General features: G+C 74.1%; 186 protein-coding genes, 7 tRNA genes, 3 pseudogenes and 1 riboswitch (2 of these 197 running past the window's edge). Of the genes and pseudogenes, 106 read left to right on the forward strand and 90 right to left on the reverse strand.

The features are described 5' to 3' along the window. Together ACFYNO_RS05760 and ACFYNO_RS05765 are read left to right on the forward strand one after the other, a co-directional pair. On the forward strand, positions 1 to 1731 hold the 3' portion of the coding sequence (locus ACFYNO_RS05760; protein WP_388005813.1) for a transglycosylase domain-containing protein. It extends 1089 nt beyond the left edge of the window; only the last 1731 of its 2820 coding nucleotides appear in the window; the start codon falls outside the window, past its left edge; its stop codon occupies positions 1729 to 1731. Between the two features lie 125 nt (positions 1732 to 1856). Next, positions 1857 to 3518 carry a glycosyltransferase family 87 protein gene (locus tag ACFYNO_RS05765; RefSeq protein ID WP_388005816.1) on the forward strand — a complete coding sequence of 554 codons (1662 nt, stop codon included), beginning with the start codon at positions 1857 to 1859 and terminating at the stop codon, positions 3516 to 3518. Here ACFYNO_RS05765 and ACFYNO_RS05770 read toward each other — a convergent pair. The 3 genes from ACFYNO_RS05770 to ACFYNO_RS05780 all read right to left on the reverse strand — a co-directional run bounded on the left by ACFYNO_RS05770 (position 3509) and on the right by ACFYNO_RS05780 (position 6251). Further along, complete coding sequence (locus ACFYNO_RS05770) at positions 3509 to 4552, reverse strand: alanine racemase (RefSeq protein WP_388005819.1); 1044 nt, start codon at positions 4550 to 4552, stop codon at positions 3509 to 3511. The genes ACFYNO_RS05765 and ACFYNO_RS05770 overlap by 10 nt on opposite strands. Before the next feature lie 66 nt (positions 4553 to 4618). Continuing rightward, the gene (locus ACFYNO_RS05775; RefSeq protein WP_388005822.1) at positions 4619 to 5737 is read right to left on the reverse strand and encodes a lipid II:glycine glycyltransferase FemX; all 1119 of its coding nucleotides are present in this window, start codon (positions 5735 to 5737) and stop codon (positions 4619 to 4621) included. Positions 5738 to 5951: 214 nt separating this feature from the next. Next, entirely contained in the window at positions 5952 to 6251 is a 300-nt protein-coding gene (locus tag ACFYNO_RS05780) for a hypothetical protein (RefSeq protein ID WP_388005825.1), read from the reverse strand. A gap of 304 nt (positions 6252 to 6555) precedes the next feature. Here ACFYNO_RS05780 and rpsF point away from each other — a divergent pair, with 304 nt between their 5' ends. The 4 genes from rpsF to rplI all read left to right on the forward strand — a co-directional run bounded on the left by rpsF (position 6556) and on the right by rplI (position 8327). Then, positions 6556 to 6846 carry a 30S ribosomal protein S6 gene (gene rpsF / locus ACFYNO_RS05785; protein ID WP_388005828.1) on the forward strand — a complete coding sequence of 97 codons (291 nt, stop codon included), beginning with the start codon at positions 6556 to 6558 and terminating at the stop codon, positions 6844 to 6846. A gap of 100 nt (positions 6847 to 6946) precedes the next feature. After that, positions 6947 to 7558, forward strand: coding sequence for a single-stranded DNA-binding protein (locus tag ACFYNO_RS05790; protein WP_388005831.1), 612 nt, complete (start codon positions 6947 to 6949; stop codon positions 7556 to 7558). Positions 7559 to 7632: 74 nt separating this feature from the next. Beyond that, a complete protein-coding gene (rpsR, locus tag ACFYNO_RS05795) occupies positions 7633 to 7869 on the forward strand; it encodes a 30S ribosomal protein S18 (protein WP_030304537.1) in 237 nt (78 codons plus the stop codon). Between the two features lie 17 nt (positions 7870 to 7886). Further along, entirely contained in the window at positions 7887 to 8327 is a 441-nt protein-coding gene (rplI, locus tag ACFYNO_RS05800) for a 50S ribosomal protein L9 (RefSeq protein ID WP_388005834.1), read from the forward strand. Positions 8328 to 8432: 105 nt separating this feature from the next. Here rplI and ACFYNO_RS05805 read toward each other — a convergent pair whose 3' ends face one another. Further along, positions 8433 to 9749 (reverse strand): MATE family efflux transporter, encoded by a 1317-nt coding sequence (locus tag ACFYNO_RS05805; RefSeq protein WP_388005837.1) that lies wholly within the window; start codon positions 9747 to 9749, stop codon positions 8433 to 8435. A gap of 519 nt (positions 9750 to 10268) precedes the next feature. On the opposite strand from ACFYNO_RS05805, the gene dnaB reads away from it, so the two are divergent. Next, positions 10269 to 11714, forward strand: coding sequence for a replicative DNA helicase (dnaB, locus tag ACFYNO_RS05810; protein ID WP_388006575.1), 1446 nt, complete (start codon positions 10269 to 10271; stop codon positions 11712 to 11714). A gap of 59 nt (positions 11715 to 11773) precedes the next feature. On the opposite strand, the gene ACFYNO_RS05815 is transcribed toward dnaB, so the two are convergent. After that, on the reverse strand, positions 11774 to 12487 hold the full coding sequence (locus ACFYNO_RS05815; RefSeq protein ID WP_388005840.1) for an MBL fold metallo-hydrolase: 714 nt from the start codon (positions 12485 to 12487) through the stop codon (positions 11774 to 11776). An 84-nt stretch (positions 12488 to 12571) separates the two neighbouring features. Then, positions 12572 to 12895: a DUF1330 domain-containing protein gene (locus ACFYNO_RS05820; protein WP_388005843.1), complete on the reverse strand. Its 324-nt coding sequence runs from the start codon at positions 12893 to 12895 to the stop codon at positions 12572 to 12574. Positions 12896 to 12998: 103 nt separating this feature from the next. Here ACFYNO_RS05820 and ACFYNO_RS05825 point away from each other — a divergent pair. Further along, positions 12999 to 13637 (forward strand): annotated as a pseudogene (locus ACFYNO_RS05825) (HAD family hydrolase); the annotation flags it as partial. Further along, complete coding sequence (locus tag ACFYNO_RS05830; protein WP_388006578.1) at positions 13611 to 14246, forward strand: class I SAM-dependent methyltransferase; 636 nt, start codon at positions 13611 to 13613, stop codon at positions 14244 to 14246. The pseudogene ACFYNO_RS05825 and the gene ACFYNO_RS05830, both read left to right, overlap by 27 nt. A gap of 21 nt (positions 14247 to 14267) precedes the next feature. Here the strand turns inward: ACFYNO_RS05830 and ACFYNO_RS05835 are convergent, their stop codons facing one another. Beyond that, positions 14268 to 14672 carry a winged helix-turn-helix transcriptional regulator gene (locus ACFYNO_RS05835; protein ID WP_388005846.1) on the reverse strand — a complete coding sequence of 135 codons (405 nt, stop codon included), beginning with the start codon at positions 14670 to 14672 and terminating at the stop codon, positions 14268 to 14270. Positions 14673 to 14782: 110 nt separating this feature from the next. On the opposite strand from ACFYNO_RS05835, the gene ACFYNO_RS05840 reads away from it, so the two are divergent. From ACFYNO_RS05840 to ACFYNO_RS05865, 6 genes are all read left to right on the forward strand, one after another. Then, positions 14783 to 15433 carry an FMN-dependent NADH-azoreductase gene (locus tag ACFYNO_RS05840; RefSeq protein ID WP_388005849.1) on the forward strand — a complete coding sequence of 217 codons (651 nt, stop codon included), beginning with the start codon at positions 14783 to 14785 and terminating at the stop codon, positions 15431 to 15433. A gap of 126 nt (positions 15434 to 15559) precedes the next feature. Then, complete coding sequence (locus tag ACFYNO_RS05845) at positions 15560 to 16501, forward strand: MBL fold metallo-hydrolase (RefSeq protein ID WP_388005852.1); 942 nt, start codon at positions 15560 to 15562, stop codon at positions 16499 to 16501. Positions 16502 to 16521: 20 nt separating this feature from the next. Further along, positions 16522 to 17121, forward strand: coding sequence for a molybdenum cofactor guanylyltransferase (locus ACFYNO_RS05850; protein ID WP_388005855.1), 600 nt, complete (start codon positions 16522 to 16524; stop codon positions 17119 to 17121). A 140-nt stretch (positions 17122 to 17261) separates the two neighbouring features. Then, positions 17262 to 17528: a DUF6457 domain-containing protein gene (locus ACFYNO_RS05855; protein WP_388005858.1), complete on the forward strand. Its 267-nt coding sequence runs from the start codon at positions 17262 to 17264 to the stop codon at positions 17526 to 17528. A 17-nt stretch (positions 17529 to 17545) separates the two neighbouring features. Beyond that, on the forward strand, positions 17546 to 18745 hold the full coding sequence (locus ACFYNO_RS05860) for a molybdopterin molybdotransferase MoeA (RefSeq protein ID WP_388005861.1): 1200 nt from the start codon (positions 17546 to 17548) through the stop codon (positions 18743 to 18745). 57 nt (positions 18746 to 18802) lie between these two features. After that, complete coding sequence (locus ACFYNO_RS05865; protein ID WP_388005864.1) at positions 18803 to 19831, forward strand: potassium channel family protein; 1029 nt, start codon at positions 18803 to 18805, stop codon at positions 19829 to 19831. 7 nt (positions 19832 to 19838) lie between these two features. On the opposite strand, the gene ACFYNO_RS05870 is transcribed toward ACFYNO_RS05865, so the two are convergent. Further along, on the reverse strand, positions 19839 to 20459 hold the full coding sequence (locus ACFYNO_RS05870) for a cyclodeaminase/cyclohydrolase family protein (protein ID WP_388005867.1): 621 nt from the start codon (positions 20457 to 20459) through the stop codon (positions 19839 to 19841). Positions 20460 to 20689: 230 nt separating this feature from the next. Between ACFYNO_RS05870 and ACFYNO_RS05875 the strand changes: the two genes are divergently transcribed. From ACFYNO_RS05875 to ACFYNO_RS05885, 3 genes are all read left to right on the forward strand, one after another. Beyond that, complete coding sequence (locus ACFYNO_RS05875; RefSeq protein ID WP_388005870.1) at positions 20690 to 21667, forward strand: NAD(P)H-quinone oxidoreductase; 978 nt, start codon at positions 20690 to 20692, stop codon at positions 21665 to 21667. Between the two features lie 196 nt (positions 21668 to 21863). Next, positions 21864 to 24683 carry an SdrD B-like domain-containing protein gene (locus ACFYNO_RS05880; protein WP_388005873.1) on the forward strand — a complete coding sequence of 940 codons (2820 nt, stop codon included), beginning with the start codon at positions 21864 to 21866 and terminating at the stop codon, positions 24681 to 24683. A 79-nt stretch (positions 24684 to 24762) separates the two neighbouring features. Next, the gene (locus ACFYNO_RS05885; RefSeq protein WP_388005876.1) at positions 24763 to 25542 is read left to right on the forward strand and encodes a hypothetical protein; all 780 of its coding nucleotides are present in this window, start codon (positions 24763 to 24765) and stop codon (positions 25540 to 25542) included. A gap of 12 nt (positions 25543 to 25554) precedes the next feature. On the opposite strand, the gene ACFYNO_RS05890 is transcribed toward ACFYNO_RS05885, so the two are convergent. Beyond that, positions 25555 to 26904, reverse strand: a complete 1350-nt coding sequence (locus ACFYNO_RS05890; protein WP_388005879.1) for a right-handed parallel beta-helix repeat-containing protein — start codon at positions 26902 to 26904, stop codon at positions 25555 to 25557. 30 nt (positions 26905 to 26934) lie between these two features. Between ACFYNO_RS05890 and ACFYNO_RS05895 the strand changes: the two genes are divergently transcribed. Next, positions 26935 to 28140: a Dyp-type peroxidase gene (locus tag ACFYNO_RS05895; RefSeq protein WP_388005882.1), complete on the forward strand. Its 1206-nt coding sequence runs from the start codon at positions 26935 to 26937 to the stop codon at positions 28138 to 28140. Between the two features lie 7 nt (positions 28141 to 28147). Here ACFYNO_RS05895 and ACFYNO_RS05900 read toward each other — a convergent pair whose 3' ends face one another. Continuing rightward, complete coding sequence (locus ACFYNO_RS05900) at positions 28148 to 29212, reverse strand: alpha/beta fold hydrolase (RefSeq protein WP_388005885.1); 1065 nt, start codon at positions 29210 to 29212, stop codon at positions 28148 to 28150. Between the two features lie 116 nt (positions 29213 to 29328). On the opposite strand from ACFYNO_RS05900, the gene ACFYNO_RS05905 reads away from it, so the two are divergent. Next, complete coding sequence (locus ACFYNO_RS05905) at positions 29329 to 30048, forward strand: TetR/AcrR family transcriptional regulator (RefSeq protein WP_388005888.1); 720 nt, start codon at positions 29329 to 29331, stop codon at positions 30046 to 30048. 7 nt (positions 30049 to 30055) lie between these two features. Here the strand turns inward: ACFYNO_RS05905 and ACFYNO_RS05910 are convergent, their stop codons facing one another. Then, positions 30056 to 30322: a metal-sensitive transcriptional regulator gene (locus ACFYNO_RS05910; protein WP_388005891.1), complete on the reverse strand. Its 267-nt coding sequence runs from the start codon at positions 30320 to 30322 to the stop codon at positions 30056 to 30058. Positions 30323 to 30540: 218 nt separating this feature from the next. Between ACFYNO_RS05910 and ACFYNO_RS05915 the strand changes: the two genes are divergently transcribed. The 4 genes from ACFYNO_RS05915 to ACFYNO_RS05930 all read left to right on the forward strand — a co-directional run bounded on the left by ACFYNO_RS05915 (position 30541) and on the right by ACFYNO_RS05930 (position 35599). Beyond that, the gene (locus ACFYNO_RS05915; protein WP_388005894.1) at positions 30541 to 31407 is read left to right on the forward strand and encodes a hypothetical protein; all 867 of its coding nucleotides are present in this window, start codon (positions 30541 to 30543) and stop codon (positions 31405 to 31407) included. A 67-nt stretch (positions 31408 to 31474) separates the two neighbouring features. Next, the gene (locus ACFYNO_RS05920; RefSeq protein ID WP_388005897.1) at positions 31475 to 32086 is read left to right on the forward strand and encodes a bacterial proteasome activator family protein; all 612 of its coding nucleotides are present in this window, start codon (positions 31475 to 31477) and stop codon (positions 32084 to 32086) included. Positions 32087 to 32286: 200 nt separating this feature from the next. Continuing rightward, a complete protein-coding gene (locus tag ACFYNO_RS05925) occupies positions 32287 to 33705 on the forward strand; it encodes a protein kinase (protein WP_388005900.1) in 1419 nt (472 codons plus the stop codon). 139 nt (positions 33706 to 33844) lie between these two features. Continuing rightward, positions 33845 to 35599 (forward strand): protein kinase, encoded by a 1755-nt coding sequence (locus ACFYNO_RS05930; RefSeq protein WP_388005903.1) that lies wholly within the window; start codon positions 33845 to 33847, stop codon positions 35597 to 35599. A gap of 6 nt (positions 35600 to 35605) precedes the next feature. On the opposite strand, the gene ACFYNO_RS05935 is transcribed toward ACFYNO_RS05930, so the two are convergent. Together ACFYNO_RS05935 and ACFYNO_RS05940 are read right to left on the reverse strand one after the other, a co-directional pair. Next, entirely contained in the window at positions 35606 to 36706 is a 1101-nt protein-coding gene (locus tag ACFYNO_RS05935) for a phosphotransferase (RefSeq protein WP_388005906.1), read from the reverse strand. A gap of 76 nt (positions 36707 to 36782) precedes the next feature. Next, positions 36783 to 37442, reverse strand: a complete 660-nt coding sequence (locus tag ACFYNO_RS05940; RefSeq protein ID WP_388005909.1) for a response regulator — start codon at positions 37440 to 37442, stop codon at positions 36783 to 36785. Between the two features lie 358 nt (positions 37443 to 37800). Between ACFYNO_RS05940 and pdhA the strand changes: the two genes are divergently transcribed. The 5 genes from pdhA to ACFYNO_RS05965 all read left to right on the forward strand — a co-directional run bounded on the left by pdhA (position 37801) and on the right by ACFYNO_RS05965 (position 44228). Further along, positions 37801 to 38946, forward strand: coding sequence for a pyruvate dehydrogenase (acetyl-transferring) E1 component subunit alpha (gene pdhA / locus ACFYNO_RS05945; protein ID WP_388005912.1), 1146 nt, complete (start codon positions 37801 to 37803; stop codon positions 38944 to 38946). Positions 38947 to 38952: 6 nt separating this feature from the next. After that, entirely contained in the window at positions 38953 to 39924 is a 972-nt protein-coding gene (locus ACFYNO_RS05950) for an alpha-ketoacid dehydrogenase subunit beta (protein WP_388005915.1), read from the forward strand. A gap of 13 nt (positions 39925 to 39937) precedes the next feature. Continuing rightward, positions 39938 to 41347, forward strand: coding sequence for a dihydrolipoamide acetyltransferase family protein (locus ACFYNO_RS05955; RefSeq protein ID WP_388005918.1), 1410 nt, complete (start codon positions 39938 to 39940; stop codon positions 41345 to 41347). A 187-nt stretch (positions 41348 to 41534) separates the two neighbouring features. Next, positions 41535 to 42776, forward strand: a complete 1242-nt coding sequence (locus tag ACFYNO_RS05960) for a M64 family metallopeptidase (protein ID WP_388005921.1) — start codon at positions 41535 to 41537, stop codon at positions 42774 to 42776. 81 nt (positions 42777 to 42857) lie between these two features. Further along, complete coding sequence (locus ACFYNO_RS05965) at positions 42858 to 44228, forward strand: nitrate/nitrite transporter (RefSeq protein WP_388005924.1); 1371 nt, start codon at positions 42858 to 42860, stop codon at positions 44226 to 44228. Here ACFYNO_RS05965 and ACFYNO_RS05970 read toward each other — a convergent pair. Next, the gene (locus ACFYNO_RS05970) at positions 44218 to 45054 is read right to left on the reverse strand and encodes a maleylpyruvate isomerase family mycothiol-dependent enzyme (protein ID WP_388005927.1); all 837 of its coding nucleotides are present in this window, start codon (positions 45052 to 45054) and stop codon (positions 44218 to 44220) included. The genes ACFYNO_RS05965 and ACFYNO_RS05970 overlap by 11 nt on opposite strands. A 193-nt stretch (positions 45055 to 45247) precedes the next feature. Here ACFYNO_RS05970 and ACFYNO_RS05975 point away from each other — a divergent pair, with 193 nt between their 5' ends. From ACFYNO_RS05975 to ACFYNO_RS05985, 3 genes are all read left to right on the forward strand, one after another. Then, entirely contained in the window at positions 45248 to 46048 is an 801-nt protein-coding gene (locus tag ACFYNO_RS05975) for a carbon-nitrogen family hydrolase (RefSeq protein ID WP_388005930.1), read from the forward strand. 75 nt (positions 46049 to 46123) lie between these two features. Next, positions 46124 to 46879 carry a GntR family transcriptional regulator gene (locus ACFYNO_RS05980; RefSeq protein ID WP_388005933.1) on the forward strand — a complete coding sequence of 252 codons (756 nt, stop codon included), beginning with the start codon at positions 46124 to 46126 and terminating at the stop codon, positions 46877 to 46879. A gap of 98 nt (positions 46880 to 46977) precedes the next feature. After that, on the forward strand, positions 46978 to 47625 hold the full coding sequence (locus ACFYNO_RS05985) for a hypothetical protein (protein ID WP_388005936.1): 648 nt from the start codon (positions 46978 to 46980) through the stop codon (positions 47623 to 47625). 18 nt (positions 47626 to 47643) lie between these two features. Here the strand turns inward: ACFYNO_RS05985 and ACFYNO_RS05990 are convergent, their stop codons facing one another. After that, entirely contained in the window at positions 47644 to 48438 is a 795-nt protein-coding gene (locus tag ACFYNO_RS05990) for an SLATT domain-containing protein (protein WP_388005939.1), read from the reverse strand. A gap of 318 nt (positions 48439 to 48756) precedes the next feature. On the opposite strand from ACFYNO_RS05990, the gene purD reads away from it, so the two are divergent. From purD to ACFYNO_RS06010, 4 genes are all read left to right on the forward strand, one after another. Continuing rightward, positions 48757 to 50031 (forward strand): phosphoribosylamine--glycine ligase, encoded by a 1275-nt coding sequence (gene purD / locus ACFYNO_RS05995; RefSeq protein ID WP_388005942.1) that lies wholly within the window; start codon positions 48757 to 48759, stop codon positions 50029 to 50031. Positions 50032 to 50488: 457 nt separating this feature from the next. Beyond that, complete coding sequence (locus ACFYNO_RS06000) at positions 50489 to 51940, forward strand: hypothetical protein (RefSeq protein WP_388005945.1); 1452 nt, start codon at positions 50489 to 50491, stop codon at positions 51938 to 51940. A gap of 145 nt (positions 51941 to 52085) precedes the next feature. After that, positions 52086 to 53624, forward strand: coding sequence for a N,N-dimethylformamidase beta subunit family domain-containing protein (locus tag ACFYNO_RS06005; protein ID WP_388005948.1), 1539 nt, complete (start codon positions 52086 to 52088; stop codon positions 53622 to 53624). 61 nt (positions 53625 to 53685) lie between these two features. Then, positions 53686 to 54585 (forward strand): phosphoribosylaminoimidazolesuccinocarboxamide synthase, encoded by a 900-nt coding sequence (locus tag ACFYNO_RS06010; protein ID WP_388005951.1) that lies wholly within the window; start codon positions 53686 to 53688, stop codon positions 54583 to 54585. Between the two features lie 22 nt (positions 54586 to 54607). On the opposite strand, the gene ACFYNO_RS06015 is transcribed toward ACFYNO_RS06010, so the two are convergent. From ACFYNO_RS06015 to ACFYNO_RS06045, 7 genes are all read right to left on the reverse strand, one after another. Next, complete coding sequence (locus ACFYNO_RS06015) at positions 54608 to 55231, reverse strand: response regulator (protein WP_388005954.1); 624 nt, start codon at positions 55229 to 55231, stop codon at positions 54608 to 54610. Further along, positions 55228 to 56478 carry a sensor histidine kinase gene (locus ACFYNO_RS06020; protein ID WP_388005957.1) on the reverse strand — a complete coding sequence of 417 codons (1251 nt, stop codon included), beginning with the start codon at positions 56476 to 56478 and terminating at the stop codon, positions 55228 to 55230. Before ACFYNO_RS06020 ends, ACFYNO_RS06015 begins: the two co-directional genes overlap by 4 nt. A gap of 43 nt (positions 56479 to 56521) precedes the next feature. Beyond that, positions 56522 to 57325 carry an ABC transporter permease gene (locus tag ACFYNO_RS06025; RefSeq protein WP_388005960.1) on the reverse strand — a complete coding sequence of 268 codons (804 nt, stop codon included), beginning with the start codon at positions 57323 to 57325 and terminating at the stop codon, positions 56522 to 56524. Further along, positions 57322 to 58290 carry an ABC transporter ATP-binding protein gene (locus tag ACFYNO_RS06030; RefSeq protein ID WP_388005963.1) on the reverse strand — a complete coding sequence of 323 codons (969 nt, stop codon included), beginning with the start codon at positions 58288 to 58290 and terminating at the stop codon, positions 57322 to 57324. The genes ACFYNO_RS06025 and ACFYNO_RS06030 overlap by 4 nt, the downstream gene beginning before the upstream one ends. Positions 58291 to 58494: 204 nt before the next feature. Continuing rightward, positions 58495 to 58570, reverse strand: a tRNA-Gly gene (locus ACFYNO_RS06035). 46 nt (positions 58571 to 58616) lie between these two features. After that, positions 58617 to 58689: transfer RNA gene (locus ACFYNO_RS06040), tRNA-Gly, on the reverse strand. A gap of 132 nt (positions 58690 to 58821) precedes the next feature. Next, positions 58822 to 59139 carry an Lsr2 family protein gene (locus tag ACFYNO_RS06045; protein WP_101380749.1) on the reverse strand — a complete coding sequence of 106 codons (318 nt, stop codon included), beginning with the start codon at positions 59137 to 59139 and terminating at the stop codon, positions 58822 to 58824. A gap of 478 nt (positions 59140 to 59617) precedes the next feature. On the opposite strand from ACFYNO_RS06045, the gene purS reads away from it, so the two are divergent. From purS to ACFYNO_RS06070, 5 genes are all read left to right on the forward strand, one after another. Next, on the forward strand, positions 59618 to 59875 hold the full coding sequence (gene purS, locus ACFYNO_RS06050) for a phosphoribosylformylglycinamidine synthase subunit PurS (RefSeq protein ID WP_388005967.1): 258 nt from the start codon (positions 59618 to 59620) through the stop codon (positions 59873 to 59875). Beyond that, a complete protein-coding gene (gene purQ, locus ACFYNO_RS06055; RefSeq protein WP_388005969.1) occupies positions 59872 to 60552 on the forward strand; it encodes a phosphoribosylformylglycinamidine synthase subunit PurQ in 681 nt (226 codons plus the stop codon). Before purS ends, purQ begins: the two co-directional genes overlap by 4 nt. Before the next feature lies 1 nt (position 60553). Beyond that, entirely contained in the window at positions 60554 to 62809 is a 2256-nt protein-coding gene (gene purL / locus ACFYNO_RS06060) for a phosphoribosylformylglycinamidine synthase subunit PurL (protein ID WP_388005972.1), read from the forward strand. Positions 62810 to 62910: 101 nt separating this feature from the next. Beyond that, positions 62911 to 63414 (forward strand): GNAT family N-acetyltransferase, encoded by a 504-nt coding sequence (locus tag ACFYNO_RS06065; RefSeq protein ID WP_388005975.1) that lies wholly within the window; start codon positions 62911 to 62913, stop codon positions 63412 to 63414. A 9-nt stretch (positions 63415 to 63423) separates the two neighbouring features. Next, positions 63424 to 64014: a sterol carrier family protein gene (locus ACFYNO_RS06070; RefSeq protein ID WP_388005978.1), complete on the forward strand. Its 591-nt coding sequence runs from the start codon at positions 63424 to 63426 to the stop codon at positions 64012 to 64014. 7 nt (positions 64015 to 64021) lie between these two features. On the opposite strand, the gene ACFYNO_RS06075 is transcribed toward ACFYNO_RS06070, so the two are convergent. After that, on the reverse strand, positions 64022 to 64456 hold the full coding sequence (locus ACFYNO_RS06075; RefSeq protein ID WP_388005981.1) for a DUF4267 domain-containing protein: 435 nt from the start codon (positions 64454 to 64456) through the stop codon (positions 64022 to 64024). A 124-nt stretch (positions 64457 to 64580) separates the two neighbouring features. Between ACFYNO_RS06075 and ACFYNO_RS06080 the strand changes: the two genes are divergently transcribed. After that, positions 64581 to 65150 carry a TetR/AcrR family transcriptional regulator gene (locus tag ACFYNO_RS06080; protein WP_388005984.1) on the forward strand — a complete coding sequence of 190 codons (570 nt, stop codon included), beginning with the start codon at positions 64581 to 64583 and terminating at the stop codon, positions 65148 to 65150. Between the two features lie 61 nt (positions 65151 to 65211). Here the strand turns inward: ACFYNO_RS06080 and ACFYNO_RS06085 are convergent, their stop codons facing one another. From ACFYNO_RS06085 to fbaA, 3 genes are all read right to left on the reverse strand, one after another. Continuing rightward, complete coding sequence (locus tag ACFYNO_RS06085) at positions 65212 to 65631, reverse strand: DUF3151 domain-containing protein (RefSeq protein ID WP_388005987.1); 420 nt, start codon at positions 65629 to 65631, stop codon at positions 65212 to 65214. 50 nt (positions 65632 to 65681) lie between these two features. After that, entirely contained in the window at positions 65682 to 67676 is a 1995-nt protein-coding gene (locus tag ACFYNO_RS06090) for an ArnT family glycosyltransferase (protein ID WP_388005990.1), read from the reverse strand. Between the two features lie 164 nt (positions 67677 to 67840). Further along, complete coding sequence (gene fbaA / locus ACFYNO_RS06095; RefSeq protein ID WP_388005993.1) at positions 67841 to 68863, reverse strand: class II fructose-bisphosphate aldolase; 1023 nt, start codon at positions 68861 to 68863, stop codon at positions 67841 to 67843. Between the two features lie 234 nt (positions 68864 to 69097). On the opposite strand from fbaA, the gene ACFYNO_RS06100 reads away from it, so the two are divergent. Continuing rightward, positions 69098 to 69829 (forward strand): DedA family protein, encoded by a 732-nt coding sequence (locus tag ACFYNO_RS06100; RefSeq protein WP_388005997.1) that lies wholly within the window; start codon positions 69098 to 69100, stop codon positions 69827 to 69829. A gap of 166 nt (positions 69830 to 69995) precedes the next feature. Here the strand turns inward: ACFYNO_RS06100 and pyrE are convergent, their stop codons facing one another. The 6 genes from pyrE to ACFYNO_RS06130 form a co-directional block, all read right to left on the reverse strand. Further along, positions 69996 to 70544, reverse strand: coding sequence for an orotate phosphoribosyltransferase (gene pyrE, locus ACFYNO_RS06105; protein WP_388006000.1), 549 nt, complete (start codon positions 70542 to 70544; stop codon positions 69996 to 69998). A gap of 37 nt (positions 70545 to 70581) precedes the next feature. After that, a complete protein-coding gene (locus ACFYNO_RS06110; protein WP_388006003.1) occupies positions 70582 to 71520 on the reverse strand; it encodes an SRPBCC domain-containing protein in 939 nt (312 codons plus the stop codon). A 124-nt stretch (positions 71521 to 71644) separates the two neighbouring features. Further along, positions 71645 to 73147: a spermidine synthase gene (locus ACFYNO_RS06115; RefSeq protein WP_388006581.1), complete on the reverse strand. Its 1503-nt coding sequence runs from the start codon at positions 73145 to 73147 to the stop codon at positions 71645 to 71647. A gap of 469 nt (positions 73148 to 73616) precedes the next feature. Further along, complete coding sequence (locus ACFYNO_RS06120; protein WP_388006006.1) at positions 73617 to 74279, reverse strand: DUF2617 family protein; 663 nt, start codon at positions 74277 to 74279, stop codon at positions 73617 to 73619. 438 nt (positions 74280 to 74717) lie between these two features. Continuing rightward, on the reverse strand, positions 74718 to 76064 hold the full coding sequence (locus ACFYNO_RS06125) for an MFS transporter (RefSeq protein ID WP_388006009.1): 1347 nt from the start codon (positions 76062 to 76064) through the stop codon (positions 74718 to 74720). Positions 76065 to 76125: 61 nt separating this feature from the next. Continuing rightward, positions 76126 to 77286, reverse strand: a complete 1161-nt coding sequence (locus ACFYNO_RS06130) for a pyridoxal phosphate-dependent aminotransferase (RefSeq protein ID WP_388006012.1) — start codon at positions 77284 to 77286, stop codon at positions 76126 to 76128. Positions 77287 to 77743: 457 nt separating this feature from the next. On the opposite strand from ACFYNO_RS06130, the gene ACFYNO_RS06135 reads away from it, so the two are divergent. From ACFYNO_RS06135 to ACFYNO_RS06145, 3 genes are read left to right on the forward strand one after another with little or no spacing between them, the layout of a single operon-like run. Then, positions 77744 to 78058, forward strand: a complete 315-nt coding sequence (locus ACFYNO_RS06135; RefSeq protein ID WP_388006015.1) for a hypothetical protein — start codon at positions 77744 to 77746, stop codon at positions 78056 to 78058. Then, positions 78058 to 79272, forward strand: coding sequence for a putative T7SS-secreted protein (locus ACFYNO_RS06140; protein WP_388006018.1), 1215 nt, complete (start codon positions 78058 to 78060; stop codon positions 79270 to 79272). The genes ACFYNO_RS06135 and ACFYNO_RS06140 overlap by 1 nt, the downstream gene beginning before the upstream one ends. Before the next feature lie 12 nt (positions 79273 to 79284). Continuing rightward, the gene (locus ACFYNO_RS06145; protein ID WP_388006021.1) at positions 79285 to 79644 is read left to right on the forward strand and encodes a hypothetical protein; all 360 of its coding nucleotides are present in this window, start codon (positions 79285 to 79287) and stop codon (positions 79642 to 79644) included. A gap of 228 nt (positions 79645 to 79872) precedes the next feature. Here ACFYNO_RS06145 and ACFYNO_RS06150 read toward each other — a convergent pair. From ACFYNO_RS06150 to ACFYNO_RS06170, 5 genes and pseudogenes are all read right to left on the reverse strand, one after another. Continuing rightward, a pseudogene (locus tag ACFYNO_RS06150) lies at positions 79873 to 80385 on the reverse strand (aminotransferase class I/II-fold pyridoxal phosphate-dependent enzyme); the annotation flags it as partial. Between the two features lie 65 nt (positions 80386 to 80450). Then, positions 80451 to 80801, reverse strand: coding sequence for a cupin domain-containing protein (locus ACFYNO_RS06155; protein WP_388006605.1), 351 nt, complete (start codon positions 80799 to 80801; stop codon positions 80451 to 80453). 92 nt (positions 80802 to 80893) lie between these two features. Next, positions 80894 to 81454, reverse strand: a complete 561-nt coding sequence (locus tag ACFYNO_RS06160; RefSeq protein ID WP_388006024.1) for a YbjN domain-containing protein — start codon at positions 81452 to 81454, stop codon at positions 80894 to 80896. Positions 81455 to 81588: 134 nt separating this feature from the next. Then, positions 81589 to 84183 carry an ATP-dependent chaperone ClpB gene (gene clpB / locus ACFYNO_RS06165; RefSeq protein ID WP_388006584.1) on the reverse strand — a complete coding sequence of 865 codons (2595 nt, stop codon included), beginning with the start codon at positions 84181 to 84183 and terminating at the stop codon, positions 81589 to 81591. Between the two features lie 70 nt (positions 84184 to 84253). Next, positions 84254 to 85183, reverse strand: a complete 930-nt coding sequence (locus tag ACFYNO_RS06170; RefSeq protein ID WP_388006027.1) for a LysR family transcriptional regulator — start codon at positions 85181 to 85183, stop codon at positions 84254 to 84256. Between the two features lie 70 nt (positions 85184 to 85253). Here ACFYNO_RS06170 and ACFYNO_RS06175 point away from each other — a divergent pair, with 70 nt between their 5' ends. The 6 genes from ACFYNO_RS06175 to ACFYNO_RS06200 all read left to right on the forward strand — a co-directional run bounded on the left by ACFYNO_RS06175 (position 85254) and on the right by ACFYNO_RS06200 (position 91960). Next, positions 85254 to 86393: a TDT family transporter gene (locus ACFYNO_RS06175; RefSeq protein WP_388006030.1), complete on the forward strand. Its 1140-nt coding sequence runs from the start codon at positions 85254 to 85256 to the stop codon at positions 86391 to 86393. 140 nt (positions 86394 to 86533) lie between these two features. After that, positions 86534 to 87547 (forward strand): LuxR family transcriptional regulator, encoded by a 1014-nt coding sequence (locus ACFYNO_RS06180; RefSeq protein ID WP_388006033.1) that lies wholly within the window; start codon positions 86534 to 86536, stop codon positions 87545 to 87547. Between the two features lie 236 nt (positions 87548 to 87783). Continuing rightward, a complete protein-coding gene (locus tag ACFYNO_RS06185) occupies positions 87784 to 88116 on the forward strand; it encodes a hypothetical protein (protein ID WP_388006036.1) in 333 nt (110 codons plus the stop codon). 771 nt (positions 88117 to 88887) lie between these two features. Next, positions 88888 to 90045 (forward strand): LuxR C-terminal-related transcriptional regulator, encoded by a 1158-nt coding sequence (locus ACFYNO_RS06190; RefSeq protein WP_388006039.1) that lies wholly within the window; start codon positions 88888 to 88890, stop codon positions 90043 to 90045. Beyond that, positions 90042 to 91019 (forward strand): winged helix-turn-helix transcriptional regulator, encoded by a 978-nt coding sequence (locus tag ACFYNO_RS06195; protein WP_388006042.1) that lies wholly within the window; start codon positions 90042 to 90044, stop codon positions 91017 to 91019. Before ACFYNO_RS06190 ends, ACFYNO_RS06195 begins: the two co-directional genes overlap by 4 nt. Further along, entirely contained in the window at positions 91016 to 91960 is a 945-nt protein-coding gene (locus ACFYNO_RS06200; protein WP_388006045.1) for a LuxR family transcriptional regulator, read from the forward strand. Before ACFYNO_RS06195 ends, ACFYNO_RS06200 begins: the two co-directional genes overlap by 4 nt. Positions 91961 to 92009: 49 nt before the next feature. Here the strand turns inward: ACFYNO_RS06200 and ACFYNO_RS06205 are convergent, their stop codons facing one another. The 6 genes from ACFYNO_RS06205 to dnaK all read right to left on the reverse strand — a co-directional run bounded on the left by ACFYNO_RS06205 (position 92010) and on the right by dnaK (position 98699). Continuing rightward, positions 92010 to 92612, reverse strand: coding sequence for a hypothetical protein (locus ACFYNO_RS06205; protein ID WP_388006048.1), 603 nt, complete (start codon positions 92610 to 92612; stop codon positions 92010 to 92012). 692 nt (positions 92613 to 93304) lie between these two features. Further along, positions 93305 to 94342 carry a hypothetical protein gene (locus ACFYNO_RS06210; RefSeq protein WP_388006051.1) on the reverse strand — a complete coding sequence of 346 codons (1038 nt, stop codon included), beginning with the start codon at positions 94340 to 94342 and terminating at the stop codon, positions 93305 to 93307. 140 nt (positions 94343 to 94482) lie between these two features. Beyond that, on the reverse strand, positions 94483 to 95007 hold the full coding sequence (locus ACFYNO_RS06215; RefSeq protein WP_388006054.1) for a heat shock protein transcriptional repressor HspR: 525 nt from the start codon (positions 95005 to 95007) through the stop codon (positions 94483 to 94485). A gap of 6 nt (positions 95008 to 95013) precedes the next feature. Continuing rightward, positions 95014 to 96159 (reverse strand): molecular chaperone DnaJ, encoded by a 1146-nt coding sequence (gene dnaJ / locus ACFYNO_RS06220; protein WP_388006057.1) that lies wholly within the window; start codon positions 96157 to 96159, stop codon positions 95014 to 95016. Positions 96160 to 96246: 87 nt separating this feature from the next. Continuing rightward, a complete protein-coding gene (gene grpE, locus ACFYNO_RS06225) occupies positions 96247 to 96855 on the reverse strand; it encodes a nucleotide exchange factor GrpE (protein ID WP_388006060.1) in 609 nt (202 codons plus the stop codon). Further along, complete coding sequence (dnaK, locus tag ACFYNO_RS06230; RefSeq protein WP_388006063.1) at positions 96852 to 98699, reverse strand: molecular chaperone DnaK; 1848 nt, start codon at positions 98697 to 98699, stop codon at positions 96852 to 96854. Before dnaK ends, grpE begins: the two co-directional genes overlap by 4 nt. A 289-nt stretch (positions 98700 to 98988) precedes the next feature. On the opposite strand from dnaK, the gene ACFYNO_RS06235 reads away from it, so the two are divergent. The 4 genes and pseudogenes from ACFYNO_RS06235 to ACFYNO_RS06250 all read left to right on the forward strand — a co-directional run bounded on the left by ACFYNO_RS06235 (position 98989) and on the right by ACFYNO_RS06250 (position 104599). Continuing rightward, positions 98989 to 101211, forward strand: coding sequence for a heterodisulfide reductase-related iron-sulfur binding cluster (locus ACFYNO_RS06235; RefSeq protein ID WP_388006066.1), 2223 nt, complete (start codon positions 98989 to 98991; stop codon positions 101209 to 101211). Positions 101212 to 101571: 360 nt separating this feature from the next. Beyond that, a pseudogene (locus tag ACFYNO_RS06240) lies at positions 101572 to 102636 on the forward strand (sugar phosphate nucleotidyltransferase); the annotation flags it as partial. 180 nt (positions 102637 to 102816) lie between these two features. After that, the gene (locus tag ACFYNO_RS06245) at positions 102817 to 103623 is read left to right on the forward strand and encodes a Yip1 family protein (RefSeq protein ID WP_388006069.1); all 807 of its coding nucleotides are present in this window, start codon (positions 102817 to 102819) and stop codon (positions 103621 to 103623) included. 79 nt (positions 103624 to 103702) lie between these two features. Beyond that, entirely contained in the window at positions 103703 to 104599 is an 897-nt protein-coding gene (locus tag ACFYNO_RS06250; protein WP_388006072.1) for a metal-dependent hydrolase, read from the forward strand. Between the two features lie 7 nt (positions 104600 to 104606). On the opposite strand, the gene dcd is transcribed toward ACFYNO_RS06250, so the two are convergent. Beyond that, the gene (gene dcd / locus ACFYNO_RS06255; RefSeq protein ID WP_388006075.1) at positions 104607 to 105182 is read right to left on the reverse strand and encodes a dCTP deaminase; all 576 of its coding nucleotides are present in this window, start codon (positions 105180 to 105182) and stop codon (positions 104607 to 104609) included. 103 nt (positions 105183 to 105285) lie between these two features. Beyond that, positions 105286 to 105477: a hypothetical protein gene (locus ACFYNO_RS06260; RefSeq protein ID WP_388006587.1), complete on the reverse strand. Its 192-nt coding sequence runs from the start codon at positions 105475 to 105477 to the stop codon at positions 105286 to 105288. 186 nt (positions 105478 to 105663) lie between these two features. Between ACFYNO_RS06260 and ACFYNO_RS06265 the strand changes: the two genes are divergently transcribed. Next, positions 105664 to 105734: transfer RNA gene (locus tag ACFYNO_RS06265), tRNA-Gly, on the forward strand. 53 nt (positions 105735 to 105787) lie between these two features. Here the strand turns inward: ACFYNO_RS06265 and ACFYNO_RS06270 are convergent. Further along, a complete protein-coding gene (locus ACFYNO_RS06270; protein ID WP_388006078.1) occupies positions 105788 to 106831 on the reverse strand; it encodes a polysaccharide deacetylase family protein in 1044 nt (347 codons plus the stop codon). Positions 106832 to 106892: 61 nt separating this feature from the next. Continuing rightward, entirely contained in the window at positions 106893 to 107162 is a 270-nt protein-coding gene (locus tag ACFYNO_RS06275) for a helix-turn-helix domain-containing protein (protein ID WP_388006081.1), read from the reverse strand. Between the two features lie 530 nt (positions 107163 to 107692). On the opposite strand from ACFYNO_RS06275, the gene ACFYNO_RS06280 reads away from it, so the two are divergent. The 3 genes from ACFYNO_RS06280 (at position 107693) to ACFYNO_RS06290 (ending at position 110858) form a co-directional block, all read left to right on the forward strand. Continuing rightward, positions 107693 to 109192, forward strand: coding sequence for an AMP-binding protein (locus ACFYNO_RS06280; RefSeq protein WP_388006084.1), 1500 nt, complete (start codon positions 107693 to 107695; stop codon positions 109190 to 109192). A gap of 95 nt (positions 109193 to 109287) precedes the next feature. Next, complete coding sequence (locus ACFYNO_RS06285) at positions 109288 to 109524, forward strand: acyl carrier protein (RefSeq protein WP_388006087.1); 237 nt, start codon at positions 109288 to 109290, stop codon at positions 109522 to 109524. Continuing rightward, positions 109524 to 110858: a hypothetical protein gene (locus ACFYNO_RS06290; protein WP_388006090.1), complete on the forward strand. Its 1335-nt coding sequence runs from the start codon at positions 109524 to 109526 to the stop codon at positions 110856 to 110858. The genes ACFYNO_RS06285 and ACFYNO_RS06290 overlap by 1 nt, the downstream gene beginning before the upstream one ends. On the opposite strand, the gene ACFYNO_RS06295 is transcribed toward ACFYNO_RS06290, so the two are convergent. Further along, entirely contained in the window at positions 110855 to 112171 is a 1317-nt protein-coding gene (locus ACFYNO_RS06295; protein WP_388006093.1) for a type III PLP-dependent enzyme, read from the reverse strand. The two genes, ACFYNO_RS06290 and ACFYNO_RS06295, sit on opposite strands and share 4 nt — an antisense overlap. A 223-nt stretch (positions 112172 to 112394) precedes the next feature. On the opposite strand from ACFYNO_RS06295, the gene ACFYNO_RS06300 reads away from it, so the two are divergent. From ACFYNO_RS06300 to ACFYNO_RS06310, 3 genes are read left to right on the forward strand one after another with little or no spacing between them, the layout of a single operon-like run. Further along, the gene (locus ACFYNO_RS06300; RefSeq protein ID WP_388006096.1) at positions 112395 to 113444 is read left to right on the forward strand and encodes a phytanoyl-CoA dioxygenase family protein; all 1050 of its coding nucleotides are present in this window, start codon (positions 112395 to 112397) and stop codon (positions 113442 to 113444) included. After that, entirely contained in the window at positions 113441 to 114772 is a 1332-nt protein-coding gene (locus ACFYNO_RS06305) for a DUF6271 family protein (RefSeq protein ID WP_388006099.1), read from the forward strand. The genes ACFYNO_RS06300 and ACFYNO_RS06305 overlap by 4 nt, the downstream gene beginning before the upstream one ends. After that, positions 114769 to 115914, forward strand: coding sequence for a glycosyltransferase (locus ACFYNO_RS06310; RefSeq protein WP_388006102.1), 1146 nt, complete (start codon positions 114769 to 114771; stop codon positions 115912 to 115914). The genes ACFYNO_RS06305 and ACFYNO_RS06310 overlap by 4 nt, the downstream gene beginning before the upstream one ends. Here ACFYNO_RS06310 and ACFYNO_RS06315 read toward each other — a convergent pair. Beyond that, the gene (locus ACFYNO_RS06315) at positions 115904 to 117592 is read right to left on the reverse strand and encodes an MFS transporter (RefSeq protein ID WP_388006105.1); all 1689 of its coding nucleotides are present in this window, start codon (positions 117590 to 117592) and stop codon (positions 115904 to 115906) included. The two genes, ACFYNO_RS06310 and ACFYNO_RS06315, sit on opposite strands and share 11 nt — an antisense overlap. 20 nt (positions 117593 to 117612) lie before the next feature. Between ACFYNO_RS06315 and ACFYNO_RS06320 the strand changes: the two genes are divergently transcribed. Beyond that, positions 117613 to 119136, forward strand: a complete 1524-nt coding sequence (locus ACFYNO_RS06320; protein ID WP_388006108.1) for a glycoside hydrolase family 3 protein — start codon at positions 117613 to 117615, stop codon at positions 119134 to 119136. A 101-nt stretch (positions 119137 to 119237) separates the two neighbouring features. On the opposite strand, the gene ACFYNO_RS06325 is transcribed toward ACFYNO_RS06320, so the two are convergent. The 13 genes from ACFYNO_RS06325 to ACFYNO_RS06385 are packed head-to-tail and all read right to left on the reverse strand — an operon-like array spanning position 119238 to position 141755. Continuing rightward, complete coding sequence (locus tag ACFYNO_RS06325; RefSeq protein WP_388006111.1) at positions 119238 to 120032, reverse strand: ABC transporter permease; 795 nt, start codon at positions 120030 to 120032, stop codon at positions 119238 to 119240. After that, entirely contained in the window at positions 120029 to 120799 is a 771-nt protein-coding gene (locus ACFYNO_RS06330) for an ABC transporter permease (protein ID WP_388006114.1), read from the reverse strand. Before ACFYNO_RS06330 ends, ACFYNO_RS06325 begins: the two co-directional genes overlap by 4 nt. Next, on the reverse strand, positions 120796 to 121755 hold the full coding sequence (locus ACFYNO_RS06335) for an ATP-binding cassette domain-containing protein (protein WP_388006117.1): 960 nt from the start codon (positions 121753 to 121755) through the stop codon (positions 120796 to 120798). Before ACFYNO_RS06335 ends, ACFYNO_RS06330 begins: the two co-directional genes overlap by 4 nt. After that, positions 121752 to 131951: an amino acid adenylation domain-containing protein gene (locus ACFYNO_RS06340; protein WP_388006120.1), complete on the reverse strand. Its 10200-nt coding sequence runs from the start codon at positions 131949 to 131951 to the stop codon at positions 121752 to 121754. Before ACFYNO_RS06340 ends, ACFYNO_RS06335 begins: the two co-directional genes overlap by 4 nt. A 4-nt stretch (positions 131952 to 131955) precedes the next feature. After that, on the reverse strand, positions 131956 to 132237 hold the full coding sequence (locus ACFYNO_RS06345; protein WP_388006123.1) for a phosphopantetheine-binding protein: 282 nt from the start codon (positions 132235 to 132237) through the stop codon (positions 131956 to 131958). Then, complete coding sequence (locus ACFYNO_RS06350) at positions 132234 to 133187, reverse strand: transglutaminase domain-containing protein (RefSeq protein WP_388006126.1); 954 nt, start codon at positions 133185 to 133187, stop codon at positions 132234 to 132236. Before ACFYNO_RS06350 ends, ACFYNO_RS06345 begins: the two co-directional genes overlap by 4 nt. Then, positions 133156 to 134175 (reverse strand): Gfo/Idh/MocA family protein, encoded by a 1020-nt coding sequence (locus ACFYNO_RS06355; protein WP_388006129.1) that lies wholly within the window; start codon positions 134173 to 134175, stop codon positions 133156 to 133158. The genes ACFYNO_RS06350 and ACFYNO_RS06355 overlap by 32 nt, the downstream gene beginning before the upstream one ends. Then, a complete protein-coding gene (locus tag ACFYNO_RS06360; protein WP_388006132.1) occupies positions 134172 to 135218 on the reverse strand; it encodes a zinc-binding dehydrogenase in 1047 nt (348 codons plus the stop codon). The genes ACFYNO_RS06355 and ACFYNO_RS06360 overlap by 4 nt, the downstream gene beginning before the upstream one ends. 1 nt (position 135219) lies before the next feature. Further along, positions 135220 to 136086, reverse strand: coding sequence for a phytanoyl-CoA dioxygenase family protein (locus ACFYNO_RS06365; RefSeq protein ID WP_388006135.1), 867 nt, complete (start codon positions 136084 to 136086; stop codon positions 135220 to 135222). A gap of 21 nt (positions 136087 to 136107) precedes the next feature. After that, positions 136108 to 137214, reverse strand: coding sequence for a hypothetical protein (locus tag ACFYNO_RS06370; RefSeq protein WP_388006138.1), 1107 nt, complete (start codon positions 137212 to 137214; stop codon positions 136108 to 136110). Beyond that, positions 137211 to 138431 (reverse strand): hypothetical protein, encoded by a 1221-nt coding sequence (locus tag ACFYNO_RS06375; protein WP_388006141.1) that lies wholly within the window; start codon positions 138429 to 138431, stop codon positions 137211 to 137213. The genes ACFYNO_RS06370 and ACFYNO_RS06375 overlap by 4 nt, the downstream gene beginning before the upstream one ends. Continuing rightward, positions 138428 to 140566: a DegT/DnrJ/EryC1/StrS family aminotransferase gene (locus tag ACFYNO_RS06380; RefSeq protein ID WP_388006144.1), complete on the reverse strand. Its 2139-nt coding sequence runs from the start codon at positions 140564 to 140566 to the stop codon at positions 138428 to 138430. Before ACFYNO_RS06380 ends, ACFYNO_RS06375 begins: the two co-directional genes overlap by 4 nt. Further along, positions 140550 to 141755, reverse strand: coding sequence for a radical SAM protein (locus ACFYNO_RS06385; RefSeq protein WP_388006147.1), 1206 nt, complete (start codon positions 141753 to 141755; stop codon positions 140550 to 140552). The genes ACFYNO_RS06380 and ACFYNO_RS06385 overlap by 17 nt, the downstream gene beginning before the upstream one ends. A gap of 327 nt (positions 141756 to 142082) precedes the next feature. Between ACFYNO_RS06385 and ACFYNO_RS06390 the strand changes: the two genes are divergently transcribed. The 13 genes from ACFYNO_RS06390 to ACFYNO_RS06450 all read left to right on the forward strand — a co-directional run bounded on the left by ACFYNO_RS06390 (position 142083) and on the right by ACFYNO_RS06450 (position 163199). Beyond that, a complete protein-coding gene (locus ACFYNO_RS06390; RefSeq protein ID WP_388006150.1) occupies positions 142083 to 143483 on the forward strand; it encodes an aspartate aminotransferase family protein in 1401 nt (466 codons plus the stop codon). Next, entirely contained in the window at positions 143480 to 144778 is a 1299-nt protein-coding gene (locus ACFYNO_RS06395) for an LD-carboxypeptidase (protein WP_388006153.1), read from the forward strand. Before ACFYNO_RS06390 ends, ACFYNO_RS06395 begins: the two co-directional genes overlap by 4 nt. Beyond that, positions 144762 to 145004: a phosphopantetheine-binding protein gene (locus tag ACFYNO_RS06400; RefSeq protein WP_388006156.1), complete on the forward strand. Its 243-nt coding sequence runs from the start codon at positions 144762 to 144764 to the stop codon at positions 145002 to 145004. The genes ACFYNO_RS06395 and ACFYNO_RS06400 overlap by 17 nt, the downstream gene beginning before the upstream one ends. A 2-nt stretch (positions 145005 to 145006) precedes the next feature. Next, positions 145007 to 146479, forward strand: coding sequence for an AMP-binding protein (locus ACFYNO_RS06405; protein WP_388006159.1), 1473 nt, complete (start codon positions 145007 to 145009; stop codon positions 146477 to 146479). Then, a complete protein-coding gene (locus ACFYNO_RS06410) occupies positions 146476 to 147795 on the forward strand; it encodes an AMP-binding protein (protein ID WP_388006162.1) in 1320 nt (439 codons plus the stop codon). The genes ACFYNO_RS06405 and ACFYNO_RS06410 overlap by 4 nt, the downstream gene beginning before the upstream one ends. A gap of 62 nt (positions 147796 to 147857) precedes the next feature. Further along, the gene (locus ACFYNO_RS06415; protein ID WP_388006165.1) at positions 147858 to 148823 is read left to right on the forward strand and encodes an ABC transporter ATP-binding protein; all 966 of its coding nucleotides are present in this window, start codon (positions 147858 to 147860) and stop codon (positions 148821 to 148823) included. Then, complete coding sequence (locus ACFYNO_RS06420; RefSeq protein WP_388006167.1) at positions 148820 to 149626, forward strand: ABC transporter permease; 807 nt, start codon at positions 148820 to 148822, stop codon at positions 149624 to 149626. Before ACFYNO_RS06415 ends, ACFYNO_RS06420 begins: the two co-directional genes overlap by 4 nt. Continuing rightward, positions 149623 to 150399: an ABC transporter permease gene (locus tag ACFYNO_RS06425; RefSeq protein WP_388006169.1), complete on the forward strand. Its 777-nt coding sequence runs from the start codon at positions 149623 to 149625 to the stop codon at positions 150397 to 150399. The genes ACFYNO_RS06420 and ACFYNO_RS06425 overlap by 4 nt, the downstream gene beginning before the upstream one ends. A gap of 49 nt (positions 150400 to 150448) precedes the next feature. Then, entirely contained in the window at positions 150449 to 151795 is a 1347-nt protein-coding gene (locus tag ACFYNO_RS06430) for a condensation domain-containing protein (protein ID WP_388006172.1), read from the forward strand. A 60-nt stretch (positions 151796 to 151855) separates the two neighbouring features. Beyond that, positions 151856 to 160789, forward strand: a complete 8934-nt coding sequence (locus ACFYNO_RS06435) for an amino acid adenylation domain-containing protein (RefSeq protein WP_388006175.1) — start codon at positions 151856 to 151858, stop codon at positions 160787 to 160789. Continuing rightward, the gene (locus ACFYNO_RS06440) at positions 160773 to 161876 is read left to right on the forward strand and encodes an ornithine cyclodeaminase family protein (protein ID WP_388006178.1); all 1104 of its coding nucleotides are present in this window, start codon (positions 160773 to 160775) and stop codon (positions 161874 to 161876) included. The genes ACFYNO_RS06435 and ACFYNO_RS06440 overlap by 17 nt, the downstream gene beginning before the upstream one ends. A gap of 69 nt (positions 161877 to 161945) precedes the next feature. Further along, positions 161946 to 162938 (forward strand): sigma-70 family RNA polymerase sigma factor, encoded by a 993-nt coding sequence (locus tag ACFYNO_RS06445; RefSeq protein ID WP_388006181.1) that lies wholly within the window; start codon positions 161946 to 161948, stop codon positions 162936 to 162938. Between the two features lie 57 nt (positions 162939 to 162995). Next, the gene (locus tag ACFYNO_RS06450) at positions 162996 to 163199 is read left to right on the forward strand and encodes a DUF4287 domain-containing protein (protein WP_388006184.1); all 204 of its coding nucleotides are present in this window, start codon (positions 162996 to 162998) and stop codon (positions 163197 to 163199) included. Positions 163200 to 163206: 7 nt separating this feature from the next. Here ACFYNO_RS06450 and ACFYNO_RS06455 read toward each other — a convergent pair whose 3' ends face one another. Then, positions 163207 to 163710, reverse strand: a complete 504-nt coding sequence (locus ACFYNO_RS06455) for a GNAT family N-acetyltransferase (RefSeq protein WP_388006187.1) — start codon at positions 163708 to 163710, stop codon at positions 163207 to 163209. Positions 163711 to 163804: 94 nt separating this feature from the next. Between ACFYNO_RS06455 and ACFYNO_RS06460 the strand changes: the two genes are divergently transcribed. After that, positions 163805 to 165196 (forward strand): pyridoxal phosphate-dependent decarboxylase family protein, encoded by a 1392-nt coding sequence (locus ACFYNO_RS06460; protein WP_388006190.1) that lies wholly within the window; start codon positions 163805 to 163807, stop codon positions 165194 to 165196. Positions 165197 to 165203: 7 nt separating this feature from the next. On the opposite strand, the gene ACFYNO_RS06465 is transcribed toward ACFYNO_RS06460, so the two are convergent. Next, positions 165204 to 167147: a galactose oxidase-like domain-containing protein gene (locus tag ACFYNO_RS06465; protein WP_388006193.1), complete on the reverse strand. Its 1944-nt coding sequence runs from the start codon at positions 167145 to 167147 to the stop codon at positions 165204 to 165206. Between the two features lie 275 nt (positions 167148 to 167422). On the opposite strand from ACFYNO_RS06465, the gene ACFYNO_RS06470 reads away from it, so the two are divergent. From ACFYNO_RS06470 to ACFYNO_RS06480, 3 genes are all read left to right on the forward strand, one after another. After that, positions 167423 to 169684 (forward strand): Dyp-type peroxidase, encoded by a 2262-nt coding sequence (locus ACFYNO_RS06470; protein ID WP_388006196.1) that lies wholly within the window; start codon positions 167423 to 167425, stop codon positions 169682 to 169684. Positions 169685 to 170008: 324 nt separating this feature from the next. Further along, positions 170009 to 172402: a glycosyl hydrolase family 18 protein gene (locus tag ACFYNO_RS06475; protein WP_388006199.1), complete on the forward strand. Its 2394-nt coding sequence runs from the start codon at positions 170009 to 170011 to the stop codon at positions 172400 to 172402. 147 nt (positions 172403 to 172549) lie between these two features. Next, the gene (locus ACFYNO_RS06480) at positions 172550 to 173218 is read left to right on the forward strand and encodes a hypothetical protein (protein ID WP_388006202.1); all 669 of its coding nucleotides are present in this window, start codon (positions 172550 to 172552) and stop codon (positions 173216 to 173218) included. A gap of 67 nt (positions 173219 to 173285) precedes the next feature. On the opposite strand, the gene ACFYNO_RS06485 is transcribed toward ACFYNO_RS06480, so the two are convergent. Then, positions 173286 to 174194: a sigma-70 family RNA polymerase sigma factor gene (locus ACFYNO_RS06485; protein WP_388006205.1), complete on the reverse strand. Its 909-nt coding sequence runs from the start codon at positions 174192 to 174194 to the stop codon at positions 173286 to 173288. Positions 174195 to 174495: 301 nt separating this feature from the next. Between ACFYNO_RS06485 and ACFYNO_RS06490 the strand changes: the two genes are divergently transcribed. After that, entirely contained in the window at positions 174496 to 176622 is a 2127-nt protein-coding gene (locus ACFYNO_RS06490; protein WP_388006208.1) for a hypothetical protein, read from the forward strand. A gap of 260 nt (positions 176623 to 176882) precedes the next feature. Next, positions 176883 to 178217, forward strand: a complete 1335-nt coding sequence (locus ACFYNO_RS06495; RefSeq protein WP_388006211.1) for a hypothetical protein — start codon at positions 176883 to 176885, stop codon at positions 178215 to 178217. On the opposite strand, the gene ACFYNO_RS06500 is transcribed toward ACFYNO_RS06495, so the two are convergent. Then, positions 178214 to 178924: an aquaporin gene (locus tag ACFYNO_RS06500; RefSeq protein ID WP_388006214.1), complete on the reverse strand. Its 711-nt coding sequence runs from the start codon at positions 178922 to 178924 to the stop codon at positions 178214 to 178216. The two genes, ACFYNO_RS06495 and ACFYNO_RS06500, sit on opposite strands and share 4 nt — an antisense overlap. A gap of 135 nt (positions 178925 to 179059) precedes the next feature. Between ACFYNO_RS06500 and ACFYNO_RS06505 the strand changes: the two genes are divergently transcribed. Further along, on the forward strand, positions 179060 to 179839 hold the full coding sequence (locus tag ACFYNO_RS06505; protein WP_388006217.1) for a MerR family transcriptional regulator: 780 nt from the start codon (positions 179060 to 179062) through the stop codon (positions 179837 to 179839). A gap of 126 nt (positions 179840 to 179965) precedes the next feature. Here the strand turns inward: ACFYNO_RS06505 and ACFYNO_RS06510 are convergent, their stop codons facing one another. After that, positions 179966 to 180280 carry a hypothetical protein gene (locus ACFYNO_RS06510; RefSeq protein ID WP_388006220.1) on the reverse strand — a complete coding sequence of 105 codons (315 nt, stop codon included), beginning with the start codon at positions 180278 to 180280 and terminating at the stop codon, positions 179966 to 179968. 24 nt (positions 180281 to 180304) lie between these two features. Between ACFYNO_RS06510 and ACFYNO_RS06515 the strand changes: the two genes are divergently transcribed. Beyond that, positions 180305 to 181228: an LpqB family beta-propeller domain-containing protein gene (locus ACFYNO_RS06515; protein ID WP_388006223.1), complete on the forward strand. Its 924-nt coding sequence runs from the start codon at positions 180305 to 180307 to the stop codon at positions 181226 to 181228. On the opposite strand, the gene ACFYNO_RS06520 is transcribed toward ACFYNO_RS06515, so the two are convergent. The 3 genes from ACFYNO_RS06520 to ACFYNO_RS06530 all read right to left on the reverse strand — a co-directional run bounded on the left by ACFYNO_RS06520 (position 181216) and on the right by ACFYNO_RS06530 (position 183870). Further along, a complete protein-coding gene (locus tag ACFYNO_RS06520; RefSeq protein ID WP_388006226.1) occupies positions 181216 to 181803 on the reverse strand; it encodes a hypothetical protein in 588 nt (195 codons plus the stop codon). The two genes, ACFYNO_RS06515 and ACFYNO_RS06520, sit on opposite strands and share 13 nt — an antisense overlap. A 61-nt stretch (positions 181804 to 181864) precedes the next feature. Further along, complete coding sequence (locus ACFYNO_RS06525; RefSeq protein WP_388006229.1) at positions 181865 to 182887, reverse strand: helix-turn-helix domain-containing protein; 1023 nt, start codon at positions 182885 to 182887, stop codon at positions 181865 to 181867. 350 nt (positions 182888 to 183237) lie between these two features. After that, positions 183238 to 183870, reverse strand: a complete 633-nt coding sequence (locus ACFYNO_RS06530) for a hypothetical protein (RefSeq protein ID WP_388006232.1) — start codon at positions 183868 to 183870, stop codon at positions 183238 to 183240. On the opposite strand from ACFYNO_RS06530, the gene ACFYNO_RS06535 reads away from it, so the two are divergent. From ACFYNO_RS06535 to ACFYNO_RS06545, 3 genes are all read left to right on the forward strand, one after another. Next, on the forward strand, positions 183863 to 184774 hold the full coding sequence (locus ACFYNO_RS06535; RefSeq protein ID WP_388006235.1) for a hypothetical protein: 912 nt from the start codon (positions 183863 to 183865) through the stop codon (positions 184772 to 184774). The genes ACFYNO_RS06530 and ACFYNO_RS06535 overlap by 8 nt on opposite strands. Before the next feature lie 132 nt (positions 184775 to 184906). Beyond that, the gene (locus tag ACFYNO_RS06540; RefSeq protein ID WP_388006238.1) at positions 184907 to 185596 is read left to right on the forward strand and encodes an RNA polymerase sigma factor; all 690 of its coding nucleotides are present in this window, start codon (positions 184907 to 184909) and stop codon (positions 185594 to 185596) included. Next, entirely contained in the window at positions 185593 to 187020 is a 1428-nt protein-coding gene (locus ACFYNO_RS06545) for a hypothetical protein (RefSeq protein WP_388006241.1), read from the forward strand. The genes ACFYNO_RS06540 and ACFYNO_RS06545 overlap by 4 nt, the downstream gene beginning before the upstream one ends. Positions 187021 to 187066: 46 nt before the next feature. On the opposite strand, the gene ACFYNO_RS06550 is transcribed toward ACFYNO_RS06545, so the two are convergent. Both ACFYNO_RS06550 and ACFYNO_RS06555 read right to left on the reverse strand, forming a co-directional pair. Next, positions 187067 to 188533 (reverse strand): aminopeptidase P family protein, encoded by a 1467-nt coding sequence (locus ACFYNO_RS06550; protein WP_388006590.1) that lies wholly within the window; start codon positions 188531 to 188533, stop codon positions 187067 to 187069. 151 nt (positions 188534 to 188684) lie between these two features. After that, complete coding sequence (locus ACFYNO_RS06555) at positions 188685 to 190235, reverse strand: PP2C family protein-serine/threonine phosphatase (protein ID WP_388006244.1); 1551 nt, start codon at positions 190233 to 190235, stop codon at positions 188685 to 188687. Positions 190236 to 190685: 450 nt separating this feature from the next. Here ACFYNO_RS06555 and ACFYNO_RS06560 point away from each other — a divergent pair, with 450 nt between their 5' ends. Beyond that, the gene (locus ACFYNO_RS06560) at positions 190686 to 191399 is read left to right on the forward strand and encodes a bifunctional DNA primase/polymerase (RefSeq protein WP_388006247.1); all 714 of its coding nucleotides are present in this window, start codon (positions 190686 to 190688) and stop codon (positions 191397 to 191399) included. A 234-nt stretch (positions 191400 to 191633) separates the two neighbouring features. Here the strand turns inward: ACFYNO_RS06560 and ACFYNO_RS06565 are convergent, their stop codons facing one another. From ACFYNO_RS06565 to ACFYNO_RS06580, 4 genes are all read right to left on the reverse strand, one after another. Next, on the reverse strand, positions 191634 to 192611 hold the full coding sequence (locus tag ACFYNO_RS06565) for a DUF5926 family protein (RefSeq protein ID WP_388006250.1): 978 nt from the start codon (positions 192609 to 192611) through the stop codon (positions 191634 to 191636). 97 nt (positions 192612 to 192708) lie between these two features. Beyond that, positions 192709 to 193386, reverse strand: coding sequence for an ATP-binding protein (locus ACFYNO_RS06570; protein WP_388006253.1), 678 nt, complete (start codon positions 193384 to 193386; stop codon positions 192709 to 192711). A gap of 238 nt (positions 193387 to 193624) precedes the next feature. Further along, positions 193625 to 194455 carry a glycerophosphodiester phosphodiesterase gene (locus ACFYNO_RS06575; RefSeq protein WP_388006256.1) on the reverse strand — a complete coding sequence of 277 codons (831 nt, stop codon included), beginning with the start codon at positions 194453 to 194455 and terminating at the stop codon, positions 193625 to 193627. A gap of 64 nt (positions 194456 to 194519) precedes the next feature. Beyond that, entirely contained in the window at positions 194520 to 195884 is a 1365-nt protein-coding gene (locus ACFYNO_RS06580; RefSeq protein WP_388006259.1) for a purine-cytosine permease family protein, read from the reverse strand. Continuing rightward, positions 195877 to 196026: riboswitch (TPP riboswitch) on the reverse strand. (Overlaps the previous gene by 8 nt.) Before the next feature lie 248 nt (positions 196027 to 196274). Here ACFYNO_RS06580 and ACFYNO_RS06585 point away from each other — a divergent pair. From ACFYNO_RS06585 to ACFYNO_RS06605, 5 genes are all read left to right on the forward strand, one after another. Beyond that, on the forward strand, positions 196275 to 198053 hold the full coding sequence (locus tag ACFYNO_RS06585) for a S1C family serine protease (protein WP_388006262.1): 1779 nt from the start codon (positions 196275 to 196277) through the stop codon (positions 198051 to 198053). A gap of 61 nt (positions 198054 to 198114) precedes the next feature. Continuing rightward, positions 198115 to 198202, forward strand: a tRNA-Ser gene (locus ACFYNO_RS06590). Positions 198203 to 198307: 105 nt separating this feature from the next. Continuing rightward, the gene (locus ACFYNO_RS06595) at positions 198308 to 199105 is read left to right on the forward strand and encodes a hypothetical protein (protein WP_388006265.1); all 798 of its coding nucleotides are present in this window, start codon (positions 198308 to 198310) and stop codon (positions 199103 to 199105) included. Positions 199106 to 199165: 60 nt separating this feature from the next. Then, a complete protein-coding gene (locus tag ACFYNO_RS06600) occupies positions 199166 to 200545 on the forward strand; it encodes an FAD-binding oxidoreductase (RefSeq protein WP_388006268.1) in 1380 nt (459 codons plus the stop codon). 314 nt (positions 200546 to 200859) lie between these two features. After that, on the forward strand, positions 200860 to 201192 hold the full coding sequence (locus ACFYNO_RS06605) for a hypothetical protein (protein ID WP_388006271.1): 333 nt from the start codon (positions 200860 to 200862) through the stop codon (positions 201190 to 201192). Between the two features lie 154 nt (positions 201193 to 201346). Here ACFYNO_RS06605 and ACFYNO_RS06610 read toward each other — a convergent pair whose 3' ends face one another. Beyond that, positions 201347 to 202303, reverse strand: a complete 957-nt coding sequence (locus ACFYNO_RS06610) for a DMT family transporter (protein WP_388006274.1) — start codon at positions 202301 to 202303, stop codon at positions 201347 to 201349. Between the two features lie 149 nt (positions 202304 to 202452). Here ACFYNO_RS06610 and ACFYNO_RS06615 point away from each other — a divergent pair, with 149 nt between their 5' ends. Then, positions 202453 to 203379 carry a glycoside hydrolase domain-containing protein gene (locus ACFYNO_RS06615; protein WP_388006277.1) on the forward strand — a complete coding sequence of 309 codons (927 nt, stop codon included), beginning with the start codon at positions 202453 to 202455 and terminating at the stop codon, positions 203377 to 203379. Positions 203380 to 203470: 91 nt separating this feature from the next. Here the strand turns inward: ACFYNO_RS06615 and ACFYNO_RS06620 are convergent, their stop codons facing one another. Next, positions 203471 to 203875, reverse strand: a complete 405-nt coding sequence (locus tag ACFYNO_RS06620) for a nuclear transport factor 2 family protein (RefSeq protein ID WP_388006280.1) — start codon at positions 203873 to 203875, stop codon at positions 203471 to 203473. A 27-nt stretch (positions 203876 to 203902) separates the two neighbouring features. After that, positions 203903 to 204826: a zinc-binding dehydrogenase gene (locus ACFYNO_RS06625; RefSeq protein ID WP_388006283.1), complete on the reverse strand. Its 924-nt coding sequence runs from the start codon at positions 204824 to 204826 to the stop codon at positions 203903 to 203905. 101 nt (positions 204827 to 204927) lie between these two features. Here ACFYNO_RS06625 and ACFYNO_RS06630 point away from each other — a divergent pair, with 101 nt between their 5' ends. Continuing rightward, positions 204928 to 205869 carry a LysR family transcriptional regulator gene (locus tag ACFYNO_RS06630; protein ID WP_388006593.1) on the forward strand — a complete coding sequence of 314 codons (942 nt, stop codon included), beginning with the start codon at positions 204928 to 204930 and terminating at the stop codon, positions 205867 to 205869. Here ACFYNO_RS06630 and ACFYNO_RS06635 read toward each other — a convergent pair. After that, positions 205866 to 207176 (reverse strand): lanthionine synthetase LanC family protein, encoded by a 1311-nt coding sequence (locus ACFYNO_RS06635; RefSeq protein WP_388006286.1) that lies wholly within the window; start codon positions 207174 to 207176, stop codon positions 205866 to 205868. The genes ACFYNO_RS06630 and ACFYNO_RS06635 overlap by 4 nt on opposite strands. Positions 207177 to 207312: 136 nt before the next feature. Here ACFYNO_RS06635 and ACFYNO_RS06640 point away from each other — a divergent pair, with 136 nt between their 5' ends. Together ACFYNO_RS06640 and ACFYNO_RS06645 are read left to right on the forward strand one after the other, a co-directional pair. Further along, positions 207313 to 208482, forward strand: coding sequence for an alpha/beta hydrolase family protein (locus ACFYNO_RS06640; protein WP_388006289.1), 1170 nt, complete (start codon positions 207313 to 207315; stop codon positions 208480 to 208482). Between the two features lie 172 nt (positions 208483 to 208654). Continuing rightward, positions 208655 to 210328 carry a long-chain fatty acid--CoA ligase gene (locus ACFYNO_RS06645; RefSeq protein WP_388006292.1) on the forward strand — a complete coding sequence of 558 codons (1674 nt, stop codon included), beginning with the start codon at positions 208655 to 208657 and terminating at the stop codon, positions 210326 to 210328. A gap of 7 nt (positions 210329 to 210335) precedes the next feature. Here ACFYNO_RS06645 and ACFYNO_RS06650 read toward each other — a convergent pair whose 3' ends face one another. Then, on the reverse strand, positions 210336 to 213527 hold the full coding sequence (locus tag ACFYNO_RS06650) for a PAS domain-containing protein (RefSeq protein ID WP_388006295.1): 3192 nt from the start codon (positions 213525 to 213527) through the stop codon (positions 210336 to 210338). A gap of 205 nt (positions 213528 to 213732) precedes the next feature. On the opposite strand from ACFYNO_RS06650, the gene ACFYNO_RS06655 reads away from it, so the two are divergent. The 6 genes from ACFYNO_RS06655 to ACFYNO_RS06680 all read left to right on the forward strand — a co-directional run bounded on the left by ACFYNO_RS06655 (position 213733) and on the right by ACFYNO_RS06680 (position 219940). Beyond that, a tRNA-Ser gene (locus ACFYNO_RS06655) sits at positions 213733 to 213823 on the forward strand. Positions 213824 to 213981: 158 nt separating this feature from the next. Beyond that, a tRNA-Arg gene (locus ACFYNO_RS06660) sits at positions 213982 to 214057 on the forward strand. 31 nt (positions 214058 to 214088) lie between these two features. After that, positions 214089 to 214164: transfer RNA gene (locus ACFYNO_RS06665), tRNA-Arg, on the forward strand. A 168-nt stretch (positions 214165 to 214332) separates the two neighbouring features. Further along, the gene (locus ACFYNO_RS06670) at positions 214333 to 217215 is read left to right on the forward strand and encodes an Ig-like domain-containing protein (protein WP_388006298.1); all 2883 of its coding nucleotides are present in this window, start codon (positions 214333 to 214335) and stop codon (positions 217213 to 217215) included. Positions 217216 to 217592: 377 nt separating this feature from the next. Beyond that, positions 217593 to 218831, forward strand: a complete 1239-nt coding sequence (locus ACFYNO_RS06675; RefSeq protein ID WP_388006301.1) for an SPFH domain-containing protein — start codon at positions 217593 to 217595, stop codon at positions 218829 to 218831. Beyond that, complete coding sequence (locus ACFYNO_RS06680) at positions 218828 to 219940, forward strand: C40 family peptidase (protein WP_388006304.1); 1113 nt, start codon at positions 218828 to 218830, stop codon at positions 219938 to 219940. The genes ACFYNO_RS06675 and ACFYNO_RS06680 overlap by 4 nt, the downstream gene beginning before the upstream one ends. 67 nt (positions 219941 to 220007) lie before the next feature. On the opposite strand, the gene ACFYNO_RS06685 is transcribed toward ACFYNO_RS06680, so the two are convergent. Further along, a complete protein-coding gene (locus ACFYNO_RS06685; protein ID WP_388006307.1) occupies positions 220008 to 220976 on the reverse strand; it encodes an aldo/keto reductase in 969 nt (322 codons plus the stop codon). Positions 220977 to 221083: 107 nt separating this feature from the next. Here ACFYNO_RS06685 and ACFYNO_RS06690 point away from each other — a divergent pair, with 107 nt between their 5' ends. Together ACFYNO_RS06690 and ACFYNO_RS06695 are read left to right on the forward strand one after the other, a co-directional pair. After that, entirely contained in the window at positions 221084 to 221293 is a 210-nt protein-coding gene (locus tag ACFYNO_RS06690) for a hypothetical protein (RefSeq protein WP_388006310.1), read from the forward strand. Between the two features lie 123 nt (positions 221294 to 221416). Beyond that, positions 221417 to 222340, forward strand: a complete 924-nt coding sequence (locus tag ACFYNO_RS06695) for a tyrosine-protein phosphatase (protein ID WP_388006313.1) — start codon at positions 221417 to 221419, stop codon at positions 222338 to 222340. Between the two features lie 21 nt (positions 222341 to 222361). On the opposite strand, the gene ACFYNO_RS06700 is transcribed toward ACFYNO_RS06695, so the two are convergent. From ACFYNO_RS06700 to ACFYNO_RS06735, 8 genes are all read right to left on the reverse strand, one after another. Continuing rightward, the gene (locus ACFYNO_RS06700; protein ID WP_388006316.1) at positions 222362 to 223216 is read right to left on the reverse strand and encodes an RNA polymerase sigma factor SigF; all 855 of its coding nucleotides are present in this window, start codon (positions 223214 to 223216) and stop codon (positions 222362 to 222364) included. 171 nt (positions 223217 to 223387) lie between these two features. After that, on the reverse strand, positions 223388 to 224296 hold the full coding sequence (locus ACFYNO_RS06705) for an RNA polymerase sigma factor SigF (RefSeq protein WP_388006319.1): 909 nt from the start codon (positions 224294 to 224296) through the stop codon (positions 223388 to 223390). Positions 224297 to 224531: 235 nt separating this feature from the next. Continuing rightward, the gene (locus ACFYNO_RS06710) at positions 224532 to 224825 is read right to left on the reverse strand and encodes a Dabb family protein (protein ID WP_388006322.1); all 294 of its coding nucleotides are present in this window, start codon (positions 224823 to 224825) and stop codon (positions 224532 to 224534) included. A gap of 98 nt (positions 224826 to 224923) precedes the next feature. After that, the gene (locus ACFYNO_RS06715; RefSeq protein ID WP_388006325.1) at positions 224924 to 225088 is read right to left on the reverse strand and encodes a hypothetical protein; all 165 of its coding nucleotides are present in this window, start codon (positions 225086 to 225088) and stop codon (positions 224924 to 224926) included. A 338-nt stretch (positions 225089 to 225426) separates the two neighbouring features. Further along, complete coding sequence (locus ACFYNO_RS06720) at positions 225427 to 225846, reverse strand: DUF6917 domain-containing protein (RefSeq protein WP_388006328.1); 420 nt, start codon at positions 225844 to 225846, stop codon at positions 225427 to 225429. Then, positions 225843 to 226805: a Gfo/Idh/MocA family protein gene (locus ACFYNO_RS06725; protein WP_388006331.1), complete on the reverse strand. Its 963-nt coding sequence runs from the start codon at positions 226803 to 226805 to the stop codon at positions 225843 to 225845. Before ACFYNO_RS06725 ends, ACFYNO_RS06720 begins: the two co-directional genes overlap by 4 nt. Next, positions 226802 to 228013, reverse strand: a complete 1212-nt coding sequence (locus ACFYNO_RS06730) for an Ldh family oxidoreductase (RefSeq protein WP_388006334.1) — start codon at positions 228011 to 228013, stop codon at positions 226802 to 226804. The genes ACFYNO_RS06725 and ACFYNO_RS06730 overlap by 4 nt, the downstream gene beginning before the upstream one ends. Then, positions 228004 to 228711 carry the 3' portion of a M20/M25/M40 family metallo-hydrolase gene (locus ACFYNO_RS06735; protein WP_388006337.1) on the reverse strand. The gene runs 648 nt beyond the window's last position, so 708 of the gene's 1356 nt are visible here — the last part of the coding sequence; the start codon falls outside the window, past its right edge; its stop codon occupies positions 228004 to 228006. Before ACFYNO_RS06735 ends, ACFYNO_RS06730 begins: the two co-directional genes overlap by 10 nt.

Below are 228711 nucleotides of genomic sequence, written 5' to 3' on the forward strand. Positions count from 1 at the left end.
GGCAAGATGGTGAAGACCGGGGCGATCACCCAGGACCAGATGGACCAGTGCACCAAGGCCGGCCTGCCGGAGCCGATCAAGCAGCAGCCCACCAGCACCCAGGGCGGCCAGGTCGGCTACATCGTGGACACCGTCAACAAGTACATCGAGTCCAAGGACCCGCAGATCACCGACGCGGTGCTCGGCCACGGCGGCTACCGGATCTACACCACCCTGCAGAAGGACAAGGTGGACATGCTGTCCAAGGCCGTGGACGACATGACCACCAAGAACCTGGACCCGGTCAAGCGCGCCAAGACCGACACCAACGTGCAGGTCGGCGCGGCCTCGGTGATCCCGGGTGACGGGGCGCTGGTCGCCATCTACGGCGGCCCCGGCCAGGACAAGGGCCAGTACAGCAACAACGCGGACACCACCGGCGTCCCGGTCGGCTCGACCTTCAAGCCCTACGTGCTGGCCACCGCGATGCAGGACGGCGTGCTCACCCAGACCGGTCCGGACGGCAAGCCGATGCGGATCAACGAGGACAGCCGCTACAACGCGGACGACCTCAGCACCATCCGCAAGCCCGACGGCTCGCTGGTCACCAACCAGGACGGCTCGGTCTTCAAGCAGAAGAACGACGAGAGCGGCCCGCAGGGCTACGTCACGCTGCGCACCGCGATGATCAACTCCTTCAACGTGCCCTACGTGCAGCTCGGCGAGGACGTCGGCGGTCCGAACGTGGCGAAGCTGGCCCAGACCATGGGCCTGAGCGCCGCCTCGATGCCGGTGGCCAACCAGGGCACCGCGGCCTTCGCGATCGGTACCTCCACCCCGAGCGCGATCCAGATGGCCTCCGGCTACTCGGTCTTCGCCGCCCGCGGCCAGCAGACCGACATGTACGCGGTGACCAAGCTCGAGCACAACGGCAAGCCGAACAGCGCCTTCACCAAGCCGGCGCCCAAGCAGGTGCTGGACCAGGCGGTGGCCGACAACATCACCAGCGTCCTGGAGGACGTGGTGGCGAAGGGCACCGGTACCAAGGCGCAGGCCGTCGGCCGCCCGGTGGCCGGCAAGACCGGTACCACCGACAAGGGCACCTCGGCCTGGTTCGACGGCTACACCCCGCAGCTGGCCACCGCGGTGACCATGTTCCGCGAGGACGCGAACCACCCCGGCCTGCAGTCGCTCAGCGGCACCGGCGGCAAGGCCACCTTCTACGGTGGTGACCTGCCGACCGAGGTCTGGGCCGACTACATGAAGCAGGCGCTGGCCAACACCCCGGTGGTGGACTTCCCGACGCCGGGCCCGGTCAACACCGAGGTGGACGCCTCCGGCGCGCCGAGCACCGCCTCGCCCTCGCCGTCCCCCTCGGCCAGCGCCTCGCCCTCGCCGAGCGCCGCGCCGAGCAGCCAGGCCCCGGTGCAGGTCCCGCCGACCAGCCAGGCCCCGCCGCAGCAGCCCACCGGCGCGCCGGAGACCTGCCTGCCCGGCGTGGACTGCGGCGGCGCCCCCTCCCCCTCGGCCAGCAAGACCCAGGGCGGCAACGGCGGCGGTGGCAACGGCGGCGGCACCGGTGGCACCGGCGGTGGCGGCACCACCGGCGGCACCGGCGGCTGCGGACTGTTCGGCTGCGTGCCGAGCAGCTCCCCGTCGGACAGCCCCTCGGCCTCGCCCTCGACCAGCCGCAAGCCCGGCGGTGGCGCCGGCGGCACGACCCCCACGCCGTCGGCCCAGCCGACCCCGTAACGGCACCGGCCGACCCCGGCGACGGCCCGCGGCCCCCGCTCACCGAGCGGGGGCCGCGGGCCGTTCGTCACGGCCGCAGAACTGGTGTGGACCGGTCCTCGTCGGATCAGCGGTCGTGCGGCAGTATGTGCGCCATGACGTCGAGCACCCGTGACCAGACCGAGGCCTCGGCCGCGGAGGTCCAGTCGGACGAGGGTCCGCTGCCCAACACCGTGGTCGTCCCCGCGGACGAGGACCCGGTGGCCGCCGCCGGCAGCGAACTGCTCGGCGGCCCGCCCGGCCGCCGGGCGCTGCTCGGCGTCTCCTGGTGGGTGCCGGCGAGGTTCCTGGCGCTGGCCACCGTGCTCACGTACTGCCTGGGCCTGGTGCAGAAGCTGCCCTGCTACACCAGCGGCTGGTTCTTCGGCGCCACCGCCCAGTACACCCACGCCTGCTACAGCGACATCCCGCACCTCTACACGGCCCGCGGCCTGGCCGCCGGGCTGCACCCGTACCTGGACCAGATCCCGTCGCCCTCTCCGGACATGAAGTTCCTGGAGTACCCGGTGCTGACCGGTCTGTTCATGCAGATCGCCGGCTGGCTGACCCCGACCAGCGGGGTGATCCAGGACCGTGAGCGCTGGTTCTGGATGGTCAACGCCGGGATGCTGCTGATCTGCGCGGTGGTCACGGTGATCGCGCTGACCCGGATCCACCGCCGCCGACCCTGGGACGCGCTGCTCTTCGCGCTGGCCCCGGCGCTCGCGCTGAACGCCACCATCAACTGGGACCTGCTCGCGGTGGCGCTGACCGCGGTGGCGATGGCCTACTGGTCCGGCCGCCGCACCGTGCTGGCCGGCGTCTTCATCGGCCTGGCGACCGCGGCCAAGCTCTATCCGGTGCTGCTGCTCGGCCCGCTCGTCGTGCTCTGCTGGCGGGCCGGCCGCTGGCGGGACCTCGGCCGGGCACTGGCCGGCGCGGCGGGCGCCTGGCTGGTGGTCGACCTGCCGATCATGATCGCCAGCTTCGACGGCTGGAAGACCTTCTACACCTTCAGCCAGACCCGCAAGGAGGACTTCGGGTCCTTCTGGATGATCCTGATGCAGGACCGCAACCAGGGCCTGGACACCCTCAACACCTGGATCGCCGCTCTGCTGGTGCTCAGCTGCCTGGCGATCGGCTGGCTGGCGATCAGCGCCCCGCGCCGGCCGCGCTTCGCCCAGCTGGTCTTCCTGGTGGTGGCGGCCTTCGTGATCACCAACAAGGTCTACTCGCCGCAGTACGTGCTCTGGCTGATCCCGCTGGCCGCGCTGGCCCGGCCGCGCTGGCGCGACTTCCTGATCTGGCAGGCCTGCGAGGTGCTGTACTTCCTCGGCATCTGGTCCTACCTGGCCTACATCTCGGACTCCAAGCAGCACGGCATCGGCCAGGACTGGTACCACTTCGCGATCATGCTGCACCTGGCCGGCACGCTCTACCTGGTCGCCGTGGTGGTCCGCGACATCCTGCGCCCGGACCGCGACCCGGTGCGCTGGGACGGCAGCGACGACCCGTCCGGCGGCGTGCTGGACTTCGCGCCCGACGTCTTCGTGCTGGGCGCCGCCCGCCGGATGCGCGAGGAGGCCTCCTACGCGGCGCTCGGTCCGGTGGAGGGCGGCACGGCGGAGGCGGTGGCCGACTGGCTGGCCCCCGAGCGCCCGCTGGACGCCGACCAGCAGGAGGGCGGCCCCCAGGAGGGCGGCTCCCAGGGGGACGACCCGCAGGACCGGCCGAAGGGCGACGAGCCCGAGCCGGCCGCTCAGGCCTGACGGTCCGCCACCACGTCGAAGTGCGTGGTGGTGTGCCGCACCGTCACCGCCAGCTCGTCGCCGACCGCCGGCGGCTTGCTGGTGCCGGGCAGGAACAGGATGCTCACCTGCATGTGCGGCGGCTCGGCGAACCAGAGCTGGCGCCCGTTCCACTGGTAGGGCGAGAGCGTGCGGTTGAACGCGGCCAGCCCGGCCCGGGCGATCCCCTTCGCCCGGGGCAGCAGCCCCTGGACGTACTTCGGGGTCTCCATGCCGATGCCGTGCGCGGTGCCGCCGGAGACCACCAGCAGGTGGCCCGCGGCGGGGGCCCGGCGCTGGCGGTAGCCGTACCGCTCGCCCTTGCCCAGGGCGGTCACGTCCAGCACCGTGGCGCGGGCCTCCAGGGCCGCCACGTCCCCCAGCCAGAGCCGGGTGCCGATCCGGGAGCGGAAGGCGGTGCCGGGGTGGCGCCCGGCCAGCTCGGCCACCCCGGCGGCGCCCAGGTGGCTGAGGAAGACCGCCCCGGTGGGCAGCCCGGCGGCGCCGATCGCGGCCACCCAGTCGGAGACCTCGGCCACCGGGTCGGAGCCGTCCGGCCGGTCCAGCGGCAGGTGCAGCGCGAAGCCCTCCACCCGCTCCGCGCCGGCTTCGGCGCAGTGCGCCAGGTCGGTCCGGGCGATGCCGTGCCGGCGCATGCCGGTCATGCACTCCACCACCACCCGGCCGCCCGCCAGCGCCCGAAGTGCCTCCAGGCTGCCCACCGTGCGCACCACCCGGCCCGGATCCGGCAGCTCGACCGCGGGCTCGCCGACCCGGTACGGGGTGAGCACCAGCACCTCGCCCGGGTAGCCGCCGGCCAGCACCTCGGCCGCCTCGACGGCGGTGCCCACGGCCAGCAGCCCGGTGCCCAGCAGCTCCGCCTCCCCGGCCAGCCGGCGGTTGCCCAGCCCGTAGCCGTTGCCCTTGGCCACCGGCACCAGGCCGGGGAACTCGGCCAGCAGGGCTCGCTGGTGCCCGCGCCAGCGGTCGGTGTCGACGTACAGCGAAAGGGTCATGGTGCTCTCCCTGGCTGCGCCGGCCGGCTGGGCGCGGGCGGCGCGTGGTCGTGCGGTGGGCGCGGGTCAGCGGCGCGACATGTAGAGGTCCAGCGCCTTGTGCAGCAGCTTGTTGACCGGGAAGTCCCATTCGCCCAGGTACTCGGCGGCTTGGCCTCCGGTGCCCAGTTTGAACTGGATCAGGCCGTAGAGCGGGTCCTCCTCGTCCAGCGTGTCGCTGATCCCGCGCAGGTCGTAGACGCCCGCGCCGAGCGCGTAGGAGTCCCGGATCATCCGCCACTGGATCGCGTTGGAGGGCTTGACCTCGCGCTTGTGGTTGGCCGAGGCGCCGTAGGAGTACCAGACGTGCTGGCCGACGGTGAGCATGGTGGTCGCGGCCAGCGGCTCGCCCTCGTGGTAGGCGAGGTAGAGCCGCATCCGGTTCGGGTCCTCCTCGGTCAGCACCCGCCACTGGCGCTCGAAGTAGGTCAGCGGGCGCGGGGTGAACCGGTCGCGCTCCGCCGTCAGCACGTACAGCTGGTGGAAGACCGGCAGGTCCTCGTAACCGCCCTGGACCACCTCGACGCCGCTCTTCTCGGCCTTCTTGATGTTGCGCCGCCAGAGCTGGTTGAAGCCGCGCTGGATGTCGTCCAGCGAGCGGTTGGCCAGCGGCACCTGGAAGACGTAGCGCGGCTGCACGTCGCCGAAGCCGGCCCCGCCGTCCTCGCCCTGCAGCCAGCCGGCCCGGCGCAAGCGGTCGGCCACCTCGAAGGCCCGCGGCTCGTACCAGTCCGGGTCCACGTCGCGCAGCCGCTTGGCCTCGCCGCCGGCCACCGCCTCCTTGACGGTCGCGGCGCCCCAGCGGCGGATCACCACCGGCGGGCCGATCTTCACCGAGAAGGCGCCCTGCGCCTTGAGGTGGGCCAGCATCGGGGCCAGCCAGCGGTCCAGGTCCGGGTCGAACCAGTCGATCACCGGACCCTCCGGCAGGTAGGCCAGGTACCGCTTCAGCTTGGGCAGCTGCCGGTAGAGCACCAGTCCGGCCCCGACCACGGCCCCGGACTCGTCCACCCAGCCGATCGACTCGCTTCGCCACTCGCTCTTGACCTCGCCCCAGGAGGGCACCTGCATGTGGCTGACGGAGGGGCGGCTGCGCACGAAGGCGAGGTGCTCCTCGCGGGTGATCGTCCTCAGTCGCAGGCTCATGGTCGCGGTGCTCCTTGGCAGGTTGACGGACTCTGTGACCCTATCGCCCGAATGGTCCGATTCGAGCAGGTCTCGTGCGGCGCGTTCGACCGAACCCTAGGGCCGGGGCGTCCGGGGTGGATCGGGAGAGCCGAAACGGCGCTCCCCGCCTGGGAGCGCCGTCTCCTGCGCCGCGCCCGCGCCGTGCCGCACGGCGGGCGGGCGGCCCCGCGGGTCAGCCGAACAGTCCGCCGTGCGCCAGTGCGATGCCGAAGCCGAAGGCCGCCATCCCGGTGCCGATCACCAGGACGAACCGCTCCGCCGTGGTGGCCGAGACGAACTGGCCGTAGAGGCCGGTGGCCACCCCGGCCAGCCCGCTCCAGGAGCTGAGCAGGTGCAGGCCGTGGAAGAACGACGAGGTGAACGCCAGCACACCGAGCACGGCGGTCACCGCCGCCAGGGTGTTCTCCCTGGGGTGCGGGCGGCCATCGGTGTTGAGGGTGAACGCGGGGAATCGGTGGACGGTCTGTGCCATGGAACCCACCTCCAGTGCGGGCCGGGCAATGCTGATGAACCCGTTCTGCCCAGATTGCGCCCCTTGAGACCGGGCGGCAATCGATGGGCGTTTTGTTCGGCCGGATGGGTGCGGGTAGGCTGTGCGATCTGCACTGGTATACCTGCGCTCCTGCACGCCCTCTTCCGGGCCGGCGGGATCCGGGACTTGTCGGACCCGGCCGTTACGGTGGCCGCGGGCCGGCAGCCAGCCGGTGCCGACGCTGTACAACCCTCCTGCCACGGAGAGACCGTGGCCGCTGAGTCCAAAGGAGGTGGGTTCAACCATGCGTCACTACGAGGTGATGGTCATCCTCGACCCGTCGGTCGAAGAGCGCGCTGTCTCCCCCCTGATCGAGAGCTTCCTCAACGTCGTCCGCACCGGTGGCGGCTCCGTTGAGAAGATCGACACCTGGGGCCGTCGTCGCCTGGCGTACGAGATCAAGAAGCAGCCCGAGGGCATCTACTCGGTCATCGACCTCAAGGCCACGCCTGAGGTCGTCAAGGAGCTTGACCGCCAGCTGTCGCTGAGCGAGCAGGTCCTCCGGACCAAGGTTCTGCGCCCGGACACCCACTGAGCCCACTGCGGGACCGTTGACGGTCCCGTGGGCTCGCGTCCGATGTTTCACGTGAAACATCGCTAGAACGGAACTCCTCCTCCCGAGAGGTCAGCACACCATGGCAGGCGAGACCGTCATCACCCTGGTCGGCAATCTCGTCGACGACCCCGAGCTGCGTTTCACCCCCTCGGGTGCGGCGGTCGCGAAGTTCCGCATCGCGTCCACTCCCCGCACCTTCGACCGCCAGACGAACGAGTGGAAGGACGGCGAGAGCCTCTTCCTCACGTGCAACGTCTGGCGTCAGCCGGCGGAGAACGTGGCCGAGTCGCTGCAGCGCGGCATGCGCGTGATCGTGCAGGGCCGACTGCGCCAGCGGTCTTACGAGACCAAGGAAGGCGAGAAGCGGACGGTCTTCGAGGTCGAGGTCGATGAGGTCGGTCCGAGCCTGCGCTCGGCGACGGCCAAGGTGACCCGGGCCAACCGCGGTCCCGGCGGCGGTGGCGGCGGCTTCGGCGGCGGCCCCCAGCAGGGCGGCGGCGGCCAGGGCGGCTGGGGCGGCCAGCAGGGCGGCGGCGGTCAGAGCGGCGGTGGCTGGGGTGGAAACTCCGGCGGCGGCCAGTCTGCCCCGTCCGACGACCCGTGGGCGTCCAGCGCGCCGGCCGGCGGGAACAACTCCGGTGGTTGGGGTGCCCCGGCCGGTGGCGGCTACTCGGAAGAGCCTCCGTTCTAAAGAGCTGACAGATTTCGTGCGACCCGGGGACCGTTCCCACGGCCCCGGATCGTGATCCTCATTTGGAGCACACCATGGCGAAGCCGCCTGCGCGCAAGCCGAAGAAGAAGGTTTGCGTCTTCTGCAAGGACAAGGTCAACTACGTTGACTACAAGGACACGAACCTGCTGCGGAAGTTCATCTCCGACCGCGGCAAGATCCGTGCCCGCCGGGTGACCGGCAACTGCACCCAGCACCAGCGCGATGTCGCCACGGCCGTCAAGAACAGCCGTGAGATGGCGCTGCTGCCCTACACCAGCACCGCGCGCTAAGAGAGGGTGACCGAAGAATGAAGATCATCCTCACCCACGAGGTCGCCGGCCTCGGCAGCGCCGGCGAGGTCGTCGAGGTCAAGGACGGCTACGCCCGCAACTTCCTGGTCCCGCGCGGCTTCGCCATCCGCTGGACCAAGGGCGGCCAGAAGGACGTCGACGCCATCCGTCGCGCCCGCAAGATCCACGAGATCCAGACCGTCGAGGCCGCCAACGAGCTGAAGGCCACCCTCGAGGGCCTGCAGGTCAAGCTGAAGGTGCGCTCCGGTGACGCCGGCCGCCTCTTCGGCTCGGTCACCCAGGCCGACGTCGTCGACGCCGTCAAGGCGGCCGGCGGCCCGTCGGTCGACAAGCGCGCCGTCACGATCGCCTCGCCGATCAAGACCGTGGGCACCCACAAGGTCGCCGTCAAGCTGCACGCTGACGTCCAGGCCAACCTCGACGTGGTCGTCGCCTGATCCAGGCGCACCCCTCGTCGTGACCCCGAGGGCCGGGGCCTCCCACCGTGGAGGCCCCGGCCCTCGGGCGTTCCCCGGCCCTCGGGCGTTCCCCGGCGCCGGGGCTCAGGCCCGCACGGCGCCGGTGACCAGCCAGCGGCCGGTCCTGGTCCGGCCGACCAGGAAACCGCCGCGGACCAGCATCACCAGGTTCATCGCCCACCAGAGCCCGGTCAGCCCGCCGCCCTGGGCCGGCACCGCCAGCGCCGCCGGGGTGAAGGCGGCCAGCGCGCCGAACATCGCCCAGGCCAGGTACGCACCGTCGCCCGCGCCCATCAGCACGCCGTCCAGCACGAAGACCACCCCGCAGACCGGCTGGGCCAGCGCGACCAGCGGCAGCACCGCGGCGAGCTGGCCGCGCACCGCCGGGTCGGCGGTGAAGAGCGGCAGGTAGAGCGACCCGGTGGCCACCACCAGCACCCCCAGCAGCACCCCCGCGCCGACCCCCCACTGCACCATCCGCCGGGTCGCCGCCCGGGCCCCGGCCGGGTCGCCCGCGCCCAGCGAGCGGCCGATGATCGACTGCCCGGCGATCGCGATCGCGTCCAGCCCGTAGGCCAGGAAGCCCCAGAGGGTCATGGCGATCTGGTGGGCCGCCACCTCCTGGTCGCCGAGCCGGGCGGCCACCGCGGTGGCCAGCATCAGCACCCCGCGCAGGCAGAGGGTGCGCACCACCAGCGGCCCGCCGGCCCGGGCGCAGGCCCGGATGCCGGCCGGGTCGGGGCGCAGCACGGCCTGCTCCCGGCGGGCGCCGCGGACCACCACGACCAGGTAGGCGGCGGCCATCCCGGTCTGCGCCAGCACCGTGCCCCAGGCCGAGCCGGCGATGCCCAGGCCCGCGCCGTAGACCAGGCCGAGGTTGAGCAGCAGGTTGGCGGAGAAGGCGGCCAGCGCCACCAGCAGCGGGGTCCGGGTGTCCTGCAGGCCGCGCAGCACGCCGGTGGCGGCCAGCACCACCAGCATCGCGGGGATGCCCAGGGTGCTGATCCGCAGGTAGGTCACCGCGTACGGCTGCGCGGTGGCCGAGGCGCCCAGGGCGTGCGCGGTGGCGGGCGCGAAGAGGTAGCCGAGCAGGACCAGCGGGAGGGAGAGCAGCAGGGCCAGCCAGATGCCGTCCATGCCCTGCTGGATGGCGGCCCGGCGGTCGCCGGCGCCGATCCGGCGGGCGACCGCGGCGGTGGTGGCGTAGGCGAGGAAGACGAAGACCCCGGTGAGGGTGGAGAGCGCGGCGCCGGCCACTCCGAGGCCGGCCAGCTGGGCGGTGCCGAGGTGGCCGACGATCGCCGAGTCACCCATCAGGAAGAGCGGTTCGGCGACCAGGGCGCCGAAGGCCGGTATCGCGAGCGCCAGGATCTCCCGGTCGTGCCGGCGGCTGCGTGTCATGGGGATCAAGGTAGCCATCCACAGGGCGGGGCCGGGCGGGCGGGGGTGTGTGAAGTTTTTCTCATGCACAGCCGGTGGAAAGAGTCAATGCAGGTCAGCGTGTTGACGGTGGTCTGATCAACAGGTTATCCACAGGGATGTCCCCAGCCTCGTGCACAGGTTTCGGGCAGTTGTCCACAGTACTGGGGACTTCATCCACACCCCCTGTGGATAACTTTGTCGATCCGGCTTGGAACATGCCCGGCCCGCCCCTTAGCGTGGTCGCTCACCCGACGCGCCCGGCCGCTGAGCCGGCCGGGTTCCGTCGGCCGCGTGGCGTATGAAGGAGGTGGACCGGACCGTGTCCCAGTCCGCCCCACCGGGCCGCCGCGCCCTGGCTCCACACCTCTCGCTGAACGGGGATGACGCGTGACCGGCCCCCAGTACGACGACCACGACGTCCCGCCGCCCCCGGAGGAGTGGCCGGTCGCCGACGACGCCTTCGGCCAGTCCTTCCCCGCCGACACCCCCAGCGACCGGCTGCCGGCCCGCCGCCGCGAGGACGGCGAGTTCCGCAAGGGCAAGGGCGGCGGCAAGGGCGGCGACTTCCGCAAGCGCGACGGCGACCGGGACGGCGACCGCGACCGCCCGTCCGGCGAGGGCTTCGAGCGGGTGCCGCCGCAGGACATCCCCGCCGAGCAGTCCGTGCTCGGCGGCATGATGCTCTCCAAGGACGCCATCGCCGACGTCGTCGAGGTGCTGAAGCCGCTCGACTACTACCGCCCGGCCCACGAGCTGATCCACAGCGCGATCCTCGACCTCTACGCCCGCGGCGAGCCGGCCGACCCGATCACCGTGGCGAGCGAGCTCACCAAGCGCGGCGAGCTCAGCCGGGTCGGCGGCCCGGGCTACCTGCACACCCTGGTCAACTCGGTCCCCACCGCGGCCAACGCCGAGTACTACGCGGAGATCGTCCACGAGCGCGCCGTGCTGCGCCGCCTGGTCGAGGCCGGCACCCGGATCGCCGGCATGGGCTACGCGGCCGAGGGCGACGTGGACGAGATCGTCAACGCCGCCCAGGCCGAGATCTACGCCGTCACCGAGCAGCGCACCAGCGAGGACTACGCCCCGCTCGCCGACATCATGGAGGGCGCCCTCGACGAGATCGAGGCGATCGGCTCCCGCCAGGGCCAGATGTCCGGCGTCCCCACCGGCTTCGCCGACCTGGACGCCCTCACCAACGGCCTGCACCCCGGCCAGATGATCGTCATCGCGGCCCGCCCGGCGATGGGCAAGTCCACCCTCGCGCTGGACTTCTCGCGGGCCTGCTCGATCACCAACGGCCTGCCGAGCGTGATCTTCTCGCTCGAGATGGGGCGCAACGAGATCGCGATGCGGCTGCTCTCCGCCGAGGCGCGGGTGGCGCTGCACCACATGCGGTCCGGGAACATGACCGACGACGACTGGACCCGGGTGGCCCGGCGGATGCCGGACGTCACGGCGGCACCGCTGTACATCGACGACTCGCCGAACCTGTCGATGATGGAGATCCGGGCCAAGTGCCGGCGGCTCAAGCAGCGCAACGACCTCAAGCTCGTGGTCATCGACTACCTCCAGCTGATGCAGTCCGGCGGCTCCCGGCGGGCCGAGAGCCGGCAGCAGGAGGTCTCGGACATGTCCCGTAACCTCAAGCTGCTGGCCAAGGAGCTGGAGGTGCCGGTGATCGCGCTCTCCCAGCTGAACCGTGGCCCCGAGCAGCGCACCGACAAGAAGCCGATGGTCAGCGACCTGCGCGAGTCCGGCTCGATCGAGCAGGACGCCGACATGGTCATCCTGCTGCACCGCGAGGACGCCTACGAGAAGGAGTCCCCCCGCGCCGGCGAGGCCGACCTGATCGTCGCCAAGCACCGTAACGGCCCCACCGCCACCATCACCGTGGCCTTCCAGGGCCACTACTCGCGCTTCGTGGACATGACCCGGGACTGACCGGGTGTGACCGGACCCGTGACGGAGCGGAGCGCGTGGCCCGGAGGGTCGAGCGGGCGTCAGATCCAGTCCAGCTCCGGGGTGGCCGCGCGCAGCAGGGCGGTGGCGCCGGTGGTGACCGGGGTGCCGTGGGGGACGGCGAGGATCCGGGGCTCGAGGGCGGCGAGGCGGTGGAAGGAGGCGATGGCCCGGTCGCGGTCCAGGTTGAACGGGCCGAGGTGGGCCGAGTCCGGGCCGGTGCCGATGATGTCGCCGGAGAAGAGCAGGCCGCTCTCCGGGAGGAAGAGGGCGATGCCGCCCGGGGTGTGGCCGGGCACCTCCAGGACCTGGACGGGCTCGGTCCAGCCGGGCAGCGCGGCGCCCTCGGTGAGCTCCCGGTCCACCGGGAGCGGGGTGGGGGCGGTGGCGGTGCCGAAGGCGGCCGAGACCTTGCGGTGCAGTTCGGCCTCGACGGGGGTGTGGACGGGCTGCGGTTCGGGCTGCCGGCCGCTGATCACCGCCGCGTCGCCGGCTCCGGCCAGCAGTTCGGCGCCGCTCGCGGCGACCAGCTCGGCGGCCGAGCCCATGTGGTCGATGTGCGAGTGGGTGAGCAGGATCTGCCGCAGCCGCTCGGGCCCGGCGCCTAGCTGCCGCAGCGCCGCGAGCACGGCGGGGGCGGTGCCCGGCACGCCGGTGTCGACGGCGGCGAAGCCGTCCTCCAGCCGCACCAGGTGCACGTGGCCCACCGGGAGCGGGAGTTGCCAGACGGTCGGGGTGAGTTCGATGAGGTCCATGGGCCGAACGCTAGGTGCCCGCGCGCCCGCGGCGGCGGGAGTTCACCGATCGCGAACCGCCGTTCGCCCTGGGCTGACGAGGCGTCAGTGCCCCAGCGAGTCGGCCCCCAGGTAGCCCTCCGGCATGCCCTCGACCAGCAGCACGTCGGTCACCGAGTTGCGGGTGCGCAGCGGCAGGATCTCCTGGTAGGCGGGGGAGTCGTACCAGGCGCGGGCCCGCGCCAGGTCGGGGAAGCCGATGAGGATCAGGTTGCCGTCGAAGGCGCCCTCGCGCAGCTCGACCGGGTTGCCGTGGACCAGGAAGCGGCCCTGGAAGGGCTCCAGGGTGGCGTCGATCCGCTGCAGGTACTCGACGATCTCCGGGCCGAACTCGACCGAGTGCATGTGGCCCAGGGCGTAGGCGGTCATGGTGTCCTCCGTTGTTCCGCGTCTGCGTGCTGACGTCCCCGACGCTATGCGGGGCGGGGAGGGCGGCGCATCGGTCGGCCGTAGGTACGGCTAGCCTGACCCGATGACCAAGATCGAACTGGTGCTCTTCGACTGTGACGGCGTGCTGGTGGACAGCGAGCCGATCGCGGTGCGCGCGACGGTGGCCGTGGGGGCGGAGCTGGGCTGGCCGCTGACCGCCGAGGAGGTGGTGGAGCGGTTCGTCGGCCGGTCCAACGCCTCGATCGGCGAGCAGGTGGCCGAGCGGCTGGGCGCGGCGGCCGTGGACCCGTGGCGGGAGCGGTTCGAGGAGCTGCACCGGGTGGCGGTGGACGCGGAGCTGACCGAGGTGGACGGGATCAGCGAGGCGCTGGCGGCGCTGCGGCTGCCCAGCTGCGTGGCCTCCAGCGGCAGCCACCGGAAGATGCGGCACACGCTGGGCCGCACCGGCCTCTACGAGTACTTCGCCGGCCGGATCTTCAGCGCCAGTGAGGTGCGGCAGGGCAAGCCGGCGCCCGACCTGTTCCTGCACGCGGCGGCCCGGATGGGGGTGGCGCCCGAGGCCTGCGTGGTGGTCGAGGACAGCAAGTACGGGGCGCGGGCCGGCCGGGCCGCGGGCATGCGGGTGCTCGGCTACGCGGGCGGGCTGACCCCGGCGGACTGGCTGGTGGAGGAGGGGGCCACGGTCTTCACCGAGATGCGCGAGCTGCCGGCGCTGCTGGCCGGGTTGGGCGCGGTGCCGGACGGCCCGGCCGGTACGGCCGGCTACCGCGAGGAGGCCGGGCGCCTGCTGGAGCAGTACGAGGAGGTCGGCTTCGAGCAGGTGCACCGCGAGGCGCTGCACCTGTTGCCGCCGGCCCCGGCCCGGGTGCTCGACCTGGGCGCGGGCACCGGCCGGGACGCGGCCGCGCTGGCCGCCCTGGGCCACCGGGTGACGGCGGCCGAGCCGGTGGCGGAGCTGCGCGAGCCGGGCCGGGCGCGGCACGCGGCGGCCGGGGTGGAGTGGACGGACGCGGCGCTGCCGGAGCTGCCAGGGGTGGCCGGTCCGTTCGACCTGGTGCTGGCCACCGCGGTCTGGATGCACCTGGCGCCGGCCGAGCGGGCCCGGGCCTTCGCCCGGGTGCTGGAGCTGCTGGCCCCCGGCGGCACGCTGCTGCTGACCCTGCGGCACGGGCCGGTGCCGGCCGGGCGGCGGATGTTCGAGGTGCCGGCCGAGGAGGTGGCGGCGCAGGCGGCGGCCGCCGGGCTGCGCGCGGTGCACCGCTCGGAGCGCGCCGACCTGCACGGCCGGGACGGGGTGCGCTGGACCGAGCTGGGGTTCGCCCGGGACTGATCCGGGGTCGGCGCAGCAGCGTCAGCAGCCGCCGTCGGCCGCCTCGGGCATGTGGTCGGCGGCCCAGCGGCGCAGTTCCTCCAGGGCCGGGCCGAGTGCCCGGCCCGCTTCGGTCAGCCGGTAGCTGACCCGCAGCGGTGGTCCCTCGTCGACCTCGCGCAGCACCAGTCCGGCCTCGGCCAGCTCGGAGAGCCGGTCCGAGAGCATTCGCTCGCTGATCCCCGGGATCGCCCGCCGCAGGTCGGCGAAGTGCGCCGCGTGGTGGCTGAGCACCGCCACCACCAGGCCCGACCAGCGCTTGCCGAGCAGCGCGAAGACCTTGGTCAGGCCGATGTCCACGCTGCCGCACGGCCCCACGGCGCCCGCGCAGCCGCCGTCCGGAGCCGTCGCCGGGCCCGCTGCCGTCCGTTCGCCTACCTGTGCCATGCCTCCCAGGGTACCGGCAGCCCGCTAGTGACTAATAAAAAGTAAGCTGCTACGTTGTTTGTAGTTGCAGAGGAAATCAAAGCAACTATCAGAACGTATGGAGGATCACCATGGCCACGCTGCTGCACATCGACTCCTCGGTGATGACCGACACCTCGGTCTCCCGGGAGCTCACCGCCGCCTTCGTCCGGGAGTGGCAGGCCGCACACCCGGACGGCACCGTGCTCCGCCGCGACCTGGCCGCGGCCCCGGTGCCGCACCTGGACGCCGCCGGGATCGTGGCCGGCTTCGTCCCCGCCGACCAGCGCACCGCCGAGCAGCAGGCCGCCTTCGCGCTGCGCGAGGAGCTGATCTCCGAGCTGGAGGAGGCCGACGCCGTGGTGATCGGCGCCCCGATGTACAACTTCTCGGTCCCGTCCAACCTGAAGGCCTGGATCGACCACGTGGTGCTGGCCGGCCGCACCTTCGGCGAGGGCTCCACGGTGGCCGGCACGCCGGTCACCGTCTTCGCCGCCCGCGGCGGCTCCTACGCGCCCGGCTCCCCGCGCGAGGGCCACGAGTTCACCACCACCTACCTGGAGAAGGTGCTCAGCAGCCTGCTCGGCGTCAGCGTGGACACCGTCGCCGCCGAGTTCACCCTGGCCCGGGTCAACCCCGCGCTCGCCGAGTTCATCGAGACGGCCGACCAGCTCAAGGAGCAGGCGCTGAAGGAGGCCGCGGCCAAGGGCCGGGAGGCCGCCCTGGCCGCCGCCGCGGCCTGACGGTGCGCCAGCTGACGGACGGTCGGAGCCCGCCCCGGGGAGGTTCACCCGGACGGCGTGCCCGCCGGGCGGCCCGGCCGGGCGGCTTCCATGCTGAGGGCGACAGCCGCCGACCAGGGAGCCGCCGTGACGACGCCACCGCCCGAGCCGTCCGCCGCGGGGACCACCGGACCCGGTGACGCCACGGGGGCCGCCGGGTCCGGTGCGGACGGCGGCGCCGCCCCCGCCCTGCGCGGCGGCAACGGCTCCACCGCCGCCCCGCCGCCCGGCCCGCCGCTGGAGATCGAGGTCTTCACCGGCCCCGAGTCGGCGCTCTTCGCCACCTCCAGCCTGATCTGCGGCACCCGCGACGCCATCCTGGTGGACGCCCAGCTCACCCGCGGCGCCGGCCGTGAGCTCGCCGAGTGGATCGCCGGCAAGGCCCGCCAGCTGCTCGCCGTGGTGATCACCCACCCGCACCCCGACCACTACTTCGGCGTCGAGGAGGTGCTGCGGCTCTTCCCCGCCGCCCAGGTGCTGGCCGCCCCGCCGGTGGTGGCGGCGATCGCGGCCACCGCCGCCGCCAAGACCGCCGAATGGCGCCCGGTGCTCGGTGCCGACATCCCCGAGCACCCCGTGCTCCCCCGGCCGCTGCGCCCGCTGCCGCTGATGATCGACCGCCAGCTGATCCGGGTGCTGATGCTCGGCCAGTCCGACTGCTCCGACTCCACCGTGGTCCACGTACCCGGCTCCCGCACCGTGATCGCGGGCGACTTCGTCGGCAACGGCACCCACCTGTGGACCGCCGAGACCACCCCCGAGCAGCGCACCGCGTGGCTGGCCAACCTGGACCGGATCGCCGCGCTCGCCCCGGACCGGCTGATCGCCGGCCACCGGGCCCCCGGCCAGGGCGACGACCCGGCCCGGATCCTCGGCTTCACCCGGGACTACCTGCACGACTTCGACCAGTTGCTGACCGAGCACCCGGACGACGCGGAGGCCCTGGTCACCACCATGGCCCAGGCCTACGGCGAGCTGACCCTGCCCGCCTTCCTCACCGCCGGCGCCCGGGCCAACACCGACCGCTGAGCCGGCCCGATACTGGTCGCATGACGACCGAGAACCGGCGCTACGACGCGATCGTGCTGGCCGGCGGAGCCGCCCGGCGGCTCGGCGGGGCCGACAAGCCGCGGCTCGAGGTCGGCGGGCGGACCCTGCTGGAGCGGGTGCTCGCGGCCTGCGCCGGTGCCGAGCGGGTGGTGGCGGTCGGGCCGGGCACCGGCGGCGGGGCGCACTGGACCAGGGAGCGGCCGCCCGGCGGCGGACCGGTGGCCGCCGCGGCGGCCGGACTGGCCGATCCGGGCCTGGCCGCGCCGGTGGTGCTGCTGCTCGCCGCCGACCTGCCGTTCGTCACCGCCGCGACGGTGCGGCGGCTGGCGGCGGCCGTCACCGGGGAGGCCGAGGCCGCCGTGCTGGTCGACCCGGACGGCCGGGACCAGCCGCTGCTCGCCGCCTACCGCACCGCCGCCCTGCGCACCGCGCTGGCCGGGCTCGGCGAACCCGCCGGGCTCCCGCTGCGCAGGCTGGTCGGCGGGCTGCGGACGGTGCGGCTGCCCGACACCGAGGGCGCCGCCGAGGACTGCGACACCTGGGAGCAGCTGGCCGCAGCGCGCCGACGGGACCTGACGGGCCGCCGGCCGGACCGCTGACCGGGCGGCTGGCCAGGCGCTGGTCGGGTCGTTGGTCGGGCCGCTTCACCGCCGCCCGGGCGGCCGGGTGAGCGAAACGACCCGCACCGCACACACCCGGAGCACCCCGCCGCCGCACGGATCGGGCAGCATGGTGCCCCATGGGACGCACATTGGACGACTGGATGGCCGAGGCCGCTGCCGAGCTGGGCATCGAGCCGGCCGTGGACGTCAAGGAACTGCTCGACCTGGCCCGGGTAGTGGCGCACGGCGTGGCCCGCCCGGCCGCCCCGCTGACCGCCTTCCTGATCGGCTGGGCCGCCGCGGCCCGGGGCGGCGACGCCGCCGCCGTGACCGCGGCCGCCGAGCGGATCACCGCGCTCGCCGAGCGCTGGGCGGCGGCCGAGGCGGACCCGGAGACCCCGTGACGGCGTCCGCGCCCCCCGTGCCCACCACCGACACCGCCTGGCCGCGGGCCCGCGAGGTCGCCCGCCGGGCCGGCACCCGCCCCGCGCCGCCGGCCGAGGAACTGCCGCTGGCCGCCGCGCTCGGGCGCACCCTGGCCGGGCCGCTCACCGCGCTCACCGACCTGCCCGCCTTCGACACCGCCGCGATGGACGGCTGGGCGGTGGCCGGCCCCGGACCGTGGCGGCTCGCCGGCCAGGTGCTGGCCGGCCGCACCCCGCCGCCGCTGGCCGACGGCTGGGCCACCGGCATCGCCACCGGCGCCCAGCTGCCGCCCGGCGCCACCGGCGTGCTGCGCCGCGAGCACGGCGAGCTGCGGGAGGGCACGCTGCGGGCGCCCGCCGGGGTCGGTCCCGGGCAGGACGTCCGCCCGCGCGGCCAGGAGTGCCGCAGCGGCGAGCAGTTGCTGCCGGCCGGCAGCGTGGTCGGTGCCGCGGTGCTCGGCCTGGCCGCCGCCTGCGGCTACGACCGGTTGGCGGTGCGCCGGCGGCCCACCGTGGAGCTGCTGGTGCTCGGCGACGAGCTGCTGGAATCCGGACTGCCCGGCCCCGGCCTGGTCCGGGACGCGCTCGGGCCGCTGCTGCAGCCCTGGTTGACCGCCGCCGGCGCCGAGGTGCTGGGCCGGCGCCCGGTCCGGGACGACTTCGGGCTGCTCCGGGACGCGCTGCTGCGCTCCACCGCCGAGGTGGTGGTCACCACCGGGGCGACCGCCGCCGGGCCGGTGGACCACCTGCACGGCGCGCTGGCCGAGTGCGGGGCCCGGCTGCTGGTGGACGGCGTCGCGGTCCGGCCCGGGCACCCGATGCTGCTGGCCGAACTGCCGCCCGCCACCGCCACCCCCGGCGGGGCGGTCCGCCACCTGGTCGGCCTGCCCGGCAACCCGCTGGCCGCCGTGGCCGGCACCGTCACCCTGGCGCTGCCGCTGCTGGACGCGCTGGCCGGCCGCCCCGCCGCGCCCGCCCGGTACGCCCGCATCGCCGTCGACCTGCCCGGCCACCCGGTGCAGAGCCGGCTGCTGCCGGTGCGGCTCACCGAGGACGGACCGCTGCCGCTGGCCTTCGACGGGCCGGCGATGCTGCGCGGCCTGGCGCTGGCCGAGGCGCTGGCGGTGATCCCGCCCGGCGGGCTGTCGGCGGGGACGCGGATCGAGCTGCTGCCGGTGCCCGGGCAGCCGCACTGACCCTCCGTCAGGCCGAATGAGCGCGCGATCCCGGCAGCGGCCCCGCATGCTGGGCTCATGGCCAAGGAGGCGGAGTCGCGGGTCCTGCTGCCGACCCGGCCCGGCCGGCCGCCGCTGCGCCAGGTCGCCCGGCGGCTGGTGGTGGCGCTCGGCGTGCTGGTGCTCACCACGCTGCTGGTCTACCTGGACCGCGACGGCTACCACGACGCCGCGGACGGCGTGCCGAACCTGCTGGACTCGGCCTACTACGCCACCGTCACCCTCTCCACCACCGGCTACGGCGACATCACCCCGGTCAGCGCCGGCGCGCGGCTGACCAACATCCTGGTGATCACCCCGCTGCGCGTGGTCTTCCTGATCATCCTGGTCGGCACCACCCTGGAGGTGCTGGCCGAACGGACCCGCCAGCAGTGGCGGCTCGGACGCTGGAGGTCGGCCGTGCACGAGCACGCGGTGATCGTCGGGTACGGCACCAAGGGGCGCAGCGCGGTGCAGACCCTGCTGGGCCAGGGGATCGCCCGGGAGGCGATCGTGGTGGTGGACCCGCAGCGCCGGGTGGTCGAGCAGGCCGCGCTGGACGGCCTGGTCGGCGTGGTCGGCGACGCCACCCGCACCGACACCCTGCTGCGCGCCGAGGTGCCCAGGGCGGCCCAGGTGGTGGTGGCGCCGGAGCGGGACGACACCGCGGTGCTGGTCACCCTGACGGTTCGCCAGCTCAACAAGGGCGCCACCGTGGTCGCGGCGGTCCGGGAGGACGAGAACGCGCCGCTGCTGCGGCAGAGCGGCGCGGACGTGGTGGTGACCAGCTCCAGCTCGGCCGGCCGGCTGCTCGGGCTGTCGATGCTCAGCCCGAACGCCGGCGCCGTGATGGAGGACCTGCTGACCTACGGGCGCGGGCTGAACGTGGTGGAGCGCCCGGTCACCCACGCCGAGGCCGGCCGCTCGCCGCGGGACTGCGCCGACCTGGTGGTGGCGGTGGTGCGCGGCCGGCGGATCCTCAACTTCGCCGACCCGGAGGCCGCGGCGCTGCAGTCCACCGACCGGGTGATCACCATCCAGCGGGTCAGGCCGGCCGAGCCCGCCTGACCGTCCCTCACTTGGCCAGCTCGGCCCGGACCGCCGCGGTCACCTGCTCGGCCCGGGCCGCGATCTCGTCCACCCGGGCGGTGCCGGCCAGCAGCGCGCCACGGGTCCGCTCGTCGTGGATGCCGGTGAGGTTCACCTCGACGTTCAGCCGGGCCGTGGTGGCCGCGGCCCGGGCGGCCTCGGCGGCCGCCGCCACGTCGGTGGCCACGGTGGGGTTGCCGATCGGCAGCAGGGTCTCGGCCAGCTCCACCGCGTCCAGCGCCACGGTGATCACCTCGGCCGGCGGCTGCGCGGCGGCCGCCAGGGCGCGGGCGATCGCGGCCGACCGGGCGGCCCGCTCCGGCTCGGTCGCCCTGGGCAGCCGGTAGGCCTCGGCCACCGCGGTGAAGGCGGCCGCGTCCTGCTCGGCCAGGCTCAGCGCCCGGCGGCGCAGCACGTCCGCCTCCCGGATGATCCGCTCCACCACGGCCTGGTGCGCGGCGTACTTCTCCCCGGTGCTGTAGCGGCCCACCATGGCGAGCAGTGCCCCGGCCTGGGCGGCGTGCAGGGCGGCCGACGCGCCGCCGCCGGGGGCGGGTACCCGGTCGGCCAGGCGGTCAAGGAACTCGCTGATCGTCTCGTCGCGCACGGCGGCTCTTCCGGTCGAACGGATCGGTAGGCGCATCCTGTCACACCTGACTGTCCATCAAGTCTGCGGGCCAGTGGGGTACACCTGGCTGGTCAGCGGTACTGTCCAGGTGGCGGCCCGACCCCTGGGAAGCAGCGCCCGAGGCCCCGCGCGCCCCCGCCGGACGCCCCGGGCGCCGGGGCGGTCTGCGCCTGTCGTCCAAACACCGGACCGACCGGTAGCTTCGTGCCATGTACGCAATCACGATTCCCGAGCCCGGTGGTCCCGACGCCCTCGTCTGGGCCGAGGTGGCGGACCCGGTCCCCGGCGAGGGCGAAGTCCTGGTCGAGGTCGCGGCCACCGCCGTGAACCGCGCCGACCTGCTGCAGCGCCAGGGCAACTACACGCCGCCGCCCGGCGCCTCGGCCTACCCCGGCCTGGAGTGCTCCGGCCGGATCGCGGCGCTCGGGCCCGGCGTGGCCGGCTGGGCGGTCGGCGACGAGGTCTGCGCACTGCTCTCCGGCGGTGGCTACGCCCAGAAGGTCGCCATCCCGGCCGGCCAACTCATGCCGATCCCGCGGGGGTTGGGCCTGGTCGCGGCGGCCGCCCTGCCCGAGGTGGCGGCCACGGTCTGGTCGAACCTCTTCATGGTGGCGCACCTGCACCCGGGTGAGACGGTGCTGCTGCACGGCGGGGCGAGCGGGATCGGCACGATGGCGATCCAGCTGGCCAAGGCGGTGGGCGCCAAGGTGGTGGTGACCGCGGGGAGTGCGAAGAAGCTTGCGCGCTGCAAGGAGTTGGGCGCGGATGTGCTGGTGAACTACCGCGAGCAGGACTTCGTGGAGGAGGTCAAGGCGGCGACCGGCGGGCACGGTGCGGACGTGATCCTGGACATCATGGGCGCGAAGTACCTGCAGCGGAACGTGGACGCGCTGGCAGTCTCGGGCCGGTTGGTGATCATCGGTCTGCAGGGCGGCCGGACCGGAGAGCTGGACCTGGGGAAGCTGTTGGGCAAGCGGGCGGCGGTGATCGCGACGGCGTTGCGGCCGCGTCCGCTGGCCGAGAAGGCCGCGATCGTGGCGGCGGTGCGCGAGCACGTGTGGCCGCTGCTGGAGTCGGGTGTCGTGAAGCCGGTGATCGACCGGGTGCTGCCGCTGGCCGAGGCGTCGGAGGGGCACCGGGCACTGGAGGCGGGCGACCAGGTCGGGAAGGTCGTGCTGCAGAACTGAACTGACGATTCGTCAACGGCCCTCGGGGTGAACCCCCGGGGGCCGTTGTCGTCAGAGTTGCCATGGACGGACTTTCGCCGTTCCCACACGATCTTGCTTAAATCCCCTTTAAGCTCTTGCGCAAGGCGGTAATCCGCCATCTCGCGTACTCCTCCACGCAGTTGGGCGGCAGCCCGCTGAACGATGAGAGCAGGGGATGACACAGACACGTGAAGGACTGAAGGGCAGCGCGCGTGCGCCCGGGCGGGGCTGGTTCCGCTCGGCCGGCGGGCTCGCGGCGCTGCTGATAGGCATCGGCAGCAGCTCGCTGGTGGTGGCGCCGACGGCGCACTCGGCGACCGGGGACGGGTCGGTGACCGTCAAGGTGATCCGCGCCGTGGACACCAGCGGGGTCTACACGCCCGGGTTGGAACCGGGCATGGCGGGCGTCACGGTGACCCTCACCGATGACGCCGGGAACAGGATCGAGGGGGCCACTGCAGCCGACGGGACGGTCACCCTGGCGCCGGCCACCAGCAAGGCCACCGGCGGCAAGTACCGGGTGCAGGTGGTGAATCCGCAGCCCGGGGTGCTGTTCCCGGCGTTCGCCTCGAAGCAGGGACTGGCCGGCGCGCCGTTCCAGCTGAGCAGCAACGAGGAGTTCGTCGACCTCTCCGGCAAGAAGGACGTCTCGTACACCACGGGACTGTGGAACCCGGGGGACTACTGCCAGAAGAACGCGCCGCTGGTGACGACCTGTCAGCCCACCAGCAATGAGGGCGGGGCGCAGCGGACACTGGTCTCCTTCCCGTACTCCGCGCGCGGCCAGGCCGGGAACGGCGCAGGCGAGACCCCGGTCACCGACATCGCCACCAACGCGCAGACCGGGACGCTGTTCGGCATCGCCTGGGACAGGGCCGACAAGCGGATCTTCTCCTCGGCCGCGGCCAAGCGCGGCACCGACTACGGTCCGGGCGGCGCGGGCGGCATCTACGTCACCGACCCGGCGACGAAGCAGACCGCGCTCTTCACCACCGTCCCGGACGCGGGGAGCACCGTGCACGGGCCGGGGACGGACGACGCCTTCCTCGACGTGCCGGGCAAGGAGAGCCTCGGCGGCATCAAGGTCACCGACGACGGCGCGGACCTGTTCGTCGTCAACCTCAACGACCGCAAGCTGTACCGCTACGACGCCACCGCCACGACGGCGTCGGCGCCGAAGGCCGCCTACCCGATCCCGGATCCGGGCTGCCCGGCGGCGGGTGACTGGCGTCCCTTCGGCCTCGGCCTGCAGGACGGAACCGGCTACCTCGGCGGTGTCTGCTCCGGCCAGTCCACCGGGAAGACCACCGACCTGCGTGCCGTCGTCCTGCCGTTCGACCTCGCCACCGGGGTGTTCGGCAAGGCGGTGCTGGACCAGCCGCTGGACTACCCGCGCCTGTCCACCACCGGCGCGGGAGGGTGCGACGGTGCGGGCTGGTTCCCGTGGACGAGCACCTACCCGACCACGCAGAACGGCAAGGCGTGCGGCAACACCACCATCGCCAACCCCGAGCCGGTGCTGGGCGAGATCGGCTTCGAGACCGACGGCTCGATGCTGCTGGCCTTCCGTGACCGCTTCGCCGACCGGGGGCCGGGCGCGCCTGCGCCGGGCTCGGTCTCCAACGTCATGTCGGGCGGCGACCTCGACAAGGCCTGCCCGTCGAACGGCACGTTCGTGCTGGACACCGACCTGGGCTGCGGAATGACCGTTCGGGGCGCCAGGTTCTTCAACACCGCCTGGTCCGCGGTGGGTCACAACAACACGGCGTTCGCCGGCATGGCGCTCTCCAAGGTCGAGAGCACCATCGCGGTCTCCGCCTTCGACCCCGACCACACCCCGGTCGGCTACGGGACCTCGTTCCTGGAGCGCGCGAACGGCTCCCAGGACCCGGGGCTGGGCCTGCGGCTGACCCCGAAGGGGACCGCCGCCCCCTTCGGAAAGGGCGCCTCGATGGGTGACCTCGAGGTGCTCTGCGACCAGGCACCGCTGCAGATCGGCAACCGGGTCTGGTACGACCCGCAGCGCAAGGGCATCCAGAACCCGGGCGAACTCCCGGTGCCCGGGGTGACCGTGCACCTCTACGACGAGACCGGCCACCTGCTCGGCACCACCAAGACCTCGGCGCGCGGCGAGTACTACTTCGACGACTCCGACGTCTCCGGCGGGCTGCGGCCGAAGACCAAGTACACGATCAAGCTGGACAACCCGGCCGACTACGCCAAGGGCGGCCCGCTCTACCAGTGGGTGCCGACCGACGCGGACGTCGGGACCAACCACTTCATCGACTCCAAGGGCATCGTCCCGGCCGGGACGGTGTACCCGGAGCGTTCGCTGACCACCGGCGGGCCGGGGCAGAACGACCACACCTACGACTTCGGCTTCCGGCAGCAGGAAGGCGTGCTGCGGGTGGTCAAGCAGGACCCGGACGGCAAGCCGCTGGCCGGCGCGAAGTTCCAGCTGTGGAAGGAGTCCAACGGCTCGGACGGTCTGCAGACCACCGGGAGCAAACCCGACACCAAGGTGGGCGATCCCTGCACCACCGGTACCGACGGGGTCTGCAAGGGCAACGGCCTGCCGGGGACGTACTACTGGCAGGAGGTCAGCCCGCCCGCGGGCTACTCGGCACCGGACGACCCGGTCTTCGGACCGCTGGTGCTGACCTCGGACAACCTGGACGCCGGGGTGTCGGTGACGGCGGTCGACAAGCCGCTGCCCACCCCCACCCCGACACCCACCCCGTCGGCCAGCCCGACCCCGACTCCGTCGCCGACGCCGAGCACCTCCCCGGCGCCGACCACGCCGCCGCCGACCCCGGCCTCGGTGGTGACCCCGGCTCCGGCCCCGCCGGCCAACGAGCCGCCGTCCGGTTCGCACCTGGCGTTCACGGGCATGGATGAGGCGGTTCCGCTGGCACTGCTCGGCGGCACGGCGTTCACCGCCTTCGGCGCGGCGCTGCTGATCCGCAACCGCAGGCGCAGGACGCGGCTGCGCTGACCCGGTGGCCCGGGCAGCAGGTAGGGCGGGCCCACGGGCCCGCCCTACCGCATGACCGACGAGAGGAAGCGAGCACCGGATGGCCCGGAAGAGCAGCACCGCGGAACGCCGGCACCGCTGGATCGCCCTGTCGGCCGCGCTCGCCCTGTGGGGCGCCCTGGTGGGCGGGGTGGTCGCCTACCGGATGCTGGACGGCGGGCCGACCGAGCGGACGGTGACGATGGACGAGGCCTCGCGGCTGGCGCTGGCCCGGCTGAACCTGTACCAGGCCGCCCCGGTGGCGGTGACGCTGACCGCCGACGAGGGCGGTGGCGTGGTGCTGAAGGTCAGCGGGGTGGTGGACTACCGCACCCACCGGGCGGTCGGCAGCTACGGCAGCGCCGGGTCCGCCGCCGGCACCCCGCTGGACCACGGCCTGATCGTCTGGGACGCCGACGGCCTGGGCCTGGCCCCCGCGCTCGACAGCAGCCCGGCCTGGCAGCAGGCCGAGCACCTCCCGCGCTCGGGCTGGTCGCCGCGCGCCTACACCAGCGACCCGCTGGACTCCGGGCTGCAACTGCTGATCGGACTCGGCGCCGACCGCCCCGACAACCCGCTGCTGCTCGCCCAGTCCGGCGCCCGCTGGCTCGGCCGGGAGCGGATCGACGGGCAGGACTGCGACCGGATCGCCGGCCCGCGCGCCCAGGGCGCGACACCCGCCCCGGGCAACGGCGACTCGCCGCTCACCTACTGGGTGGACGGCAACGGCGACCTGCGCCGGGTGACCATGCGGCTGCCCGGCCTCGGCACCCCGACCACCCTGGAGTTCGGCGGCCACGACGCCACGGCGAAGCTGCCCGACGCGCCCTGGGCGACCTGAACCGACGAGCCGTCAACCAGAATGCCGGGGCACCGAACCGGCATCGGTCGGCAGCGGATAGGCGGCCGGATCGACGGTGCCCGGCAGCCCGGTGGCCGGGACGGCCGGGGCCGTGGGATCCGGCATCGACGGCTGCGCGGGCGGGGCCGGCACCTGGCTGAACGGCATGCCGGGCGGCACCTGCACCGCAGCCGCCCGCCCGGCCGGCAGCGCGCCCCGGCGGCCGCCGGATCCGCAGTCGGCCAGGCCCTCCAGGCCGGCCGGGCTCTGCACGGCGGCCTGGTTGCCGTCGAAGCAGTTGGCGGGGTCGGCGGCGGCCAGCACCAGGTCGGCGCCGTTGCCGGCGGCCCGGTTGCCCTCGATCCGGTTGTCGCTCGCCGGGTGCCCGGGCGGGTCGGTGACGATGATCCCGGCCGCCTTGTTGCCCTGGACCAGGTTGCGCTGGACCCGGTTCCCGGTGCCGCCGCCGATCCCGATGCCGATTCCGAAGCCGCCGTCGGCCTGCTCGGGGGTGTCTGCGGCGTCGTTGTCCGCCACCACGTTGCCCGCGATCACCGCGCTGTGCTGCGGGGCCAGCGCCTCCTGGTCGTTGGAGTTGACCGTGATGCCCACCCGGTTGCCGGTGACCAGGTTGCCCAGCACCGACAACCCCTCCGAGGCGTTGGTGAGTTCGATCCCGACCGCGTTGCCCGCCATGGTGTTGCCGCGCACCAGGGTGTCGCAGGGCCGGCACTGGCCGACGTAGATGCCGGAGTCCGCCTGCCCGGAGGCGTAGGAGTCCTCGATCACCCCGCCGTGCGCGTCGAAGGCGTAGATGCCGTACAGGCCGTTGTCGTAGGCGGTCACCCGGCTGGCCCGGAAGCCCTGGAGGGCGGGGAACTTGGCGGTGTCCAGCGGGTTGTAGGCGGAGCCGCCGGCCCCGCGCTGCTGCAGCCGCTCGTCGGTGACGCCGGTGAAGAGCACGCCGTTGGCCAGGTAGCCGTGCACGGTGAGGTTCTCCACCACCGAGCCGGCGCCGGTCACCGTGATGCCGTTGACCAGCTTGATCCCGCCGTCGAAGACCACCGCACCGCGGTCCGTGCCGCGCAGCACCACTCTCGGTCGGGTGAGGTGCACGCTCTCCCGGTAGACGCCCGGGCCGACCAGCACCGTCTCGCCCTCGCGGGCGGCGTCCACCGCCTGCTGGACGGTGCGGTAGTCCTGCGGCACCCGCAGCACGCTGCCGGCCGGGTGCGCGGTCGCGGCCGGTCCGCCGGAGGAGCAGCCGGCGGCGAGCGCGACGACCAGCGCGGCCGCCGCCCCGGCGGCGATCGGACGGCCCGTCAGTGAACCCAACGTGCGCTCGGTGGAGAGCATTTGCATGACAGGTGTTCTATCCCCTCCAATAGCCGTATGCCCACCGAATCGGGAAACGCGCAGGAACCGGAGCAGGACGCCACGACCGGATTCGGGCGGCGCAGGGCACTGTTCGCCGCCGGCGCGGTACTGGCCGGCGGGCTCGGCGCGGGAGCCGACGAGCTGGCGCGCGGCGACCGCCCGGCCGGCCGCACCGCCGCCGCACCGCCGCCGGCCGCGATCCCCTTCCACGGTGCCCGGCAGGCCGGAGTGACGACCCCTCAGCAGCCCGCCACCCAGCTGTTCGCCCTGGACCTGCCGCAGACCTCCGCGGCCGCCGACCGGCAGACCCTGCGGGCGGTGCTGGACGGGCTCAGCCGTGCCCTCGCCGCCGCGGCCGCCGACTCCCCGCCGGATCCCCGGCTGCAGGGCGGCGCCGCCAGCAGGCTCAGCTCGCTGGTCGGCGTCGGCCCGGCGCTCGCCGCCCGGCTCGGCCTCCAGGTGCCCGCCGGGCTGGCCGAGCTGCCGGCCTTCCCCGGCGACCGGCTGGACCCGGCCCGCAGCGGCGGCGACCTCCTGCTGCAGCTCTGCGCGGCCGACCGCTGGACCCTCACCGTGACCGCCGAACTCGCCGCCGCCGCGGCGCAGTCGGCCGGTGCGACGGCGCGCTGGAGCCAGTCCGGCTTCCTCGCCCCCGTCCCGCCGGGCAGCACCCCGCGCAACCTGTTCGGCTACAAGGACGGCACCGCCAACCCCGACCGGGCGGCGGCCGAGCAGTTCGTCTGGGGCCCGCCCGGCCCGCACCAGGACGGCACCGTGCTGGTCTACCGCCGGATCCGGATGGACGTGGCCGGCTTCGCCGCCCTGCCCGCCGACCAGCGGGACCGGGCGATCGGCCGCCGCGCCGCCGACGGGGTGGCGCTCACCGGCACCGCCGAGCACGACGACCCGGACATCTACGCCAAGAACCCGGACGGCTCCTACGTCATCCCGGCCACCGCCCACGTCCGGCTGGCCAGCCCCCGGCTCGACGGCGGCGCCCGGATGCTGCGCCGCGGCTACAGCTACGACGACGGGCCGGGCGACCGGGGCCTGCTCTTCTGCGCCTTCATGCGCGACCCGGCCGAGTTCGTCCGGGTGCAGAACCGGTTGGCCGAGCGGGACGCGCTGGGACCGTTCCTGGAGCACCAGGCCTCGGCGGTCTGCTACGTGCTGCCCGGCGCGGCGGCCGGCGGCTCGCTGGCCGACCGGCTGCTCGGCTGACGCCATCTCAGGCACCGAGCGCGGGGCGGACCTTGGTGAGGAGGAGTTCGAGGAACCGCTCGGGGTTGCGGAAGGAGGCGAAGTGGCTGCAGCCCTCGATGAGGGCGAAGTCCTTGACGGGGGCGGTGATGTCGTCGAAGAGCTGCTTGGCGGGGGCGGCGGGGGTGATGACGTCGTGTTCGCCCTGGAAGACGAAGATCGGGATGCGGAAGTGGGTGCCGTCGGCCCATTCGTCGGTGGTCATGGCGGCGGGGCCGAGCTTCTCGGCCCAGTTCATGGCCTTGAAGTAGCCGCGGACCTCGCGCAGGGTGAGCAGCGGGGAGAAGAAGATCGAGCGGACGACGACGGTCTTCATGGTGTCGAAGGTGAGCGGGTCGGTGGTGACCAGGACCTTGTAGTAGTCGGCCCACTGGTGGGTGGTCCAGCTGGCCGCGTCGGGGCCCATGGCGGTGATGGTGGCGAGTTCCCTGGTCCTGCCGGCGGTGGTGAGGCGCTGGAGCAGGTTGCGGTAGGCGACCCGGTCGCGGCCGCCGCCGATGGCGTTCTGGTCGGTGCCGACGTAGGCGGAGTAGCGCTCGGGGTGGTCGCGGGCCAGGCGCAGGCCGGTGACGGTGCCCAGCGAGCTGGCGACGAGCAGGAGCTTGTCGACGCCGAGGCGGGTGCGGATGAGGTCGGTGAGTTCGAGGGCGTCGCGGTGGAGCTGGTCGAGGTCGTAGGTGCCCTGGCCGTCGGGGCCGCTGCGCAGGAAGGTCTTGCAGGCGCCGCGCATGTCCCAGCGGACGACGGTGAAGTGCTTCTCCCAGGTGCGGGTGCGGTGGGTGTAGACGAGTTGGGAGGCGCCGGGGCCGCCGTGGATCTCCAGGATGACGGGGTTGCGGAGGTCTTCGCCGCGGATGGAGACGTACTGGTCGATGCCGCCGATCCGCAGGTAGCCGGCTTCGTCGATACCGTTCGCCGAGGTGATGCGCAGACGCCTGGCGAGGAGGGCGCGCTTGGCGGCGCGCAGGGTGAGCAGGCCGGCGGCGGGGCCGGTGAGGACGGCGGCGGTGGTGGCGGCGATGGTGGCGATCATGACTACTCCCCTAAACTGTTTACGCTATAAGCGATGGCGGGGTTTAAGGTATACACAGTTGTCGGGCGCGTCAACACCGAAGCCGCTGCGCCCGCCGAGGAGAGGAAGGGGCCGCCATGGCCAGGACCACCAAGGCGCCGGACCCGAAGGCCGCCGTCGCGCTGCTCTGGGGCGAGCAGGAGCAGCCCACCCGCGGGCCCCGCCCGAGCCTGACGCCGCGCCGGATCGCCGCCGCCGCCGTGGCCCTGGCCGACGCGCAGGGGCTGGAGGCGGTCTCGATGAGCAAGGTGGCGGCGGAGTTCGAGGTCTCCGCGATGGCGCTCTACCGCTACGTGCCGGGCAAGACCGAGCTGGTCGCGCTGATGGTGGAGGAGGTGATGGCCGAGGTCCCGGACCTGTCGGCGGCCGGCGAGGGCTGGGAGCCGCGGCTGCGAGCCTGGGCGCACCGCTCCCAGGAGCTCTACCACGCGCACCCCTGGCTGCTGGGTGCCACCGCGATGAGTCGCGGTCTGATGGGGCCCCACCAGCTCGGCTGGCTGGATGCAGCCCTGGCCGCACTGGCCGGCACCAGCCTGGGCGCGGCCCAGCGGCACCAGGTCTTCGTGCTGATCGCCGGACTGGTGCGCAGCGTGGTCCAGCAGCAGGTGGACTTCGACGAAGCCGGCGACCGCGAGTGGGACCGGCTGACCGGCGAGCTGATGGCCCGGCACGCGGACCGGTTCCCGGCGCTGACGGCGGCGATCGCCGACGGCGTCTTCGCGCCGTCGGGGATCGATCCGCTCGACTTCGGCCTGGACCGGCTGCTCGCGGGCGTCCGCGAGCTGGACGAAGGCTGAGCCGTGCTCAGGCCAGGGTGAGGAACAGCTTCTCCAGTTCGGCCTCGGTCATCGGCGGGGCGTCCGGGTCGGTGGTGGCCAGGCACTGGCGCATGCCGCTGGCCACGATCTTGAAACCGGCCCGGTCGAGCGCGCGGGAGACCGCGGCGAGCTGGGTGACCACGTCCTTGCAGTCGCGGCCGGCCTCGATCATCGCGATCACGCCGGCCAGCTGGCCCTGGGCCCGGCGCAGGCGGTTGAGAACCGCGCCGACCGCGTCGTCATCGACCTTCATGGCGCCACCTTTCCGGGGCGTGCTGGGGATCTGTGCTGGGGGCTTGCGGACTTCTCAAGCGTACCCCGTGGGGTATTCATTCCGGTCTGCTCCGGTTCGGTGCGGGCCGCCGTGGGCGACCGGTCCGAAATGCCCGGGATCTCGGATCGTGTGACGCTGGTCCGGAGCTGTTCCGCCGCCGGGGCCCTTGGGCCGCGGCCGTTGGAAGGACCTCGTCCGTGGCCGTGCTCCCGCTCCCGCCGTTCCACCGCTCAGCCCCCGCCGCCCGCTGCCGCCGGATCGCGACGGGGGTGGCCTTCGTGGCACCGGTGCTGCTGGGCGCCGTGCTCCCGGTCGCGGCGCAGGCCGATCCGCTGCCCGGGCGGCCGACGGCCGCGGTGAGCGGCGGGGCGGTGACGGGGGAGGCGGGCGGACCGGAGGGCCCGATATCCCTGTCGAGCGCCCCGTCCGCGGTGGCGAGCGCGAGCGCGCCGACCGGATCGGCCCGGCCGACCGCGTCCGCCACTCCGACGCCGACCCCCCCGTCCACCACCCCGAGCCCTTCCGACACGGCGAGCAGGACCCCCACTGGGAGCCCCAGTACGACCGCCACCGCCGAGTCCTCCGAGCCTGCGCCCGCGCCCCGTTCGGCCCCGGCCGCTCCCCCGGCCGTGCCCGCGGTTCCCCTCCCCGTCGCCGTTCCCGCCGTGCCCGTGGCCCCTGACGAGCCGTCGGCCGTGGACCAGGACGCCGTGCCGGAGCAGGACCAGGCCCAGGGCACCGACCCGGTCCCCGACCAGCCTGCCGCCGACCCCGCCGGGCAACCCGCCGACCCCGCCGGGCAACCCGCCGACCCCGCGGCCGGCCAGCCCGCCGCCGACGACCCCGGTCAGGACGCCGCCGCGCCCGACGACCCGGCGGCCGACCCCGGCCAGGACGCCGACCAGCCGGTCCCGGCGGCCGCCCGGGCGCCGCAGGCCGCCGCCGCGCTCCCGGTGGCGGCCCGGCTGACCGGCCCGGCCGTGCTGGTCCTCCCGATGGGCACGGGCCTGGTGCTGATCGGCCTGGGACTCGGCCTGGTCGGCCTGCGGCTGCGCCGTGACTGAGGTTCCGGGAGCGCCGGCTGTGGCGGGTCGGTTGACCCTTCCGAGCGGGGAAGCATATGAAGGAGGTATGACGAAGCCGCTGAACGAACGGCCCGAGCACGAGCCGTACCAGGGATCGAACGGACCGACGGGCGGGTCCGAGGAGGGGCCCCAGGTGCTGATCGTCGGCCCGGACGGCCTGCCGGTGGGCGGCACGGGAGGGCGCTTCCGGATGGGCGAGGACGGCGAGCACCGCGAGCTGCCGGTGACCGAGATGGTCGAACAGCCCGCCAAGGTGATGCGGATCGGCAGCATGATCAAGCAGCTGCTGGAGGAGGTCCGCGCGGCGCCCCTCGACGAGGCCAGCCGGGCCCGGCTGAAGGACATCCACGCCAGCTCGATCAAGGAGCTGGAGAAGGGCCTGGCCCCCGAGCTGGTCGAGGAGCTGGAGCGGCTCTCGCTGCCCTTCACCGAGGACAGCATCCCCACCGAGGCCGAGCTGCGGATCGCCCAGGCCCAGCTGGTGGGCTGGCTGGAGGGCCTGTTCCACGGCATCCAGACCGCGCTCTTCGCCCAGCAGATGGCCGCTCGGGCCCAGCTCGAGCAGATGCGCCGGGCGCTGCCGCCGGGCGTGCTGCCGGACCCGGAGGGGGACGAGCCGGGCGAGGGCCGCGGCATCCGCTCCGGCCCGTACCTCTAGGCCCGCGGCGTCAGGAACCGGGGCCGCGCGGGGGTCTGACCGACCCTCGGCCCCGGTCCCGGCCCGGGTTTCCCCCTGACCCGGCACCCCTCGCCGGCGCGCAGTGCCGATACCCTGGCGCCGGGCATCCATCACCCACGTCTCCAACACCACGTCGCGGTGGCGGCCGACCGGCCGTGCCGAGGGGGAAGCAGAGGACCATGAGCGAGGACGGCAGCACCGGAGTGGACCAGCCGCAGGCGCAGCTCCACTCGCTGGGCAACGGCCGGTACGTGCTGCAGCACCTGCTGGGGCAGGGCGGCATGGCCTCGGTCCACCTGGCCCACGACACCGTGCTCGGCCGTCCGGTCGCGATCAAGACCCTGCACACCGAGCTGGGCCGGGAGGCCTCGTTCCGCGAGCGGTTCCGCCGCGAGGCGCAGGCGGTGGCCCGGCTCTCGCACACCAACATCGTCACCGTCTACGACAGCGGCGAGGAGGTCTTCCCGGACGGGGCGACCGTGCCGTACATCGTGATGGAGTACGTCGAGGGCCAGTCGCTGCGCGACGTGCTGAACCAGGCGATCGCCGAGCACGGCGCGATGCCCACCGAGCAGGCGCTGAGCATCACGGCCGCGGTGCTGGCCGCGCTGGACGTCTCGCACGACCAGGGCCTGGTGCACCGCGACATCAAGCCGGGCAACGTCATGGTGAACACCAAGGGCGTGGTCAAGGTGATGGACTTCGGCATCGCCCGGGCCATGCAGTCCGGGGTCACCTCGATGACCCAGACCGGCATGGTGGTCGGCACCCCGCAGTACCTCTCGCCGGAGCAGGCGCTCGGCAAGAGCGTGGACGCCCGCTCGGACCTCTACTCGGTCGGCTGCATGCTCTTCGAGCTGCTCACCGGCCAGCTGCCGTTCGACGGCGACTCGCCGTTCTCGATCGCCTACAAGCACGTGCAGGAGGAGCCGCCGGCCCCGTCCACGGCCAACCGGGCGGTCACCCCGGCGGTGGACGCGCTGGTCGCCCGCGCGCTGCGCAAGGACCCGGCGCACCGGTTCCCGACCGCCGAGACGATGCGCGAGGAGGTCGAGCGGGTCGCGGCCGGCGAGAAGTCGGGCGGGGCGCCGATGATGGCCACCCCGCTGGTGATCAGCGAGGGCCCGCGGGCCGCGCACTCCTCGGGCCTGAAGAACTTCCCGCCGGTCAGCGGCGACATCAACACCCCGACCCCGCAGGTCCAGCAGCCGTACCAGCCGCCGCAGGCCGGCCCGTACGGCCCGCAGACCCCGCCGCCCGGTCCCTACCAGGCCCCGGCGCCGCAGTACCAGACCCCGCCGCCCGGCCCGTACCAGGCGCCGCCGCAGTACCAGACCCCGCCGCCGGCCTTCCCGCAGCAGGCGCACACCCCGCCGCCGATGCCGATGCCGGTGCAGCAGCCCGCCTTCCAGCCGGTCAAGCAGAGCGGCGGCAGCGGCTGCTCCACCGCCCTGGTGGTGGTCGGCGTGATCGTCGGCGTGATCGTGCTGATCATCATCATCATCGCCATCGTGGTCAGCAAGAGCGACAGCTCGACCAGCCTGCCCAGCCTCCCGGCGCAGGTCACGGTGGTGCAGCAGGGGCACGGACCGGCCTGATCCGGGCGGGCCGCACGGCCCGCGACGGCCTCCGGGCCCGCCCCCGGCATTCGGGGTGGCGGGCCCGGAGGCGGTAGCGTTCTGGGAAGCGAATCGAAAGGGCGACCGCGACCAGAGCGTCGGCCCGGGGCGAGGAGTAATGGCACAGACGCAGCAGCCGGGCGACGGCGAGGGTGACTACCCGCCCGTGGCAGGCCCGGGCGCGCAGCCCCCGGAGCACGACGGCGCCGAGGAGACCACCGCGGCCCGGGCGGCCGGCCAGCCGCCCGGCTCGCCCTACGGCGGCCCCGCCACGCCGGGGCGCGGCACGGCCGCCGCGCTCGGCACCCTGGGAGACGGGCGCTACCGGCTGACCCACCGGCTCGGCCGGGGCGGCATGGCCGAGGTGCTGGCCGCCCAGGACATCCGGCTCGGCCGCACGGTGGCGGTCAAGCTGCTCCGCGCCGAGCTGGCCCAGGACGAGGTGGCCCGCCAGCGGTTCACCCGCGAGGCGCACTCGGTCGCCTCGCTCAACCACCACTCGATCGTCGCGGTCTACGACACCGGCGAGGAGCTGGTCGGCGGGGAGTCCACCCCGTACATCGTGATGGAGCTGGTCGAGGGCCGGACCGTCCGCGAGCTGCTGGTGGCCGAGCAGGCCCCGCCGGTGGACCAGGCGCTGATCATCATCGCCGGGGTGCTGGAGGCGCTGGACTACAGCCACCGGCACGGCATCGTGCACCGCGACATCAAGCCGGCCAACGTGATCATCACGACCACCGGCGCGGTCAAGGTGATGGACTTCGGCATCGCCCGGGCGCTGGCCGGCGGGGCCACCACCATGACCCAGACCGGCATGGTGATGGGCACCCCGCAGTACCTCTCCCCGGAGCAGGCGCTCGGCAAGCCGGTGGACCACCGCTCCGACCTCTACGCGGCCGGCTGCATGCTCTACGAGCTGCTGGCGCTGCGTCCGCCGTTCACCGGCGACACCCCGCTAGCCGTGGTCTACCAGCACGTGCAGGACCCGCCGGTGCCGCCCTCGCAGGCCAACCAGCGGGTGCCGTGGCAGCTGGACGACCTGGTGCTGCGCGCGCTGGCGAAGAACCCGGACGAGCGGTTCCAGAGCGCCGACGAGTTCCGCGCCCACGTGCAGCACGCGCTGCGCGAGATGCACGCGGCCGGCGGCGACGGCTACCCGACCACCGTGCTCGGCGCCGGCACCCCGGGCCAGGGCACCGCGGTGACCGAGTTGCTGGGCGGCGTCGGCGACCGCACCACGGTGCTGCCCTACGGCGCCGGTGGGAACGGCTACCAGACCCCGGCCGCCCCCTACCAGGGCGCCGGCGGCTACGGCGGCGGCGACGGGGACGGCTACGACGACGGGTACCAGGAGCAGCGCCCCGGCGGCGGCCGCCGCAAGGTGCTGGCCTGGGTGGCCGGCCTGGTGCTGGTCGCCGCGGCCGGCATCGGCATCGCGGTGGCCACCACCAACGGCAACGGCGGTACCGGCGGCAACCCCGCCGCCCCGCCCGTCAGCTCGGCGACCGACACCCGGACGCCGACCGACGAGCCGAGCACGCCCAGCGCGCCGCCCTCCAGCGCGCCGGCGCCGAGCCGCAGCGCGAGCCGGCCGTACACGCCGAGCGACAGCCCGCCGAGCGCGCCGTCGACCCAGCGCACCCACAGCAGCACGCCGACCCCGACGGTCAGCAGCAGCCCGACCACGGCCCCGACCAGCAGCGCGCCCACCACCGCGCCGACCAGCAGCGCGCCGACCACCGCCCCGACCGGCGGGGCCAGCAGCACGGCCACCGGCGGCAGCGGCGGGGGCGGCAGCAGCACGGCGACGCCCACCGGCGCGGCGACCCACGGGACCACGAGCGACAAGCCGACCGTCCCGCCCACGCCCTGACCGGGGTCAGTTCACGAACGCGTCGAGGACCTGCTCGTACTCCTGGCACCACCAGACCGTCTGCGCGGCGGCGGCCGGGAAGAGCGGGTCCGCGCGCGGGTCGGAGCGCTGGTAGCGCCAGCGCAGCATCCAGAAGTCGTTGAGCCGTTCCCACCAGACCCGGTGCACGGCCAGCGCCAGCTCCTCGGCCGGCGCCCCGGCCACCGCGCGGTAGCCGCGGGCGTACCGGCGCACCCGGGCCAGGTCCAGCTCGCCGGTGACCGGGTGGTTGAAGACCAGGGTGGCCGCCCGCACCGCCTCCTCGGCCCGCGGCCGCACCCGCAGCCGGTCCCAGTCCAGCACGGCGCAGACCCGGCCGCCCAGGTGCAGCAGGTTCAGGCCGTGGAAGTCGCCGTGCACCCAGCCGGAGCGCCCGATCGCGGTCGGCGCCGGGCGCCGGTGCCGGTGCGCGACCAGCAGGTCGAGCCGCTCGGCCAGCCGGCGCTCGGCCAGCCGGTCGAAGGCGCCGTACGGGCTGCGCCGGGCGGCCAGCCCGCGCAGCTCGGTGATCAGCGCGGCGGTGGCCGCCGGGTCGGCGCTGGGCAGCGCGGCGGGCTGGACGACCGGCGCGCAGACCTCGGCCAGCGCCCCGTGCAGCCGGGCCAGCAGGCCGCCGAGGTCGGCGCACTGGTCGGCGGAGAGCTCGGGGCCCGTGACGTGCCGGCCGGCCACCCAGGGGTAGAGCGCGAACCGGCGGTCCAGCAGGCAGCTGACGGTGCGCCCGGCCAGGTCGGTCAGCGGGGCCGGCACCGGCAGGCCCAGACCGGCCAGCCGGAGGGTGGCCCGGTGCTGGGCGGCGATCTGCGCCGGGACGGCGGTGCCCTGGTCCACGTAGCACTTGAGGAAGTAGCGGCCGGTGCCGGTGGTGATCCGGTAGCCGCGGTTGAGCAGGCCCTCGGCCACCGGCTCGACGGCCAGCACCGGTCCGGTCCGGTAGCCGCGCAGCACCCGCGCGATGGCCCAGTCGGGGACCGGTGGGCTGAGCGTCCCCACCGGTGGGGCGGCGGCGTCCGGTCCGTCGACTTCGGCGAACCCGTCTGCCAGGGCGAGGATTTGACTCTCTGTCACGTGCCATGATCGTAGCGCCGGGCGGGCGCCGCGGGCGGGTTGGCGGAATGTGTTCGCGGGCGGACCGATCGGTGGCTCAGTGCTGCTGTTCCGTGCCCAGTCGTGCGACATAGGCGGCCGCCTGGGTGCGTCGTTCCATGCCCAGCTTGGCGAGCAGGCTGGAGACGTAGTTCTTCACCGTCTTCTCGGCCAGGTGCAGTTCGTTGCCGATCTGGCGGTTGGTCATCCCCTCGCCGATCAGCTCCAGGATCCGGCGCTCCTGCCGGGTGAGCTGGGCCAGCCTCTCGTCCTCCGGCTCGCCGCCGGTGCGCAGCCGCTCCAGTACCCGGGAGGTGGCCACCGGGTCGAGCAGCGACTTGCCGGCCGCCACGTCGCGCACCGCGGAGAGCAGGTCGGTGCCGCGGATCGCCTTGAGCACGTAGCCGGAGGCGCCGGCCATGATCGAGTCGAAGAGCGCCTCGTCGTCCGAGAAGGAGGTGAGCATCAGGCAGCGGATCTCCGGGTGCTGGGAGCGCACCTCGCGGCAGACCTCCACGCCGTTGCCGTCGGGCAGCCGCACGTCGAGCACCGCCACGTCCGGCAGCACCGCCGGGATCCGGCTCAGCGCCTCGGCGGCCGTGCCGGCCTCGCCGACCACCTCGATGTCCTCCTCGCCGGACAGCAGTTCGTGCACGCCGCGGCGGACCACTTCGTGGTCGTCCAGGAGGAAGACCCTGATTTGCCCGTTTTCGCTCATTGCCGCATGCTCCCACACCGCAACGGTCACGCCCGGGTACCCGCACCGCCGTTCCGGGAATCTGTCCGGGCAACCCCCTTACGCGAAGGCCCGTGCCCGGATAGCGTGCGCAGGTGTCCTGATGTGCCCCACCGGGTGGCTGCCCCATGCCCGGATCCGTCCCACCCCGGCCGGAACAAGTAGGACGTCCTAGCGCAGGCGCGCCGAACGCGCTCGCTGGGTAACGTTCTCGTGGGAAGCCGTCGGAACAGGATCACCACCCACCGCGCCGTTGTCCGCACACCCAGCGGGACGAGCGGAACGGGTGACCGGACCGGCACCGGCGACCCCGGGCGGCCGGACAGACCGAGGAGTGAACGTGACCGTCAAAAGCACGTCGAGGGCGCGCAAGAAGGCCGCCCCCGGCGTCCCCGACAGCCTCCGCACGGGGCAGGACGCCCCCGCCGAGCTGATCCAGCTGCTCACCCCCGAGGGTGAGCGGGTGGACAACCCGGAGTTCCCGCTGACCGTCGGCCCGGAGGAGCTGCGCTCGCTCTACCGCGACCTGGTGCTGGTCCGGCGGTTCGACGCCGAGGCGACCGCCCTCCAGCGGCAGGGCGAGCTGGGCCTGTGGGCCTCGCTGCTCGGCCAGGAGGCGGCCCAGGTCGGCAGCGGCCGCGCGATGCGGGAGCACGACTACGCCTTCCCCACCTACCGCGAGCACGGCGTGGCCTGGTGCCGCGGGGTGGACCCGCTCAACCTGCTCGGGATGTTCCGCGGGGTCAACCACGGCGGCTGGGACCCGAACGAGAAGAACTTCCACCTCTACACCATCGTGATCGGCTCGCAGGCGCTGCACGCCACCGGCTACGCGATGGGCATCACCAAGGACGGCGCCGAGGACGCGGTGATCGCCTACTTCGGCGACGGCGCCTCCAGCCAGGGCGACGTCAACGAGGCCTTCACCTTCGCCTCGGTCTACAACGCGCCGGTGGTGTTCTTCTGCCAGAACAACCAGTGGGCGATCTCCGAGCCGACCACCACCCAGACCCGGATCCCGCTGTACCGGCGGGCCGCCGGCTTCGGCTTCCCGGGCGTGCGGGTGGACGGCAACGACGTGCTGGCCTGCCTGGCGGTCACCCGCTGGGCGCTGGACCGGGCCCGCAGCGGCTCCGGCCCGGTGCTGATCGAGGCGTTCACCTACCGGATGGGGGCGCACACCACCTCGGACGACCCGACCCGCTACCGGACCAGCGAGGAGACCGAGGCCTGGAAGGCCAAGGACCCGATCGCCCGGCTCCGCACCCACCTGGAGCGCGAGGGCATCGCGGACGAGGAGTTCTTCGCCGCGGTCGACGCCGAGAGCGAGACGCTGGGCCTGCGGGTCCGCGAGGGCGTCCGGTCGATGCCGGACCCGGACCCGACCCTGATCTTCGACCACGTCTACGCCGAGCCGCACGCCCTGGTGGCCGAGGAGCGCGCCGAGTACGTGGCCTACGCGCAGTCCTTCGAGGGTGGGGAGTAGCCCGAGATGTCCAAGCTCACCATGTCGAAGGCCATCAACGAGGGCCTGCGCAGCTGTCTGGAGAACGACCCCAAGACCCTGGTGATGGGGGAGGACGTCGGCAAGCTCGGCGGTGTCTTCCGGGTCACCGACGGACTGCAGAAGGACTTCGGCGAGGACCGGGTGATCGACACCCCGCTCGCCGAGTCCGGCATCGTCGGCACCGCGATCGGCCTCGCGCTGCGCGGCTACCGCCCGGTCGTGGAGATCCAGTTCGACGGCTTCGTCTACCCGGCCTTCGACCAGATCGTCACCCAGCTGGCCAAGATGCACGCCCGCGCGCTCGGGCACATCAAGCTGCCGGTCACCATCCGGATCCCCTACGCGGGCGGGATCGGCGCGGTGGAGCACCACAGCGAGTCGCACGAGGCCTACTTCGCGCACACCGCCGGCCTGCGGGTGGTCACCCCCTCCAACCCGGACGACGCCTACTGGATGCTCCGGCAGTCGGTGGAGTGCGACGACCCGGTGATCTACCTGGAGCCCAAGGCCCGGTACTGGGACAAGGCGGAGATCAGCCAGAGCCCGGCGCTCGGCCTGCACGACGCCAAGGTGGTCCGCCCCGGCACCGACCTCACCCTGCTGGCCTACGGCCCGACGGTGAAGACCTGCCTGGAGGCGGCCGCGGCCGCCGAGGCGGACGGCCACCGGCTGGAGGTCGTGGACCTGCGCTCGCTCTCCCCGGTGGACTTCGCGACCTTGGCCGAGTCGGTCAAGCGGACCGGCCGGGCCGTGGTGGTGCACGAGGCTCCGGTCTTCATGGGCATGGGCGCCGAGCTCGCCGCCCGGCTGACCGAGCAGTGCTTCTACCACCTGGAGGCGCCGGTGCTGCGGGTCGGCGGCTACTTCGCGCCGTACCCGCCGTCCCGGGTCGAGGAGCAGTTCCTGCCGGACCTGGACCGGGTGCTCGACGCGGTCGACCGCGCCCTGGCGTTCTGAGAGGAGTGAGTCCATGACCACCGAAGTTCGCTCGCTCCGTGAGTTCAAGATGCCCGACGTCGGCGAGGGGCTGACCGAGGCGGAGATCCTCAAGTGGTACGTCCAGCCGGGTGACACCGTCACCGACGGCCAGGTCGTCTGCGAGGTGGAGACCGCCAAGGCCGCCGTCGAGCTGCCGATCCCGTACAACGGCGTGGTCGAGGCGCTGCACTTCGCCGAGGGCACCACGGTCGACGTGGGCACGGCGATCATCGCCGTCGCCGTGGCGGGCGGTTCGGCCCCGGCGCCGGCCGCCGCCGCTCCGGCCGTCGCCGCCGCGCCCGCCCCGGCCCCGGCCGCCGCCGAGGGCGAGCCGGCCCGCCGCGAGCCGGTGCTGGTCGGCTACGGCCCGCGCACCGGCGCCACCCAGCGACGGGCCCGCCGCGGGGCGGCCGTGCCGGCCCCGGCCGCGCCCGTCGTGCCGGTGGCCCCGGCCGCGCCCGTCACCCCCGCCGCTCCGGCCCCGGCCGCCGACGAGCGCCCGCTGGCCAAGCCGCCGGTGCGCAAGCTGGCCAAGGACCTCGGCGTGGACCTGCGCGCCGTGGTCCCGACCGGCAAGGACGGCGTGATCACCCGCGAGGACGTGCACGCCGCGGCGGCCCCGGCCGCCCCGCCCGCGCCCGTCGCCGCCGAGCCCGCCCCGGTCGCCGCCGCGGCCGAGCCGGCCCCGCTCGCCTCCGGCCTGGACGTGCGCATCCCGGTCAAGGGCGTGCGCAAGGCCACCGCGCAGGCGATGGTCGCCTCCGCCTTCACCGCGCCGCACGTCACCGAGTTCGTCCAGGTCGACGTGACCCGCACCATGAAGCTGGTCCGCGAGCTGAAGGAGAGCGGCGAGCTGGGCGCCGGCGTGCGGGTCTCCCCGCTGCTGCTGGCCGCCAAGGCGCTGCTCACCGCGGTGCGGCGGTACCCGGAGATCAACGCCGCCTGGGACGAGGCCAACCAGGAGATCGTGGTCAAGGGCCAGGTCAACCTGGGCATCGCGGCCGCCACCCCGCGCGGCCTGATCGTGCCGAACATCAAGAACGCCGGCGCGCTCACCCTGCCCGCCCTGGCCACCGAGCTGGGCGAGCTGATCGACACCGCGCGGCAGGGCCGGACCTCGCCCGCGGCGATGTCCGGCGGCACCATCACGATCACCAACGTCGGTGTCTTCGGCGTGGACACCGGCACCCCGATCCTCAACCCGGGCGAGGCCGCCATCCTGGCCTTCGGCCAGGTCCGGGAGCTCCCCTGGGTGCACAAGGGCCGGGTCGTCCCGCGCCTGGTGACCACCCTGGCGCTCTCCTTCGACCACCGGCTGGTCGACGGCGAGCTGGGCTCCAAGGTGCTGGCCGACACGGCCGCGGTGCTGGAGAGGCCCAAGCGCCTGATCACCTGGGGCTGATGCCCGCGTGACACGGCCCCTGGCGGGCCCGGGACCTCCCGGGCCCGCCAGGGGCCTCCGTCGTTCCAGGCGGCTGATCGGGTGAGATGTCCATCGGAAAGTCAGGTCATCGGTACAGGGCGGGTACCCCTGAGCCATCCCCCACCCGAGCGCCCGCCGGGTGACCGGAGCACCGAGGACCGTCCGCATGACGCCTGGTAGCCCTGGCCGTCTCATCCGGAGCCTGGCCGCACTCGTCCTGCTCGCCACCGCCGTGGCGCCCGCGCTGGTGGGGCTGGCCGGGCCCGGGCCGCTGGGGCAGCTCGGACTGCTGCCGGACCGGGCCGCGCCGCCGCGCGGGGGCGGAGTGCTGCCGGCCCGGCTGCGGGGCGGGACGGGGGCCGGGACCGCGCCGACCGTGGACATACGGCGCACCGGGGACCCGGCCAACCGGATCACCCTGGTGCTGCTCGGGGACGGCTACACGGCGGCCCAGCAGGACCTCTTCCATCAGCAGGCCGACCAGGCCTGGCGCGCGCTGATGGAGATCGAGCCGTTCCGCAGCTACCGGGACTTCTTCAACATACGGCGGGTGGACGTGGTCTCCCCGACCGCCGGGATCGCCGAGACCGACACCCGCGGCGCCCGGCCGGCCACCCCGCTCGGGATGCACTTCTGGTGCGAGGGCACGGCCCGGCTGCTCTGTGCCGACGAGGCCGCCACCGCCCGCTACGCCGGCCCCGGCGAGGGCCCGCAGTACCTGATCGCGCTGGCCAACTCCGCCGAGTACGGCGGGGCCGGCGGCACCGGGGTGACCACCCTGGCCGGCGGCAGCCCGGACGCCGGGCGGATCATCCAGCACGAGATCGGCCACACCGTCGGCGACCTGGGCGACGAGTACGACTCCGCGCCGACCGAGACCGACTACCCCAACCTGGCCGACCAGGACGCCGACGGCATGCGCCGGGACCACGCCAAGTGGTGGCGCTGGCTGGGCGCCCAGTCGCCGGACGGCGGCGGGGTGGTCGGCGCCTACCGGAGCGCCAACGGGGTCTACCGCCCGACCGAGGACTCGGTGATGCGGACCCTGGGCGGCAGCTACAACCTGCCCTCCCGGGAGGCGATCCTCGAGCAGCTCTACCGCCGGGTCTCCCCGGTGGACGGCGCCGAGCCGGTGCCCGGACCGGTGGTCGGCCGGCCCCGGCTGACGGTGCGTCCGCAGTCCCTGGAGGGCGGCCGGCGGCTGCAGGTGCAGTGGAAGGTGGACGGGCACCCGGTGGCCTCGCCGGCCCCGGACCAGACCTGGCTGGAGCCGGCCGCGCTGGGCCTGCCCGCCGGGCACCGGACCACCGTGACCGCGACCGTCCGGGACACCACCGACTGGGTCCGGGACGAGGGCTTCCGGGACCAGCACATGACCCGCACGGTGAGCTGGACCCTGACCGGCTGACCTCACGCCTGGCCGGATCGGGCCATGCGCTCTGTACCCGACGAAAATATCCAATGGTGGGATGACTAGTCTGGGTGCACTATGCCCGCGGACCCCGCCTCCAGCTCCACCACGCTCCCTGCGGCCGTTCCAGGCCCCCGCCACCCCGCCTCCGCCGACCACGTCCCGCTCTCCGCCGCCGCGGGCCCGCCCGGCGGCCGGGCCGCCTGGCTGGCCTGGGGCATCGGGGTCAGCGTCTACGTCCTGGCGGTGATCCACCGGACCAGCCTCGGCGTGGCCGGACTGGACGCCGCGCACCGGTTCCACGTCGGCGCCTCCGCCCTGTCCGCCTTCTCCATCCTCCAGGTGCTGGTCTACGCCGCGATGCAGGTCCCGGTCGGGCTGCTGGTGGACCGCTACGGCCCGCGCCGGGTGCTGCTGGCCGGCGTGGTGCTGCTCAGCATCGGCCAGCTGGCCTTCGCGCTGAGCAACTCCTTCGGGCCCGCGCTGGCCTCCCGGGCGGTGCTCGGCAGCGGCGACGCGATGACCTTCATCAGCGTGCTGCGGATCGCCGCCCGCTGGTTCCCGGCCGCCCGCAACCCGCTGGTCGCCCAGCTCACCGGCCTGGCCGGGATGGGCGGCAACCTGGTCACCACCGTGGTGCTGGTCCAGGCGCTGCACAGCGAGGGCTGGACCGCCACCTTCACCGCCATCGCGCTGCTCGGCACCGCGGTCTTCGCCCTGGTCGCACTGGGCCTGCGGGAGTCCCCCGAGGGGGCGGACGGGCACCCCGCGGCGGCCGTGCCGGGCGCGCCCCGCCCAGCGCTGAGCGAACAGATCCGGGAGAGCTGGCGCGAACCCGGCACCCGGCTGGGCCTCTGGGTGCACTTCACCACCCAGTTCCCCGGCAACGCCTTCGCCCTGCTCTGGGGCCTGCCCTACCTGGTCGAGGGCCAGGGCATGACCCGCGGTCAGGCCGCCGGGCTGCTCACCCTGCTGGTCTTCAGCAACATGGCCTTCGGCCTGCTCTTCGGCCGGCTGCTCTCCCGCTCGTCCGGGTACCGGATGCCGATCACGCTGGGCGTGATCGGCGGCACCTCGGCCTGCTGGGCGGTGGTACTGGCCTGGCCGGGCGGGCACCCGCCGCTCTGGCTGCTGGTGCTGCTGATCCTGGTGATGGGCAGCAACGGGCCCGGCTCGCTGGTCGGCCTGGACTACGCCCGCGCGCACAACCCCGGCCACCGGCTGGGCACCGCCTCCGGCATCGCCAACATGGGCGGTTTCCTGGCCACCATGCTGACCCTGCTGGGCGTCGGGGTGCTGCTGGACGCCGTCTCCGGCGGTGCCGAGACCTACACCGCCGGAGCGTTCCGGATCGCCTTCTGCTGGCTGGCCGCGCCGACCGCGCTGGGCACCTGGATGGTGCTCCGGCTGGACCGCCGGGTGCGGCGCGGGGCGGCCGTCACGGGGTGATCGAGAACCGGGCCAGGATCCGCTCGGCCAGCTCCTGGTCGCCGTCCACCCGGAGCCGGCCGGCCGGCAGCGCCCCGGCCCGGACCCGGCCGGTGGCCAGCCGCAGGTAGGTCTCCCAGTCGGTGGCGAACTGCACGTCGGGGCCGAGCGTGATCCGGTCGTCGATGCTGCCGCGGCCCTCCTCGTCCACCCGGACCGTGCGCAGGAACTCCAGCGGGCCGCTGACGTCGAAGGCGACGGTGCTGCCGGCCGGCGCGCCGGCCGCCTTGGCGACCACCCTGGGCAGCGCGTCCAGCATCAGGTCGCGGGTGACCTGGGCGCCGGGGGAGTCCAGGTTGCCGGGCAGGCCGAGCGTCCGGCGCAGGTCCTGCTCGTGCACCCAGACGTCCAGCACCCGGCGGCGCAGCAGCTCCTGGTAGGGCAGCGGGTAGCTGTGCGGGCCGGCCGGGAAGGAGACCTGGTCCAGCGGCCCGGTGGTGGCGTTGCGCAGCGCCCGGGAGCGGCGGATGATCACGTACTCCAGCTCGGAGGTCATCTCCGGCGCGGTGTGGCAGCGGCGCTTGTCCACCGGGAGTTCCAGGTAGCGCGAGACGTCGTCCTTCAGGTGCCACAGGTCGCGCGGCAGCGAGTGGATCGGCCGCGGGTCGCCGAGCAGTTCGGACTCCACGGCGATCACGTGCGAGACGACATCGCGCACCGACCAGCCGGGCAGCTCGGTGGCCCGGTTCCAGGAGTCGGCGGGCAGCGGGGCGAGCAGCTCCGATATGGCCTCGATGGAGTGCGTCCAGGCCTCCGTGTAGGCCTGGACGACCTGATTGTCGGTCACAGTGTCCCTGTTCCTCCGGCTCCGGCGGTCCCTCGTGAGTGCGGCTCGCGCCCCCGGGCCGCACCACCGGCCGGTATCGGCCGGATGTTCCGGCTTTCGAGCACACACGCCTAGCGCACGTTACGCTGCCTGGTGATGCAGGGCAGCGCTTTCGGGTGACGATCGTAGGTCTCTTGACGTGGACGGTGGTAGTGTGCGCGCCTCTTTGATCCAACTCGCCGTGTCCGACGCCGAACCGGCGGCCGAGCGCCGGGCCCGCGCGGCCGCCCTGGTCCGGGCCCAGCGGGGAGCCGACCTGGTGGTGCTGCCGGAGCTGTGGGCCCTCGGCGGCTTCGCCTATGACGAGTGGTCGGCCGGTGCCGAACCCCTGGACGGCCCCACCGCTGACGCGATGTCAGCCGCCGCCAAGGACGTGGGCGCCTGGCTGCACGCCGGCTCGATCGTGGAGCGCGACCCGGACGGGCCGATCTACAACACCTCGCTGCTCTTCTCGCCCAGCGGCGACCTGGTGCACACCTACCGCAAGATCCACCGCTTCGGCTTCGACCGCGGCGAGGCGGTGGTGATGGGCGGCGGCCAGGAGATCGTCACCGCCGCCACCGGCTTCGCCACCCTGGGCCTGGCCACCTGCTACGACCTGCGCTTCCCGGAGCTGTTCCGGGCGCTGCTGGACGCCGGGGCCGAGCTGCTGGTGGTTCCCGCCGCCTGGCCGGCCCGCCGGGGCGACCACTGGAGCCTGCTGGCCCGGGCCCGCGCGGTGGAGGAGCAGGCCTACGTGCTGGCCTGCAACACCGCGGGCACCCACGGCGGCGTGGAGCAGGCCGGCCGCAGCGTGGTGGTGGACCCCTGGGGCGCGGTGCTGGCCGAGGCCGGCGCCGGCGAGGAGGTGCTCACCGTGGAGTTCGACCCGGCCGAGGTGGCCCGCACCCGGGAGGAGTTCCCGGTGCACCGGGACCGGCTGCTGGGCATCCCGGCGCCGGCCCAGCGCGGCTGACCGTCCCGGGCGTCCGGACCGTTTGAGAGGATTGCGGTTCGGTCCCTTGCCCTGGAGTGTCGGAGGTGGTGTGCGGTGGCCGTGTTCGGCACCGGTACCGGTCGCCTGCCGATCCAGCGCAACAGCCTGCGCGAGCAGATCTCGGGCGCGCTGCGCGAGGAGTTGATGTCCGGCCGCCTGCCGGCCGGCAGCAACTTCACGGTGAAGGAGATCGCCGAGCTCTACGGGGTCTCGGCGACCCCCGCCCGGGAGGCGCTGGTCGACCTGGCCGCCCAGGGCCTGCTGCGGGCCGAGCACCACCGTGGCTTCACCGTGCCCGAGCTGGCCTGGTCCGACTTCCTGGAGATCTTCGAGGCCCGCACCCTGCTCACCGACAGCGCCTTCCGCCAGCTCGCCCACCGCCCCGGCGCGACCGACCCCGGACGGCTGGACCCGGGCCGGCTGGGCTCGCTGCGGCGCCGGGCCGAGGCGGCCAGCCGGGCCGTCCGGGCCGGGCAGCTGGACGTGATGGTCGGCTGCGACCGGCGGTTCTGGCAGGGCATCGCCGAGTTCCTGGAGAACCGGCGGATCGCCGAGTACCTGGACTGGCTGCGGGTGCAGTCCTGGATGTTCGCCGCGCCCTACCTGCGGGCCGGCGGCGACCTGGCCGGGGTCTGCTGGGACCGGCAGCCCGAACTGGTCGAGCTGATCGCCGCCGGGGACGTGGCCGGGGCCCGCCGGCTGATGGACGGGTACAACCTCTTCACGGTGCGGCTGCTGGCCTCGCTGACCGGTGAGTCGCTGGACTCGGTCGCGGTGCTCCCGCTGCTCACCGGCGGCGAGGGAGCCTGAGCCCGAGCCCGCGCCGGGCCGGTAGGGTGGTCGGGGCGCCGCGAGCCGGCCGCGCCCGGCACCGCAGGTGCCCGCCCACCCGGAGAGGAAGAACGGCCGTGGCCTGCGACCTCTGGCTGGTCCCGCTGGTGGACGTGCTGACCCACAGTCCCGAGAACCCGTTCCGCGAGGACCTGGACGTCTACAACGCGGCGCTCGCCGCCCGCGGCATGCCGCCGGTGCCGGTCTACCAGTTCGCCCCCGGGATCACCGGCGGGGTGGAGCCGATAGCCGCCTTCGACTACGACTCGCTGCACTTCCTGCGCCGGGCCTACCTGCTGCAGCTGACCGGCTTCGAGCTCACCCCGGTGGACGCGCTGGGCGGCGACTACGAGCAGCTGCTGGAGATGTTCGAGGCCACCGCCGAGCAGTCGCACCTGGTGTGGCACTTCGACCACGCCGGCGCCTACGTGCCGATCGAGTTCGAGGTGCCGCTGGTGGACCAGGCGCTGCTCGCCTCCGGCGGGCCGCTGGGCTCCTCCTACGGGCTGCTGCGCGAGCTGCAGGCGATCGCCCCGGCGCTCGGCATCGACCCGCTCAACCCGCCGGGGCCGACCCGGCCGCTCGGCCCGACCGGGCTGGAGCAGCCGTTCGCCCCGCCGCTGGACGACGTGCACCCGTACGCCCGGGAGCGGCACGCCTGGGCCGGGCTCTACGCGGCGGCCACCCGGAGCCTCACCCAGGGCTCCATGGTGGTCTTCGCCTGAACCCGGCGGCCGGCCGGGTCAGCGCAGCGGGCCCTCCGGGGGCCGCTGGCGCGGCATGGTCGGCCGGGTGCCGGGCGCCGGCAGCACCCGCACCTGGGCCGGCACCCCGCCCTCCGAGCGACTGCCCCAGGAGCCGGGCGCCTGGGTGGGCAGCTGGGTCATCCGGGCCCGGAACTCCAGCATCCACTCCGAGGTCTCGCTGCGGACCAGCTCCGAGACGTCCTCGCAGAACCGCCGCAGCACCCCGAGGCAGCGCTCGGCGGCCTCGCCCGCGGTGCCCTCGGTGGGGCCCAGCACCTCCCGCACGCACTCCGAGGCCCAGTCGAACTGGAAGGCCTCCAGCCGGCGCTGCAGCGCCTGCCCGGTGGAGACGTCCCGCATCCACCCGCTGCTCAGCCCGAAGGCCCGGTCGGCGCCCAGGCAGCCAGCCGCCAGCGCCAGCGCCACGTAGCCCCAGGCGCTGCCGTGCGGCAGGTGCCCGGTCAGCTGCACCAGCGGCAGGGTCACCCCGGCCACCCCGAGCGCGGCCGCGCCGAACCGCAGCAGCCGGGCCCAGCGCCGCTTCCAGAGCCGGTCCCGGCGGTACCACTCGATCGCCTCGACCGCCCGCTCCTCGGACCAGCGGTACAGCTCCTCCAGGCGCTCGGCGGGCTCGCCCCAGTCCCCCAGCGGGAACTGGCGGGCACTCAGATCGGCGCGGCGGCGGGTGGCGGCCCGGTCCCGGCCGGGGCCGGCCGCGAGCGCGGGCTGGTCCTCCTCGCCGACGTCCTTGCCCCAGGGACTTTCCTCGGGCTGCATTTCGGGCTGGCTCACCTGTGGGGCTCCCTTGACGGGCCTGACTGCTGGGCTCTGCTGGGTATCCAACAGCACTTCTTACCGCCAAATGGCTGACCATGTGGGCCGTTCCGGACTGATCGTTACCCGAAAAGGCGTCAGAACCCCGTGGTGGGACGATTGCGGAAGTCGGCCGGAGTTCACTCGTCCGAGGGAGGGCGGCGGTGACCGCGAACCTGACCGGGTCCACCGCCCGGCCGAACCTCCGAACCGGGCGGCCCGCCGCACCAAGATCGCTGGAGGTTCGCACAACCCCGCGGACCTGCGGCTTCCGGCCACCGGCTACCCTTGCCAAGCGTGAAGGTCCTCGTCATCGGCGGCGGCGCCCGCGAACACGCCCTGTGCCGCTCCCTGTCCCAAGATCCCGCCGTCAGCGAGCTGCACTGTGCCCCCGGCAACGCCGGCATCGGACAGCTGGCGACCGTCCACCCGGTGGACCAGCTGGACGGCGCGGCCGTGGCCGCGCTGGCCCGCGAGCTGGCCGCCGACCTGGTCGTGGTCGGCCCCGAGGCACCGCTGGTGGCCGGGGTGGCCGACGCGGTCCGGGAGGCCGGCATCCCGGTCTTCGGCCCGTCCGGCGCGGCCGCCCAGCTCGAGGGCTCCAAGGCCTTCGCCAAGGAGGTGATGGCCGGCGCCGGTGTGCCCACCGCCCGGTCCTACGTCTGCACCACCCCCGAGGAGGCGGCCGAGGCGCTGGATGCCTTCGGCGCGCCCTACGTGGTCAAGGACGACGGCCTGGCCGCCGGCAAGGGCGTGGTGGTCACCGCCGACCGCACCGCCGCGCTGGCCCACGCCGCCGGCTGCATGGAGGCACCCCCGGCCGGAGGCGGGGGGAGGGTGGTGATCGAGGAGTACCTGGACGGCCCGGAGGTCTCGCTCTTCGCGATCACCGACGGCACCACCGTGCTGCCGCTGCAGCCCGCGCAGGACTTCAAGCGCGCGCTGGACGGCGACGCCGGCCCCAACACCGGCGGCATGGGCGCCTACTCCCCGCTGCCCTGGGCCCCGGAGGGCCTGGTCGCGGAGGTGCTGGAGACCGTGCTGCAGCCCACCGTGGACGAGCTGCGCCGCCGCGGCACCCCGTTCTCCGGCCTGCTCTACGCGGGCCTGGCGCTCACCTCGCGCGGCACCCGGGTGATCGAGTTCAACGCCCGGTTCGGCGACCCGGAGACCCAGGTCGTGCTGGCCCGGCTGCGCACCCCGCTGGCGGGCGTGCTGCTGGCCTCGGCCACCGGCACGCTGGCCGACCTGGAGCCGCTGCGCTGGGACGAGGGCGCCGCGGTCACCGTGGTGGTCGCCGCCGAGGGCTACCCGGCGGCGCCGCGCTCCGGCGACCCGATCGAGGGCCTGGCCGCGGCCGAGTCCGCCGACGGCACCGTCTACGTGCTGCACGCGGGCACCAGGCTGGACGGCGAGGGCCGGGTGCTCAGCGCCGGCGGCCGGGTGCTCTCGGTGACCGCCACCGGCGGCTCGCTGGCCGAGGCCCGGGAGCGCGCCTACGCGGGCGTGGCCGAGATCAAGCTGGACGGCTCCCAGCACCGCACCGACATCGCGCTGAAGGCCGCCCAGTAGCGCGACCCGCCGCCGCCAGGGGCGCTGCGTCCGGGGAACACCCCCATGGACGCAGCGCCCCTGCCGTGTTGTGGCCGGTGGCGGGCGGTGCGGGCGGACCGCGAACGGGCGGGGCGATTCCAGCCCTTCGAGTGAAAGCGCGGACATCCGGCTGACGCGGGGCCGCCGGCGGCCGTAGGGTGCGCTGGATCGCGGGCCCGCGCCGGGCGCGAACCGCGGTCGCCGCCGGGTGCGCGAGCCCGCGCGGGGGGAAGCTGCAGGGGCGGGCGGCACCGGCCTCGGTCCCGCGTCACCGGGACGAGTGGAATCCGGGCCGGCGCGGAACACCGGCCCGTCCGTGTGCGTCACACCTGTGCGAAGGACGCCGCCAGGGCCGGGGGCGGTCGCCGACCGGTCGGCACCCGCGGGGTGTCCGGCACCGATTCACTGTCCGACTCCGAAGGGGGTGCAGCACCGGATGGCCGCTTTCGACGCTGCCCGTGCCAGGGCCCGTGCGCTGCTGCGGATCCGCGCCCTGGCCAGGGCCGCCGCCGTGCTGCCCGCCGCCGTCGCGGTGGTGCTGCTGGCCGGCCGGTGGACCGGCCGCCTGGGCGCCACCGGCTCGCCGGACCAGGCCGGCTGGGACGCGGCCCGGTGGGCCGTCGGCGCGCTGGCCGTGCTGGTCGGCGCGGTCGCGCTGGCCGCGATCCGCCGGCACGCCCGGGCGGTGCCGCCCAGCACCCCGGCGATACCGGTGCTCGAGCGGCAGGCGCCCGAACTGCACCGGCAGATCCACGAGCTGGCCGACCGGCTCGGGGTGCCGGCGCCGGGCGGGATCGCGCTCACCCCGGACTGCGACAGCTGGCTGGAGGAGCGGCCGGAGGGCGGCGCCCCGCTGCTGGTGATCGGCTCGCCGTTCCTCTGGTGGATGCGGGCCGGCGAGCTGCGCGCGCTGCTCGCCCCGGTGGTGGCCGGCACCGCGGTCGCCGCCGACCCGGAGGTGGCCGCCGCCCGGGCGTTCGTCCGCGGGCTGGACGCGGCGCTGGGCACCGGCCGGTTCGGACCGGCCTCCCGGCTGCTGGACCGGATCACCCGCACCCTGCTGCGGCTGAGCCGCACCGACGCGGCCGAGCTGGAGCGGGCCGCCGCCGCGGCCGCCGCCGAGCAGGCCCGGGCGGTGGACTACGGGCTGCGGATCGCCGCCCAGGGCCAGGTCGGGCTGGCCTACGCGGGCTGGGACCGGCTGCTCACCCGGGTGGCCGCCCCGGCCTGGCGGCTGGGCCGCTGCCCGGCCCAGCTGAACGCCGGGGTGGCGGCCGCGCTCACCGAGCTGTCCCGCCGGGACCGGCTGGCCGAGGGCTACGAGGCCCGGCTCGGCGACCGCCCGGCCTGCGACCTGCTGGAGGAGCCGGGCGCGATGGACGAGGCCGTCTCGCTGCTGGCCGCCGAGCTGTTCCACGGCCCCGTCCCGGCCGGCCGGGCCGACCTGCTCTGGGCCGACTACCCGGAGCAGGTGGTGGACCGCGGCTGGCGGCTGCGCGCGATGGCGCTGCAGGAGGCGCTGGACGCGGTCGCCCCGGTGCACGGCACCGGCCGCCCGCCGGGCACCCTGGCCCGGCTGCTGGCCCAGCTGGACGCCGGCCGGGCACCCGAGCTGGCGCGCGCGCTGGCGGCCGGCCAGGAGGGCACCGGCGGCGAGCAACTGGCCGACTGCGTCAGCGCGATGGTCTGCTGCGCGGCGGTGGACGGGGCCGGCGGGCGGCCCGGCCTGGACTGGCTGGACGGGCCGGTGCTGCTGCTCGGCGGGGTCCGCCGGGGCGACCTGGCCGACCCGGTGGTGGAGGCGGTGGAGCAGGGCGCGGTGGACGCGCTGCGCGCCTGGCTGGAGGCGGCCGGGGTGCGGCTGGAACAGCCGGTCAGGCTGGGCTGACCGGTCGGCGGATCGCCCGATCGGGGAACGCCCGTCACCTCTTGCTCACATGGGGTGACGCGCTACCGGCACTCTGTGGTCTCCTGGGCCACACGCATTTTTCCGTGGCATGTGCCAAGTACGGCGGCATTGCGGGAGGGGCAGCATGGACAAGGAGCCGTCGGGCCGCAGATGGGAGTCCGGGACGCTCGCGCACGGCGTCTCGGACCCGTTCGGACAGGGCCCGCTGCCCTGGCTGCGCAGCCCCGACCACTACTTCGAGGGCACCGAGGACGCGATCCCCTGGTACGTCAGCACCGACGCCCCCGGCCAGCGGCCGCTGCCCGCCGCCCCGCCGCCGCTGATCGGCACGCCGCGCAACTCCGACGACGTGGTGCAGCAGATCAAGGGCTTCACCTCGGCCGGGGTTGTGCACCCGGGCGAGGCGGTGGACCTGCGGGTGACGGTGCACCCGCCGCGCGACTTCCTGGTGGACGTCTACCGGATCGGCCACTACGCGGGCGCCGGGGCGCAGCACATGACCGCCTCGCCGCTGATCCCCGGGATGCGGCAGCCGGCGCCGCTGGTGGTCGGACGGACCGTCAGCTGCCACCACTGGTGGCACTCCTGGCGGCTGCAGGTCCCGAACCACTGGCGGCCGGGCGCCTACGTGGCCGTGCTCACCACCGCCGACCAGCGGCACCGCAGCCACGTGCCGTTCACCGTCCGGGACCCGCTGGGCGCCGAGTCGGCCGCCGAGCTGCTGCTGGTGCTGCCGGACGTCACCTGGCAGGCCTACAACCTCTTCCCGGAGGACGGCCACACCGGCGCCAGCCTCTACCACGCCTGGGACTCCGGCGGCTCGCTGGTCGGCGAGGGCGGGGCGGCCGTCACGGTCTCCTTCGACCGCCCGCACGCCGGGGCCGGGCTGCCGCTGCACGTCGGCCACGCCTACGACTTCATCCGCTGGGCCGAGCGCTACGGCTACGACCTGGCCTACGCCACCGCCAGCGACCTGCACGCCGGCCTGGTCGAGCCGTCCCGGCACCGGGCGCTGATCTTCCCGGGGCACGACGAGTACTGGTCGGAGCCGATGCGCAGGGCCGCCGAGCGGGCCAGGGACGGCGGCACCTCGCTGGTCTTCCTCTCCGCCAACACCATGTACTGGCGGGTCGACCTGAGCCCGGGGCCGGCCGGCGAGCCGAACCGGCTGCTCAACTGCCGCAAGCGCCAGCGGGTGCCGCCCGGCTCCCCGGCGGCCGGCCGGCCCGGCTCGGCCAGCGCCCTGTGGCGGGACGCCGGCGAGCCGGAGCAGCAGCTGATCGGGGTGCAGTACGCGGGCCGGGTGGCCCAGCCGGTGCCGCTGCGGGCCGGCAACACCTGGCACTGGCTCTGGGCCGGCACCGGGCTGCGGGACGGCGACGAGGTGCCGGGGCTGGTCGCGGGCGAGGCCGACCGGTACTTCCCGAAGGTGGCGCTGCCCGCGCACAGCGAGCGGATCCTGCTGGCCCACTCGCCCTACCAGGACGAGCAGGGCCGCCCCCGGCACCAGGAGACCTCGCTCTACCGGGCGCCCAGCGGGGCGTACGTCTTCGCCTCCGGCACCTTCGCCTGGTCGCCCGCGCTGGACCGGCCCGGCCACACCGACGAGCGCATCCAGCGGGCCACCGCGAACCTGCTGGACCGGGTCTGCAAGGACGACTGAGGGGGCCCATGAAAGGATCGGTGGCGTCCCGTGACCCCCACATATGAGGACTGAGACCACTGTGAGCGGATTCGTCACCAAGCCCGAGCCGGTCCAGGTGCCCGGTCTGGAGCACCTGCACACCGGCAAGGTCCGCGATCTCTACCGGGACCAGGCCGGACGACTGGTCATGGTGGCCAGCGACCGGACCTCGGCCTACGACTGGGTGCTGCCCACCGAGATCCCGGACAAGGGGCGGATCCTCACCCAGCTCTCGCTCTGGTGGTTCGAGCGGATCGGCGACCTGGTGCCCAACCACGTGATCTCCAGCGAGCTGCCGGCCGGCGCCCCCGCCGACTGGGCCGGCCGGACCCTGGTCTGCGACCCGCTGGAGATGTTCCCGGTGGAGTGTGTGGCCCGCGGCTACCTGACCGGCTCCGGACTGGTCGAGTACGACGCCCACCGGACGGTCTGCGGGATCGCGCTGCCCGAGGGCCTGGTGGACGGCTCGGAGCTGCCCGCGCCGATCTACACCCCGGCCACCAAGGCCGAGGTCGGCGAGCACGACGAGAACGTCCCCTACGAGGAGACCGCCCGCCGGATCGGCGCCGACTGGGCCGCCACCCTGCGGCAGACCACCCTGGCGGTCTACACCCGGGCCCGGGACATCGCCCGGGAGCAGGGCATCATCGTGGCCGACACCAAGTTCGAGTTCGGCCTGGGCGGCGGCGAGCTGGTGATCGGCGACGAGGTGCTGACCCCGGACTCCTCCCGGTTCTGGCCGGCCGACCTCTGGAAGCCGGGCCAGGCGCAGCCTTCCTATGACAAGCAGATCATCCGCGACTGGCTGACCTCGGCCGAGTCCGGCTGGGACCGCACGAGCGAGCAGCCGCCGCCCGCGCTGCCGGCCGAGGTGGCCGAGCACACCCGCAACCGCTACGTCGAGGTGTACGAGCGGCTGACCGGCACCGAGTGGGTCTGACGCCCGTTCGGCTCACGGCCGGTCAGATCCAGCCGTGCTCGCGGGCGATCCGGGCAGCCGCGTGCCGGTTCTCGGCGCCGAGCTTGCCCGCCGCCGAGGAGAGGTAGTTGCGCACCGTGCCGGCCGAGAGCGCGGCCCGGACGGCGATCTCGGTGATCGAGGCGCCGTCCGCGGCCAGCTCCAGCACATCGGTCTCGCGCGGGGTCAGCGGGCTGTCCCCGGCGCTGATCGCCTCGGCGGCCAGCTCCGGGTCGATGTAGCGGCCGCCGGCCAGCACGGTGCGGATGATGCCGGCCAGGTCGGCAGCGGAGACGGTCTTCGGCAGGAAGCCGCGCACCCCGACCTCCAGGGCCCGCTTGAGGTAGCCGGGGCGGCCGTGCCCGGTGACGATCATGGTGCGGCAGTCCGGCAGCCGGCGGCGCAGCTCCTCGGCCACCTCGAGGCCGTCGAACCCCGGCATCTGCAGGTCCAGCACCGCCACGTCCGGGCGGTGGCTCAGCGCCATGGCCAGCGCCTCGGGACCGGAGGCGGCCTGGGCGACCACCGTCAGGTCCTCCTCCAGCGCCAGCAGGGCGGCCAGCGCGCCGCGGATCAGGTGCTCGTCGTCGGCGAGCAGCACCCGCACGGCGGGGACGGGCGGGGTCATCGGACCAGCTCCTCTTCCAGCTCGGCGGCCGGCAGCGCCTCCCGGGCCGGCAGCACCGCGCGCAGGGTGTACCGCCCGCCGCCGCGCTCGCAGTGCAGCTCGCCGCCGAGCGCGCCCAGCCGCTCGCGCAGGCCGGCCAGCCCGCTGCCCGGGTGGTGCCCGATCGGCGGGGCCGCCGGCACCCCGTCGTTGACCAGCTCCAGCTCGGTCCCGCCGGCGTCCTGCCGCAGCCGCACGGTGACCCGGCCGGCCTCGCTGTGCCGCAGCACATTGGTGGCCGCCTCCCGGACCACCCAGCCGAGCACCGCCTGGACCAGCGGTTCCAGCGCCGCCGGGTCGGCCCCCGGCTCGACCAGGGTGTCGATCCCGGCGGCCCGCAGGACCGAGCGGGCGCCGGCCAGCTCGGCGGCCAGGTCGGCGGTCCGGTAGCCGCGCACCACCTCGCGCACCTCGCGGTGCGACTGCTGGGCGATCCGCTGCACCTCGACCATCTGGTCGGCGGCCTCCGCCCGGCCGCGGCGGGCCAGCTGGACGGCCAGCTCGGCCTTGAGCGCGATGGTGGTGAGGTTGCGGCCGAGCACGTCGTGCAGGTCTCGGGAGAACCGCAGGCGCTCCTCGGCCACCGCGAGCCGGGCCTGGTCCTCGCGGGCCCGGTCCAGCTCCCAGGTGACCTCCACGACCCAGGAGGAGCAGCGGCAGCTGGCCGCCGCGAAGACCAGCCCGATCAGCGAGCCGGTCAGCACCCCGAGGGCGGTGGGGACCGAGTGGCAGGAGACGGCCAGCGGCGGCAGCGCGAGCAGCAGCATCGGGGCCGCGCTCAGCGCCATCCGCTTGGGCGCCAGCGCGACCGCCGGGGCGACCACCCAGACCAGCAGCTGGAAGATCACCACGGTGGAGCCCGGGGTGCGCGGCGGGCCGCCGAGGTGCGGACCGAGCAGCAGGGTCAGCCAGATGCCCAGCTGGGTGGTGGCCGCGTGCAGCAGCAGCAACCGGACCGGCAGCGGCCGCCGCCCGGCGCGGGCGGCCAGCGAATCCCGCAGCACCGGCACCGAGAGCGCGGCGTTGACCAGGGCCGAGGCGGCCAGCGCGATCGCCGCGGCGTCGCTGGAGTCCCGGTGCAGCTGCTCCAGCGCGAACGGCGCCATCAGCAGCGGCATCAGCACCGTGAGGCTGTACAGCGAGTAGCGGCTGTAGAGCTCCACCCGCGCGGCCTTGGAGCCGTTGCGCCAACGTTCCCAGAGCTTCAACCCGTCACCCTCCCGTTCGACGCCGTCGCTCTATCAGACCAGCTCAACGGCGCGGTTCCCAGAGGAACCGGCGCTGGACCGCGTAGACCGCCAGCGCGGCCCAGACCAGCGCGCCCGGCAGGTAGAGCCACCAGCCCGCCGGGTGGTCGGCGCCGTCCGAGCCCAGCCAGCCGGTGCGCAGCAGGGCCAGCGCCGGGGTGGCGGGCAGCAGCCGGAAGCCGAGCGCCACCTGGTCGGGCAGCCCGGCGAACGGGACCACCAGGCCGGAGCCGAAGAGGGTCAGCACGGTCAGCGGCAGGGTGGTGATGCCGGCCGTCTCCACGGTCCTGGTGTAGGCGCTGGAGAGCGCGGCCAGCGGCACCAGCACCGCCAGCGCCAGCAGCAGACCGAGCAGCACCAGCAGCGGGTTGCGCGGGGCCGTCAGGCCGAAGCCCACCCCGACGGCCACGGTCAGCAGCACGACCTGCAGCAGCGCCAGCACCACCAGGGGCAGCGCGGTGCCGGTCAGGATCTGCCAGTCGGTCAGCTCGCCGGTGCGCAGCCGCTTGAGCACCAGCTCGTTGCGCCGGGCCACGTAGGCGCCGGTCAGGTTGTAGTAGACGCCGAAGACCAGCACGGTCAGGTAGAGGCCGACCAGCATCGCGCTGTGCAGGTCGGTGCCGGGCATCAGCGCGCGGTTGGCCTTGAGCATCTCGTGCAGCGCGCCGACCAGGGCCAGCGGCATGATCACGGCCATCGAGATCGCGGTCCGGTTGCGGCCCAGCAGCAGCGCCTCGGTGCGGGCCAGGGCGATCAGGCGGCGGGCGGTGCCCGGGACGGCGGGGCCGGTGGTGGCGGCGGTGGTCATCGGCGGGCTCCGGTCAGGGCGGGGGCTTCCTCGGTGCGGTCCTGCGGGTCCTCGGCGGCGATGGCCAGGAAGGCCTCCTCCAGGGTGGCGCTGCGGGCGTCCAGCCCGATCAGCGCGACGCCCTGCCGGTCGGCCCAGAGCAGCAGTTCGGTGAGGGTGCGCTGGAGCTGCCGGGTGCGGATGGTGACCCGGCGTCCGTCGAAGCCCACCTCGGCCCCGGGCAGCGGCAGCAGCGGCTCGCAGGGCTGCTCGGGCAGTTCGAAGCCGATCCGGGCCGGCCGGTCGGCGATCACCTCGGCGACCGTGCCCCGGGCCACCACCCGGCCGCGGTGCAGGATGGCCAGCCGGTCGGCCAGCTCCTCGGCCTCCTCCAGGTAGTGGGTGGTGAGCAGCACGGTGGTGCCACCCTCCCGCAGCTCCCGGACCAGCTGCCGGACGGCGGCCCTGGCCTGCGGGTCCAGCCCGGTGGTCGGCTCGTCCAGGAAGAGCACCTCGGGGCGGCCGATCAGCGCGACCGCCAGGTCCAGCCGGCGCTTCTCGCCGCCGGAGAGCTGCTTGACCCGGACCGCGGCCCGGTCGGCCAGGCCGACCAGGTCCATCGCCTCGGCCACCGGTCGCGGGGTGCTGCTGGTGCCGGCCCAGCCGCGCAGCGTCTCGGCCACCGTCAGATCGCCGGGGAAGCCGGCGTCCTGGAGCATGATCCCGATCCGCGGCCGGACGGCGGCGCGCTCCCGGAACGGGTCGTGGCCGAGCACCCGGACGGTGCCGCCGGTGGGCCGGGCCAGGCCCTCGATCAGTTCCATGGTCGAGGTCTTGCCGGCGCCGTTGGTGCCGAGCAGGGCGAACAGCTCGCCGCGCTGGACGGTGAGGTCGAGTCCGCGCACCGCCTCGAAGGAGTCGGCCGCGGTGGTGCCGTAGCGCCGGCGCAGGCCGGCGGCCTCGACGGCGTGGGGAGCGACTGTCATGCGGCAAGCGTCCCGCGGGCCCGCGGACGGCGGCAGTGCGCGGCCGCACCGATCGCCCGGGCACTTCTACGGGTGGGCGGTGACAAATGTCATCGGTGCCGGACGGGAAGGCCCCGGATGGGAAGGCGCTGGACGGGAAGGCGCTGGACGGGAAAGGCCGGCTGGGAAAGCGAAAGCGGCCCCCCGAAGGGAGCCGCTTTCCGATGGAGCGGACGACGAGATTCGAACTCGCGACCCTCACCTTGGCAAGGTGATGCTCTACCAACTGAGCCACGTCCGCACGATCTTCACTTGTACTGCACAGCACCTTAGCAGGTGTTGCTGCGAGCGGACGACGAGATTCGAACTCGCGACCCTCACCTTGGCAAGGTGATGCTCTACCAACTGAGCCACGTCCGCATGTCGTGCTTCCCGGTGTCTTTCGACCCCGGTTGCGGCGACGAGAAATACTCTACCCCATCGCCGGGAGTGGTCGTGCACCCCTTCCGGCGCAGGCCGCTCGGCCCGCGGGCGGAAGGGGTGCGACCCAGGTCAGTTGGCCTCGGAGAACGCTTCGTAGACGTGCTTGGGGATGCGGCCGCGGGCCGGCAGCTCCATGCCCCGGGACTGTGCCCAGGCGCGCACGGCGGCCGGGTCCGGGGCCAGGGCGGTGCGGCGGAAGGACTTTCCGGTGCGGCTCTGGCGGCGGCCGGCCGCGACGAAGGGGGCGAGCGCCTCGCGCAGCTTTTCCGCGTTGTCCACGGACAGGTCGATCTCGTACGACTTCCCGTCGACGCCGAAGTGGACGGTTTCCGCGGCTGCGCCGCCGTCCAGGTCGTCGGAGAGCGTGACAACTACACGCTGAGCCATGGGTGTCAATCCTCTCGGCAATTCGGCCGACCGGGCGCGGTGTGCCGCGGCGGCCCTGTGCGCCGGCGCGCAGGGGGGCATCAGGGTGGACATGCCACCCGCACGCGGCTCCCCGTCGATGCCGGTGGCCCTATTCTGCACCGGCGGGTCGGGGAAATCGATGGTGCCTGCTTTCTTTTTCCGGATATTCACCTCGCTTCGCCTCCGTACGGATACTTCGCCGCAGATTGCGTCCCGGCGGGGACGCCGGTGATGACTCTTTCGCTGGTCGATCTGTCCCATGTGCCGGTATTCGGCCGGTCCGGAAGGGGGCGGGCGCTGGGCCGCCGGAAGGCGATAAAGCACGATTGGGGAGGCTTGGAACCCGTGGTGCGTAAGGGGTGGAGGTCTACGCGCGTTGCAATCCCCGGGACGTCGAACGACCTCCGCACCCCGGTACTCTGAAGGTCCCCCGCCTTCACGCACCACACCATTGGGAGTGCCAGTGGCACGCGTCGTAGTCGACGTCATGCTCAAGCCGGAGATCCTCGACCCCCAGGGACAGGCGGTGCAGCGCGCACTGCCCCGTCTCGGATTCGACGGGATCGCCGACGTCCGCCAGGGCAAGCGTTTCGAGCTGGAACTGGAGGGCCCGGTGGACGACGCCGCGCTCACCCGGATCCGCGAGGCCGCCGAGACCTTCCTCGCCAACACGGTGATCGAGGACTTCACCGTCCGGGTGGAGGACGGCCAGTGACCACCCGGGTCGGCGTCGTCACCTTCCCCGGTTCGCTGGACGACCGGGACGCGCAGCGCGCGATCCGGCTGGCCGGCGCCGAGCCGGTCGCGCTCTGGCACCGTGACAAGGATCTCCACCAGGTCGACGCCGTGGTGCTGCCGGGCGGATTCAGCTACGGCGACTATCTGCGCGCCGGTGCCATCTCCCGGTTCTCGCCGGTGATGGCGACCCTGATCGAGCAGGCGAAGCTCGGAATGCCGGTCCTCGGTATCTGCAACGGCTTCCAGGTGCTCACCGAGTCGCACCTGCTGCCCGGCGCGATGCTGCGGAACAACCACCTGCACTTCATCTGCCGGGACCAGAAGCTGCGGGTCGAGAATGCGGCCACCGCGTGGACGTCCGATTACCAGGCGGGCCAGGAGATTTCGATCCCGCTGAAGAACATGGACGGCCGCTACACCGCCGACCCGCGCACCATCGAGGAGCTGGAGTCCGAGGGCCGGGTGGTATTCCGTTACGTCGACCTGAACCCCAACGGTTCGATCAACGATATTGCCGGGATCACCAACGCCGCGGGCAACGTGGTCGGCCTCATGCCGCACCCCGAGCACGCGGTGGAGCCGCTGGTCGGCACCGGCAAGACCGACGGTCTGCCGTTCTTCACGTCCGTCCTGAAGCAGCTGGTGAGTTCCTGAGATGACTCTCGACACCGTCAAGAACGCCGAGCAGACCCCCGACGCCGCCCAGCCCTGGGCCGAACTCGGCCTCAAGCAGGACGAGTACGCCCGGATCCGGGACATCCTCGGCCGCCGCCCGACCGGCGCCGAGCTGGCCATGTACTCGGTGATGTGGTCGGAGCACTGCTCCTACAAGAGCAGCAAGGTCCACCTCAAGCAGTTCGGCGAGAAGGCCCCGCAGTCCGACGCGATGCTGGTCGGCATCGGCGAGAACGCCGGCGTGGTGGACGTGGGCCAGGGCTACGCGGTCACCTTCAAGGTCGAGTCGCACAACCACCCGTCCTACATCGAGCCCTACCAGGGCGCGGCCACCGGCATCGGCGGCATCGTGCGCGACATCCTGGCGATGGGCGCCCGCCCGGTCGCCGTGATGGACCCGCTGCGGTTCGGTGCGGCGGACCACCCGGACACCCGCCGGGTGCTGCCCGGGATCGTGGCCGGCATCGGCGGCTACGGCAACTGCCTGGGCCTGCCGAACATCGGCGGCGAGGTCGTCTTCGACCCCTGCTACCAGGGCAACCCGCTGGTCAACGCGCTCTGCGTGGGCGTGATGAAGCACGAGGACATCCACCTCGCGCAGGCCAGCGGCGCCGGCAACAAGGTCATCCTGTACGGAGCCCGGACCGGCGGCGACGGCATCGGCGGCGTCTCGGTGCTGGCCTCCGAGACCTTCGACGCGACCGGCCCGGCCAAGCGCCCCGCGGTGCAGGTCGGCGACCCGTTCCAGGAGAAGCTGCTGATCGAGTGCACCCTGGAGGTCTTCCGGGAGCACCTGGTGCTGGGCATCCAGGACCTCGGCGGCGCCGGCCTCTCCTGCGCCACCTCGGAGCTGGCCTCGGCCGGTTCCGGCGGCATGCGGATCGAGCTGGACAGCGTGCCGCTGCGCGACGCCACGCTCTCGCCGGAGGAGATCCTCATGAGCGAGTCGCAGGAGCGGATGTGCGCCATCGTCGAGCCCGAGAAGGTCGACCGCTTCCTGGAGATCTGCGAGAAGTGGGACGTCATCGCCACCGTGATCGGTGAGGTGACCGAGGGCGAGCGGCTGGAGATCTTCTGGCACGGCGAGCAGGTCGTCGACGTGCCGCCGCGCACCGTCGCCCACGACGGCCCGGTCTACCAGCGCCCCTACGCCCGCCCGTCCTGGCAGGACGCGCTGCAGGCGGACGCGCCGACCGCCGAGCGGCTGGCCCGCCCGGCGAACGGCGCGGAGCTCAAGGCGGCCCTGCTGGCCGTCGCCGGTTCGCCGAACCAGGCCTCCAAGGCGTGGATCACCGACCAGTACGACCGGTTCGTGATCGGCAACACCGTGCTGGCCACCCCCGAGGACTCCGGCATGATCCGGATCGACGAGGAGACCAACCTCGGCGTCTCGGTGGCGACCGACGGCAACGGCCGCTACGCCAAGCTGGACCCGTACGCCGGTGCCCAGCTGGCGCTGGCCGAGGCCTACCGCAACGTGGCGGCCGGCGGCGCCAAGCCGCTCGCGGTCTCCGACTGCCTCAACTTCGGCTCCCCCGAGGACCCGGACGTGATGTGGCAGTTCGCCGAGGCCTGCCGCGGCCTGGCCGACGCCTGCCAGACCCTGGGCACCCCGGTGACCGGCGGCAACGTCTCGCTCTACAACCAGACCGGTGAGACGGCGATCCACCCGACCCCGGTGGTCGCGGTGCTCGGCGTCATCGACGACGTGACCCGGCGCACCCCGATCGGCTTCGCCGAGGAGGGCCACCACCTCTTCCTGCTCGGCGACACCGCCGACGAGCTGGGCGGTTCGGCCTGGTCGCAGGTGGCGCACAACCACCTCGGCGGCCTGCCGCCCAAGGTGGACCTGGAGCGCGAGCGGCTGCTCGCCGAGATCCTGATCGCCGCCTCGCGCGACGGCATGGTCGACGCGGCGCACGACCTCTCCGACGGCGGCCTGGCCCAGGCCCTGGTGGAGAGCTGCCTCAAGGGCGGCAAGGGCGCCCGGGTCATCGTGCCGGCCGACCTGGACCCGTTCGTCTTCCTCTTCTCGGAGTCGGCGGGCCGCGCGGTGGTGGCCGTGCCGCGCAGCGAGGAGCTGCGGTTCACCGACATGTGCGGCGCCCGCGGGCTGCCGGCCACCCGGATCGGCGTGGTGGACGGCGATGCGCTCGAGGTGCAGGGCCAGTTCACCGTGACCCTGGCCGAGCTGGCCGAGGCGCACACCGGTGTGATCGAGGCGCTGCTCGGCTGACGGCTGAGGCGTGCCATCCGGCCGGCCCGCCCCTGCCCCGTCCCCACACACGTGGGAGCGGGGGCGGGGGCGGGCCGCCGTCTCTTCCCAGGGAGTCGACGTTGAGCTACCGGATCCACCGGGTGCGGCCCGAGGACTGGGCCGAGCTGCGCGAGCTGCGGCTGCGGGCGCTGCTGGACACCCCGATCGCCTATCTGGAGACGCACCGGCAGGCGCTGGCGGCAAGTCAGCACGAGTGGCGCTACCGGGCGGCCCGGGCGGCCGGGTTCGGCGCGGTGCAGCTGGTGGCGGTGGCGCCGGACGGCGAGTGGGTCGGCACCATGGGCGGGGAGCTGGCCGAGGGGGCGGCGGGCGCGGCCTGGCTGGTCGGGGTCTTCGTGGCGCCCGGGCACCGCGGGCCGGCCGGGCCGGCCGGCGAGCTGCTGGCCGGGGTGGCCGGGTGGGCGGCCCGGCAGGGCGCGGCCCGGCTGCTGCTGGAGGTGCACGAGGACAATCCGCGGGCGATCGCCTTCTACCGGCGGCACGGCTTCGCCGAGACCGGGGGCGGCAGCGCCTACCCGCTGCCGCCCGGCGGGACCGAGATCGAGATGGCGCTGGCGCTGTAGGTTGGCGGCATGGCGAGGACGGCGGCGCGCAAGGCCCGCAGCTACGACCCGGTGAAGGTGCGGGCGGCCCTGGCGGGCGAGCTCGGGGCGGTACGCGCGACCGCGGCCGGGGCCGACCCGGCGCCGGAGGTGCTGGACCGGCTGCTGGTGCTGCTGGGCGGCGGGCCGGGCGAGGCCCTGGAGCCGGCCGTCGAGGCGCTGCTCGGGCGGCTGGCCGAGCTGCCCGACGAGCAGGCGGTGGCGCTGCTGGTGGAGACCGTGCTGCTGGCCGACGACCTGGCCGCGGCGCTGGGGATCGCCGACTTCCCGCACGAGCGGTTCGCGCTGGCCACCGCCAGCCGGGTGCTGGCCGACGCCTTCGCCGCCCGGGTGCCGGGCGGCGCGGTGGAGTTGCGGGTGCCGCCGTTCGCCGTGGTGCAGGCGGTCCCCGGGCCGAAGCACACCCGGGGCACCCCGCCGAACGTGGTGGAGGCCGCGCCGCTGGACTGGATCCGGCTGGCCACCGGGCGGCTGTCCTGGGCCGAGGCGGTGGAGGGCGCCCGGCTGACGGCCAGTGGGGAGCGCAGCGACCTCAGCGCCTATCTGCCGGTGGCGCACTGACGGCGGCTCAGGCGCGGCGGGTCTCGCGGAGCAGCAGCAGGCCGGTGAGGACCACGAAGAGCGCGGTGGCGAAGTGGATGCCGAGGGCGGTGGCCAGTGAGCCGCCGTGGGTGAGCACGATCACCGCGTCGCCGAACGGGGTGACGGAGGCGGCGAGCATCACCCAGCCGAGCGCCCGGCGCTGACCGGCGATCAGCAGGGCCAGCGGGACCAGGCCCGAGACGATGTCCCGGAGCCCCTTGATGTCGTAGTAGCCCTCGCCGGTGCCGCGCGGCCCGGCGATGCCGAACCCGGCCGCGGCGCCGTGCGGGTCCACCATGAACCGGGCGCCGATGAAGATGATGAAGGCGGCGCCGAGCGCGGTGCAGACGGTGGCGATCCGGCTGGTGGGGCTCGGGGCGGCGGGCGTGCTGCTGACGGCGGTCGCGGCGGTGGCGGTCATGGCTGGTCTCCCCTGGGGTGTGGGTACGTTGCTGACTGGCGCTCATTTTTCTAGCGCCGCTAGGAACAAGGCTGACGCTAGCACGGCCATTGCTCTGAACGCTAGCGCTGCTAGAATCTCTGCCATGCCAACCATCCAGACACGCAAGGAACGCGAGCGCGCCGAGCGCCACCGGTTGATCCTCGAAGCGGCCCGGGAGCTGGCCGAGGCCGAGGGCTGGGAGGCCGTCACCACCCGCCGGCTGGCCGAGCGGATCGAGTACAGCCAGCCGGTGCTCTACAGCCACTTCGCCGGGAAGGGCGCGATCGTGGACGCCGTCGCGCTGCAGGGGATGGGGGAGCTGGCCGACGAGCTGGAGCGGGCGGTCGCGGCGGCCGGGCCGGACGGCGGGCCGGCCGCGCTGGCCGCCGCCTACACGGCCTTCGCCGCCGCCAACCCCGCGCTCTACGAGGCGATGTTGACCATGGGCACCACGCTCTCCTTCGGCACCGGGGAGTCGCCGCCCGAGCTGGTGCGGGCCTTCACCCTGCTCTACCGGGTGCTCGCCCCGCGGGCGGGCACCGCCGACCCGGAGACCTACGTGGAGACCTTCTGGGCCGCTCTGCACGGGCTGGTGCTGCTCACCGGGAGCGGGCGGCTGCGCCCCGGCCTGGACGAGCAGCGGCTCGCGCTGCTGCTGGAGCGGCTGGGCTGAGACGGCGACGGCCGCCCGCTGACCCAGGTCAGCGGGCGGCCGTCGGAGCGGTCGGGGCCGGCTACTGCTTCAGCTCGGAGTAGGCCTCCGGGCTGCTGTCCATGAGGAACTGCCAGCAGCGCTCGGCCTCCTCGGTCTCCTTGACCGCCTCGGCGGCCCGGGCCAGCGCGGCCAGGCAGCGCAGGAAGCCGCGGTTGGCGCGGTGGTCCCACGGGATCGGCCCGTGGCCGTGCCAGCCGGCCCGGCGCAGCGCGTCCAGGCCGCGGTGGTAGCCGGTGCGGGCGTAGGCGTACGACTCGACCACCCGGCCCTCGGCGAACGCGTCATCGGCGAGCATCGCCCAGGCCAGCGAGAACCACGGGTAGTCCGCCGCGAGCTGGGTCGGCGACGCGGACTCCTCGGCGAGCCGCCGGTACGGCTCCGCCTCCTCGCTCAGCAGCGTCGGCTCGGGGCCCGAGAGCAAGTTCTTCCGTTCAGTCATGCTCCCCAGTCTGCCAGCCGGGTGGTGGCGCCCGGGCGGGGCCGCTGTGCTCATGCGGTGCAGCGGTAGAGGAGTTGCGGAGCGGCACTGGTCACCGACTGCCCGTAGTCGCCCGGGGCGACCGGTGCGCAGTTGCGGCGCACCCAGTCGGTGACCGCCGCGGTCGGGCCCGCGGCGGTGCTCCGGCCGCCCTGCGGGGAGCCGAGCAGCACGAAGTGCAGCCGGCCGCTGCGGACCAGCGCCTGGAACTGCGGCAGCGTCGGCGAGGGCACCTCGCCGGTGAAGCCGCCCATCGGCAGCACCTCCTTGCCGGTGGCCAGGATGTACGGGGAGGAGGCGGTCCAGGTGGTGGTGGCGAAGAGGTAGCGGGCGCCCTGGTCGTGGGCCTCGGCGTAGGCCAGGATCCGCTGCTGGGAGCGGCTCAGGGTGCTGCCGCCCCCGCCGGCGGCGGCCCGGGCACCGTCGGTCGGGGCGGCGGGCCGGCCGTAGCCGTGCGCGGCCTGCGGGCCGACCGTGCCCATCCCGGAGTTGCCGTACCGGCTGTCCAGCACCGAGGCGGCCCAGGCGCCCGGCGCCAGCAGCACCGCGCCGAGCGCGGCCGCCAGCCCCGCCCGGGCCAGCCGGCGGGCGCCGCGGCCGGCCGCCGGCAGCACCACCGCGAGGCCGCCCAGCACCAGGGTGGCCGGCGGCAGCCAGGGCAGGAAGGACGGGTAGAGCCCGGCCAGGTGCGCGCTCCACAGCGCGGTGCCCGCCACCGCCGCCGGCAGCGCCCAGGCCCGCGCGCCGCCCACCCACTGGCCCTGCCGCAGCAGCACCAGCCCGGCGCCCGCCAGCGCGGCCAGCGGGGTGGCGATCACGCCCATGTAGTAGCTGTGGCCGCCGACGCTGCCGGCGCTGAACACCAGGAAGTAGACCGCCAGCCAGCCGCCCCAGAGCAGGTAGCCGGCCCGCAGCGGGTCGGTGCGCGGCTCGCGCCGGCGCCAGACCAGCGCGCAGAGCAGGGCGGTGGCGGCCAGCGGGTAGAGCCAGCCGGTCTGCGGGGCGAACTGCGCGCCGAACATCTTGGTCCAGCCGCCGTCCCCGCCCGGCCGGGGCTGCGGACGGGCGGCGGCGTCGCGGGCGCCGTGCTGCTGCCCGCCGCCCCGGCTGGAGGTCACGCTGCCGGTCTCGGCCGCGTTCAGCCCGACCGAGGTGAAGCGGTTCAGGAAGTTGTAGCCGACCACCATGCTGTAGGCCGAGTTGTCGGTGGTCCCGTCGATGTACGGCCGGTCGCCGGCCGGGGTCGCGGTGGCCAGCAGCACCCAGGAGGCGGAGACCGCCAGGGTGACCGCCCCGGCCGCCAACAGGTGCGCCAGCCGGCGCCGCAGCCGCACCGGCGCGGCCAGCAGGTAGACGCCGGCCAGCGCGGGCAGCACCGCCCAGGCCTCCAGCATCTTGGCCTGGAAGGCCACCCCGACCCAGACCCCGGCCAGCACCAGGGTCCGCAGCCGCCCGGTCCGGGCGGCGCGCTGCGTGGCGTCGGCGGCCAGCAGGAGCAGCAGGGTGAAGAGCGGATCCTCGACGGCGGTGCGGAACAGCCCGGCCACCACCGGGGTCAGGGTGAAGGACAGCGCGGCCAGCAGCGCCGCGTTGGCGCCGGCCCAGCGCCGCACCGCGCGGAACAGCACCAGCACCGAGAGCACGCCCTCGACCGCCTGCGGCAGGGCCAGCGCCCAGGGGTGGAAGCCGAGGAGCCGGGCCGAGACCGCCTGCGGCCACAGGAAGCCCGGCAGCTTGTCCAGAGTGATGGTGCCGGCCGGGTCGTAGGAGCCGAAGACGAAGGCCTTCCAGCTCTCCGTCATGCTGCGCACGGCGTCCGCGTAGAAGGTGTGGTAGCTGCTCCGGTCGATGCCCCAGAAGAACAGCAGCCCCGCCAGGGCCGCGATGGCGAGCAGGGCGGGGCGGGTGTACCCCGGCTGGTCGGCGGGCGAGCGCCAGGGTGCCCGGCGCGGTGTCCGGCGGTTCGACTCGGGCTCGGGAGCGATCGGTAGCACGGTGGTGGCCATGGGTGACAGCCTTGGCCGGGCGGATGAGAAATCCGCGGCGGTCCGGGCCGCCCCTGGCAAATCCATACCGTTCCGGGGCGAAGATTTTGCCGTCCGGCCCCGTCCGGCCCCGTCCGGGAACGCCTCGGGCCCCGGTCGCCGACCGGGGCCCGAGGGGTGTCGCCTTACTTGATCCGGTTGCCCGCCGAGCGCAGGGTCACCGCGGCCTCGCGCACCCGGGCCGCCATGCCGGCCTCGGCCAGCTTGCCCCAGGTCCGCGGGTCGTAGGTGTTCTTCTTGCCGACCTCGCCGTCGACCTTCAGCACGCCGTCGTAGTTGCGGAACATGTGGTCCACGACCGGGCGGGTGAAGGCGTACTGGGTGTCGGTGTCCAGGTTCATCTTGACCACGCCGTTCTCCAGCGCCGTCTCGATCTCCTCGGCGGAGGAGCCGGAGCCGCCGTGGAAGACGAAGTCGAACGGGTCCTGCTTGCCGTACTGGGCGCCGATCGCGTCCTGCAGCTCGCGCAGCAGCTCGGGGCGGAGCACCACGTTGCCGGGCTTGTAGACGCCGTGCACGTTGCCGAAGGAGGCGGCCAGCAGGTAGCGGCCCTTCTCGCCCAGACCCAGCGCCTCGGCGGTGCGGACCGCGTCGTTCACGGTGGTGTAGAGCGAGTCGTTGATCTCGTGCGAGACACCGTCCTCCTCGCCGCCGGTCGGGGTGATCTCGACCTCGAGGATGATCTTGGCGGCGTGCGCCAGGGCCAGCAGCTCCTGGCCGATGGAGAGGTTGTCGGCCAGGGTCTCGGCCGAGCCGTCCCACATGTGGGACTGGAAGAGCGGGTTCTCGCCACGGGCCACGCGCTCGGCGGAGACCGCCAGCAGCGGGCGGACGTAGCCGTCCAGCTTGTCCTTCGGGCAGTGGTCGGTGTGCAGCGCGACGGTGATGTCGTACTTGGCGGCCACGATGTGGGCGAACTCGGCCAGCGCGACGGCGCCGGTCACCATGTCCTTGTTGTGCTGGCCGCCCAGGAACTCGGCGCCACCGGTGGAGATCTGGATGATGCCGTCGCTCTCGGCCTCGGCGAAGCCGCGCAGCGCCGCGTGCAGCGTCTGCGACGAGGTGACATTGATGGCCGGGTAGGCGAACTTGCCTGCCTTGGCCCGGTCCAGCATCTCGTTGTAGACATCGGGGGTTGCGATGGGCATGCGAATCCGCTCCTGTCGGTGTGGGGCGCTCGGACGACGCTGTCCGATGCTCGGTACGCCTCTGGTTCACGGCGTCACCGCGGTACGACATCGAGGGTGTGGGCGACCGCGGGCCGGACACCTCGGCCATCTTCCCAGACTCGGGCCCCGGCTACACCCATGGGTTCAGCATGCGGGCCACCGGCGTAGCGCTCGCTGCCGGGTCCTGCCATCTCTGCGCGCTATCCTGCGCCCGTGACTACCACTACCGACCTAGCGGTCAACCTCCTGGATGCCAAGTCGCTGATCAGCTCGGTCGGGACCTTCGGCCTGCTGGCGATCATCTTCGCCGAGACCGGCCTGCTGATCGGCTTCTTCCTGCCCGGCGACTCGCTGCTGATCCTCGGCGGCGTGGCGGCCTCCTCGGCCGCCGCCAAGGCCTTCGGCCCGGGCGTGCAGATGCCGATCGGCGTGCTGCTGGTCGGCGCGCCGATCTGCGCCATCGTCGGCGCCCAGCTCGGCCACCTGCTCGGGGCCAAGGCCGGCGGGAAGCTCTTCGACAAGCCCGACTCGCGGATCTTCAAGCGCGAGTACGTGGACAAGGCGGAGGAGTACTTCGCCAAGTTCGGGCCGGAGAAGGCCGTGGTGATGGCCCGCTTCATCCCGATCGTGCGCACCTTCCTCAACCCGGTCGCGGGCATGCTGGAGATGCCGGCCCGGAAGTTCCTGATCTGGAACACCATCGGCGGCATCATCTGGACCGAGGCGATGCTCTGCATCGGCTACTTCTTCGGCGACTCGATGGCCCCGGTGATCGACAAGTACCTGATCCCGGCGATGGCGCTGATCATCCTGCTGTCGATCTCGCCGATCCTGCTGGAGATCGTCAAGGAGCGGAAGAAGCGCAAGGCCGGCGGCCCGGTGGTGGCGGCCGAGGCCGAGGAGGGCGAGCCGGCACAGTCCGGCGGCCGCCACCGCCGCGGCTGAGCCCGGGTCCGGTCCGGCGGACGGAGAAGGGGGGGGGGGGGGCCCCGGGGCGGGCGGCGCGGGGGGGGCGCCCGCCGCGGGGGGGGGGGGGGGGCGCCCCCCGCCCCCCCCCCCCCGCCCCCCCCCCCCCCCCTTCTCGGCATTGCGGCGGGTTTCCCGGCGGCGGTCAGGCCAGGTCGAGGTCGGCCGCGGTGAAGACGGTGTAGTAGGGCAGGCCGGCCTCCTCGATCGCGGGGGCGGCACCGCGCTCCACGATCACCGCCACGCCGACCACCTCGGCGCCCGCCTCGCGCAGCGCCTCGACGGCGGTCAGCACCGAGCCGCCGGTGGTGGAGGTGTCCTCGACCGCCAGCACCCGGCGGCCCTTGACGTCCGGGCCCTCGATCCGGCGCTGCAGGCCGTGCGCCTTGCCGGCCTTGCGGACCACGAAGGCGTCCAGCTCGCGGCCGCGGGCGGCGGCGGCGTGCAGCATCGCGGCGGCCACCGGGTCGGCACCCAGGGTCAGGCCGCCGACCGCGTCGTACTCCAGCTCCGCGGTGGCGTCCAGCAGCACCCGTCCGACCAGCGGGGCGGCCTGCGCGTCCAGGGTGATCCGGCGCAGGTCCACGTAGTAGTCGGCCTCCCGGCCGGAGGAGAGGATCACCTTGCCGTGCACCACGGCCTTGGTCTTGATCTGGTCCAGCAGGGCGGCGCGGTCGTTGTTCGGGTTGCTCATGGACGATCAGTCTAGGGTCTGGCCGTCCGGGTCCCGGTCAGCGGCGGCGCAGGGCGCGGGCCACGATCACGGCGCCGCCGAGCAGGGCCATGCCGCTGCCGATCACCCAGGGCGAGGTGAGCCGGTCGGCCAGGCTGGGGCCGGCCGGGGTGCCGGCGTGCTGATCGCCGTACCAGCGGCTGGCCGCCCGGGCGCGGGCGCTGCGGGCCGGCAGGGCCGGGGCGTAGCGGCCGCGCGGCGGGGCGTGGTCCACCTCCTCGGCGGAGCGGCCGACGATGCTGCGGCGGACCGGGCCCGCCTCCTCGCCCACCGGGTCGGGCACGGCGTGCGGGTAGGGCAGCTCGACCGGCTCGGGGTGGACCGGCTCCTCCTCGTCGGGGGAGAAGGCGATCAGGTCGGAGAGGTCGTCGGCGAAGAGGTCGTCCGGCAGCGGGTCGGGAACCACGCTGAGGGTGGGCGGCTCGGCGTCCCCCGGCTCTCCGGGCTCCTCCGGCGCCAGCTCCTCGCCGAGCGCGGCGGCGAAACGGTCCAGCAGCCGGCGCCCGGCGGCGGCCAGGGCCTCCTCGTCGAACTCGGCGAGCCGGCCGCCGGGGGTCAGGTCGCCGGTGAACCGGATCCGGGCGGCCTCGCCGTCGGAGTCGGGGGCCGGCTCGCCGGTCACGGCGATCCGCAGGGTGGCCGTCACCTCGCCGTCGCCGCGCGCCTCCTGGCCCTCGACCAGGACGGTCACCACACCCGGCGCGCCGCTGCGGATCAGCGAGGCGGTGCCCTTGTAGGTGATGGTGGAGCTGCCGATCCGCAGCTTCAGCCGGCCGGTCAGCTCCGGCGGCGCGCCGGTTGCCCGGCGGCCCGCCGGGGAGGAGGCGTCGGAGGCTTCGGTGCTCAGCCCGGGCAGGCAGCGGGCGAGCAGCTCGGGATCGTCCAGGGCGCGCAGGACGAGTTCGGCCGGCAGCGGGATGACAACCTCATGCTCCATGGCTGTGAGCCTACCGACCTGTCCGTCGGGCGGAAGGGCACGGCACCGATCGACTGCCGTCCGGGTGCCCGGGGAGGACCCGGACGGCCCGATCGGGCAGTCGCGGGCCGGGTCCGGGGCCGGCTCAGTGCGGGTCCAGCAGGGTGTCGGCCGGCGGCAGCGGGTCCGGCCGACGGGACGCCAGCCGGGCCGCGGCGGCCCGCAGCCCGGACTCGGTGAGCGAGCGCGGCGGCGGGGCGTCCCCGGCCAGTGCCAGTTCGGGGCTGGCGCCGCGGGCCGCCAGCAGGACGGCCGCCACCGCCCCGCTGCCCGCCGGGTCGCAGGCCGGCCCGTCGCCCGGCACCGGGAACGGCACGGTGGACAAGCCGGCCGCGCGCAGCCCCGCCTCCACCGTCCAGAGCCCGGGCCCGGCCGGGGCCGGCACCGCCAGCCGGCCGTCCGCGGTGAGCCGGGCCGCGGCCAGGCCGTAGAACTCGGCGGCGTGGTACTCGGCGCGGGCCGCCCGCAGCGGGGCCGGCAGGTCGGCCAGCACCACGTCGAACCGGTCGCCGGGGTCGGCCCCGGTGCGCAGCCAGGCCAGCGGGTCGGCGGTGACCACCCGGACCCGGGGGTCGGCGAAGGACCGCCCGCCGAGCGCGGCCAGCGCCGGGTCGGTGCGGGCCAGCCGGGGGAGCGCCGGATCCGGGGTGACCACCAGCACCGAGCCGACCCGGCTGTGCCGCAGCACCTCGCGCAGCGCCAGCCCGTCGCCGCCGCCGAGCAGCAGTACCCGGGCGCCGCCCGCGCCGGCCAGCGCGGGGTGGACCAGCGCCTCGTGGTAGCGGTACTCGTCGCTGCCGCAGGCGGCCAGCCGGCCGTCCAGGTAGAGCCGCAGCGGCTCGCCGCCCTGGACCGGCACCCGGGGGCCGGTGAGCACGATCTCGCCGGAGCTGCCCTGCACCGCCTGGCGCGGCGCGGCGCCGTAGAGGGCGCTCCGGGCGGCCCGCTCCAGCGCGCCGGTGCAGGCGGCGGCCAGCGCCAGGGCGGCGAGCACCGCGCCGCAGCCGGTCCAGAGCAGCAGCCTGGTCCGCGGGGCCGGCTCGTCCCGGAAGAGCCAGAGCACCACGGCACCGCCGGCCACCGCGTTCACCGCGCCGGTGAGCAGCGCGCCGCCGGCCTGGCCGAGGTGCGGCAGCAGCAGGAACGGGAAGGCCAGGCCGCCGAGCAGCGCGCCCACGTAGTCGGCGGCGAACAGGTCGGCGGCGGCCCGGCCGGCCTCCTCCCGGCGGACCCGCTGCACCAGGGTCATCAGCAGCGGGATCTCGGCGCCGATCAGCAGGCCGATCAGGCAGGTGAGCCCGACCAGGGCGAGCTGGTAGCGGCCCAGCCAGGCCCAGCAGGCGTAGAGCACCAGCACCGAGAGGCCGCCGACCAGTGCCAGCGAGCACTCGACCAGGGCGAAGGAGGTGGCCGGCCGGTGGGTGAACCGCTTGGCGGCCAGCGAGCCGACGCCCATCGCGAAGACCATCACGGAGAGCACCACCGAGGTCTGGGTGACCGAGTCGCCGAGCAGGTAGCCGCCGAGCGCCACCAGCTCCAGCTCGTACACCAGGCCGCAGGCCGCGCAGATGAACGCGGCCAGCAGCACCAGCAGCCGGGCGGCCGGGGTTCGGACCGCGCCGACTTCCGGGGGGCTCTCCTCCGTTCGGGCGCGTCCTTCCGGCGTACCGCGGCCGCGCGGCGGCTGCGGCGGGCGGACCCGCAGCCGGACCCTGGTCGGCCGCTGCCGGGGCGGGCCCGGGGCGAGTCCGGCCGGGGTGTCGGTCCGGCCGGACGGCGGCAGGCGGTCGCGGATCCGGCCGCGGGTGCGCGCCCGCAGCCGGACCGTCGGCAGCCACTCGACGGGGTGCGGGCCGGCGCGGTCGGGACCGGGCGGCACGGGGCGGCCCGTCGGCTGGTTGATCACGAAGAAACGCTAGGCGACGGGGGCCGCCGGTAGGTGCACCCGTTCGAGCGGCAGTGACGGCGTTTGAGTTGACGGATCGGCATGGTGTTCGAGCTTCTCGGGGGCTGATGGGGTATCGGAGGCCTTCGGCCGCCCTCCGGCTTACGGGGGGTCACGGCCGGGTCGGCCGGGCCATCGAGCAGCGGGCCGTCCCGGGCCGGGTCGAGCCGCCCGGTCCGCGCACCACCAGTGAGGACCGGGTGCAGACCAGCCGCCCCTCCTGCGGGTAGGCGTGCCAGGTCCGCCAGAGCACCCGCTCCGCGCTGCCCTGGGCGACCAGTGCGGTGAAGGCGCTGGGGTCGCCGGGGAAGACCCCGGCCAGGCCGCGCGGGTGCTCGTCCACCAGGGCCAGGATCTCCTGTGCCCGGGCGGCGAAGACGTGCGGCGGCAGGGACTCGATCCGGGCGGCGAACTCGTATTCCCACCCGGCGACTTGCTCGGCCACCCGGGCCGGCAGCGGGGTCCGCCGGCCGGGCAGGCAGGCCACCGTCTCCAGGCACTCGCCTGGGCCGGCCGCGATCACCACCTGGTGCGAGGCGCCGAGCAGCCGCAGTTGCAGGGTGCCGGTGCCGCCGGCTCTGCTCCCTCCCGGGGCGCGGTGGCCGGTCCGCCGGTCGTAGGCGTCGCGCGCCTGGGCCGGCGCGCCGGCCCCCTCGTCCGGACCCGGCAGCGGCAGGTCGCGCACCGCCAGCGCGGGCAGCGGCCCGCCGCCGAGGCACCAGGCCAGGTCACCGGCGCGGGTGTCGGTATAGGAGGTCTGCAGTGTGGTGAGCATGCTTGGCTCCGCATTTCAGCTCCGTACGCGTCCGCCGTGCAGTCCGACTCGGCCGAAGGCGAGGAGGTTCGTGGCTGTGCGGTCCAGGACGCGGCCGACCGTGGAAGGAAGGATTCCGGCTGGAGATTCAGCAGCAGAGAAGCACGAATTCTCCGGGTCCGTCAGGGATTTACCTATTCTTGTTGCACATTCACCGTTCTGGGCGTAGTGCCTGGTCAGGTGTGACCGGGAGGGTGAACGAGATTGGTCGATGTGCGCCCTCCGAGCAGGAACGCACGCCCCGCGGTCCGGGCGCGCGCCGGGTGCGCGCAGGCGTGCGAGCGCGCGGCCGGGCCGGGGGCGGTCGAGTGGCGTTGGTCGGACGATCCGCTGGAATGGCCGGTTCATTGGCTGAGGCGGAGAAAGGTCGGATCGTTCGGTGAATCGCGGTGGGTCGGCTCAGCGGTGCTGGGCCGCCAGCACCCGCGGGCAGGGGGCGGCCGTGCCCGGGCCCGGGATCGGCAGCAGCGACGGCACCGGCACCGCGGTGGCCGGCTCGCCGCGCCGCAGGCCGGCCAGCAGCGCCAGCGCCTCCAGCACGCAGACCGAGACCCCGTACCAGGTCGCGGTGGCGCTCAGCCCGATGTGCGCGACCGCGATGCCCGCCGCCACCGCCGGCAGGCTCAGTGCCAGGTAGGACAACACGTAGACGGCGGTGACCACTTCGGCTCGACGGGCGGCCGGCGCCAGGGTGGTCAGGGTGCGCAGCGCCCCGGAGAACGACGGCCCGAAGCCCACCCCGGCCAGCACGCTGGCCGCGAAGAAGAGCCAGGCCGACCCGGCCCGCAGTGCCACCAGCGCCAGCACCACCCCGGCCAGCAGCGCCACCGGCCCGACCAGCAGCGACCGGCGCACCGACCAGTCCCGGGCCAGCAGCGCCACCACCGCCGAGGTGCCCTGCAGCGAGACGATCACCAGTGCGCCTGCCAGATGGCTGTTCAGGTGCAGCACCGCGTGCATCAGCGAGCCGCCCAGCGACAGGTAGAGCCCGCCCAGCGCCCAGGTCGCCACGATCGACGGCAGCAGCGCGGCGAACGGCGCCCGAACCTCAGCCGGCACCGCCACCTCGGGCCGCAACGACCGGAGCCACCCGCCGTCCGGCACCACCGGCTCGGGCATCAGCGCGATCAGCGGCAGCGCCACCGCGAAGACCGCGGTCAGCAGCCAGAACACCAGCCGGGTCGGCGCCGGCCCGTACTCCACCAGCAGGCCGGTGGCCAGCGCGCCGACCGCGATCCCGCCCGCCGCGGCGACGTTGGTCATCAGCGCCCCGAGCCGCGAGCCGGCCGGCTGCAGGTCGATCAGCGAGGCGCTGAGCGCCCCGGTGGCCGCCCCGGTGGCGATCCCCTGCACGATCCGCCCGGCGAACAGCCAACCGAGCGACCGGGCCTCGGCGAAGACCACCATCGAGGCCAACTCCACGGCCACCGCGCCGAGCAGCACCGGCCGCCGCCCCAGGTGGTCGGAGAGCGACCCGGCGAAGAGCAGCGTCACCAGCAGCGCCACCGCGTTCGCCGCGTAGACCGCGGTGAGCGCCAGCGCCGAGAAGTGCCAGTGCTGCTGGTAGACCACGTACAGCGGCGACGGCGCCGCCGAGGCGAACATCAGCATCCCGAACACCGCGGCGAGCAGCCAGAACGCGGCGCCCCGCGGCAGTTTTCCGGGCATGGGTGTGGACATCGTGCGGACCCCCGTGTGTTCCCTCCGCCCGGCCGGCCGACCGAGCTCACTGATCATCAGGAGCATCCTGCCGTGCGGCAGTTGGCAGCGGAAGGGCGTTCTCGAACTATGGGCGGGGGCGCGCCGGTCAGAGCCGGCCGAGCCGGTCGACCGCCTCCTGGAGGACCTCGTCCTTCTTGCAGAAGGTGAACCGCACCAGCGAGCGGCCCGCCTCGGTGTTGTCGTAGAAGACCACGTTGGGGATGGCGACCACGCCGCAGCGCTCGGGCAGGGTGCGGCAGAACTCGACGCCGTCCTTCTCGCCGAGCGGGGTGATGTCGGTGGTGATGAAGTAGGTGCCCTCCGGGGTGAAGACCCGGAAGCCCGCGTCGGAGAGCCCGGCGGCGAGCAGGTCGCGGCGGCGGGCGAGATCGGTGCGGAAGTCGGCGAAGTAGGCGTCCGGCAGGCGCAGCGCCTCGGCGACGGCGTACTGGAACGGGCCGGCGGAGACGTAGGTCAGGTACTGCTTGGCGGTGCGGACGGCGGCGACCAGCGCGGGACAGGCGGTCACCCAGCCGACCTTCCAGCCGGTGAAGGAGAAGGTCTTGCCGGCCGAGGAGATGGCCACGGTGCGCTCGCGCATGCCGGGGAGGGCGGCGAGCGGGTGGTGGGCGCCGGTGAAGACCAGGTGCTCGTAGACCTCGTCGGTGATCACCAGGAGGTCGTGCTCGACGGCGAGTTCGGCGATGGCGCGCAGTTCCTCGGGGTTGAGGACGAGCCCGGTGGGGTTGTGCGGGGTGTTGATCAGCAGCAGCCGGGTGCGCGGGGTGATGAGGGAGCGCAGCTCGTCCAGGTCGGGCCGGAACGAGGGCTGACGCAGCGTCAGCGGAACGCGGGTGGCGCCGGCCATGGCGATGCAGGCGGCGTAGGAGTCGTAGAACGGCTCGAAGGCGATCACCTCGTCGCCGGGCTCCAGCAGGGCGAGTAGCGAGGCGGCGATGGCCTCGGTGGCGCCGGCGGTGACCAGCACCTCGGTGTCGGGGTCGTAGGTCAGCCCGTAGAAGCGCTGCTGGTGCTCGGCGATCGCGGTGCGCAGCTCGGGGATGCCGGGGCCGGGCGGGTACTGGTTGCCGCGGCCGCTGAGCACCGCGTCGGCGGCCGCCCGGGCGATCGAGGCGGGTCCGTCGGTGTCCGGGAAGCCCTGGCCGAGGTTGATCGAGCCGGTGGCGGTGGCGAGGGCGGACATCTCCGCGAAGATCGTCGTGCCCATGTCCGCCAGCCGGCGGTTCAACAGCGGCCTCGTGCTCATTGCGGCTCCCTTGCCGGTCGTCGGTCGGCCCCATCCTCTGATGGCCGTGGGCCTTGGACAAGCTCTGGTGCTCGACTCAACTCACACGTGGGAGATCGCGAGCAGCACAACGCGGTGGCTGACAACGAGCAGACTAGTGGTCTTAAGAGGTCAAGGGCGAGGCGGAATTCAAACGCCAAGTTCCGTTTCTCAATGGTTGTCCATCCTTGATGCCCCGGGTGGCTGAGCGTGTGAACCGAAGCAGGCGTCCCAACAGCCCTCGCAGCTATTCCGCGAGTTGGCCTGAGCTGAGTCGCCGTCGGTCTGCCCATGACTTGAGCCAGGGCCACTCGATTTGGCAGTTGTCACACATGTGCGAAGGGCGCACTCTATGCTTGAACGAGATGGTGCGAACATAGAACGTTAGGGGTGGGGACCATGTACCTGCTTGGGGTAGATGATGGCTGACGGATTCTCAGTGGATCTACAGGCGCTGCGGGACGCCGCAGTCGGCGTGAATGCCACGCTGATTGAGCTGGACCGGCGGAGTGTGGGCGATATTTCTCATGACGAGTCGGCAATCGGGAACCATGATGTGGCGAAAACACTGTCTGATTTCCTCGGCCGGTGGCAGCGGGGTGTGACTAATCTAGCCAAGGACGGTAAAGAGATACGTGACCGGCTCACGGCGAGTGCCAATGCATACACCAAGGCCGAACAGGATGTGCAGCAGCATCTTACGCAGTCGAACGGCGTGGTGACGGGCGCTGGAAATGATCCTGGAGTCAAGTGATGACTGCCGAGCTTGGTAAGAGCAGTGATCCGGCGGTGCTGATTCCGGGTGATCCGGTATCGATATACCAGACCGGAGCGGAGCTGCGGCAATATGGTGATCATCTTCATCAGGCAGGTGCCGGTCTGCAGCGGATCGACACTGCAGACGGCTGGCGCGGGCAAGCCGGTGATGCCTTCCGCGCGGTATTCCACGGCCAGCCGGGAAAGTGGTTGCAGGCAGGAGACGCGTTCCACAGTGCGGCTGATGCACTGAACAACTATGCGGCTACGCTGACCTGGGCTCAAGATCAGGCTGCCACGGCAGTCGAGCAATGGAATTCTGGGGACAAACAGTCGGCCAACGATGCGCTGAGCAGCGCTCGAAATCAGCTTGCCACGGTGGGCAGGGATGCAGCTGGCGCGATAGGCAAGGCACGTGACCTGGCACCTCCTAAGCCTGGATTCTGGTCGCAGGTGGGGGATGACATCGGGGGATTCTTCTCCGGCGTGGGGCAGTTCGCCGAAGGTGCGGGGGAGGACGTGCTCACTAGTCTTGCTTCTGTGGGCAATGCCATTCTCCATGATCCCGGGTCGCTTGCCGAGACCGGTCTGGGCCTGGGGATGGCTGTTCTCGGGGCCGGTGGTGAAGTAGGCGGCTTTGCTCTTGATTTGACCGGCATCGGGTCCGTTGTCGGCGTGCCAGTGCAGGTGGTCTCGGCAGCTGCTATCGCGGGCGGCCTCGGAATGGCCTACGACGGGATGAACACAGTCCTGAACGATGCTGCTGGTCCCGACAGAGTGAATATGGGATCCGATGGCGGCAATGGTGGCGGGAGCTGGGGGCCGAGTAATGACGGCGCAGGCTCGATCGATGAGTCTGAGAAGCCGTTCAATCCGAAAGAGCGCCAGATCGCTGATACCCTTCAGTCTGAGGGGAAGAGCGTGCGGGCGGTCAAAGAATCAGAGGTCGATGGCGAACGCCGTGCAGATGCAGAGGTTGATGGGGTTCCCACGGAATTCAAGAGTATGGACCCTGGGGCTACGCCGAACACGGTAAAAAATCAGCTTAACTCGGCAAAGGGTCAGGCTTCGAATGCGATCTTGGATGCGCGGGGAAGCGGTCTCGATGAAAACAGTGCAAGGGAAGGGTTGCAGAAGTTCCTGCGAAATAATCCAGGGCGCATGGACAATATTCGCATCATTGGTGACGGTTACGATATTACATGGCCATAGGGAGGTCTAGCGGTGAGTTCATATCACTACATCTTCATTCGCTCGTCGACTTCGGAGGGACAGCTTGTCGGTGACATCTCCGGGGCTTGTGGAATCCCTCTCCGGCGGCCGGGCGGTGAGTTGGTGGACTGGAGTGCAAAGGTCGATCGCGCGGCAGTCGAGCTTGAATTGAGTCATGACTTTGAGGCGGACCATGGAATTCAGCTCGAACGGTACCAGTCCGTACTGGTGATCCGGGACCTCGATCGGGACCTGGAGCGGCAGCAGTTGCTCGCCGAGCGAATCTTTGATGGGCTTGCAGAGGTGGGAAGGTACGAGTTGGTCCTGATGTTTGATATTCAGGAGGTCATCGCGAGAAGCCCGAAGGATTGATCCGGCAGGGCCGCATGGCGTTGCCCCTTCCTTAAGTTGGGCCGTCGGAAGATCGAGACCGGGCCCCGGGCCCCGGGCCCCGGGCATGGGCCCCGGGCATGGGCCTGGCCGGCCGGGATAGGTGTGCCTCTCCAGCGGGCGGGGCTGCACGACCTCACGTGTCTTTGGGTTGCACCGGGCCGGGAAGCGCTCGGCACACGGGAGTTGTCAGCTCACTGGCAAATAGGTAGGTGAGCAGGGTTTGGCCCAGCCGACCTTCCAGCCGGTGAAGGAGAAGGTCTTGCCGGCCGAGGAGATGGCCACGGTGCGCTCGCGCATGCCGGGGAGGGCGGCGAGCGGGTGGTGGGCGCCGGTGAAGACCAGGTGCTCGTAGACCTCGTCGGTGATCACCAGGAGGTCGTGCTCGACGGCGAGTTCGGCGATGGCGCGCAGTTCCTCGGGGTTGAGGACGAGCCCGGTGGGGTTGTGCGGGGTGTTGATCAGCAGCAGCCGGGTGCGCGGGGTGATGAGGGAGCGCAGCTCGTCCAGGTCGGGCCGGAACGAGGGCTGACGCAGCGTCAGTGGAACGCGGGTGGCGCCGGCCATGGCGATGCAGGCGGCGTAGGAGTCGTAGAACGGCTCGAAGGCGATCACCTCGTCGCCGGGCTCCAGCAGGGCGAGTAGCGAGGCGGCGATGGCCTCGGTGGCGCCGGCGGTGACCAGCACCTCGGTGTCGGGGTCGTAGGTCAGCCCGTAGAATGCGGCTCCCTTGCCGGTCGTCGGTCGGCCCCATCTTCCGGTGCCGGAGGGGAGCGGACAAGTACCGCTCAGCCCGGCTCGTAGACGCTCAGCGCCGGGCCCTCCAGGGCCAGCGCGGTGAGGCCGGTGTCGGTGCCGGAGGTGTGCGGCTCGCCGGGGGACCAGTGCACGCCGTGGCCGGCGGAGACCGGGTGCGGGATGCCGTCGGGGCCGCTGACCCAGCCCTGGCCGGCGATCACCAGGAAGAGCTGGTCGCAGGGGGCGGGGTGGGTGCCGATGGCGCCGCCGGGCTCGATGGTGAGGCAGGTGAGGTGGACCGGGCCGGGCTCGCCGCCGGTGGCGACCCGGGTGGCGTGCGCGCCGACCGAGGAGAAGCGGTTGATCACCCGCTTGGCTCGGTCGAAGGTGAACAGCTGCATGGTGGGTGGGGCTCCGGGACTCCGGGACGAGACCTGGCCCGGCCCGCTGGGAGGGCGGGCCGGGCCAGGAGTTCAGGGGTGGAGCGGCGGGGTCACTCGCCGGCCGGCTCCTCGCCGTCGGTGTCGTTCTCGCCCTCGGCATCCTCGATGTCCTTCTGCAGGCCGAGGCGCTCGACGATCCACTGCTCGAAGCCCACCGAGGCCTGGGTCCAGTTGGCGGCGGTGGTGATGAAGTAGTCCAGGTTGACGCCGGTGCCGATGATCATCTGGCACTCGCCGATCAGCCGGACGACGCCGTCCTCGTGGGTGTGGGTGTAGACCTTGGGCCACAGGGTCTCGCGGTTCCACTCGTCGATCAGGTCGAGGATCTCGCCCTTCTGCTCCAGGGTGTAGACCCGGTCGTAGAAGGCGCGGACCGCGAAGAGCTCCTTCTGCTCGCCCCGGAACATGTAGTAGACCCGGAAGCCGTCCCAGGGCGCGACCAGGTCGCCCTCTTCGTCCGTGGTGTGCTTGAGCTGCATCTGGTTGAGCAGCTGGGTGACCAGGTTGGCGTCCGGCATCACGATCGGCGGCGGACCGGCCGGGCGGCCGCCCTCGCCCGCGGGCGGCTGGGGAACGCCGAAGGACGGGATGGACGACGGGTCAATGCTCACGGGGGGTCCCTTCAACAGTGCACAAGGGTGGCTGGTGGTCTCTGGGGCCGCCCTTCCAACTGTCTCCATCCTGCCTCATCCGGGGCCCTGGGCACAGGCGCGCCGGGCCCCGGATCAGGGCGGCTCGGGCGGGCTCAGCCGGCCGTCCGGACGGTCAGCCGGTCGCCTGCCTCGTCCCGCTCGACCACCACCGTGTCCCCGTCGCGCACCGTGCCGGAGAGGATCGCCCGGGCCAGCTGGTCGCCGATCGCGGACTGCACCAGGCGGCGCAGCGGCCGGGCCCCGTAGGCCGGGTCGTAGCCGGTCAGCGAGAGCCAGTCGCGGGCCGCCGAGGTGACGTCCAGGGTGAGCCGGCGCTCGCGCAGCCGGTCGGCCAGCTTGGCCACCTGGAGGTCGACGATCCGGCTCAGCTCCTCGGTGCCCAGCGGGTCGAAGACCACGATGTCGTCGAGCCGGTTCAGGAACTCCGGCTTGAAGCTGGAGCGCACGGTGTCCAGCACCAGCTCCTGCTTGGCCGCATCCGGCACGGTCGGGTCCACCAGGTACTGGCTGCCCAGGTTGGAGGTGAGGATCAGGATGGTGTTGCGGAAGTCCACCGTGCGCCCCTGTCCGTCGGTCAGGCGCCCGTCGTCCAGCACCTGGAGCAGCACGTCGAAGACCTCCGGGTGGGCCTTCTCCACCTCGTCCAGCAGCACCACGCTGTACGGGCGGCGGCGGACCGCCTCGGTGAGCTGGCCGCCCTCCTCGTAGCCGACGTACCCGGGCGGGGCGCCGACCAGCCGGGAGACCGAGTGCTTCTCGCCGTACTCGCTCATGTCGATCCGGACCATGGCGCGCTCGTCGTCGAAGAGGAAGTCGGCCAGCGCCTTGGCGAGTTCGGTCTTGCCGACGCCGGTCGGGCCGAGGAAGAGGAAGGAGCCGGTCGGGCGGTCCGGGTCGGCGATGCCGGAGCGGGTGCGCCGCACCGCGTCGGAGACCGCCTGCACGGCCGTCGGCTGGCCGATCAGACGGCGGCCCAACTCCTCCTCCATCCGCAGCAGTTTGGCGCTCTCGCCCTCCAGCAGCCGGCCGGCCGGGATGCCGGTCCAGGAGGCCACCACATCGGCCACGTCGTCCGGTCCGACCTCCTCCTTGACCATGGACGTGGTCGCCTCCTGGTCCTGGGCGCGCTCCTGGGCCTCGGCCAACTCCCGCTCGGCGGCCGGGATCTCGGCGTACATCAGCTTGGAGGCCTGCTCGAAGGCGCCGTCCCGCTGGGCCCGGTCCAGCGTGCTGTGCAGGCTGTCCAGCCGCTCCTTCAGCTCGCCGACCCGGTTGAGGCTCTTCTTCTCCTGCTCCCACCGGGCGGTCAGCGCGCTCAACTGCTCCTGACGGTCCGCCAGGTCGCGGCGCAGCCGGGCCAGCCGGTCCACCGAGGCCGGGTCGGACTCCTTCTCCAGGGCCAGCTCCTCCATCCGCAGCCGGTCCACCGAGCGCTGCAGCTCGTCGATCTCCACCGGGGAGGAGTCGATCTCCATCCGCAGCCGGGAGGCCGCCTCGTCCACCAGGTCGATGGCCTTGTCCGGCAGGAACCGGGAGGTGATGTAGCGGTCCGAGAGCGAGGCGGCGGCGACCAGCGCGGCGTCCGCGATCTGCACCTTGTGGTGCGCCTCGTAGCGGCCCTTGAGGCCGCGCAGGATGGCGATGGTGTCCTCCACCGTGGGCTCGCCGACCAGCACCTGCTGGAACCGGCGCTCCAGTGCCGGGTCCTTCTCGATCCGCTCGCGGTACTCGTCCAGCGTGGTGGCGCCGACCATCCGCAGCTCGCCGCGGGCCAGCATCGGCTTGAGCATGTTGCCGGCGTCCATCGAGGAGTCGCCGCCGGCGCCCGCGCCGACCATGGTGTGCAGCTCGTCGATGAAGGTGACCACCTGGCCGTCGCTCTGCTTGATGTCGTTCAGCACGGCCTTCAGCCGCTCCTCGAACTCACCGCGGAACTTGGCCCCGGCCACCATGGCGCCCAGGTCGAGGGCGACCAGCCGCTTGCCGCGCAGCGACTCCGGCACGTCGCCCGCCACGATCCGCTGGGCCAGGCCCTCGACCACGGCGGTCTTGCCGACGCCGGGCTCGCCGATCAGCACCGGGTTGTTCTTGGTCCGGCGGGAGAGCACCTGGACCACCCGGCGGATCTCCTGGTCGCGGCCGATCACGGGGTCGAGCTTGCCGTCCCGGGCCGCCTGGGTCAGGTCGGTGCCGTACTTCTCCAGCGCCTTGTAGGTGCCCTCCGGGTCCGGCGAGGTGACCCGGCCGGAGCCCCGGACCTCGGTGAACTTCTCCAGCAGGGCGGTCGGGGTGGCGCCCTGGCGGGCCAGCAGCTCGGCGACCGCGCCGCCCTCGGCGGCCAGGCCGACCAGCAGGTGCTCGGTGGAGACGTAGGCGTCGTCCAGCTTCTCGGCCCGCCGCCCGGCGTCCTCCAGCACGGCCAGGGTGTCCCGGCCCAGCTGCGGGGCGGCGACGGTGGAGCCCTGGGCGCTGGGCAGTGCACGGAACTGCTGGCGGGCGGCGCCGATCAGCTGCTGCAGGTCCGCGCCGACCGCCTCCAGCAGCGGCCGGGCCAGGCCCTCGGGCTGCTCCAGCAGGGCGAGCAGGATGTGCACCGGCCTGACGTCCGGGTTTCCCGCGCCGCCGGCCTGCCGGATCGCGGCGGACAGGGCGTCCTGCGTCTTGGTGGTGAACTTGCTCGCGTCCATGGCCACGGTGGGGTGCTCCTCCAGTATTGAGTCTAGGTGGCTCAGCTTTGTGGAGTTGAGTCTAACCCGCTCAGGTTTTCCGGTTCAAGCGCTTCAGGACCCCGCCGGCCGCCGTGCCGGTCAGCGCCAGCAGCTCGCGGGCCGGGCCGGCCGGCCGCTGCCCGGCGGGCCAGACCGCGCGCAGCGGCCGCCGCAGGTCCAGCCCGGCCAGCTCCACCTCGACCAGCCGCCGGGTGGCCAGCTCGTCGGCCACCGCCAGCTCGCTCAGGCAGACCGGCCCGGCCCCGGCCAGCGCCGCCGCCTTCAGCGCGGTGGTGGAGGCCAGCTCCAGCAGCGGCACGGCCGGCCCGCCGAGGGCCCGGTCCAGCACCTCCCGGGTGCCCGAGCCCGGCTCGCGGAGCACCAGCGGGGTGGCCGCCAGCTCCGCCGCCCCGACCGGCGAGCGCCGCCGGGCCCACGGGTGGTCCGGCGCCACCACCACGACCAGTCGGTCCGCCGCCACCGCCACTCCGCCCAGGCCCGGCGGGGTCCGGCTGCCCTCGACGAACCCCAGGTCGGCCTCGCCCGCCAGCACCTGCTGGGCCACCGCCTGCGAGTTGGCGGTGCGCAGGGTCACCGCGGTACCGGGCAGCGCGCTGTGCAGGGCCAGCAGCCAGCCGGGCATCAGGTACTCGGCCACGGTGAGCGAGGCGACCACCCGCAGCCGGGCGTCCCGGTCCTCGCGCAGCGCGGCGATCCCGGCATCCAGCGCCTGTGCCGCCTCCACCACCTGGCGGGCCCACTCCACCACCAGCCGGCCGGCCGGGGTGGGGCGTGAGCCGCGCGGCGAGCGCTCCAGCAGGGCCACCCCGATCTGCCGCTCCATGCCCTTGATCCGGGCGCTGGCGGCGGGCTGGCTGATCCCGAGCACGCCGGCCGCCCGGCCGACGCTGCCCTGCCGGGCCACCTCGAGCAGCAGTTCCAGTGCGCCCAGCTCGGGGACCTGCGGGGAGAGAGCCATAGGTCCAGGTTATGTCCCCATAGGGCGGTGGCCGCTACCGGCCGGGGTCGGTCCGGCGGAGGGTGGAGCCATGACCACCCTGCTCGCCCACCCGGCACCCGGTACCCGCCCGGCCCGCCCCGACCGGCGGGCCCTGGCCGCGCTCGACTTCGGCCAGCTCGGGCCGAACTGGTACGCGGCGGTGATGGGCACCGCGATCACCGCCAACGCGGCCGTCGCGCTGCCCCACCGGGTGCCCGGACAGCTCGACTTCGCGCGCGGGGTGTGGGCGCTCTCGGCGGCGGTGCTGGTGCTGCTGGTGGCCGCCCGGCTGGTGCACCTGACCCGGCACCGGGCGGCCGCCCGCGAGCAGCTGCTGGAGAACCCGGCCACCGCCGTCTTCTACGGCTGCCCGCCGATGGCCCTGCTGGCCGTCGGCTTCGGCACCCTGGCGGTCGGCGCACCCGTGATCGGCACCGGTCCGGCGGTCGCCGCCGACCTGGTGCTCTGGACGGCGGGCACGCTCTACGCGGTCGCGGTGGCGGCCGGCATCCCGTACCTGATGGTCACCCGGCACCGGCTCTCGGCGCTGCGGGCCAACCCGACCTGGCTGCTGCCGGTGGTCGCCCCGATGGTCTCGGCGGCACTCGGCCCCGCGTTGCTGCCGCACCTGCCGGCCGGGCTCCGGCCGGCCCTGTTCTACGCCTGCTACGGGCTGTTCGGCGCCAGCCTGCTGGCCACCCTGGTGGTGCTGCCGGTGGTCTTCGCCGGGCTGGTGCACAGCAAGCTGCCCGCGGTGCTGCTCACCCCCTCGCTCTTCCTGGTGCTCGGGCCGCTCGGCCAGTCCACCACCGCGGTCGGCAACCTCTCGGACGCGGCCCGGGCCACCGCCCCCGCGCTGGCGCCCGCGGCCTTCGGCCTGGCGGTGCTCTACGGGGTGGCGATGACCGGCTTCGCGCTGCTCTGGCTGCTGATCGCCGGGGCGGCCAACCTGCGGGCGCTGGTGCGGCACCGGATGCCGTTCGGGCTCACCTGGTGGGCCTTCACCTTCCCGGTCGGCACCTGCGTGACGGGCACCGCCGGGCTGGCCCGGCACACCGGGTTCGCCGGCTTCGGCTGGCTGGCCGTGGGGCTCTACCTGCTGCTGCTGGCGGCCTGGGCGGTGGCGGGGGTGCGCACGGTGAGCGCGCTGGCGGGGGGACGGCTGCTGCGGGCGGCGCCGGCGGCGTGACGGAGAGGCCCGGCCGGTGGAGCGGTGACACCTGACGCTTAGTGTGATCCTCCGCGCCGGTCCGTGCGGCCACCCGCCCCTCGCGATCCGGGGGCCGGGCTGGCAATATGGCGGCGAACAGTCAAGTCGGGGGTGGAGTGATGGCGGAGCCGGCCGTGCCGATCGGATACGGCCGGGGGCCGGGGGGCCTGGCCGCCGAGCTGCGGCTGGACCAGGACGCCCGCCGGCTCTACCTCGCCGTGGTGGCCGAGGGCGGCTGGGTGAAGGCCGCCGAGGTGCTGGAGGGGGACCGCCCCGCGCTCACCCGGCTGCTCGACCTCGGCCTGGTCCGCGGCCTGCCGGGCGGCACCTTCTACTCCGCCGTCAGCCCGCGCGCCTTCCTCGGCCGGGCGGCCGGCGCCCTGCGCGGCCGGGCCGCCGAACTGCTCCGCCGGGCCGACGAGATGCCCGCCCTGCTGGACGAGCTGGCGCACGCCTACGACACCGCCCCGCACCGCCCGGCGCCGGGCACCGGCACCGTGGACACCGTGGTCGACATGGACAGCATCCGGCACCGGATCGCCCAGCTCGTCGCCGACACCACCACCGAGATCCTCACCGCCCAGCCCGGCGGTGACCGCCCCGCCGACCACCTGGCCTGGGCGATGGCGCAGGACGTGCCGTTCCTGCGCGGCGGCGGCGCGATGCGCACCGTCTACCAGCCGGTGGCCCGCACCGATCCGGCCACCGTCGCCTACGCCGCCGCGGTCGCGCCGCACGGCGCCCGGATCCGGGTGCTGGACGAGGACTTCCAGCGGATGCTGATCTTCGACCGCCAGGTGGCCGTCATCCCGGCCTCCGCCGACATGGGCAGCGCCGCCTTCGTCAGCGACCCGACCGCCGTCGAGTTGCTGGTGGAGCTCTTCGAGCGGGACTGGCAGCGGGCCGAGCGGGTGGCCTGGGGTTCGGCGCACGCCGCGCCGGACGCCGGCGCGGTCGCGGCCCGGATCGCCCGGCTGCTGGCCGGCGGGCTGAGCCGGCGGGCGATCGCCGGGCGGATCGGGCTGAGCGAGCGCACCGTGGCCGCGCACATCGCCCGGCTGCGCCAGGACTACGAGGCCGAGACGCTGTACCAGCTGGGCTGGCTGATGCGCGGCCGGGGGGAGCGCGGTTGAGCCGGAGCTGACGGCGCCCCGAGACCGGCCGGTCCCGCTGCGGGAACACGCAGTTGCGGGAAGATGCACCGGCCGGAGCGTTGTCCTGCCCGGACGCCTGGGGGACCCTGGCGGAAGCTGATAGTCCGTCAGGGAACCGTTCGACCACGGAGATCGGGACTCCGGAGAGCGAGCGGGCCGGACGGGGGTGCCGGGCCGGACCGGCACCGCGGGACGCCACGGGGGAGGAGCGCGCGATGGCCGGACGTTCGCACGTGTTGGTGGAGAGCCAGGTGGTCTGGGGCACGCCGGAGGCCGGCGAGTTCCTCCGGGAGGCGGTCTCGCTCGCCGAGTCCGGCGACCGGGTGATCCTCTACCTGGTCGAGGAGGGCGTGTTCGCCGCCGTCTCGGACGGGATCCCCGAACTGGCCCGGCTGGTGGAGCTGGGCTCGGAGGTCTGGGTGGACCGCTTCTCGCTGGGGCACCGGGCGCTGGCGGCGACCAGGCTGTCGCCGTTCGTCCGGGTCAAGGCGGCGGAGGAACTGGACAGCGTGGTCCGGGAGGCGGACGGGCGGGTGGCCATCCACTGAGGCCATCCACTGAGGCCATCCACTGAGGCCCGCCCGAGGGGCGGCCGAGGCCCGTGCGGCGCTGCCGCCGGAGCGCCACTGACAACCCCTGGGGTCCGGCGGGATCCCAGGGGTTCTTCGTCGTCCGCGGAGAGTGTTGCCTTTTCAACGAGACCGAACGTTCTGTCATCTCCGCAGCTCAGCGGTGTGTGGACGACCCGTCCCCAGGGCATTCTGCACGTTTGTGCAGTTGCGGGAACCTGCATCAGGAACGCCCTTGTTCCCAGGTCCGGGCTTTGTGAGGCTGTGGGTACGCCAAGCCGCCCGGGTACCGCAACCCGTTGGTGGTGACTCGTTCGCCGCCCTCGCACAGGGGCAGAAGTATCTGTGCGGGGTGTCGGGGGACGCCGGACGGTCAGCCATTTGTGGTGATGGCGATCGACCCCGGTCCCAGCGAGGCGTTGCTGCTCCGCCTCGCTGGAAGCACCTCGGATTTGGCGTGAGTGAAGTGGATCCGCCCGGAGCCGTCGGCTCCGAGCCACCGGCTCCGGGCCGGATCCCTCCACGGAAGAGGACCCAGGCCGCCCGCTCGGGGGGCAGGCGGCCGGGCCTCCCCTTTCGCATGCCCGCCGCCACCCGACGCGTGGGGCCCCCTACCCTGATGAGATGATGCGCCCCGAGCGGTCGTTCGACCGCTTCCGGTCCGTGTGCAGGGGGGAACGGGTGGCCGACATGCCGGCGACGTCCGAGCTACCGGAAGGTGAGTCCGTTTCGGCTGGGAGCGGGCCGTACGTGAACGTACCTCCCCCGCCGTCCGATCCGCCCCCCGCAGGCCCCGATGCCCCCGCCGCGGTGCCGGCGGTCTCCGCCGCGCCCGGTGCGTCGGCCGTGCCGGTCCTCCCGGCGGTCCCCCTGGTGTCCGTCGAGGCGGTCTCCGCCGACGAGGCGGCGGGTACGGGCGAAGGGCTGGTGGGAGGGCTCCCGCTGCCCGGCGAGGGCGCCCGCAGCCGGTACCTCGCCATCCTCGGCGCCGGTGGCCGGCTGCGCAGCACCGAGGTCCGGCCCGCCGACCAGCCCGAGATCGCCGAACTGCTCGAACTCGGCCTGCTCCGCCTCGATCCGGTCGGCGGCTGCTACACCGTGGTCAACCCCCGCTCGGTGGGCGGGCGGCTCAGCGAGGAGCTGCGCTCGGCCGGCACCCGGCTGCTGGTCCAGGCCCAGGAGATGCCGACCCTGCTGGAGGACCTGACCCTGGCCTACGACCAGACCCCGCGCAAGGTCGACCGCTCCGGCGAGGTGCAGCACGTGCACGGCGCCGAGGAGGTCTGGGCCCGGCTCCGGCGGCTGCGCGACACCACCGCCGAGGAACTGCTCTCCGCCCAGCCCGGCGGCGCGCTCGGTCAGCACATGCTGGAGAACGCGCTCTCCTGCCTGCGCTCGATGGTGGAGCGCGGCGTCTCGGTCCGCTCGCTCTACGAGCCGAGCGCCCGGGCCGACGGGCCGACCGTCGCCTTCGTGCTGACCGCCGACGAGTTCGGGGTGCGCTGCCGGGTGCTCGGCGAGTCGTTCAAGCGGATGCTGATCTTCGACCGGACCACGGTGGTGATCCCGTCCGGCCGGGACTACACCAGCGCGGCCTTCGTCGAGGACCCGGCCGTGGTCGCCTTCCTGATCGGCATGTTCGAGCGCGACTGGGCCCGCGCGGAGCCCTCGCTCTGGAGCCCGACCGCCCCCGAGAGCTCCGCCCAGCCGGTGCACGTCCAGGTCGGCCGACTGCTCGCCCAGGGCCTCACCCAGCGCATGATCGCCGCCCGCCTCGGCCTCAGCGACCGCACCGTGGCCGGCCACATCTCCCGGCTGCGCGAGCAGTACGACGCGGAGACGCTGTTCCAGCTGGGGTGGCTGATGCGCGCGGCCAACGGCGACGGGCGGGCGGAGCCGGGGCGGTGAACGGTTCCGGCGGGGGCCGGCCGGCGGGCGGAGCGACGGTCGCCGTCCCGCCGGTGCTCGACGCGGCGGCCACGGCGCTGTACCGCTCGATCGCCGCGAACGGCGGCCGGGTCCACCCCCGCGACCTGCCCGCCGACGCGCTTCCCCCGCTGGACGAGCTGCGCCGGCTCGACCTGCTGACCGAGGTCCTGGACGGCAGCCTGGCTCTGGTCGACCCGCGGCTCGCCACCACCCGGCTGCGCGACCGCTACCACGCCGCCGCCCTCGACCTGCTGCAGCGCGCCGCCTCCCCCGCCCCGGTCTACGAGGACCTGGCCGAGGCCTATGCCCGCACCCCCTCCGCCGCCACCCCGGTCTGTGCCGGCGGCGGGATCAGCACCATCGAGGACTTCCAGGAGATCCAGGCCCGGATCGAGAACCTGGCGGTGGCCGCCCAGCACGAGATGCTGGTGATGCACCCCGGCGGCGCCCGCCCGGCCCGCGCCCTGCGGAAGGCCAAGGCCGCCGCCGGCGAGTACCTGGGCCGGGGCATCGACCTGCGGATCATCTACCAGCTGGGCGCCCGCACCGACCCGGCCACCAGCGACTACGCCGCCCACGTGACCGCGCTCGGCGGCCGGGTCCGGGTGCTGGACGAGCCGTTCCTGCGCCTGATGGTGATCGACCGCGCGGTCGCGGTGCTCTCCGGCTACCAGGACAACCGGATGGCCAGCTTCGTCGAGGACCCGGTGCTGATCGGCCTGGCGGTGGACCAGTTCGAGCGGGACTGGGGGCGCGCGGAGCGGGTGCGGTGGGACGGGGCGGCGGGCTCGGTGCTGGGGGAGCTGCTGGCGCAGGGCCTGACGCAGCGGGGGATCGCGAAGCGGCTGGGGTTGAGCGAGCGGACGGTCGCCGCGCAGATCGCCCGTCTCCGGGAGGAGTACGACGCGGACACGCTGTTCCAGCTGGGCTGGCTGATGAGGGGGCGGTCATGACCACGCCGTTCCTGCCGGACGGGGCGGCGAGCGCGCTCTACCTCGAACTGCTGGCGAAGGGGCGGCCGTTCCGGCAGGACGAGGTCCGGGCCGAAGCGGCGGCGGCCTTCGACCTGCTCCGCTCCGCCCAGTTGGTGGTCCGCCAGCAGTACGGACCGCTGTGGAACGTGGTCAGTCCACGGATCGCGGCCGTACGGGTGAGCGAGCAGCTGTGGGACGCGGGGCGGGCGCTGCTCGATGCGGCGGACGCGGCGCGTTCGGGGTTCGCCGATCTCACGCGTGCCTATGACGAGAGCGAGCCGGGAGCCCGCGGTCTCTCCGGGGGAGTGGTCGAGTCGGTCGACGACGGCGACCTCATCCAGGAGCGCCTGGAGCAGTTGGTCCGCGAATGCACCTGGGAGGCGCTGGTGGCCCAACCGGGCGGAGCCCGCCTCCTGGACCTGGAGCGGTCGAAGGCCACGGCCCGCGATCTGCACCGGCGGGGCGTGGTGTCCCGGGTGCTCTACCAGCACGGGGCCCGGGCCGACCCGACGACCAGTGAGTACGCGGCGTACGCGGCGACCAGGGGCACCCGCGTCCGGTCGCTGGACGAGGACTTCGACCGCATGTTCATCTTCGACCGCCGGGTCGCGGTGATCGCCGGCCCGCGCCGGGCGCCCGGCGAGCGGCCGCCCGCGGTGTTCATCGACGCCCCGGCGCTGGTCGCCTTCCTGGTGGACCAGTTCGACCGCGACTGGGCCCGGGCGGAGCGGGTCCGCTGGGAGGAGCCGCCGTCCTCCGAGCTCGGCGAGCTGCTGGCCCAGGGGCTCACCCATCGGGGCATCGCCAAGCGGCTCGGTCTGAGCGAGCGGACGGTCGCCGCGCAGATCGCCCGCCTCCGGGAGGAGTACGACGCGGACACCCTCTTCCAGCTGGGCTGGCTGATGCGCGGGGTGTCATGACGGTGCCGGCGTCCGCACCGCCCGCACCGTCAGGGGTCCTGCGGGGGCGTCAGCCCGTGAAGCTGCCGTAGGAGGTGCCGTTGCTGGGCACGGCGCTGAACTGCTCGCCGGGGGCGGTCCAGAAGCCCTCGCGGAGCGAGAGCGCCATGCCGGCCCAGTCGAGGGCGGTCTCCACGATGTGGCGCAGGCTCTCCGGGGACCAGGTGTCGTCGAAGACCAGCGGCAGTACCGGGGCGACCTGCTCGATGGTGGCGATCAGCGGGTTGTGGGTGATCGCCTCGTCCACCAGCAGCACGATCGGCTTGCGCAGCGCGGAGGCCCAGCCGAGCTCCAGCGAGACGCCGGCGGAGAGCGGCGAGCCGACGTAGGCGAAGAGCAGGTCGGCGGTCTGCAGGGCCCGGAAGTCGGACGGCACCCGGGACTCGGGAGCCCGGCCCTCCACCGTCCACGCGTCGCTGTGGTGGGCGCTGAACACCGCGGCGCCGCTGCGGAGCAGCGAGCTGCGCAGGGCGGTCAGGCGGGTCCGGCTGGCGAGGGTCACCACGCTGTCCGCAGGCCCCGTCAGCCGCATCAGCGGCGCGGCGAGGAAGACACGGGCCCGGCGGCCTTCGGGGGCCTGGGCTGCGTGCTGGCGCATGTAGGGCTCGGTCATGGTGAGTGACTCCGGGGCGTGTGGTGGTCCTGCTGGGTGTGGTGAGCCCGGCAGGTCGAGCTGTGCACAGACGGGGGAGCGGTTGCTGGACCGCGGTGAAGTTTCGGCGTGCTTCCAACCCCGCCTGCTCATTGATCGTCATGGCTGGAGCCACAGGCCGTCCACAGGCCTGGTGTGTCATCTCCCTGTCTGGCATTTGGATGACACCCGGAGTGAATGATCTGTGTCGGGAGTCACAGGGTCATGTGTGTCATCTTTCTGCCAGGCAGCACGATGCCACCCGGTTCTGCTAAGAGGCGCTTGCCTGGAGGGAAGTACAGAGCTTTGATTAGCGATTGACTTACCCGGGTGTTCAACCGGGGCAAGAATCCCATGAAGATATAGCAGGCCCATGACAAAGGAGGCACCGCATGCGTCGGGCACCTCGATCTGTGATCCGCGCGATAGTGACTGCGGTCGCCGGAGTCGGGCTACTGCTGTCTGGCGCGTTGGCGCTCAGTGGTTCGGTTCAGGGCGATGACTTCGGGTGGGGGAATATCTCGGCACCCATGGTCTCCAAGCACACGACCGTGGTGGTCGCGGACTTCGGTTGGGCTCGAGCGGCCGTCGCGACCGCGCCTCAGGTGAGTCCCGCGGACTTCGGCTGGGCATAGCGGCTGGCCGGGGCCGGATGTGCGTCGTGCGGTCGGGCGTCAATCGGTCGACTGCATGGCGACATCCGGTTCGCCGTCCTCGCGGTAGAGGTTCCCCGGGGTGTTCAGGGCCATCCGCCAGCCGAGCTGGAACAGCGTCTCGGAGCTGTACTCCTCGCGGAAGTCGGCTATGTGACGGGCCAGGGTGCGCTCGCTGATGCCCAGGTTGCGTGCGATGACCCGGTGTCCGACTCCCTGGACCATCATGCGCAGGATGTTGGTGCGCATGCGTGAGATGACCTCGGGCGGAACCTCGGCGGCTCCGAGGAACGGGCTGGACCGCTCCCACATGTGCTCGAACGAGTCGATCATGTAGGCGATGACACTGGCGTCGCTGATGAAGGCGGCCTTCTCGGTGGTGCCGGCGAAGGGGATGATCGCCACCCGTCTGTCGATGATGATCAGTCGGGTGAAGGGCTCCTCCAGGGTCCGGATCTCCGCCCCGGCCTCGGTCATGCGCTCGACGTACTGGCGGGTCGGAGCGGAGTACCGCGCGCTCGGGTGGTAGACGATGCGCCGCGCCACGCCCCGGTGGACCAGGGAGAGGTCCTTCTCCGCCACACCCTGGATGGTCGACTCGCGACGACTGCCCCCCGGCTGCGCGGTCAGCACCTCCTGCTCGGCGCTGTCGATGAGGATGTTGACCTGTTTGTTGATCTCAAGTAGGCCGTGTACATGCTCAACCGGACCGCCGGCATGGAATTGCTGGTCCAGGGACTGGTAAGCGTGGGTCAGATCCTGCAGTGCACTGGGTATCGCGACTGCCTGGGTGAGGAGAGCGAGCGCCTGCTTTTGCCAGGAGACACCGAGTCTGGTCGCCAGCCGAGTGGGATCAGTTGCGGTAACGATTGAGGGTTTTCCTTGGCTGACAGCCAATAGGCCGAGTTCGGCCAGCTCCATGTATGGGCGGGTCAGGTCCGAATCGCTGACCTCGACGCTCCCGCCTGCGGAAATCACCTGGAGATACAGGGCCTTCGCCTCTGCGGAGACGAACTCGACGCTGTCCTTCTCTCCTTCGACCCCGCCTGTCGAACCCATCCCCTGGCTCCCCCTCCCGGGAAGTCGCGGCCACTCAAACTCGGTTGGCTGAACTCTACGCAAGCACGGGATCGGTTGGCACCCCACCATCCGGCGGTGTGCCAACCGACCCCGTCAGCGACATGGCCCTTCCGGCCCCGCTACCGCCGCGGCCGCCACACCACCAGCGCGCTCGACTGCTGCGCCGGCTGGTACGGCACCAGGTCCCGCCGGTACGACGCGTGCACCGCCGCCTCCCGCGCCTGCAGCGCGGCCCCGGCGCCCTCCACCGCGGCCGCCAGCTCCGCGACGCGCGACTGCAGGGCGGCCACCTGGTTCTCCAGTTCGATGATCCGCTTGATCCCGGCCAGGTTGATGCCCTCGTCCTGGGAGAGCCGCTGCACCTCGCGCAGCTGCTCGATGTCCCGGGCCGAGTACCTGCGCCCGCCGCCGCCCGTGCGGTCGGGGCAGACCAGGCCGAGCCGGTCGTACTGGCGCAGGGTCTGCGGGTGCAGGCCGGAGAGCTCGGCGGCGACCGAGATCACGTAGACCGGGGTCTCCGCGGTCAGCGCGTAGCCGGTGCCGGGAGCGGCCACCCGGCGGCGGCGGGGCGGGGGGCCGCCGGGCAGGCCGTCTCCCAGCCCGGGGCCGATGCCGGCGGAACGGTCGGATTCACGGGCGTTCATGGCGGATCACGCTCCCTCCGCCGCCCGGAACAGGGCGGCTCGCGGGTCCTCGGATGCGGTGGCGTCCCGGTACTGCTCCAGTGCTGCCTGGGCCTCGTCGGAGATCTCCTGCGGGACCGTCACCTCGACGGTGACCAGCAGGTCGCCGCGGGTGCCGTCCTTGCGGGTGGCGCCCTTGCCGCGGGCCCGCAGGGTCAGCCCGTTGGCGCTGCCGGCCGGCAGGCGCAGCTTCACGGCGGGGCCGTTCAGGGTCGGAACGTCGATGGTGCCACCGAGTGCGGCTTCGGGGAAGGAGACCGGCACGGTGACCGTCAGGTTGTCGCCCTTGCGCCCGAAGACGGGGTGGGTGCCGACGTGCACCGTGACGTAGAGGTCGCCGGGCTGGCCGCCCCGCTCGCCCTGGGCGCCCTTGCCCTTGAGCCGGATCTTCTGGGCGTCCTGCACGCCGGCCGGGATCCGCACCTGCATGGTGCGGGCCGAGCTGGCCCGGCCGCTGCCGTGGCAGTCGGGGCAGGGGTCGTCCACGATCATGCCGCGGCCCTTGCAGTCCCGGCAGGGCTCGGAGAGCGCGAAGGCGCCCTGGCCCCGGCTGACCGTGCCCGCGCCCACGCAGGTCGGGCAGACCCGCGGGGTGGTGCCGGCCTTGGCGCCGGTGCCGGAGCAGCTGCGGCAGGGGGCCTGGCTGGTCATCCGGAGCGGGACGGTGGCGCCGTCCACCGCCTCGTCGAAGCTGAGCGTGACCTCGGTCTCGACGTCCGCCCCGCGCCGCGGCTGGGCCTGCCGGCCGCGGTTGAAGAGCCCGCCGAAGACGTCGCCGAGCCCGCCGCTGCCGCCCCCGGGCTGGGAGCCGCTGAACAGGTCGCCGAAGTCGAACCCGTAGCCGTTGGCGCCCGGGCCGCCGCGCATGCCGCCGGCGCCGAAGAGGCTGCGGGCCTCGTCGTACTCCTTGCGGCGCTTCTCGTCCGAGAGCACGTCATAGGCCTCGGAGATGTCCTTGAACCGGTCCTCGGCCTTGGCGTCGCCCTTGTTGGCGTCCGGGTGGAACTCCCGGGCGAGCTTCCGGTAGGTCTTCTTGATCTCGGCGGTGGAGGCGTCCTTGGGCACGCCGAGGACCTTGTAGTAGTCCTTCTCCACGTAGTCCTTCGTGCTCATGACTTCCAACCACCTCCCGGGGGCGATACGGCGCTGCGGAGCCGCGCGTCACCGGTGGTGACGGGCGACCCCGCAGCGCACAGCGTGTCAGTTCTCGGCCGCACCGTCAGCCTCGGGACCCTCCGAGTCCGTGGAACCCGCGGACTGGGTGCCGGGCTGCGGCTCGGCCACGGCCACCATCGCCGGGCGGATGATCCGCTCGCCGATCCGGTAGCCGGGCTGGAGCACCTGCACGCAGGTGTCCTCGGTGACCTCCGAGGAGTAGCTGTGCATCAGGGCCTCGTGCAGGTTCGGGTCGAAGGGCTCGCCCTCCTTGCCGAACTGCTGCAGACCCAGCTTGGCCACCACGGTCTCCAGGTTGTCGGAGACCGACTTGAAGCCGCCGGTGACCTCGCCGTGCTCGCGGGCCCGGCCGATGTCGTCCAGCACCGGGATCAGCTGCTCCAGGATGTTGGAGACGGCGATCTCCCGGACCGTCAGCCGATCGCGCTCGACCCGCTTGCGGTAGTTCTGGTACTCGGCCTGCAGGCGCTGGAGGTCGGCGGTGCGCTCCGACGCCTCGCGCTTGGCGGCCGCCAGCTCGTCGGACCCGGCCTCCGCGGCGGCGCCCTTGACGGCGTCCTCCGCGGCCTTCAGGACCGCTTCCTCGGCGTTGGAGTCGTCGCCGGGCTCCACGCCCTGCGGCTTCTCCGTCATGCCGCACCGCCCTTGGGCTTCTCCTCGTCGATGATCTCGGCGTCCACCACGTCCTCGTCGGCGGCGGCCTGGCCGGACTCGGCGCCGGCCGCACCGGCGGCACCCGAGGCCTGGGCGTCGGCGTAGAGCGCCTGGCCGAGCTTCTGCGCGGTGGTGGAGACCTTCTCGGAGGCCTCGCGGATGGCCGCGATGTCCTCGCCCTTCAGGGCCTCCTTGAGCTCGCCGATCGCGCCCTCGACCTCGGTCTTGACCTCGGCCGGCAGCTTGTCGGTGTTGTCGGCGATGAACTTCTCGGTCGAGTAGACCAGCTGCTCGGCCTGGTTGCGGGTCTCCACGGCCTCGCGGCGCTTGTGGTCCTCCTCCGCGTACTGCTCGGCCTCGCGGGTCATCCGCTCGATGTCCTCCTTGGGCAGCGAGGAGCCGCCGGTGACGGTCATCCGCTGCTCCTTGCCGGTGCCGAGGTCCTTGGCACCGACGTGCATGATGCCGTTGGCGTCGATGTCGAAGGTGACCTCGATCTGCGGCAGGCCGCGCGGCGCCGGCGGCAGGCCGGTCAGCTCGAACATGCCGAGCTTCTTGTTGTACGCCGCGATCTCGCGCTCGCCCTGGTAGACCTGGATCTGCACGGAGGGCTGGTTGTCCTCGGCGGTGGTGAAGATCTCCGACCGCTTGGTGGGGATCGTGGTGTTGCGCTCGATCAGCTTGGTCATGATGCCGCCCTTGGTCTCGATGCCCAGGGACAGCGGGGTGACGTCGAGCAGCAGGACGTCCTTGACCTCGCCCTTCAGCACACCGGCCTGCAGCGCGGCGCCGATGGCGACGACCTCGTCCGGGTTGACGCCCTTGTTGGCGTCCTTGCCGCCGGTCAGCTCCTTGACGAGCTCCGCGACGGCGGGCATCCGGGTCGAGCCGCCGACCAGCACCACGTGGTCGATCTCGGCCAGCTGGATGCCGGCGTCCTTGATGACGTTGTGGAACGGCACCTTGCAGCGGTCCAGCAGGTCCAGGGTCAGCTGCTGGAACTGGGCCCGGGTGAGCTTCTCGTCCAGGTGCAGTGGGCCCTCGGCGGAGGCCGTGATGTAGGGCAGGTTGATCGAGGTCTCGGAGGAGGAGGAGAGCTCGATCTTGGCCTTCTCGGCCGCCTCGCGCAGGCGCTGCAGCGCCATCTTGTCCTTGGAGAGGTCCACGCCGTGGCCGGCCTGGAAGACCTTCACCAGGTGGTCGACGACGCGCTGGTCCCAGTCGTCGCCGCCGAGGTGGTTGTCACCGTTGGTGGCCTTGACCTCGACCACGCCGTCGCCGATCTCCAGCAGCGAGACGTCGAAGGTGCCGCCGCCGAGGTCGAAGACCAGGATGGTCTGGTCGTCCTTGTCCAGGCCGTAGGCCAGGGCGGCCGCGGTCGGCTCGTTGACGATGCGCAGGACGTTCAGGCCCGCGATCTCGCCGGCCTCCTTGGTGGCCTGGCGCTCCGAGTCGTTGAAGTAGGCCGGGACGGTGATGACCGCGTCGGTGACGGTCTCGCCCAGGTAGGCCTCCGCGTCGCGCTTCAGCTTCTGCAGGATGAAGGCGCTGATCTGCTGCGGGTTGAAGTCCTTGCCGTCGATCGCCGTCTTCCACCCGGTGCCCATGTGGCGCTTGACCGAGCGGATGGTGCGGTCGACGTTGGTCACCGCCTGGCGCTTGGCGACCTCGCCGACCAGCACCTCGCCGTTCTTCGCGAAGGCGACGACGGACGGCGTGGTCCGGGCGCCCTCGGCGTTGGTGATGACGGTGGGCTCACCGCCTTCGAGAACACTGACGACCGAGTTCGTCGTGCCGAGGTCGATACCGACCGCGCGTGCCATCTGGATACCTCCACGAGAGTTGAGCTTTACGCGCTCAAGCATGCACCAGGCTCGTGGACGCGTCAACAGGCATGAGCCGTCATGACTCAACTTTGCTGCCAGCCGCGGTAGCTGGGTTGCTTTTGCCCCTAATGGGTGAGTATGACCGCACGTGACCCCCGCCATACCTTGAACGTCTTCTGAATCGGTGCTAGGGAGCGGTATGGTCCGGCCGGTGGGTGGTTAAGTTACCCACGAGTACACTTGATCGACCTCTACCCCCACCGCCGCTGGAGTACGGAGAAGCCGGATGCAGCTAGCAGCGATCCTCATCTCACTGGGCACGACCGTGGTCGGCGTGGCGCTGTTCGCTCGTGCCATCGCGCAGATCTTCCGGTTCGTCCGGCTCGGCCAGCCCGTTCCGGCCGGATCGCGGATCAACGACCCGGTGGCGCGCACGATGACGCTGATCCGCGAGTTCCTCGGCCACAGCCGGATGAACAAGTGGGGAATCGTCGGCGTCGCCCACTGGTGCGTGGCGATCGGCTTCTACGCGCTGATCCTCACCCTGGTCGGCGCCTTCGGCCAGCTCTTCGACCCCGCCTTCGCGGTCCCGGTCATCGGCGACTGGACGCCCTACCTGGTCTTCCAGGAGCTGCTCGGCCTGGTGACCTTCCTCGGCATCGCGGTGCTGACGGTGATCCGGCAGCTCAGCCTGCCGAGCCGGCCGGGCCGCAAGTCCCGGTTCGCCGGCTCCAACATGGGCTTCGCGTACTTCGTCGAGGCGGTCATCCTGATCATCGGCGCGGCCATCCTGACCCTGCGCGGCCTGGAGGGCGCGCAGGCCGGGGTGGACCACTATTCGGCCGCCTACGTGGTCTCCTACCCGCTGGTGCTGGCCTTCAAGGGCCTGGGCATCGGCACCCTGCACAACCTGCTCTGGCTGACCGCCACGATCAAGATCTCGGTCTCCTTCATCTGGATGATCACGGTCTCGCTCAACACCGACATGGGCGTCGCCTGGCACCGCTTCCTCGGCTTCCCGAACATCTGGTTCAAGCGCGAGGCCGACGGCGCGGTGGCGCTCGGCGCGCTGCAGCCGATGACCAGCGGCGGGCAGCCGATCGACTTCGAGGACCCGGCCGAGGACGCCGTCTTCGGCGTCTCCCAGGTCGAGCACTTCTCCTGGAAGGGCATCCTCGACTTCTCCACCTGCACCGAGTGCGGCCGCTGCCAGTCGCAGTGCCCCGCCTGGAACACCGGCAAGCCGCTCTCGCCGAAGCTGCTGATCATGTCGCTGCGCGACCACGCCTACGGCAAGGCGCCCTACCTGCTGGCCGGCGGCGGCAAGTCCGCGGAGGGCGAGGAGAAGGCCACCGCCGAGCAGCTGGCCGGGGTGCCGGCCGCCGCGCTGGCCGAGGCCGAGCGCCCGCTGATCGGCACCGCCGAGGAGAACGGCGTCATCGACCCGGACGTGCTCTGGTCCTGCACCACCTGCGGCGCCTGCGTCGAGCAGTGCCCGGTGGACATCGAGCACATCGACCACATCGTCGACATGCGCCGCTACCAGGTGATGATCGAGTCCTCGTTCCCGACCGAGGCCGGGACGATGCTCAAGAACCTGGAGAACAAGGGCAACCCGTGGGGCATGGCCACCAAGGCCCGGCTCGACTGGGTCAAGGAGCTCAAGAAGGAGACCGGCATCGAGGTGCCGGTGATCGGCGAGGACATCGAGCCGGCCGAGGTCGAGTACCTCTACTGGGTCGGCTGCGCCGGTGCCCTGGAGGACCGGGCCAAGAGGACCACCAAGGCCTTCGCCGAGCTGCTGCACACCGCCGGCGTGCAGTTCGCGATCCTCGGCAAGGAGGAGTCCTGCACCGGTGACTCCGCCCGCCGCCTGGGCAACGAGTTCCTGTTCCAGATGCTCGGCGCGCAGAACGTCGAGACGCTGAACGCCGCGCTCGAGGACGCTCCCAAGAAGCGGATCGTGGCCACCTGCCCGCACTGCTTCAACACCATCGCCAACGAGTACCCGCAGCTGGGCGGCCACTTCGAGGTCATCCACCACACCCAGCTGCTGCAGCACCTGATCGACGAGGGCAAGCTGGTCCCGGTCAACCCGGTCGAGGGTCTGATCACCTACCACGACCCCTGCTACCTGGGCCGCCACAACAAGGTCTACAGCCCGCCGCGCGAGATCATGGACAAGGTCCCCGGTCTGCGCCAGCAGGAGATGCACCGTCACAAGGAGCGCGGCTTCTGCTGCGGCGCCGGCGGCGCGCGGATGTGGATGGAGGAGCGGATCGGCAAGCGGATCAACACCGAGCGGGTGGACGAGGCGCTGTCGCTCAACCCCGACATCGTCTCCACCGCCTGCCCGTTCTGCCTGGTGATGCTCTCCGACAGCGTCAACGGCAAGAAGAACGAGGGCGCGGCCAAGGAGCACCTGAAGGTGGTCGACGTGGCCCAGCTGCTGCTCGACTCGGTCAAGGCCGCTCCGGAGTCCGCCGAGGCGGAGCCCGTCGAGGCCTGAACCCGTACCGGCCCGGGTCCGTACCGGACCCGGGCCGCGGGCTGACGGCGCGTTCCGCGAGGTGACGCGGACCCGTCCGGTACGCGAACGGATGTTTGAGCCGGGCGTGAATGTGCTTGTGGCTCGGAGCCTCACATATGATGCCTGCCCCGGGTGGTATCCGCCCGGGGCAGGCGGCTTGCGGCATTTGTCCGCCACCAGGCGCACAGGCATTCGTCCGAGCGCCCGTCAGCTGAACGGCAGTCGGCTCCTGGCCGCCGGATCGGCGGGCGCACCGAGAGCAACAAGCACCCAAGCGACGGCCCTGACACCACTCCACAGGCCGGATCGCTGACCGGAACCAAGGGGAGAAACGCACAGATGACCCAGGCGATCATGCTGGTCGGCGGTCAGGGTACCCGGCTGCGCCCGCTCACGACGCACACTCCGAAGCCCATGCTCCCGGTCGCGGGTGTGCCGTTCATCGCGCACCAGCTGGCCCGGGCGGCCGCGGCCGGCGTCACCCGCGTGGTCCTCGCCACCTCGTACCTGGCCGAGGTCTTCGAGGACCACTTCGCCGACGGGTCGCCGTACGGGATCGAGCTGGTCTACCTGACCGAGAAGGAGCCGCTGGGCACCGGCGGCGCGATCCGCAACGCCGCGGAGGGCCTGACCTGCGGTCCGGACGAGCCGGTGCTGATCTTCAACGGCGACATCCTCTCCGGCGTGGACATCGCCGCGCTGCGCGACGGCCACGTGGCCGCCGGCGCCGACGTCACGCTCTACCTGACCCGGGTCGAGGACCCGCGGGCGTTCGGCCTGGTGCCGACCGACGACCAGGGCCGGGTGCTGGAGTTCCTGGAGAAGCCGGAGACCCCGGAGCAGATCGTCACCGACCAGATCAACGCGGGCTGCTACGTCTTCACCCGCTCGGTGATCGACCGGATCCCGGCCGGCCGGGTGGTCTCGGTCGAGCGCGAGACCTTCCCCGAGCTGCTGGAGACCGGCGCCCTGGTGCGCGGCGTGGTGGACACCTCGTACTGGCTGGACCTGGGCACCCCGGGCGCCTTCGTGCGCGGCTCGGCGGACCTGGTGCTCGGCCGGGTGGACTCGCCCGCCGTGCCCGGCCCGACCGGGGAGGCGCTGCTGCTGCCCGGTGCCACCGTGGACCGGGGCGCCGTGCTCAGCTCCGGCACCGTGGTCTCGGAGGGCGCGGCCGTCGCGGCCGGCGCCATCGTCGAGGGCAGCGTGGTGCTCCCCGGCGCGGTGATCGCGGCGGACGCCGTGGTCAAGGACTCGATCGTCGGCGCCTACGCGGTGATCGGCGAGCGCACCGTGCTGGACGGCGCGGTGATCGGCGACGGCGCGGTGGTCGAGTCGGACAACGAGCTGCCGAACGGCATCCGGATCGCCTGCGGCACCCGGCTCGCGGTCGGTGCCGTGCGCACCACCGCCGGCCCCGGCGGCTGCCCGGCCGGCCAGGCCTCGGCGGCGGCGGTGCACGGGTCGGTGCTGCAGAAGTAGGCCCCCAGGGCCCTGCGGAGGGGTTGCGGCGGTGCGTCACAGCACTGCTGCAACCCCTCCGTCGTCCGGGCCGGGGTGCGGCTTTGCGGGTACCTTCGGAGCGTGGCAGGGAACGGATTTCAGAGCGGGTGGGGCGGCGGCGACCGGCGGTACGCCGACGACGAGGCGGGGCACACCCTGCCGGCCGGGTTCACCGTGCCGGACGGCCCGGGGTACGGGGGCCACGACGGGGGCTATGACGGCGGGTACGACGGCGGCTACGGCCGTCCGGAGCCGGAGTACGCGGAGCCGGGTCAAGCCGAGCCGGCGCCCGACAACGTCACCACCTACCGGGCGGGCGGCCGGACCGCGCCCCGGGCCACCGGGCCGCGGCTCGGCTGGCGCGAGCTGCTGCTCGGCATCTACCGGGCGCCGGCGCGCACCTTCGACCAGATGCGGGACCACCAGGTGTGGCTGCCCGCCGTCACCGTCTCCCTGCTCTACGGGGTGCTGGCGGCGCTCGGCTTCGGCGACACCCGCGGCGAGATAGTGAAGTCCACCTTCACCGTCGCGCTCTGGTCGCTGGCCGGGGCCGCCGTGGCCTTCACCGTGGCCGGGATGATCCTCGGCACCGTCACCTTCGCGCTGGCCCGCCAGTTCGGCGGTGACGGCCCGTTGGCCTCGACGGTCGGCCTGGCCGTGCTGGTCGGCTGGACCTCGGACGTGCCGCGGGCGCTGGCGGCGCTGGCGCTGCCCTCGGCCGGCTCGCTGGTGCAGCTGATCGGCTGGGCGACCTGGGCGCTCTGCGCCTCGCTGCTGACCACGCTGGTGCGCCGGGTGCACGACCTGCCCTGGGGGAAGGCGGCCGGCGCGGCCGCCGTGCAGCTGCTGGCGCTGCTGGTGATGGTCAAGCTGCCGACGCTCGGCTGAGGAGCTCTAGGGTGGTAGCCGCAGGCGCCCGTCCCACCCGTTCGGGCGCAGCGACCACCACGACCCTCGGAGACCCCGAATGACCTCGCTCCCCACCACCCGCGTCGGCTTCCCCACCGGGGCGGTGACCGGCGGCTCCACCGTGCTCGCCGTGCACCCGCTCGGTGACGGCCGGACCGGGGTGGTCACCGCGGAGACCCCGTTCCACCCGCTCGACCACACCTGGCCCGACCAGCCCGCCGACACCGGCACGCTGACCGTGGACGGCACCGAGCTGCCCGTGCTCGACTGCCTGACCGCCGCCGTCGGCCCGGACGGCGGAGAGCTGCTGGTGGGCGCGGACATCCCGGTGCGCCGGGGCGACGAGGCCTGGTCCTGGCTGGTGCTGCACGTGGTGGGGGAGGCGCCCGCCGGGCTGCTGCCGGGCGCCGCCGTCGAGCTCGCCGTGGACGCCGAGCGCCGGGCCGCGCTGAGCGCCTCGCACACCGGCTGCCACCTGCTCGCGCTGGCCCTCAACGAGGCGCTGGCCCCCCGCTGGCGCAAGGACCCGGGCCGCTCCGACGCGCTGGGCCACCCCGACTTCGACAGCCTGGCGATGGCCTCCTCGGTGATGGACACCGAGGCCAGCACCGACACCTACCGGCTCGGCAAGTCGCTGCGGAAGAAGGGCTTCACCGCCGAGGCCGCCGACGACCTGCCCGCGCTGGCCGAGGCGCTGCCCGCCGTCACCGCCGCCGTCAACGAGCGGCTGGCCGGCTGGGTCGCCGCCGACGCCCCGGTCCGGATCGAGGTGCCCGGCCCCGAGCTGACCGCCCGGCGGACCTGGCACTGCGAGCTCCCGGCCGGCCCCGCCCAGCTGGCCTGCGGCGGCACCCACCTGCACCGGCTCGGCCAGCTCTCCGCGCTGGAGACCGAGCTGACCCTCTCGGCGGACGGCACCGAACTGGTCGCGGTCACCCGCCCGAAGCGGGTCTGACCCCGGCTCAGACCGCCGTGCGGTGGAAGTTCAGGTAGGAGCGGGACGGCGTCGGACCGCGCTGCCCCTGGTAGCGCGAGCCGTACCGCTCCGAGCCGTACGGGTGCTCGGAGGGCGAGGAGAGCCGGAACAGGCAGAGCTGCCCGATCTTCATCCCCGGGTAGAGCTTGATCGGCAGGGTGGCCACGTTCGACAGCTCCAGCGTCACGTGCCCGCTGAACCCCGGGTCGATGAAGCCCGCCGTCGAGTGCGTGAGCAGGCCCAGCCGCCCCAGGCTCGACTTGCCCTCCAGCCGCGAGGCCACGTCGTCCGGCAGCGAGATGACCTCGTAGGTGGAGGCCAGCACGAACTCGCCCGGGTGCAGGATGAACGCCTCGTCACCCTCCGGCTCGACCAGCCTGGTCAGATCCGGCTGCTCCTCGGAGGGGTCGATGTGCGGGTACCGGTGGTTCTCGAACACCCGGAAGAACCGGTCCAGCCGCACGTCGATGCTGGACGGCTGGACCATGGCGGGGTCGAACGGGTCGATGACGACCCGGCCCCGGTCGATTTCGGCACGGATGTCTTTGTCGGAGAGCAGCACGCCACGAGATTACGTGCTCGGCCCCCCTCACCCCCAATTCCAGCCACTGGCCGGACACGCCGCGGGCCCCTCCCGGAGGCCCGCGGCCCTGCCCGCCACGCTGCTACGCCGGCCCCGCCCCCCAGGCGGCCGCCACCTCCGGCTCCGCCGGCACCGCACTGCGCAGCCGCCCGCACCGCGGACACCGCAACAGCCGCTGCGGTCCCAACCGCCCGGCCCCGAGGTTCCGCAACGGGAACGAGCCGGTACTGAACACGTGCCCCTCGGCACACCGCACCACCGTCAGCCGCTCCATCGAGCCCCTTCCGATTCCCACTTCCCCGACCCGGCCCGACCGCTCCGTCGGACCACGACAGCCGTACATTAGGGGATCTTCCGGACATCCCCTCCCCGGCTCGCCGCGGCGCAAAACGCGGTACGGGGGACCCGTTGGGATGGGGTACAGTGGAGCATGATCGAGCCGTTGCTGACGGTTCATCAGGCGGGCGTAGTTTAATGGTAGAACATGAGCTTCCCAAGCTTAGAGCGCGAGTTCGATTCTCGTCGCCCGCTCAGAAGGAAAGCCCCAGGTCACGTGGCCTGGGGCTTTTCGCGTTCTCCGCGGCTCAGGCGGGCGGGGCGGCGGGGAGGGCGGAGACCGTGACCGGGGTGAGGTCGCGGGTGAGGAGGCCCTCGATGATGGCGGGGAGGGCCTGGACCGTCTGGGTGCGGTCGCCGGCGCCTTCGTGGAGGAGGACGACCGAGCCGGGGCGGACGGTGGTGAGGACGTTGGCGGTGATCCGGTCGGGGCCGGGCCTGGTCCAGTCGAGGGAGTCGGTGTCCCACATGGTGAGGGTGCTGGGGTGGTCGGCGAGGGAGGCCAGGACCTCGGGGCTGAGCGAGCCGTAGGGCGGGCGGAAGCGGGTGGTGGGCTCGCCGGTGAGGCGGGTGATGGCCTCGGTGGTGCGGTCGAGCTGTTCGTGCAGCTGGTCGCGGGTCAGGTCGGGCAGGAAGGGGTGGGACCAGGAGTGGTTGCCCAGCTCGTGGCCCTCGGCGGCGATCCGGCGGACCAGGTCGGGCATGGCGGCGACGTGGTGGCCGACGCAGAAGAAGGTGGCGCGGGCGTCGTAGCGCGCCAGGATGTCGAGTACCTGGGCGGTGAAGACCGGGTCCGGGCCGTCGTCGAAGGTGAGGGCGACGCTGCGGGTCTCGCGGTGGCCGTGCTCGAAGCAGCGGCCGGCCTGGGTCATGGCGGCGCGGATCGGGCGGCTGCGCTCGAGGTAGTCGTGGTACTCGGGCTCGCGGCCGGTCAGGGTGCCGCGGTCGGGGGTGATCCGGGCCAGGGTGGCGGGTGCGGTGCGGCCCTGCTCGGCCAGGCGGTCGGCGGGGACGGAGCCCCACGGCGGGCGCGGCGGCAGCAGCCAGGGGTCGGCGCGGTAGACGTCGAGGCCGGCCGCGGTCATCGGGCCGTCGAGGAGGCCGTTGGTGCTGTCCAGGATGATCGAGAGGGAGGACTGACCGTCAGCCAAGTCCTCCAGCCAGCTGATGAGTTCGGCGACGCGGGCGGGATGCCAGTCGCTCGGCTCGGCTGCTCGGCGCCCCGCGTCGTCCACCACCTCGACCCGGTAGCCCGAACCGGTCCAGGCGATGCCTGCGTAGCGCGTGTTCATGAGTCCTCTGAGTGCTGACGGAGAGTGGAGGGGTGGAAGGAGAGGGGTGGGTGACGGGTGGTCAGGCGACCTTGACCGACTCCGTTCCGATGCTGATGGTGACGGCGACCAGGCCGCCGAGGGCGGCGGCGTAGGCGCGGATGGTGTCCAGCTCCATGCTCGCCGGGTCACGGTTCTCGATCTGCGAGACCCGGGCCTGTGAGACTCCCAGCGCGCGCGCCACGTCGGCCTGGGTCCGCCCTTGGGCCTTGCGCAAATCCTTGAGTGCGATGTCCGAGGGTTGCCGGTCGCCGGCTCCGCCGGCGGCGTGTCCGGTTCGTACGGCATTCATGAGAGCTCCCAGCCTCTTCCCCAACGCCCATACATCTGCTCCCCCCGGCGGCTCTCCTGTATGGCGTCCAATCCGGAAGCCCCCGGGATCGACAACGCCGAAGGTGTTTGCACACGGCCTCGGGCATTGAGTCTGGACCAGGAGCTCCGGAATTTTCAAGAGGTCTACACCAGGCCGCCCGCGGCATTGCCGAGATCCGGGGCTCGACCTGCGCCGACGTCGGTTTATAAGTCCTGTATTTTGCGCTGGCGATACACCGGGATAGTGGTCCATCGGGCGAAATCGGCGCTTTCTGCCGCCTGTGCCGCTTCGCGGTGTTATGACCGATTGGTGAGAGTTGCTTGAGGGCTGCTCTCTGCCCACACTGTGCGACACGATCACTCGGCCGGGTGGGCGGCCCGGAGCTTGTTTGCCCAGGTGAATAGCCCAATGGCAATGTCGGGCGAGGAATAGGTCTAGGCCATTTTGGTCTAGACATTCTAGGGTTCAAAGGTCTAGACCATACAGTCGGCGGAAGGAGCCCTGGGGGCATGCCAACCTTGTACCAGCGGTTCGCCATTTCGGCTGCGGCGCATCCCGGCCGGGTGGCCCTCGAAACCAGGGGGCAGCGGCTCTGCTATGCCGAGCTGGAAAGCCTGGCAAAGGGCCTGGCGGCGGCCGCGGTGGCGAAGCACCGGGGTGTTCCGGGGCGGCTCGGACTGATTGTCGACCGGAGTGCCGCGTCATTTGCCGGATATCTGGCCGGCCAATTGCTGGGAAGTACTGTCATCCCGATCAATTCCGCTTATCCGGCGCAGCGGATCCGGGAGGTGACAGCGGCGGCGCGGCCCGATCTGGTGCTGGCCCCGGACGATCCGCCGGCTGTCGGCGGGGCCGGGCTGCCGGTGCCCGCGGACACCGGTGCGCCCGCCTACGTCCTGATGACCTCGGGTTCGACCGGGCGGCCGAAGGGCGTGCCGATCAGCCAGGCGAACGTGGCGGCCCAACTGGACCACGTCCTGCGGCGCTATCCGATCGGGCCGCGGAGCCGGCTCTCGAACACCTTCGAACTCACCTTCGACCTCTCCGTCTTCGACATGTTCGCCGCCTGGTCGAACGGCGCGGCCCTGGTGGTCGCGGAGCGGAACGATCTGCTGACCCCGGCGAGATTCGTCGGGGCGAAGGAGTTGACCCACTGGTTCTCGGTCCCCTCGGTGATCTCCCGGGCGGCCGGCTTGCGACGGCTGCGGCCGGAGAGCATGCCGGGACTGCAATGGAGTCTGTTCTGCGGGGAACCGCTCACTTACCGGCAGGCTCTCGCCTGGCAGCGGGCCGCGCCGAACAGCGTGATCGAAAACCTTTACGGGCCCACGGAATTGACGATCAGCTGCTTCGACCACCGGTTGCCCGAGAAGGCCGCCGAGGGGTTCACGGACGGGACTGCGGACGGGATCGCCGACGGAAACGGGACGGTGCCGATCGGGCGGCCGTACGCGGGAATCGAGCACCTGGTGCTCGATCCGGCCGGCCGCCCCGCCGAGCGCGGTGAGCTGTGCGTGCGCGGCCCGCAGCGCTTCGACGGGTACCTGGACCCCGCGGACAACGCGGGCCGGTTCCTGGCGGGCGACGACCCCGGTACAGCGGTCGACGGTCCGGGACCGGTGCCGGCCGACGCCTGGTACCGCACCGGCGACCTGGTGGAACGGCTGCCGGGCGGCGAGCTGCTGCACCGCGGCCGACTGGACCACCAGGTGAAAGTGGCCGGCTACCGGGTCGAACTCGGCGACGTGGAGAGCGCGCTGCGCGCCGCCGAGGGCGTGCTGGACGCGGTGGCGCTCGCCGTGCCCGCGCCGGCCGGCGGGAACCGGCTGCTGGCCGCCTGCACCGGCCGCGAGGTGCGGCCGGAGGCCGTGCTGGCACGGCTGCGGGAGACCGTCCCGGCCTACCTGGTCCCCGACCGGATCGCCGTGCTCGACGAGCTGCCGTACGGCGGCAACGGGAAGGTGGACCGCCCGGCGCTGCTCGCCCTGCTGGCCCCGCCCGGGTCCTGAGGGCCCGGGCGCCTCCGACGCCCGACCACCCCGCGGGGCAAGCCGCGCCGCGGGGGCCACCCCGCCACGAAAGGCAACCGACGATGGAAACCGCCATGATCGACCGCATCAAGGACCTCCTCCAGGAGGTGCTGACCGCCAAGGGCCTGCCCGCCGACAACCTGACCGTCGAGAGCAACCTCTTCGTCGACTTCGGGCTCGACTCGCTCGCCCTGCTGGAGTTCCTGGTGGAGCTGGAGGCGCGGCTCGGCATCACCGTCGACTTCGAGTCGCTGGAGTACGACGACCTGGTCTCGCTGACCAGCCTCGAGCGGGCCCTGCTCCGCGCCTGATGGCCGACAGCCTGATGGCCGACACCACCACCAGCCTGCCGCCGTACCCGTCCGGCGCCGAGCCTCGGGTGCTCTTCGGCAGCTTCGACGCCGAGCGGTCCTGGGAGGCCCGCGGCGGCCGCTCGGCGCTGCCCTCGCTGGCCCCCGGCCCGGCGACCGCCGCGCTGGGCTCCGCCGACGAGCTGCTCTACCAGCTGTGCGGGCCTGGGGACCTGTTGCTGACGAGCCGGGAGATGGCGCCCGAACTGCTGGCCGACCTGCGGGCGCACACCGGCGGCGGCGAGGTGGCGACCGTCCCCGGCGACCCCGGCACGCCGGTCGAGGCCCGGCTCGCCGCTGGCGCCGGTGCCGCCGCCGGTGCCGGGATCGCGGTCGGCGGGCGGACGCCGGTGCCCTACGCGGTCGTCGAGGGGACGGCGGCGGCCGTCGCGGCCCTCGGCGCCCCGGCCGCCGTGCCGGAGCTGGACGCCGTCCACACGGTGAACGCCAAGACCTGGTCGAACGCGTTCTGCCTGGCGCACGGGGTCGAGGGCGCGGCCCGCACCGCGCACGGCGCCGAGGAGCTGGAGCGGGAGGCCGGCCTGCTCGGCTACCCCGTCGTGCTGAAGAGTGCGCACGGGGTGGCCGGCCGCGGCTCCATGGTCGTCGGCGACCCGCTGCGGCTCGGTGCGGTGCTGCGGCACCAGCGCGCCAGGGGAGCGGACGGCGGCGGCCCGCTGCTCGTGCAGCGGCTCTACCGGCGGGCCGCCGACTTCTCCGCCCACTTCGACCTGGCGCGGGACGGCGGGATGACCGGGATCGCCTTCCGCGGGATGACCAACACCGGACTCAGCTTCGCCAGTTCGGACACCCTGGACGGCGCGGTGGAGGCCCGGCTGCGGGCCGACCGGGGCTACCGGCGGCTGCTGGCCGCGCTGTCCGAGGAGATCGCCGCGGCCGGCTACTGGGGGCCGGTCTGCGTCGACGGGCTGATCGCCACGGACGGCACCCTGGTACCCGTGCTCGACGTCAACGCGCGCCTGTCGATGGGCCGGATCGCGCTGGCGCTGGACGCCGCGGCGCGGACCCGGCTGACCCGGCTCTCCTTCGCCAACCTGCGGTGCTCGGGCGACCCCCGGGACACCTACCTGCTGCTGCGCCGGCTGTTGGGCGAGGCCGGGCTCGCCGTCACCGGCGGCGGCCCGGGGGTGCGGCTGCTGACCGCGGCCACCCTCCAGGCGCCACTGGGCCGTTGCTACTACGCGGTGCAGGCCGACACGGCCGGCGGCATCGCGGAGCTGGAGGGGCGGCTGCGCGCCCTGCTGGCCGGGCTGCCCGGCGACGGGGCCGCCTAGGAGGCTTCGATCCGCTCCGTGTAGAGGATCTGGTGCCGCATCAGGTCCTCCAGGGTCTCCCGGCGGCGGACCAGGTGGGCGGTGCCGTCGACCACCAGCACCTCGGCCGGGTGGCCGTGCGAGAGGAAGCCGGTGGGCGAGGCCGAGGGGCCGTAGGCGCCGGAGCGATCGATGCCGATCAGGTCGCCGGGGCGCAGCTCGGGCAGTTCCACGTTGCGCCCGAACAGGTCGACGGGCGTGCAGAGCGGGCCGGTCAGCTGCCACGGGCCGGTCGGCTCCCCCGGAGCGGCCGACCGGTTCAGCAGCCTGATCGGGAAGTTGCGGTGCACCAGGGAGCCGATGCCGACCGCGGCCATGTGGTGGTTGGTGCCGCCGTCCGCGACGGCGAACCGCCGGCCCATCGACTCCTTGGTGTACCGGACGGCGGCCACGTAGGTCCCGGCGTCCGCGGCCAGGTAGCGGCCGAGCTCCATCACCAGCCGGGCGCCCGGGTGCCGCTCGGCGAAGCCGGCGATCAGCGGGTTGATCCCCTCGGCCAGCACGGCGGGGTCGAGGTCCGTCTCGCCGTCGAAGTAGGCGACGCCCAAGCCGCCGCCCACGTCGACGAGTTCGAGCGGGAAGCCGAGGTGGGCGGCGAGCCGTTCGGAGAGGTCGAGGATGCGCGCGGTGTTCTCGACCACCACCTCCTCGGCCATGATCCGGGTGCCCATGTACACGTGCACGCCGATCAGCCGCAGGTGCGGGTGGCGGGCGGCGAGGTCCGCGGGGCCGTCCAGCAGGGCCGCCTCGTCGATCCCGAACTGCCGCGGGACGCCGCCCATCGCCAGCCCGGCGCCCTTGACCGTGAAGGCCGGGTTGACCCGCAGCGCGACCCGGGCGGCCACGCCCTGCTCGGCCGCGATCCGGTCGATCAGCGCCAGCTCCTGGAAGGACTCGCAGACGATCGCGGCGATGCCGGCCGAGACCGCGTCGGCGAGCTCCGCCGCGCTCTTGCCCGGTCCCAGGAAGATGGTGTTTGCGGGTCCGGCGCCGGCCCGGAACGCCGTGTGCAGCTCGGCCCGTGACGACACCTCGGCACGCGCGCCCAGGCCGTGCAGGAAGGCGTAGACGCTCAGGTTCGGGTTCGACTTCAGCGAGAAGAAGAGCTCCAGCCGCGGGTGCAGTGCGGCCCGCAGCGTGCCGAACCGCTGGGCCAGCACCGCGCCGTCGTAGACGTACAGCGGGGTGCCGAACTCCGCGGCGAGCGCGGTGAACGGAATCCCGCCGGCACTCGCCGGGGACGCGGTCACGGGCTCGGTCGCAGGCTCGGTCACGGTGCGGCACCTTTCCGGCGGGGCGGCCCCGGCGGCCGGGAGCGCTGCCCCGAGATGGACTAGACCATTTGGTTCGGACCGCGAGCATAGCGAAGTAGCGGGCCGGATTCGAGGGTTGACACCGCTCGTTGGTCTAGTCCACTTTTGGACCCGCGTCGAGTCTGTCCGCGGAGCCGTCCGCGACGGCGGGAACCACCCACTGAACCGACCGTGGAGTCACAGCATGCCGCTGTCCGATGAGCCTCCCCACCGAGCGTCCTCCCGGGCCCGCTACACCAGTTCCGACGCCGAGAACTACACCGCGCCGGTGGCGCTGCGGGACCTGCGCAAGGAACTGCCGCTGCGGGTGCTCTCCGCCGGGGACTTCGAGCACTGGCAGCGGTACGGCTACGTCGTCGTCCGGGAGGCGATCCCCGCCGCCGCCGCGCGGGCGCTGCTCGACTTCGCCTGGGAGTTCCAGGGCATGGACGCCGACCGGCCGCAGACCTGGTACCCCGAACGGCGGTTCCTCTCCAAGCTCTTCCGGCAGCTGCACGTCTACGGCTTCGTCGAGGCCTACCACCACCAGCTCATCTGGGACAGCCGGCAGGCCCAGCGGGTCTACGACGCCTTCGTCGACGTCTGGGACTGCGAGGAGCTGTGGGTCACCCTGGACCGGCTCAACCTCAACCCGCCGAACGTCGGCAGCCGCAGCCGCTCGCTGATCGCCCCCACCGAGACCGGCTTCGACATCGAACTGCACTGGGACGTGGACACCACCGCCGAGGTGCCCCCGCAGCGGGTCCAGGGCATCATCGCGCTGACCGCCACCGGGCCCGACGACGGCGGGTTCCAGTGCTCACCCGAGCTGTTCCGCCGGTTCGAGGAGTGGAAGGCCGGCCAGCCGGCCGACCGCGACCCGATCCGCCCGGCCGTGGACCGCGCCGAGTTCCCGGTGGTCCGGCCCGAACTGGCGCCCGGCGACCTGCTGATCTGGAACGGCTTCCTGGCCCACGGCGTCGCGCCCAACCTGTCCGAGCGCTCCGTCCGCTCGGTGCAGTACCTGTCGATGATGCCCGCGCTGGAGGCCGACGAGGAGCTGCGCCGCTCCCGGGTGGAGTCCTGGCGCACCCTCAGCACCCCGCGCTGGAACAAGACCCTGGTCGGTGACACCGAGCGGCCCGAGGCGGTCCGCTACGGCAGCGCCGAGCTCACCCCGCTGGGCCGCCGGCTGCTCGGCCTGGACTCCTGGGCCGGGGCGGCCGCGGGGCCGGGCGCGGAGGCGGCGCAGTGAGGCGGATCTGCCTGGCCCTGCCCACCAACCGGCCCTGCGCGCAGACGATCCGCGCCGCGCACGGCGAGGCCGCCTGGGGCGCGGAGCGCTATGGCGTGGAGGTGCACCTGCTGGTGCTCGACTCCTGCACCGGGGCCGACCTGGCCGAGCACGCCGCGGTGGTGGCCGCGCTGGCGCCCGCGCCGGGCGTCCTCGTGCACCACCTGGACGAGCGGGCTCAGCGCCGCTTCCTGGCCGCGGTGATCGAGCGCTCCGGCGCCGCCGGGGCCGGCCGGCTGCTGGAGCTGATGCTCCCGGACGGCGTCTCCTACGGCGCCTGCACCAACCGCGCCTTCCTGGTCGCCGCCGCGCTCGGCTGCTCCTCGCTGCACCGGCGGGACTCCGACAGCCACTACCAGGTGGTCGACGGCGAGACCGTGCACCCGCTCAAGCACGAGCTGGAGCTGCTCGGCCGCCCGGCCGGCGAGGTGGCGCCGCTGGCCACCAGGACGGTGCTCGACCCGGCGCTGGCGCTGCGGCCGGTGTCGCTGGTCGGCGGATCCTTCATCGGCGAGATGTCGGTGGACGTGGCCGAGATCCGCGAGCTCTCCCCGGAGGTCTACCAGGACGTGGTGAGCCTGTGGGCCTCCGGCGAGCTGGACAGCGTGCGCCGGCGCTGGCTGGTCAGCCGGTGCTTCACCGGGGCCGGCAGCGCGCCGTTCACCGGCGACCGCAGCACCCTGGGCACCTTCGACGCCTACGCCGTGGAGATGTGCAACATCGCGCTGGACGCCGCCGTCTACCAGCGGGTGCCGCTGCCGCCGGCGCTGGACACGATCGGCAGCGACTACTTCCTGATCCACCTGGTCCACGACGCCGGGCTGCCCGGCGCGGTGCACAACCGGCACATCCTCAACTACTACACCCCCGAGCGCCGGACCGACGCCGGCTTCCTCGCCTACCAGCTGCGCTTCGTCAAGTTCCTGCTGTCGATGCTGCACCTCAACCACATCCGGGGCCGGATGGCGCGGTCCGGCGCGGAGCTGCTGGACGAGGGGCACCGGGTGCGGCCCGAGCTGGTGGCCGGCATCGTCCGGGAGAGCCTGGCGCTCGACCCGGGGGAGAACCGGTTCCGGCTGGAGGTGCTCGACCGCGGCTACCGCGAGCTCGGCGGGCGGTACGCCGCGGTCGCCGACCTGGTGGCCGGCCGGGCCGGGGAACTGCTCGACGAGGCGCGCGCCGACATGGCGGACTTCCTGCTCCTGCTGGAGGCCTGGGGCGCGCTGATCGGGGCCTGCGAGCACGTGGCGCCCCACGGACCAGAAGCGATGGGTGGTTTGACCAAGTGATCGATTCCCGGACCGAGGCCGCCGCGGCCGACGCCGCGCTGGCCGCGAGGCTCGCCGCCTACGTGGTGCTCGCCCACGACCCCGCCGTGCCGCAGATCGCGGCCGACTACTGGGAGTTGAGCGAGAAGTCGTACCGCGAGGCGGACCGGCTGGTGGCCGAGCTGGTGGCCGGGGCCGGCCCGGCGGCGCAGGACGCCTACCGGGAGCTGGTCGCCGCGCCGACCGAGGCGGCCCGGCAGTTCGCGCTGCGCCACCGGCTGCTGGCGGCGCTGGAGTCGGCGCCGCAGCGGGTGCCGGCGCTGCGCGAGGCGGTGGCCGAGGCCGACGGGCGGATCTGGATCGACTACCACCTCGGCGACGCGGTCGAGGAGGCCGCCGCGGCGCCCGCTCCCGAGGTGCAGGTGGTGATCCCGTTCCGGGACCGCGAGCACGGCCTGCGCACCCGCAACCTGCTGGCCTGCCTGCGGGCGCTGGCCGACCAGGAGGGCGGGGCCGCCGTGCACGTGACGGTGGTCGAGGGCGACGCCGTGCCGCGCTCGCGCGAGCTGCTGGACTCGCTGGTCGACGAGTACCTCTTCGCCCACAAGGACGGGCTGTTCAACAAGTCCTGGGCGGTCAACGTCGGCGTGGCCGCCACCGCGCGGCCGGCGCCGGTGGTCTGCGTGCTGGACGCGGACATCCTGGTGGACCGCCGCTTCGTCGAGCGGAACCTGCGGCGGCTGCGCGAGGGCGGCCACGGCGCCCACCTGCCGTTCCGCTGGTCGCTCTCGCTGGACGAGCCGTCGACCCGGCGGGCGATCGCCCGGCGCACCCGCGCCGGGGCGGCCGAGGTGCCCGGGTCGCTGCTGCGCGGCCTGCTGCTGCGGGAGCCGCCGGGCGGCTGCGTCTGGGTCCGCTCCGAGGTGTTCCACGCCGTCGGCGGTTTCGACGAGCGCTACGAGGGCTGGGGCGGCGAGGACGACGACGTGGTCGCGCGGCTGGACCGGGCGGCCGGGGTGGCCCGGTTCGAGGACGAGCTGCTCCACCTGAACCACCCCCGCCCGGCCATGACCCGCGACGGCGTGCCGTTCAACGCCCATCTGGAGCCGCTGAGCTGGACGGCCGAGCAGGGCTACGGCGATCCCGCCAGGTTCACCCGCTGAGCTCCGCCGCCCGCCGCGCGCCCCGGACCGGGCCGCGCAGCGGGCGGCCGGACAGGGCCAGCGCGGCCAGCGCGGTGGCCAGCGGCGGCACGAAGACCAGGACGAAGGCGGAGCTGCCCGGGGCGGAGCCGCCCGCCGGGACGTGCAGCAGGGTGCCGGAGAGGCCGACCAGCAGCACGCTGCAGAGGTTGTCGGAGAGCTCCAGGGAGGCCGAGTTGGCGCCCTGCTCGGCGGCCGGCGAGAGCTCCATGATCAGTACCCCGACGCTGGGCAGCAGCAGGCCCATGCCGAAGCCGGAGACCACCAGGGCCAGCGGCGCCGCCCAGGCCGGCACCGGGCCGAAGGCCGCCGCCAGTGCCACCGCGGTGCCGAGCGCGTGCACCGCGGCGCCGGAGCGGATCAGCCGCTCGCGGTCGCCGTGCCGGCGGCCCTGGTACCAGGAGGCCGCCGTCCAGCTCAGCGCCGCGCCGGTGAGCGAGAACCCGGCGAGGGTCGGCGAGAGGTGATGGCGGTCCACCAGCATCAGCGGCACGAAGGACTCGACGGTGAAGAAGGCCGCCGCCGCCACCCCGCGCAGCAGCACCAGGGCCGGGACCCCGGCGGCCGCGCGCAGCGTGCCGCGCGGCAGCAGCCGCGGGACGCCGACGACCAGCAGCAGCAGTCCGGCGCCGGCCGCGGCCCAGGCGAGCGCCGAGCCGCCGCCCGCCTCCGCGTACTGGACCAGCCCGGCGCCGGCCGCGGCGGTGACGGCCAGCGGCAGCCCGGCGCGCCGCGCCGCGCCGTCCGCGCCGTCCGCGCCGTCCTCGCCGCCCGCGCTGTGGCCGCCGTCCTCGGCGGCCGCGGGGAGCGGGCCGGTGCGGGCGGTGGCCAGGTGGAGCGGCAGGGCGCCGAGCGCGGCCGCCGCGGAGATCCCGAAGAAGACCCACCGCCAGGAGAACCGGTCGGTCACCGCCCCGGCGGCGAACGGGCCGACCAGCGAGGGCAGCACCCAGCACGAGGTGATCATGGAGAACACCCGGGGGCGGATCGAGTCCGGATAGCTGCGGGCCACCACCACGTAGAGCGAGACGGTCAGCGCGCCGCCGCCGAGGCCCTGGAGCGCCCGGCCCAGCACCAGCTGGCCCATCCCGAGGGCGGTGCCGCAGGCCAGCGCGCCGAGCGCGAAGCAGGCCAGGCCCCCCAGCGCGGTGGCCCGGAGGCGACCGGCGTCGCACAGCCGGCCCGCGCTGATGGTGCCGATCAGGCCGGCCGCCATGAAGCAGCCGAAGACCGCGGCGTAACCGCGCAGGCCGTGCAGCGACTGGACGGCGACCGGCATCGCCGTGCTGAGCGCCAGCTCCGCGAAGGCGACCACGGCGAAGCTCAGCGCGACCGCCAGGGTGACCGGGCGCCACCGCGGGTCGAACAGTCCGCCTCCGGGCCCGGGCGGTGCGGTGCCGAGCGTCTCGTCCTCCGTCGGCGCCGCCGATCCTCCGCTGGCTATGGTGCACCCACTCTCGTGTCGGTTCGGGGTCGGTTGCGCAGACTGGCACGGCCTCCGGCGGCCGTCAACCCGACCGAACTGACCTGTCCGGAGGCTGTTTTCACGGTTGTCAGCACCCTTGACACTGTCCAGTGGTCTACGCCAATATCCATTGGTCCGTACCAATGTGCACGGTGCTATCGACGCAGACGGCACTATTTCGGAAGGCCCAGTCGATGATCTCCAGCAGGCATGCCCAGACCGACCCCGAGCTCCGGCGCCTCGCGCTCTCCGTCCTCCAGCCGGGCTTCGTGGGCGTCGAGGCCCCGGACTGGCTCCTGCGGGCCATCGGCGACGGCCTGTCCTCGGTGGTGCTGTTCTCCCGGAACATCGCCGCGCCGGAGCAGGTGGCTCGGCTGTCGGCCCAACTGCGTGCGGAGAACCCCGAGCTGATCATCGCGATCGACGAGGAGGCGGGCGACGTCACCCGGCTGGAGGCGTGGACCGGCTCCACCCGCCCGGGCAACTTCGCCCTCGGCACGGTCGACGACGTGGAGCTCACCGAGGCGGTGGCCCGGGACATCGGCAGCGAGCTGCACGCCGCCGGAGTCAGCCTCGACTACGCGCCCAGCGCCGACGTCAACTCCAACCCGCGCAACCCCGTCATCGGCCTGCGCTCCTTCGGCACCACCACCGACCTGGTCGCCCGGCACACCGCCGCCTGGATCCGCGGCCTGCAGTCCGCCGGCGTGGCCGCCTGCGCCAAGCACTTCCCGGGCCACGGCGACACCGCCGTCGACTCGCACCACGGCCTGCCCAGCTACGACGCCGACCTGGAGGAGATCGCCGCCACCGCGCTGCCGCCGTTCCGCGCCGCGCTGGCCGAGGGCGTGCGGGTGGTGATGAGCGGCCACCTGCTGGTGCCGGCCTACGACAAGCAGTACCCGGCGACCATGAGCCGCCCGATCATCCACGACCTGCTGCGCGGTGAGCTCGGCTTCGACGGCCTGGTGGTCACCGACGGCATCGAGATGGGCGCCGTCACCGACCGCTACGGCATCGACGGCGCCACCGTCGGTGCGATCGTCGCGGGTGTGGACGCGGTCTGCGTCGGCGGCGAGCGCGCCGACCAGGGCACGGTGGAGCTGCTCTCGGGCGCGCTGCTGGACGCCCTCGCCTCGGGCGAGCTGTCCGAGGAGCGGCTGCGCGACGCCAGCGAGCGGGTGCGCGCCTTCGCCGGCTGGTCCGCCGCCCTGGGCCGCAGCGTGCCGCGCCAGGAGATCCGCGGCGACATCGGCTTCCAGGCCGCGCGCCGGGCGATCCGGCTGAACGGCTCGGTCGCCGAGTCGCTGCCCATCACCGGCGCCCCGCACGTGGTCGAGCTGGTGCCGGCCACCAACCTGGCGATCGGCAACGAGACCCCCTGGGGCGTCGCCGCGCCGCTGCGCGAGCGGGTGCCCGGCACCACCTTCGCCCGGGTCCACCCCGAGCAGCTGGACGGCGGCAACGGCGTCCTGGAGGAGCTGGCGCTGAAGCCGGCCGCCGGCCGCCCGCTGGTCGCGGTGGTCCGCGACGCCTCGCGCTACGAGTGGATGAGCTCCGCGCTCGCCACCCTGCTGCGGGCCCGCCCGGACACCGTCGTGGTGGAGATGGGCCTGCCGGGCGAGGAGACCCCCGGCGCCGTCCACATCGCCACCCACGGCGCCACCACCGCCTCCGGCGTCGCCGCCGCCGAGGCGCTGATCGGCCGCACGGGCTGAGCCCGGCCGCCCCGCACCCGACGGACCCCCTGGTCCGGGAGCCGATCCCGGACCAGGGGGTCCGCCGCGTTCCGGCGCCGCGCGGGCGGGCCGGGGCCGGATCAGCCCTCGAAGCCGATCGAGCCGCTGCGGCGGCCGCCCTCGCCGAACCAGTGGAAGACCCCGGCGCCGACGGCCAGCCAGAGGCAGGCCACCACCGCCTCGACCAGCACCTGGCCGACCGCGGGGGCCACCGCGCCGCCCGCGACCAGGCCGCGGACCGCCCGCAGGCCGTGGGTCAGCGGCAGCACCTGGGCGAGTTCGCGCAGCGGCGCGGGCCAGAAGCCGACCGGCACCTGCGCCCCCGTCAGCACCATCAGGCCGAGCGCGCCGAGGTTGCCGACCAGGCTGCGCAGGTGCACGATCCGCAGCGCCAGGCCGCCGAGCGCCAGCGCGAAGCAGTAGACCGCGACCGCGGTGACCGCGATCGCCGGCACCGCCAGCAGCGCGGCCGGCATCGGCAGCCGCACCCCGAAGGCCGGCGCCAGCGCGAAGAGCGAGATGGTGCTGCACACCATCCCGTCGAGCAGCCACTGGACGCTGCGGCCCAGGAAGACCGTGAAGAGCCGGCCCGGCGCCGCGACGAGCAGCGGCACGGTGCCGGCCATCCGCTCCGAGGCGGTGGTGGCGCAGGCCAGCATCACGCTGGTGACGGCGACGAAGACCGAGTTGCCCACCAGCAGGTAGGCCGTGCGGTCCGCCCCGACCACCCGCCCGATCAGGGCGAACATCGAGACCTGGCAGAGCAGCCGGAGCAGCCAGGCGAAGGCCCAGGTGCGCCAGGTGTGCACGGCCCGCAGGTCGGCGAGGGCGACCAGCACGGCGTAGCGCAGGATGCGGAGGTTGTTCCTGATCATGAGTAGCTCATCGTCCCCAGCACTCGCAGTCGGCGGACCACCCGGCCGACCAGCCACAGCCCGGCGGCGAAGGCGGCCAGGCCCAGCAGCAGCACCATCGCCAGGCCGGTGGCGGCCCCGCGGACCGGCGCCGGCAGCATGGCGGACCTCAGCAGGTCCGAGGACCAGGAGAGGAAGTAGGCCCGGCTCAGCGGGCGGATCCAGTCCGGCAGCAGCGAGACCGGCACCACGGCGCCGCTGAGGATGTAGAAGGGGTAGGTCATCGCGTTCTGGAAGGTCAGCACGGACCTGCCGAGCACGAAGAGCGCGGTGATCACCGTCGAGGTGCCGACGACGGCGAGCGCGGTGGCCGCCAGCGCGGCCAGGAAGAGCCAGGGGTGCGGCACGTCGACGGGGACGTCGAAGGCGACCCGGGCGACCAGCATGCTCTCGGGCACGCCGAGCAGGCTGATCGAGGCCACCACCGCGACCCGGCCGGCCACCAGCAGCGCCAGCGGGGCCGGCGTGGTGGAGGTCGCCTCCAGGGTGGCCCGTTCCCGCTCCAGGTCGATGATCTCGCCCGACACGAAGACCGCCGAGCTCCACACCGCCATCACCGAGGTGCCGACCACGGCGTAGGCGGCGAGGTCCCGGCGGCCGCCCTCGACGAAGATCGCCAGGAAGGCGACCGTGAACAGCGGCAGCGTCACCAGGACCATCAGGTCGTCCAGCGAGGTCCGCATGTGCAGGAACTGCAGCCGTGCGCCGGCCAGGAGGACGCGGATCACCGGACCGTCAGCCCCCGCTTGCCGATCACCGAGAGGTAGACGTCCTCCAGGCTCGGCCGGCCGGTGGAGAGCGAGGTGACGCCCTGGTCCAGCAGGTGGCGCAGCACGACCGCGGCCGCGCCCTCGGCGTCGGTCTCCACCACCAGCCGGCCGTCCGGGCCGTGCGTCACGGCGCCGACCCCGGGCAGTCCGCGCACCCCCGCCGCGACCGCGGCCGGCACCTCGGCGGCGGTGATCCGCTCGTGGGCCGCCATCCAGCGGCCGATGGTCGAGGGCTGCTCGGTGCCGAGCAGCCGGCCGCCGTCCACCAGCGAGACCCGGTCGCAGACCGCCTCGGCCTCCGCCATGTCGTGGGTGGTCAGCAGCAGGGTGCGGCCGTCCGCGCGCAACTCGCCGACCAGTGCCCGGAACTCGTGGGCGGCCACCGGGTCCATGCCGACCGTCGGCTCGTCCAGGATCACCACCCGCGGGTCGTTGACCAGGCCGCGGGCCAGGTGCAGGCGCTGCTTCATGCCGCGCGAGAAGGTCTCGACCCGCTCGTCCGCGCGGTCCGCCAGCCCGGTGCGCTCCAGCAGGCGCTGCACCCTGGGCTTGGCCACGCTGCCGCGCAGGTGGAAGAGCGAGGACCAGTAGAGCAGGTTCTGCCGGGCCGTCAGGCGGTTGTAGAGGCCGCGCTCGCCGCCGAAGACGATGCCCACGGTCCGGCGCACCCCCGCGGTGTCCGCCACCACGTCCAGCCCCGCCACCCGGGCCGTCCCCGAGGTCGGCAGCAGCACGGTGGAGAGGATCCGGCAGAGCGTGGTCTTGCCCGCGCCGTTCGGCCCGAGCAGTCCGTGGACCTCGCCCTCCGGGACGGCGAGGTCGAGCCCCGCCAGCGCCACCCGCGGACCCTCCCCGGCGCGCGGGAAGGTACGGCGCAGGTCCCTCACCTCGACCATCGCAGGCGTGTTCGTCATCCTCGGTCTCCCCGCTCCTCCGTCACCGGTGTGGCGATCCAGTCGCCGAGCAGGGCCGCGATCGCCCGCAGCGGCTCGGGCTGCATCAGGTCGTAGTGCCCGGCCGCGAGCCGGTGCTGGTGGAGCCGCCCGTCCACCGCCGGACGCCAGGCGGCCGGGCCGGCCTCGGCCGGGTCCTCCGGGTGCTCGGCGAGCACGTGCAGCACGTCGCCGCGGAAGGTGCCGGGGGTGAACCCGGCGGCCAGCCGCAGGTGGTGGCGGGTCACCTGGTCGAGCCGCTCGAGCAGGTCCGGCCCGAGCCGGCGCAGCGCGCCGTACTCCAGGTGCAGCCGGGCGGTCAGGACGTCCTCCTCGGCCGGCTCGGCCGGGCCGCCGCCGTACAGCCGGCTGTCCAGCAGCGCCAGCAGGTCGACCCGCTCGCCGGCCCGCTGCAGCAGGACGGCCATCGCGTGCGCGACGTTGCCGCCGAAGGACCAGCCCACCAGCCGGTAGGGCCCGCTCGGCTGGACGGCGCGGATCCGCTCGAGGTGCGCCGCGGCCAGCTCCCAGACGCTGCCCGGCAGCGGGCCGCCGTCCGGGCCGGGCAGCGCCTGCAGCGCGTACACCGGCGTGCCCGGCGGCAGCAGCCCGGCCAGGCCCGCGTAGCACCAGCCCAGCCCGTTGACCGGGTGGACGCAGAACAGCGCCGGCCGCCGGCCGCCCACCCGGATCGGCAGCAGGCCGTCGTACGGGTCCTGCCCGCCGTCGCCGTCCAGCGCGGCGGCCAGGCCGGCGACGTCGGGCGTCCGGAACACCTGCTCCAGCCCGAGCCGCACGCCGGTCGCCTCGTGCAGCCGGTCGAGCAGCCGGACCGCGAGCAGCGAGTGGCCGCCGAGCTCGAAGAAGCCGTCCCCGACGCCGACCGGTCCGGTGCCCAGCACCTCGGCGAAGACCTCGCCCACCACCTGCTCGCGCGGGGTGCGCGGCTCGCCGGCCGCGGCGGCGGGCGGCTGCCCGGGCGGCACCGGCAGGGCCGCCCGGTCCACCTTGCCGTGCGCCGTCACCGGGATCCGGTCCAGCACCGTGACGACGGCGGGCACCAGCGCGGCCGGCAGCGTCGCGGCCAGGCGGCGGCGCAGCTCGGCCGGCTCGGGGGCCGCACCGGGCTCGGCCGTCACGTAGCCGAGCAGCCGGGGGCCGCCCGCGAGCCCGCGCACGGCCACGGCGGCCCCGGCCACGCCGGGCAGCGCCCGCAGCGCCGCCTCCACCTCGCCGGGCTCGATCCGCACCCCGCGCACCTTCAGCTGGTCGTCCGAGCGGCCGAGGAAGACCAGCTGCCCGTCCGGGCCGCGGCGGGCGCGGTCGCCGGTGTGGTACATCCGGCTGCCCGGCGGCCCGAACGGCGAGGCGGTGAACCGCCCGGCGGTCAGCCCGGCCCGGCCCGGATAGCCGAGCGCCAGGCCGTGGCCGGCCAGGTAGAGGTCGCCCGGCACGCCGGGGGGCACCGGCCGCAGCCGGTGGTCCAGCAGCAGCACCCGGGTTCCGGCGACCGGGCGGCCGATCGGCGGCGGGCCGCCGGGCTCCAGCGGGTCGCTGACCGTCGCGGCGATGGTGCTCTCGGTGGGCCCGTAGGCGTTGACCATCCGCCGGCCCGGCGCCCAGGCTGCGACCAGCTCGGGCGCGCAGGCCTCGGCCCCGACCACCAGGCACTCCAGCACCCCGGCGGGCAGCACCGGCACGGTGGCCAGCACGGCCGGCGGGACCAGCGCGTGGCTGACCGCCTGACGGGTGATCAGCTCGGCCAGCTCCGGTCCGGCCAGCACCCCGGAGGGGAGCCGGTCCGGTCCGGCCGGCTCCGGGACGACCAGGGCGGCGCCGCGGCTCCAGGCCATCAGCAGTTCCATCACCGAGGCGTCGAAGCCAGGGGAGGCGAGCATCAGCACCCGGGAGCCGGCCGTGATGCCGAACCGCTCGGCCATGGTGGCGGCCAGCGCGGCCAGGCCCCGCTGGGGCACCCGCACGCCCTTGGGGCGCCCGGTGGAGCCCGAGGTGTAGATGAGGTAGGCGGCGGACTCCGGCGGCATCGGGCGCACCGCGGGCAGCGCGGCGGGTGGCCCGGGCTCCGGGTCCGGCTCCGGTCCGAGCAGCAGCCGCTCGGCGCCGGTCTCCGGCAGCGCCGTCCCCGCGGTGGTGAGGACCAGCACCGGTGCGGCGTCCGCCAGCAGGTACCCGATCCGGTCCGCCGGGTAGCCGGGGTCGACCGGCAGGTGGACGGCGCCGATCCGGGAGATCGCGAGCACCGCGACCACCAGCTCCACCGAGCGCGGCAGTGCGACCGCGACCACGTCCTGCGGGCCGACCCCGAGCGCCAGCAGCCGGGCGGCGAGCCCGGCCGCCCACCGCTCGACCCGTCCGAAGCCGAGCACCGTGGTTCCGCGGACCACCGCCGCGGCCGCCGGGTCGCGCCCGGCGCAGGCGGCGAAGAGCTGCGCCAGGGTGGCGGGTCCGGCCGCCGGCTCGCCGCCGGACAGTTCCCGCAGTTCCCGGTCGCGGTCCTCGGGGCCGAGCGCCTCCAGTTCGCCGATCGGCCGGTCCGGCTCGGCCGAGGCCCGGTCGAGCAGCACCAGCAGCATCCGGGCCAGCGCCTCGGCGGTGCTCCGGTCGAACAGCGCCCGGCGGTAGCCGAGCCGCAGGCCGAGCCCGGTCGAGCCGTCGGCCTGCCGGGTCTCGGTGAACTCCAGCAGCAGGTCGAACTTGGTCGCGTCGAAGCCGACCTCGAGGGCGGTGGCCGTCAGGTCGCCGAACGGCGCGGGCCCCTCCGGCTCCGCGGTCGCGTACGAGGACATCACGGCGAACAGCGGGTTGCGCCCGGCGGCCCGGTCCGGCCGCAGCAGCTCCACCACCCGCTCGAAGGGCAGGTCCTGGTGGGCCAGCGCGCCCAGCACCGTGCCGCGGGTCCGTTCCAGCAGCTCGTGGAAGGTCGGGTCGCCGCCGGCGTCGATCCGCAGCACCAGGGTGTTGACGAAGAAGCCGATCAGCTCCTCCAGGGCCTCGTCGGTGCGGCCGGACACCACGGTGCCGAGCGGGACGTCCGTGCCGGCCCCGAGCCGCGCCATCAGCAGTGCCACCCCGGCCTGGACCACCGTGTAGAGGCTGGTGCCGCTCTCCCGGGCCAGCCGTTGCAGCCGGTCGGCGACCTTGTCCGGGACGGTCAGCGCGAAGCCCTCCCCGCCCGGATCGGCGAGGTCGCGGGCGTCGGTGCGCACGGGCAGCCGCAGCTCCGGCAGGCCGGCGAGGGTGTCCCGCCAGTACCGCGCCTGCCCGGCCAGCAGCCCCTCCGGGGTGTGCTCGCCCGCGGCCAGCTCGGCCTGCCAGAGCGCGTAGTCCGCGTACTGGACCGGGAGCGGCGGGCGCGGGTCCGGCTCGCCGAGCCGGATCCGCCGGTAGGCCCCGGCGAGCTCGCGCCAGAAAGCGCCGATCGCGAAGCCGTCGATCGCGATGTGGTGGACGGTCACCAGCAGCACGTGCTCGTCCTCGCCCAGCGAGAAGAGCACCGCCCGCAGCGGCGGCCGCGCCCCGAGGTCGAAGGGCTCGGAGGCCTCCTCGGTGAGCAGGCCGTCCAGGGCCTGCGGCGCGGCCGCGGCGCAGCGCAGCAGCGAGCCGGCGGCGGGCGGGTCCAGCACCAGCTGCACCGGCTCGCCGGCCGTCGCCGGGTAGACGGTGCGCAGGACCTCGTGCCGGGCCACCACCGCGTCGAGCGCGGCGGCCAGCGCGGCCCGGTCCGGGCGCCCGCGCAGGCGCCGGGCGAGCGGCACGTTGTAGGCCCCGGGCGGGCCCGGCAGCCGGTGCAGCAGCCAGAGCCGGCGCTGCGCGGGCGAGAGCGGCAGCGCGGCGGGGCGTTCGCGGACGGTGAGCGCGGGCCGGGTGCGGGCGGCGCCGGCGACGACCGCGGCCAGTCCGGCCACCGTGCGCCCCTCGAAGACGTCCCGGGCGGAGACGTCCACGCCGAAGGCCGCGGCGATCCGGGCGGCCAGCCGGATCGCCGAGAGCGAGTGGCCGCCGAGCCCGAAGAAGTCGTCGTCCACCCCGATCAGCTCCGCGCCGACCCCGGTGACCTCGGCGAACAGCTCGCGCAGCCGGCGCCGGGCGGGGTCGGCCGGCGCCGGACCCGCGACCGGACCGGCCGCGGCGGCGCCGGGCGCGGGCAGCGCCGCGCGGTCCACCTTGCCGTTGGCGGTCAGCGGGAGCCGGTCGAGCGGCACCAGCACGGCGGGCACCATGTAGCCGGGCAGCACGGCGGAGAGCCGCGCGCGCAGCGCGGCGGGATCGAGGGTGTGCCCGGCGGCCGGCACCAGGTAGCCGACCAGCTGCGGTCCCGCGGCGCCCGCCTCGCGGACCACGGCGACCACCTGGGCCACCCCGTCCAGGGCCGCGAGCGCGTCGCCGACCTCGTCGAGCTCGATCCGGAAGCCGCGCAGCTTCACCTGGCCGTCGGTCCGCCCGACGAAGTCCAGCTGCCCGTCCCGGCGCCACCGCACCAGGTCGCCGGTGCGGTACATCCGGCCGCCCGGCGGCCCGAACGGGCAGGCGGTGAACCGCTCGGCGGTCAGGTCGGGGCGGCCCAGGTAGCCGCGGGCCACGCCCGCGCCGGCCAGGTACAGCTCGCCGACCACCCCGGGCGGCACCGGCCGCAGCCGCTCGTCCAGCACGTACAGCCGCATGCCGTCCAGCGGCCGGCCGATCGGGAAGGTGCTGCCCGGCGGGTCCGCCGAGCCGGCCCGGGCGCTGGTGGCGAAGGTGGTGGCCTCGGTCGGTCCGTAGCCGTTGGCGACCACCAGGCCGGGGCAGGCCGCCAGCACCCGGCGCACCGCCGCGGCCGGCACCACGTCGCCGCCCGCCCACACCTCGGTGACCCCGGCCAGGCAGCCCGGGTCGAGCTCGGCCACCAGCTGGAACAGCCCGGAGGTGAGCCAGAGCGCCGTCACCCCGCCGGCGGCGATGAGCCGGCCGAGGGCGGCCACGTCCAGGTCGCCGGGCGGCGCGACCACGGCGGTGCCGCCGCGCAGCAGCGGCACCCAGACCTCGTAGGTGGACAGGTCGAAGGCGGTGGGGGAGTGCACCAGCACCCGCCGGTGCGCGCCGCCCGCCCAGCGGTGGTCGCGGACGAAGGCCAGGATGTCGCGGTGGGTGACGGCCACGCCCTTGGGCACGCCGGTGGAGCCGGAGGTGAAGATCGTGTAGGCCAGCGCGTCCGGGTGCCCGGCGGCGCGGGGCCGGCGGTCGTCGCCGGCGGTCTGCGGCGCCGGCGCGACGGCCAGGCAGGGCGGCCCGAGCTCGCCGGCCCGCCCGGACCAGGCGGCGTCGGTCAGCACCAGCACCGCACCGGCGTCCCGCAGCACCCGCCGGTGCCGGGCGGGCGGATCGCTGAGGTGCAGCGGGAGGTAGCCGGCACCGGCCTTGAGTACCGCGAGCATCGCGGCGATCAGCGCCGCGGACCGGTCGCAGAGCAGCGCCACCCGGTCCTCCGGCCGGACCCCGCGGTCGACCAGCTCGGCGGCCAACCGGTCGGACCAGGCGTCGAGTTCCCGGTAGCTGACGGCCCGTCCGCCGTCCTGCACGGCGACCGCCAGCGGGGTGCTGCGGGCCCAGTGGGCGAACTGATCCGGGACGTTCGCGGCCGGCTCGGCCGGATGCGCCGGGGTGTCGTTGAACTCCTCGAGCAGCAGCCGGCGTTCGGCGGCCGAGAGGAGCCCGGCCGCGGAGACCGGCGCCTGCGGGTCGGCGGCCAGCGCCGCCAGCAGCCGCAGGTAGCGCTCGCCCAGCTCGACCGCCGTCCCGCGGTCGAAGAGGTCGGTGGAGTACTCCAGCCAGCAGTCGAGACCGGCCGGCGCCCCACCGGGGCCGCGCCGCTCGCGGAAGGTGAAGGTGAGGTCGAACTTGGCCGCCGCGCCGTCGAGCGGGTGCGGCGCCACCGCCAGGCCGGGCAGCGCGAGGTCGTCCCCGTCGGCCTGGAGCAGCAGCATCACCTGGAACAGCGGGTGCCGGGAGAGCGCCCGGGGCGGGTTGACCGCCTCCACGATCCGCTCGAAGGGCACGTCCTGGTCGTCGTGGGCGGCGAGTCCGGTCTCCCGCACCCGGGCCAGCAGTTCGACCGCGCTGGGGTCGCCGGACAGGTCGTAGCGCAGCACCTGGGTGTTGACGAAGAAGCCGACCAGCTCGTCCAGCGCGCTGTCGCGCCGCCCGGCGGCGACACCGCCGATGGCGACGTCGGTGCCGCAGCCGTGCCGGGAGAGCAGCAGGGCCAGACCGGCCTGCAGCACCATGAGGGTGCTGCTGGAGGTGAGCGCGGCCAGCGCGGTGACGCCGGCGTGCAGCTCGGCGCCGGTCCCGAAGGCGACCGCCGCGGCGCCCAGCGAGGGAACGGCCGGGCGGGGCCGGTCGGCCGGCGGCAGGCTCTCCGCCGGCAGGTCGGCCAACCGCTCCCGCCAGCGCGCCAGTTGACGGTTGAGCAGGCTCCCCGGATCGTCCTCGCGCCCGAGCAGCCCGGCCTGCCAGCGGGTGTAGTCGGCGTAGCGCACCGGCAGCGGCTGCCAGGCCGGAGCGGCGCCGGTCCGGCGGGCGGCGTAGGCCGTGGCGAGATCGGCCCAGAGCGGGCCCATCGACCAGCCGTCGGTGGCGATGTGGTGCAGCACCACGGCGAGCACGTGCTCGTCCGGCGCCAGCCGGAAGAGCGCGAAGCGCACCGGCAGTTCGCGCTCGAGCGCGAACGGGTGCCGGATGACGTCGGCCAGCCGCGCGGCGAGGCCCGCGCCGTCGGTGTCCACGGTCGGCAGCTCGACCGGCCGCGGGTCCAGGATCCGCTGCTGCGGCTCGCCGGCGGCCGCCGGGAAGACGGTGCGCAGCGGCTCGTGCCGCTCGACCAGGTCGGTGAGCGCGGCGCGCAGCGCCCGGACGTCGAGTTCGCCGGTCAGGCGGTGGACGGCGGGGATGTGGTAGCGGTCCGAGGGGCCCTCGGCCTGCTCGACGAACCAGAGCCGGCGCTGGGCGGGCGAGAGCGGCAGGGTCGCCGTGCGCGGACCGGGCAGCAGCGGGGGGTGCCCGCCGGCGGCCGTCTCGGCCACCGCGGCCAGGCCCCGGACGGTGGGGTTCTCGAACAGGTCGCGCAGCGTCAGGCCGACCCCGAGCGCCGCCCGGATCCGGCTGAGCAGCCGGGTGGCCAGCAGCGAGTGGCCGCCGAGGGCGAAGAAGTCGTCGTCGATCCCGACCCGGTCCGGCGGGACCGCGGTGGTCTCGGCGAAGAGCGCGCGCAGCACCTCCTGCCGCGGCGAGCGCGCCGCCCGGCCGCCCGCGCCGCTGCCGAACTCCGGCTCCGGCAGCGCCCGGTGGTCGAGCTTGCCGTTCGCGGTCAGGGGCAGCTCGGCGAGCAGCACGAAGGCGTCCGGCACCATCGCGCGGGGCAGCAGCCGGGCGGTGTGGGCGCGCAGCTCGGCCTCCTGCGGGGCCGGACCGCGCGGCACCGCGTAGGCGACCAGCCGGCGGCCGCCCCGCCCGTCCGCGCGGGCCAGCACGACGGCGCGGGCGACCGCGGGGTGGCGCCCGACCGCCGCGGCCACCTCGCCCGGCTCGATCCGGTGGCCGCGGATCTTCACCTGCTCGTCGGTGCGGCCCAGGTAGGCCAGCGCGCCGTCGTGGCCGAGCCGGACCAGGTCGCCGGTGCGGTACATCCGGCTGCCCGGCGGGCCGAACGGGTCGGCGGTGAAGCGCTCCGCGGTGAGCTCCGGCCGCCCGACGTAACCGCGGGCCAACTGCACGCCCGCCAGGTGGAGTTCGCCGACGGCCCCGGGGGGCACCGGGCGCAGCCAGCGATCCAGCACGTAGCCGCGGACGTTCTCCAGCGGCCGCCCGATCAGCGGCTGCGCGCTGTCCGCCAGCGGGGCCGCCAGCGCGTCCACGGTGCACTCGGTGGGGCCGTAGTAGTTGGTGCTCAGCGTCTCCGGGTGCGCGCGGAGTTCGGCCCACAGGGCGGCGTCCAGCGCCTCCCCGCCGACCATCAGCAGGGTGGGCGCGGGCGTGCCGTCGAGCAGCCCGGCGGCGAGCAGGGCCGCGGCGAAGCCCGGCGTCACGTCCATGAAGTCGATGCCGGCCGCGCGGACCAGGCCGACCAGGGCCTCGGCGTCCCGCCGCACCCGGTCGCCGACCAGGTGCAGCTGGTGGCCGGCCGTCAGCGCGAGCGGGCCCTCCCAGGCGGTGTCGAAGGTGGTGGCGGCGGTCATCGCCACCCGCAGCGGCCGGCCCAGCCGGGCGGCGTGCGGGTCGAAGAGCCGGGCGGCGTGCCGCGCCCGGAGGTTGGCCAGACTGCGGTGGGTGACCAGCACGCCCTTGGGCCGGCCGGTGGAGCCGGAGGTGTGGATCACGTAGGCGGCGTGGTCGGGCAGCAGGGGCGCGGCCCGGTCGGCGTCGCCGACCGGGCCGCCGTCCGCCGCGGCGAGCGCCGCCCGGGCCGCGGGCGCGTCCAGCAGCAGGGCCGGGCACCCGTGCTCGGGCAGCCGGTCCGCGGTGGCGGCGGTGGCGAGCAGCAGCACCGGGTCGGTGTCGGCGAGGATCCGCGCCGTGCGCTCCCGGGGCGCCTCCGGGTCGACCGGCACCAGCACGCCGCCGGCCCGCAGCACCGCGAAGAGCGCCACCACCGATTCGGCGGTGCGCGGCAGCGCCACCGCCACCGCGCGCTCCGGCCCGACCCCGGCCGCGACCAGCACCCGGGCCAGCCGGTTCACCCGGTCGTCGAGCTCGCCGAAGCCGAGCACCGCGTCCTCGGCCACCAGCGCGGTGGCGCCGGGGCGTTCGGCGGCGCGCGCGGCCAGGGCGTCCGGCAGGAGCGGGGCGCCGCCCGGCGCCGGGCCGGGCCGCACCGGTGCGGCCGGTGCGGCGGGGCCGGCCACCGGCAGCCGGCGCACCAGCGCCTCGGGCTGCTCCACCAGGTGGTCCAGCACCCGGCGGAAGGCGTCCGCCATGGCCTGCACCGTCGCCGCGTCGAAGAGCCGGGCGTCGTAGCCGAAGCTCGCGGTGAGCACGCCGTCGTCCACGATGGTGTCGAGCTCCAGGGCGAACCTGGTCGCCCGCTCCCGGATCCCCTCCCGGCGGCAGAGCGCCTGCGCGCCGCCGGCCGAGGTCCACTCGCCGTGGTGCACGGTGACCACCTCGAACAGCGGGTCGCGGTCCGGCTCGCGGACCGGCTGCAGCGCCGCGACGACCTGCTCGAACGGCACCTCCTGGTGCTCCCGGGCGAACCGGAGCCGGTCGTTGGCCAGCCGGCACAGCTCGCGCGCGGTGGTCGCGGCGGTGAGGTCGAGGCGCACGGCGACGGTGGCCGAGTAGTACCCGACCACGTCGGTGAACTCCGGGCCCCGGCTGCCCCGCAGCACGGTGCCCAGGAGCAGGTCGGTCTGCCCGGAGTAGGCGGAGAGCACCACGGCCAGTGCGGCCGTCAGCACCCCGGAGAGGGTGCTGCGGTAGCGCAGCGCCCGGGTCCGCAGCTCGCGGGTGCGGGCCTCGGAGAAGACCGCGGTGACGCAGTCGGCGCCGCGCGGGCCGGGCCGGCGCGGCCGGTCGGTGGCGAGCTCCAGCCGCTGGTGGCCGGCGAGTTCGGTGCGCCAGTGGTCGAGCCGGCGGTCCAGTTCGGCCTGCGGAACGGCCCGTTGGGCGGCCGCGTGGTCCCGGTACCGGGCCGGCAGCGGCGCCAGCCCGGCGGGCCGGCCGGCCAGCGCGGCGCGGTACAGCTCGACCAGGTCGCGCTGCAGCACCCGCACCGCCTCGCCGTCCACCATCACGTGGTGCATGGCCAGCACCAGCACGTCGCCCTCGTCGGCCGGGACCACCCGGGCCCGGATCGGCGGCGGGCCGGCCAGGTCGAAGGGCCGGGCGACGAACGCGTCCGCGGCCGGGCGCCAGTCGGCCCCGGCCGCGGCGACCCGGTCCAGCGGGATCCGGTGCGCGTCGGACACCACCGCGTACGGCCGGCCGGCCCCGTCCACGGCGTAGCCGGTGCGCAGCACCTCGTGGCGCGCCGACAGCGCGGCCAGCGCCCCGGCCAGCAGCTCCTGGTCCAGCCCGCCGGGGAAGACCAGCACCAGCGGGACGTTGTAGCCGGTGTCCGCCGGGTCGAGCTGCTGGAGCCACCAGAGCCGCTCCTGGCCGAAGGACAGCACGGTACGGGTCATGCGACTAGCTCCCCTCGTCCCCGGCACTGCCGTGCCGGGCGTCCGACACGACGCTCCACAGCCGCCCGGGGGTGGCGAACGTCTCGAAGGTGAGCACGTGGTCGTCGATCTCGATCTCGTACTGGTCCTCCAGGCCGACCAGCAGTTCCACGATCCGCAGCGAGTCCAGCCCGCTCGCCATCAGATCGGTGTCCGGCGCCAGCGGGCCGGTCCCGGGCAGCACCCGGCGCAGCAGTTCCTCGAAGCCGGTGTCCCAGCCGGCCGCGGTCCGTTCCGGCGCGGTCACCGCAGGATCGCCATCTCGCGCGCCCGGACCCCGTTGTGCGCGGTCAGCGAGGCGACCGCCTCCTGCTCGCCGGGCGAGCGGGTGAACCAGTAGACCTCGGACATCGCCCGGTCCGGCGGCCAGTCCCGGGCGTCGACGATCTCCAGCTCGGCCAGCACCCGCAGGAAGAACGGGTCGACCGCGACCCGCTCGCCGCCGATCAGCGCCTCCACCCACCAGTGGTAGAGCGGGAACGGCTTGACCAGGATCAGGCCGGTGGCCGGCCGGGCGGCCGCGCCCGCGGCCCGGACGGCGGCGACCAGGTGGCGCGAGGCCAGCCGGCAGTCGGCCAGCCGGCTCTCGCGCAGGAAGCCGAGGTCGTGGGAGAGCGCGTCCGGCAGCACGTGGAAGCGGACGTCGGCCAGCCCCTCGACCGCCGCCCGCCAGGGCTCGGGGAGTTCCACCCGCCGCACCGGGACGGCCGGGCGGGTCAGCGCGATCCGGTACTGCTGCTCGCCGACCCGCTCGGCCGCACCGGCCGGCAGGCCGGCCGCCATGGTGAGCGCGAACTCGCAGCCGCCGGGGTGGCCGGGCTCGGGGCAGCGCGCGGAGACCTCCAGCACGAGCTCCTCCGGTCCGGCGGCGGCCAGCTCGGCGAAGGCGTTGCCGATCCGCCGCAGCCCGTTGACCCGCGGCGAGGCGACGCCGAGGCCGATCACCAGGTTGTCGACGTCGTTGCGGTCGAACCGCAGCTCGGGGCCGGTGCCGGAGTGCGGCAGGCCGTGGTCGAGGCAGCGGTCGAGCAGGTCGCGCGGGATCCGGTAGACGCCGACGGCGCGTTCGGCGGACTCGGTGTAGCTGCGGTGGCCGTCCGGCACCCGCCGCACCCGGTCGACCAGGTCCGCGACGCGTTCGTCCCGCGGCGCGTCCGGTCCGCCGTCAGCCACCGTCCGGCCGTGCACCGTTGCCACCCCCGCTCTCCGCCCCGGCCGCGCCGAGGACCCGTCCGATCAGGTCGTCCACCAGCATCGCGTCGGCCAGCGGGCAGCCGGGCCGCCCGTGTCCGGCGACGGCGGCCAGGAAGTCGCCCAGCACCGGGGTCAGCGGGTTGGCGTGCCGGGCGAAGCTCCGGCGCCGGCGCAGCCGCGGGCGCCGCTCCTCGACCAGCCCGCCGTCCAGTGCGGGCAGCCGCACCGAGTGCTCCGCGCCGACCAGGGCGAGCCGGTCGCGCGCGGGCCGGCCGGACCACTCGCAGCGCAGCCGCGCGGTGGTCCCGTCGGCCCAGCCCAGCTCCACCGAGGCCCGCCGCTCCGCCCCGCCGGGGAACGGGTCCTGCACGGTGCCGCGCACCGCGCTCGGCGGCCCGAAGAGCCAGCAGAGCAGGTCGATCCGGTGGCTGCCGGCGTCGGCCAGCACGCCGCCGCCGGCCACCGGTGCGACGGTCCGCCAGTGCATCGGGTCGGCCGGCCCCGGAGCGAAGGCGCCGCGGAACCAGGAGCTGACCCGGTAGGGGCCGTGCCGCAGGGTGCCGCGCACGGCCCGCAGCGCGGGGTCCGAGCGGCGGTAGTAGGCGGCGGCGGTCACCACCGGCGCGCCGGCCGCGGCCAGCACCCCGGCCCGGTCGTAGCCGAGTGCGCCGCCGAGCGGCTTCTCCACCAGCACGTGCCGGCCCGCGGCGACCGCCGCGAGCAGCAGCGGGACGTGGGCCGCGACGGGCGTCGCGACGTAGACCGCCTCGACCCCGGCGAGCAGCTCGGCGAAGTCGTCGGTGCCGCGCCGGGCACCGAACCCGTCGGCCGTGGCCCGGGCCCGGGCGCCGTCGCGGCCCCAGACGCAGTCGACCTGCTGGCCGAGGCCGCGCAGCGCCGGGACGGCGCGGCGGCGCACCACGTCGCCGTAGCCGGCCACGCCCCAGCGCAGCCGCGGCAGCGCGCCGGGCCCGGCGTCCGCCGGGATCACGGCACGACCGCGAGCTTGAGCGTCTCGCGCGGCGGGCCCGGGTACGGGCTCGGCTCCCCGCTCGGGGTGAGCAGGCTGCTCGCGGCGAGCCGGTCGATGGCGTCCTGCAGCCGGTCCAGCGGGTAGGCGGCGCTGAGCAGCGGGGCCAGCTCCACCTGTCCGGCCAGCCGCTCGGCGGTCGCCATGGTGGCGGCCCGGGCGAGGTCGGTGGGCTCGGCGGCCATGTGCACCCGCAGGCCCTTCTTCTCCCAGGCGATCATGTCGAAGGAGACCCGGGTGTCCACGTGGTGGGTGCCGAGGAAGATCACCAGGCCGTTCTGCCGGACCAGGTCCACGCAGAGGTTGGCGGTCTCCGGGGTGCCCACCGCGTCGATCGCCACGTCGAAGCCGCCGCCGAGCAGCTCCCGGGCGGCCTCCCCGCCGGCCGGCACCGGCACCGTGCGGTCCGCCCCGAGGGCGGCCGAGCGCTCCAGCCGCCAGGGGTCGAGGTCCGCGGCCACCACCTCGGCGGCCCCGCGGCGGCGCACCACCTGGAGGGTCATCAGGCCCACCGGGCCCTGTCCGATGACGGCCACCCGGTCGCCGAGGCGCACGCCCCGGGTGGCGTGGATCGCCAGCGGCAGCAGCTGCAGGATCGCGCCCTGCTCGAACGGCACGTGGTCGGGCAGCCGGCCGACCGAGATCTGCCGGGCGAGCGCGAAGTCCGCGAAGCCGGTGGTGATCGGCGTCCGCAGGAAGACCCGCTCGCCGGGGACCGAGGTGGCGCCGGCGCCGACGGCCTCGACCGTGCCGGCCACCTCGTGCCCGAAGCAGCCCACCGCGCAGTGCTCGCGCAGGCCCAGGTAGTGGTAGTAGGCCAGGTCGCTGCGGTTGCATACGGTGCAGGCGCCGACCCGGACCAGCACCTCGCCGGGACCGGGGGCGGGCACCTCGAGGTCCCGGTGCACGGTCAGCCGGAACCGGTCGAGCAGCTCGGCGGCCCGCATGCCGCCCGTGCTCCCGCCGGTCGTCGCCGTACCGGCCGTCATCTCACTGGTCGTCATCTCACTGCCCGTCATCTGCGGACCACGGCTTCTGCCAGGCGCTGCTGACCCCGGCCCCCGCGGTCTGGAAGCGCAGGTCGGTGGAGAGCCGCATGGTCTCGGTGGTGGTGTCGAGGGTGGCGTGCACCATGTGCGGGGAGTGCATGACCAGGTCGCCGGCCCGGAAGTCGGTCCACAGCCACCGCCCGCCCAGGGTCTCCGCGGTCCAGGACAGGTCGTGGCTGAACGGCCTGGCGTCGTGCGGGCGGTCGGTGAGGGCGCGGGCACCCTCCAGCAGGCCCGGGTCGAGCCGGTGCGAGCCCTCCAGGTAGACCACGCCGCCGGTCTCCAGCGGGCAGTCGCCGAGCGGGACCCAGGCGGTCACCTGCGCGCCGTCCGCCCCGCTGGGGTAGGCGCGGTCCACGTGGGCGCGGGCCGCGCTCTTGGCCGCCGCGTCGTAGTGCCGCAGCACCTTGCGCGGCACCAGCTCGACCGGCCCGCCCAGCACCGCGGCGGCCAGCCCGGCCAGGCGCGGATCGGCGGTGAACGCCCGGTACTGCTCGCCGCGCACGAAGTCGTGGGCGGGGTGCCCGGCCGTCCCGTAGGGGGCCAGGCCGACGGGTGGCTGCCCGGAGTACACGCCGGCGGCCGGTCCGGTGCCGGGCTTCAGGTACTCGCGCGGGAAGAGCGAGAAGTAGGCCTCGCGGACCGCCCAGACCCGGGCCGGGTCGAGCACGGCGCGCAGCAGCAGGTAGCCGTCCTGCTCGTACCGCTCCCGCAGCCGGTCCGGCTCCCCCAGCAGGGGGGTGCTGTCGGTCATCGGGGCGCTGTTGGACGCGTCCAGTTCCAGGGCGACGCCGTTGGAACTGCAGTGGGCGACTGGTTGCATGGTTCTTTCCGTCGGCACGGCTCAGTAGACTCCCTCGATCAGCCGGCCCGTCTGCGCGGTCGGCGCCGGCCGCACGCCCGCGACACCGTCCCAGGGGAACCAGGGATGCGGGGCCGTGCGGAGCGCGCTGTCGCGTTCGATCAGGTTGGGGACGAAGAGGTCCTCCAGCAGCGTGGTGGTGACGACCGTGCCCCGCTCGCCGTACTCGACGTCGGCGGTCCAGTCGTCGGCCCGGGCCACCCGGAGCACCCCGTGGGGCGGTGGCAGGTGGTGGGCGCGCACCGCGTCCGCGGTCAGCGGATCGGCCTGCAGGGCGTGCCCGACCAGGGTGTTGCCGTAGGTGTCGATCCACTGCACGTCACCGAGGTACTCCTCCTTCAGGAAGCGCTCCTCCTCGGCGGTGCCGGAGGTCCCGCCGGTGCAGACCGCGCGGATCCCGTACGAGGCCAGCGGCTCGTCCAGGGCGGCGGCCAGCACCAGCAGCAGCTTGGTGGTGGTGAAGAGCAGGGTCGCCTCCCGCCTGGCCAGCAGGCTCAGGGTCTGGGCGACCAGGTGGTCCAGGTACTCCTCGGCGGTGCCGCCGGCGCCGATCCGCGCCTTCACCCAGCGCGGGTCGAAGTCGATCGCGGCCACCGCCCCGCGCCAGCTGTCCGCCAGGCCCTCGACGAAGTGGCCGTAGGCGTGCGGGCCGCTGGGCGTCATCGCGATGATGTCGCCCCCGGCCACGCCGCGCACCCGCAGCATCGCCGCGTACATCGCCACGTCGTTCTCCAGCCGGGTGACGTTGACGATCCGGCAGGGCGCGCCGCTGGTCCCGCCGGTCTCGAAGATCCGGAACGGCCGGTCCGCGAAGCCGCGCGGCAGCAGGTCGCGCACCCGGGCCCGGCGCAGCCGCTCCTTGTCGAAGACGCCGAACCGGCGCAGGTCGGCGAAGCCGCCGACCTCGGCCAGCGGGTCGAAGCCGAGTCCGTCGCGCTGGTCGAGCCAGAACGGCGAGCCGGTCTCCGGGGAGAAGTGCCAGCGCATCATCCGGCGGGTCCACTCGTCGAGGCCCAGCGCCAACTGCGGCAGGGCTTCGGTCATCTCCCGGTGCATCCGGCCCGCCTCGACCGGGACGGCCGTGGTCATCGCTGACTCCCAACGGGCTCGGGCGAGCCCACCTGGTGGGTGATGCCGCTGTCGCCGGCGAGGGCGGCGGCCTGGTCGGGGGTGGCCCGCAGGACGGTGGCGAACGGGAAGGGGGGCTCGAAGCCGAGCAGCGGGTGGGGCCCGCCGCCGGGCGCCGGTCCGAGCAGGGCCGGGGCCAGGTAGGTCGAGCCGCCGGCCGTGTCCAGCAGCGGCCGGCGGGTGTACCAGCGGTCCGCCGAGCCGGTCCGCCGCCCGACGTACTCGGCGGTCCGGGCCGCCTCGGCCGGGTCGCGGACCGCCGCCAGCGGGCGCAGCGGGTCGGCGGGCGCCAGCGGGATCCCGTCCAGCAGGGCGCCGAGCCGGGTGGCGACCGGCTCCGGGTCGCCCAGGCAGTAGACGGTGCGCACGGTGGTGCAGAACCGGCCCGCGTCCGCGGCCACCAGGTCCAGCAGGCGGTGCGCGGCCTGCTGGGGATCGGCCCCGGCCGCCACCACGGCGCGCACCCGCAGCGGTCCGTGCAGCGCCGCGGTCGGCAGCCCGCCGAACTCGGCGGCCAGTTCGGCCCCGCCGTAGAGCACCTGGTGGTCGGTCACCCGGACCAGGGCGTGCAGCGCCGGCCTGGCGGTGGGGTAGAAGCCGATCAGCTCGGGCGGCCAGCCCTCCTCCAGCAGCGCCGCGACCAGCCGCAGCGCGGAGTGCGGCTCCCGGGTGCTGGGCCTGACCCAGAGCGCGCCGCCGGCCACGGCGGCCCGCAGCACCGACTCCAGGCAGGTGAAGGTGTTGCCGGGCAGCGAGACCAGGGTGATCGGCGGGCCGTCCGCCGGGGCGGGCCGGTCCGGCTCCCGCAGGACGTCCGGCAGCAGGCCGGTCAGCAGGTCCAGCCAGCGCCCGACCAGCGGGGCCGGCAGCCCGGCACCCTCCCACAGGGCCGCGGCGAACTCGCCGGGGCCCTGCGGGCCGGGCACGCCGCACCGCACCGTGCCGGTGGCGAACCGCTGCCAGGCGGCCCGGACGATGCCGATCCGGCGCTGCCGGTCCGGCAGCGCGGTGCTGCGGGCGCGCAGCCACCGGGCGTCGGTGCGGATCACCACCTCGGGCGCCAGCGAGACCGCCGGCAGGCCCGGGGCGGCGGCCGCCCGGTCCCGCGAGACGGCCCACTCGCCGCGCCGGAACAGCGGGAGCACCCCGCCGGTCGCGGGCGGTGCGGCGGCGGTCATCCGAGGACCTCGTGCAGCGCCCGGATGACGCGGTCCTGCTCACCCGCCGTCAGCTCGGGGTAGAGCGGCAGGCAGGCGTGCCGGTCGGCGAACTCCCGGGCCCGCGGGAACTCCCGGCCGGCGAACCCGGCGGTGAAGTACGGCTGGTCGCTGAGGAGCAGGTCGTAGACCTCGCCGGCCAGCGCGACGCCGTGCTCCGCCCGCAGCCGGGCCTTGAGCTCCGCGCGGTCCACGCCCTCGCCCAGGTGGACGAGGTACTTGTACCAGCTGGTCGTGGTCCCGGCCGGGACGGGCTGGATCCGCAGGCCGGGCAGGCCCGCCAGCTCCCGGTCGTAGCGGGCCGCGAGCCGGGCCCGGGCCGCGGTGCGCTCGGCGAAGACCCGCAGCTGGGCCAGGCCCACGGCGGCGTGCACCTCGCTGAGCCGCCAGTTGCTCCCCAGGCTGTCGTGCAGGGTCGCGCCCGGGCGGACCCGGCCGTGGTCGCGCAGCCGCAGGAAGGCGTCGAGCCGGGCCGGGTCGGCGGCGGTCACCGCGCCGCCCTCGGCCGTGGTGAGCACCTTGGTCGGGTAGAAGGAGTAGGTGCCGTAGTCCGCGATGCTGCCCGCCGGCCGGTCGCCGAGCGCACTGCCGAAGGCGTGCGCGGCGTCCTCGACGACCGGGATGCCGCGCCGGTGGCACTCGGCGACCACCTCGGGCAGCAGCGGCGAGACGAGGCCGCCGGTGTGCATCGCGATCACGGCGGCGACGGCGTCGCCGTGCCGGTCGAGCCGCTCGCGCAGCGAGTCCGGGCAGAGCCCGAGCCCGTCCGGCTCCAGGTCGACGAAGTCCACCTCGGCGCCGGCCCGCAGAGCCCCCGCGGCGGTCGCGATGAAGGTGTTGACCGGGACGAGCACGGTCCGGCCGGTCACCCCGATGTCGCGCAGCGCGATCTCCAGCGCGCTGGAGCCGGAGTCCACCGCGACGGCCGGGCCGCCGGCCCAGGGGGCCAGCTCCGCCTCGAAGCGGGCGACCAGCGGGCCGATGGTGAGCACGCCCGAGTCGAGGGTCTCCTCGACCGCCACGGCGATCTCCTCGCGCATCGCCCGGGTGAAGCCGACCCGGATCGGCGCCACCGCCGGCCCGGCCGGGGCCTCCTGCGGTGCGGGCGCGAGGAGCACCCGCTTGAGGAAGTCCAGCGCCTCGGCGACGCCCGTCCCGTGGCCCATCGGCAGCGCCAGCACCTCGGCCTGCCCGTCCGCGCCCGCGAGCCGGTACAGGGCGCGGACGGTCTCGCCGGCCGCCGCCGAGTCCGCCGGCTCCAGCGCCCGGTCGTCCAGCCCGTACTGCAGCTGCAGCGGCGCGGGGGCCAGGGCGGCGAAGAGCTCGGGCAGGTCGGCCAGCCGCGCGATGCCGGGCAGCACCGAGGCGCCGTGGCCGCGGCCCAGCACCCGGTAGCTGCCCAGGTGGCTGGCCGCGCAGAGCGGCACCGGCCGGTCGGCGGCCAGCGCCGCGTGCAGCGCGACGGCGCCGCCGAGGCTGTGGCCGAAGAGCGCGGCGCGGCCGGGCAGCGCGTTCGGGTGCGCGGGCAGCCAGTCCAGCGCGCGCAGCGCGTCCCGCGCCAGCACGCCGAGCAGCGGGCTGCCCTGCTGGGCGAGCAGCTGGGCGAGCAGCTCGGCCTCGTCGCGGCCGTGCAGCCAGGACGGGTCGAGGCCGCCGTCGAACCCGTAGTCCAGGGTGAGGGTCAGGAAGCCGGCCCGGGCGAACTGCTCGGCGACGTTGCGGTCCGGGAAGTCGGGCGGCACCGCGCCGGTGACCTGGTCCACGGCGCCGTTGCGCCCGGGGCAGACCACCACCGAGGGCAGGCGCTCGGCGGTGCCGGCCGGGTACACGGCCACCACCCGGAGCTCGCCGTCCAGCAGGTGCTCCTCGCGGACCAGGCCGCCCGACTCCCGGGTGGAGAGCAGCCGGGCGGCGCCGGGGCGGCCGGAGCCGTCGATCCCGGCGCCGGCCAGCCGGCGGACCGTGCCGCGCACGCCCCGCCGCCAGGCCGCGAACTCCTCGGCCCGCTCGGGCAGCGGCCGCGGCGGGGCCGCGGTCAGCCGGGCCCAGCGGTCCGCCGCCCGAGCGGTGTCCACCGGCTCAGACGAAGTCCGCATGCAGCGTCCTCGGGATCTCGGTCTGGTAGGAGCTGAGCGCCTGGTCCAGGTTGACGTGGCCGCGGCGCAGCCACTCCAGCAGCTCGTTCTGCGGGCGGTAGAAGCAGGACTTGCACAGGTCGGTGCGGCTCGGGTTGGAGGCCTCCCACTCGGCCCGCTTGCCGCCCTCCAGCACCTGCAGGTAGCCCTCCTCCAGCACGTTGCCGATCAGGTAGCGGCTGTTGAGGTGCACCTGCGGGCAGGGGTAGAGGTTGCCGTCGGCGCCGACCGCGGTGACGAACCGGCTGTAGTGGCAGTGCTCGAAGTCGCCCTCGACGGTCTCCACCTGGTCCATCGCGCCGCGGTCGAGCTTGGGGACGGAGACCTCGAAGGACTCGGTGGCCAGCGTGGCCGCGTCCTCCAGCGAGGCGGAGACCTCGGCCATCACGTCGTCGACGGTCTGGTGGCCCAGCGCCGAGTAGAACTCCGGCTCGAAGCGGACGTAGTGGGCGCCGGAGCGGCTGGCCAGCTCGGCGGCGGCCCGCACCTCGGTGTGGTTCTCGGCGGTGATCACGTAGTTGAAGCCGACCCGGAACTCCGGGTCCACCGCCGCCTCGCGCAGGGTGCGCGGGGTGTTCTCGAAGGTCGGGAAGGTGTCGTCGCGGTCCCGGGTGATGCGCTTGAAGTTCGCCTCGGAGCCGGCGTTGAGCCCGATCCGGACCCAGGTGTGGGTGCGGGCGATGCAGTCGGCCACCTTCGGGTCGGAGAGCCGGGAGCCGTTGGTGATCAGGCCGATCCGCAGGCCGGCCGCGTGCGCCGCCTCGCAGATCTCCACGTAGCCGGGGTGGATGGTGCACTCGCCGCTGCCGCAGAAGGTGACGGCGCGTCCGCCGGTGGCGGCGAACTCCTCGAGCAGCCGGATCGCCTTGTCGGTCGGGATGGAGTCCTTGAAGGAGAAGCGGTCGTAGAACTGCTCCTCGTTCGGCGAGTGGAAGTTGCAGAAGTTGCAGCGCATGTTGCAGGCGCCCATGATCCCGATGCGCATGTGGATCGGGCGGAACTCCTCGCCGGCGGCGAAAGCCCGGACCAGACCGGGGTGGGACAGCACCTTGTTCGGAGCGTGCGCCTCGTCGAGCGAGACGATCGGCAGGCCTTCGCGATTGCTGGGGCGCGCGATGTCGTAGAGCGGTAGGTCTCGGGAATCAGTCACTGGAATCCTCCGCGCGGCGGGTCCGGAATGTCGGCGTTACGGTGCGAAATCCGCCGTCGACGGGAATCATGCCCCACGCGCCGGACGCTGGGAAGGCGTGTTCCACGGGCTGGGAATTATCATCCGAGGGTTATGTATAAGCCCTGGGTGATGCTTCATAAGTCCTGGCTGATACCGGGTCCGACCGGTGCGGGCGAGGCGGTTCATAATGCTGAACTTATGTGTCCGAACCATTCTCCGGAATGACCTTGCAGGGCCCGTTGTTTTCGGACAAACTCATGCCCGGCAGGACTGGCACGTACACTTCGGGCGGCTCGGGGGCAGGCAATGACCAAGGATTTGAAGTCCCTGGCAGACGACCACCTGTGGTTGCATTTCACGGACATGGCGTCGTACCGCGGCACCGTCCCGGTCATCGTCCGGGGCGAGGGCGCCCGGATCTACGACCTGGAGGGCCGCGAGTACCTGGACGCGCTGTCCGGGCTCCTGGTCGTCCAGGCCGGGCACGGCCGCCGGGAGCTCGCCGAGGCCGCGGCGCGGCAGGCGGCGCAGCTCGGCTACTTCCCGCTCTGGGGCCACGCCCACCCGCAGGCGATCGAGCTGGCCGAGCGGCTGGCCGCGCACGCCCCCGGCGACCTCAACAAGGTCTTCTTCACCACCGGCGGCAGCGAGGCGGTCGAGACCGCGTGGAAGCTGGCCAAGCAGTACTTCAAGCTGGTCGGCAAGCCGCTCAAGCACAAGATCCTCAGCCGCACCATGGCCTACCACGGCACCACCCAGGGCGCGCTCTCCATCACCGGGATCCCGGACGCCAAGAAGCTCTTCGAGCCGCTGGTCCCCGGCGCCCGCCGGATCCCGAACACCGACCTCTACCGGGCCGCCGAGGCCACCGGGGTGCCCGAACTCGCCGCCGATCCCGAGCGGTTCGGGCGCTGGGCAGCCGACCAGGTGGAGCGGGTGATCCTCGCCGAGGGGGCCGACACCGTCGCCGCCGTGATCGTCGAGCCGGTGCAGAACGCCGGCGGCTGCCTGCCGCCGCCGCCCGGCTACTTCCGGCGGCTGCGGGAGATCTGCGACGCGCACGACGTGCTGCTGGTCTCGGACGAGGTGATCTGCGCCTTCGGCCGGCTGGGCACGCTGTTCGGCTGCGAGCGGTTCGACTACGTGCCCGACATCATCACCTGCGCCAAGGGCATGACCTCCGGCTACTCGCCGATCGGCGCGGCCATCGTCTCGGACCGGATCGCCGCGCCGTTCTACCGGCGCGGCGGGATGTTCCCGCACGGCTACACCTTCGGCGGGCACCCGGTCTCCGCCGCGGTCGCACTGGCCAACCTCGACCTCTTCGAGCGGGAGGGCCTGCTGCGCAACGTCCGGGAGAACGAGGCCGGCCTGCGCGCCTCCCTGGAGGGCCTGCTGGACCTGCCGATCGTCGGCGACGTCCGCGGCGAGGGCTACTTCTACGGCATCGAGCTGGTCCGGGACCGCGAGACCCGGGAGCCCTTCACCCCCGAGGAGTGCGAGCGCCTGCTGCGCGGGCCCGGCGGCCTCTCCGAGACGCTCTGGGAGTCCGGCCTGTACTGCCGCGCCGACGACCACGGCGAGCCGGTGATCCAGCTCGCGCCGCCGCTGATCTGCGGTCCCGAGGAGTTCGGCTTCATCGAGCAGGTGCTGCGCACGGCGATCACCGCCACCTGGAAGCGGTTCGAAAGCGCGCGGGACCGGTGAGCACCAGTCCCGGGGCCGGCCGGCTGGAGCAGGTGGCCGCGGCCTGGACCTCGGCCTTCGACGGCGCGCGGCACCCGGCCACGGCGAACTTCTTCGACGTCGGCGGCACCTCCCGGCACCTGCTGCGGATCGTCGCCGAGCTGCGGGAGCTGCCGGGCGCCGAGCACGTCACGGCCCAGGACGTCTACCGGCACCCCACCATCGAGGCGCTGGCCGGCGCGCTGGCGGCCCGGTCCGGGCCGGCCGGGGCCGCGACCGGTCCGCGGGTGCCGGCCCCGGCCGGCCCGGGCGACGGCATCCGGATCGTCAGCCCCGGTTTCCCGACCCTCGCCCACCTGCCGGACCGCGCCGCCCGGGGCGTCGCCGCCCTGGAGGCGCTGGGGTTCGCGGTCAGCTTCGGCGAGCACGCCTTCGCCCTCTCTCCGGACGGGCGGACCGCCGGCCGCCCGGAGCAGCGGGCCGCCGACGTCATGGCGGCCTTCGAGGACCCCGGGGTGGCGGCGATCCTGGTCTCCGACGCCGGGGAGGGCAGCCGGGAGCTGCTGCCGCTGCTCGACGCGGCGGTCATCGCCCGCAACCCCAAGCCCTTCGTGGGCTTCTGCGACACCGCCTTCCTCCAGCACTACCTGGCGCTGGAGGCAGGGCTCGGCTCGGCCTACGGCTGCTCGCTGATGGTGCACCTGGGCGACGCCGGCGGACCGATGCCGGAGACCACCGACCACCTGCTGCGCACGCTCGGCGCGGGGCCGCTGGAGTTCCGGCCGGTCGGCTCGCGGTCCCGGCCGCTGACCACGTGGTTCGATCCGGCGGTCGAGGGCTCGCAGCGGGTGCGCGACGTCCCGGGCGGCTGGCACTGGGCCCGCGGCGGCTCGGCCCAGGGGCCGCTGCTCGGCGGTGAGGTGTCGCAACTCGCGGACATCGCTGATGAGTTCGGTATGAGCTATCAGGGCGCGGTGGTCTTCGTCGACATCACCGAGGAGCACACCACGCCCCCGCTGTGGCTGCTCGGCCGGCTGTTCCGCCAGGTCGACCTGTCCGGGGCCGCCGGGCTGGTGATCGGGGTCAACCCGCAGGCCGAGCCGGCGGTGTGGGCGCGTCAGATCACCGCGCTGCTGGACCGGTTCCTGCCCGGTACCGACTTCCCGGTTCTGGTGAACGCGGACATCTGCCACATGGCGCCGTGCTGGACGGTGCCGTTCGGCGAGCCGGCCGTGCTCGACGAGCACCGCGGCCTGCTCTTCCCCCGCCAACCCCTTCCTCCCACGCCAAGGAGCGCGGATGTCTGGACCCGGTGACGAGCTGGAGTCGTCCCTGACGGCGATCTGGCGCCGCTGCCTGGCCGTCGAGGCGGTCGGGCCCGACGACGACTTCCTCGACCTGGGCGGCGACTCGCTCGGTGCGCTGGCCATCCTGGCCGAGCTCGAACGCGACCACGCCGTGTCGGTGGACGTGTTCGAGCTGATGATGGCGCCGACCGTGCGCGAGCTCGCCGCCGTGGTCCGGTCGAAGTCGGCGTCCTGACCGTGATCGACCTGCTGCGGATCGGCGAGCACGGCCCGGACTCGCGGGCGCTCCTCGTCGACGGCCACCCGATCACCCGTCAGGAGCTCGCCCGGCTCGCCGACTCGGTCGCCGCCGCGCTGGCGAGCGGGCGCAAGGCCGTGGTCTGGCTGGCCGGCGACCGCGACCTGTCGACCGTGCTCGGCTACCTCGGCGGCGTCCGGGCCGGGCACGCGGTGGCCTTCCTGCCGTGCGGCCAGGACCGGGCCCGGGCGGAGGCCATCCTCGACACCTACCGGCCCGAGTTCGTGGTGCCGACGCCCTGGCTGGCCGGCGTCCTCGCCGAGCGCGGCTACGCGCCGCGCGACACCGGCACCGCCTGCGAGCTGTTCGCCCGCCGCGCGGGCGGCCCGGCCGACACGTCCGAGGAGGTCGCACCGGAGCTGCTGGTGCTGCTGAGCACCTCCGGCTCGACCGGCAGCGCCAAGGCCGCCAAGCTCTCCGCCGAGGCGGTGGCCGCCAGCACCGCGGCGATCACCGAATCGCTGGCCGTCGGCCCGGGCGACCTGGCGGCCACCAGCCTGCCGGTCCGCTTCTCCTACGGCCTGTCCGTGCTCAACACCCACCTGTGGGCCGGCGCCGCGGTGCTGCTGACGGCGCAGAACCCGACCGCGCTGCGGCACTGGCAGGAGCTGATCGCCGCCCGGGTCACCGCTTTCTCGGCCGTGCCGACCACCTACCGGGCGCTCGGACCGGCCCACCAGCGGCTGTTCGCCGAGTCCGCGGTGCGCACCATGACCACCTCCGGCGGGCGCCTCGACCCCGCGGTGCAGGAGCACTGGTGGCGGCTGCTGGAGCGGCGCGGCGGCGCGTTCCACCCGATGTACGGGCAGACCGAGTCCACCGCGCGGATCACCTGCATGCCGGCCGGGGCGCTGCCGGAGCGGTTCGGCTCGGTCGGCACCGCCGTCCCCGGCGGCCGGGTCTGGACCGACCCCGCCCTGCCGGAGGGCGCGGCGGCGCCGGGCGAGGGCGAGATCTGCTTCAGCGGCCCGGGCGTGATGTCGGGCTACGCGCTCGGCCGCGCCGACCTGGTCCGCTGCGGCCCGCCGCAACCGGTGCTGCGCACCGGCGACCTGGGCCGCCTGGACGGCGGCTTCCTCTACGTGACCGGGCGGCTCAAGCGGATCGCCAAGATCTTCGGCTACCGCGCCAACCTCGACGAGGTGGAGGGCCGGCTCGACCAGTCGGGCGGAGAGCTCGCCGTCACCGCCACCGACGAGCGGGTCACCGTCTTCGTCACCGACGCGGCGGGCGAGGACTGGGCGCAGGCCCAGCGGCGCGGCGCGGTCGAGGCGCTCGGCCTGCCCGACGCCTGCGTGCTGCTGCGCCGGATCGGCGCGCTGCCGCGGACCCCGAACGGCAAGACCGACTACGCGGCCCTCGCCGCGGCCGGGCCGGCCGCGGTCGGGGCCGGGTCCGGGGCGGCGCGATGACCCGCACCATCGGCGACCGCCTGCGCCAACTGGCCGGCGAGCTCGGCGACCGCCCGGCGGTCGTGGCCGTCGACCCGACGGGCCGTCAGGAGGCGGTCGGCTGGCGAACGCTGTCCCGGCTGGTGGACGAGCGCTCGCGCGCCGCCGCCGCGTCCGGCCGGGCGGTGACGCCCGTCGCGCTGCACAACGACACCGAGGGCATCGCCCGCCTGCTCGGCGCCTTCGACGCCGGCGCCCTGGTGCTGGTGCTGGACGCGGCGGCGCCGCCCGCCGAGCAGGAGCGGCTCACCGCCGAGGCGCACCGGCTGGCCGCGGGCACGCCCACCGGCTACCTGATGGCCACCGGCGGCTCCACCGGCCGGCCCAAGCTGGTGCTGCGCCCGCGACTGCCGGGGTACGACGAGCGCCGCACCCCGTCGGCGCTCTTCCGGGCGACCGGCTGGCGCAGCGGCCGGACCCAGCTGCTGGCCGGCCCGCTGCACCACACCGCGCCGCTGGCGCACCTGGTCGAGGCGCTGCTGACCGGCACCACCCTCGTGGTGCCCGCCGTGTTCCGGCCGGACGCGGTGCCCGGCCTGGTGGCGGAGCACCGGATCGAGTGGACCCAGCTGACGCCCGCCCACCTGCGGATCCTGGAGCCCCTGCTGGATGCGCCGGACAGCCCGCTGCGGCGGCTGCGGGGCGTGCTGCACACGGCCGCGCCCTGCCCGCCGGCCACCAAGCGGCGGTGGATCGAGGCGCTGGGCGGCGACCGGGTGCACGAGACCTACGGGAGCACCGAGGGCACCGGCGTGACGCTGTGCAGCGGGACCGAGTGGCTGGCCCGGCCGGGCACGGTCGGGCGCGGCTTCCTGACCCAGGTGCGGATCCTGGACGCCGGGGGCGCGGTGCTGCCCCCCGGCCGGCCGGGCACGGTGTACATGCGCACCGTCGGCGCCGGCAGCGCCTTCCGCACGGTGGGCGACCGCGGGCACCTCGACGAGGACGGCTACCTGTTCCTGGCCGGGCGCACCGACGACCTGGTCATCATCGGCGGGGAGAACGTCGACCCGCACGAGGTGACCGCCGCGCTGCTCGGACACCCGGAGGTGGCGGACGCGGCGGTCTTCGGCGTCCGCGACGACACCTTCGGCGTCTACCTGCGCGCCCTCGCGGTGCCGGCGGCGGGAGCCGCGGTCGACGCCGCGGCGCTGCGCGAGCACCTGGCGGCCCGGATCGCCCCGCACAAGCTGCCGGCCGTGATCCGCCTGGTCCCGGAGCTGCCGCGGTCTGCCGCCGGCAAGTTGGCGGCCGGGCTCCGCCGCCCGGTGCCCTGAGCACGGCCGTCCGGACGACCGAGGGCCCAGGCCAGCACCCCCCAGACAAGGAAGTGGTTCGGATGCAACACCCCGCCATCGCCATCGAGGCCCTGGCGCGGACCTTCCGCGGGCCCCAGGGACGGGTCAAGCGGGCGGTGGACGGGCTCTCGCTGACCGTCCAGCGCGGCGAGATGGTCGGGCTGCTCGGACCCAACGGGGCCGGCAAGACCAGCACCGTCAAGATCCTGATGACCGTGCTGCTGCCGACCGCCGGCCGGGCCGCCGTGCTCGGCCACGACGTGGTCCGGGACGCGCAGACCGTGCGGCGGCTGACCGGCGTCATCCTCGGCGGCGACGCCGGGCTGTACGCCCGGCTGTCGGCCCGGGACAACCTGCTGCTCTTCGCCGACCTCTACGGCATCCCGTACCGGGAGCAGAAGCGGCGGGTGCCGGAACTGCTCGACCGGGTCGGGCTGCTGGGCAGCGAGCGCAAGCGGGTGGAGACCTACTCGCGCGGCATGAAGCAGCGCCTGCACATCGCCCGCGGGCTGCTGCACGACCCCGAGGTGGTGATCCTGGACGAGCCGAGCAACGGCATCGACCCGGTCGGCGCCCGGGAGCTGCGCGCCCTGGTCCGCGAGCAGGTCCGCCAGGAGGGCCGCACGGTGCTGCTGACCACCCACTACATGTTCGAGGCCGACGAACTCTGCGACCGGGTCGCGGTGCTGCGGGACGGCCGGAAGATCGCCGAGGGCACCCCGGCCGCCCTCAAGAAGGAGACCGACGGTCAGGTGGTGCTGACCGTGCGGGCCGCCGGCGTCACCGCCGAGCACCTGGCCCGGCTGCGGGCGCTGCCGGGCATCCGCTCGGTGAACCTGACCGAGCAGGACGCCGGGCAGTCCCTCGACATCCACAGCGGCCAGCAGCGCGACGTCACCGCCGGGGTGCTGGCCGAACTGCGCGAGCTGGAGGTCCGCGAGGTGCTCAAGCGCGAGCCCACCCTGGAGGACGCCTACGTCGCACTGATCTCCGGGGAGCGGGGATGACGGCGCCGACCGCCGCGCGCGGCGGACTGCGGACCGCGACCGGCTTCGTGCTGCGGGCCTGGCGGCTGGAGCTGTGGCAGCTCACCCGCTCCCAGCTCTACCTGTTCCAGTGCGTCATGCTGCCGCTGATCTTCGCCTCGCTGGCCTTCTTCATGTTCCGCGGCTCGGCCCGGCACACCGCGCCGGTCGACGTGGCGCTGAGCGCGGCCCTGATGGGCATGTGGTCGGCGACCCTGCTCGGCTCCGGCAACGCGATCAACCGGCTGCGCTGGACCCAGCTGCTGGAGCCGCTGGTGGCCAGCCCCCGGTCGACCTTCCTCTTCACGCTGCCGTTCGCGCTGGCCACCGCCTCGCTGGGGGTCTACGGCCTGGCCGCCACCCTGCTGTGGAGCGCATTGCTCTTCGGCATGCCGCTGCACGTGGCCGACCCGGCGGCGTTCGCCGCGGGGGTCGGCGTCACGGTGGCCGCCGTCGGGATGCTCGGGCTGCTGATGGCCTCGGCCTTCATCCTCTACCCGACCGCGCAGTCGCTGGCCAACTTCTTCGAGTACCCGGTCTGGATGCTCAGCGGGATGCTGGTGCCGGTCTCCGCCCTGCCGGGACCGGTCCGCTGGGTCTCCTTCCTGCTGGCGCCGACCTGGGGGGTCAAGGCCCTGGAGGGCGCGGCCGACGGCGGCCCGGGCGCCTGGCCGGCCGTCGGCGCCTGCGCGCTGCTCTGCGCGGCCTACGTCGCCGTCACGCTGCTCCTACAGAAGAGGTTCGAATGGCTGGCCCGATCCAGCGGCACGCTGGCCCTGCAGTGACGCTGCGACTGTTCTTCGCCGCCGGCTGGCGCTCGCACCGGGCGCTGTTCCACTGGCTGCGGCCCTCCGCGTTCATCCCGACCGTGCTGGGCATCCCGGTGGTGCAGCTCGTCTGGTTCGTCCACCTCGGCCGCTACCTGGGCACCTATCCCACCGAGTACTACGTGCTGGGCAACGCGCTGAACGCCTGCGCGCTGGCCGGCCTGTTCGCCCCGGCGATGTCGATCCAGGGCGAGCGGTTCAGCGGCACGCTCAACGCCGTGCTGGCCTCCCCGGCCAACCGCGCGGTGATGTTCGGCGGCCGGATCGTGCCGGCCGCGGTGATCGGCGCGCTCACCACCGCGGTGATGCTGCTGCTCGGCACGGCCCTGGGCTGGCTGCACGTCCCGCTCGGCGCGCTGCCCCGGCTCACCGCGGCGATCCTGGTCACCGCGCTCTCCTGCAGCGCCTGCGGAATGCTGATCGGCGCCATCGGCCTGCGCACCCGGGAGGCGACCTTCCTCGCCAACCTGGTGCTCTACCTGCTCCTGCTGCTCAGCGGGGTGAACATCCCGCTCGACCGGCTGCCCGGCTGGCTGGCCGCGGTCGGCGCGCTGCTGCCGATGTCCCAGGGCATCGAGGCGGCCCGCGACGCGCTCGCCGGCACCCCCGGGACCGCAGTCCTGCTCGGCTGGGAGCTGCTGAAGGCGGCCGTGCTGCTGGCGGCGGCCCTGCTGCTGCTGCGGGTGCTGGAACGGGCCGCGCGGGCCGGGGCCGCGCTCGACGAGGCCTGAGCCCGCGGGCCGGACCACCCACGGAAACGGACGAGAGGAACACCGGGCGATGACGGACGACCGGACCACCGCGCTGGCCTACGGGCAGCTGTCGGTCTGGCGGGTGCTGGAGAACTGGCCGGTGGACCGCTGGCCGGAGACCTACCTCAGCGCCGCCGTGCCGATCCCGGCCGGCTGCCGGCCGCAGCAGGCCGTCGAGGCCTTCGGCCGGCTGAGCGACCGTCACGAGTCGCTGCGCACCCTCTTCACCGACGGGCCGGACGGGCCGCGCCAGCGGGTGCTGCCGCCCGGCGGGCGCGACGGGGTGGCGGTGGTCGAGTGCCCCGGCGCGACCGAGGCCGCGGCCGAGGAGGCCGGCCGCCGGCTCGCGGACCGGCCGTTCGACCGGGAACGGGAGTTCTCCCGCCGGTTCGCCGTGGTGACCGACGCCGGCCGCCCGACCCACGCCGTCATGGTCCTGGACCACCTGCTCGCCGACGGCTTCGCGCTGGTGCGGCTGCGCCGGGAGCTGGCCGCGCTGCTGGGCGCCGACGCTCCCGACGGGCGGGACTGGCTCGCCGAGACCCCGGCGCAGCCGCGCGAACTGGCCGTCCTGCAGCGCTCGGAGGCCAACCGCCGGCGCCGCGAGGCGGCGCTCGGCTACTGGCGGCGGCTGCTGGACACACTGCCCGCCGAGCTCTTCCCGGTGCCGGACGACGCCGGGCACCGGCCCGGCCGGATCGAGGCGGTGCTCCGCTCACCGGGCACCCGCGCCGCCCTGGGCCGGGCCTGCGACCGGCTGGGGATCCTGCCCCAGGGGCTGATGCTGGCCGTGACCTCGCTCGCCACGGCGGTGGTGACCGGCACCGACCGGGTGGTGCACACGCTGCAGTCGAGCAACCGCGTCACCGCGCCCTGGCGGACCATGGTCAGCTCGATGAACCAGTTCGCGGTGCTGCCGCTCGACCTCGGCGGTGCGCCCGACTCCTTCGCGGCCTATGCCAGGCAGGTGCAGGGCGGCTCGCTCCGGGCCTACCACTTCGGCAGCTACGACATCGACGAGGTGAACGCCCTGGTCCGCGCCGAGCGCGGGATCACCCTGGGCTTCGACCACTTCTTCAACTTCATGGCGACCGACGTGCCGGTCGGCCCGGACCCCGCGCCCGACGGCGCCCCGGCCCCGGCCCGGATCGAGGCCACCCGGCCCAACCGGCAGATCGGCCCGCGCTTCGACGTCAAGGTGTGGAGCGGCCCGGACATGCCGGTCATCATCCGCACCGACCCGCGGCTGCTCGGCCAGGACCGGCTGCACGACCTGCTCGGCTGGTTCGACGAGGAGCTGCACCGGCTGGCCGCGGGCGAGCCGGTCGGCGTGGCGGCGGCGCTCGAGCGCTGCGCGGCCGCCGTCGCGGGCTGAACCGGGAGCCGCCGGGCGCCGCCGCCCGGGGCAGAGCAACGTACCGACAGGAGGAGTCCCATGCCGGCGCCCACCGAGGCCCACCGACCGATGCTGCCCGAGCTGTTCGAGGCGCAGGCGGCCCGTACGCCGACTGCGCTGGCGGTGGCGGACGGGCACGAGGCGGTGGACTACGCGGAGTTGAACGCGCGGGCGAACCGGCTGGCGCACCGGCTGATCGCGGAGGGGATCGGCCCGGAGCGGATCGTGGCGGTGGCGCTGCCGCGCTCGGTCGACCTGGTCGTGGCGCTGCTCGCCGTGCTCAAGGCGGGCGGCGCCTACCTGCCGATCGACCCCGGCCACCCGGCCGACCGGCTGGCGTACACGCTGGCGGACGCGGCCCCGACAGCCCTGCTCACCGACACCCCGACCAGCCGGCTGCTTCCGCCGACGACCGCCGAGGTGATCGACCTCGACCTGCCCGACGGCGCCCGCCGTCCCGCGACCGACCCCGGCCGGGCGCCCGAGCCGCGGCACCCCGCCTACGCCCTCTACACCTCCGGCTCCACCGGCCGGCCCAAGGGCATCGTCGTCCCGCACGGCGCGCTGGCCGCCTTCCTGGCCGCCATGCGGCGGGTGGTGCCGCTCGGTCCGCGGGACCGGCTGCTGGCCGTCACCACCGCCGCCTTCGACATCGCCGCGCTGGAGTTCTTCCTGCCGCTGCTCGGCGGAGCCGGTGTGGTGGTGGCCGGCCCGGAGCAGGCCCGGGACGCGGCGGCCCTCGCCGACCTGCGGGCCCGGTTCGGCGCCACCGTGCTGCAGGCCACGCCCTCGCTCTGGTCGGCGCTGCTGGCGGAGCGGCCGCAGGCGCTGCGGGGCCTGCGGATGCTGGTCGGCGGCGAGGCCCTGCCGGCGCGGCTGGCCCGGGAGATGACCGCGACGGGCGCGGAGGTGGTCAACCTCTACGGCCCGACGGAGACCACCATCTGGTCGACCGTCCAGCGGATCGGCCCGGCCGACGCGGGCCCGCCGCCGATCGGGCGCCCGATCGAGGGCACTGCCGTTCACGTGCTGGACGGGGGGTTGCGGGCGGTGGCGGTGGGGGTTGCGGGGGAGTTGTACATCGCGGGGGCGGGGTTGGCGCGGGGGTATCTGGGGCGGCCTGGGTTGACGGCGGAGCGGTTCCTGGCGGATCCGTTCGGGGCGCCGGGGTCGCGGATGTACCGCACGGGTGATCTGGTGCGGTGGAACGCGGCCGGGGAGCTGGAGTACCTCGGGCGCACGGACCACCAGGTGAAGGTGCGCGGCTTCCGGGTGGAACTCGGCGAGATCGAGGCGGCGCTGACCGGCCACCCGGCGGTGGCGCGGGCGGCGGCGGTGGTGCGCGAGGACCGGCCGGGCGACCAGCGGATCACCGCCTATGCGGTGGCGGTGCCCGGACGGGACGTCAGCCCGGCGGAGTTGCGGCGGGTGGCGGTGGAGCGGTTGCCGGGGTTCATGGTGCCGTCGGCGTTCGTGGTGCTGGCGGAGTTCCCGTTGACGCCGAACGGCAAGCTGGACCGGGCGGCGCTCCCTGCGCCGGTGGCGGAGGGCCGGCTGGTGGGGCGGGGGCCGCGGACGGAGCGGGAGGAGGTGCTCTGCCGGCTCTTCGCCGAGGTGCTGGGCGAGGCGTCGGTGGGGGCGGAGGAGGACTTCTTCGCGCTGGGCGGGCATTCGCTGTTGGTGACGCGGCTGGTGGGCCGGGTGCGGGTGGCGCTGGGGGTGTCGCTGCCGGTGGCGGCGGTGTTCCGGCATCCGACGCCGGCGGCGCTGGCGGCCGTTCTGCACGGGGACCGCGAAGACCGCCCGCCGCTGGTGCGGGCCGCCGGCGCGGTGGAGGTGGTGCCGTTGTCGCCGGCGCAGCGGCGGCTGTGGTTCCTGAACCGGTTGGAGGGTCCTAACGGGACGTACAACCAGCCCGAGGCGCTGACGCTCGACGGTCCGTTGGACGTCGCGGCGCTGTCTGCGGCGCTCGATGACCTGATGGAGCGTCATGAGCCGCTGCGCACGCTCTTTCCCGAGGTCGACGGCGAGCCGTACCAGCAGGTCGTGCGGGCCCGGGTCGCGCCGGACTTCGTGGAGGTGGCGCCCAACGGGCTGTCGGCGGCGCTGGCACGGGCCGCGCGAGGGCCGTTTGATCTGACGGTGGATCTGCCGTTGCGGGCGACGCTCTTCCGGCACGGGCCCGAGCGGCACACCCTGCTGCTGGTCGTCCACCACGTCGCCACCGACGGCTGGTCAGCGACGCCGTTCTCCCGGGATCTGTCGGCCGCCTACAACGCCCGGGTGCGGGGAGAGGTGCCGCGGTGGGAGCCGTTGCCGGTCGGCTACGGCGACTACGCGCTGTGGCAGCAACGGCTGCTCGGCACCGATGCCGAGCCGACGCCCACCCGCACCGCCCAACTGGCCTACTGGACGAAGCAGCTGGCCGATCTGCCGCCCACGCTGGAGCTGCCGGCCGACCGCCCGCGTCCCGCCACACCCTCGCACCGCGGCGGCACGGTGCCTGTCCGGATCGGTCCCGAACTCACCGCCCGGCTGGCTGAGTTGGCGCAGTCCGCGAACAGCACGATGTTCATGGTGCTGCAGGCGGCGCTCGCGGTGCTGCTGACCCGGCACGGCGCCGGGACGGACGTGCCGATCGGCGTCCCGACCGCGGGCCGCACGGACCCGCAACTCGACGACCATGTCGGCTTCTTCGTCAACACGCTGGTGCTGCGCAACGACACCGCCGGAAACCCGGGCTTCCGCACCCTGCTGCAGCGCATCCGCGAGACCGACCTACAGGCCTACAGCCACCAGGACCTGCCCTTCGACGACCTGGTCACCGCCCTCAACCCGCCCCGCAGCACCGCCCACCACCCGCTCTTCCAAGTCCTCCTCGCCTTCCAGCACACCACCCCGCCCCACTGGGACCTCGACCGCCTCACCACCACCCCCCGAACGGTCGGCTCCACCACCGCCAAGTTCGACCTCGGCTTCTCCTTCGAGGAGCGGCGCACCGCGGGCGGCGCGCTGCACCGACTGGACGGGAGCATCGAGTACGCGGCCGACCTCTTCGACGCCGCGACGGTCGAGGCCTTGGCGGGGCGCTACCTCAACGTCCTCGCGTCGGTCGCCGCCGATCCCGAGGTCCGGCTCGCCTCCGTCGCCGTGCTCGGCCCGGAGGAGGAGCGCCGCATCCTGGTCGACTGGAACGACACCGGGTCCGCCGTGCCGGCCGTCCCGGTGCCCGAGCTGTTCGAGGCGCAGGCGGCCCGTACGCCGACTGCGCTGGCCGTGGCGGACGGGCACGAGGCGGTCGACTACGCGGAGTTGAACGCGCGGGCGAACCGGCTGGCGCACCGGCTGATCGCGGAGGGGATCGGCCCGGAGCGGATCGTGGCGGTGGCGCTGCCGCGCTCGGTCGACCTGGTCGTGGCGCTGCTCGCCGTGCTCAAGGCGGGCGGCGCCTATCTGCCGATCGACCTCGGCTACCCCGACGCCCGGATCGGCCACCTGCTCGACGACGCGGCCCCCGGCGTCGTCCTGGCCACCGGCGAGTTCGCCGCTCGCGGGCTGAGCTCCGGCGCCGAACTGCTGCGGCTGGACGACCCCGAGGTGGCGGCGGACCTCGCCGGCCGGCCCGCGGCGAACCCGGTCGACGCCGACCGCCGGGCGCCGGTCTCCCAGCTGACCGCCGTCTACGTCATCTACACCTCCGGCTCCACCGGCCGGCCCAAGGGCGTCGTGATGCCCACCGCCGGCCTGGTCAACCTGCTGGTGCAGCACGCGGCGGCCTACCCGGGCGGGCCGGGCGTGCGGACGGCGCAGTTCACCGCCATCGGCTTCGACTTCTCGGTGCAGGAGATCCTCTCGCCGCTCGTCATGGGCAAGGCCCTGGTGATCCCCGGTGACGAGGTGCGGCGGACCTCCTCGGATCTGGCCGACTGGCTGGCGGAGCAGCGGATCAACGAGCTCTTCGCGCCGAACCTGGCCATCGACGCCCTGGTCGAGCACGCCGAGGAGAGCGGCCGCCGGCTGCCGGAGCTGACCGACCTGCTGCAGGGCGGCGAGGCGCTGGTGCTGGGCGACCGCCTCCGCCGGTTCCTCGCGGACCGCCCGGGACGCAGGATCCACAACGTCTACGGCCCGGCCGAGACCCATGCGATGACCTTCCACACCATGGCCGGCGAGGTCGCGCAGTGGCCGCCGACCGCCCCGCTGGGCCGGCCGTTCGGGAACGTCCGCGGCTACGTGCTGGACGGGGGGTTGCGGGCGGTGGCGGTGGGGGTTGCGGGGGAGTTGTACATCGCGGGGGCGGGGTTGGCGCGTGGGTATCTGGGGCGGCCTGGGTTGACGGCGGAGCGGTTCCTGGCGGATCCGTTCGGGGTGCCCGGCTCCCGGATGTACCGCACGGGTGATCTGGTGCGGTGGAACGCGGCCGGGGAGCTGGAGTACCTGGGGCGCACGGACCACCAGGTGAAGGTGCGCGGCTTCCGGGTGGAACTCGGCGAGATCGAGGCCGCCCTGACCGAGTGCCCCGGGGTGGCGCGGGCCGTGGTCCTGCTCCGCGAGGACCGGATCACCGCCTATGCGGTGGCGGTGCCCGGACGGGCCGTCAGCCCGCAGGAGTTGCGGCGGGTGGCGGTGGAGCGGTTGCCGGGGTTCATGGTGCCGTCGGCGTTCGTGGTGCTGGCGGAGTTCCCGTTGACGCCGAACGGCAAGCTGGACCGGGCGGCGCTGCCCGCGCCCGGGGCGGAAGGCCGGCGAGCGGGCCGGGGGCCGCGGACCGTGCAGGAGGAGGTGCTCTGCCGGCTCTTCGCGGAGATCCTGGCGCTCCCGGGAGTCGGGGCGGAGGAGGACTTCTTTGCGCTGGGCGGGCATTCGCTGCTGGTGACCCGGCTGGTGGGCCGGGTGCGGGCGGCGCTGGGGGTGTCGCTGCCGGTGGCGGCGGTGTTCCGGCATCCGACGCCGGCGGCGCTGGCGGCCGTTCTGCACGGGGACCGCGAAGACCGCCCGCCGCTGGTGCGGGCTGCCGGGGCGGTGGAGGTGGTGCCGTTGTCGCCGGCGCAGCGGCGGCTGTGGTTCCTGAACCGGTTGGAGGGTCCGAACGGGACGTACAACCAGCCCGAGGTGCTGACGCTGGACGGTCCGTTGGACGTGGCGGCGCTGTCTGCGGCGCTCGATGACCTGGCGGAGCGTCATGAGCCGCTGCGCACGCTCTTTCCCGAGGTCGACGGCGAGCCCTGCCGACGGGTTCTCCGGGCGGGCGTCGCACTGGCCCGCACCCAGGTGGCGCCCTCGGCTCTCGCGGCCGCACTGGCACGGGCCGCGCGAGAGCCGTTCGACCTGACGGTCGATCTGCCGCTGCGGGCGACGCTCTTCCGGCACGGGCCCGAGCGGCACACCCTGCTGCTGGTCGTCCACCACGTCGCCACCGACGGCTGGTCCACCGCTCCCCTCTCCCGTGACCTGTCGGCCGCCTACAACGCCCGGGTGCGGGGCGAGGCGCTGCAGTGGGAGCCGTTGCCGGTCGGCTACGGCGACTACGCGCTGTGGCAGCAACGGCTGCTCGGCACGGATGCCGAGCCGACGCCCACCCGTGCCGCCCAACTGGCCTACTGGACGAAGCAGCTGGCCGATCTGCCGCCCACGCTGGAGCTGCCGGCCGACCGCCCGCGCCCCGCCACGCCCTCGCACCGCGGCGGCACCGTCCCGATCCGCCTCGGCACGGACCTCACCGGACTGGCGCAGTCCGCGAACAGCACGGTGTTCATGGTGCTGCAGGCGGCGCTCGCGGTGCTGCTGACCCGGCACGGCGCCGGGACGGACGTGCCGATCGGCGTCCCGACCGCGGGCCGCACGGACCCGCAACTCGACGATCACGTCGGTTTCTTCGTCAACACGCTGGTGCTGCGCAACGACACCGCCGGGAACCCGGGCTTCCGCACCCTGCTGCAGCGCATCCGCGAGACCGACCTACAGGCCTACAGCCACCAGGACCTGCCCTTCGACGACCTGGTCACCGCCCTCAACCCGCCCCGCAGCACCGCCCACCACCCGCTCTTCCAAGTCCTCCTCGCCTTCCAGCACACCACCCCGCCCCACTGGGACCTCGACCACCTCACCACCACCCCCCGAACGGTGGGGACCGGAACCGAGCGGTTCGACCTCAGCTTCTACTTCGACCAGCCCGCCGGTTCCGGCACGCCGACCGGCTACCTCTCCTACGCGGAGGACCTGTTCGACCGGACCACCGCCGAGCGGCTGGTCGCCCGGCTGGACCTGGTGCTCGCGGCGGTGGCGGCCGATCCGGACCTGCGGCTCGCGGACGTCCCGATCCTCACCGCGCGCGAGGAGCAGGCGATCCTGGGCGGCTGGAACGACACCGCGCGCGGGCTCGCCCCCGGCACCCTGATCGGCCCCGTCGGGGAGCAGGCGGCCCGCACCCCGGAGGCAGTCGCCCTCGTCTTCGGCGAGCAGACCGTCGGCTACGCCGAACTCGACGCCCGCGCCAATCGGTTGGCGCACCACCTGATCCGGCGCGGGGTGCGGCCGGGCAGCCCGGTCGGGATCGCGCTGCCGCGCTCGGTCGACCTGGTCGTGGCGCTGCTCGCCGTGCTGAAGGCCGGGGGCGCCTACCTGCCGCTCGATCCCGACTACCCGCCCGCCCGCCTCGACGCCATGCTCGAGGACGCGGCGCCGGCCTGCGTGCTCACCGACGCCCTGACGGGAAGCCGGCTGCCGCTGTGCGCAGGTCCGCTGGTGGACCTCGGCGCCCTGGACCTCTCCGGCCTGCCCGCCACCGCTCCGGACCGCGCGCCCGCACCGGGGCAGCCCGCCTACGTCATCTACACCTCCGGCTCCACCGGCCGGCCCAAGGGCGTGGTCGTCAGCCACGCCGCCGTCCACAACCGGCTGGCCTGGATGCAGCACGCCCACCCGCTGCGCCCCGGGGACCGGGTGCTGCAGAAGACCCCGTCCAGCTTCGACGTGTCGGTCTGGGAGTTCTTCTGGCCGCTGCGCGAGGGCGCCACCCTGGTGCTGGCCGAGCCGGGCGGGCACCGGGACGCCGCCTACCTGGCCCGGACCATCCGCCGGGAGCGGGTGACCGTCTGCCACTTCGTCCCCTCCCTGCTCCGGGTCTTCCTCGCCGAGCCCGCCGCCGCCCGCTGCGACGGGCTGCGCCAGGTCTTCTGCAGCGGCGAGGCGCTGCCGCGCGAGGTGGTCCGGGAGTTCCAGCGCCTCCTGCCGGGCGTGCCGCTGCACAACCTCTACGGCCCCACCGAGGCGGCGGTCGACGTCACCGCGCACACCTGCGCCGCGGGCGATGCCGGGCCGGTCCCGATCGGCCGGCCGGTCTGGAACACCCGCGGGTACGTGCTCGACGGTGCGCTGCGGCTCTGCCCGCCCGGCGTGCCCGGTGAACTCCACCTGGCAGGAGCCCAGTTGGCGACCGGCTACCACGCCCGCCCGGGGTTGACGGCGGAGCGGTTCACGGCGGACCCGTACGGTCCGCCCGGCTCCCGGATGTACCGCACCGGCGACCTGGTGCGGTGGAGCGCGGCGGGCGAGCTGGAGTACCTGGGCCGGACCGACCAGCAGGTCAAGGTGCGCGGCTTCCGGATCGAGCTCGGCGAGGTCGAGGCCGCCCTGACCGCCCACCCCGGGATCGAGCGGGCCGCCGTGGCGCTGCGCGAGGACGGTGCCGGGGGCGGGCGGCTGGTCGGCTACGCCGTCCCCGGCGACGGCGGCCTGCCCGCGGCGGAGCGGCTGCGCGAGTTCCTCGGCGCGATGCTGCCCGACCACATGGTGCCGTCCCGGTTCGTCGCGCTGGACGAGCTGCCGCTGACGCCGAGCGGCAAGCTCGACCGCGCCGCGCTGCCGGCGCCCGGCCGGATCGAGGCGGCCGCGGGCCGCGCCCCCGGCTCGCCGCTCGAAGCGGCGCTCTGCCGGCTCCTCGCCGAGGTGCTGGGCCTACCGGAGGTCGGCGCCGAGGACGACTTCTTCGCCCTGGGCGGCCATTCGCTGCTCGGCATGCGCCTGCTCACGCGGATCCGCACCGAGCTGGGTGCCGACCTGCCGGTCCGGGCGCTGTTCGGCGCGCCCACCGCGGCGGGGCTGGCGGCCAGGGTGCGGGCCCGGCCGGCCGCCGAGGAGGGTCCCGAGGGCTTCCTGGGGCTGCGGACCGGGGGCGACCGGGCGCCGCTCTTCCTGCTCCACCCGGCCGGCGGCTTCGGCTGGGCCTACGCCCGCCTGCTGGCCCACCTCCCCGCCGGACACCCGGTGTACGCGATCCAGGCGCGCGGGCTGGACGGCGGCGAACTGCCCTCCAGCGTGGCGGAGATGGCCGAGGACTATCTCGCCGGGATCCGGCGGATCCGGCCGGACGGTCCGTACCACCTGGCGGGCTGGTCGTTCGGCGGCCTGGTCGCGCACGCCATCGGGGTCCGGCTGCGGGGCGAGCGGGCCGGGGTCGGCTCGCTGGTGCTGCTCGACAGCCATCCCCAGGGCGCCCCGGCGGACGAGGAGTTCGCCGACCCGGCCCGGCTCACCGCGCTCGCGGTGGAGAACCTCACCGGCCGCCTGCCGGACCCGGCCGCGCTCCGCGCGGACACCGGCGAGCAGGCCGTCCGGCTGGTCCGGGAGGGCTGCCCGCCGCTGTCCGGGGCGACGGACCGCCAGATCCGGGACGCCCTGAGGGTCGGCGCGAACAACCTGACCCTGATGCGGGGGCACCGCCCCGGCGTCTTCGACGGCGACCTGCTGCTGCTCACCGCGGAGCGCGACCGCCCCGAGCCCGGCCGCTGGGGCGACTGGGGTCCCCACCTCACCGGCCGGCTGGCCTCCGTCCCACTCGACTGCGGGCACCACGACATGGTCGCCACGGCGGCGGCGCGGATCGGCGCGGCCCTGACCGAGCGGCTGGGCCGGCTCCCCGACGACCCGTCATCCACCGACACCGACAGGACCTGCCATGCCGATGCCCACTGACACCCTGCTCCTCTCCGGCGCCGACCTGCACCGGCTGATGGCCCAGGTCGGCCGCGACCGGCTGATGGACCAGATGATCGACCGCCTGGAGGCGGCGTTCCGCACGGCCGACCGCGACGGCGCCGGCACCCCGCCACGGGCCGGCTTCACCACCGGCACCTCCCGCGCCGGGGTGCTGGAGTGGATGCCGCACCACGAGCCGGGCCTGGCGGCCACCGTGAAGCTGGTCTCCTACGCGCCGGAGAACCCCGGCCGGCACGGCCTGCCGACCATCCTCGGCACCCTGGCCCGGATCGACGACCGGACCGGCCACCTGGTGGCGATCGCCGACGCGGCCCTGCCCACGGCGATCCGCACGGGTGCCGCCTCGGCCGTGGCCACCCGGCTGCTGGCCCGGCCGGACAGCGACACCGTGGGCCTGGTCGGAGCGGGGGCCCAGGCCGTGACCCAGCTGCACGCCCTCTCCCGGGTGCTCGACATCCGCGAGGTGCTGGTGCACGACACCGACCCCGCGCACCGCCGCTCGTTCGCGCGCCGCGCCTCCTTCCTCGGCCTGGAGGTGCGGGAGGCGCCGCTGGCCGAACTGGAGGCCCGGGCGGACGTGATCTGCACCGCGACCTCGGTGGAGGTCGGCGCCGGCCCGGTACTGCGCGGCGAGCGGCTGAAGGAGCACCTGCACGTCAACGCGGTCGGGGCGGACCTCCCCGGCAAGGTGGAGGTCCCGCTGCCGCTGCTGCGGGCGGCGTACGTCTGCCCCGACCACCTGGGCCAGGCGCGCCGGGAGGGGGAGTGCCAGCGGCTGGCGGCGGGCGAGATCGGCGCCACGCTGCCCGAGCTCTGCCGCACGCCCCGGCTCGCCGACCCGCTCCGGGTCCGCCGGACGGTCTTCGACTCCACCGGCTTCGCGCTGGAGGACCACGTCGCGCTGGACCTGCTGATCGCGCTGGCCGAACTGCACGGCATCGGCGAGCGGGTCCGGCTGGAGGCCGGCCCGGCGGACGCGCTGGACCCGTACTCCACCCCGCGCGGCGCCGCCGCCACCGCCGCCGTGCTGCCGCACCGGACGCCGTTGGCGCGGATGTACTGAGGCGGGCTCCGCGGCACCGGCCGGACAGGACCGATGATCTTGGTCAGTGGTGGCGGCTAGGGTGGCGCCATGGCTGTGACAGTGGATCGCGGGGACGTCGCCGAGCGCCTGGAGCCCTTCCGGCGGGAGCTGACCGGGTACTGCTACCGGATGCTGGGCTCGGCCTTCGAGGCCGAGGACGCGGTGCAGGAGACGATGGTGCGGGCCTGGTCGAAGTTCGACGGGTTCGAGGGGCGGTCGGGGCTGCGCACCTGGCTGTACCGGATCGCCACCAACGTCTGCCTGGACATGGTGCCGGCGGCGCAGCGGCGGGCGCGGCCGATGGATCTGGGGGCGCCCGGGTCGGCGGTGGCGCCGGACCTGGGGCAGCTGGAGGAGCGGATCTGGGTGGGGCCGGTGCCCGACGGGCGGGTGCTGGCCGGGGATCCGGCCGAGGTCGCGGTGGGGCGGGAGACGATCCGGCTGGCGTTCGTGGCGGCGCTGCAGAAGCTGCCGGCCCGGCAGCGGGCGGTGCTGATCCTGCGGGAGGTGCTGGCCTGGTCGGCGGCCGAGACCGCGGAGCTGCTGGGCACGTCGGTGGCCTCGGTGAACAGCGCGCTGCAGCGGGCCCGGGCGACGATGGCGGAGAGCGGGGCGGACGCCGGCGAGCCGGTGAAGCCGATGGACGGAGAGCAGCGGGAGCTGCTGGCGAAGTACGTGCAGGCCTTCGAGGCCTTCGACATCGACGGGCTGGCCGCGCTGCTGCACCAGGACGCGGTGCTCAACATGCCGCCGTTCCGGCTCTGGCTGGCGGGGGTGGCGGAGCTGCGCGCGTGGTGGTCGGGCGTCGGGAGCGGATGCCGCGGCTCCCGGCTGGTGCCGGTGGAGGCGAACGGGATGCCGGCCTACGCGCAGTACCGCCCGGCGGAGGACGGGGACGGCTGGACGCCCTGGGGGATCACCGTGCTGGAGGTCTCCGACGGGCGGATCGGCACCATCACCAACCACATGGACACCGAGCGGCTGTTCCCGCTCTGGGGGCTGCCGGACCGGCTGCGGGAAGGGACCGGCGCCGGGCGATGAGTTCGGGCGGCGCGGTCCGTCAGTAGTGGTGAGGTCGGAGAGAAGGAGAGAGAAGAGATGAGCAGTGCACCGGTGAAGGGCCCCGCGAGCTACTTCCCCTCGATCGAGCAGAAGTACGGCCGCCCGATCGCGGAGTGGAAGGAGCTGATCCGCAGCTCGCCGCTGACCAGGCACATGGAGCTGGTCGCCTGGCTGAAGGCCGAGCACGGCCTCGGCCACGGGCACGCCAACGCGCTGGTCGCGCACACCCTGGCGGAGTGACGGCGGCTCAGGAGAGCGTGCGCTCCCAGCGGAGTTCGCCGTCCTGCAGCCGGTCGGTCGGGCGCAGGCCGGCGGCGCGGGCCACGGCGGCGGAGGCCGCGTGGCCGGGGTGGATGTGCGCGACGGCGACGGGGACGCCGCGGCCGGCGAGCCAGTCGACCAGGCCGGTCGCGGCTTCGGCGGCGAGGCCGCGGCGCTGCCAGGGGGTGCCGACCACCCAGGCGATCTCGGCGGCGCCGGCCGTCACGGTGGCCTGCACGGTGCCGGCCAGGCAGTCGGCCTCGCGCAGCCGGACCACCCAGTTGCACCAGGAGACCGCCGGATCGGGCGAGCCGGCCGCCCAGCGCAGGTAGCGCCGGCGCAGCGCCTCGGCGGATTCGGGCTCCCCGCCGGTGAAGTGGTGCAGGGCCGGGTCGGCGAGGACCTCGGCCATCTCCTCGGCGTGCTCGACCCGCAGCGGGAGCAGGGCCAGGCGCGCGGTGTCGATCGGGGCGGCGGCGAGGGCGGTCATCGGAGCAGAGTACGGCCACCGGAGTGGAATTGGACCGGGACGGGCCGGCCGGGCGGCGGCTAGCCTCGGCTGCACCGCTGAAACCGGAGGTCCCGTGCACCCTGAACTCGCCGCCGATCTTGCCCAGCTGCCCGAGCTGCTGGAGTCGACCAGACGGCAGGCCGTCGACTTCCTGGCCGGGCTGGACGACCGCCCGGTGCTCGGCGAGCCGATCGGCCCCGGGGCGACGCCGCCGGGCGGCGAGGGCGGCGGACTGCGCGCCGCGCTGGACGAGTTCGCCGAGCGCTGGCAGCCCGCCTTCTCCGCCTCGGCCGGACCGCGCTACTTCGGCTTCGTCACCGGCGGCGCCACCCCGGCGGCGCTGGCCGGCGACTGGCTGACGGCCGCCGCCGACCAGAACTCCAACTCCGCACTGGACCCGGCCGGCCAGCAGTTGGAGCGCGAGACGGCGGACCGGCTGCGCGGGCTGTTCGGGCTCGGCCCGGCGCACAGCGGCACCTTCGTCAGCGGCGCGACCATGTCCAACACGGTCGGGCTGGCGATCGCCCGAGAGTGGCTGGGCGAGCGGCGCGGCGTGGACGTGGCGCAGGAGGGCGCCGCCGCGCTCGGCCGGGTGCGGGTGCTCTCCGGGACGGCGCACTCCAGCGTCTCCAAGGCGCTCTCGGTGCTGGGCCTGGGCCGTTCGGCGCTGGTCCCGGTGGCCACGCTGCCGGGGCGCGAGGCGGTGGACCCGGCCGCGCTGGAACGGGAGCTGGTCCGGGCCGCCGGCCCGTGCGTGGTGGTGGCCAACGCGGGCACGGTGAACACGGCGGACTTCGACGACCTGCTCGCGCTCGCCGAACTGCGCGACCGGTACGGCTGCTGGCTGCACGTGGACGCCGCCTTCGGCGGGTTCGCCGCGCTGGCACCGGAGTTCGCCGAGCTGGTGGCCGGCCTGGACGCGGCCGACTCGGTCTGCGTGGACCTGCACAAGTGGCTCAACGTGCCCTACGACAGCGCCGTGCAGTTCACCCGCCGCCCCGACCTGCAGGCCCGGGTGTTCCACAACGCTGCCGCCTACCTGGGCCCGGCCCCGAGCGGCGAGCGGCCCGACCTGGTGCACCTGACCCCGGAGAACTCGCACCGCCTGCGCGCCCTGGCCGCCTGGTTCACGCTGCGCGCCTACGGCCGGGACGGCCACCGCGAGATCGTCGAGCGCTGCGCGGCCTGCGCCCGCACCCTCGGTGAGGCGGTGGCCGCCACCCCCGGGCTGCGGCTGCTCGCCCCGGTGCGGCTCAACGTGGTCTGCTTCACCCTCGCGCAGGACCCGACCGCCGACCGGCTCGCCGCCCTCGCGGCGCGGCTGGCCCCGGACGCCTTCCTGACGCCCACCCGGTACGCGGGCGCTCCTGCGCTGCGGGCGGCGTTCAGCAACTGGCGCACCACCGAGGCGGACGTCCGGCGCACGGCGACGGCACTCGCCGCCGCCGTGCGCGCACTGGACTGACGGCCCGTTACGGCAGCGACCCGCCCGACTCCTTCGGCTCCAGCTTCACCCACTTCGCGCTGGACGGCACGCCCGCCGCGTCCAGCAGGAAGAGCATGTAGTAGCCGGGCGGGGCGGCCGCCGGGCCGGCCGGGGTCTGCAGGGTGAGCTGGTTGCCGGAGCGGTTGCTGATCTGCAGTTCCACGTGGCGCTGGGCGGTGTCCACCGAGTGGGTGGAGGTGATCGGGGAGAGCAGCACCGCGCGGGTGACCTGGTTGGGGGTGGAACTGGTCACCGTGAAGCTGCGGTTGTAGCGCTGCGGGTCGGTCGGCGCGGAGTCGAGGGCGGGCCGGGCGGTGCTGTGCAGGTACCAGGGCTCGTAGATCTCGATGGTGCCGTTCATCCCGGACTTGATGTCGGGGTTGTTGGCGATCTGCTGCAGCTCGTCGCCGGTGACCATGACCCGGCCGTCCGGCAGGATCACCGCGTTGGAGTGGTAGCCGCGCGGCAGGCGCTGGACCGGGCCGAGCCTCCAGTTGCCCTGGGCGTCGCGCAGTTCGGTCTGGCGGTACTTCAGGTCCGCGTTGGGGTTGTACGGGCCGTTGCCGTAGTCGCGGATGTCGAAGGCGCCGTTGACGGTGAAGAGGTTGCCGTCCGGCATGATCAGGGTGTCGTCCTGGGTGCGGCCGAAGGCGCGCGGGGTGGACTGGGTCCAGCGGCCGCCGGAGAGCCGGTAGGTGTTCGGGTCGCTGCGGTTGCCGCCGAGCACCAGCACCGAGTCGGGGCCCTTGAAGCCGCCGGGCAGCGCCACCGCCGAGCCGTAGTTGCGGCTCGTCACGCCGGGGTCGAGCTTGTCCGGGCGGGCCGGCAGGTCGGTGCGGCCTTCGGTCTTCGGGTCGAAGAGCCACTGCTCGTTCGGGGTGCGGCCGAGGCCGTAGACCTTGCCGTCGTTGAGCGAGAAGAGCTGCGGGTAGTCGGTGGTGAAGGGCGCGTCCGAGCCGAACCGGTCGACCGGGGCGAGCGGCACCCGCTGGGGGTCGAGCGGCACGGCGGTGCCCTTGGCGGGGAAGCGCTCGACCACGGGGGTCGGGGTGCCCCAGCCGATCTCCGACTGCCCGGACATGATCAGCTGCCGGCCGTCGGCGCCGGTCACCACCGAGGGGTACCAGCGGCCGACCGACATGTCGGGGTTGCGGGTCCAGCTCTCCGTCCACGGGTCGAAGACCAGCGAGAGCTTGGCGCCCGCACCGCCGTTGCCGCCCAGGTTGCCGCCGAAGACACCGAGCATGCCGTTGGGCAGGAAGGAGTGGCCGGCGCAGAAGAACGGCGCCGGGCGGTTGGCGCCGGTGCCGTCGTCCAGCACCACGTTGGGCGGCGGCACGGCCTTGAAGGCGGCGGCCCCGGTGCCCCTGGCCGGGTCCCAGAGGTAGGCGCGGCCCTTGTTGGCCGAGCCGATGATGTTGGTCGGGGCCGGCTCCTGGGTCGGGTCGGTCTCCACCGGCTCGAAGGAGAAGACCAGCACCTTGCCGGTGGGCAGCAGCGCGATGTGGTCGCCGTAGTCGGGGGAGGAGAAGTAGTCGGTGAACTTGCCGAAGACCGCCGGGTCGAACTTCGTGTTGAGGTCGGCCTGGCTCTTGGTCAGCGCCTCCAGCCGGTGCACCCGGATCGGGTTCGGGTAGCCGTTGTCCGGCCCGCCCTCGGCCCGGGTGCGGGCCGCCTCGTGCAGCGCGGCCCGCTGCTCCAGGCGCTGCCAGGCCAGGTAACCGGCCTGCTCGGGGCCGAACGCGGCCAGCTCGTCCGGGCGGAGCTCGGCCCGGACCTGCTCGGCGGTGATCGGGGCCTCGGGCCCGGGGCCGGCGGCGTGCGCGCCGAGCGGGGCGGCGAGCGCGGTGGAGGTGGCCAGGGCGGCCACGGTGCAGGCGCGCAGCAGGGCGGTCAGGCGGCGTCCGGGGGGAGCGGCGGTGCGGGGCATGGGGTTCCTTCGCGAGGGGGACGGGGCGGCGCGTGGTCACCTGGAGTGACAGGTGGGGAAGGGCGCCGGGAAGTCGGCCGGGGCGCTGGTGCGCCCCCGGCGACGGTCCGTCAGGACCGGGGCAACCGTGCCAAGTCTTACGAGCGGCCCGAGTTGTTGTCGCGTCAGGTTGGTCCGATGGTGCGCCGGGCGGCTCGCCGCCTCGCATGGTTCGGATACGTACCGTAGTGTCGATGGTGACCCAGCGCAATCACCCTGACCCCACTGGAGGCGCCGTGCCCGTCGAACTCCCGCTGCGCGACAACGAGGACATCCAGGGCGACGTGCTCGCCGGCTTCAAGAAGGACCAGATGGTCCTGCTGCTGCTCACCTTCGAGGATCCGCTGCGGGCCCGCGGCTGGCTGCGCCGGATCACCCCGCGGATCGCCACCACCCGGCAGGTGGCCGCCTTCAACGCGGCGTTCAGCGCGGCCCGCAACCGCTCCGGCGGCGACCCCAGCGGGCTCAAGGCCACCTGGATGGGCATCAGCTTCACCTACTCGGGGCTGGAGAAGCTGATCGGCAAGAAGCTCTACGAACCGGTCGACGACACCCGCAGCTCCAAGTCCGCCTTCCAGCAGGGCCCGGTGGCCCGGGCCGAGCTGCTGGGCGACCGCGGCGACAGCGGCCCGAGCCACTGGCTGTTCGGCAACAACAAGACCGAGGAGCAGATCCACGCCGTCCTCACCCTCGCCTCCGACACCCTCGCCGACCTCCAGGGCGCGGTGACCGAGCAGCGCGAGCTGGCCGCCCAGTACGGCGTGTCGATCGTCTTCCAGCAGAACGCGGCCACCCTGGAGGGTACCCGGCGGGGCAAGGAGCACTTCGGCTTCAAGGACGGGGTGAGCGAGCCGGGCGTGATCGACTTCGACGAGCCGGATCCGCTGCAGCCGGAGTGGGTCAAGGACCACCCGGGCACCCGGCTGATCCCGGCCGGCGAGTTCGTGGTGGGCCTGCCCACCGTGGAGGAGAAGGCGGAGGAGCTGCCCAGGTGGGCGGTGAACGGCTCCTTCCAGGTGATCCGCCGGCTGGCCCAGGACGTGCCGGGCTGGTGGGCCCAGGTGGCCCGGCAACTGCCGGTGCTGAAGGAGGCCAAGGCGGTGCCGCCGGACGCCACCATCGAGTGGCTGGCCGCCCGGCTGGTCGGCCGCTGGCGCTCCGGCACCCCCGTGGCGACCTGTCCGCACGCCGACCAGCCGTTCAACACGGTGGCGGCCAACGACAACCGGATCAGCTACCTGAACGACCCCGAGGGCCACACCACCCCGCTCTTCTCGCACCTGCGCAAGACCAACCCGCGCGACGGGCTGCTGGACCCGGAGCCGCCCAGCCCGGTGCCCGAGAGGCCGTTCATGGACCGCCGCCGGATCATCCGCCGGGGCAGCCCGTACGGCGCGCCGTTCGACCCGGCCTCGGAGGGGCCGGGCGGGCCGGACGCGCCGCGCGGGCTGCTCTTCATCTGCTACCAGCGCGAGCTGTCGCGGCAGTTCGAGTTCATCCAGGGCAGCTGGATCGACAACCCCGACTTCCCGCGCGGGCGCGAGCCCAAGCCGGGCCCGGACGGCATGGTGGGCTTCGACGGCACGGTCGAATGGGAGCACGAGGGCGGCGATCCGGTGCCGCTGGGCTTCCAGCGGTTCGTCCGGACCGAGGGCGCGGTCTACGCCTTCATGCCGTCCATCACCATGCTGAACGCGCTCCAGGACGGCCGGCTGCCGGGCGACGAGACACCGGTGGGCCAGCCGCTGGACACCTTCCTGCCGGTGCCGGACCGCCAGCGGGTGGACGGCAAGAGCTGGTACTGGGCGTTCCGCACGGTGGCCGGGCAGCAGCGCTACCGGGCGGTCTCGATCGCCGACGGCGGCGGCCACGCCGACCGGCTGGAGAAGCCGGACCGGCCGATCGACGACTGGGACTCCTTCGCCGGGGTCTCCCGGCTGGACTGCCTGCTGCCCTTCCCGGACGGGCAGAACGTCGGCGGCAAGACCACCTACTGGCTCTTCCACGCCGGCCAGGACCGGCAGCGCTACCGGGTGGTCTCGATCGCCGACGGCAGCGAGCACACCGACCAACTGGTCCGCCAGGACCAGTCCATCGGGCTCTGGCAGTCGCTGAACGGGGTGGCGGCGGTGGACTTCTTCCTGCCGTTCCCGGACGGGCAGCGGCAGAACGGCCGCAGCTGGTACTGGGTCTTCCACACCCTGGACGGCGAGCAGCTGTACCGGATCAACACCGTCGCCGACGGCGAGCGGCACGAGGACGTGACGGTGGTCGGCGACCGCCGGATCTCGGTCTGGCGCAGCTTCGCCGGGATCGACCGGGTCACCACCGTGCTGCCGGTGCCGGACCGGCAGCGGGTGAACGGGCGCAGCTGGTACTGGGTCTTCCACCAGGACCGCTACCGGGTCATCTCGATCGCCGACGGCTCCAGCCACGAGGACCGGATCGAGACCCAGGACCGGCCGGTCAGCGAGTGGAAGTCGCTCACCGACGGCTGACGGCCGACGGCTGACGGCCGACGGTTGACGGCGGATCAGCGGCGCCGACCCGGACGGTAGCCCGGCGGCGCCGCTGAGTGGTTGAGACCAATTCAGCACTTCTCGGTCTACTTCCGGTCGAAAACCGGACGCTCCGGCAGGTGGCAGGAGTTGTCAGATTGCAGATTGGTACAGACCTGTTGACCTGATGCGGTCGCAGGCCCTACGTTCGGCGCAATCCGCGGAAGCAGCTCGGGCCGGGTGCGCACCCGGCCGGGCCCAGGTACAACTCCCCCCACGAGCGCCCGGCAGCCCACACGGCCGGGCGCGAACCCTGGAGCGACCATGCCCGAACGCGCTACTGCCGCGCGGCAGGTCGAGCGACCCCAGAACGCTCGACGCCCCCTTCGCAACGCCACGGCCCTGGCCACCGCGACCGCCCTGGTCGCCGGTGCGGCCGGCCTCGCCACCCTGTTCGGCGGCTCCGCCGCGGGGGCGGCCGGCGTCAACCTGCTGACCAACGGCGACTTCGAGACCGGTACGGCGGCGGGCTGGACCTGCTCCGGCGGTCTCGGCAGCATCACCAGCTCGTCCCCGCACGGCGGCAGCTACGCGCTGGCGGCCGCGGCCTCCGCCTCCGACTCGGCGCAGTGCTCGCAGACCGTCGCGGTGGCCCCGAACACCACCTACAGCCTGTCCGGCTGGCTGAAGGGCAACTACACGTACCTCGGGGTGACCGGCACCGGCACCACCGACACCAGCACCTGGGGCTCTAACGCCAACTGGGCGCAGCTGACCACCAGCTTCACCACCGGCGCGGCCACCACCTCGGTGACCGTCTACACCCACGGCTGGTACGGCCAGGGCACCTACTACGCGGACGACCTGTCGCTGACCGGTCCGGGCGGGGCCAGCACCAGCGCCTCCGCGTCCGCCTCGGCCTCGAAGAGCGCGTCCGCCTCGCCGAGCCAGAGCGCCAGCTCCTCGCCGAGCCAGAGCGCCTCGCCGTCCCAGAGCGCTTCGCCGAGCCAGAGCGCCAGCGCCTCGCCCTCGCAGAGCGCGTCCCCCTCGCAGAGCGCCTCGCCGACCACCAGCCCCACCGGCGGCACCGGCCCGACCGGCGACGGCCTGGTCTCCACCCCGACCGGGGTGAGCGCCAAGGTGCAGAACAACGCGGTCACCCTGACCTGGAACGCCGCCACCGACGGCGCGCAGAACGGCAACGTGCCGGGCTACTACGTCTACAACGGTGCCAACCTGGTCGCCACCTCGATGGGCACCTCGGTCACCGTCAGCTCGCTGCTGCCGAACACCGGCTACACCTTCACCGTGCAGGGCTACGACAAGGACGGCCACGCCAGCGCCCAGTCCGCGCCGGTCACCGTCACCACCGGCGCCGCGCCGATCGGTGCCGTGAAGTCCGCCTACTTCGCGCAGTGGGGCATCTACGGCAACGCCTACTACCCGAGCAGCCTGGCCAAGACCGGTGCCGCCGCGGGCCTGAACACGGTCACCTACGCGTTCGAGAACATCGACCCGACCAACCTGACCTGCTTCGAGACGATCAAGGCGACCGACTCCAACGAGTCCAACCCGAGCGCCGGTGACGGCGGCGGCGACGCCTTCGCGGACTACCAGAAGGGCTACACCGGCGACGTCAGCGTCGACGGCACCAGCGACTCCTGGAGCCAGCCGATCAAGGGCAACTTCAACCAGATCCGCGAGCTGAAGGCCAAGTACCCGAACCTCAAGTTCACCGTCTCGCTGGGCGGCTGGACCTACTCGAAGTACTTCTCGGACGCCGCGGCGACCGACGCCTCGCGCAAGAAGTTCGTCTCCTCCTGCATCAACATGTTCATCAAGGGCAACCTGCCCACCGGGATCTCCGGCGACGCCTCCGGCGGCACCGGCTCGGGCGCCGGCATCTTCGACGGCATCGACATCGACTGGGAGTACCCGGCCGACGCGGGCGGCCACACCGGCAACCACTACTCGGCCGCCGACACCGCCAACTACACCGCGCTGATGGCCGAGTTCCGCAACGAGCTGGACGCCTACGGGGCGAGCATCGGCAAGCACTTCCTGCTCACCGCGGCGCTGCCGAGCGGCCAGGACAAGATCGCCAACCTGCAGACCGACCAGCTCGGCAAGTACCTGGACTACGGCAACATCATGTCCTACGACATGCACGGCGCCTGGGACGCGACCGGCCCGACCAACCTCCAGGACCCGCTGTACAACAGCCCGAACGACCCGAGCAAGGCGATCACCCCGGGCACCGAGAAGTACACCGTGGACAACGGCGTGAACGCCTTCGTCAACGGTGACGCGGCCTACGGCATCAAGGGCGGCTTCCCGGCGGGCAAGCTGGTGCTGGGCGTGCCGTTCTACTTCCGCGGCTGGACCGGCGTCCCGGCCGGCGCCAACAGCGGCCTCTACCAGACCGCCACCGGCCCGTCCGCGGCCCAGGCCACCAGCCAGTCGGCCGGCGTGGCGTTCTGGAAGGAGCTGGCGGCCACCGGCAAGACCGGCGCGGCCAACGTGCACTGGGACCCGACCACCCAGAGCTCCTGGATCTACGACGGCACCAACTTCTTCACCGGCGACACCCCGCAGGCCATCGCCGCGCGCGGCTCGTACGCGACCGGCAAGGGCCTGGGCGGCATCTTCGCCTACTCCCTGGAGGCGGACGACCCCTCCGGCACCCTGGTCAACGCGATGACCGGCAGCATGAAGTAACCCGTCGCCGCTCCGCGACGGCTCGGCCCCCGGCGCTCTGCGGCGCCGGGGGCCGCGCATGTTCGATTTGTCGTCAACACCTGCTAATCTCAGCCGATTTCCGCCGCAACCACAGCGGTGGACAAGACGGGGCACAAGGACGGAAACATGGCAATTCGCCGGGCCAAGCAGAAGGCGCAGGTCATCGAGAAGCTCTCCCAGATGGCACCGCCCGGAGAGCAGTTCATCGCGTGCGTGCACGTGGAGACCGGGCCCAGCCCGTGGCTCAACGCGATCTTCGACGAGATCCCGGCGGTCGGTCTGATCGTCGCGCTGACCCGCAAGTTCTACTTCCTCACGCTGACCAGCAACTCGGTCGTGGTGAACATCGCCAACCGGTTCACCAACCGGCCCGGCGACGTGGTCGCGGTCTTCCCGCGGCACGCCTTCCCGGTCAGCCGGGTGAAGCGGGCCACGGTGTGGAGCTCGATGTACCTGCAGCTGCCGACCGACAGCAAGCCGAAGCGGCTGAACATCCACCGCTACTGGCGCAACGAGCTGGACCAGCTCAGCTGGGCCTTCCCGCCCGGCTCGATCGACCCCAGCTCGCAGGCGTTCGAGGTCGGCCCGCCGCAGGGCCAGCCGCTGGCGGTCCCGCAGGGCCAGCCCTTCGCCGCGCCGCAGGGTCAGCCGTTCGCCGCGCCGCAGGGCCAGCCGTACCCGGCCCCGCAGGCCGGTGCGCCGTACCCGCCGCAGGGTGCGCCGGTCCCGCCGCAGCAGCAGTACCCGCAGCAGGGCGCCAACCCGTACGCGGGCCAGCACCCGGACCAGATGTGACCTAGCGGTACCCGGACGGGCCCGCCTCCCCACGGGGATGCGGGCCCGTCCGCTTCGGCCGGCCCGTTCAGCGCTCGGGCACGGCCAGGTCCAGCTCCAGCCGGGCCAGCCGCTCCGGGTCGGCCAGGATGTTCAGCTCCACCACCCGGTCGCCGGCCAGGGTGAAGGACATCACCGAGCGGACCTCGCCGTCCGGCGCGGCCACCAGGCCGTAGGCGCCGTTGACCAGCGCCAGCTCGGTCCAGTGCGAGTAGCGCTGGAAGAGCACCGCCTGCGCGGCCACCGCCCGGGCGCCGCGGACCAGCCGGCCGGTGGCGCCCTGGTCGGCGCGGAGCAGCACCTCCGGGTCGAGCACGGCCAGCAGCCCGTCGAAGTCGCCGCCGCGGGCCGCGGCCAGGAAGGCCTCGACCACCGCGCGCTGCCGCCCGGCGTCCGGCTGCCCGGCCGGCCGGGCGCCCTGCACCCGGCGGCGGGCCCGGCTGGCCAGCTGCCGGGTGGCGGCGGGCGACTTGTCCACGATCGGCGCGATCTCCTCGAACGGCACCGCGAACATGTCGTGCAGCACGAAGGCCAGCCGCTCGGCGGGGGAGAGCGCCTCCAGCACCACCAGCAGCGCCAGCCCGACCGACTCCGCGAGCAGTGCCTGCTCCTCCGGGTCGGTGCCCCTGGCCGGCTCGACCACCGGGTCGGGCACCCAGGTGTCCGACGGGGGCACCTCCCGGCCGAAGGCCGGGGGAGGGGCTTCCCGGCGGGACTTGCGGGAGCGCAGCATGTCCAGGCAGACCCGGCCGACCACGGTGGTCAGCCAGCCGCCCAGGTTGTCGATCCGCTCGCTGTCCGAGCGGCTGAGCCGCAGCCAGGCCTCCTGCACCGCGTCCTCGGCCTCGTTCAGCGAGCCGAGCATCCGGTAGGCCACCGCCCGCAGGTGCCCCCGGTCCGCCTCGAAGCGCTGTGCCAGCCAGTCCTGCCCGTCCATGGTGATCGCCTCCCCGTTCGCACCCGTTCCTACCACTGACGGAGGCCGGGCGCGAGATGTGACACCCGGCGGCGGGGCGGCGCGGCGGCTCCGGGAGGACATCTGAGGTTCAGTCAGAGCTTGCCAATTCACCCCGACTTCACCGCTGAACCAAGTCCGCCACCTGTTGCGTTCAGGAGAGCTGTGGCAGCGTGTGGCACGCATGCCGGGGGGTGGGCTCAGCGGCCTCCCGCTCGCGTCTACGCGCGTTCCGGTTGGGGCGCGCGCTTCCGGGCCCGCAGGCACCCAGAGAGGTAGCAGGATGCGCAGGAGCAAGTTGCTGGCGCTCTCGCTGACGGCCGGGCTGGGGGTGGGGATGGTGACCGCCGGTGCGGCGAGCGCCAACTCCGACCACCGCCACCCGCAGCAGAGCAGCTGTCAGATCTCGGCCGACGGCCGCGACGTACAGCACGTGATCTACCTTCAGTTCGACAACGTGCACTTCACCCGGGACAACCCGAACGTGCCGTCCGACCTCGAGCAGATGCCGCACCTGCTCGACTTCCTGAAGAGCAACGGCACGCTCGACACCGATCACCACACCCCGCTGATCGCCCACACCGGGAACGACATCCTCACCTCGATCACCGGGCTGTACGGCGACCGCCAGGGCCAGGCGGTCTCCAACTCGTACCGGTACTACAACCCGGACGGCACCACCAACTCGGCCAGCTCCTTCGCGTACTGGACCGACGGCGTGGCCGACACCTCGGTGCCGAAGCCGAGCGACTCCGCCCCGACCATGGTCGGCCCGGACGGCAAGATGGCCCCGGCCCCGTGGGCGGCCTACACCAAGGCGGGCTGCGACTTCGGGGCGGTCTCCACGGCCAACACCGTCCTGGAGAACACCACCGTCGACATCAACAAGGTGTTCGGCACCGACGGTCCGCAGTACGCCGAGGCCAGGAACAACCCGGCCCTCGCCCAGGCGGACTACGTCGGCATCGGCGTGCACTGCGCCAAGGACTCCAAGGTCTGCGCCAAGGGCAACGTCAGCCCGGACGTGCTGCCGGACGAGCCGGGCGGCTACGACGGGTACCAGGCGCTGTTCGGCGCCAAGTACGTGGACCCGGCGATCAGCGCGGACGGCGTGGTGCGCTCCACCGCCGGCACCCCGATCACCGACTCCAAGGGCAACCCGGGCTTCCCCGGCTTCGACGGCATGACCGCCGACAACTCGCTCGGCTACGTGGCCCAGATGCAGGAGGCCGGCGTGCCGGTCACCTACGCCTACATCTCGGACGCGCACGACCAGCACGGCAGCGGCTTCGGCGCGATGGGCCCCGGCGCGGCCGACTACACGGCTCAGCTGAAGTCCTACGACAACGCCTTCGCGAGCTTCTTCGAGCGGCTGGGCAAGGACGGCATCAACAAGAGCAACACGCTCTTCGTCGTCACCTCGGACGAGAACGACCACTTCGTGGGCGGCAAGCCGACCCCGGCGAACTGCGACGGCATCAACGTGCCGTGCAGCTACCAGCAGATCGGCGAGGTGAACGCCAACGCCCGCGGCCTGCTGGCCACCCAGCAGGGCGTCACCACCCCGTTCCAGGTGCACGCCGACTCGGCGCCGAACTTCTACCTGAACGGCAACCCGGGCCCGAACGACCCGACCACCCGGGCGTTCGAGCAGGCCTGGTCCAAGGTGACGGCGGTCAACCCGATCACCGGTGCGACCGACACCATCTCCAGCTTCCTGGCCGACCGGGCCGAGCAGAAGATCCTGCACATGCAGACCGGCGACCCGAACCGGACGCCGACCTTCACCTCCTTCGCGAACCCGGACTACTACGTCTACGCGGGCGCGGCCAACTGCAACGCGGCCTGCGTGGCGCTCGGCCCGTCGTACGCCTGGAACCACGGTGACTTCTCGCCCGATATCAACACCACCTGGCTGGGCCTGGTCGGCCCGGGCGTGCGGCAGGACGGCGTGACCGACAAGGTCTGGTCGGACCACACCGACATCCGCCCGACCATGCTCTCGCTGCTCGGCCTGACCGACGCGTACACCCACGACGGCCGGGTGCTCACCGAGTTCATCGACAACAGCGCCCGTCCGGGCAACCTGCGCGGCCACCACGGCGAGGACTACCAGCAGCTGGCCACGGCCTACAAGCAGCTGGACGCGGGCGTCGGCGCCTTCGCCACCGCCACCCTGAAGGCCTCGACCAGGAACGTCGAGTCCACCAGCGCCGGCGACCAGCAGTACCAGGCGGCCACCGCCGAGCTGACCGCCCTCGGTGCCGCCCGCGACGCGCTGGCCGCCCAGATCGCCCAGGTGCTGGACGAGGACGCCTTCGGCCACCACCGGCTGGACGCCCCGCAGGCCAAGCGGCTGGCCGACCAGGCCGACGCGCTGGTGAAGCAGGCGCAGCAGCTGGCGAGCTGACGCTCCCGGACCACCCCCGAACCCGCCGTCCCAGCCAGGGGCGGCGGGTTCGCCCCGCCTTGCAGTGAGCATGACACCAGGTTTCCGTCCCGCTGTCCGGCCGTCCGCGACGGCGGGCACCTGGTCCGGACCACTTGCGGTGGTCCGGACCGGCTGTCACCTGCACGGACACCCGCGCTTCCCGCTGCGCCGGTCTGCTGTTCGCACTGATCGCATAGGATGTCCGGCCGAGGGGGCCGGTGCGGGGAACGAGGAACCAGGTGCGCGAAGCGAGCGCGGAAGAGGGCGCGACCGACTACGGGTCGGACACCGGACGGATCTGGGTGCTCCCGGTCCGCCGGCACCACGCGCTGCTGTTCGCCTGGACCGTGCTCTGGTTCGTGATCGTCGAGCCGAGCGGCGGGTTCTCCTGGCACTACCTGCGCGAGGGCGAGCAGCTGCTCTTCACCAAGCAGGGCGGCGGCGGGCTCTCGCTCTACGCCCACCACCCCGAGCTGCAGATCGGCCCGGTCAGTCTGCTGGCCGCCCGGCTCTTCTCGCCGTTCTCCGAGCACCTCGGCCAGGTGCTGGCCGAGGGCACCATGTCGGTGCTCGGCCTGGTGATGCTGGTGCTGGTCGGTCGCACGGCCGCCTGGTACTACCGCGGCACCGGGACCAACCACCGCCGGCTGCAGCAGCGGATCCTGATCGCCGGCCTGGCCTTCATCCCGATGTGGATCGAGGTCTCGGTGCGCTTCGCGCACATGGACGACGTGCTGGCGCTCTTCTTCACCATGCTCGCGGTGCACGCGCTGGTGCGGCACAAACCGGTCGCGGTCGGGATCTTCCTGGCCCTGGCGGTGGATTCCAAACCGTGGGCGATCTCCTTCCTGCCGCTGCTGCTGGCGCTTCCCCGGCAGTACTGGTGGCGCACCTTCCTCTGGTTCTGCGGACTGGTCGCGATCGTCTGGCTGCCGTTCTACCTGGGCAACCTGGGCTCGATGGCGGCCGCCAAGTTCACCATCCCCAACCAGCCCGCCTCCTCGCTGCGCTGGCTGGGCGTCTCCGACCCGTCCACCCCGGTCTGGGACCGGCCGGCCCAGTTCGCGATCGGCCTGGGGCTGGGCGCGCTGGCGGTGCGGCGCGGCCGCTGGCCGGCCGTGGTGCTGGTCGGCGCGAACGCCCGGATCCTGCTCGACCCGAGCGTCTACACCTACTACAGCGCCTCGATCCTGCTCGGCACCCTGCTCTGGGACGCGGTCGGCCAGCGCCGGCTGGTGCCCTGGTGGAGCTGGATCGCGCTGGCCTCGCTCTACGGCGGCGCGCTGCTGGTCCCCTCGGACTCCGCCAAGGGCATGATCCGGCTCGCCTTCGTGGTGGTCTCCACCGCCTACGTGCTGCTCTGGCCGACCAAGCGGCCGCGCCGCCGCGGCCGGGGCACCGGCGGCCGGGGCCGCGGTGCGGCGGGCGGGCGGCGGCCCGGCACCGCGGTCGAGCGGCCGACCCTGGCGCTCACCCCGGTCAACGCTCCGGTGGGCGGCGCGCCCACCGTGCCCGCGCCGGGCGGCGGCCGGCGGGCCCGCGGGCGGGCGGCGGCCGTCGGCAGCCGGACCTAGACCGCTTCCGCCTCCTCGGGCGCCGGGAAGAGCAGCGCGAGCAGGGCCAGGCCGAGCACCGCGCCGGCCAGCTGGGCGAGCAGGTAGCCGGGCAGCGAGGCCGGAGCGATCCCGGTGAAGCCGTCGTTGACGGCGCGGGCCGCGGTGAGCGCCGGATTGGCGAAGCTGCCGGAGGCGGTGCACCAGATCCCGGCGGTGATCCAGCCGGCCACCGCGACCGGCGCGTACCGCTGCTGCCCGGTCCGGCCCAGCCCGAGGACCACCAGCAGCAGCACGGCGGTCGCCACCAGTTCGCCGGTCCACACCGCCGTCCCGGTCCGCGCGGTGCCGGCCGCGCCGGTGTGACCGAACATCACCCCGGCCAGCAGCGACCCGGCGAACCCGCCGGCCAGCTGGGCCAGCGCGTAGCCGCAGGCCTCCGGTCCGGCCAGCGCACCGGGGGCGCGCCGGCCGGTCCACCAGAACCCGGCGGTGACCAGTGGGTTGAAGTGCGCCCCGGAGACCGGCGCGAGCAGCGCGATCAGCACCCCGAGGGCGCAGACCGAGGCCATGGTGTTGGCCAGCAGTTGCACCCCGGTGTCCCGGCTGAGCACGGCGGCCTGGAGGCCGGAGCCGATCACCGCCAGGGCCAGCAGGCCGGTGCCGACCGCCTCGGCGGCCAGTCGGCGGCCGAGGGGAGGTCGACCGGGCGAGATACGTAGGATCATCCGGCCATCGTCGAGGCGGCGTGGCCGAGGCCACAATCCCCGTCCGCTTGGTGGTACCTCCAGACTTGGTGGCCGGGCTTGACCCTCACGCGACGTCAGGATCGAGGGTGGTGCCCACGTGAGGAGGAGAACCCGATGAGTGCGGAGAACAACGAGGGCTACGCGGTCGGCGAGGTGGCCAGGATCGCCAAGGTGACCGTGCGCACCCTGCACCACTACGACCGGATCGGCCTGCTGGCGCCCTCCGGCCGCACCCCGGCCGGCTACCGGCTCTACCGGGACGGCGACCTGGACCGGCTGCAGCGCATCCTGTTCTACCGCGCCCTCGGGTTCCCGCTGGAGGAGATCACGGCCATCCTGGACGACCCCGACGCCAGCCCCCGCGAGCACCTGCGGCGCCAGCACGCGCTGCTCAAGGACCGGATCCGGGAGCTGGAGGAGTTGGCCACGGCCGTGGAGCACGCCATGGAGGCGGAGAAGATGGGCATTCAGCTGACCCCCGAGGAGAAGTTCGAGCTCTTCGGCCAGGACTACGACGAGTCCTGGGAGCAGGAGGCCGAGCAGCGCTGGGGCGACACCGAGGCCTGGGCCGAGTCGCAGCGCCGGACCGGCGCGTACACCAAGGAGGACTGGCAGCGGATCCAGCTCGAGGCCGACGCGCTGACGGAGCGGATGGCGGCCGCCCTGCGGGCCGGCGTCGCGCCCGGCAGCACGGAGGCGATGGACCTGGCGGAGGAGCACCGCCGCCAGATCTGCGACAACTTCTACGACTGCACCCACGCCATCCACCGCGGGCTGGCCTGCCTCTACATCCAGGACCCGAGGTTCACCGCGACCTTCGAGAAGACCGCCGAGGGCCTGGCGCAATGGACCCACGACGCGATCGTGGCCAACGCGGACCGCGCCGGGGGCTGACCGCCCGGAGCCGCTGAAAAGAGATTTTCGATCGACCTGCAACCCCCCGGGGGGATGGACGTCTATCAGAGTGAGAGCAAGGGGAACGGGGCCGGCGAGCCGGACTGGTCGGCCGCTCTCGACCACTCACACCACGAAGACATCCACGCCCTTGGGGGGTTGCGTCATGCGCGCGTCCGTTATCGACCGTTTCGCGAAGTTCGTCACTGTTTCCGGTGAGGCCCGCCGCATCAAGGGCTGGGCGCCGCGCCTGGCGGTCTCGGTCCCGCTGGCCGCGATCGTGGCGGTCGGTGTGGTCGGCTGCGGCACCCAGAGCGCGCCGACCGCCGGCTCCGCCGCGGCCCTGCCGAGCAGCCCGGTGACGGCCGTGCCCTCGGCTGCGCCCTCGGCTGCGCCCTCGGCGACGGCCTCGGCCGCGCCGACCAGCGCCGCGCCCAGCACCCCGCGCCCAGCACCCCCGCTCCCGTGCCGACCAGCGCTGCGCCGGTCGTCCCGGCCGCGCCTGCCGCTCCGGCCGCTCCGGCCGCCCCCGCCGCGGCCAAGCCCGCGCCGACCCGCACCCCCGCACCCGTCAGCACCGCCGACACCCACGGTTCGCTGACCGTCAGCAACGGCACCCGCACCGTCCAGGTCAACGGGCGCCCGGTCGACTTCGGCACCCCGGTGCGCGACCTCGCCTGGTCGCCGGACGGGCGCCAGGCGGCCTTCGTGGACGGCGCGGGCGACCTGGTGGTCAGCGACCCGGCCGGCGGCCACCGCACCGTGGCGGCGCACAACCCCGGCGGCCAGCAGTGGTCGCACCCCGCCTGGCAGGTCGCCCCGGCCGACCCGCAGTACGGCTTCCCGGCGAAGGACAACCTGATCTTCACCGTCGCCGACGGCAGCGGCACGCGGCTCTTCACGGTGCCCGCCGCCGGCCCGTCGGCCACCCCGACGGTGCTGCCGCTCGGCCAGGGCGCCGACGCGCCCGAGCTGCCGCAGACCGGCAACACCTGGGCGAACGCCGGTGGCAGCATCCGGGGCCGGGCCGTCTACGCCAACCCGGGCAGCGGCGAGGTCTACCTGCGCGACGACTACCTGCGCCAGCAGGGCGGCGCGATCGACGGCGGCAGCGAGCCCGCGCTCTCGGCGGACGGCGAGTACGTGGCCTTCGTCCGCTCGGTCGACGGGCACGACCACCTCTTCACCGAGCAGCTGGACCGCGGCACGGCCGTGGCCAAGGACCTGACCCCGCACGCGACCACCGACTACACCGAGCCGGTCTGGTCCCCCGACGGCGCCGTCCTCGCCGCCCGCACCCCCGCCGGCATCGTGGTGGTCCGGGTCGACGGCTCGGGCACCCCGCAGCTGGTCTCGACGGTCCTGGGCCTGCCCGCCTACCGCGGCTGACGGCGTGCCAACTCCGCCTCGAGATCGCCCAGGTGCTCATCCGCGTCGGCATGCGGCAGGAACTCGACCACGTCGAGGAAGCGGAAGAGCACCTGGGTCGCGGTGATCGCGAACTCGTAGTCGGCGAACCCCACCACCGCTCCCCGGCCGCCCCGCGCCGTGCCGCGCACCAGGTGCGAGGTCAGCTCCGACTCCCCGTCGGCGGTCCGGCCCCGGCGGGCGTTCGGCCGGGCCAGGTACGGGCAGACCATCGAGGCGTAGAGCATGCAGGCCCGGTGGCCGGGACCCTCCATGGTGGGGGCGAGATTGCGGTAGGGCCGCCCCGCCTCCAGCGCCTCGGCGATCGCCGCGCTCTCCGTTCCGCCCACCACCCGCCACACCGGCCCCCTGGGCATCAGCTCGTTGCAGACCGAGCAGAGCCGGCCGCGGGCGCAGTCCGCGCTGCGCCCGTAGTCCGTCAGGGCGAACTGCGGCTCGGCGCCCTCCCACGGGGTGATCGCCGGAACGGGGTAGCCGCGGGAGTCGCGAGGCCTGGCCTGAACGGCCGTCGGCATCGGGACGGAGTCGAAGCGCATGCCCCATGCCTATCAGCTGACAGTCCTTCGACTCCACCGCTCGCCCCGTCCGGGGCGGGCCTCAGGCCACCGTGCGGCCGAAGGCGCGGCGGTAGCCGCTGGGCGAGGTGTGCATGGTCCGGCTGAAGTGGTGCCGGTAGGTGGCCGCGCTCTCGAAGCCGACCGCCGCGGCGATCTCCTCCACCGTGCCGTCCGGCGCCTCCAGCAGCGGCAGGCTGGCCGCGATCCGCTGGGTGGTGACCCAGCGCATCGGGCTGGTCCCGGTCCGGGCGGTGAAGTGCCGCAGGTACGACCGCTCCGAGAGGTTGGCGGCGCCGGCCAGCAGGGCCACCGTCAGCGGCTCGGTCAGGTGCTCCAGCGCCCAGCGCATGCTGCGCCCGACCGGGTCCTCCTCGGGCGGCAGCGCCGGCACCGGCGCCTCGACGAACTGCGCCTGCCCGCCGTCCCGGTGCGGCGGCACCACGAACCGGCGCGCCACCGTGTTGGCCACCACCGCCCCGTGATCGCTCCGCACCAGGTGCAGGCAGAGGTCGATGCCGGCCGCGCTGCCCGCGCTGGTCAGCAGGTCCCCGTGGTCCACGTAGAGCACGTCCGGGTCGACCCGCACCGCCGGGTAGCGCTGCCGCAGCAGCTCCGCGTACCGCCAGTGGGTGGTGGCCGCCCGCCCGTCCAGCAGCCCGGCGGCGGCCAGGGCGAACGCCCCCGAGCAGATCGACACGATCCGCGCCCCGCGCTCGTGCGCGGTGCGCAGCGCCCGCACCAGCTCCGCCGACACCTCGCCGCGGAAGGCGTCCGGCACGGCGACCACCACCACGGTGTCGGCCGCCGCCAGCTCGTCCAGCCCGTGCCGGGCGACCAGCGAGAAGCCGCCGACCATCTCCAGCGGCGTGCCGGGCCGCTCCGCGCACACCTTCAGCCCGTACCAGGGCGCCGCCAGCAGCCCCGCCAACTCCGGCCGCGCCAGCCCGAAGACCTCCACCACCACGCCCAACTCGAACGGCGCCATCCCGTCGAAGGCGTACACCGCCACCGTGTGCACCGGTTCCGGCCGCGGTCCGATCACCACCGGCACTGCCTGGGCCATCTGCGCCTCCCTGGAATCGTCGCGAGTGTAGTGGGGACAGAGCCGCAGGCCAGGGGATGACCGGCGCTCGGACCGGACCGGACCGAGCCGCTTCGAAAAACCTCGGAACCACCCGCAACCCCGCTCGGGGTTGGACGTCTATCAGGCTGAGAGCCAGGGGAACAGGACCCGGCCGAGTGGTCAGCACCTCGGTCGAAGCTCTCCACGAAACCAACGACTGCCAGAGCCTTGGGGGGCTACGTCATGCGCGCGTCCGAAATCAGCCGGATTGAGAAGATTGCCACCAGTGACACCTCGTGGACCGGTCCTGCGGCGGCTCCCGCCCGGGAGACGGCGCCGACCGAGGACGTTCAGCCGGAGCGCTCGGACACCCCTTCGTCCGATGAAGACTCCTCGGACACTGCCACCGAGTAGCGGGTCATCAGGGTGGGCTTCCGTGAGGAAGGCCCGCCCTGAGGCGTTCCCGGGAGGCGTTTCGAGGCTTCCGGAAAAAACTTCGGAACCACCTGCAACCCCTCCCGGGGTTGGACGTCTATCAGGTTGAGAGCAAGGGGAACGGGACCGGCCGAGCGGCCAGCACCTCGGTCGGAGCTCTCCACGAAACCAACGACTGCCAGAGCCTTGGGGGGCTGCGTCATGCGCGCATCCGTTATCAACCGAATTGCGAAGTCTGTCACTGCTGGCGACACGTCCTGGACCCGCCGGCTGGCGGTCTCCGTCCCGCTGGTGGCACTGCTGGCGACGGGCGCCACGGCCTGCACGGGGTCGGGTACCGGCAGCGCGCCGACCACGGCCGCGGCAGTGGCGCCGAGCAGCGCTGCGGCGACCGTGCCGAGCGCTGTGCCGAGCACGTCGGCACCGACTGCTTCGGCCGCCGCACCGAGCACTCCGGCGGCGGCACCCAGCGCTCCCGCCGCTCCGGTGGCACCGGCCGTGCCGGCCGCTGCCACCAAGCCGACGGCCACCGCCAAGCCGATGGTCACGACGGCACCGACCGCCGCGGGCGACGGCGAGGTGGCGGTGAGCATCCACGGCCTGGCCGGCGCCAAGCTGCCGGTCGGTGCGGACGGGCCCACCTCCTTCACCGTGACCTGGACCAACACCACCGGCCACCCGCTGGACGGCGTGGCGCCGGTGGTGGCCGCCCAGCACTACGAGGGCGCCCGCTGCACCCAGACCTCGACGGCCCAGGGCGGCCTGCAGCGCCGCGACGGCTCGAACTGGACCGAGCTGCCGCTCAGCCAGGGCATGGGCATGGACTACGCCTCCTCCGGCGACCAGGTCGCCTTCGCGCTCGCCCCGGGGGCCAGCCGGACCATCAGCTACCAGGTCGCACTCGGTGCGGACAACGGTCCGGGCACCCTCGACATCGAAGCCGACGCCTACTTCCCGAGCGCCCCTGGCGCCCGCGGGCTTCTCGGCCGCACCGTCCAGCCGGTCGCGGTGGTGGACGAGCACCGGCCGAAGGCCGCGTTCCGTCCGGTCGCCCCGGCCCCGGCCACTTCGGTCGCGGTCGGCGGCCCGGCGGCCGAGCTCGGCGTCTCAACCGCCAACTTCACCGGGCAGGAGATGAGTTGGCTCACTCCGCGGCTGCTGCTGGCGGCCACGGGCGGCGAGCTCCGGCCGCAGGACGTCACGGTCGAGGTGATGGCCAACGGAGTCTGGACGAAGCTCCCGGTGGCCGAGGACTGTGACGGCCTCGCGGTGGACGCCTCCGCCGTGCGGGCGTTGTCGGTGCCGACCGGGCGGGCGTTCGAGTCCATGTTCCGGGTCTCGTTGGCCCCGGGTACCGACAAGGGGATCACCGGCCTGAACCTGCAGGCCAGCGCGATCGGCGACGGCCACTACAGCTCGATGGACTCGGCGCAGCTGGCAGTGGAGCACTGATGCGCGGCGAGGTGGTGCGGGTGCTCCTCCCTCATCACCTGCTGCGATGATCGCATCAGTCCCACAAGGGATCATCACAAGTATGTGCAGCTGGGCACTCCGGCCGCCTTTCGAGGGGAAAGTGGAACGCGCATGTCGCTGGCACTCGGCCTGCCCGTTGCAGGCCTGCCGCACCGGGGGCGCCGGACCTGGCGATTCACGGGCGGGCTGAGGGCGTTCTTCGGTGCGCTTGGTCCGGTGGTGGGGGGTGAGGAGCCGTCGGGGGAGCCGGTGGCGGTGCGTCGGTCGGGGTTCCGGTTGTTGCGGGGCGGTCGGTCGGAGCAGGAGCAGGAGTCGCGTCCGACGGTGACGGAGCTGTATCACGCGCACCGGTTGGGTCTGGTGCGGTTGGCGATCCTGCTGGTGGATCGTCAGGACGTGGCCGAGGACGTGGTGCAGGAGGCGTTCACGGGGTTGTTCCAGAAGTACGGCGAGCGTCTGGAGGACGTGGACAACGCGTTGGGGTATCTGCGGACTTCGGTGGTGAACGGTTCTCGTTCGGTGCTGCGTCGGCGGAAGACGGCGCGGGAGTACGTGCCGCCGCATGAGGCCGATGCGCAGTCGGCGGAGGAGCACGCGGTGCTGAACGATGAGCACCGGCGGGTGGTGGTGGCGTTGCAGCAGCTGACGGAGCGCCAGCGTGAGGTGCTGGTGCTGCGCTACTACTCGGATCTGTCGGAGGCGCAGATAGCGGAAGCGCTCGGGTTGTCCCGGGGTGCCGTGAAGTCCACCGCGAGCCGGGCGCTCGACGCCCTGGAGAAGCAGCTGGAGAACGTGCGATGACCGAAGACAAGGATCGTCCCGGCCAGGACGGTGCCGACGAGGGTACGCCGATGGAGCGGCTGTTGCGTGAGGCGCTGGCCGCGCGGGCCGCGCAGGTCGGCCCGCACGACCTCCGTCCGGCGGAGCCGCCGGGCCGCAAGCTGCGACGGCTGCACCCGGTCTACTCGGTGGTGCTGCCGCTCGGCCTGGCCGCCTCGCTCGCCGTCGGCTACCTGGGCTTCAACAGCCACTCGCTGGCAGACCACAGCCCGGCGGCCCCGGCCGCCTCAGTCTCCGCCAGCCACAGCGCGGAGGCCACTTCTGTCGCGTCCGCCACCCCGTCGCCGAGTGCGAGCCTGACCGCGCAGGACGGAAGTGCGCCGGCGATGACCAGCCAGTCGGCCTCAGCGCCCGCGGGCTCCCCGACCACCGGCGGCTCGGCGGCCACCAGCTCGTCGTCGCCGACCTTGAGCGGTGCCCCGGTGGCGCCGGTCGGCCTCGGGCCGGTGCAGTCATACCGCGGCATGACATTCCGCCTACCGACCGGGTGGTCGATGGCGACCGAGAGTCCGACGCTCGGATTTGCCTGTCTGAATGCTCCGGCTGTGCACAGGACGACCGACACCTTGGGCAGGTGTGGTGTGAACAGCCTGCTGTTGGTCATCTTCAACACGGTGGACGACGCCGCCGAGGGGGAAGATCCGACGATGGACCAACTCGACTCCAAAGGCGGCTGGGCCCATCAGCCGTACTGCTACGACCCGTCCAATCCGCATGGCACCGGCACGCAGACCCTGCTTTCGTACAGCGAGACGAAGACCACGCTGCCGACGGGTCAGGCGGACCTGGCGACCTGGAACGTCAGCTGTGACAACGGTGGGAAGTTCACCGCCAGGATGTGGGGTTTCCGCAAGTCGCAGGTGATGGCGGTGGTCCAGGGGATCGACCCGAAGTATGAGGCCGGGCTGCAGGCGGTGCTCGGCAGCCTGGACATCAGCGCGGTGCCCCAGTCGCTGCCCAAGGTCTCCATGTCCACCTCGCTGCCGGCCGCCCCGGTGCCGGACGACGGCAGCAAGGTGCAGTTCTCGGTGACGTACACCAACACCAGCAGCACCCGAGTGGCCGAGATGGTCGCGCAGATCAGCCTCACGCCGGCGCCCTCGGGCAGCACTCTGGAGCAACAGAAGGACGACGGCACCTGGCTGAGCATGCCGCCCGACACCACCGGCGCCGACGCCGTTCTCAGCAACCTGCCGGTCTTCGCGCTCGCGCCAGGAGCGAGCAGGACGGTGAACTTCCGGGTGTCGTTTGCCCCGTCGGCTGGCTTCGCCCAGCAGCAGGTAAGCCTGTACGAGCAGGCACGGCTGAAGTTCGACGACACCCAGGCGACCGATTACGGAAGCCTGGGAACCGCCACCCAGCCTCTCCCCACCGTCGCCAAGTAGCCGGTCAGGGGCGCCCACCGGGCTCCCTGACCGGCATTCCGTCAACTCAGCCCTTCAGCGCCGCCATCCACGCCTCGACCTCGTCCGCCGCGCGCGGCAGCCCGGCCGACAGGTTCTCGTTGCCGTCCGCCGTGACCAGGATGTCGTCCTCGATCCGCACGCCGATGCCCCGGTACTCCTCGGGCACGGTCAGGTCGTCGGCCTGGAAGTACAGGCCGGGCTCGACGGTCAGGCACATGCCCGGCACCAGGTCGGCGTCGACGTACTGCTCGCGGCGGGCGTGGGCGCAGTCGTGGACGTCCATGCCGAGCATGTGGCCGGTGCCGTGCAGGGTCCACCGGCGCTGCAGGCCGAGCTCGAGCACCTTCTCGACGTCGTACACCGAGGCGTCCAGCAGGCCCCAGGCGAGCAGGTGCTCGGCCAGCACCCGCTGGGAGGCGTCGTGGAAGTCGCGGAACCGGCCGCCGGGCTTGACCGCGGCGATGCCCGCCTCCTGGGCGGCGTACACGGCGTCGTAGATCTTGCGCTGCAGCGGGTTGAAGGTGCCGTTGATCGGCAGCGTGCGGGTGACGTCCGCGGTGTAGAGGGTGCTGGTCTCCACGCCGGCGTCGAGCAGCAGCAGTTCGCCGGGGCGGACCTCGCCGTCGTTGCGCACCCAGTGCAGGGTGGTGGCGTGCGGGCCGGCGGCGGCGATCGAGCCGTAGCCGACGTCGTTGCCCTCGACCCGGGCGCGGCGCCAGAAGGTGCCCTCGATCCAGCGCTCCGAGGTGGCGACGGCCTGGGCCAGCTCGCGGACCACGTCGGTGAAGCCGTTGACGGTGGCGGCGCAGGCGGCGCGCAGCTGCTCGACCTCCCACTCGTCCTTGACCAGGCGCAGGCCGCTGAGGAAGGTGCGCAGCTCCTCGTCGCGCTCCTCGTCGGTGGCCAGCGCGGCCTCCAGGCCGGCGTCGTAGCCGCGGACCAGGCGGGTCGGCACGGCGGTGTCGGCGGCCAGCTCCTCGGCGGCCTTGCGGACGTCGCGGGCGGGCAGGCCGAGCAGCCGCTCGGACTCGGTCAGCGAGTGGCGGCGGCCGACCCAGAGCTCGCCCTGGCCGTCCAGCCAGAACTCGCCGTTCTCCCGGTCGGAGCGGGGCAGCAGGTAGAGCACGCCCTCGTGCCCGCCGGCCACCGGGTTGAGCACCAGCACCGCGTCCTGGGTCTGGTCGCCGGTGAGGTGGGCGTACTCGCTGGCGGCGCGGAAGGAGTACTCGGTGTCGTTGGCCCGGGTGCGCAGGTTGCCGGCCGGGACCACCAGGCGCTCGCCCGGGAAGGCGGCGGAGAGCGCGGCGCGGCGGGCGGCGGCGTAGGGGGCCTGCGCGACCGGTGCCAGGTCGTGCAGCTCCGTGTCGGCCCAGCCGGACTTCATGGAGGCGGCCAGCTCGTCCGAGACCGCGTCGTAGAGGCCGTTCTTGCGGCGCTTGATCGGCTGATCGGCCGACTCCTCGGTGCCGAGCCCTTCGGGGTTCTCGGCCACGGCCGGGGTGCGGTCGTCGGTCACGGTGGGTCGCCTCCTTGCGAGTCCTGCGCCCCGGGCGGGTCGGATCGCGACGCGTCCCGGGGCGGCTGTGCGTCCCATGGTACGGACGCGGTCCCGATCGTCCGTTCGGGACCCGAGCACCCGGTGGTCACTCGAAGCGAGCCGCCAGCAGCACCAGGTCGTCCTCGGCCTGCGGCCCGGCCGGCTCGCAGCACTCCAGCAGGTGGGCGCAGAGCCGGTCCGGGTCGTGCCGCAGTTCGCGCGGCGCGTCGGCGGCGGCCTTGCGCAGCCGGGCCTGGCCGGCGTGCAGGGTCGGGCCGCAGCGGCGGGCCAGGCCCTCGGTGTAGAGCAGCAGCAGGTCGCCTCGCTCGGCGTTCAGCTCCACCCCCGGCGCCTCCCAGCAGCTCAGCATGCCGAGCGGGGCGGAGAGCGAGGTCTCGATGAAGTTGGCGCCGTACCGGGTGACCAGGATCGGCGGGCAGTGCCCGGCGCCGGCCAGGGTGATCCGGCGCTCGGCCGGGTCCACGCAGGCGTAGAGCGCGGTCGCGCTGCGGGCCGGCTCGGTGGTCTTGAGCAGCAGTTCCAGGTCGCCGAGGACGGCCACCGGGTCCTCGCCCTCCAGCACCGCGTAGGCCCGCAGCGCGGCCCGCAGCCGGCCCATCGCGGTGGCCGCGCCCGGGGCCGAGTCGGGCCCGGCGCCCGGCCCGTCGCCGGTGACCGAGCCGACGGTGAGGCCGGCCGAGCCGTCCGGCAGGGTGATCGCGTCGTACCAGTCGGCGCCGGCCGACTGCTCCAACCCGGCCGGCACCCAGCGGGCGGCCAGCCGCAGACCGGGCAGGTGCGGCAGGTGGTCGGGCAGCAGCCCGCGGCGCAGCGCCTCCGCGGCCCGCAGTCCGCGCTCGGCGGCCAGCCGCCCGGCCAGCAGCGGGGCGGCGAAGGCGGCGAACCGGCGGGCCAGCCGCTGGCGCTCGGGGTCGGGCCGGCCCGGCTCGGGGAAGAACCAGGCGGCGGCGGCCAGCGGCCCGTCCTCCTCGGTGGCCAGCGGCAGCGCGAAGCTGGCGCCCAGTCCGAGGTCGGCGGCGACGGTCCGGAACCGGGGCGCGATGCCCGCGCCGCCGGTCAGGTCGGGGTGCAGCACCTGCTCGGGCCGGCCGGCCGGCCCGAGCAGGCCGGCGAACGGGCCGTGCTCCAGCGGGACGGTCTCCAGCGCGCCGATCGCCGAGTGGTCCAGCGCCAGGCCGAGCATCGGGCCGTGGCCGGTGCGGTCCGGCCAGTCGGCGCCGGCCGGTCCGCCCAGGCCGGCGGCGCCCGGGGCCGGCTCGTCGGCGCCGGTGCGGGCCAGCGTGACCAGCAACGCCCGGTGGGCGCCAAGCAGTTCGGCGCCGGAGTCGAGCAGCACGCTGAGCGTGGCGGCCAGGCCGCGGGCCCGGGCCAGCCGCTCGGTGTGCTGCTGCAGCCAGTCCAGCGCTGCCAGCGGATCCACCGGGTCGGGGCGGCCGAACGGTTCTGCGGCCGCCGCGGCGCGCACGGCCGGCCCGGGAGCCGGCTCGGCGGCCGCGCCGGCCGACCGCAGCGGCAGGTCCAGCAGCCTGGTCAGTCGCCCGCCCGTGGTTGACGGACCGTCAACCGCCGGCTCCGCGGGGCCGTCACCCAGCTCCGGGGTGGTACCGCGTGCACCGGACGGACGCTTGTCACTCATGGCGCGACTCCCAGCGCGGTGGTCCGGACCGCCGGGGCCCCGATGGCCCAAGCCCGGCCAAACCACTCCTTAGTGCCCCGTTTCTACACAGGTCGGTCGGGGCGTGTCCAGGATCGGGAGGCCGCCGGATGGTTCTGCGTCGTGGAGTGGACCGGGCCGGGAACGGGCACAAGCTGACCAGGAGGCTGCCGGAACCCTGCCCGGAGCGTAGGGATCCCCCCGCCCGGCAACCCCGCTGACCAGAAGTCACTCACTCGTACGGTGGAACCCGGGGGCGCCGAACGGCGTCCATCCGGTCGCATGAGGGATTCTCGTAGCGACGCCCCGCCCGAACGCGTTCGAACCGGCTGGTCGTCCCCGAGCGCACCCGTCGGCCTCCCCGGCCGCGCCTCAGGTCGTGATCCACCCGCTCGCCCTTGGTCCAACCTTCGTGGAGAGGAACGAGTGTCCATGCGTGAGTTGCGCGAGCCGTCCGGCAGCCGCCGCCGGGACCGGCAGGCGGTGCTGCGCGCCGCCCTGACCTGCAGCCAGGAGTGGCACTGGCCGGTGGTGCCGGGCGCGGTGCTGGTGCAGCGCGGCGGGGGCGGCGGTGCGCCGACGGCCGGCTGCTCCTGCGGCGACCCGCTCTGCCCGGTGCCGGCCGCGCACCCGCACGACCAGCCGCTGCTGGCCGCCACCACCGACGCCCGGATGGTGCGCTGGTGGTGGGAGCGGCACTGCCCGCAGGCGCCGCTGCTGGCGGCGACCGGCACGGCGGTGGCGGCGGTCAGCCTGCCCGTGGCGGCCGGGACCCGGCTGCTCGACTACCTGGACGCGCTACGGGTCGTGCCGGGCCCGGTGCTGGCCGGGCCGACCCGCTGCGCGCTGCTGGTCGCGCCATACGGGTACCCGGAGTTGGCGGAGCTGCTGGCCGCCCAGGAGGAGACGCTGCGTCCGGGCGGGGCGCCCGGTCGGGTGCCGAGCAGCGTGCGCTACCACGGTCCCGGCGGGTACCTGGTGCTGCCGCCGTCCCGGGTGGGGCTGGGCGGGGCTCCGGTGCGCTGGCTGCGCCGGCCGGTGGTGGCGGCGGGCGGCGGGGTGCGGCTGCCGGCGGTGGCGGAGCTGCTGGAGGCGCTGCTCGCGGCGGGTTCGGCGGTGCCGGACGGCAGCCGGCTGGCGTTCTGACCCGGGCTCGGGCGCCGACGGGGTCCGCCGCCAACTGGACGGCGGCAATGGAAAATCCGGCCGCTGGCGACGGGGGATGCACCAGCGACCGGACTGCCTAAACAGTAACAAGGATTGGCCGCAACGCCAAAGTCCCAGGGGGGTGCCGATCGCGATATTTCCCGGTCGGCCCGCTCCGATGTGACCGGATTCACGTCCTTATGGCCGGAAACGATCACACTGCGACAGGTTCGTTCAGTTCAGGGTGACCTGACGGCTCACCAGGTTGGCCCGGGCCCGGCGCTCCTCCGCGCTCAGCGGCGCGTCGGAAGCCAGCGCGCCCGCCAGCCGCTCGGCGAAGGCGGCGGCCGGCTTCTCGCAGTCGGCGGCGGTCATCGCCACCGGCAGGTCCCAGACCGGCACGGTCAGGCCGTGCGCCCGGAACGAGCCGACCAGCTTGGTGCCCTCACCGATCGAGCTCTCGCCCGCCGCCGAGAGCCGGGCCAGCGCGTCCAGCAGCTGCTCCTCCGGCACCGTCATGACCCAGCGCAGGTGGTTCTTGTCCGGGGTGCCGCACCAGTAGGCGCTGTCCACCGAGGCCAGCTTCTCGGTCGGGATCGCCGAGGCGTTGGCCCGCTCCAGCGAGGCGGCCACCTCGCCGGTCGCCGAGTCGGCGTCCTCCAGCCAGAACTCGAAGCCGGTGTGCACGGCGGGGGCGAACGGCGCCGAGAGGTCCAGCAGGTCCTGCAGCCGCGGGCCGTCGGCGGCCGCCCGGCGGGTCGGCACCGGGTTGCCCGGGTCGGTCGCCAGCGCCTCGACCAGCGCGTCGGCCAGGTCCCGGCTCAGGTCGCCGGAGGAGGACTGGGTCTGCAGGCCGAGCAGCACCGAGCCGTCCGGCCGGCGCAGCGCCGGCCAGGCCAGCGGCAGCACGGTCGCCAGGGTGACCGAGGGGACCTCGCCCGCGGCGCCGGCCAGCACCTCGGCCGTCAGGGTGAGCGGCACGGTGGCGGCCGGCACCAGCTCGCGCAGCGCCACCCAGTCGGCCTCGCCGGGCAGTCCCTCGAACGGGCGGTGCACCAGTTCCTGCACCGCGTGCGCGGCCGCCCGGCCGTGGCAGGCCTTGTAGCGGCGGCCGGAGCCGCACGGGCAGGCCTCGCGGGCACCGACCACCGGCACGGCGGCGGCGTCGATCGGGGTGGACGGGGCGGAGTTCTTGGCGGCCTTCTTGGCCATGGCGCGGCTCTCCCGGAAGTGGCGGTCAACGTCTCGGGGCAGCCTACTGAGGTTCCCGCCGGCCTCCCGCGCTCCGGCGCCGCGCCGGACGGCCCCGCTAGGCGGACCGGCGGTGCTGCGGCTCGGGCTCGCCGTCGTGCGCCGGGAGCGCGGCCCAGACGGTCACCTCGCCGGGTGCGTCCCGCACGCCCCAGTCGGTGGCCAGCTGGCCGACGATGCTCAGGCCGCGTCCGCCCCGGGCGGTCAGCGAGGGCCGCGCCGGCAGCGGACGGGTGGCCGCGCCGCCGTCGGTGACCTCCAGGGTCAGCACCCCGTCGGTGTGCATCTGCCAGCGCACCAGGATGCCGCCCAGGTCCTCGGTCAGCTCCTCGCCCGACGGGCGGGCTCCGTCGGACGGACGGGCCCCGTCGGAGGGACGGGCACCGCCTGCCGGACGGGCCTCGGCCGCCGAATGGGCGAGTTCCGGACGCAACGTCAAATCCGCGCCATTCGCCGGGAATTCCGCCGTGCTCCCGACCGGTTCTCGAGCGGACTTGTCCGCCGAGTTCTCCCCCCCGGCCAGATCCAGCAATGGTGCGAGCGGCCTGGCATAACGACAGGAATTGCTGAGCAGTTCGGAAAGGATCAGAACCGCGTCGTCGATCACCGACGCGGGGACCGCGCGGTCGCCCAGGTCCCGGCGGAGTCGGCGTCGGGCTGCCCCGACGCTGGCCGGACCGTGCGGCACCGCCATGGTCGATGAAGTCGGCACTTCGCGCGCCACCATCAACGCCACCCCCGGACCTCCTTCAGCGTTCGCCGAGGGATGGATGCCCCGACGGAATGCGCCGGAAACGGGAACAGGTGCTTGCGGTGCGTCAATTGTGAAGTCATCACCGCAGGACAACTCGCCCGCGACCCAGTGTACGCAAAAGGTGATTATCCGCTCACGCTGCGTCAGAGGACGGCGGCCCCGCGACAAACCGCCGGACCGGATTCCGCCCGATGGAATCCGGATGCGCCCCGGCGTGCGCTCAGCGCCCGAGCTGGTCGAGTACGGCGCGCGGGCGATTGGTGATGATCGCCGACACCCCGAGCTCCAGGCACAGCTCCACGTCGGCCGGCTCGTCCACCGTCCAGACGTGCACCTGGTGCCCGGCCGCCCGCAGCGCCCGCACCAGGCCGGGGCGGCGGCGCACCAGCTCGATGCCCGGGCCGGCCACCACCGCCCCGGCCGGCAGCCCGCCGCTCGGCCAGAGCCGCAGCGCCGCGGGGTGCTCGAAGAGGAAGACCCGGGGGAAGGCGGGTGCGGCCCGGCGGACCCGGCCCAGCGCCAGCCCGGAGAAGCTCATGATCCGGGCGTGCGGCCGCTCCGGGTCGCCCTCGCCCGGGCCGACCGCGCCGGCGACGCCGAACCGCTCGAGCATCGCCACCAGCTCGGCCTCCACCCGGCCGCGGTAGCGCACCGGGTGCTTGGTCTCGATCGCCAGGTCCACCCGGCGCCCGGCGTCCGCCACCAGCCCCAGCAACTCGGCCAGGGTCAGCACCGGCTGCGGCTCGGGCTGCTCCGGGTGCTTCCAGGAGCCGAAGTCGTAGCCGCGCAGCTGCTCCAGGGTGAGCGTGGAGACCACCCGGCGGCCGCCGTCCGAGACCCGGGCGATGGTCCGGTCGTGCACGCAGACCAGCTGCCCGTCGGCGGTCACCCGGACGTCGCACTCCACCGCGTCCGCGCCCTCCGCCAGCGCCCGCCGGTACGCCGCCAGGGTGTGCTCGGGCAGCGCGGCGGAGGAGCCGCGGTGGGCGACCACCTGCACCTGCTCGGCGGTGCGGGAGCGGTCGGGGGCGGAGAGGTCCGGAGTCGTCACGCCCCCACCCTAGGGGGCGAAGATGACCGGCGTCCGACGCCCACCCCAACCCCGAGTGCCCAGGTCAGGCCTTGGGCAGGGCCCTGCCGAGGGCCAGCGTGGCCAGGCCCGCGACCAGGAAGGAGAAGAGCGAGGCCGAGGTCCACTCCTGCGGGGTGAAGTGCACCAGCGACTGCAGGCCGGTCCAGAAGCCGCTCCAGCCCTTGATGCCGGTCGGCGCCAGGAACTGGTAGGTGGCGAAGCCCAGCGCCCACGGGAGCAGCAGCAGCGGCCGGGAGGGCGCCTGCTGCCCCATGTCCCAGCCGCGCCGGCCGCGGCCGAGGAAGTAGTCCACCGCCAGCACCGCGAGCAGCGGCACGAAGACCGAGCCGATCAGGTAGAGGAAGTTGGAGTACCAGTCGGCGAACTGGTCGATCTGGCTGGCAACCACCGTCACCAGCAGGCCGATCCCGCCGGTCAGCAGCCGCCGGTCCACCCGGGGGAAGAGGTTGTGCAGCGACATCGCGGTCGAGTACACGTTGGCGAAGGACTGGTCCGCCTCGCGCAGCACCAGCACCAGCAGGAAGGCCCAGCCGGCCGCCACCCCGGTGAACGAGCCGAGCAGGTTCCGCGCGTCGCCCTGCGACTGCAGCAGCGCGATCAGGCCCAGCCCGTAGCACCAGACCTGGGCGACGGTGTAGCCGCTGAAGGTGCCCCAGAACGCGGACCGGGCGGTCCGCGAGTGCCGGGTGTAGTCGGCGGCCAGCGGCACGAAGGAGACCGAGACGGCGATGATCGCGTCGGTGGCGGAGAGGAAGCCGTGCCAGTTGCCCCGGCCCGGGTTCGGGATGTGGTGCCGGCCCAGCTGCACGGTGAAGTAGACCATCGCGATGCCCACCCCGATCGCCACGTACTTGCGCAGCGCCGCGATCGAGCCGAGCGGCCAGATCGTCAGCGCCGTGGTCAGCGCGCCCGCGGCCAGCACGAAGAGCCAGTGCCAGCCGCCGGTGCCGACCACGGTCTGGGCGCCGCTGGAGATTACCAGCAGCTCGTAGATGCCCCAGCCGACGCACTGCAGCACGTTCAGCACGGTCGGCAGGTAGGAGAGCCGGGTGCCGAACAGGCCGCGCAGTACGGCCATCGCGGGCGCGCCGGTGCGGGATCCGATCAGCGCGGCCACCGCGAGCATCGCGGTGCCGATCACCGTGCCCAGCACGATGGCGGTGGCCGCGGCGGTGATCGACAGCTCCTGGCCCTGCGCGCCGAGCACGGTGGCCGCGCTGGTGAAGCCGATCAGGCTGATCCCGAGGTTGGCCCAGAGCGCGAACTGGTCGCGGAAGCCCAGCGTGCGCGGCGGTGCGGTGTCCAGCACCAGCGGCGCCTCGGGGCGGCCGTGGGACGGGTGCTCCAGCACCGTCGTGGTGGCAGGGGAGGGTGAGGCGGCCGTCATGGCGGTTGCTCCCTACGCCGGCATTACCCGGACAGGTTCCGGCGGTCAGCGCTCCCTCGCCCGCACCGGCGGCTCCGCCATGGCGTACGGTTCGATCAGCGCACTCTCAGCCTGGTGGGTCCAAGCTCCCGCGTGTCAGTTTTGGCAGCGCAAGGGTAGCCCGCCGCAAGGATTCCGCCAAGGTGGGGCAAAGCGCCGTCCGGATCGCGGGACAGCACCTTCGGTCGAGGCCGATCGAGTGGTAACCGAGGAGCCCGGGGGGAGTCGTCCGCGGCTGTCGTCGGATCCGCCTAAGGATTCTTACCAGTTCTTCAGGCAGGCCCTTACGACATCCAGATCGGGCATGGGAAAAACTATGGGCCAAGGTCCTGTCAGCGATGGAGGTCGTCCGTGAGCACCGAGCACGAGAGTGGTTCCGCCGGACCGCAGGAGGGGCTGCCCTCCGGCGGTCACGGTGAGCCGGGGGGCACTCCGGCGGTCGGTGAGACACCGGCGGTGGCGGAGTCCGCCCCGACCCTGGCATTCGGCAAGGTGACCGCCCCGGAGCCGGCCGACCGGCCGGCGGCGCCGCCGGAGCCGGCTGCCCCGGCCGGGGCGGGCGAGGAGCCCACCGCGGTGATCGAGTACATCGACGCGCCGCCGCCGGTGGCGCCGGCTGCCGCGCCGGCCGCGCCGGCCGAGCCGCCGCGCTCGCCGTTCGCGCCGCCGGCGCCGTCCGCGCAGGCCGAGGCCGCGGCCCCTGCCGCCCCCGGCTACCTGGACGCCCCGCCGCCGGTGCTGCCGCCGGCGCCGGTGCAGCCGGCCCCCGCGGCCGAGTCCCCGGCCAACCCGTACGCGGCGCCCACCGCCCCGACCGCCATCTCGGCCGGCGTCCCCGCGGCCTCCGCGTTCGGCGCCGAGCCGCATCACCCCTTCGGCGCCGGCCACCCGGTCGGCGGCGACCCCTGGGGCGGCGGCGCGGGCGCGCCGGGCGGCCCCGGCTACCCGGGCTACCCCGGCGGCGAGCAGCCGTACGGCCAGCCGGTCCCGAAGAAGAAGGGCCGCGGCGGCCTGGTCGCCCTGGTGGCCGCGGTGGCGCTGGTGGCCGGCCTGGCCGGCGGCGTGGCCGGTGCCGCGATCAAGGGCAACAGCTCCGGCTCCTCCGGCAGCGCGGGCAGCAGCCACAGCAGCACCACGGTGGCGACCTCGGGCAACACCAGCAACCGCGCGGCCGACTCGGTCGCCGGGATCGCCGCCAAGGCGCTGCCCAGCACCGTCACCATCAAGGCGCAGGGCAGCAGCGAGTCCGGCACCGGCACCGGCTTCGTCTTCGACACCGAGGGCCACATCCTCACCAACAACCACGTGGTGGCCCCGGCCCAGGGCGGCGGCAAGCTGAGCGTCAAGTTCTCCGACGGCAGCAGCTACTCCGCCTCGGTGGTCGGCCAGGCCAAGGGCTACGACGTGGCCGTGATCAAGCTGGACAGCCCGCCGTCCGGCAAGCTGATCCCGCTGCCGCTGGCCGACTCGGACCAGGTGCAGGTCGGCGACACCACGGTCGCCATCGGCGCCCCGTTCGACCTGGAGGGCACCGTCACCTCCGGCATCGTCAGCGCCAAGAACCGCCCGGTCGCCTCCGGCGACGAGGCCGGCACCCAGGTCTCGTACATGAACGCCCTGCAGACCGACGCCTCGATCAACCCCGGCAACTCCGGCGGCCCGCTGCTGAACGGCCAGGGCGCGGTGATCGGCATCAACTCGGCGATCCAGTCCAGCACCCAGTCCAGCGGCAGCGGCGGCCAGGCCGGCTCCATCGGCCTCGGCTTCGCGATCCCGATCAACCAGGCCAAGCGCGTCGCCCAGATGCTGATCCAGACCGGCACCCCGGTCTACGCGACCCTCGGCATCCTGCGCAACGACGACTACCAGGGCGACGGAGCCCAGGTGATGACCTCCTCGATCCAGGGCACCCCGGCCGTCACCCCCGGCGGCCCGGCCGACAAGGCCGGCCTCAAGCCCGGTGACGTGATCACCAAGCTGGGCGGCGTGGCCATCGACAGCAGCCCGGCCCTGGTGGCGACCATCTGGTCGCACTCCCCGGGCGACCAGGTCCAGGTCGAGTACACCCGCGACGGCAAGGCCAACACCACCTCGGTGACCCTGGGCAGCCGCAGCGGCGACACCAACTGACCCGGCCCGCCCGAACCCGGTGCACCCGGACCCCTCGGAACCGTTAGGCTGACCTCCGCCTGGAGAGCTGCCCGAGCGGCCTAAGGGAACAGTCTTGAAAACTGTCGTGGCGTGACCCGTCACCGTGGGTTCGAATCCCACGCTCTCCGCCGGAGACCGGCCCCTGACCAGCACTGCTGGTCAGGGGCCGGTGTGGTTTTCGGGCCGTCAGATCTTCAGGTGGTCTTCAGCTGAGCCTGCAAGCATGGCCCACCATGACGACTGCTCACGTACGGCCGAGTGAGCCGGTGGCACCAGGACGGCAGCTGCTCAGCAAGGTGCCCGAGGTGACCGTGCTCTTCTGGATGGCGAAGGTGCTCACCACCGGCATGGGGGAGACCACCTCGGACTACCTCGCCAACTCGATGGACCCGGTGATCGCGGTGGCGATCGGCGGGCTCGGGCTGGCGGTGGCGCTGGTGCTGCAGTTCCGGGTGAAGCAGTACGTGCCGTGGGTGTACTGGCTGGCCATCGTGATGGTGAGCGTCTTCGGGACCATGGCGGCGGACGGCCTGCACGTGGTGGTCGGGGTGCCGTACGCGGTGTCGGCGCCGCTCTTCCTGGTGGTGCTGGCGGTGGTCTTCACCTGGTGGCGCCGGAGCGAGGGCACCCTGGACATCCACAGCGTGCGCACGGTGCGCCGGGAGCTCTTCTACTGGGCCGCGGTGCTGGCCACCTTCGCGATGGGCACGGCGGTCGGCGACCTGGCCGCGCACAGCGGCGGGCTGGGCTACCTGGAGGCCGGGCTGGTCTTCACCGCCGCGATCGCGGTGCCCGCGCTGGCGTACTGGAAGCTGCGGATGAACGAGGTGCTGGCGTTCTGGATCGCCTACGTGCTGACCCGGCCGCTGGGCGCCTCCTTCGCCGACTGGCTGGGCGCGCCCAAGGAGCACCACGGCCTGGCGTTCGGCTACGGGCAGGTGAGCGCGGCGCTGACCGTGGTGATCGTGCTGGTGGTGGCGGTGCTGCAGGCGCGGCACCGGGCCGGGCGCGGGCGCGGCGAGCGGGCCTGACGGCGCGTAGGCTCCGTTCCGTCCTCAGGTCCGGCACGACCGAACGGAACGGAGCCCGCGATGACCTCGGCCGCGAGCAGTGAACTGACCACCCGGCTGCTGGCCGGCCTGCCGGAGTCCGCCGTGGTGGTGGACCCCGGGGTGACCGCCGCCTACCGCAACGACATGGCCGGGTTCTGCGCGGCCGGGCAGCCGGCCGTGCTGGTCTTCCCCACCGACGTCGAGCAGGTGCAGCACGTGCTGCGCACCGCCACCGAGCTGCGGGTGCCGGTGGTGCCGCAGGGTGCGCGGACCGGGCTGTCCGGCGGCGCCAACGCGGTGGACGGCTGCATCCTGCTGTCGCTGGTGAAGCTGGACCGGATCCTGGAGCTGGACCCGGTCGACCGGCTGGCCGTGGTGGAGCCGGGGGTGGTGAACGCCGTGCTCTCCCGGGCGGTCGAGGAGCACGGCCTGTACTACCCGCCGGACCCGTCGAGCTGGGAGTCCTGCACCATCGGCGGCAACATCGGCACCGGCGCGGGCGGGCTCTGCTGCGTGAAGTACGGGGTGACCGCCGAGTACGTGCTGGGCCTGGACGTGGTGCTGGCCGACGGGCGGCTGCTGCGCACCGGGCGGCGGACGGCCAAGGGGGTGGCGGGCTACGACCTGACCCGGCTCTTCGTCGGCTCCGAGGGCACCCTGGGCGTGGTGGTCGGCGCGGTGCTGGCGCTGCGCCCCAAACCGGCGCCGCAGTTGGCGCTGGCCGCCGAGTTCCCGTCCACCGAGGCGGCCTGCGCGGCCGTGAACGCGGTGGTGACGGCCGGCTACACGCCCTCGCTGATGGAGCTGATGGACGCCGTCTCGGTCCGCGCGGTGAACCGGCTGGCGAAGATGGGCCTGCCGGAGTCCACCAAGGCGCTGCTGCTGGTGGCCTTCGACGGGCCCGAGCGGCAGCGCGAGGTCGGCGAGGTGGCGGAGCTGTGCCGGGCGGCGGGTGCCACCGAGGCGGTGCCGGCCGAGGACGCCGCCGAGTCGGAGCTGCTGCTGGCGGCCCGCCGGCTGGCGCTGCCCGCGCTGGAGACGCTGGGCACCACGATGGTGGACGACGTCGCCGTGCCGCGCTCCCGGCTGGCCGAGATGCTGGCGGGGGTGGCCGCGATCGGCGAGCGGTTCGGGGTGGCGATCGGCGTGGTGAGCCACGCCGGGGACGGAAACACCCATCCGATCGTGGCCTTCGACGCCAAGGACCCGGAGCAGGTGGCGCGGGCCGAGGAGTCCTTCGAGGCGATCATGGCGCTCGGGCTGGAACTGGGCGGCACGGTGACCGGCGAGCACGGCATCGGAGTGCTGAAGAAGGAGTGGCTGGCACGGGAGTTGGGACCGGTCGGGCTCGAACTGCAAAAGCAGATGAAAGCACTTTTCGACCCGCTGAATATCCTCAACCCGGGCAAGCTTTTCTAGCCATTCCGAGGGGTGGCGCGCGGGGGTGGCGCGGCTCGGGGAGGCCGCCGAACGGCCTGGTCAGGTCGGTTCTCGGCCGCCGCCGGACGGTGCGGAGCCGGCTTTTGCCGGAGCGGGGTTTAGCGGGCCGAGGTCACGCGTTCGAGCGAACCGCCAGCGTCAACTCTGGCGGTTCGACGTTCCAGTGCGCACTCTTGATCTCGGCGTCGCAGCCCGCAGGGGTTCGTCTGGCCGCGAACTCCCGCACCAGTTATCCGAATTCGGCCGACCTCGGTCGGCCGGTTCGATCGCGTCAAGCTTTCTGGAGGATTTCCATGGCTCGCACCCGTACCGCCCGGATCGTCGCCGCACTCGCCGCCGCCCCGCTCGCCGCCGGGCTGCTGCTGGCCGGCGCCGGCGCGGCCTTCGCCGACAACGGAGCCGGATCCCAGGACGGTTCCAACGCCAGCGTGGTGTCCAACGTGGGCAGCGGGAACATCTTCGGCGGGGTCGACGGCAATGCCAACTGGACCCAGCAGGTGGCCACCGGCAGCGGTGCCTCGAACCAGAACAACACCCTCGGCGTGAAGGACAACTCCGGCCTGATCTGGGCCGACCAGTCCAACAAGAACGTCGACATCACCTTCGCTCCGGTCATCAAGGAGTAGTCCACCGGGGGTAGTTCGGGAGCGCGGGCACGCTCCCGGAGGTGGATGGCAGGACCGGCCGGCCATGTGGAAAGGGTCCCGTGAGCCGGAAGAAGCCGCTGGGCGGTGCCGATATCGGCACCGCCCAGCGGCTTTCCGCGAACTCGCCAAAGGTTCAGACAGACTGACGGCTCGTCAGGGTGGCTCCGGCGCTCGCCCCGACCACGCAGGCGATGCCCAGCAGCTGGGCCCAGCCGAGCAGTTGGCCCAGTACCAGCAGCCCGACCAGCGCGCTGACCGCCGGCTCCAGGCTGAGCAGGATGCTGAACACCCGGTTGGAGAGCCGGCGCAGCGCCGACATCTCCAGCACGTACGGGATCACCGGCAGCAGCAGCGCCACCCCGGCGGTGGCGGCCAGCAGCGCCAGCGGGTGTCCGGAGTGCGCCAGCCCGTGCCAGGCCTGGCCCAGCCCGAACGGGGCCAGCACCAGCGCGCCGACGGTGATCGAGACGGCCAGCCCGGCGAAGCCCTCGAAGACCGCGCCGACCCGGTTGGTGGCCAGGATGTAGCCGGCGTAGCAGCAGGCCGCGGCCGCTGCGAAGGCCAGCCCGGTGAGGTCCAGCCGGTGCCCCAGCCCGCCGCCGCCGACCAGGGTGAGCAGCACCACCCCGCCGGCCGCCAGCGCGGCCCAGGCCAGGTGGCCGAGGCGCCGGGAGAGCGCCAGCGCCACCCCGAGCGGACCCAGGAACTCGATGGTCGCCGCCGTCCCCAGCGGCAGCCGGTCGGAGGCCAGTGCGAAGAAGAGCGTCATGCCGGCCGAGAAGGCGCCGAGCAGCGCGGCCACCGCCAGGTCCCGGGCGCTGCGGCCGCGCAGCCGCGGCCGGGTGGCGGCCAGCAGGATCACCGCGGCGCAGCACAGCCGCAGGAAGGAGGTGCCGAGCACGCCCAGCGAGCCGAACAGGTGGATGGCCAGCGCCAGCCCGGTCTGTACGGCGAGCATCGCGAGCACGCAGACCACCGGCGCCGGCGCGCGCCCCAGCACCCCGCCGCCGCGGGCGGCGGTGGCGGTGGCTGCGGCGGCGCTGGTGGTGCTGGTGGCAGGCAGGGCCTGCTGGTGCTCGGTGGTGGACATCCGTCGAGTCTGACGTCAGTACCGTCCGGGTTGCAAGCGACTGTCATCTGCTGGGACGGCGGCCGAACTGGCGGCCGAACGGGTGGCCTCGGCGGCGCGTCCCGGCCCCGCTGATCCGACCGGCCGTCAGCCGCCCGCAGGCTCGAAGGATGGTCCGCTACCTGCGTACGACGGCGCTGGGCGCCGCTGCCCTCGTCCTGCTGCTGGCGACCGACGCGACCGGCGGCCAGGGCCGCGTCCCGTCCGCCGTCCGGCTGCTCGCCACACCCGTCGGCGCGACCGTGCCGCCCGCCGCCGTCCGGGCGCCGGCCCCGCTCCCGCCCACCGTGCTGGCCGACCCCGGCCAGGCCCGGCTCGCCGCCGTGCCCCGCACCGTCTTCACCGGCAGCGGCTTCGACGCCTGCAGCGCCCCCGGCCTGGACGCGATGCGCGCCTGGCGCGGCGCCTCCCCGTACGGCGTGGTCGGCATCTACACCAGCGGCAGCCAGCGGGCCTGCGCGCAGACCCGGCTGACCAGGGACTGGGTGAGCCAGGTCCGCTCGCTCGGCTGGCGGCTGCTGCCCACCCACGTCGGCCGGCAGGCGCCGTGTGCCGCGCTGCCCGCCAAGCCGGTGCGGATCGACCCGGCGCAGGCCGTGCAGCAGGGCCGGGCCGAGGCGGCCGAGGCGGTGCACGCGGCCAGAACGCTCGGGCTGGACACCGGCACCCCGATCTACCTGGACATGGAGGCCTACCAGCCGGGCAACGCGCCGTGCGCCAAGGCCGTCGTCGACTTCACGCTGGGCTGGACCCAGGGGCTGCACAAGGCGGGGTACTTCGCCGGCTACTACTCCAGCCTGGACTCCGGGATCACCGACCTGGTCGCCGCCGCCCGGGCCGGTGCCGCGCCCATGCCGGACGCCATCTGGTACGCCCGCTGGGACGGCCGCAACTCCACCGACGGGGCGGGCGTGCTCGGCGCCGACCAGTGGACCCCGCACCGGCGGGTGCACCAGCAGCGCGGTTCGGCGAAGGAGAGCTACGGCGGGGTGGAGCTGGAGGTGGACCGGGACCAGGTGGACTCGCTGGTCGGCTGAGCGCTGCTCAGGCTTGCCGAGCGCCGCTCAGGCTTGCTGAACGCTGCTCAGTCAGGCCTGCCGGGCGCCGCTCAGGCCCGCCGAGCGCCGCTCAGGCCTCCGGGAAGAGCACCCGGCCGACCATCCGGGTGTCCAGGTACTCGCGGACGCTGGTGATCCGGCCGTCGGCGACGGTGAAGACGCCCGCGCACCGGTTGTCGTAGTGCCCGCCGCCCGCGGCGGTGCCCTCGGCCAGCCACTCGGCGAGCACCTGGTCGCCGTCGGCCAGCACATTGGTCAGGGTGACCTTCGGCGCGCCGCCGGGGGCGAAGAACCGGCCGGCACCGACCAGGAAGTCGTCGACGATCGCGTCCCGCCCGGTCCACACCCGGCTCAGCGGGAGGTCGCCCGGGTACTCCCAGGTGGCGTCCTCGGCGAAGCTGTCCCGGATCACCTCCAGGTCGCCCCGGACGACGGCGTCGACATAGCGGATCACCACGGTCTTGGGGTCGTTCATCGTCTTGCTCCTTCTGCTGAGAGGCGGTCAGTTGACGGTCAGGACGGCGTTGCCGCGGATCCGGCGGCCGCGCAGGTCGGCCAGCACCTCGGGGGTCTCCCGCCAGTCCCGGACGGTGCCCAGCTCCGGATGGAGCCGGCCCTCGGCGGTGAGGCGGACCAGGGTGGCCAGGTCGGCGCCGTCCGGCTCGTCCACGTCGGCGTAGCTGAACTGCCGGATGGTGGCGCTGGTCGGGCCGGTGAGGATGTCGAAGAAGTCCAGCGTGACGGGCTGCCGGCTGGCCTGCCCGAACCAGAGCAGCAGCCCGCGCGGGGCCAGCCGCTGCAGCGCGAGCGGGAGGTCGGCGCCGCCGGTGGACTCCAGGACGACGTCGAACGGGCCCTCGGCATCGGCGACCCGGTGCACCACCTCGGCCGCGCCGAGCTCGATCAGGCGCTGCCCGCGCTCGGCGGAGGCGGTCACGGCGGTCAGCCGGGCGCCGGCCGCGCCGGCGAGCTCGGTGAGGTAGTGGCCCACCCCGCCGGAGGCACCGGTGAGCAGCACGCGGCGGCCGGCGAGGTGGCCGGCCTGCCGCAGCAGCCGCAGCGCCGTCAGCCCCGCGAGCGGCAGGGCGGCCGCTTGCACGGACGGCAGCTCATCGGGCAGCACGGCGAGTCGGCTGGTCGGCACGGCGGCGTACTCGGCCCAGCCGAGCGCCGGCGGGTGGCCGACCACCCGGGTGCCGACGGGCGGGCCCGAGCCGTCGGGGGCGGCCTGGACGACCAGGCCGGCGATGTCCTTGCCGGGGCGCCAGCCGTCGGCCGGCGGGCGCTCCAGCTGGAAGGTCTCGCCGCGGTTGACCGAGTAGGCCTCGACCTTGACCAGGGCCTGGTCGGGGGCGGGCTGCGGCTCCGGGACCTCGGTCAGGCGGACGGTGGCGGCTGCGTCGCGGGTGGCGGTGAACGCCTTCATCGTGGTGCTCCTCTCCGTTGGCTCCACCTTCCTCCGGAGACGGGTCCATGATCCAACAACCGGTCAGCGGCCTTGACAACCAGCGGTTGTCGGGCGGGACCATGGGGCTCGTGGACCTCGACCCGGCCCAGCTGCGGGCCTTCCTTGCGGTGTGCGAGCACCGGCACTTCGGCCGCGCCGCAGCCGGGCTGAGCATCACTCAGCAGGCGCTCTCCAAGCGGATCGCCCGGCTCGAAGAAGCGCTCGGCGAACGACTGCTGGACCGCGACGGGCGGGGAGCGGCACCGACGGCGGCGGGGGAGCGGCTGCTCGAACCGGCGCGCGCCGTCCTCGCGGCCTGCGCGGCGGCGGTGACGGCCGTGCGGGGCGCGGCCCGGCCGCTGCGGCTGGACGTCTGGGGCCACCTCTTCGCCCCGCTGCGTACCGTCGGCGCCGTGGAGGTCGACTCCCTCGAAGTCGGCCACGGCCGCGACCTCCCGTCCGTGCTGGGCGCACTGCTGCGCGGCGAGATCGACGCGGGCTTCGGGCGCTACCACGCCCTGCCGGACGGGCGGGAGCACGAACTCGCGCACCGGCTGGTGCGGTTGGAGCCGGTGGACGCGGTGGTGGGCCCCGGGCACCCGCTGGCCGGCGCCGACTCCCTGCGCCCGTCCGACCTCCGCACCGGCCGCCTGCTCCTCCCCGCCGCGCTGACCCGCCTGGAGTTCCTGCAACGCTTCGCGGAGCGCTTCGAGTTGAGCTCCCTGCCGCCCGAACCCAACCTCGGTGCCGACCACTTCCTGTCCCGCCTGGCCACCACCCCGGACGCGTTCACGGTGCTTCCGGCCGACGCCCCGCTCCCCGGGCTCCCCGGCCTGCGCACCATCCCGCTGGTCGACCCGGTGCCGCTGTACTCCTGGTCGCTGGTCTGGCCGCGCCGGAACGCCCACCCCGGGATCGGCGCGCTGCTGGGCGCGTTCGCCGAGGCGGGGCGGCGCAACCGCTGGCTGGAGTACCGGCCGGACCGGGACTGGCTGCCGGAGTCGGAGCGCGTCGGGCTCTAGACGGGCTGCGCGACCCTGAGCCGCTGCGGCACGGCCCACCACTGGTCGGGGCGATCGACGACGGGGGCGTCCAGCCCGCTGTCGACCACCCGGGCCAGGCGCAGCAGGTAGGCGGCGATGCCGGCCGCGCCCTGCATCCACGCCGTGCCGGGCGGCAGCAGCGGATCCTCGTTGCGGTACTCCACGAACTGCCAGTAGGCGCCGTGGACCGCGCGTTCGATCAGCGCGTCGCCCATGGTGCGGGCCGCGTCCAGCAGCCGCTCGTCCCGGCCGTCCTGCGCCGCGTCCAGCAGCACGTCGCCGACCCCGGCGGTGCCGCAGCAGCGCCCGTCGTTGTCCCAGAAGCCGGGGCGCAGGCGGGCGGGTACCCCGGAGGCGAGGACCGCGCTCAGGCAGCGTCGGCGCAGGTCGCGGACGTCGAACCCGCCGACTTCCGGGACACCCGCGTAGGCGAGGGCGGCGAAGAGGAACGAGGTGCCGGCGGGGCCGTGGCACCAGGTGTAGGTGAGCGGCTCCACCTCGCGGCTGGACGGCGGGATGGTGTGCGGCACGACGAAGCCGCCGTCAGTGAGCTCTCCGACGGCCAGTAGGTGCCGAGCCCCCTCGACGGCGGCCTCGGCGAAGTCGGGCCGCCCGAGGTCGGCACCCGCGAGGGCGAGGGCGGCGGCGATCCCGGCGGTGCCGTGCGAGTAGTTGGGGTTGCGCCACTTGGTGCGGGGAGAGATGCCCCAGTCCAGGCCGGCCGGGGTGCGGTCGGCTGCGGCGAGCAGGGCCTCGCAGCCGGTGGCGGCGAGGGAGGCGGTGAGCTCGGTGGGCGCCCACAGCGCCGTCATGACGACGCCCGCGGTGCCCATGGTGACGTCGCTGAGGGGCGCGCTGGAGTTCGCCTCGAACTCCAGCGTGGTGGCCCAGCCTTCGGGCGTGGCCAGCTCACCGAGACGCCGCAGCGGCGCCGACTCGGCCCCGGGGGAGAGCAGTCGGAGCGCCATGACATCGCCCGCGAGCCCGTCGTAGAGCGAGGGTTCCACGCGCCTCGCCGCCTCCGCCGACAGCTTGGCCACGATGCCTGCGGACAGCGCCCGTTCGGTCCCGTTCAGCTCCCGGTACTGCGCGATCTCGGCCAGCAGCGGCGCCAGCCCGACGATGCCGGCGTAGAACGAGTCCCGGTCCTGCCTGGGCTCCGGGGGAGTGCCACCGTCGACCACCGTCTCCGGGAACCACGGCCCTTCGCCGTCCTGCCGCACCTGCCCCAGCACCCAGGCCCACGCGGCCTCGCCCAGTTCCCGGTACGCCTCGCCGTTCGCCATGCGGTCACGGTACAACTCCGGTGGCCAGTGGGCCCCATGAGCATGCGGCCCGTGACCGCGCACCGGTCGTCCGATCGAGGCTTCCGGTTCTTTTGGCCGGTGTCCAACTCCTCCGTGGTGCACCTACGTTGCTCGCATGAACGGAATCAACCGCACCGCGGCGGCGGCCCTGCTGCTCGCCCTGCCGCTCTCCGTCGCCGTCTCCGCGCCCGCGCTGGCCGCGTCGCCCCCGCCCGCCGTCTCGGCCACCGCGCCGGCCGCCTCCCGCATCGACCTCCCGCGCCCGACCGGTCCGAACGCCGTCGGACGGCAGCTCCTGCACCTCGTCGACCAGGACCGGCCCGACCCGTGGGTCCCGTCCGCGGGGCCGCGCCAGTTGATGGTGTCGATGTACTACCCCGCCGTCCCCGGCACGGGCGGCCCGGCACCGTACACGACCCCCGAGGCCGCCCGGCTCATGCTGGACGGGCACCTCCCGGGCAACACCGTCCCCACCGAGGCGGTCACCGGCGTGGGGACGTGGTCCAGGTCCGACGCGCTCCCACGGCACGGCCGGTTCCCGCTCGTGCTGCTCTCCCCCGGTCTGAAGATGCCGCGCACCGAGCTGACCAGCCTCGCCGAGGACTTGGCCAGTCGCGGCTACGTCGTCGCGCTCGTCGACCACACCTACGAAAACACCGGGACGACCTTCCCCGACGGACAGACCCTCACCTGCGCGGCCATCTGCTTCACGCCGCCCCCGGACGGCCCCGCGGTCATCGAGGCGAGCCGGGCGAAGGACATGTCCTTCGTCGTCGACCGGTTGACCGACCGCTCGCATCCCGCCTGGCGCTACGCCCACCTGATCGACACGCACCGGATCGGCATCGCCGGACACTCGCTGGGCGGCGCGACGGCCGTCCCGGCGCTGGCCACGGACGCCCGGATCCGGGCCGGGGTCGACCTGGACGGCACGATGTACTACCCCGTCCCCGCCGGCGGCCTGGGCGGCAAGCCGTTCATGATGATGGGTCACCCGCTGCCCGCCGGACAGGTGGACACCAGCTGGACGGACGGCTGGGCCGCACTCGACGGCTGGAAGCGCTGGCTGACCGTCGCGGGGTCGGACCACGGAACCTTCACCGACGACAACCTGCTCCTGGCAGGACTCGGCTACCCGAACCCCACCTCGATCACGCCCGAGCGCGGGATCGACCTCACCCGGGAGTACGTCGCGGCCTTCTTCGACCTGCAGTTGAAGGGCATCCCCCAGCCGATCCTCGACGGCCCGACGCCGGCGAACCCGGAGGTGAGCTTCCACCCGTAGGCGTGGGTCCCGGTGTCGGGGCGGTACCCACCGCCGAGCCGCACGTCTCACTTCGCCAACGACTGCTGACATCCCCCTCCCGCCCAGGACAGAATTCCGCACGAGGCGCGGTATACCGGTGAGTAGGAACACCAGCGCCCCGGCAGGAGCCCAGGTCAAGGAGGACCCCCGCGTGTTCAGCACCATGCAGGACGTACCGCTCACCGTCGCCCGGATACTCGAGCACGGGTCGACCTTCCACGGGCGGGCCACCGTGACCACCTGGGACGGGACCGGGCCGCAGGTCCGCACCTTCGCCGAGGTGGGGGCGCGGGCGGCGCAGTTGGCGCACGCGTTGCGGGACGAGCTGGGGGTGACGGCCGACAGCGTGGTGGGGACGCTGATGTGGAACAACGCGGACCACCTGGAGGCCTACCTCGCCGTCCCCGCCATGGGGTCGGTGCTGCACACGCTGAACCTGCGGCTGCCCGCCGCGCAGCTCGCGTTCATCATCAACCACGCCGCCGACCACGCGATCGTGGTCAGCGGCAGTGTGCTCCCGCTGCTGGCCGGGGTGCTGCCGCAGCTGCCCGCGCTGCGGCACATCGTGGTGAGCGGGGAGGGCGACCGGTCGCTGCTGGCGGGCTTCGGCGGCAGCGTGCACGAGTACGAGGCGCTGATCGCGGGCCGACCGACCCACTACCCGTGGCAGGACGAGATCGACGAGCGCAGCCCGGCGATGATCTGCTACACCTCCGGCACCACCGGCGACCCCAAGGGCGTGGTCTACAGCCACCGCTCCATCTACCTGCACTGCATGCAGGTCAACTCCGCCGCCACCTTCGCGCTCACCCCCGCCGACGTCGCGCTGCCGGTGGTGCCGATGTTCCACGTCGGAGCCTGGGGGATTCCCCATGCCGCGTTCATGTCCGGCGCCAGTTTGCTGATGCCCGACCGGTTCCTCCAGCCGCAGCCGCTGGCCGCGATGATCGAGCAGGTCAGGCCCACCGTCAGCGCCGCCGTGCCGACCATCTGGAACGGCCTGCTGGACGAGCTGGACCACCCCGCCGGCGGCCGCGCGCCGTACGACACCTCCTCGCTGCGCCAGGTGGTGATCGGCGGCTCGGCCTGCCCGCCGGCCCTGATGCACGGCTTCCAGGAGCGCCACGGCATCCGGGTGGTGCACGCCTGGGGCATGACCGAGACCTCCCCGCTGGGCACCTTCGGCTTCCCGCCGGCCGGGCTGAGCGAGGAGGAGGAGTGGGCCTACCGCTACACCCAGGGCGTGCTGCCCTCCTCCGTGCAGGCCCGGCTGACCGGGCCGGACGGCGAACGGGTGCCCAACGACGGCGAGACGGCGGGCGAGCTGGAGGTGCGCGGCCCGTGGATCGCGGGCGCCTACTTCGGCGGCGTCGGCAACGAGCCGGAGCGGCCGGCGGACAAGTTCACCGAGGACGGCTGGCTGCGCACCGGCGACGTCGGCACCATCACCCCGGACGGCTTCCTCACCCTGACCGACCGGGCCAAGGACGTGATCAAGTCCGGCGGCGAGTGGATCTCCTCGGTGGAACTGGAGAACCACCTGATGGCCCACCCCGAGGTGGCCGAGGCCGCCGTGGTCGCGGTGCCGGACGACAGGTGGGGCGAGCGCCCGCTGGCCGCCGTCGTCTACCGGCCCGGCGCGACCGCCGACCTTCGGGCGCTGCGCGCCTTCCTGGCCGGCCGGATCGCCTCCTGGCAGCTGCCGGAGCGCTGGACCCTGGTCGAGGCGGTGCCGAAGACCAGCGTCGGCAAGTTCGACAAGAAGGTGCTCCGGGCCCAGTACGCGGCCGGCGGCCTGGACGTGACGGTGCTCGGCAAGGAGTAGCCGGCGGTCAGTGGACGTGCTGGCCGGCGGCCGACTCGCTGAGCGAGCCGATCCGGCCCAGCAGGTCCACGATCCGCTCCTGCACGTCCGCGCTGGTGGAGCGCTCGGCGAGGAAGAGCACCGTCTCGCCGGTGCGCAGCCGGGGCAGCTCGGCCGGGTCCAGGTTGGCCGAGGTGTAGACGACCAGCGGGGTGCGGTGCAGCCGGTCGTTGGCGCGCAGCCAGTCCAGCAGGCCCAGCTGCCGGCGGTGGATCCGCATCAGGTCCATCACCACCAGGTTCGGCTGCACGCTGCTGGCCTTGGCGACCGCGTCGTTCTCCGAGACGGCGTGCTCCACGTGCATGCCGCGCCGCTCCAGGCTGGCGGTCAGCGCGGCCGCGATGTCCGGGTCGCCCTCCACCAGCAGCACCCGGGCCGCGTGGTTCTCGCTGTCCTTGGGCGCCAGCGCGCGCAGCAGCACCGCCGGGTCCGCGCCGTAGGCGGCGTCCCGGGTGGCCTGGCCGAGGCCCGCGGTGACCAGCACCGGGACCCGGCTGTTCAGCGCCGCGGTGCGCAGCGACTGCAGCGCGGTGCGGGTGATCGGCCCGGTCAGCGGGTCGACGAAGAGCGCGGCCGGGTAGCCGGCGACCTGCGCGTCCACCTCCTCGCGGGAACGCACTATCACCGGGCGGTAGCCGCGCTCCTGGAGCGCCTGCTTGGTGGACGGGTCGGGCTCCGGCCAGACCAGCAGGCGGCGCGGGCGGCCGTCCGCGGCCGGGTGGACCATCGTCGGGTAGTCCGGGTACTCGGGCGTGCGCACCGCGGCCGGACCGGCCGTGCCCTCGTCCTCGCCGGTCAGCCGGGGCAGCTCCGCGGCGCCCGGGGCGGTCGGCAGCGCGGGCGCCAGCTCGGCCACCGGGCGCGGCGGAGTGCGCTGCTCCAGCGGGGCGGCCGGGGCGGGGAAGGCGGACGGGAAGGCGGTGGCGAAGCCGCCCGGACGCGGCGGGGCCAGCTCGCCCAGGCCGGTGCCGACCGGCACCGGCGGTGCGGCGGGCGGCCCGGCGGGCGCCGGCGGCACGGGAGCGGGCAGCTCGGGCACGGCCGGCAGGGCCAGCGCCCCGCCCGCGGCCCGCTCCGGCTCGGCGCCGCGGGCCGGCTCCAGCGCGGTGCCGGGCTGCTCGCCGGCCGGGTCGGCCGGCGCCTCGCCACCGGGCAGGCCCAGCCGCCGGCGGCGGCCGGTCGGGGCCGGCGCCTCGACCGGCGGCAGCGGCCGCTCCAGCGGCAGCGCGTGCTCCAGGCCCGGGTAGACGGGCAGCGCGGGCTCGGCGGGGACCGGGGCGGGCGGCGCCGGCACCCGCGGGGCCGGGGTCTGCTCCGGGGAGACCGCCGGGGCGGGCAGCGCCCGGCGGCGGCGCGAGCCGGGCCGGGGCTCCAGCTCGGCGAGCTCGGCCGGCTGCGGCTCGACGAGCTGCGCGGAGGCCGGGTGGTCGGTGCCCTCGTCGGTCGGCCGGGCCGGGGCGGCCGGGCCCAGCGCGATCGGCCCGCGCTCCGCCGGGGCCTCCTCGGCACCAGCCGGGCCGGCCGGCCCGGCCGGCTCCTCCGCCGCGGGCTCGCCGCCCTTGGCGGCGCCCTCCGGCTCCGGACCGGTCAGGCCCGGCAGGTCGGGCAGTACGGCGGTGTCGGTCTCCCGGGGCACCTGGCGGTTGCCGCCGGCCGCCCGGGCCGCGGCGGCGGCCGCCGCGTCGTCGTCCAGCGGCAGCTCCACCACATAGGTGGTGCCCGCGTGGTTGGGCAGCTCGTGCGGCTGCAGCACACCGCCGTGCCGCTCGACCAGCGCCCGGGCGATCGGCACGTGCACCCGGCTGCCGCCCTTGCCCGGGCCGCGCACCTCGATCCGGGCCATGTCGCCGCGCTGGGCGGCGGCCAGCACCACCATCGGCGGCTCGCCGCCGTCGGTCACCGAGCCGGCCAGCGCGACCCCGCTGACATCGGCCACCAGGTAGGCCAGCGCCTGGGCCAGCCGCTCCTGGTCGGCGGTCAGGTCGACGGCGGCGGCGTGCACCGAGAACCGCAGCCGGCCGGGGCCGACCAGCTTGCCGGCGTACTCCACGGCCCCGGCGACCAGCTTGTCCAGCGAGGTGGCGGAGCGCCGCAGTGCCTGCTCGGGTCGGTCGGCCCGGTCGTGCGCCAGCGCGCCGTCGACCAGCAGGCCGAACCGGCGGCAGTCGTCGGCCAGCGCCCGGAGCATCCAGTTGGCCTCCGGCCAGAGCTGCCCGGCCGGGTCGGCGGCCAGCATGTCGATCCGCTCGCGCAGCGCCCGCAGCGCTTCGCCGACCTCGCTCTCCAGCACCGCGCCCAGGTGCTCGGCGCGGGCGGTCAGGGCCAGTTCGCGGGTCCGGTCGGTGAACGTCATCACCGCGCCGACCAGCTGCTCGCCGTCCCGCACCGGGGCGGTGGTCAGGTCCACGGTGACCGCGCGGCCGTCCTTGCGCCAGAGCGTGGCGCCGCGCACCCGGTGCTTGCGGCCGGAGGTGAGGGTGTCCAGCAGCGCCGACTCGTCGGCGGCCAGCGGGGTGCCGTCGGCCCGGGAGTGCTGGACCAGCGGGTGCAGCTCGCGGCCGCCCAGCTCGCTGGCCCGGAAGTCCAGGATGTGCGCGGCGGCCGGGTTGACCAGCACCACCCGGCCCTCGAGGTCCACGCCCAGCACGCCCTCGGCGGCGGCCCGCAGGATCATCTCGGTCTGCTTGTGCTGGCGGCGCAGCTCGGCCTCCACGCCCAGCCGGCTGGTCAGGTCGCGGACCAGCAGGAGCAGCAGGTCGCCGGGGTTGGAGGCGCCGCGGTACGGGTCGTAGGGGACCAGGGGGGAGATCGAGTAGCCGCTGCCCTCGCGGTTCTCCTCGGCGAAGTCGTTGCCCAGCACCTCGACCGGGAAGGTGCTGCCGTCGGTGCGGCGGGCGGTCATCCGGACCGGCTCGGCGGCCTCGGCGGCGTCGCGCGGGGCGGGCCGCATCGAGCCGGGGATCCGGGACGGGTCGAAGTCCGGCAGCAGGTCCAGCACGCCGCGGCCGACCAGCGAGGTGCCCGGGGTCTGCATCGCCCGCACGGCGGCCTGGTTGGCGTCCACCACGGTGCCGTTGCTGTTCACCAGCAGCAGGGCATCGGGCAGCGCGTCGAGTATCGCGGCGAGGCGAGCAGCGCCTCGGATCGGCCTGCTGCTCACGTCGACCGGTCTCCTCACGACTAACGGCTTGCGGTCCGGTCGTGCGGATGCGGACCGGGTGCCAGGCGGGGGTTGGAGTATCCCATTGTTTTTGCCGAGAGGACGACCCGCCTAGTAACGTAACCCGTGGTTGGTGCCGGAGCCCCGGGCTGTGGCATCATCGCATGCACGCGGTCGCAACCGGAGACGGTCCGATCGGGTGGATGGAGGCTTCGCCTAGTCCGGTCTATGGCGCCGCACTGCTAATGCGGTTTGGGTCTTAAAGCCCATCGAGGGTTCAAATCCCTCAGCCTCCGCCGACGAGGGCCCCCCGACCGAGGTCGGGGGGCCCTCTCGCGTTCCCGGGTGCCGATCGGCCCCGTCCGGGGTGCCCGGAAGGAATCGATTTCACCCCAGGTCGGCGGTCATGTAATGTTGTCCCCGCAACGCCCCGCCGGCCCAGGCCTTGGGGCGAGCGCTCATAGCTCAACGGATAGAGCACTTGACTACGGATCAAGAGGTTGCAGGTTCGAATCCTGCTGAGCGCACCAACATCAGCTCGCGGTCCCCGTGGCCGTCCGAGCGCTCATAGCTCAACGGATAGAGCACTTGACTACGGATCAAGAGGTTGCAGGTTCGAATCCTGCTGAGCGCACCACCACGAAGGCCCCTCGCCCGAGGCGAGGGGCCTTCGGCGTTCCGGGGCCCGGGTGGGGGCGACGCTGCGCCGCACGGGTGGATCCCGGCGCGGCGGCGCGAGTGGTGGGGCTGATGGCTCGTTAGATCGTGATTCCTTCTTGTCACATCGTGTGCACAGGAGGATCTGATGACCGCGAGCTCGCCCCGGGCCGGCCGGTCCAGCCGAAGCCCCCGCCCCGCATCCCGGCGAGCGCCGCGGCGCGGCCTCGTGGTCGCCGTCGCGCTGGCCACCGGACTCGCCCTGGGCTGGCTGCCCGCCGTCTCACAGGCAGAGCAGACCCCGGACAACTGGGCCGGTGACGACCGCGCGGTGCTGCGCTCGGGCCTCACCGTGGACCTGTCGTTCGCCGCCGAGCCCGGCGTCACCGCCGAGTCCGCCGCCGGCACGCTCGGCACCGACGCGGGCTACGCCGACGGGGTCGGCGCCGGCACCGCCGCCGAGACCTTCACGGTGGCCGAGGACCGGCCCGCGCCGGCCGGCTCCTGGCGCACCCTGGGCACGCTGCGGCTCGCCTTCTCCCGCCCGGTGCGCAACCCCCGGCTGCACATCAGCGGGCTGGCCGCGGCGGGCGGCTCGGCGCTGCGGCTCAGCGTCACCGGCGGCACCCCGGCCGGGCCGGCCCTCACCCCGCGCTCGCCCTGGCAGGGCTGGAGCGCGGCGGGCGGCACGCTCGGTCCGTCGTCCGGGGACTCCGCGGCCCGCCTCGACCCGGCGGGGACCCTGGAGCTGGACGGCACCTTCGACACCGCCACGCTGCGGGTCGAGCGCCGCGACGCGGGTCCGGGCGGCGGCGGCACGCTGCCGGCCGCCCGGCCGGCGTTCACGGTGAGCCTGGACGAGGCGCTGGGCAGCGCGCCGGACGGCTACGGGAACGCCTCGCACGTGATCTCAGACCTCTTCCTCGGCAGCGACGCGATCGGGCCCACCCCGCGGATCGCACTCGCCCGAGCCGGCGTCCTCCGGGCTCCGGCCGGCCGGCTGAACCCGGAGATCCAGCCCGGGCGCGTCGAGCACACCTCCAACGACCCGGCGGTCACCTTTCCCGACGCCGCGGCGATCGGCGGCTACTACGACCTGACCGTGCCCGTCAGCCCCGGCCAGAGCGGGGCCACCCTGGCGGGCTGGATCGACTTCGCCCGGGACGGCAGGTTCGACGCCTCGGAGCGGGCCCAGGTCGACGTCGCCCCGGGGGCGGGCAGCGCGACGCTGGAGTGGATCGTGCCGCCGGACGTTGCCGCCGGGGACACCTGGGCGCGGCTGCGGATCGCCCGGGACCCGTCCCAGGTGGTCTCGCCGGACGGCTACGCGGACGCGGGCGAGGTCGAGGACCAGCTGATCCACCTCACGGTGGCCGCCGCCAAGCCGGAGATCACCAGCCCGGTGGCCGGCGCCGCGGTCGGCCAGGACCGGCCGCAGATCCAGGGCGACAGCGGGGTGCCCGGGGCGACCGTGGTGGTCCAGGAGGGCTCGGCGGCGGTCTGCCAGGCGACCGTCGGCCGCGACGGCGGCTGGGGCTGCCAGGCCGACCGGCCGCTGGCGGCGGGCGAGCACCAGCTGGTGCCCGCCGAGACCACCAGCGGCGGCGTGGTGCTGCGCGGCGACCCGGTGCGGATCACCGTGAGCACCACGCCGCCGCCCGCGCCCGTGCTCACCCTGCCCGAGTACACCAACGACCCCGGACTGCTGCTCACCGGCACCGGCGCGCCCGGCACGGTGGTCGCGGTCACCGAGGGCGGGCCGGAGGACGAGCTATGCCGCAACGGCGTGCGGGCCGACCACAGCTGGTCCTGCCTCCCGGTCGAGGACCTGGCGGAGGGGCCGCACGTGCTCACCGCCACCGCCGTGGACGCGGCGGGCAACCGGGCGGCCGGGAAACAGGTCACGCTGACCGTCGACACCGTGCCGCCCGGCAAGCCCGAGCTCACCGTGCCGGGACCGGGCGAGGAGCTGCACGTGCTGCGCCCGAAGCTGGCGGGCACCGGCGAGCCCGGCGCCACCGTGACGGTGGTCGCGGGGGCGGGCGGCGCGCTCTGCTCGGCGGTCGCGGCGGTGGACGGCAGCTGGACCTGCAACGCCCAGCGCGACCTGGCGGCGGGCGAGCAGCTGCTCACGCCGACGGCGACGGACCGGGCGGGGAACGGGACGGCGGGGGACGCGGTGCGGGTGCGGGTGGCGGTGGCTTCGGCGTCGCCGACGGCTTCGGCTTCGGCATCGCCTTCGGGGACGGCTTCGGCGTCTGCGTCGGGGACGGCGTTGCCTTCGGCTTCGGAGTCGCCCACGGCGTCGGTTTCGGCGTCGGGGACGGTGTCGCCTTCGGGGACGGCATCGGCTTCCGCTTCGCCCACGCCGTCGGCTTCCGCGTCGGAGACGGCATCGGCGGTGGCTTCGCCCTCGGGGACGGTGTCGGCTTCGGGAAGTGCCGCGGGCTCGCCTTCGGCGACGGTGACCACCTCGCCCACGCCCACGCCCACGCCCACGCCCACGCCGACCTCGACTCCCACGCCCACGCCCACCCCCACGGCATCCGCTGCGGCGACGGCCTCCGCGAGCGCACCCGCCACCGCGTCGGCTTCCGCCCAGGGGAGTGCGGCACCGACGGGCTCGCCCTCGGCTCCGGCGACCGCGTCCCCGGTGCCTTCGTCCTCGGGGAGCGTGACGCCTTCGGCCGCCGCATCGCCGAGCAGCAGCGCCTCGTCCTCGGCCACTCCGGAAGACAGCCCCGCGCCCGCCGTGGTCAGCGGTCTGGAGGTGCCCGTTCAGGTGCCGGCGGTGCGGGCGCTGCCGATGGCGTTCCTGACGCAGGTCGCGCCGCAGGAGAAGTCCGCTCCGTCGACTCTGGATGACGGAACCCAGCGCCTGGCGCCTCCGCCTGCGAGTTCCCCGACGGATGGTCACGCCTCGCTCGGCGGCTGGCGGGCGGCGGCCTGCGGCCTCTTCCTCATCGTGGCCGGCCTGACCCTGGTCACCCGCCGCGTCTTCGCCCGAGGGCCGGGCAGGCGCCGCCGTTAAGGAGAGGAGAGGGGAGAGGAGAGGCGCGCGCGGGGGCGCTGCTCGGCGCGCCCTGGGGGTGTGGTCCGGCGAGGGGGCGCCGGGCCGGCGGCTGGGCGTCCCGGGTTGGCCGTGCTCTGGAGACGCGCACCGCGACTACTTCCTCTCCGCACACCCCCTGCCCCTCCCGCGTGTCTCTCGCCCCCTCCGCGCCCAATCGGGTGGCATCCCCCGCCCCTCCTCCCGCCTGGCGCACCGTCAGTGACCTGCACATACACCAGTCGTCGCAGCGGGATCCACCCCTGACACACCGACAGTCATATGTCGCATTTGAGGACTTATGTACTTAGCCTGACTCTCGCACTGCTCGTCAGATCCCGAGCCCTGAGGATCCCCGCATGGACGTCCCGCCCGACACCGCCCGCCGTACTCTCGCCGGGGCGACCCCCCTGCCGAAGCGGGAAGCGCCGCCAAGTGGGGAGTCGGAGCCCACCGAACTGCTCGCGGTCCCGGCCCCGGCCGCCGCGCCCAAGGTGGCCGTCTCCACGGTGGCCGCTTCCACGGTGGCCGCCTCCACCACCCCGCGGAGCCGTCCACAGGCTGTGGACAGTCGCACCGAAACCGCCTCCCGCCGGCCGCCCAAGGTGGATCCGGAGCTGCGGGAGCGGCCCGCGCTGGCGCTGCCGGGGTGGGTGGCGCTGCTCGCGATGGTGCTGGCGGCGGTCTCGGTGGTCGCGGTGCTGGCCCGGGCCGGGGTGCTGCCGCAGTGGGGCGGGCTGCCGGACCTGCGCGGTGCGGCGGCGAAGGAGCTGGGGCGGGCGGCGGTGACCGACTGGATGCTGGGGGCCGTCACGGCGGCGGCGCTGGCCGGCCTGGTCGCGCTGACCGGGCTGCTGGCGAACCGGGCCGGCGAGACCCGGGTGCTCAGCAGTTGGGGGCGCTACCGGGGCACGGTGCGCCGGGCCGGCCTGCTCTGGGTGAACCCGCTGCTGCGGCGGCGCCGGGTGGACGTCCGGCTGCGGCACTGGCGCAGCGAGCCGGTGCAGGTGACCGACCGGGTCGGGATGCCGATCGTGGTGCGGCTGCTGGTGGTCTGGCGGATCAAGGACACCGCGCGGGCCGAGTTCGCCGTCGCGGACCACGAGGCCTACCTGCGCGAGCAGATCCACGCCGTGCTCACCCGGACCGCGAGCACCCTGCCGTGCGACAGCAACGCCGGCCCCGGGCCCGCGCTGCGCGACGGGCAGTGGTTCGCCGACGAGCTGAGCCGCGGCCTGGCGGCGGAGGTGGCGCCGGCGGGGCTGGAGGTCTTCTCGGTGCAGCCGCTGGCCCTGGAGTACGCGCCGGAGGTGGCCGACTCGGTGCGCCGCCGCCGGCTCGCCGACCTGGACGCCGGCCTGCGCACGGTCCTGGTCGACGACGCGGTGGAGGCGGCCGCGCTGGCGGTGCGCCGGCTGGAGCGCGCCACCGCCCACGAGTTGGACGAGGCGGCCCGCAGCGCCCTGATGGAGCAGCTGCTGGTGGCGTTCGTCGCGCCCGCCGGGGTGGCGAATCCGCTGCCCGGGACGGTCCCGGCACCGGTGGTCCGGGGGGCCGCCAGGAACGGGGCAGCGAGCAAGGAAGGGAATCGAGCATGAAGATAGCCACCGACCCCGCGCTGATCGGCTTCGAGGAGCGGATCGGCAACCTGCCGGCCCCCGGCGGCTGCCCGTGCGGCCCGTGCCGCTCGCACGCCTCCCTCCTGGCGCTCCGTCAGCAGCGGCCCTCGCAGCGGGCCGGGCGAATACCGCCCCTGGGCCTGGCCGTCCGCAGCGCCTGCGTGGCCACCACGGTGCTCTCCGGCGCCGCGGTGCTCGGCACCGGGGTCGCGATGGCCGAGCCGGCCCCCAGCCACGCGGGCTGGGACGGCTCGCGGTACTGGTTCCGGAACGCGGCGGGCGAGTGGCGCTACACCGTCCACTACGACGTGTACCTGAGCCGCACGGGCCAGCAGGCCCAGCAGCAACAGCCGCAACCGCAGTCCGCCGAGGACGACGGCAGCGGGATGCGCCAGGGCTGGGACGGCTCCCGCTACTGGTTCAAGAACGAGGCCGGCGAGTGGCGCTACACCGTCCACTACGACGTCTACCTCAGCCGCACCGGCCAGCAGGCCCAGCAGCAGCAACAGCAGCAACAGCAGCAACCGCAGCAACCGCAGCAACCGCAGTCCGCCGAGGACGACGGCAGCGGGATGCGCCAGGGCTGGGACGGCTCCCGCTACTGGTTCAAGAACGAAGCGGGCGAGTGGCGCTACACCGTCCACTACGACATCTACCTCAGCCGCACCCACCAGCAGCAGCAACCCGCGCCCACCGGCACCCCCACCCCCACCCCCGCCTCCACCAACAGCACCGAACCCGCCATCGCCTACGCCCTCGCCCAGCTCGGCAAGCCGTACGTGTGGGGCGGCGACGGCCCGGACGGCTACGACTGCTCGGGCCTGGTGCAGCAGGCCTACCGCAGGGCGGGCATCGACCTGCCACGGGTGGCGGACGACCAGTACGCGGCCACCACCCCGATCAGCCCGGGCCGGCTGCGGCGCGGCGACCTGATCTTCTGGTCGGATTCCGGCCGCGCCTCCGGCATCCACCACGTGGCGATCTACCTGGGCGACAACCAGTACGTCGAGGCCCCGCGCCCGGGCAGGAACGTCCGCATCTCCACCCTCAACAGCGGCTACTACCCGACCCACATGGGTCGCCCGTAGCCCTCGCCGCCCGTCCGGCCGTGCGCCCGGCCGCCCGCACCCCGCGGGCGGCCGGGCGCAGCCGCGTTCAGGAGGAGGCCGCGTCCAGCAGTGCCAGCTCCTCCGCGCCCAGCTCCAGCCCGACCCCGGCCAGCAGCGGGACCAGCTGCTCGGGGGTGCGGGCGCTGGCGATGGGCGCGACCACGGTCGGCTGGGCGGCCAGCCAGGCGATCGCCACCGTGGCGGGCTCGACGCCGCGCGCCTCGGCCACCGTGTCGACGGCGGCCAGCGCCCGCAGCGCCCGCGGGTCCTCCAGGTAGCGGGAGGCGCCCTGGGAGCGGGCGCTCTGCACCGCCGGGCCGCCCGGCCGGTACTTGCCGGTCAGGAACCCGGCGGCGAGCGCGAAGTACGGCACCGCGGAGACCTCGTGCTCGGCGGCGACGGCGGCCAGCGGGCCCTCGTAGGTGTCCCGGGAGACCAGGTTGTAGTGCGGCTGCAGCGCCTCGTAGCGGGCCAGGCCCTCCTTCGCGGCGAACGCCAGCGAGTCGGTCAGCCGCTCGGCGGAGATGTTGGAGGCGGCCACGGCGCGCACCTTGCCCTCCCGCACCAGCGCGTCCAGCGCGGTGACGAACTCCTCCACCGGCACCTCGGGGTCGTCCCGGTGGGTGTAGAGCAGGTCGATGGTCTCGATGCCGAGCCGGCGCAGCGAGTCCTCGGTGGCCGAGCGGATGTTGGCGGCGCTCAGGCCGGTGGCGTCGGGGTGGATGCCGACCTTGGTGGCCACCACCACCGAGTCCCGGTTGCCGCGCTCGCGCAGCCAGGCACCGAGCACCGTCTCGGACTCGCCGCCCCGGTGGCCCGGCACCCAGGCCGAGTAGACGTCGGCGGTGTCGACGAAGTTGCCGCCGGCCGCGGCGTAGGCGTCCAGCACGGCGAAGGAGGCGTCCTGGTCGGCGGTCCAGCCGAAGACGTTGCCGCCCAGCGCGAACGGGAAGACGGACAGCTCGGAGCGGCCGAGCCGGACCTGCTCCGGGGTGGTGCGCACAGTATCGGTCATGAAGGGGGACAACCCGGCGGGCCCGGCCGGAATTCCGGGCCGGACGTCACTCCCCGGAGGGGTCCGGGCTGTCCCGGGACGCACGGCATTGGCTAGAGTCCGGTGCCATGGCTGAGAACAACTATGAAGACCCCGCCGGGAGCACCCAGATGTTCCGGGCCTTCGTCGAGACCCCGCAGGCCCAGGGCCAGACCAATGTCTCCGTGCACCGCAGCGGCAGCAGCAGCGGCGGCAGCAGCCGCACCGGCGTGATCGCGCTCGGCGTGGTCGTCGCGCTGGTCGTGGTGGTCGGCGTCGTCTGGCTGGCCGTCAAGTAGCAGCGGGGACCGGACCCGGTCCGCGGATCGGCCCGCGGGCCTGTCCCGGCCGGGCCCGGCTCCGTACCCTGGGCGGACGGCGGCGCGATCGGCGCCGCCGCGGCGAGCCAGGAGACAGACCCCGTGACCGAGCAGCCCGTGCAGCCCCAGACCGTCCTCGCGGTGCCGGTCCCGCCAGCCCGCAGCCTCGGCCTGGCCGGCGCCGTCAACGCCCGCGACCTGGGCGGCTACCGGACGGCGGACGGCCGGGTGCTCCGGCATGGCGTGGCGCTGCGCAGCGACGGGCTGCACCGGCTGCAGGAGGCCGACGGCGCGCTGCTCGGCGCGCTCGGGGTGCGGCACGTGGTGGACCTGCGCTCGCTGGAGGAGGTCCGGGACGCCGGGCCCGACCTGATGCCCGGCCTGGCGGTGGCGGTGCTGCCCCTGGACGGCGGCGACCCGCTGGTGCTGCCCGGCGTGGACCCGGACTCCCCGACCCTGCACCACCTGCCGGTGCACGCCCGGGAGCTGGACATCGCGGCGGTGCTGCGCCGCACGGTGGCCGAGTGCGACCCGGTGGCCGCCCGGGCGGAGCTCGGCGACGGCGGGGCGGCGCGGATGATGATCGGGCTCTACCGCTGGTTCGTCACCGACCGGGTGGCCCGGGAGCGGTTCGCCACGGTGCTGCGGCTGCTGGCCGAGCCGGCGGCGCCGCCGGTGCTCTTCCACTGCACGGCGGGCAAGGACCGCACCGGCTGGATGGCCGCGCTGCTGCTCACCGCGCTCGGGGTGGACCGCGAGACGGTGCTGGCGGACTACCTGGAGACCAATGTGCGCGTGGGCGCGCTGGTGGACACCCTGGTGGCGAGCTACGGCACCCGGGGGCTGATGGCCGAGCCGGAGCTGCTGCGGCCGATCTTCACCGCCGACCGCAGCTACCTGGAGGCCGCGTTCGAGGAGGTGGAGGTCGGCTGGGCCGACTTCCACGACTTCTGGCGGACCGGCCTGGGCCTGGACGACGCCGTCCTGGCCGGTCTGCGCAAGAACCTGCTGGAGGACCTGGCCTGACCCGGGGCGCCCGGCCCCGGGTCAGCCCTCCGAGGTCAGGCCCTCGCGCAGCTGGGTCAGGGTCTTGGTGAGCAGCCGGGAGACGTGCATCTGCGAGATGCCGATCTCCTCGCCGATCTGGGACTGCGTCAGGTTGCCGAAGAACCGCAGCATGATGATCCGGCGCTCCCGGGGCGGCAGCTTGGCCAGCAGCGGCTTCAGCGACTCGCGGTACTCCACGCCCTCCAGCGCCAGGTCCTCGTAGCCGAGCCGGTCGGCCAGCGGACCGTCGCCGTCCTCCTCGCCGGGGCCGGAGTCCAGCGAGCTGGCGGTGTAGGCGTTGCCGACGGCCAGGCCCTCCACCACCTCCTCCTCGCTCACCCCGAGGCTGGCGGCCAGCTCGGCCACGGTGGGGGAGCGGTCGAGGCGCTGGGCGAGCTCGTCGCCCGTCTTGGTGAGCGCCAGCCGCAGCTCCTGCAGCCGGCGCGGCACCCGGACCGACCAGCTGGTGTCCCGGAAGAACCGCTTGATCTCGCCCACCACGGTGGGCATCGCGAAGGTCGGGAACTCCACCCCGCGGTCCGGGTCGAACCGGTCGATCGCCTTGATCAGGCCGATCGTGCCGACCTGGACGATGTCCTCCATCGGCTCGTTGCGGCTGCGGAACCGGGCCGCCGCGTACCGCACCAGCGGCAGGTTCAGCTCGATCAGGGTGTCCCGCACATAGCCGTGCTCGGCGCTGCCGGGCACCACGGTGGCCAGCCGGCGGAAGAGCGAACGGGAGAGCGTGCGGGTGTCCAGGGCCGGCGGCGGTGACACCGCGGCGCCGGGCTCCGGAGCGTGCTCGGCGATCGCCGTACCACCGTGGATCTTCGCGCCGTCCGGCTCTGCGGACATGCACCCACCCCCTCGTGACAGGTCGAACGGGAGCCCCCGCAGCGGCGGCTCCCCGGTCCGCGCCGAATGATCGACGCCCCCCACCGCTTGCTTACCGGAACATCGCGGACGGCAAACCCGAACGTCGCCAGATGTCACCCGCCGGTAACGCGCAGCGATCCGGAGCGGGGCTCACTCCTCCCAGGAGTTCCCGGTCCTGAGCCTGGTCAGAATCCTGGAGAGCAGCCGGGAGACGTGCATCTGCGACATCCCCAGCTCGTTGGAGATCTGCGACTGCGTCAGGTTGGCGAAGAACCGCAGCATCACGATCCGGCGCTCGCGCTCCGGCAGCTGCACCAGCAGGTGGCGCACCATGTCGCGGTGCTCCACGTCGGTCAGCGCGGAGTCCTCGTAGCCGAGCCGGTCCAGCAGGGCCAGGCCGCCCTCGTGCTCCTGGGCGGCCTCCAGCGAGGCGGCGTTGTAGGCCCGGCCGGCGTCCAGGCAGGCCCGGACGTCCTCCTCGGGGATGCGCAGGCTGGCGGCGATCTCCGGCACCTTGGGGGTGCGGCCCTGGGTCACCGTCAGCTCCTCCATGGCGCCGCTGACCTGGACCCAGAGCTCCTGCAGCCGGCGCGGCACGTGCATGGTGCGCACGTTGTCCCGGAAGTAACGTTTGATCTCCCCCAGGATGGTCGGCAGCGCGTAGGTGGGGAACTGCACGCCGCGGGTCGGGTCGAACCGGTCGATCGCGTTGATCAGGCCGATGGTGCCGACCTGGACCACGTCCTCCATCGGCTCGTTGCGGCTGCGGAACCGGGTCGCGGCGTACCGCACCAGCGGGATGTTGACCTCGATCAGGGCCGCCCTGACCTGCTCCCGCTCGGGGGCCTCGGCGGGCAGCTCGGCCAGCCGCTCGAAGAGCACCCGGGTCAGGGTGCGCACGTCGATCGGGCCGCCGGTCGCCTCCGGCTCGGGGGCGACCTCGGGGGTCCCGGCCGCCGGCTCCGCGCCCGCCCCGGCTTCCGGCTCCGCGTCCGCGCCGGTGCCCCGGTCCGCGCCCGCGTCCGCGGCCGTGTCCGGCTGGCTCTCCTGGATCGGCACGGACTGGTCACCCCCTCTTCGCTCACCGCCTCGCCCTGCCCGGCCAAATCGGTCATAGCATCACAAGCCGGGCGTGGTCCGTTCAAGTACCGGACTCAGGTGTGTTGACGGCCCGTCGGCTGACCGGAGGCGGGCAGCAGCAGGGCCCGCCGGTCCGCGGCGCGACTGGCGGGAAGTCGGCGACGGCGGCGGGCCCGGGGGTCGTGCGGGCACGACCGGGCGATCGGACGGCGGGTCAGACCACGAAGTCGACCACCGAGAGAGTGGAGATCGCACGCCACAGCGCACCGGCCGCCACGTGGTCCGGATGGGTGGCGTAGGCCTCCAGGCCCGCCTCGTCCGCGAACAGGCTGCTCAGTGCGTAGTCGTGGGCGATGTCGCGCGGGCTGAAGTTGAAGCCGTGCTGCCACTCCAGCAACTCGGGGACCTTCCGGTCGAGGCCGACGAAGGCCTCGTGGGCGGCCAGCACGCGCGGGTCGTCCTTGGCGATGCCCTCGTTCAGCTTGAACAGGACCAGGTGGCGGATCACGGGGTGCTCCTAGGCAGGTGAGGGTGGGTCCCGGCCACGCTACTCGACCGGGGCCGGCGGCCCGGCGGCCGTCCGCTCCTCGAACCGGCCGCCGGGGCTCACTTGATCAGGCCGGTCATGAACTGCCCGATCGCCTTGGCGGCCTCGGAGATGCCCTCGAAGCCCGATTGGACCAGCTCGGCCGCGCGTGCGGGGGAGTGGATGATCGTGTAGCCCACGAAGATCACCAGCACGTACATGCCGACTTTCCTTGCCTGCGCCATCGGTACCGCCCACCTCCGCCGTCTTGCCCCGGCCCCAGCGCCCGTTGAGCGCACGGCCCCTGCGCGCAGCTTATCCACCGGATGGCTCAATCAGGTGAGCAACGCGTTCACTCCGCGGGACGAAGGTCCCCACGACCGGGGTCCTTGTACGGATGCCCGGCGCCGCGCGGTTCGGCAGGATGGTTGCTGTACCGAGGATCTGGCAGGAATCCTCCGGTGCGCGGGTCCGGAGGTCCCCGCTGTGGGACCGGGCGCCGCGGGTTCGTCCCGAGCGGCGCCGGTTGTGGGACCTCCGCCGGGGCAGCCGTCCGTTCCCCCCGGGACGGCTGCCCCCACTCTCATCCCTGGGTGAAGCGCACCTCGGCCTCCGGGGCCAGCCCCAGCTCCTCGCCGGTCACCGGCTCGCCCGTGCTGATCAGGATGTTGTAGTGGTTGGGGAAGTGGCAGGCGTCGAAGCCCAGCACCGTGCCCACCGGGCGGCCGCCGATCCAGACCGTGTCGCCCCGGTCGATCACGCCGGCCCGGGAGATCTCGGTGAAGCCGAGGAAGCCCACCCGGTCCACCCGGGTCCCCGGGGTGCCGTCCGCGACGTCCGTGGTGACCAGCTCGTGCAGCTCGCCCGCCCGCACGCAGCGGCTGGCGTACGGCTCCACCGTCATGCCGCGGTCGTCCCGGCGGTGCACCAGCACCTTCACCAGCTCGCCGGCCACCGGCCGCTTGGCGCCGTCCTCCCGGAGCGCCGTCTCCCGCAGGGTCATCGGGCCTCCTGCGGGATGCGGATGGCGGGGTGGGTGACGGCGGTGGCGGCCAGCCGGTAGGCGGTGTGCACCAGCTGCAGGGCGTGCGCGCCGCCGTCGCGGTGGCCGGCCGGGGCGTCCAGCGCGGCGCCGAAGGCCGCCAGGATCCCCCGGTACTCGTGCCAGAGCGACTCCTTGAAGCCCGGATTCCCGGCCAGCAGGTCGGCCGTCCGGACGCTGCCGTCGGCCAGGATCAGCCGCACGTCCTTCAGCTCGCCCGGGTAGGACCAGTCCAGCTCCACCCTGGCCCGGACCGGGTGCGGCCCGTCGGCTACCAGGTCCACCACCGCCTCCCGGTCCAGCCCGGCGGCGTCCCGCTCGATCTCGGCCCGGGTCACCGTCAGCGGCGCCTCGCCCAGGCAGCGGCGGACCAGGTCGAAGGCGTTCGGCCCGTTGTCGGCCACGCAGCCGCCGCCGCAGCGCGCCGGGTCCAGGTACCAGCGGTCCCGGCCGACGTGCTCCTCGATCAGCTCGAAGTAGCGCACCCGGACCTGCCGGACCGGCTGGTCGAGCCCGGCCAGCAGCTCCAGCAGCGGGGCGTTGTAGCGGCGGTGGAAGGCGGTGAAGAGCACCGTGCCGCGCTCGGCCGCCAGCCGCTCCAGCTCCCGGGCGTCGGCCGGGTGGGTGGCCAGCGGCTTCTCCACGCAGACCGGCAGTCCGGCCGCCAGCAGGTCGCGGCAGACCGGCGCGTGCGCGTCGTTCGGCACCGTCACCACCGCGCCGTCCAGCTCCGGCCCGTCGGCCAGCAGCGCGCGGTGGTCGGGGAAGACCGGCAGTCCGGCCGCCAGGTGCCCGGCCAGCGCGGCGTCGTCCAGGTCGCAGACCGCGGCCAGCTCGAACCGCGGGTCGGCCTCGATCGCGGCCAGGTAGAACCGGGAGATGACGCCCAGTCCGATCACGGCGATCCGGCGGGGCGTCATGCCGTCACCTCCTCGGCCGCGGCGGCGCCGATCGGGCGCGGCGGGGTCAGCCCGCAGGCGCCGGCCAGTTCGGTCAGCTCGCGGAACCGGGCCGGCGACAGGTGCACCCCGCCGATCAGCTGGCGCTCCGCCAGCTCGCCCTCCGGGTGGCCCGGGTAGCCGACCGGCCGGGCCGGGTCGATCGGCGGGCAGTCCAGCAGGGTGCCGAAGAGCCCGGCCGCCTGGGCGGCGAACTCGGCGCCGTCGCGCACCGTGCCGGGGGCGATGGCCAGGGCCAGGTAGCCGATGTCGTCGTCCCGGCCGCTCGGCCGGCCGTCCCCGGTCAGCGCGGCCGGCTCTGGGCCCAGGCCCGCGCCGGCCAGCAGCGCGCCCAGCACCTCCACCACCAGCCCCAGCCCGTAGCCCTTGTAGGCGCCGGTCTGCGGCTCGCCGCCGAGCCAGAGCAGGTGCGCGTCGCCGCGGTCGAAGGCGGCCGGGTCGGTCACCGGCGCGCCCTGCTGGTCGGCCAGCCAGCCGGCCGGCACCGGCTGGCCGGCCCGGGCGGCGGCCCGCACCCGGCCGGTCGGCACCGCCGTGGTGCTCATGTCCAGCACGAACGGGTGCAGCCGGCCGCCGGCCGGCGCGGCCACGCTCAGCGGGTTGGTGCCCAGCATGGTGACCCGCCCGCCCGGCGGCCGGGCGATCCGCTGCCGACCGCAGTTGGCGGCCAGCAGCCCGATCATGCCGCGCCGGGCCGCCCGCAGGGTGTGGAAGCCGGCGCAGCCCAGGTGGGTCGCGCCGCGGACCGAGACCAGGCCGACGCCGAACCGCTCGGCCCGCTCCACCGCCAGGTCCATCGCGGCCGGGGCGGCCCACAGGCCGAGCGCCCGCCGGTCGTCCAGCAGCACCGCGGCGCCCCGGTCGGCCAGCACCTCGGGCTCGGCGGCCGGATCGGCCCGGCCCTCGTCCAGCAGCGGCAGGTAGAGCCGGGTCAGGTTGACCAGGCCGTGCGAGGTCAGCCCGGTCAGGTCGCCGTAGCAGAGCGCCTCGGCGGCCGTCCTGGCCCGGGCGGCCGGCAGCCCGCGGGTGGCGAACACCTCGGCGGTGAACCGCAGCAGCTCCGGGTAGCGGACGGCAGCGCCGGGGCGCGGGCCGGGCGGGGCGGTGCCGAGCCGGGCACCGTCGCCCTCGGCGTGCCGGTCGTCGAGCGTGGGGGTGGTCAGCGACATGCGGCGCGGGCCTCCTGGGTGGGTAGGTGGGCGGACAGCGGTCCGGGACTGTGGTCGGCGTCGAAGGCGCAGAGCAGGTCGCGCACCGCGCGGGCGAAGCCGTTCAGCTCGGCGGTGCGCACGAACTCGCCGTCCGCGTGGGCGTGGTTGCCGGCCAGCGTGCCCGGGCCGAGCACGGCGGTGGCGGTGCCCGGATGGCCGGCCAGCCAGATCGCGTCGCAGGTGAAGCCGGGCTCCCCGTCCGGCCAGCCGGCGATCCCGGCCCGCTCCAGCAGGCCGGTCAGCCAGCCGTCCCCGGCCGCCGGGCGCAGCGCCGGCAGGCCGCGCTTGAGCCAGTCCAGCCGGGTGATCCGGGCCGCGTCCACGGCGGTGCGGGCCAGCAGCGGGTTGGCGGCGAAGCGGTCGGCGAAGGCCCGCAGGCCGTCGGCCAGCGCCTCGGTGACGGCCTGTTCGAGCCGGGCCGCGGTGGCCAGGTCCGGGTAGGCCAGGTTGATCAGCAGCTCGCCCTTGCCGTAGACCCGGTTGTGCAGGTGGCCGGTGTGCAGGCCGGCGATGCAGAGCCGGCCCTCGCCCGGGGCGACGGCGCCGGCCAGGTGCTGGGCCAGGAAGCCGAGCAGCACGGTGGCGTTGTGGCCGGCCGACGGGCGGTCGTCCACCGCGTCCTGGCCGTCGGTGGTGATCCGGGCGGTCATCGCGGC

This window comes from Kitasatospora sp. NPDC006697, assembly GCF_042869935.1.
Classification (GTDB): domain Bacteria; phylum Actinomycetota; class Actinomycetes; order Streptomycetales; family Streptomycetaceae; genus Kitasatospora.

Coding starts and splice junctions, on each gene's coding strand:
- ACFYNO_RS05765 (WP_388005816.1), top strand. CDS start 1,857: ATGTGCGCCATGACGTCGAGCACCCGTGACCAGACCGAGGCCTCGGCC.
- ACFYNO_RS05770 (WP_388005819.1), bottom strand. CDS start 4,552: ATGACCCTTTCGCTGTACGTCGACACCGACCGCTGGCGCGGGCACCAG.
- ACFYNO_RS05775 (WP_388005822.1), bottom strand. CDS start 5,737: ATGAGCCTGCGACTGAGGACGATCACCCGCGAGGAGCACCTCGCCTTC.
- ACFYNO_RS05780 (WP_388005825.1), bottom strand. CDS start 6,251: ATGGCACAGACCGTCCACCGATTCCCCGCGTTCACCCTCAACACCGAT.
- rpsF (WP_388005828.1), top strand. CDS start 6,556: ATGCGTCACTACGAGGTGATGGTCATCCTCGACCCGTCGGTCGAAGAG.
- ACFYNO_RS05790 (WP_388005831.1), top strand. CDS start 6,947: ATGGCAGGCGAGACCGTCATCACCCTGGTCGGCAATCTCGTCGACGAC.
- rpsR (WP_030304537.1), top strand. CDS start 7,633: ATGGCGAAGCCGCCTGCGCGCAAGCCGAAGAAGAAGGTTTGCGTCTTC.
- rplI (WP_388005834.1), top strand. CDS start 7,887: ATGAAGATCATCCTCACCCACGAGGTCGCCGGCCTCGGCAGCGCCGGC.
- ACFYNO_RS05805 (WP_388005837.1), bottom strand. CDS start 9,749: ATGACACGCAGCCGCCGGCACGACCGGGAGATCCTGGCGCTCGCGATA.
- ACFYNO_RS05815 (WP_388005840.1), bottom strand. CDS start 12,487: ATGGACCTCATCGAACTCACCCCGACCGTCTGGCAACTCCCGCTCCCG.
- ACFYNO_RS05820 (WP_388005843.1), bottom strand. CDS start 12,895: ATGACCGCCTACGCCCTGGGCCACATGCACTCGGTCGAGTTCGGCCCG.
- ACFYNO_RS05830 (WP_388006578.1), top strand. CDS start 13,611: ATGCGCGAGCTGCCGGCGCTGCTGGCCGGGTTGGGCGCGGTGCCGGAC.
- ACFYNO_RS05835 (WP_388005846.1), bottom strand. CDS start 14,672: ATGGCACAGGTAGGCGAACGGACGGCAGCGGGCCCGGCGACGGCTCCG.
- ACFYNO_RS05840 (WP_388005849.1), top strand. CDS start 14,783: ATGGCCACGCTGCTGCACATCGACTCCTCGGTGATGACCGACACCTCG.
- ACFYNO_RS05850 (WP_388005855.1), top strand. CDS start 16,522: ATGACGACCGAGAACCGGCGCTACGACGCGATCGTGCTGGCCGGCGGA.
- ACFYNO_RS05855 (WP_388005858.1), top strand. CDS start 17,262: ATGGGACGCACATTGGACGACTGGATGGCCGAGGCCGCTGCCGAGCTG.
- ACFYNO_RS05865 (WP_388005864.1), top strand. CDS start 18,803: ATGGCCAAGGAGGCGGAGTCGCGGGTCCTGCTGCCGACCCGGCCCGGC.
- ACFYNO_RS05875 (WP_388005870.1), top strand. CDS start 20,690: ATGTACGCAATCACGATTCCCGAGCCCGGTGGTCCCGACGCCCTCGTC.
- ACFYNO_RS05880 (WP_388005873.1), top strand. CDS start 21,864: ATGACACAGACACGTGAAGGACTGAAGGGCAGCGCGCGTGCGCCCGGG.
- ACFYNO_RS05885 (WP_388005876.1), top strand. CDS start 24,763: ATGGCCCGGAAGAGCAGCACCGCGGAACGCCGGCACCGCTGGATCGCC.
- ACFYNO_RS05890 (WP_388005879.1), bottom strand. CDS start 26,904: ATGCAAATGCTCTCCACCGAGCGCACGTTGGGTTCACTGACGGGCCGT.
- ACFYNO_RS05895 (WP_388005882.1), top strand. CDS start 26,935: ATGCCCACCGAATCGGGAAACGCGCAGGAACCGGAGCAGGACGCCACG.
- ACFYNO_RS05900 (WP_388005885.1), bottom strand. CDS start 29,212: ATGATCGCCACCATCGCCGCCACCACCGCCGCCGTCCTCACCGGCCCC.
- ACFYNO_RS05905 (WP_388005888.1), top strand. CDS start 29,329: ATGGCCAGGACCACCAAGGCGCCGGACCCGAAGGCCGCCGTCGCGCTG.
- ACFYNO_RS05910 (WP_388005891.1), bottom strand. CDS start 30,322: ATGAAGGTCGATGACGACGCGGTCGGCGCGGTTCTCAACCGCCTGCGC.
- ACFYNO_RS05920 (WP_388005897.1), top strand. CDS start 31,475: ATGACGAAGCCGCTGAACGAACGGCCCGAGCACGAGCCGTACCAGGGA.
- ACFYNO_RS05925 (WP_388005900.1), top strand. CDS start 32,287: ATGAGCGAGGACGGCAGCACCGGAGTGGACCAGCCGCAGGCGCAGCTC.
- ACFYNO_RS05930 (WP_388005903.1), top strand. CDS start 33,845: ATGGCACAGACGCAGCAGCCGGGCGACGGCGAGGGTGACTACCCGCCC.
- ACFYNO_RS05940 (WP_388005909.1), bottom strand. CDS start 37,442: ATGAGCGAAAACGGGCAAATCAGGGTCTTCCTCCTGGACGACCACGAA.
- ACFYNO_RS05950 (WP_388005915.1), top strand. CDS start 38,953: ATGTCCAAGCTCACCATGTCGAAGGCCATCAACGAGGGCCTGCGCAGC.
- ACFYNO_RS05955 (WP_388005918.1), top strand. CDS start 39,938: ATGACCACCGAAGTTCGCTCGCTCCGTGAGTTCAAGATGCCCGACGTC.
- ACFYNO_RS05960 (WP_388005921.1), top strand. CDS start 41,535: ATGACGCCTGGTAGCCCTGGCCGTCTCATCCGGAGCCTGGCCGCACTC.
- ACFYNO_RS05965 (WP_388005924.1), top strand. CDS start 42,858: ATGCCCGCGGACCCCGCCTCCAGCTCCACCACGCTCCCTGCGGCCGTT.
- ACFYNO_RS06000 (WP_388005945.1), top strand. CDS start 50,489: ATGGCCGCTTTCGACGCTGCCCGTGCCAGGGCCCGTGCGCTGCTGCGG.
- ACFYNO_RS06005 (WP_388005948.1), top strand. CDS start 52,086: ATGGACAAGGAGCCGTCGGGCCGCAGATGGGAGTCCGGGACGCTCGCG.
- ACFYNO_RS06015 (WP_388005954.1), bottom strand. CDS start 55,231: ATGACCCCGCCCGTCCCCGCCGTGCGGGTGCTGCTCGCCGACGACGAG.
- ACFYNO_RS06025 (WP_388005960.1), bottom strand. CDS start 57,325: ATGACCACCGCCGCCACCACCGGCCCCGCCGTCCCGGGCACCGCCCGC.
- ACFYNO_RS06030 (WP_388005963.1), bottom strand. CDS start 58,290: ATGACAGTCGCTCCCCACGCCGTCGAGGCCGCCGGCCTGCGCCGGCGC.
- ACFYNO_RS06045 (WP_101380749.1), bottom strand. CDS start 59,139: ATGGCTCAGCGTGTAGTTGTCACGCTCTCCGACGACCTGGACGGCGGC.
- purL (WP_388005972.1), top strand. CDS start 60,554: ATGACTCTCGACACCGTCAAGAACGCCGAGCAGACCCCCGACGCCGCC.
- ACFYNO_RS06070 (WP_388005978.1), top strand. CDS start 63,424: ATGGCGAGGACGGCGGCGCGCAAGGCCCGCAGCTACGACCCGGTGAAG.
- ACFYNO_RS06075 (WP_388005981.1), bottom strand. CDS start 64,456: ATGACCGCCACCGCCGCGACCGCCGTCAGCAGCACGCCCGCCGCCCCG.
- ACFYNO_RS06080 (WP_388005984.1), top strand. CDS start 64,581: ATGCCAACCATCCAGACACGCAAGGAACGCGAGCGCGCCGAGCGCCAC.
- ACFYNO_RS06085 (WP_388005987.1), bottom strand. CDS start 65,631: ATGACTGAACGGAAGAACTTGCTCTCGGGCCCCGAGCCGACGCTGCTG.
- ACFYNO_RS06090 (WP_388005990.1), bottom strand. CDS start 67,676: ATGGCCACCACCGTGCTACCGATCGCTCCCGAGCCCGAGTCGAACCGC.
- fbaA (WP_388005993.1), bottom strand. CDS start 68,863: ATGCCCATCGCAACCCCCGATGTCTACAACGAGATGCTGGACCGGGCC.
- pyrE (WP_388006000.1), bottom strand. CDS start 70,544: ATGAGCAACCCGAACAACGACCGCGCCGCCCTGCTGGACCAGATCAAG.
- ACFYNO_RS06110 (WP_388006003.1), bottom strand. CDS start 71,520: ATGGAGCATGAGGTTGTCATCCCGCTGCCGGCCGAACTCGTCCTGCGC.
- ACFYNO_RS06120 (WP_388006006.1), bottom strand. CDS start 74,279: ATGCTCACCACACTGCAGACCTCCTATACCGACACCCGCGCCGGTGAC.
- ACFYNO_RS06125 (WP_388006009.1), bottom strand. CDS start 76,064: ATGCTCCTGATGATCAGTGAGCTCGGTCGGCCGGCCGGGCGGAGGGAA.
- ACFYNO_RS06130 (WP_388006012.1), bottom strand. CDS start 77,286: ATGAGCACGAGGCCGCTGTTGAACCGCCGGCTGGCGGACATGGGCACG.
- ACFYNO_RS06140 (WP_388006018.1), top strand. CDS start 78,058: ATGACTGCCGAGCTTGGTAAGAGCAGTGATCCGGCGGTGCTGATTCCG.
- ACFYNO_RS06155 (WP_388006605.1), bottom strand. CDS start 80,801: ATGCAGCTGTTCACCTTCGACCGAGCCAAGCGGGTGATCAACCGCTTC.
- clpB (WP_388006584.1), bottom strand. CDS start 84,183: ATGGACGCGAGCAAGTTCACCACCAAGACGCAGGACGCCCTGTCCGCC.
- ACFYNO_RS06170 (WP_388006027.1), bottom strand. CDS start 85,183: ATGGCTCTCTCCCCGCAGGTCCCCGAGCTGGGCGCACTGGAACTGCTG.
- ACFYNO_RS06175 (WP_388006030.1), top strand. CDS start 85,254: ATGACCACCCTGCTCGCCCACCCGGCACCCGGTACCCGCCCGGCCCGC.
- ACFYNO_RS06180 (WP_388006033.1), top strand. CDS start 86,534: ATGGCGGAGCCGGCCGTGCCGATCGGATACGGCCGGGGGCCGGGGGGC.
- ACFYNO_RS06185 (WP_388006036.1), top strand. CDS start 87,784: ATGGCCGGACGTTCGCACGTGTTGGTGGAGAGCCAGGTGGTCTGGGGC.
- ACFYNO_RS06200 (WP_388006045.1), top strand. CDS start 91,016: ATGACCACGCCGTTCCTGCCGGACGGGGCGGCGAGCGCGCTCTACCTC.
- ACFYNO_RS06205 (WP_388006048.1), bottom strand. CDS start 92,612: ATGACCGAGCCCTACATGCGCCAGCACGCAGCCCAGGCCCCCGAAGGC.
- ACFYNO_RS06210 (WP_388006051.1), bottom strand. CDS start 94,342: ATGGGTTCGACAGGCGGGGTCGAAGGAGAGAAGGACAGCGTCGAGTTC.
- ACFYNO_RS06215 (WP_388006054.1), bottom strand. CDS start 95,007: ATGAACGCCCGTGAATCCGACCGTTCCGCCGGCATCGGCCCCGGGCTG.
- dnaJ (WP_388006057.1), bottom strand. CDS start 96,159: ATGAGCACGAAGGACTACGTGGAGAAGGACTACTACAAGGTCCTCGGC.
- grpE (WP_388006060.1), bottom strand. CDS start 96,855: ATGACGGAGAAGCCGCAGGGCGTGGAGCCCGGCGACGACTCCAACGCC.
- dnaK (WP_388006063.1), bottom strand. CDS start 98,699: ATGGCACGCGCGGTCGGTATCGACCTCGGCACGACGAACTCGGTCGTC.
- ACFYNO_RS06235 (WP_388006066.1), top strand. CDS start 98,989: ATGCAGCTAGCAGCGATCCTCATCTCACTGGGCACGACCGTGGTCGGC.
- ACFYNO_RS06250 (WP_388006072.1), top strand. CDS start 103,703: ATGACCTCGCTCCCCACCACCCGCGTCGGCTTCCCCACCGGGGCGGTG.
- ACFYNO_RS06260 (WP_388006587.1), bottom strand. CDS start 105,477: ATGGAGCGGCTGACGGTGGTGCGGTGTGCCGAGGGGCACGTGTTCAGT.
- ACFYNO_RS06270 (WP_388006078.1), bottom strand. CDS start 106,831: ATGAACACGCGCTACGCAGGCATCGCCTGGACCGGTTCGGGCTACCGG.
- ACFYNO_RS06275 (WP_388006081.1), bottom strand. CDS start 107,162: ATGAATGCCGTACGAACCGGACACGCCGCCGGCGGAGCCGGCGACCGG.
- ACFYNO_RS06280 (WP_388006084.1), top strand. CDS start 107,693: ATGCCAACCTTGTACCAGCGGTTCGCCATTTCGGCTGCGGCGCATCCC.
- ACFYNO_RS06285 (WP_388006087.1), top strand. CDS start 109,288: ATGATCGACCGCATCAAGGACCTCCTCCAGGAGGTGCTGACCGCCAAG.
- ACFYNO_RS06290 (WP_388006090.1), top strand. CDS start 109,524: ATGGCCGACAGCCTGATGGCCGACACCACCACCAGCCTGCCGCCGTAC.
- ACFYNO_RS06300 (WP_388006096.1), top strand. CDS start 112,395: ATGCCGCTGTCCGATGAGCCTCCCCACCGAGCGTCCTCCCGGGCCCGC.
- ACFYNO_RS06320 (WP_388006108.1), top strand. CDS start 117,613: ATGATCTCCAGCAGGCATGCCCAGACCGACCCCGAGCTCCGGCGCCTC.
- ACFYNO_RS06325 (WP_388006111.1), bottom strand. CDS start 120,032: ATGATCAGGAACAACCTCCGCATCCTGCGCTACGCCGTGCTGGTCGCC.
- ACFYNO_RS06335 (WP_388006117.1), bottom strand. CDS start 121,755: ATGACGAACACGCCTGCGATGGTCGAGGTGAGGGACCTGCGCCGTACC.
- ACFYNO_RS06340 (WP_388006120.1), bottom strand. CDS start 131,951: ATGACCCGTACCGTGCTGTCCTTCGGCCAGGAGCGGCTCTGGTGGCTC.
- ACFYNO_RS06360 (WP_388006132.1), bottom strand. CDS start 135,218: ATGACGACCAGTGAGATGACGGCCGGTACGGCGACGACCGGCGGGAGC.
- ACFYNO_RS06365 (WP_388006135.1), bottom strand. CDS start 136,086: ATGCAACCAGTCGCCCACTGCAGTTCCAACGGCGTCGCCCTGGAACTG.
- ACFYNO_RS06370 (WP_388006138.1), bottom strand. CDS start 137,214: ATGACCACGGCCGTCCCGGTCGAGGCGGGCCGGATGCACCGGGAGATG.
- ACFYNO_RS06375 (WP_388006141.1), bottom strand. CDS start 138,431: ATGACCGCCGCCGCACCGCCCGCGACCGGCGGGGTGCTCCCGCTGTTC.
- ACFYNO_RS06380 (WP_388006144.1), bottom strand. CDS start 140,566: ATGCGGACTTCGTCTGAGCCGGTGGACACCGCTCGGGCGGCGGACCGC.
- ACFYNO_RS06390 (WP_388006150.1), top strand. CDS start 142,083: ATGACCAAGGATTTGAAGTCCCTGGCAGACGACCACCTGTGGTTGCAT.
- ACFYNO_RS06400 (WP_388006156.1), top strand. CDS start 144,762: ATGTCTGGACCCGGTGACGAGCTGGAGTCGTCCCTGACGGCGATCTGG.
- ACFYNO_RS06410 (WP_388006162.1), top strand. CDS start 146,476: ATGACCCGCACCATCGGCGACCGCCTGCGCCAACTGGCCGGCGAGCTC.
- ACFYNO_RS06415 (WP_388006165.1), top strand. CDS start 147,858: ATGCAACACCCCGCCATCGCCATCGAGGCCCTGGCGCGGACCTTCCGC.
- ACFYNO_RS06420 (WP_388006167.1), top strand. CDS start 148,820: ATGACGGCGCCGACCGCCGCGCGCGGCGGACTGCGGACCGCGACCGGC.
- ACFYNO_RS06430 (WP_388006172.1), top strand. CDS start 150,449: ATGACGGACGACCGGACCACCGCGCTGGCCTACGGGCAGCTGTCGGTC.
- ACFYNO_RS06435 (WP_388006175.1), top strand. CDS start 151,856: ATGCCGGCGCCCACCGAGGCCCACCGACCGATGCTGCCCGAGCTGTTC.
- ACFYNO_RS06440 (WP_388006178.1), top strand. CDS start 160,773: ATGCCGATGCCCACTGACACCCTGCTCCTCTCCGGCGCCGACCTGCAC.
- ACFYNO_RS06445 (WP_388006181.1), top strand. CDS start 161,946: ATGGCTGTGACAGTGGATCGCGGGGACGTCGCCGAGCGCCTGGAGCCC.
- ACFYNO_RS06450 (WP_388006184.1), top strand. CDS start 162,996: ATGAGCAGTGCACCGGTGAAGGGCCCCGCGAGCTACTTCCCCTCGATC.
- ACFYNO_RS06455 (WP_388006187.1), bottom strand. CDS start 163,710: ATGACCGCCCTCGCCGCCGCCCCGATCGACACCGCGCGCCTGGCCCTG.
- ACFYNO_RS06465 (WP_388006193.1), bottom strand. CDS start 167,147: ATGCCCCGCACCGCCGCTCCCCCCGGACGCCGCCTGACCGCCCTGCTG.
- ACFYNO_RS06475 (WP_388006199.1), top strand. CDS start 170,009: ATGCCCGAACGCGCTACTGCCGCGCGGCAGGTCGAGCGACCCCAGAAC.
- ACFYNO_RS06480 (WP_388006202.1), top strand. CDS start 172,550: ATGGCAATTCGCCGGGCCAAGCAGAAGGCGCAGGTCATCGAGAAGCTC.
- ACFYNO_RS06485 (WP_388006205.1), bottom strand. CDS start 174,194: ATGGACGGGCAGGACTGGCTGGCACAGCGCTTCGAGGCGGACCGGGGG.
- ACFYNO_RS06490 (WP_388006208.1), top strand. CDS start 174,496: ATGCGCAGGAGCAAGTTGCTGGCGCTCTCGCTGACGGCCGGGCTGGGG.
- ACFYNO_RS06500 (WP_388006214.1), bottom strand. CDS start 178,924: ATGATCCTACGTATCTCGCCCGGTCGACCTCCCCTCGGCCGCCGACTG.
- ACFYNO_RS06505 (WP_388006217.1), top strand. CDS start 179,060: ATGAGTGCGGAGAACAACGAGGGCTACGCGGTCGGCGAGGTGGCCAGG.
- ACFYNO_RS06520 (WP_388006226.1), bottom strand. CDS start 181,803: ATGCGCTTCGACTCCGTCCCGATGCCGACGGCCGTTCAGGCCAGGCCT.
- ACFYNO_RS06525 (WP_388006229.1), bottom strand. CDS start 182,887: ATGGCCCAGGCAGTGCCGGTGGTGATCGGACCGCGGCCGGAACCGGTG.
- ACFYNO_RS06535 (WP_388006235.1), top strand. CDS start 183,863: ATGGTCACGACGGCACCGACCGCCGCGGGCGACGGCGAGGTGGCGGTG.
- ACFYNO_RS06540 (WP_388006238.1), top strand. CDS start 184,907: ATGTCGCTGGCACTCGGCCTGCCCGTTGCAGGCCTGCCGCACCGGGGG.
- ACFYNO_RS06545 (WP_388006241.1), top strand. CDS start 185,593: ATGACCGAAGACAAGGATCGTCCCGGCCAGGACGGTGCCGACGAGGGT.
- ACFYNO_RS06555 (WP_388006244.1), bottom strand. CDS start 190,235: ATGAGTGACAAGCGTCCGTCCGGTGCACGCGGTACCACCCCGGAGCTG.
- ACFYNO_RS06560 (WP_388006247.1), top strand. CDS start 190,686: ATGCGTGAGTTGCGCGAGCCGTCCGGCAGCCGCCGCCGGGACCGGCAG.
- ACFYNO_RS06565 (WP_388006250.1), bottom strand. CDS start 192,611: ATGGCCAAGAAGGCCGCCAAGAACTCCGCCCCGTCCACCCCGATCGAC.
- ACFYNO_RS06580 (WP_388006259.1), bottom strand. CDS start 195,884: ATGACGGCCGCCTCACCCTCCCCTGCCACCACGACGGTGCTGGAGCAC.
- ACFYNO_RS06595 (WP_388006265.1), top strand. CDS start 198,308: ATGACGACTGCTCACGTACGGCCGAGTGAGCCGGTGGCACCAGGACGG.
- ACFYNO_RS06600 (WP_388006268.1), top strand. CDS start 199,166: ATGACCTCGGCCGCGAGCAGTGAACTGACCACCCGGCTGCTGGCCGGC.
- ACFYNO_RS06605 (WP_388006271.1), top strand. CDS start 200,860: ATGGCTCGCACCCGTACCGCCCGGATCGTCGCCGCACTCGCCGCCGCC.
- ACFYNO_RS06610 (WP_388006274.1), bottom strand. CDS start 202,303: ATGTCCACCACCGAGCACCAGCAGGCCCTGCCTGCCACCAGCACCACC.
- ACFYNO_RS06615 (WP_388006277.1), top strand. CDS start 202,453: ATGGTCCGCTACCTGCGTACGACGGCGCTGGGCGCCGCTGCCCTCGTC.
- ACFYNO_RS06620 (WP_388006280.1), bottom strand. CDS start 203,875: ATGAACGACCCCAAGACCGTGGTGATCCGCTATGTCGACGCCGTCGTC.
- ACFYNO_RS06625 (WP_388006283.1), bottom strand. CDS start 204,826: ATGAAGGCGTTCACCGCCACCCGCGACGCAGCCGCCACCGTCCGCCTG.
- ACFYNO_RS06630 (WP_388006593.1), top strand. CDS start 204,928: ATGGGGCTCGTGGACCTCGACCCGGCCCAGCTGCGGGCCTTCCTTGCG.
- ACFYNO_RS06635 (WP_388006286.1), bottom strand. CDS start 207,176: ATGGCGAACGGCGAGGCGTACCGGGAACTGGGCGAGGCCGCGTGGGCC.
- ACFYNO_RS06640 (WP_388006289.1), top strand. CDS start 207,313: ATGAACGGAATCAACCGCACCGCGGCGGCGGCCCTGCTGCTCGCCCTG.
- ACFYNO_RS06670 (WP_388006298.1), top strand. CDS start 214,333: ATGACCGCGAGCTCGCCCCGGGCCGGCCGGTCCAGCCGAAGCCCCCGC.
- ACFYNO_RS06675 (WP_388006301.1), top strand. CDS start 217,593: ATGGACGTCCCGCCCGACACCGCCCGCCGTACTCTCGCCGGGGCGACC.
- ACFYNO_RS06680 (WP_388006304.1), top strand. CDS start 218,828: ATGAAGATAGCCACCGACCCCGCGCTGATCGGCTTCGAGGAGCGGATC.
- ACFYNO_RS06685 (WP_388006307.1), bottom strand. CDS start 220,976: ATGACCGATACTGTGCGCACCACCCCGGAGCAGGTCCGGCTCGGCCGC.
- ACFYNO_RS06690 (WP_388006310.1), top strand. CDS start 221,084: ATGGCTGAGAACAACTATGAAGACCCCGCCGGGAGCACCCAGATGTTC.
- ACFYNO_RS06700 (WP_388006316.1), bottom strand. CDS start 223,216: ATGTCCGCAGAGCCGGACGGCGCGAAGATCCACGGTGGTACGGCGATC.
- ACFYNO_RS06715 (WP_388006325.1), bottom strand. CDS start 225,088: ATGGCGCAGGCAAGGAAAGTCGGCATGTACGTGCTGGTGATCTTCGTG.
- ACFYNO_RS06720 (WP_388006328.1), bottom strand. CDS start 225,846: ATGACCCTGCGGGAGACGGCGCTCCGGGAGGACGGCGCCAAGCGGCCG.
- ACFYNO_RS06725 (WP_388006331.1), bottom strand. CDS start 226,805: ATGACGCCCCGCCGGATCGCCGTGATCGGACTGGGCGTCATCTCCCGG.
- ACFYNO_RS06730 (WP_388006334.1), bottom strand. CDS start 228,013: ATGTCGCTGACCACCCCCACGCTCGACGACCGGCACGCCGAGGGCGAC.